The organism is Arthrobacter sp. B3I9 (assembly GCF_030816935.1).
GTDB lineage: Bacteria > Actinomycetota > Actinomycetes > Actinomycetales > Micrococcaceae > Arthrobacter.
On the sequence record NZ_JAUSYO010000001.1, the window covers coordinates 1,648,763 to 1,879,448 of the forward strand.

198 protein-coding genes, 4 tRNA genes, 7 pseudogenes and 1 riboswitch (2 of these 210 cut by a window edge) are annotated in these 230,686 nt (G+C 66.9%); of the genes and pseudogenes, 138 read left to right on the forward strand and 71 right to left on the reverse strand.

The annotated features are described in order from the left end of the window. Positions 1-332, reverse strand: partial view of an FAD:protein FMN transferase gene (locus QFZ65_RS07755; RefSeq protein WP_306909547.1) — the beginning only. It extends 541 nt beyond the left edge of the window; only the first 332 of its 873 coding nucleotides appear in the window; its start codon is at positions 330-332; the stop codon falls past the left edge of the window. A gap of 32 nt (positions 333-364) precedes the next feature. Next, positions 365-808, reverse strand: coding sequence for a hypothetical protein (locus QFZ65_RS07760; RefSeq protein WP_306909549.1), 444 nt, complete (start codon positions 806-808; stop codon positions 365-367). 204 nt (positions 809-1,012) lie between these two features. On the opposite strand from QFZ65_RS07760, the pseudogene argS reads away from it, so the two are divergent. The 10 genes and pseudogenes from argS (at position 1,013) to QFZ65_RS07810 (ending at position 13,729) form a co-directional block, all read left to right on the forward strand. Beyond that, positions 1,013-2,678 (forward strand): annotated as a pseudogene (argS, locus tag QFZ65_RS07765) (arginine--tRNA ligase). A 5-nt stretch (positions 2,679-2,683) separates the two neighbouring features. Beyond that, on the forward strand, positions 2,684-4,168 hold the full coding sequence (lysA, locus tag QFZ65_RS07770) for a diaminopimelate decarboxylase (protein WP_306909551.1): 1,485 nt from the start codon (positions 2,684-2,686) through the stop codon (positions 4,166-4,168). Further along, positions 4,169-5,486: pseudogene (locus QFZ65_RS07775) on the forward strand (homoserine dehydrogenase). After that, positions 5,487-6,593, forward strand: a complete 1,107-nt coding sequence (thrC, locus tag QFZ65_RS07780) for a threonine synthase (protein ID WP_306909553.1) — start codon at positions 5,487-5,489, stop codon at positions 6,591-6,593. 2 nt (positions 6,594-6,595) lie between these two features. Beyond that, a complete protein-coding gene (gene thrB, locus QFZ65_RS07785; protein ID WP_306909556.1) occupies positions 6,596-7,582 on the forward strand; it encodes a homoserine kinase in 987 nt (328 codons plus the stop codon). A gap of 326 nt (positions 7,583-7,908) precedes the next feature. Beyond that, positions 7,909-10,068: a transcription termination factor Rho gene (gene rho / locus QFZ65_RS07790; protein ID WP_306909558.1), complete on the forward strand. Its 2,160-nt coding sequence runs from the start codon at positions 7,909-7,911 to the stop codon at positions 10,066-10,068. Positions 10,069-10,260: 192 nt separating this feature from the next. Continuing rightward, the gene (prfA, locus tag QFZ65_RS07795; RefSeq protein WP_306909560.1) at positions 10,261-11,334 is read left to right on the forward strand and encodes a peptide chain release factor 1; all 1,074 of its coding nucleotides are present in this window, start codon (positions 10,261-10,263) and stop codon (positions 11,332-11,334) included. 18 nt (positions 11,335-11,352) lie between these two features. Then, positions 11,353-12,237 (forward strand): peptide chain release factor N(5)-glutamine methyltransferase, encoded by an 885-nt coding sequence (gene prmC / locus QFZ65_RS07800; protein ID WP_306909561.1) that lies wholly within the window; start codon positions 11,353-11,355, stop codon positions 12,235-12,237. Positions 12,238-12,281: 44 nt separating this feature from the next. Further along, positions 12,282-12,953 carry an L-threonylcarbamoyladenylate synthase gene (locus QFZ65_RS07805; protein WP_306909563.1) on the forward strand — a complete coding sequence of 224 codons (672 nt, stop codon included), beginning with the start codon at positions 12,282-12,284 and terminating at the stop codon, positions 12,951-12,953. Next, positions 12,950-13,729, forward strand: a complete 780-nt coding sequence (locus QFZ65_RS07810) for a WecB/TagA/CpsF family glycosyltransferase (RefSeq protein WP_306909565.1) — start codon at positions 12,950-12,952, stop codon at positions 13,727-13,729. The genes QFZ65_RS07805 and QFZ65_RS07810 overlap by 4 nt, the downstream gene beginning before the upstream one ends. Here the strand turns inward: QFZ65_RS07810 and QFZ65_RS07815 are convergent. Continuing rightward, on the reverse strand, positions 13,726-14,622 hold the full coding sequence (locus QFZ65_RS07815; protein ID WP_306909566.1) for a glycosyltransferase: 897 nt from the start codon (positions 14,620-14,622) through the stop codon (positions 13,726-13,728). The two genes, QFZ65_RS07810 and QFZ65_RS07815, sit on opposite strands and share 4 nt — an antisense overlap. A gap of 296 nt (positions 14,623-14,918) precedes the next feature. On the opposite strand from QFZ65_RS07815, the gene QFZ65_RS07820 reads away from it, so the two are divergent. The 14 genes from QFZ65_RS07820 to QFZ65_RS07885 all read left to right on the forward strand — a co-directional run bounded on the left by QFZ65_RS07820 (position 14,919) and on the right by QFZ65_RS07885 (position 28,454). After that, entirely contained in the window at positions 14,919-16,052 is a 1,134-nt protein-coding gene (locus tag QFZ65_RS07820; RefSeq protein ID WP_306909569.1) for an MraY family glycosyltransferase, read from the forward strand. Positions 16,053-16,175: 123 nt separating this feature from the next. Further along, on the forward strand, positions 16,176-16,661 hold the full coding sequence (locus QFZ65_RS07825) for a hypothetical protein (RefSeq protein ID WP_306912528.1): 486 nt from the start codon (positions 16,176-16,178) through the stop codon (positions 16,659-16,661). Next, on the forward strand, positions 16,654-17,001 hold the full coding sequence (locus QFZ65_RS07830; protein ID WP_306909570.1) for a hypothetical protein: 348 nt from the start codon (positions 16,654-16,656) through the stop codon (positions 16,999-17,001). Before QFZ65_RS07825 ends, QFZ65_RS07830 begins: the two co-directional genes overlap by 8 nt. A gap of 81 nt (positions 17,002-17,082) precedes the next feature. Then, positions 17,083-17,883, forward strand: a complete 801-nt coding sequence (gene atpB, locus QFZ65_RS07835; protein WP_306909571.1) for a F0F1 ATP synthase subunit A — start codon at positions 17,083-17,085, stop codon at positions 17,881-17,883. An 80-nt stretch (positions 17,884-17,963) separates the two neighbouring features. Further along, complete coding sequence (gene atpE / locus QFZ65_RS07840; protein ID WP_009356484.1) at positions 17,964-18,167, forward strand: ATP synthase F0 subunit C; 204 nt, start codon at positions 17,964-17,966, stop codon at positions 18,165-18,167. Positions 18,168-18,219: 52 nt separating this feature from the next. Further along, positions 18,220-18,771 (forward strand): F0F1 ATP synthase subunit B, encoded by a 552-nt coding sequence (locus tag QFZ65_RS07845; RefSeq protein ID WP_306909573.1) that lies wholly within the window; start codon positions 18,220-18,222, stop codon positions 18,769-18,771. Beyond that, a complete protein-coding gene (locus tag QFZ65_RS07850; protein ID WP_306909576.1) occupies positions 18,771-19,598 on the forward strand; it encodes a F0F1 ATP synthase subunit delta in 828 nt (275 codons plus the stop codon). The genes QFZ65_RS07845 and QFZ65_RS07850 overlap by 1 nt, the downstream gene beginning before the upstream one ends. Positions 19,599-19,681: 83 nt before the next feature. Then, a complete protein-coding gene (gene atpA, locus QFZ65_RS07855; protein ID WP_306912529.1) occupies positions 19,682-21,319 on the forward strand; it encodes a F0F1 ATP synthase subunit alpha in 1,638 nt (545 codons plus the stop codon). Positions 21,320-21,395: 76 nt separating this feature from the next. Beyond that, positions 21,396-22,289: a F0F1 ATP synthase subunit gamma gene (locus tag QFZ65_RS07860; RefSeq protein ID WP_306909578.1), complete on the forward strand. Its 894-nt coding sequence runs from the start codon at positions 21,396-21,398 to the stop codon at positions 22,287-22,289. An 80-nt stretch (positions 22,290-22,369) separates the two neighbouring features. Further along, positions 22,370-23,824 carry a F0F1 ATP synthase subunit beta gene (gene atpD, locus QFZ65_RS07865; protein WP_306909580.1) on the forward strand — a complete coding sequence of 485 codons (1,455 nt, stop codon included), beginning with the start codon at positions 22,370-22,372 and terminating at the stop codon, positions 23,822-23,824. A gap of 1 nt (position 23,825) precedes the next feature. Further along, entirely contained in the window at positions 23,826-24,110 is a 285-nt protein-coding gene (locus tag QFZ65_RS07870; protein ID WP_306909582.1) for a F0F1 ATP synthase subunit epsilon, read from the forward strand. Between the two features lie 10 nt (positions 24,111-24,120). Continuing rightward, complete coding sequence (locus tag QFZ65_RS07875; protein ID WP_306909583.1) at positions 24,121-24,552, forward strand: DUF2550 domain-containing protein; 432 nt, start codon at positions 24,121-24,123, stop codon at positions 24,550-24,552. 693 nt (positions 24,553-25,245) lie between these two features. Further along, entirely contained in the window at positions 25,246-25,917 is a 672-nt protein-coding gene (locus QFZ65_RS07880; protein WP_306909585.1) for an alpha/beta hydrolase family protein, read from the forward strand. Then, on the forward strand, positions 25,914-28,454 hold the full coding sequence (locus QFZ65_RS07885; RefSeq protein WP_306909587.1) for a bifunctional lysylphosphatidylglycerol flippase/synthetase MprF: 2,541 nt from the start codon (positions 25,914-25,916) through the stop codon (positions 28,452-28,454). Before QFZ65_RS07880 ends, QFZ65_RS07885 begins: the two co-directional genes overlap by 4 nt. A 123-nt stretch (positions 28,455-28,577) precedes the next feature. On the opposite strand, the gene QFZ65_RS07890 is transcribed toward QFZ65_RS07885, so the two are convergent. Both QFZ65_RS07890 and nucS read right to left on the reverse strand, forming a co-directional pair. Next, entirely contained in the window at positions 28,578-28,781 is a 204-nt protein-coding gene (locus tag QFZ65_RS07890) for a cold-shock protein (RefSeq protein WP_024365900.1), read from the reverse strand. A 289-nt stretch (positions 28,782-29,070) separates the two neighbouring features. Further along, positions 29,071-29,766: an endonuclease NucS gene (gene nucS / locus QFZ65_RS07895; RefSeq protein WP_306909588.1), complete on the reverse strand. Its 696-nt coding sequence runs from the start codon at positions 29,764-29,766 to the stop codon at positions 29,071-29,073. A gap of 60 nt (positions 29,767-29,826) precedes the next feature. Here nucS and QFZ65_RS07900 point away from each other — a divergent pair, with 60 nt between their 5' ends. Both QFZ65_RS07900 and QFZ65_RS07905 read left to right on the forward strand, forming a co-directional pair. Then, positions 29,827-30,207 carry an ATP/GTP-binding protein gene (locus tag QFZ65_RS07900; RefSeq protein WP_306909589.1) on the forward strand — a complete coding sequence of 127 codons (381 nt, stop codon included), beginning with the start codon at positions 29,827-29,829 and terminating at the stop codon, positions 30,205-30,207. 10 nt (positions 30,208-30,217) lie between these two features. Beyond that, positions 30,218-31,051, forward strand: coding sequence for an alpha/beta hydrolase (locus QFZ65_RS07905; RefSeq protein ID WP_306909590.1), 834 nt, complete (start codon positions 30,218-30,220; stop codon positions 31,049-31,051). A 43-nt stretch (positions 31,052-31,094) separates the two neighbouring features. On the opposite strand, the gene QFZ65_RS07910 is transcribed toward QFZ65_RS07905, so the two are convergent. After that, on the reverse strand, positions 31,095-32,267 hold the full coding sequence (locus tag QFZ65_RS07910) for an AI-2E family transporter (RefSeq protein WP_306912530.1): 1,173 nt from the start codon (positions 32,265-32,267) through the stop codon (positions 31,095-31,097). Between the two features lie 317 nt (positions 32,268-32,584). Here QFZ65_RS07910 and QFZ65_RS07915 point away from each other — a divergent pair, with 317 nt between their 5' ends. From QFZ65_RS07915 to QFZ65_RS07950, 8 genes are all read left to right on the forward strand, one after another. Then, on the forward strand, positions 32,585-34,429 hold the full coding sequence (locus QFZ65_RS07915) for a hypothetical protein (protein ID WP_306909591.1): 1,845 nt from the start codon (positions 32,585-32,587) through the stop codon (positions 34,427-34,429). Between the two features lie 129 nt (positions 34,430-34,558). After that, positions 34,559-35,575, forward strand: coding sequence for a tetratricopeptide repeat protein (locus tag QFZ65_RS07920; protein ID WP_306909592.1), 1,017 nt, complete (start codon positions 34,559-34,561; stop codon positions 35,573-35,575). Beyond that, positions 35,575-36,675 carry an NADH:flavin oxidoreductase/NADH oxidase gene (locus QFZ65_RS07925; protein WP_306909593.1) on the forward strand — a complete coding sequence of 367 codons (1,101 nt, stop codon included), beginning with the start codon at positions 35,575-35,577 and terminating at the stop codon, positions 36,673-36,675. The genes QFZ65_RS07920 and QFZ65_RS07925 overlap by 1 nt, the downstream gene beginning before the upstream one ends. A 91-nt stretch (positions 36,676-36,766) precedes the next feature. Continuing rightward, positions 36,767-37,573: an ABC transporter ATP-binding protein gene (locus QFZ65_RS07930; protein WP_306909594.1), complete on the forward strand. Its 807-nt coding sequence runs from the start codon at positions 36,767-36,769 to the stop codon at positions 37,571-37,573. Further along, the gene (locus QFZ65_RS07935; RefSeq protein WP_306909595.1) at positions 37,555-39,126 is read left to right on the forward strand and encodes a transporter; all 1,572 of its coding nucleotides are present in this window, start codon (positions 37,555-37,557) and stop codon (positions 39,124-39,126) included. The genes QFZ65_RS07930 and QFZ65_RS07935 overlap by 19 nt, the downstream gene beginning before the upstream one ends. Positions 39,127-39,213: 87 nt before the next feature. Further along, positions 39,214-39,996 carry a glucosamine-6-phosphate deaminase gene (nagB, locus tag QFZ65_RS07940; RefSeq protein ID WP_306909596.1) on the forward strand — a complete coding sequence of 261 codons (783 nt, stop codon included), beginning with the start codon at positions 39,214-39,216 and terminating at the stop codon, positions 39,994-39,996. An 87-nt stretch (positions 39,997-40,083) separates the two neighbouring features. After that, positions 40,084-40,401, forward strand: a complete 318-nt coding sequence (locus tag QFZ65_RS07945) for a DUF3039 domain-containing protein (RefSeq protein ID WP_306909597.1) — start codon at positions 40,084-40,086, stop codon at positions 40,399-40,401. A gap of 209 nt (positions 40,402-40,610) precedes the next feature. After that, entirely contained in the window at positions 40,611-42,392 is a 1,782-nt protein-coding gene (locus QFZ65_RS07950) for a DEAD/DEAH box helicase (protein ID WP_306909598.1), read from the forward strand. 104 nt (positions 42,393-42,496) lie between these two features. Here QFZ65_RS07950 and QFZ65_RS07955 read toward each other — a convergent pair whose 3' ends face one another. The 3 genes from QFZ65_RS07955 to QFZ65_RS07965 all read right to left on the reverse strand — a co-directional run bounded on the left by QFZ65_RS07955 (position 42,497) and on the right by QFZ65_RS07965 (position 44,941). After that, the gene (locus QFZ65_RS07955; RefSeq protein ID WP_306909599.1) at positions 42,497-42,847 is read right to left on the reverse strand and encodes a hypothetical protein; all 351 of its coding nucleotides are present in this window, start codon (positions 42,845-42,847) and stop codon (positions 42,497-42,499) included. Positions 42,848-42,967: 120 nt separating this feature from the next. After that, a complete protein-coding gene (locus QFZ65_RS07960; protein ID WP_306909600.1) occupies positions 42,968-43,612 on the reverse strand; it encodes an isochorismatase family protein in 645 nt (214 codons plus the stop codon). Next, the gene (locus tag QFZ65_RS07965) at positions 43,613-44,941 is read right to left on the reverse strand and encodes a nicotinate phosphoribosyltransferase (protein WP_306909601.1); all 1,329 of its coding nucleotides are present in this window, start codon (positions 44,939-44,941) and stop codon (positions 43,613-43,615) included. It lies immediately after the preceding gene. 150 nt (positions 44,942-45,091) lie between these two features. Here QFZ65_RS07965 and clpS point away from each other — a divergent pair, with 150 nt between their 5' ends. From clpS to rdgB, 6 genes are all read left to right on the forward strand, one after another. After that, the gene (gene clpS, locus QFZ65_RS07970; protein ID WP_306909602.1) at positions 45,092-45,463 is read left to right on the forward strand and encodes an ATP-dependent Clp protease adapter ClpS; all 372 of its coding nucleotides are present in this window, start codon (positions 45,092-45,094) and stop codon (positions 45,461-45,463) included. Then, the gene (locus QFZ65_RS07975; RefSeq protein ID WP_306909603.1) at positions 45,456-46,022 is read left to right on the forward strand and encodes a DUF2017 domain-containing protein; all 567 of its coding nucleotides are present in this window, start codon (positions 45,456-45,458) and stop codon (positions 46,020-46,022) included. The genes clpS and QFZ65_RS07975 overlap by 8 nt, the downstream gene beginning before the upstream one ends. 97 nt (positions 46,023-46,119) lie before the next feature. Continuing rightward, entirely contained in the window at positions 46,120-47,148 is a 1,029-nt protein-coding gene (gene murI / locus QFZ65_RS07980) for a glutamate racemase (protein WP_306909604.1), read from the forward strand. Next, entirely contained in the window at positions 47,145-47,942 is a 798-nt protein-coding gene (locus QFZ65_RS07985) for an MBL fold metallo-hydrolase (RefSeq protein WP_306909605.1), read from the forward strand. Before murI ends, QFZ65_RS07985 begins: the two co-directional genes overlap by 4 nt. Before the next feature lie 46 nt (positions 47,943-47,988). Then, positions 47,989-48,747, forward strand: coding sequence for a ribonuclease PH (gene rph / locus QFZ65_RS07990; RefSeq protein WP_306909606.1), 759 nt, complete (start codon positions 47,989-47,991; stop codon positions 48,745-48,747). 11 nt (positions 48,748-48,758) lie between these two features. Next, a complete protein-coding gene (gene rdgB, locus QFZ65_RS07995) occupies positions 48,759-49,388 on the forward strand; it encodes an RdgB/HAM1 family non-canonical purine NTP pyrophosphatase (RefSeq protein WP_373427570.1) in 630 nt (209 codons plus the stop codon). A 3-nt stretch (positions 49,389-49,391) separates the two neighbouring features. Here rdgB and QFZ65_RS08000 read toward each other — a convergent pair whose 3' ends face one another. Next, the gene (locus QFZ65_RS08000) at positions 49,392-50,159 is read right to left on the reverse strand and encodes a VTT domain-containing protein (protein WP_306912531.1); all 768 of its coding nucleotides are present in this window, start codon (positions 50,157-50,159) and stop codon (positions 49,392-49,394) included. 100 nt (positions 50,160-50,259) lie between these two features. Between QFZ65_RS08000 and QFZ65_RS08005 the strand changes: the two genes are divergently transcribed. Together QFZ65_RS08005 and QFZ65_RS08010 are read left to right on the forward strand one after the other, a co-directional pair. After that, positions 50,260-51,279: an exonuclease domain-containing protein gene (locus tag QFZ65_RS08005; protein WP_306909608.1), complete on the forward strand. Its 1,020-nt coding sequence runs from the start codon at positions 50,260-50,262 to the stop codon at positions 51,277-51,279. Positions 51,280-51,357: 78 nt separating this feature from the next. Beyond that, entirely contained in the window at positions 51,358-51,843 is a 486-nt protein-coding gene (locus tag QFZ65_RS08010; protein WP_306909609.1) for a DUF4395 domain-containing protein, read from the forward strand. Between the two features lie 27 nt (positions 51,844-51,870). On the opposite strand, the gene QFZ65_RS08015 is transcribed toward QFZ65_RS08010, so the two are convergent. After that, positions 51,871-52,986 carry an ADP-ribosylglycohydrolase family protein gene (locus tag QFZ65_RS08015; RefSeq protein ID WP_306909610.1) on the reverse strand — a complete coding sequence of 372 codons (1,116 nt, stop codon included), beginning with the start codon at positions 52,984-52,986 and terminating at the stop codon, positions 51,871-51,873. Between the two features lie 227 nt (positions 52,987-53,213). Between QFZ65_RS08015 and QFZ65_RS08020 the strand changes: the two genes are divergently transcribed. The 4 genes and pseudogenes from QFZ65_RS08020 (at position 53,214) to QFZ65_RS08035 (ending at position 60,129) form a co-directional block, all read left to right on the forward strand. Continuing rightward, entirely contained in the window at positions 53,214-54,230 is a 1,017-nt protein-coding gene (locus QFZ65_RS08020) for an aquaporin (protein WP_306909611.1), read from the forward strand. Positions 54,231-54,280: 50 nt separating this feature from the next. Then, positions 54,281-55,505, forward strand: a pseudogene (locus QFZ65_RS08025) (exonuclease SbcCD subunit D). Beyond that, positions 55,502-58,594: an SMC family ATPase gene (locus QFZ65_RS08030; RefSeq protein WP_306909612.1), complete on the forward strand. Its 3,093-nt coding sequence runs from the start codon at positions 55,502-55,504 to the stop codon at positions 58,592-58,594. Before QFZ65_RS08025 ends, QFZ65_RS08030 begins: the two are co-directional and overlap by 4 nt. An 86-nt stretch (positions 58,595-58,680) precedes the next feature. Next, the gene (locus tag QFZ65_RS08035; RefSeq protein ID WP_306909613.1) at positions 58,681-60,129 is read left to right on the forward strand and encodes an MFS transporter; all 1,449 of its coding nucleotides are present in this window, start codon (positions 58,681-58,683) and stop codon (positions 60,127-60,129) included. Here the strand turns inward: QFZ65_RS08035 and QFZ65_RS08040 are convergent. Beyond that, positions 60,126-60,842: an IclR family transcriptional regulator gene (locus QFZ65_RS08040; protein WP_306909614.1), complete on the reverse strand. Its 717-nt coding sequence runs from the start codon at positions 60,840-60,842 to the stop codon at positions 60,126-60,128. The genes QFZ65_RS08035 and QFZ65_RS08040 overlap by 4 nt on opposite strands. A gap of 218 nt (positions 60,843-61,060) precedes the next feature. Here QFZ65_RS08040 and QFZ65_RS08045 point away from each other — a divergent pair, with 218 nt between their 5' ends. Next, on the forward strand, positions 61,061-62,395 hold the full coding sequence (locus QFZ65_RS08045) for an MFS transporter (protein ID WP_306909615.1): 1,335 nt from the start codon (positions 61,061-61,063) through the stop codon (positions 62,393-62,395). A 9-nt stretch (positions 62,396-62,404) separates the two neighbouring features. Here QFZ65_RS08045 and QFZ65_RS08050 read toward each other — a convergent pair whose 3' ends face one another. The 6 genes from QFZ65_RS08050 to QFZ65_RS08075 form a co-directional block, all read right to left on the reverse strand. Further along, positions 62,405-63,061 (reverse strand): phosphoribosyltransferase, encoded by a 657-nt coding sequence (locus tag QFZ65_RS08050; protein ID WP_306909616.1) that lies wholly within the window; start codon positions 63,059-63,061, stop codon positions 62,405-62,407. Between the two features lie 35 nt (positions 63,062-63,096). Continuing rightward, a complete protein-coding gene (locus QFZ65_RS08055) occupies positions 63,097-63,924 on the reverse strand; it encodes an alpha/beta fold hydrolase (RefSeq protein ID WP_306909617.1) in 828 nt (275 codons plus the stop codon). 4 nt (positions 63,925-63,928) lie between these two features. After that, positions 63,929-64,258: a biotin/lipoyl-containing protein gene (locus QFZ65_RS08060; RefSeq protein ID WP_306909618.1), complete on the reverse strand. Its 330-nt coding sequence runs from the start codon at positions 64,256-64,258 to the stop codon at positions 63,929-63,931. Next, on the reverse strand, positions 64,251-65,279 hold the full coding sequence (locus QFZ65_RS08065) for an alpha-ketoacid dehydrogenase subunit beta (RefSeq protein WP_306909619.1): 1,029 nt from the start codon (positions 65,277-65,279) through the stop codon (positions 64,251-64,253). The genes QFZ65_RS08060 and QFZ65_RS08065 overlap by 8 nt, the downstream gene beginning before the upstream one ends. Next, a complete protein-coding gene (locus QFZ65_RS08070; protein WP_306909620.1) occupies positions 65,272-66,333 on the reverse strand; it encodes a thiamine pyrophosphate-dependent enzyme in 1,062 nt (353 codons plus the stop codon). The genes QFZ65_RS08065 and QFZ65_RS08070 overlap by 8 nt, the downstream gene beginning before the upstream one ends. A gap of 177 nt (positions 66,334-66,510) precedes the next feature. Next, positions 66,511-67,887: an amino acid permease gene (locus tag QFZ65_RS08075; protein ID WP_306909621.1), complete on the reverse strand. Its 1,377-nt coding sequence runs from the start codon at positions 67,885-67,887 to the stop codon at positions 66,511-66,513. Positions 67,888-68,076: 189 nt separating this feature from the next. Here QFZ65_RS08075 and QFZ65_RS08080 point away from each other — a divergent pair, with 189 nt between their 5' ends. Beyond that, on the forward strand, positions 68,077-68,553 hold the full coding sequence (locus QFZ65_RS08080; RefSeq protein ID WP_306909622.1) for an Lrp/AsnC family transcriptional regulator: 477 nt from the start codon (positions 68,077-68,079) through the stop codon (positions 68,551-68,553). Here the strand turns inward: QFZ65_RS08080 and QFZ65_RS08085 are convergent. Next, positions 68,550-69,164 (reverse strand): maleylpyruvate isomerase N-terminal domain-containing protein, encoded by a 615-nt coding sequence (locus tag QFZ65_RS08085; protein WP_306909623.1) that lies wholly within the window; start codon positions 69,162-69,164, stop codon positions 68,550-68,552. The two genes, QFZ65_RS08080 and QFZ65_RS08085, sit on opposite strands and share 4 nt — an antisense overlap. A gap of 227 nt (positions 69,165-69,391) precedes the next feature. Here QFZ65_RS08085 and QFZ65_RS08090 point away from each other — a divergent pair, with 227 nt between their 5' ends. The 5 genes from QFZ65_RS08090 to QFZ65_RS08110 are packed head-to-tail and all read left to right on the forward strand — an operon-like array spanning position 69,392 to position 75,321. After that, positions 69,392-70,111, forward strand: a complete 720-nt coding sequence (locus QFZ65_RS08090; protein WP_306909624.1) for an NUDIX domain-containing protein — start codon at positions 69,392-69,394, stop codon at positions 70,109-70,111. Beyond that, positions 70,108-71,430: a quinolinate synthase NadA gene (gene nadA, locus QFZ65_RS08095; RefSeq protein ID WP_306909625.1), complete on the forward strand. Its 1,323-nt coding sequence runs from the start codon at positions 70,108-70,110 to the stop codon at positions 71,428-71,430. Before QFZ65_RS08090 ends, nadA begins: the two co-directional genes overlap by 4 nt. Next, entirely contained in the window at positions 71,427-73,202 is a 1,776-nt protein-coding gene (nadB, locus tag QFZ65_RS08100) for an L-aspartate oxidase (RefSeq protein WP_306909626.1), read from the forward strand. Before nadA ends, nadB begins: the two co-directional genes overlap by 4 nt. Continuing rightward, entirely contained in the window at positions 73,199-74,152 is a 954-nt protein-coding gene (nadC, locus tag QFZ65_RS08105; protein WP_306909627.1) for a carboxylating nicotinate-nucleotide diphosphorylase, read from the forward strand. The genes nadB and nadC overlap by 4 nt, the downstream gene beginning before the upstream one ends. Continuing rightward, entirely contained in the window at positions 74,149-75,321 is a 1,173-nt protein-coding gene (locus QFZ65_RS08110) for a cysteine desulfurase family protein (protein WP_306909628.1), read from the forward strand. The genes nadC and QFZ65_RS08110 overlap by 4 nt, the downstream gene beginning before the upstream one ends. Positions 75,322-75,391: 70 nt before the next feature. Here QFZ65_RS08110 and QFZ65_RS08115 read toward each other — a convergent pair whose 3' ends face one another. Beyond that, positions 75,392-75,877, reverse strand: coding sequence for a GtrA family protein (locus QFZ65_RS08115; protein WP_306909629.1), 486 nt, complete (start codon positions 75,875-75,877; stop codon positions 75,392-75,394). 4 nt (positions 75,878-75,881) lie between these two features. Continuing rightward, complete coding sequence (locus QFZ65_RS08120) at positions 75,882-76,556, reverse strand: DUF1684 domain-containing protein (RefSeq protein ID WP_306909630.1); 675 nt, start codon at positions 76,554-76,556, stop codon at positions 75,882-75,884. A 142-nt stretch (positions 76,557-76,698) separates the two neighbouring features. Here QFZ65_RS08120 and QFZ65_RS08125 point away from each other — a divergent pair, with 142 nt between their 5' ends. Then, the gene (locus QFZ65_RS08125) at positions 76,699-77,520 is read left to right on the forward strand and encodes a hypothetical protein (RefSeq protein WP_306909631.1); all 822 of its coding nucleotides are present in this window, start codon (positions 76,699-76,701) and stop codon (positions 77,518-77,520) included. 86 nt (positions 77,521-77,606) lie between these two features. Then, positions 77,607-78,414, forward strand: a pseudogene (locus tag QFZ65_RS08130) (transglutaminase family protein). Positions 78,415-78,472: 58 nt separating this feature from the next. Here the strand turns inward: QFZ65_RS08130 and QFZ65_RS08135 are convergent. Beyond that, the gene (locus tag QFZ65_RS08135) at positions 78,473-79,876 is read right to left on the reverse strand and encodes a M20/M25/M40 family metallo-hydrolase (RefSeq protein ID WP_306909632.1); all 1,404 of its coding nucleotides are present in this window, start codon (positions 79,874-79,876) and stop codon (positions 78,473-78,475) included. A gap of 15 nt (positions 79,877-79,891) precedes the next feature. After that, entirely contained in the window at positions 79,892-81,076 is a 1,185-nt protein-coding gene (locus QFZ65_RS08140) for a glutamate--cysteine ligase (protein WP_306909633.1), read from the reverse strand. 255 nt (positions 81,077-81,331) lie between these two features. Between QFZ65_RS08140 and QFZ65_RS08145 the strand changes: the two genes are divergently transcribed. Next, positions 81,332-81,829, forward strand: coding sequence for a DUF2243 domain-containing protein (locus tag QFZ65_RS08145; protein WP_306909634.1), 498 nt, complete (start codon positions 81,332-81,334; stop codon positions 81,827-81,829). Positions 81,830-81,880: 51 nt separating this feature from the next. On the opposite strand, the gene QFZ65_RS08150 is transcribed toward QFZ65_RS08145, so the two are convergent. From QFZ65_RS08150 to bcp, 9 genes are all read right to left on the reverse strand, one after another. Continuing rightward, complete coding sequence (locus tag QFZ65_RS08150; RefSeq protein WP_306909635.1) at positions 81,881-82,342, reverse strand: MarR family winged helix-turn-helix transcriptional regulator; 462 nt, start codon at positions 82,340-82,342, stop codon at positions 81,881-81,883. Further along, a complete protein-coding gene (locus tag QFZ65_RS08155; RefSeq protein WP_306909636.1) occupies positions 82,342-83,481 on the reverse strand; it encodes an LLM class flavin-dependent oxidoreductase in 1,140 nt (379 codons plus the stop codon). Before QFZ65_RS08155 ends, QFZ65_RS08150 begins: the two co-directional genes overlap by 1 nt. A gap of 201 nt (positions 83,482-83,682) precedes the next feature. After that, complete coding sequence (locus tag QFZ65_RS08160) at positions 83,683-84,510, reverse strand: hypothetical protein (RefSeq protein WP_306909637.1); 828 nt, start codon at positions 84,508-84,510, stop codon at positions 83,683-83,685. Between the two features lie 93 nt (positions 84,511-84,603). Then, entirely contained in the window at positions 84,604-87,834 is a 3,231-nt protein-coding gene (locus tag QFZ65_RS08165; protein WP_306909638.1) for an efflux RND transporter permease subunit, read from the reverse strand. Between the two features lie 87 nt (positions 87,835-87,921). Further along, positions 87,922-89,427: a malate:quinone oxidoreductase gene (locus QFZ65_RS08170; RefSeq protein WP_306909639.1), complete on the reverse strand. Its 1,506-nt coding sequence runs from the start codon at positions 89,425-89,427 to the stop codon at positions 87,922-87,924. A 78-nt stretch (positions 89,428-89,505) separates the two neighbouring features. After that, the gene (locus QFZ65_RS08175) at positions 89,506-91,179 is read right to left on the reverse strand and encodes an ABC transporter substrate-binding protein (RefSeq protein WP_373427635.1); all 1,674 of its coding nucleotides are present in this window, start codon (positions 91,177-91,179) and stop codon (positions 89,506-89,508) included. 204 nt (positions 91,180-91,383) lie between these two features. After that, positions 91,384-92,061, reverse strand: a complete 678-nt coding sequence (locus tag QFZ65_RS08180; RefSeq protein WP_306909640.1) for a fasciclin domain-containing protein — start codon at positions 92,059-92,061, stop codon at positions 91,384-91,386. 200 nt (positions 92,062-92,261) lie between these two features. Further along, a tRNA-Leu gene (locus QFZ65_RS08185) sits at positions 92,262-92,343 on the reverse strand. Between the two features lie 95 nt (positions 92,344-92,438). Further along, a complete protein-coding gene (gene bcp / locus QFZ65_RS08190) occupies positions 92,439-92,912 on the reverse strand; it encodes a thioredoxin-dependent thiol peroxidase (protein WP_306909641.1) in 474 nt (157 codons plus the stop codon). A gap of 94 nt (positions 92,913-93,006) precedes the next feature. On the opposite strand from bcp, the gene QFZ65_RS08195 reads away from it, so the two are divergent. Beyond that, positions 93,007-93,489 carry a MarR family winged helix-turn-helix transcriptional regulator gene (locus QFZ65_RS08195; RefSeq protein WP_306912533.1) on the forward strand — a complete coding sequence of 161 codons (483 nt, stop codon included), beginning with the start codon at positions 93,007-93,009 and terminating at the stop codon, positions 93,487-93,489. Between the two features lie 95 nt (positions 93,490-93,584). Here QFZ65_RS08195 and QFZ65_RS08200 read toward each other — a convergent pair whose 3' ends face one another. Then, complete coding sequence (locus tag QFZ65_RS08200; RefSeq protein ID WP_306909642.1) at positions 93,585-94,586, reverse strand: SRPBCC family protein; 1,002 nt, start codon at positions 94,584-94,586, stop codon at positions 93,585-93,587. 189 nt (positions 94,587-94,775) lie between these two features. Between QFZ65_RS08200 and QFZ65_RS08205 the strand changes: the two genes are divergently transcribed. Both QFZ65_RS08205 and QFZ65_RS08210 read left to right on the forward strand, forming a co-directional pair. Further along, a complete protein-coding gene (locus QFZ65_RS08205; protein ID WP_306909643.1) occupies positions 94,776-94,940 on the forward strand; it encodes a hypothetical protein in 165 nt (54 codons plus the stop codon). Positions 94,941-94,972: 32 nt separating this feature from the next. After that, complete coding sequence (locus QFZ65_RS08210; RefSeq protein WP_306909644.1) at positions 94,973-95,611, forward strand: hypothetical protein; 639 nt, start codon at positions 94,973-94,975, stop codon at positions 95,609-95,611. Between the two features lie 32 nt (positions 95,612-95,643). Here the strand turns inward: QFZ65_RS08210 and QFZ65_RS08215 are convergent, their stop codons facing one another. Genes QFZ65_RS08215 through QFZ65_RS08235 form a run of 5 tightly spaced genes read right to left on the reverse strand, consistent with a single transcriptional unit; the run spans position 95,644 to position 100,098 of the window. Beyond that, positions 95,644-96,429 (reverse strand): DeoR/GlpR family DNA-binding transcription regulator, encoded by a 786-nt coding sequence (locus tag QFZ65_RS08215; RefSeq protein ID WP_306909645.1) that lies wholly within the window; start codon positions 96,427-96,429, stop codon positions 95,644-95,646. Next, positions 96,426-97,274 (reverse strand): class II fructose-bisphosphate aldolase, encoded by an 849-nt coding sequence (locus QFZ65_RS08220; protein ID WP_306909646.1) that lies wholly within the window; start codon positions 97,272-97,274, stop codon positions 96,426-96,428. The genes QFZ65_RS08215 and QFZ65_RS08220 overlap by 4 nt, the downstream gene beginning before the upstream one ends. Then, complete coding sequence (locus tag QFZ65_RS08225; RefSeq protein ID WP_306909647.1) at positions 97,271-98,260, reverse strand: 1-phosphofructokinase family hexose kinase; 990 nt, start codon at positions 98,258-98,260, stop codon at positions 97,271-97,273. The genes QFZ65_RS08220 and QFZ65_RS08225 overlap by 4 nt, the downstream gene beginning before the upstream one ends. Further along, on the reverse strand, positions 98,257-99,219 hold the full coding sequence (locus tag QFZ65_RS08230; protein WP_306909648.1) for an ROK family protein: 963 nt from the start codon (positions 99,217-99,219) through the stop codon (positions 98,257-98,259). The genes QFZ65_RS08225 and QFZ65_RS08230 overlap by 4 nt, the downstream gene beginning before the upstream one ends. A gap of 3 nt (positions 99,220-99,222) precedes the next feature. Beyond that, positions 99,223-100,098, reverse strand: a complete 876-nt coding sequence (locus tag QFZ65_RS08235) for an SIS domain-containing protein (protein ID WP_306909649.1) — start codon at positions 100,096-100,098, stop codon at positions 99,223-99,225. 376 nt (positions 100,099-100,474) lie between these two features. On the opposite strand from QFZ65_RS08235, the gene QFZ65_RS08240 reads away from it, so the two are divergent. From QFZ65_RS08240 to nagA, 5 genes are all read left to right on the forward strand, one after another. Beyond that, on the forward strand, positions 100,475-101,725 hold the full coding sequence (locus QFZ65_RS08240; RefSeq protein ID WP_306909650.1) for an extracellular solute-binding protein: 1,251 nt from the start codon (positions 100,475-100,477) through the stop codon (positions 101,723-101,725). Positions 101,726-101,804: 79 nt separating this feature from the next. After that, positions 101,805-102,764, forward strand: a complete 960-nt coding sequence (locus tag QFZ65_RS08245) for a carbohydrate ABC transporter permease (RefSeq protein ID WP_306909651.1) — start codon at positions 101,805-101,807, stop codon at positions 102,762-102,764. Beyond that, positions 102,764-103,690: a carbohydrate ABC transporter permease gene (locus tag QFZ65_RS08250; protein ID WP_306909652.1), complete on the forward strand. Its 927-nt coding sequence runs from the start codon at positions 102,764-102,766 to the stop codon at positions 103,688-103,690. Before QFZ65_RS08245 ends, QFZ65_RS08250 begins: the two co-directional genes overlap by 1 nt. Before the next feature lie 81 nt (positions 103,691-103,771). Next, the gene (locus QFZ65_RS08255) at positions 103,772-104,494 is read left to right on the forward strand and encodes a glucosamine-6-phosphate deaminase (RefSeq protein ID WP_306909653.1); all 723 of its coding nucleotides are present in this window, start codon (positions 103,772-103,774) and stop codon (positions 104,492-104,494) included. A gap of 1 nt (position 104,495) precedes the next feature. Continuing rightward, positions 104,496-105,617: an N-acetylglucosamine-6-phosphate deacetylase gene (nagA, locus tag QFZ65_RS08260; protein ID WP_306909654.1), complete on the forward strand. Its 1,122-nt coding sequence runs from the start codon at positions 104,496-104,498 to the stop codon at positions 105,615-105,617. Between the two features lie 12 nt (positions 105,618-105,629). On the opposite strand, the gene QFZ65_RS08265 is transcribed toward nagA, so the two are convergent. The 5 genes from QFZ65_RS08265 to QFZ65_RS08285 all read right to left on the reverse strand — a co-directional run bounded on the left by QFZ65_RS08265 (position 105,630) and on the right by QFZ65_RS08285 (position 108,781). After that, positions 105,630-106,106: an Hpt domain-containing protein gene (locus tag QFZ65_RS08265; protein WP_306909655.1), complete on the reverse strand. Its 477-nt coding sequence runs from the start codon at positions 106,104-106,106 to the stop codon at positions 105,630-105,632. 76 nt (positions 106,107-106,182) lie between these two features. After that, entirely contained in the window at positions 106,183-107,235 is a 1,053-nt protein-coding gene (locus QFZ65_RS08270) for a CU044_5270 family protein (protein ID WP_306909656.1), read from the reverse strand. Beyond that, positions 107,201-107,797 carry an RNA polymerase sigma factor gene (locus QFZ65_RS08275; RefSeq protein ID WP_306909657.1) on the reverse strand — a complete coding sequence of 199 codons (597 nt, stop codon included), beginning with the start codon at positions 107,795-107,797 and terminating at the stop codon, positions 107,201-107,203. Before QFZ65_RS08275 ends, QFZ65_RS08270 begins: the two co-directional genes overlap by 35 nt. A 100-nt stretch (positions 107,798-107,897) precedes the next feature. Further along, positions 107,898-108,350 carry a hypothetical protein gene (locus tag QFZ65_RS08280; RefSeq protein WP_306909658.1) on the reverse strand — a complete coding sequence of 151 codons (453 nt, stop codon included), beginning with the start codon at positions 108,348-108,350 and terminating at the stop codon, positions 107,898-107,900. Then, on the reverse strand, positions 108,347-108,781 hold the full coding sequence (locus QFZ65_RS08285; RefSeq protein ID WP_306909659.1) for a cupredoxin domain-containing protein: 435 nt from the start codon (positions 108,779-108,781) through the stop codon (positions 108,347-108,349). Before QFZ65_RS08285 ends, QFZ65_RS08280 begins: the two co-directional genes overlap by 4 nt. A gap of 153 nt (positions 108,782-108,934) precedes the next feature. Between QFZ65_RS08285 and QFZ65_RS08290 the strand changes: the two genes are divergently transcribed. Beyond that, on the forward strand, positions 108,935-109,477 hold the full coding sequence (locus QFZ65_RS08290; protein WP_306909660.1) for a hypothetical protein: 543 nt from the start codon (positions 108,935-108,937) through the stop codon (positions 109,475-109,477). Positions 109,478-109,557: 80 nt separating this feature from the next. Here QFZ65_RS08290 and QFZ65_RS08295 read toward each other — a convergent pair whose 3' ends face one another. The 4 genes from QFZ65_RS08295 to QFZ65_RS08310 form a co-directional block, all read right to left on the reverse strand. Next, on the reverse strand, positions 109,558-110,007 hold the full coding sequence (locus tag QFZ65_RS08295) for a rhodanese-like domain-containing protein (protein ID WP_306909661.1): 450 nt from the start codon (positions 110,005-110,007) through the stop codon (positions 109,558-109,560). 154 nt (positions 110,008-110,161) lie between these two features. Beyond that, positions 110,162-110,237: transfer RNA gene (locus QFZ65_RS08300), tRNA-Lys, on the reverse strand. 117 nt (positions 110,238-110,354) lie between these two features. Beyond that, positions 110,355-111,503 (reverse strand): sorbosone dehydrogenase family protein, encoded by a 1,149-nt coding sequence (locus tag QFZ65_RS08305; RefSeq protein ID WP_306909662.1) that lies wholly within the window; start codon positions 111,501-111,503, stop codon positions 110,355-110,357. Between the two features lie 48 nt (positions 111,504-111,551). Further along, complete coding sequence (locus QFZ65_RS08310; RefSeq protein ID WP_306909663.1) at positions 111,552-112,472, reverse strand: hypothetical protein; 921 nt, start codon at positions 112,470-112,472, stop codon at positions 111,552-111,554. Positions 112,473-112,576: 104 nt separating this feature from the next. Here QFZ65_RS08310 and QFZ65_RS08315 point away from each other — a divergent pair, with 104 nt between their 5' ends. From QFZ65_RS08315 to QFZ65_RS08420, 22 genes and pseudogenes are all read left to right on the forward strand, one after another. Then, complete coding sequence (locus QFZ65_RS08315; protein ID WP_306909664.1) at positions 112,577-113,515, forward strand: LysR family transcriptional regulator; 939 nt, start codon at positions 112,577-112,579, stop codon at positions 113,513-113,515. Between the two features lie 128 nt (positions 113,516-113,643). Continuing rightward, positions 113,644-115,365, forward strand: coding sequence for a dihydroxy-acid dehydratase (ilvD, locus tag QFZ65_RS08320; RefSeq protein ID WP_306909665.1), 1,722 nt, complete (start codon positions 113,644-113,646; stop codon positions 115,363-115,365). 437 nt (positions 115,366-115,802) lie between these two features. Further along, on the forward strand, positions 115,803-117,701 hold the full coding sequence (locus QFZ65_RS08325; RefSeq protein ID WP_306909666.1) for an acetolactate synthase large subunit: 1,899 nt from the start codon (positions 115,803-115,805) through the stop codon (positions 117,699-117,701). A gap of 2 nt (positions 117,702-117,703) precedes the next feature. Next, a complete protein-coding gene (gene ilvN / locus QFZ65_RS08330; protein WP_211878190.1) occupies positions 117,704-118,216 on the forward strand; it encodes an acetolactate synthase small subunit in 513 nt (170 codons plus the stop codon). A gap of 85 nt (positions 118,217-118,301) precedes the next feature. Next, complete coding sequence (gene ilvC, locus QFZ65_RS08335; RefSeq protein WP_306909667.1) at positions 118,302-119,327, forward strand: ketol-acid reductoisomerase; 1,026 nt, start codon at positions 118,302-118,304, stop codon at positions 119,325-119,327. A gap of 125 nt (positions 119,328-119,452) precedes the next feature. Continuing rightward, positions 119,453-121,042: a phosphoglycerate dehydrogenase gene (serA, locus tag QFZ65_RS08340; protein WP_306909668.1), complete on the forward strand. Its 1,590-nt coding sequence runs from the start codon at positions 119,453-119,455 to the stop codon at positions 121,040-121,042. 206 nt (positions 121,043-121,248) lie between these two features. After that, positions 121,249-124,038 (forward strand): ABC transporter permease, encoded by a 2,790-nt coding sequence (locus QFZ65_RS08345; RefSeq protein ID WP_306909669.1) that lies wholly within the window; start codon positions 121,249-121,251, stop codon positions 124,036-124,038. Beyond that, the gene (locus tag QFZ65_RS08350) at positions 124,035-124,802 is read left to right on the forward strand and encodes an ABC transporter ATP-binding protein (protein ID WP_373427571.1); all 768 of its coding nucleotides are present in this window, start codon (positions 124,035-124,037) and stop codon (positions 124,800-124,802) included. Before QFZ65_RS08345 ends, QFZ65_RS08350 begins: the two co-directional genes overlap by 4 nt. Positions 124,803-124,811: 9 nt before the next feature. Further along, entirely contained in the window at positions 124,812-126,371 is a 1,560-nt protein-coding gene (gene metG, locus QFZ65_RS08355) for a methionine--tRNA ligase (RefSeq protein WP_306909670.1), read from the forward strand. A gap of 72 nt (positions 126,372-126,443) precedes the next feature. Beyond that, a complete protein-coding gene (locus tag QFZ65_RS08360; protein ID WP_306909671.1) occupies positions 126,444-127,496 on the forward strand; it encodes a 3-isopropylmalate dehydrogenase in 1,053 nt (350 codons plus the stop codon). Positions 127,497-127,625: 129 nt separating this feature from the next. Further along, the gene (locus QFZ65_RS08365; protein WP_306909672.1) at positions 127,626-128,738 is read left to right on the forward strand and encodes a branched-chain amino acid aminotransferase; all 1,113 of its coding nucleotides are present in this window, start codon (positions 127,626-127,628) and stop codon (positions 128,736-128,738) included. 80 nt (positions 128,739-128,818) lie between these two features. Continuing rightward, entirely contained in the window at positions 128,819-129,610 is a 792-nt protein-coding gene (locus QFZ65_RS08370) for an MBL fold metallo-hydrolase (protein WP_306909673.1), read from the forward strand. A 76-nt stretch (positions 129,611-129,686) separates the two neighbouring features. Then, a complete protein-coding gene (locus tag QFZ65_RS08375) occupies positions 129,687-130,463 on the forward strand; it encodes a fumarylacetoacetate hydrolase family protein (protein ID WP_306909674.1) in 777 nt (258 codons plus the stop codon). A gap of 16 nt (positions 130,464-130,479) precedes the next feature. Continuing rightward, positions 130,480-130,716, forward strand: coding sequence for a hypothetical protein (locus QFZ65_RS08380; protein ID WP_306909675.1), 237 nt, complete (start codon positions 130,480-130,482; stop codon positions 130,714-130,716). Between the two features lie 95 nt (positions 130,717-130,811). Next, complete coding sequence (locus QFZ65_RS08385) at positions 130,812-132,050, forward strand: multicopper oxidase domain-containing protein (protein WP_306909676.1); 1,239 nt, start codon at positions 130,812-130,814, stop codon at positions 132,048-132,050. A gap of 42 nt (positions 132,051-132,092) precedes the next feature. Next, a complete protein-coding gene (locus QFZ65_RS08390) occupies positions 132,093-132,611 on the forward strand; it encodes a hypothetical protein (RefSeq protein WP_306909677.1) in 519 nt (172 codons plus the stop codon). Between the two features lie 13 nt (positions 132,612-132,624). Further along, positions 132,625-134,160, forward strand: coding sequence for a glutamate--tRNA ligase (gene gltX, locus QFZ65_RS08395; protein ID WP_306909678.1), 1,536 nt, complete (start codon positions 132,625-132,627; stop codon positions 134,158-134,160). Further along, entirely contained in the window at positions 134,160-134,921 is a 762-nt protein-coding gene (locus QFZ65_RS08400) for an HAD family hydrolase (RefSeq protein WP_306909679.1), read from the forward strand. Before gltX ends, QFZ65_RS08400 begins: the two co-directional genes overlap by 1 nt. Before the next feature lie 130 nt (positions 134,922-135,051). Beyond that, a tRNA-Gln gene (locus tag QFZ65_RS08405) sits at positions 135,052-135,123 on the forward strand. Between the two features lie 130 nt (positions 135,124-135,253). Continuing rightward, positions 135,254-135,329: transfer RNA gene (locus QFZ65_RS08410), tRNA-Glu, on the forward strand. A 77-nt stretch (positions 135,330-135,406) separates the two neighbouring features. Further along, positions 135,407-137,190: pseudogene (locus QFZ65_RS08415) on the forward strand (dynamin family protein). After that, positions 137,187-138,812, forward strand: coding sequence for a GTPase (locus tag QFZ65_RS08420; protein ID WP_306909680.1), 1,626 nt, complete (start codon positions 137,187-137,189; stop codon positions 138,810-138,812). Before QFZ65_RS08415 ends, QFZ65_RS08420 begins: the two are co-directional and overlap by 4 nt. Positions 138,813-138,841: 29 nt before the next feature. Here QFZ65_RS08420 and QFZ65_RS08425 read toward each other — a convergent pair whose 3' ends face one another. Continuing rightward, positions 138,842-139,387 (reverse strand): DUF1697 domain-containing protein, encoded by a 546-nt coding sequence (locus QFZ65_RS08425; RefSeq protein ID WP_306909681.1) that lies wholly within the window; start codon positions 139,385-139,387, stop codon positions 138,842-138,844. A 56-nt stretch (positions 139,388-139,443) separates the two neighbouring features. After that, a complete protein-coding gene (locus tag QFZ65_RS08430; RefSeq protein WP_306909682.1) occupies positions 139,444-140,163 on the reverse strand; it encodes an IclR family transcriptional regulator in 720 nt (239 codons plus the stop codon). 127 nt (positions 140,164-140,290) lie between these two features. Here QFZ65_RS08430 and leuC point away from each other — a divergent pair, with 127 nt between their 5' ends. After that, complete coding sequence (gene leuC / locus QFZ65_RS08435; protein ID WP_306909683.1) at positions 140,291-141,745, forward strand: 3-isopropylmalate dehydratase large subunit; 1,455 nt, start codon at positions 140,291-140,293, stop codon at positions 141,743-141,745. A gap of 40 nt (positions 141,746-141,785) precedes the next feature. Further along, entirely contained in the window at positions 141,786-142,388 is a 603-nt protein-coding gene (leuD, locus tag QFZ65_RS08440; protein ID WP_306909684.1) for a 3-isopropylmalate dehydratase small subunit, read from the forward strand. A 124-nt stretch (positions 142,389-142,512) separates the two neighbouring features. Here leuD and QFZ65_RS08445 read toward each other — a convergent pair whose 3' ends face one another. Next, positions 142,513-144,270 carry an HNH endonuclease signature motif containing protein gene (locus tag QFZ65_RS08445; RefSeq protein WP_306909685.1) on the reverse strand — a complete coding sequence of 586 codons (1,758 nt, stop codon included), beginning with the start codon at positions 144,268-144,270 and terminating at the stop codon, positions 142,513-142,515. A gap of 445 nt (positions 144,271-144,715) precedes the next feature. On the opposite strand from QFZ65_RS08445, the gene murA reads away from it, so the two are divergent. From murA to QFZ65_RS08470, 5 genes are all read left to right on the forward strand, one after another. Continuing rightward, positions 144,716-146,041, forward strand: a complete 1,326-nt coding sequence (gene murA, locus QFZ65_RS08450) for a UDP-N-acetylglucosamine 1-carboxyvinyltransferase (protein WP_306909686.1) — start codon at positions 144,716-144,718, stop codon at positions 146,039-146,041. Between the two features lie 10 nt (positions 146,042-146,051). Next, on the forward strand, positions 146,052-146,861 hold the full coding sequence (locus QFZ65_RS08455; RefSeq protein WP_306909687.1) for a 1-acyl-sn-glycerol-3-phosphate acyltransferase: 810 nt from the start codon (positions 146,052-146,054) through the stop codon (positions 146,859-146,861). Beyond that, complete coding sequence (locus QFZ65_RS08460; protein WP_306909688.1) at positions 146,858-147,910, forward strand: NAD(P)H-dependent glycerol-3-phosphate dehydrogenase; 1,053 nt, start codon at positions 146,858-146,860, stop codon at positions 147,908-147,910. Before QFZ65_RS08455 ends, QFZ65_RS08460 begins: the two co-directional genes overlap by 4 nt. Positions 147,911-147,912: 2 nt before the next feature. Continuing rightward, entirely contained in the window at positions 147,913-149,061 is a 1,149-nt protein-coding gene (locus QFZ65_RS08465) for a D-alanine--D-alanine ligase family protein (RefSeq protein ID WP_306909689.1), read from the forward strand. Positions 149,062-149,155: 94 nt separating this feature from the next. Beyond that, entirely contained in the window at positions 149,156-150,202 is a 1,047-nt protein-coding gene (locus tag QFZ65_RS08470; protein WP_306909690.1) for an LCP family protein, read from the forward strand. Positions 150,203-150,259: 57 nt separating this feature from the next. Here the strand turns inward: QFZ65_RS08470 and QFZ65_RS08475 are convergent, their stop codons facing one another. Next, positions 150,260-150,766, reverse strand: a complete 507-nt coding sequence (locus tag QFZ65_RS08475; RefSeq protein WP_306909691.1) for a DUF3515 domain-containing protein — start codon at positions 150,764-150,766, stop codon at positions 150,260-150,262. 218 nt (positions 150,767-150,984) lie between these two features. Here QFZ65_RS08475 and QFZ65_RS08480 point away from each other — a divergent pair, with 218 nt between their 5' ends. The 10 genes from QFZ65_RS08480 (at position 150,985) to QFZ65_RS08525 (ending at position 167,320) form a co-directional block, all read left to right on the forward strand. Next, positions 150,985-151,704 carry a hypothetical protein gene (locus QFZ65_RS08480; RefSeq protein WP_306909692.1) on the forward strand — a complete coding sequence of 240 codons (720 nt, stop codon included), beginning with the start codon at positions 150,985-150,987 and terminating at the stop codon, positions 151,702-151,704. Positions 151,705-151,707: 3 nt separating this feature from the next. Then, positions 151,708-152,976 (forward strand): glycosyltransferase family 4 protein, encoded by a 1,269-nt coding sequence (locus QFZ65_RS08485; protein ID WP_306909693.1) that lies wholly within the window; start codon positions 151,708-151,710, stop codon positions 152,974-152,976. Further along, entirely contained in the window at positions 152,973-154,724 is a 1,752-nt protein-coding gene (locus QFZ65_RS08490) for a glycosyltransferase family 4 protein (RefSeq protein WP_306909694.1), read from the forward strand. Before QFZ65_RS08485 ends, QFZ65_RS08490 begins: the two co-directional genes overlap by 4 nt. Before the next feature lie 32 nt (positions 154,725-154,756). After that, a complete protein-coding gene (locus QFZ65_RS08495; protein WP_306909695.1) occupies positions 154,757-155,611 on the forward strand; it encodes an ABC transporter permease in 855 nt (284 codons plus the stop codon). After that, positions 155,598-156,482, forward strand: coding sequence for an ABC transporter ATP-binding protein (locus QFZ65_RS08500; RefSeq protein ID WP_306909696.1), 885 nt, complete (start codon positions 155,598-155,600; stop codon positions 156,480-156,482). Before QFZ65_RS08495 ends, QFZ65_RS08500 begins: the two co-directional genes overlap by 14 nt. Continuing rightward, positions 156,482-158,389 carry a glycosyltransferase gene (locus QFZ65_RS08505; RefSeq protein ID WP_306909697.1) on the forward strand — a complete coding sequence of 636 codons (1,908 nt, stop codon included), beginning with the start codon at positions 156,482-156,484 and terminating at the stop codon, positions 158,387-158,389. Before QFZ65_RS08500 ends, QFZ65_RS08505 begins: the two co-directional genes overlap by 1 nt. Then, the gene (gene wecC / locus QFZ65_RS08510; RefSeq protein ID WP_306909698.1) at positions 158,370-159,659 is read left to right on the forward strand and encodes a UDP-N-acetyl-D-mannosamine dehydrogenase; all 1,290 of its coding nucleotides are present in this window, start codon (positions 158,370-158,372) and stop codon (positions 159,657-159,659) included. The genes QFZ65_RS08505 and wecC overlap by 20 nt, the downstream gene beginning before the upstream one ends. 173 nt (positions 159,660-159,832) lie before the next feature. Continuing rightward, positions 159,833-163,393 carry a bifunctional glycosyltransferase family 2 protein/CDP-glycerol:glycerophosphate glycerophosphotransferase gene (locus QFZ65_RS08515; protein ID WP_306909699.1) on the forward strand — a complete coding sequence of 1,187 codons (3,561 nt, stop codon included), beginning with the start codon at positions 159,833-159,835 and terminating at the stop codon, positions 163,391-163,393. Between the two features lie 44 nt (positions 163,394-163,437). Next, positions 163,438-164,781, forward strand: a complete 1,344-nt coding sequence (locus tag QFZ65_RS08520) for a polysaccharide pyruvyl transferase family protein (protein WP_306909700.1) — start codon at positions 163,438-163,440, stop codon at positions 164,779-164,781. Between the two features lie 1,225 nt (positions 164,782-166,006). Further along, positions 166,007-167,320, forward strand: a complete 1,314-nt coding sequence (locus tag QFZ65_RS08525) for an endonuclease/exonuclease/phosphatase family protein (RefSeq protein WP_306909701.1) — start codon at positions 166,007-166,009, stop codon at positions 167,318-167,320. Between the two features lie 352 nt (positions 167,321-167,672). Here the strand turns inward: QFZ65_RS08525 and QFZ65_RS08530 are convergent, their stop codons facing one another. After that, positions 167,673-169,709: a LamG-like jellyroll fold domain-containing protein gene (locus QFZ65_RS08530; protein ID WP_306909702.1), complete on the reverse strand. Its 2,037-nt coding sequence runs from the start codon at positions 169,707-169,709 to the stop codon at positions 167,673-167,675. Positions 169,710-170,534: 825 nt separating this feature from the next. Between QFZ65_RS08530 and QFZ65_RS08535 the strand changes: the two genes are divergently transcribed. Both QFZ65_RS08535 and QFZ65_RS08540 read left to right on the forward strand, forming a co-directional pair. After that, complete coding sequence (locus tag QFZ65_RS08535; RefSeq protein WP_306909703.1) at positions 170,535-171,524, forward strand: capsular polysaccharide synthesis protein; 990 nt, start codon at positions 170,535-170,537, stop codon at positions 171,522-171,524. Positions 171,525-172,154: 630 nt separating this feature from the next. Beyond that, a complete protein-coding gene (locus QFZ65_RS08540; RefSeq protein WP_306909704.1) occupies positions 172,155-172,859 on the forward strand; it encodes a phosphocholine cytidylyltransferase family protein in 705 nt (234 codons plus the stop codon). 1,673 nt (positions 172,860-174,532) lie between these two features. On the opposite strand, the gene QFZ65_RS08545 is transcribed toward QFZ65_RS08540, so the two are convergent. The 4 genes from QFZ65_RS08545 to QFZ65_RS08560 all read right to left on the reverse strand — a co-directional run bounded on the left by QFZ65_RS08545 (position 174,533) and on the right by QFZ65_RS08560 (position 178,521). Then, on the reverse strand, positions 174,533-176,494 hold the full coding sequence (locus tag QFZ65_RS08545; RefSeq protein ID WP_306909705.1) for a TIGR03767 family metallophosphoesterase: 1,962 nt from the start codon (positions 176,492-176,494) through the stop codon (positions 174,533-174,535). Next, positions 176,403-177,548: a non-hydrolyzing UDP-N-acetylglucosamine 2-epimerase gene (wecB, locus tag QFZ65_RS08550; RefSeq protein WP_306909706.1), complete on the reverse strand. Its 1,146-nt coding sequence runs from the start codon at positions 177,546-177,548 to the stop codon at positions 176,403-176,405. Before wecB ends, QFZ65_RS08545 begins: the two co-directional genes overlap by 92 nt. A gap of 35 nt (positions 177,549-177,583) precedes the next feature. Then, positions 177,584-177,865, reverse strand: a complete 282-nt coding sequence (locus QFZ65_RS08555) for a hypothetical protein (protein ID WP_306909707.1) — start codon at positions 177,863-177,865, stop codon at positions 177,584-177,586. 68 nt (positions 177,866-177,933) lie between these two features. Beyond that, complete coding sequence (locus QFZ65_RS08560; RefSeq protein ID WP_306909708.1) at positions 177,934-178,521, reverse strand: YdcF family protein; 588 nt, start codon at positions 178,519-178,521, stop codon at positions 177,934-177,936. Between the two features lie 153 nt (positions 178,522-178,674). Here QFZ65_RS08560 and thiL point away from each other — a divergent pair, with 153 nt between their 5' ends. The 4 genes and pseudogenes from thiL (at position 178,675) to rsmD (ending at position 183,735) form a co-directional block, all read left to right on the forward strand. Further along, on the forward strand, positions 178,675-179,685 hold the full coding sequence (thiL, locus tag QFZ65_RS08565; RefSeq protein ID WP_306912535.1) for a thiamine-phosphate kinase: 1,011 nt from the start codon (positions 178,675-178,677) through the stop codon (positions 179,683-179,685). 22 nt (positions 179,686-179,707) lie between these two features. Next, complete coding sequence (locus tag QFZ65_RS08570) at positions 179,708-180,826, forward strand: DAK2 domain-containing protein (RefSeq protein ID WP_306912536.1); 1,119 nt, start codon at positions 179,708-179,710, stop codon at positions 180,824-180,826. Further along, a pseudogene (locus tag QFZ65_RS08575) lies at positions 180,816-183,075 on the forward strand (ATP-dependent DNA helicase RecG). The gene QFZ65_RS08570 and the pseudogene QFZ65_RS08575 overlap by 11 nt, the downstream one beginning before the upstream one ends. A gap of 30 nt (positions 183,076-183,105) precedes the next feature. Continuing rightward, entirely contained in the window at positions 183,106-183,735 is a 630-nt protein-coding gene (rsmD, locus tag QFZ65_RS08580) for a 16S rRNA (guanine(966)-N(2))-methyltransferase RsmD (protein ID WP_306909709.1), read from the forward strand. Here rsmD and QFZ65_RS08585 read toward each other — a convergent pair. Both QFZ65_RS08585 and QFZ65_RS08590 read right to left on the reverse strand, forming a co-directional pair. Further along, positions 183,732-184,517 (reverse strand): spermidine synthase, encoded by a 786-nt coding sequence (locus QFZ65_RS08585; protein ID WP_306909710.1) that lies wholly within the window; start codon positions 184,515-184,517, stop codon positions 183,732-183,734. The two genes, rsmD and QFZ65_RS08585, sit on opposite strands and share 4 nt — an antisense overlap. Next, a complete protein-coding gene (locus QFZ65_RS08590; protein ID WP_306909711.1) occupies positions 184,517-185,728 on the reverse strand; it encodes an aminotransferase class I/II-fold pyridoxal phosphate-dependent enzyme in 1,212 nt (403 codons plus the stop codon). Before QFZ65_RS08590 ends, QFZ65_RS08585 begins: the two co-directional genes overlap by 1 nt. Before the next feature lie 48 nt (positions 185,729-185,776). On the opposite strand from QFZ65_RS08590, the gene coaD reads away from it, so the two are divergent. The 5 genes from coaD to mutM all read left to right on the forward strand — a co-directional run bounded on the left by coaD (position 185,777) and on the right by mutM (position 189,002). After that, on the forward strand, positions 185,777-186,277 hold the full coding sequence (gene coaD, locus QFZ65_RS08595; protein ID WP_306909712.1) for a pantetheine-phosphate adenylyltransferase: 501 nt from the start codon (positions 185,777-185,779) through the stop codon (positions 186,275-186,277). 174 nt (positions 186,278-186,451) lie between these two features. Beyond that, the gene (locus QFZ65_RS08600) at positions 186,452-186,976 is read left to right on the forward strand and encodes a DUF177 domain-containing protein (protein ID WP_306912537.1); all 525 of its coding nucleotides are present in this window, start codon (positions 186,452-186,454) and stop codon (positions 186,974-186,976) included. 36 nt (positions 186,977-187,012) lie between these two features. Then, positions 187,013-187,216, forward strand: coding sequence for a 50S ribosomal protein L32 (gene rpmF, locus QFZ65_RS08605; protein ID WP_009356569.1), 204 nt, complete (start codon positions 187,013-187,015; stop codon positions 187,214-187,216). Between the two features lie 21 nt (positions 187,217-187,237). Further along, positions 187,238-187,978: a ribonuclease III gene (gene rnc / locus QFZ65_RS08610; protein ID WP_306909713.1), complete on the forward strand. Its 741-nt coding sequence runs from the start codon at positions 187,238-187,240 to the stop codon at positions 187,976-187,978. 10 nt (positions 187,979-187,988) lie between these two features. Further along, positions 187,989-189,002, forward strand: a complete 1,014-nt coding sequence (gene mutM, locus QFZ65_RS08615; protein WP_306909714.1) for a bifunctional DNA-formamidopyrimidine glycosylase/DNA-(apurinic or apyrimidinic site) lyase — start codon at positions 187,989-187,991, stop codon at positions 189,000-189,002. Between the two features lie 115 nt (positions 189,003-189,117). On the opposite strand, the gene QFZ65_RS08620 is transcribed toward mutM, so the two are convergent. The 3 genes from QFZ65_RS08620 to QFZ65_RS08630 are packed head-to-tail and all read right to left on the reverse strand — an operon-like array spanning position 189,118 to position 193,816. Further along, the gene (locus tag QFZ65_RS08620; protein WP_306909715.1) at positions 189,118-190,089 is read right to left on the reverse strand and encodes an NAD(P)-dependent oxidoreductase; all 972 of its coding nucleotides are present in this window, start codon (positions 190,087-190,089) and stop codon (positions 189,118-189,120) included. After that, on the reverse strand, positions 190,086-192,800 hold the full coding sequence (locus QFZ65_RS08625; protein WP_306909716.1) for an alpha/beta fold hydrolase: 2,715 nt from the start codon (positions 192,798-192,800) through the stop codon (positions 190,086-190,088). The genes QFZ65_RS08620 and QFZ65_RS08625 overlap by 4 nt, the downstream gene beginning before the upstream one ends. Then, a complete protein-coding gene (locus QFZ65_RS08630; protein WP_306909717.1) occupies positions 192,794-193,816 on the reverse strand; it encodes a 3-oxoacyl-ACP synthase III in 1,023 nt (340 codons plus the stop codon). Before QFZ65_RS08630 ends, QFZ65_RS08625 begins: the two co-directional genes overlap by 7 nt. Positions 193,817-194,050: 234 nt before the next feature. Between QFZ65_RS08630 and smc the strand changes: the two genes are divergently transcribed. Together smc and ftsY are read left to right on the forward strand one after the other, a co-directional pair. Beyond that, complete coding sequence (gene smc / locus QFZ65_RS08635; protein ID WP_306909718.1) at positions 194,051-197,665, forward strand: chromosome segregation protein SMC; 3,615 nt, start codon at positions 194,051-194,053, stop codon at positions 197,663-197,665. A gap of 116 nt (positions 197,666-197,781) precedes the next feature. Next, entirely contained in the window at positions 197,782-198,996 is a 1,215-nt protein-coding gene (gene ftsY / locus QFZ65_RS08640; RefSeq protein ID WP_306909719.1) for a signal recognition particle-docking protein FtsY, read from the forward strand. Positions 198,997-199,015: 19 nt separating this feature from the next. Here the strand turns inward: ftsY and QFZ65_RS08645 are convergent, their stop codons facing one another. Continuing rightward, on the reverse strand, positions 199,016-200,602 hold the full coding sequence (locus QFZ65_RS08645) for a hypothetical protein (RefSeq protein WP_306909720.1): 1,587 nt from the start codon (positions 200,600-200,602) through the stop codon (positions 199,016-199,018). Between the two features lie 172 nt (positions 200,603-200,774). Beyond that, positions 200,775-202,025, reverse strand: coding sequence for an MFS transporter (locus QFZ65_RS08650; protein ID WP_306909721.1), 1,251 nt, complete (start codon positions 202,023-202,025; stop codon positions 200,775-200,777). A gap of 235 nt (positions 202,026-202,260) precedes the next feature. On the opposite strand from QFZ65_RS08650, the gene QFZ65_RS08655 reads away from it, so the two are divergent. Beyond that, positions 202,261-203,622, forward strand: coding sequence for an ammonium transporter (locus QFZ65_RS08655; RefSeq protein WP_306909722.1), 1,362 nt, complete (start codon positions 202,261-202,263; stop codon positions 203,620-203,622). Beyond that, positions 203,619-203,965, forward strand: a pseudogene (locus QFZ65_RS08660) (P-II family nitrogen regulator). The gene QFZ65_RS08655 and the pseudogene QFZ65_RS08660 overlap by 4 nt, the downstream one beginning before the upstream one ends. 89 nt (positions 203,966-204,054) lie before the next feature. Here the strand turns inward: QFZ65_RS08660 and QFZ65_RS08665 are convergent. Next, a complete protein-coding gene (locus QFZ65_RS08665) occupies positions 204,055-205,443 on the reverse strand; it encodes a glucose-6-phosphate dehydrogenase (protein WP_306909723.1) in 1,389 nt (462 codons plus the stop codon). Between the two features lie 151 nt (positions 205,444-205,594). On the opposite strand from QFZ65_RS08665, the gene ffh reads away from it, so the two are divergent. Then, positions 205,595-207,181, forward strand: coding sequence for a signal recognition particle protein (gene ffh / locus QFZ65_RS08670; protein ID WP_306909724.1), 1,587 nt, complete (start codon positions 205,595-205,597; stop codon positions 207,179-207,181). Between the two features lie 131 nt (positions 207,182-207,312). Continuing rightward, positions 207,313-208,071, forward strand: a complete 759-nt coding sequence (locus QFZ65_RS08675) for an alpha/beta fold hydrolase (protein ID WP_306909725.1) — start codon at positions 207,313-207,315, stop codon at positions 208,069-208,071. On the opposite strand, the gene thiC is transcribed toward QFZ65_RS08675, so the two are convergent. Next, positions 208,068-209,903 (reverse strand): phosphomethylpyrimidine synthase ThiC, encoded by a 1,836-nt coding sequence (gene thiC / locus QFZ65_RS08680; RefSeq protein WP_373427572.1) that lies wholly within the window; start codon positions 209,901-209,903, stop codon positions 208,068-208,070. The two genes, QFZ65_RS08675 and thiC, sit on opposite strands and share 4 nt — an antisense overlap. Further along, a riboswitch (TPP riboswitch) is annotated at positions 209,898-210,005 on the reverse strand. It overlaps the preceding gene by 6 nt. A gap of 93 nt (positions 210,006-210,098) precedes the next feature. On the opposite strand from thiC, the gene QFZ65_RS08685 reads away from it, so the two are divergent. The 17 genes from QFZ65_RS08685 to QFZ65_RS08765 all read left to right on the forward strand — a co-directional run bounded on the left by QFZ65_RS08685 (position 210,099) and on the right by QFZ65_RS08765 (position 224,276). Then, positions 210,099-211,199 carry an amidohydrolase family protein gene (locus QFZ65_RS08685; RefSeq protein WP_306909727.1) on the forward strand — a complete coding sequence of 367 codons (1,101 nt, stop codon included), beginning with the start codon at positions 210,099-210,101 and terminating at the stop codon, positions 211,197-211,199. An 82-nt stretch (positions 211,200-211,281) separates the two neighbouring features. Then, positions 211,282-212,157, forward strand: coding sequence for a VOC family protein (locus tag QFZ65_RS08690; RefSeq protein WP_306909728.1), 876 nt, complete (start codon positions 211,282-211,284; stop codon positions 212,155-212,157). A 578-nt stretch (positions 212,158-212,735) separates the two neighbouring features. Next, positions 212,736-213,173: a hypothetical protein gene (locus QFZ65_RS08695; protein ID WP_306909729.1), complete on the forward strand. Its 438-nt coding sequence runs from the start codon at positions 212,736-212,738 to the stop codon at positions 213,171-213,173. Between the two features lie 208 nt (positions 213,174-213,381). Further along, a complete protein-coding gene (gene rpsP / locus QFZ65_RS08700; protein WP_306909730.1) occupies positions 213,382-213,801 on the forward strand; it encodes a 30S ribosomal protein S16 in 420 nt (139 codons plus the stop codon). Position 213,802: 1 nt separating this feature from the next. Continuing rightward, complete coding sequence (locus tag QFZ65_RS08705) at positions 213,803-214,045, forward strand: RNA-binding protein (protein WP_306909731.1); 243 nt, start codon at positions 213,803-213,805, stop codon at positions 214,043-214,045. 116 nt (positions 214,046-214,161) lie between these two features. Beyond that, positions 214,162-214,725 carry a ribosome maturation factor RimM gene (gene rimM, locus QFZ65_RS08710; RefSeq protein WP_306909732.1) on the forward strand — a complete coding sequence of 188 codons (564 nt, stop codon included), beginning with the start codon at positions 214,162-214,164 and terminating at the stop codon, positions 214,723-214,725. Beyond that, positions 214,726-215,538, forward strand: coding sequence for a tRNA (guanosine(37)-N1)-methyltransferase TrmD (gene trmD / locus QFZ65_RS08715; RefSeq protein ID WP_306909733.1), 813 nt, complete (start codon positions 214,726-214,728; stop codon positions 215,536-215,538). 242 nt (positions 215,539-215,780) lie between these two features. Further along, positions 215,781-216,140, forward strand: a complete 360-nt coding sequence (gene rplS, locus QFZ65_RS08720; protein ID WP_306909734.1) for a 50S ribosomal protein L19 — start codon at positions 215,781-215,783, stop codon at positions 216,138-216,140. Positions 216,141-216,236: 96 nt separating this feature from the next. Beyond that, positions 216,237-216,914 carry a signal peptidase I gene (gene lepB, locus QFZ65_RS08725; protein WP_306909735.1) on the forward strand — a complete coding sequence of 226 codons (678 nt, stop codon included), beginning with the start codon at positions 216,237-216,239 and terminating at the stop codon, positions 216,912-216,914. 54 nt (positions 216,915-216,968) lie between these two features. Beyond that, positions 216,969-218,000: a signal peptidase I gene (gene lepB, locus QFZ65_RS08730; protein WP_306909736.1), complete on the forward strand. Its 1,032-nt coding sequence runs from the start codon at positions 216,969-216,971 to the stop codon at positions 217,998-218,000. 22 nt (positions 218,001-218,022) lie between these two features. Beyond that, the gene (locus QFZ65_RS08735) at positions 218,023-218,688 is read left to right on the forward strand and encodes a ribonuclease HII (RefSeq protein ID WP_306909737.1); all 666 of its coding nucleotides are present in this window, start codon (positions 218,023-218,025) and stop codon (positions 218,686-218,688) included. A gap of 106 nt (positions 218,689-218,794) precedes the next feature. Continuing rightward, positions 218,795-219,121 carry a DUF2469 domain-containing protein gene (locus QFZ65_RS08740; protein WP_306909738.1) on the forward strand — a complete coding sequence of 109 codons (327 nt, stop codon included), beginning with the start codon at positions 218,795-218,797 and terminating at the stop codon, positions 219,119-219,121. Positions 219,122-219,213: 92 nt separating this feature from the next. Further along, positions 219,214-219,570, forward strand: coding sequence for a YraN family protein (locus QFZ65_RS08745; protein ID WP_306909739.1), 357 nt, complete (start codon positions 219,214-219,216; stop codon positions 219,568-219,570). Next, positions 219,571-221,118 carry a YifB family Mg chelatase-like AAA ATPase gene (locus QFZ65_RS08750; protein WP_306909740.1) on the forward strand — a complete coding sequence of 516 codons (1,548 nt, stop codon included), beginning with the start codon at positions 219,571-219,573 and terminating at the stop codon, positions 221,116-221,118. A gap of 135 nt (positions 221,119-221,253) precedes the next feature. After that, entirely contained in the window at positions 221,254-222,435 is a 1,182-nt protein-coding gene (gene dprA, locus QFZ65_RS08755; RefSeq protein ID WP_306909741.1) for a DNA-processing protein DprA, read from the forward strand. Positions 222,436-222,537: 102 nt separating this feature from the next. Continuing rightward, positions 222,538-223,464, forward strand: a complete 927-nt coding sequence (locus QFZ65_RS08760) for a tyrosine recombinase XerC (RefSeq protein ID WP_306909742.1) — start codon at positions 222,538-222,540, stop codon at positions 223,462-223,464. A gap of 308 nt (positions 223,465-223,772) precedes the next feature. After that, a complete protein-coding gene (locus QFZ65_RS08765; RefSeq protein WP_306909743.1) occupies positions 223,773-224,276 on the forward strand; it encodes a DUF3145 domain-containing protein in 504 nt (167 codons plus the stop codon). A 203-nt stretch (positions 224,277-224,479) separates the two neighbouring features. Here QFZ65_RS08765 and fabF read toward each other — a convergent pair whose 3' ends face one another. From fabF to aceE, 6 genes are all read right to left on the reverse strand, one after another. Beyond that, a complete protein-coding gene (gene fabF, locus QFZ65_RS08770; RefSeq protein WP_306909744.1) occupies positions 224,480-225,715 on the reverse strand; it encodes a beta-ketoacyl-ACP synthase II in 1,236 nt (411 codons plus the stop codon). 197 nt (positions 225,716-225,912) lie between these two features. Continuing rightward, positions 225,913-226,158 carry an acyl carrier protein gene (locus tag QFZ65_RS08775; protein ID WP_138769033.1) on the reverse strand — a complete coding sequence of 82 codons (246 nt, stop codon included), beginning with the start codon at positions 226,156-226,158 and terminating at the stop codon, positions 225,913-225,915. Between the two features lie 144 nt (positions 226,159-226,302). Continuing rightward, positions 226,303-227,364, reverse strand: coding sequence for a beta-ketoacyl-ACP synthase III (locus tag QFZ65_RS08780; RefSeq protein WP_306909745.1), 1,062 nt, complete (start codon positions 227,362-227,364; stop codon positions 226,303-226,305). Continuing rightward, positions 227,361-228,290 carry an ACP S-malonyltransferase gene (locus QFZ65_RS08785; protein ID WP_306909746.1) on the reverse strand — a complete coding sequence of 310 codons (930 nt, stop codon included), beginning with the start codon at positions 228,288-228,290 and terminating at the stop codon, positions 227,361-227,363. The genes QFZ65_RS08780 and QFZ65_RS08785 overlap by 4 nt, the downstream gene beginning before the upstream one ends. A gap of 87 nt (positions 228,291-228,377) precedes the next feature. Continuing rightward, positions 228,378-229,622: a CdaR family transcriptional regulator gene (locus tag QFZ65_RS08790; protein WP_306909747.1), complete on the reverse strand. Its 1,245-nt coding sequence runs from the start codon at positions 229,620-229,622 to the stop codon at positions 228,378-228,380. Positions 229,623-229,830: 208 nt separating this feature from the next. Beyond that, positions 229,831-230,686, reverse strand: the final stretch of a protein-coding gene (aceE, locus tag QFZ65_RS08795) for a pyruvate dehydrogenase (acetyl-transferring), homodimeric type (protein WP_306909748.1). Its footprint extends 1,925 nt past the window's final position; the window shows 856 of its 2,781 coding nt (coding positions 1,926-2,781); the start codon falls outside the window, past its right edge — the gene reads right to left on this strand; it ends in the stop codon at positions 229,831-229,833.

Sequence of the window (230,686 nt, forward strand, 5' to 3'; positions counted from 1 at the left end):
CCGAGAGGGCGCAGCGAGTAATCGCCGTCGTATCCGAGCTGCGCCAGGCTGCCGCCGATGAGCGGAGTCATGGCGCCACCGCTCAGCCGGTGCAGCGCCCGGTAGAGCGGTTCCAGGTCAGCGGCCCCGGCGGGGAAGTCATAGCTGCCCGGCTGCCGCGCGGCCCGGGACACCAGCGAGTCCGGACGGAAACGGGACCAGGCGGAGTCGTAGTCCGCCACGACGTCCAGCAGCCGGCGGCGGTGCCCGTCGGCAAGCGGGGAGGGCGTGGAAACCTCCCAACGGGTACCGATCCCGTCGAAACTGAAATCAGCCCAGCCCGGATGGGGCACCTGGCCTCCCTTACCGCCGCGCTGCCGGCCGGCTACGTGGCATCGGCCTTGATCTTTTCCACGGCCTGGTTGAAGCCGCCGCTGGTCAAAGACGAACCTGCCACCTTGGAGACCTTGATCTCATCGAGCTTTTTGCCGACGATCTGTGCCTTGATGCCGCTGGAGAACTCGCCCTGGAACTTCTTGGTGTTCGGGTTGGAGGGGTGCGGGGTGATCACGACGTCGGACACGGACCCGCCGGCCAGCGTCAGCTGCACGCCGACCGTCTCCTGGCCGTTCGGTGAGACATAGTTGCCGTCGGCGGAGTAGGTTCCGTCCCGGTAGGAGCCGCCTGCCGCGGCGGACGCCGGGGACGCGGGCTGCGTCGCCCGGGACGCAGGGCTGCCCTGCGCGCCGGGTGCGCAGCCGGCCGCGGTCCCGGCCAGGGACAGGCCGGCAATGCCGACGAGGACGTTTTTTCGAAGTGTTGTATTCATGCCGCGGCTCGTTTCGGAAGTGGGTCGGTGGGGCAGGAACTTGGTATTGGTCTCGGCTTTGGTCTCATCGGGCCGGCTGCAGGCATTCCGCCGGCTACACCGAGAAGAACGTTCAATTCAGCTTAATGGTTCAGCGGCACCGGGCCGGCCGCTGCAGCCGGCCCGAAATTCCGCGACACTGCGGCCCGACGGTAGGCTAGAGCCGTGACCCCAGAAGAACTCTCCCTTGCCATTTCCGCCTGCCTGAAGGACGCCGTCGACGCCGGCGAAATCGGGCTCACCGCATCCGACGTTCCGGCTGAGGTGCGCGTGGAGCGGCCGAAGAACAGGGACCACGGAGACTGGGCCACCAACATCGCCCTGCAGCTGGCCAAGGCCGCCGGAACCAACCCGCGTGAGTTCGCCTCGGTCCTCAGCGCCCGGCTGAAGTCCATCGACGGCGTTTCCGCCGTTGACATCGCCGGTCCCGGCTTCCTCAACATCACCGTCGACGCCGCCACCGCCGGTGCGCTGGCCAAAGCCATCGTCGAGGCAGGCCGGGCGTACGGCACCAACGCCGCGCTCGCCGGACACACGGTCAACATGGAGTTCGTCTCCGCCAACCCCACCGGGCCGCTGCATATCGGGCACACCCGCTGGGCCGCCCTGGGCGACTCGATTGCCCGCGTGCTCCGTGCCTCCGGCGCGGACGTTACGGCCGAGTACTACGTCAACGACGCCGGTTCGCAGATGAACGTCTTCGCCCAGTCCGTGCTGGCACGGATGCACGGGCGCGAGCTTCCGGAGGGCGGCTACCCGGGCGAGTACATCGCCGAGCTGGGCCACGAGGTGCTCACGCAGCACCCGGACATCCGCGAGCTCACCGACGTTGCCGCGCTGCCGGTCATCCGGGGGTGCGGCCTACAAGGCGCAGCTGCACGACATCAAGCAGACCCTCGCAGGGTTCGGCGTCGACTTCGACGTGTTCTTCTCCGAACAGGAACTCCACGACGCCGGGGCCATCGAGGACGCGGTCGCGCGGCTCCGCGAACAGGGCCACGTGTACGACGACGGCGGGGCGGTCTGGCTGCGCACCACCGACTTTGGTGACGACAAGGACCGCGTGATGATCCGCGCGAACGGCGAGCCGACCTACTTCGCCGCCGATGCCGCCTACTACCTGTCCAAGAAGGACCGCGGCTACACCGAAAAGATCTACCTGCTCGGGGCGGACCACCACGGTTACATCAACCGGCTCAAGGCCATCGCCGCTGCTGCCGGCGACGACCCCGAGGTCAACATCGAGATCCTGATCGGGCAGCTCGTGTCCGTCAACGGCGCCAAGCTGTCCAAGCGGGCCGGCAACATCATCGAGCTCAAGGACCTCATCTCCTGGCTGGGCAAGGACGCGGTCCGCTACTCCCTGGCGCGGTTCCCGGCCGACTCGCCGCTGACCCTGGACCCGGAGCTGCTGAAGAAGCACAGCAATGAAAATCCGGTGTTCTACGTCCAGTACGCGCACGCCCGGTCCCGCGGCGCGGCCCGCAACGCCGTAGCGGCCGGCGTGGAGCGCCGTGTGGACGGCAAGGACTGCTTTGATGCCGCGCTGCTGGACCACCCGACCGAAAACGAGCTGCTCTCCTACCTCGGAAGCTACCCCTCGATCGTTGCCAAGGCCGCGGAATTGCGCGAACCGCACCGGATCGCCCGCCATCTTGAGGTCATTGCCGGCGCCTACCACCGCTGGTACGACGCCTGCCGCGTGGCGCCGCAGGGCGAGGAGCCCATCACCGACGTGAACCGTACCCGGCTGTGGCTCAACGACGCCACCAGCCAGGTGCTGGCCAACGGACTCGAACTGCTGGGCGTCTCGGCGCCGGAACGGATGTGACCGCCATGACCACCGACGCACTCAACTCAGCCTCCCCGCTCGCCCCCGGATGGCTCCAGGTCCCCGAGGACCTGAACGCGCTGCATGAGGGCATGTGGGCCGCCGGCGTCACCCGCAACGACGACGGCGAACTGGTCCTGGACGGCATTCCGGTCAGCGACCTGCAGCGCCAGTTCGGCACGCCGCTGTTCGTGATGAGCGAGAACGACTTCAGGGCCCGGGCCCGCGCCTTCTCCGACGCCTTCAACGACGCCTTCGCCGACATCTGCGGGGGAGTGGATGTCTACTACGCCGGGAAGTCCTTCCTTTGCACCGCCGTCGTCCGCTGGGTGGAGGAGGAAGGGCTGCGCCTTGACACCGCCTCCGGCGGGGAACTCGCCGTGGCCGCGCGGGCCGGCATCCCGGGTGCGGACGTGGCGCTGCACGGGAACAACAAGTCCGACGGCGAGATCCACCGGGCCCTGGACATGAAACTGGGCAGGATCGTCGTGGACAGCCGCGCCGAACTCGACCGGGTTGCCAGGATCGCCGCCGCCCGCGGTGAAAAAGCAAAGGTCATGCTGCGGCTCACGCCCGGCGTGCACGCGCACACGCACGAATTCATCGCCACCGCGCACGAGGACCAGAAGTTCGGCCTCTCGATGGCGCCGGACTCCACGGAGGTTGCGGGCATGTCCGCCGCCGAAGAGGCCGTGGCGGCAGCGTCCGGCTACGAGAGCGTCGAGCTGCTCGGTGTGCACTGCCATATCGGTTCGCAGATCTTCGAACCCGACGGCTTTGCCCTCGCGGCGGAAAAGCTGCTGAACTTCCTTGCCGCGATGCAGGAGAAGTACTCGATTGTGCTCCCGGAGCTGGATCTGGGCGGCGGATATGGCATCGCCTACACGCCCGCGGACACGCCGCGCCCGGCCGCCGAGATTGCCCGTGCCATGGCCGCCGTCGTCCGCTCCAAGTGCGCCGCGCTGGGCATCAGCGCGCCGCGGATCTCCATCGAACCGGGCCGCGCGATCGTCGGCAGCACCACGTTTACGCTGTACGAAGTGGGCACGCTCAAGACGGTGCGGGTGGACGCCCCGGGCGCCGGAACAGCCGAATCAGCCGGAACTTCACCGGAAAACGTTACGTACCCGCGCCGGTATGTGTCGGTGGACGGCGGCATGAGCGACAACGCCCGTCCGGTGCTCTACGACGCGGATTATTCGGCGATTGTGGCGTCACGGACATCGGAGGCGGCTGCGCAGCTGTCCCGCGTAGTGGGCAAACATTGCGAGAGCGGCGACATAGTTGTTAGAGATGTATATCTGCCCGAGGACGTGGCAGCCGGTGATCTGCTCGCTGTACCGGGGACCGGCGCCTACTGCTGGGCCCTGTCAAGCAACTACAACTATCTGGCCCGGCCGGGCGTTGTCGCTGTGCGCGATGGATCTGCCCGGCTCATTGTCCGCGGGGAAACCGAACAAGATCTGCTGAACCGCGACATGGGAGTCTGAATGACCGAATTGCGAACCCTGAAAGTAGCCCTGCTGGGCTGTGGCAACGTCGGGGCCCAGGTTGCGCGGATTCTCATTGACGACGCCGCCTCGCTGGCCTCCCGCACCGGGGCCCGGCTGGAACTGAGCGGCATCGCCGTCCGCAATGTCGATGCTCCCCGAGACGTCGAGCTGCCGCAGGAACTGTTCACCGACGACGCCGAGACCCTCGTCAAGGACGCGGACGTGGTCATCGAGCTGATGGGCGGCATCGAACCGGCCCGCAGCCTGATCCTCAGCGCCGTCCGGCACGGCGCCTGCGTGGTCACCGGCAACAAGGCCCTGCTCGCGCAGGACGGCCCCACGCTCTATGAGGAGGCCGACAAGGCCGGGGTCCAGCTGTCCTACGAGGCCGCCGTCGCCGGAGCCATCCCCATCCTGCGCCCCATCCGGGACAGCCTGTCCGGGGACCGGATCACCCGGGTGCTGGGAATCGTCAACGGCACCACCAACTTCATCCTGGACCAGATGGACTCCACCGGTGCCCAGTTCGCCGACGCGCTGGCCGAGGCGCAGCGCCTGGGCTACGCGGAAGCCGACCCGACGGCCGACGTCGAAGGCCACGACGCGGCGGCCAAGGCCGCCATCCTGGCGTCGCTGTCCTTCCACACCCGCTTCGCCCTGGAGGACGTCTACTGCGAGGGCATCAGCTCCGTCAGCGCCGCCGACATCGCCGCCGCGAAGGACGCGGGGTTTGTGATCAAGCTGCTGGCCATCGCCGAGAAACTTTCTGATTCCGACGGCGGGGAAGGGGTGTCCGTGCGCGTGCACCCCACCCTGCTGCCGCGCGAACATCCGCTGGCCGCCGTCCGCGGCGCCTTCAACGCCGTCTTCATCGAAGCCGAAAATGCCGGTGAACTGATGTTCTACGGTCAGGGCGCCGGCGGTACCCCCACGGCGTCCGCCGTGATGGGCGACGTGGTGTCCGCTGCCCGCCGGCTTGTCCTCGGCGGACCCGGACGCACCGAAACAACCACCGGCCACGTTCCTGCCGCTGCCCATTGACGCCGCCGTTACCAGCTACTACATCGGCCTCGACGTCGCCGACCAGCCCGGCGTGCTCGCGCGGATCGCCCAGCTCTTCGCCGAGCATGGCGTCTCCATTGAAATCATGCGCCAGACCATCCACCGGAACGCCGCTTCGGCGGTGGAGTCGGCTGAACTGCGGATCGTCACCCACCGCGCAAGCGAGGCTGCACTGGCAGCCACCGTCCAGGCCGTGAAGGGCCTGGACGTCATCAATTCCGTCACATCCGTACTCCGGGTAGAAGGAGTCTAAGTGGCTCACCAATGGCGCGGAGTCATCCGCGAATACGCCGAACGCCTTCCCGTCACCGAGGCCACGAAGGTCATCACCCTGGGCGAGGGCGGCACCCCGCTGGTGCACGCCCGGCAGCTGTCCGAACTGACCGGCAGCACCGTCTACCTCAAGGTCGAGGGCATGAACCCGACCGGTTCCTTCAAGGACCGCGGCATGACGATGGCCATGACGGCCGCCGTCGCCGCCGGCGCGAAAGCCGTGGTGTGCGCGTCCACCGGAAACACCTCCGCCTCCGCTGCCGCGTACGCGACGGCGGCCGGGCTGCAATGCGCGGTGCTGGTGCCCGAGGGCAAGATCTCGATGGGCAAACTGAGCCAGGCGATCGCGCACGGTGCCACGCTGCTGCAGGTCGACGGGAACTTCGACGACTGCCTGGACATCGCCCGCAAGCTGGGGGAGTCCTACCCGGTGTTCCTGGTCAACTCGGTCAACCCCGCCCGGATCGAGGGACAGAAGACGGGGGCGTTCGAAGTGGTGGACTCCCTCGGTGACGCCCCCGACATCCATGTGCTCCCCGTGGGAAACGCCGGCAACATCAGCGCGTACTGGAAGGGCTACAAGGAGTACAGCACGCCCTTTGAGTCCGCAGCCGCCGGAACCCTGGCTCCCGTTTCCACGAAGACCCCCGCCATGTGGGGCTTCCAGGCGGCGGGTGCGGCGCCCTTCGTCGCAGGCCACCCGATCACCGAACCCGACACGATCGCCACGGCGATCCGGATCGGCAACCCGGCCTCCTGGGACACCGCCGTAGCCGCCCGGGACGAATCCAACGGCCTGATCGAAGCCGTCACAGATGAGGAAATCCTCTCCGCCCACCGCTGGCTGTCCGCCCGCGAAGGCGTATTCGTGGAACCCGGCTCTGCCGCGGGCGTGGCCGGCCTCATCAAGAAGCATGCCGCCGGCGAGGTCCCCGCCGGAAAGACCATCGTCATCACCGTCACGGGCCACGGCCTCAAGGATCCGCAGTGGGCGCTCCGTACCGAGGACGGCAGCGACGTCGAGCCCGTCAAGGTCTCCAACGACGTCGTGACCGTTGCTTCTGCCCTGGGACTGGAAGAAAAGTAGCCTTGGAAACCACCCTCACCATCCCGGCCGAGTTCCCCGCTGACACTCCGGCCGTCCCGGCCGGCCAGCTGGTGACCGTGCGGGTGCCGGCGACCAGTGCCAACCTCGGCCCCGGCTACGACAGCCTGGGGCTGGCGCTGTCGCTGCATGACACCCTCACCGTGGAGACCCTGGCCAGCGGCGGACTTGAGTTCGAACTCAGGGGAGAGGGCGCCGACACGCTGCCGCGGGACGCGAGCCACCTGGTGGTCAAGGCCGTGACCGAGGCACTGCACCGGCTGGGCTTCCGGCATGAGGGACTGCGGATCACGGCCGACAACGTCAATCCGCACGGCCGCGGGCTGGGCTCGTCGGCTTCGGCGGTTGTCGCCGCGGTGACGGCGGCCAACGCGCTGGTGCCACCGGCGTCGCGGCGCACCAAGGACTGGGTCCTGCAACTGACGAGCGAGATGGAAGGCCACCCGGACAACGTCGCACCGGCCATATTCGGCGGACTGGCGCTGTCATGGCAGGACAGTGACCAGTACAGCAGCACCTGCGCGACGGTGGCCGGCTCGGTCATCCCGGTGGTGGCTGTTCCGGATTTTGAACTCTCCACTGAGGCGGCACGGGCGCTGCTCCCGGCCTCGATAGGCCATCACGCCGCGGCCATGAACTCGGGACGGGCGGCACTACTGATCCACGCGCTGACGCACGACCCCGCATTCCTGCTGCCCGGCACGGAGGATTACCTGCACCAGAGCTACCGGGCGCAGGCGATGCGGCCCAGCGCAGGGCTGATCGCCGCCCTGCGGCACGCCGGACATGCCGCCGTCGTGTCCGGGGCAGGTCCCACCGTGCTGGTTCTTGCCAACGGGGAAGCGGAAGCCCGAACAATCGTGGATTTCATCGACGCGTATGCCGCGGACAACACGCCGGAAGTTGCCTGGCGTGTGATGAAGCTGGCCGTGGACGTTGAAGGTGCTAAAGTGGAAGTGCACCGGCAGTAATTCCGCAGGCGGTAAATCAGCTCCTGTTATAAGACCGCGATGTTGGCCACGTTGCCTTTCTCATCTTTCACTGCGCAATCTTTTCCGGTGCCGCCTGCTTTCGGTCTGACGCAGGACTCAGCAGAAACCCAACTCTGCCCCCTGAGGTGTCAGCCCGCCGTTCAATAATTCTCGGAACGCGCCAGGTGCAAGCACGTACCCGGCTTTGCTGGCAGCTATCCATCCGGCAAGGCCGAAAATCCCGGCTGCAGATCTGAAATGCAGCCCAGATCAAATCATCGCGTCCGGCTCCTAGCCCGGACGCCGTCGAGGGGGAAGGATCCTTCGTGACCGAAACCACTGAGCTGTCTTCAGCTGTGGAAACATCATCTTCTGCTGCCGGATCGTCATCGGCCGCACCCGCCAAGAGCAGTGGCCTTGCCGGCCTCAAGCTCGCCCAGCTGCAGGCACTTGCCAGCCAGCTCGGCATCTCCGGCGGATCCCGCATGCGCAAGGGTGATCTGGTCTCGGCCATTTCCGCCCACCGCGCAGGCACCCCGGTAAGCAAGGCTCCGGCCCGCGCCGCCGAAAAGGCAAGCGACAACGGCACCGTTGCCCAGGCAGCAGCTCCGGCCGCTGCTCCGGAAGCCACGGCCGAGGCTACCGCCCAGGAAACCCCCCGGACCCGGGGCCGTGGCCGCAGCCGCCGTGCAGGCAGCGACGGCGTCATCAGCACCGCCGCAGCTGAGGCTCCGGCCGCCGCTGCTCCCGAGGCCCAGGCAGCAGCCCCGTCGGCCGCGCCGGAAGCCGCTCCTGCCGAGCAGGCAAGCGAAGGCAGCGACCGTACCCGCCAGCCGCGCACCCGGAACCGCCGCCGGAGCGAGTCCGCAGCCCAGTCCGCAGGACAGGGTGCAGAGCAGGGCGCCGCAGCGTCCGAGGCGCCCGCTGAGCAGCCTTCCGGCGAGCAGCGCCAGGCCGAGCGCACCGAACAGCGTTCCGAACAGCGCCAGGCCGAGCGTTCCGAGCAGCGCGCGGAACACGGCGGCGACGAGGGACAGCGCCGGGAAAACACCCGCACCCGCGGCGGCCGCGATACCGCGGAAACCCGCGAAACTGCCGGCAGCCGCGACAACACCCGCGACAACGACGACAGCGACGGCGGTAGCCGCCGCAACCGCCGCAACCGTCGCGACCGCAACGACCGGTCCGGCGGGCAGGACAGCCGCGACAGCCGTGACAGCCGCGACAACACCTCGCGCAACGACCGCTTCCGCGACCGCAACGACCGCCGCCGCGGACGTGCGCAGGGACCCGAGGTCGACGACGTCGAGGTCACCGAGGATGACGTCCTGCTGCCCGTCGCCGGCATCCTCGACGTACTGGAGAACTACGCGTTCATCCGCACGTCCGGTTACCTGCCGGGTCCGAACGACGTCTACGTATCCCTCGCCCAGGTCAAGAAGTACAACCTGCGCAAGGGCGACGCCGTCGTCGGTGCCATCCGCGCCCCCCGCGAAGGCGAGGACCGCAGCCAGCAGTCCGCCCGCCAGAAGTTCAACGCCCTGGTCCGCATCACCTCGGTCAACGGCAAGACGCCCGAGGAGCTCAAGGACCGCGTCGAGTTCGCGAAGCTTGTCCCGCTGTACCCCTCCGAGCGCCTGCGCCTCGAGACGGACCCCAAGAAGATTGGCCCCCGCGTCATCGACCTGGTGGCCCCGATTGGCAAGGGCCAGCGTGGCCTGATCGTCTCCCCGCCGAAGGCCGGTAAGACCCTCATCCTGCAGTCGATCGCGAACGCCATCACCACCAACAATCCTGAGGTCCACCTCATGATGGTGCTGGTTGACGAGCGCCCCGAAGAAGTCACCGACATGCAGCGCACCGTCAAGGGCGAGGTCATTGCCTCCACCTTCGACCGCCCCGCGGACGACCACACCACGGTGGCCGAACTGTCCATCGAGCGTGCCAAGCGCCTCGTGGAAATGGGCATGGACGTCGTCGTGCTCCTCGACTCCATGACCCGCCTGGGCCGCGCCTACAACCTGGCAGCACCGGCCTCCGGCCGCATCCTGTCCGGTGGCGTGGACTCCGCTGCGCTGTACCCGCCGAAGCGCTTCTTCGGTGCCGCCCGCAACATCGAAAACGGCGGCTCGCTGACCATCCTGGCCACCGCGCTCGTCGAGACCGGTTCCAAGATGGACGAGGTCATCTTCGAAGAGTTCAAGGGCACCGGCAACATGGAACTGCGCCTGTCCCGCCAGCTCGCGGACAAGCGCATCTTCCCGGCCGTGGACGTCAACGCGTCCGGTACCCGCCGCGAGGAAAACCTGCTGTCCCCCGAGGAAGTCAAGATCATGTGGAAGCTGCGCCGCGTCCTTTCCGGACTCGAAACGCAGCAGAGCCTTGAGCTGCTGACCAACAAGATCCGGGAGACCCAGAGCAACGTCGAGTTCCTCATGCAGGTGCAGAAGACGACGCTTGGTGCTAAGTCCGATAACGACAAGTAGCTGAGCTCTAGCCGCTCAAAATATGCCGGCCCCGCCCCTCCGCCGGGTGGTTGACGATCTGCGATCGTCAGCCACCCGGCTCCGGCAGGCCCGAAGCCACTCCCTGGCCGGCATATTTTGAGCGGCTTCGCTGTTTGCCCACCTTCGCTGCCGCATTACTAGACTTGGAACCAAGTCGAAAGAGGTTTGAAAATGTTTGAGTCCGTACAGGGGCTGTTGGATGAGCATGATGCTATCCAGGCGCAGCTTGGGGATCCTGCTGTTTATGCTGACCAGCGGCTGGCCCGGAAGTTGGGGCGGCGTTCTGCTCAGTTGAACGGCATTGTTGAGGCTTACCATGCCTGGCACGGGATCCAGGATGACCTGGCTGCCGCCAAGGAGATGGCTTCCGAGGATCCGGAGTTTGCCGCGGAGGTTCCGGAGCTTGAGGCGGCGCTGGACACGGCTGCGGCCAAGCTGCGGCGGCTGTTGATCCCGCGGGATCCGGACGATGCCCGCAACGTGATCCTCGAGGTCAAGGGCGGGGAAGGCGGCGACGAGGCGGCCCTGTTCGCTGCCGACCTGCTGCGGATGTACACCCGCTACGCCGAGTCCCGCGGCTGGAAGACCGAGATGATCTCGGCCAACGAGTCGGACCTGGGCGGCTACAAGGACGTGCAGGTTGCCATCAAGGGCAACTCCAACGATCCGGCCGAGGGTGTCTATGCACGGCTCAAGTTCGAGGGCGGCGTGCACCGCGTCCAGCGCGTGCCCGTGACGGAATCCCAGGGCCGTATCCACACCTCGGCTGCCGGCGTGCTGGTGCTCCCCGAAGTGGACGAGCCCGAGGAACTCGAGATCAACCAGAACGACCTCAAGATCGACGTCTACCGTTCCTCCGGCCCGGGCGGGCAGTCGGTCAACACGACCGACTCGGCCGTTCGCATCACCCACCTGCCCACCGGGATCGTGGTGGCCATGCAGAACGAGAAGTCGCAGCTGCAGAACCGCGAGGCCGGTATGCGCGTGCTGCGAGCCCGCATCCTGGCACACCAGCAGGAGCAGATCGACGCCGAGAACTCGGCCCAGCGCAAGTCGCAGATCCGCACCATGGACCGCTCCGAGCGCATCCGCACCTACAACTACCCGGAGAACCGGGTTGCCGACCACCGCACCGGGTATAAGGCCTACAACCTGGACCAGGTCATGAACGGTGACCTGGAACCCGTCATCCAGTCCGCCATTGAACTGGACGAGCAGTCCCGGCTCGACGCCATCGGCGACTAAGCCCCAAGGAAGCAGCTGATGACAGAGGAACCCGGGCTGAGCCTTGCCGAGGCGGTTCGGAACGCGGCCTCCGTGCTGGCGGCCGCAGGCGTCCCCAGCCCGCGCGTGGACGCCGAGCTGCTGGCCGAACACCTCCTCGGCGTCGGGCTGGGCCGGCTCCGCGCCCTGATGCTGGGCGACTCCCCGGCACCGGACGGTTATGCCGACCTCGTCGCCGAGCGGGCCCGGCGCATTCCGCTGCAGCACCTCACCGGGGTGGCGCACTTCAGGTACCTGGAACTCGCGGTGGGCCCGGGCGTTTTCATTCCGCGCCCGGAAACCGAATCCGTGGTGCAGCTGGTGCTGGACTGGCTCAAGGGCAGGGACGGGGTGCCCGGAATGGCGCGGCCCAAGATCGCGGACCTTGGAACCGGGTCCGGGGCCATCGCAGGGTCGATCGCCCACGAGGTGCCCGATGCCGAGGTCCATGCCGTGGAGTTCAGTGAGCTGGCGCACGCCTGGGCGGCCAAGAACCTGCTGCCCCTCGGCGTTCATCTGGTCCGCGGCGACCTCCGCAATGCCCTCCCCGAGCACAACGGCACTTTCGACGTCGTGGTGTCCAACCCCCCGTACATTCCCGCCGAAGCAATCCCGAACGAGCCGGAGGTTGCGTTGCACGACCCGCCCGAGGCACTTTACGGTGGGGGAGCGGACGGCATGGAGCTTCCGACGGCGGCGGCGGCGTCTGCTGCGCGGCTCCTGGTCCCAGGCGGCTACTTCGTGATGGAGCATGCGGAAGTCCAGTCGGCCTGGATCGCGAACATGCTGGAGCGCACGGGATTGTGGACTGATATCAGAACGCACCTGGACCTCAACGGCAAGGAACGGGCAACCAGCGCGGTCCTCAAAGCCGCGGTCCTTTAGGGTCCGCAGACAGAGCAACCGTGAAGTGATGAAAGAATAGGGCAGTGACGACTAGCTACGATTGCACGGCAGCTGAGCAGCGCGCCGCAGGACTTGAGCACGCCCAGCGGGCCATCCGCGACAACAAGTGCGTGGTTTTACCCACCGATACCGTGTACGGGATTGCCGCTGACGCCTTTTCACCGGTGGCCGTGACGCTGCTGCTGGCGTCCAAAGGCCGTAGCCGGAAAATGCCTCCGCCCGTGCTGATTCCCAGGCTCAACGCCCTCGACGGGCTCGCCACCGACGTTCCGGCCGAGGCCAGGCGCCTGGCCGAGGCGTTCTGGCCCGGCGGCCTGACCTTGATTCTTCACGCCCAGCCGTCGCTGGACTGGGACCTCGGCGAGACCCGGGGCACCGTGGCGTTGCGGATCCCCGCCGACGACATCGCCCAGGACCTGCTGACCATCACCGGACCGTTGGCCGTCTCGTCCGCGAACCGCACCGGACATCCGGCTGCCCAGACCGCAGCCGAGGCTCAGGAACAGCTCGCGGAGTCGGTTGAGGTCTACCTCGAAGGCGGGCACCGTCCTGCCGAAGAGGCCGAGGCCCTGCCCTCCACCATCATCGATGCCACCGGGCTGCCGTTGCGCGTGGTGCGCCAGGGCGCCATCAGCCTGGAACGCCTGCGGAAAGTTGTCCCTGAGCTGCTGGACGTGGACGGCAATACGGCATGACCCTTCAGCGCCAGCACGTCCCCTTTCTCGAGGTGGAGGCGACGCCTGTGACCGTCGAGGAACTCACGGACGTGCTCGACGGATTCATCGCTGAGGGCGGGACCAGGACCGTCGTGGGCCACAACCTTCACAGCGTGACCCTGCTGCATTCCGATTCCGGTTTCCGTTCCTTCTACGGGCAGAGCGATGTGGTGCTCATCGATGGTGCCCCGGTGCTGTGGCTCTGGGCCAAGGGCCTGGAGGACGGCGGCGCCAGGGAGCGCGCCATGGACTACCGCCTCGGATCCACCGACTGGATCCCCACACTGGCGAAGGTCAAGGGGCTGGAGCGGATAGCCGTTATCGGCGCCGGCAGCCAGGCCAATGCGCAGGCTGTGGCCCGGCTCCAGGACCTCGTCCCCGACGCACGCGTGGACGGCATGCCCGGCGAGGACTGGAACGACGAGCTGGAAGGCCAGGCCGTTGCCTGGCTGGGGAAGCTACGTCCGCAACTGGTGCTGCTGGGGCTAGGGATGCCGCTGCAGGAACACGTGCTCCAACGCAACCTCGGCTCACTGCCGCCGGCGGTCTACTGCACAGTGGGCGGAGCCATCGAACAGATTGCTGGGTTCCAGAAGCTGGCCCCGAGGTGGATCGGCCGCCTGGGCCTGGAGTGGGCCTGGCGCCTCCTGCTGGACCCGAAACGCGTGGCGTACCGGGTCTTCGGCGAGCCCTGGGTGCTGCTGGGCCTGCTGGCCCGGCAGCAGCTCCGCCGCCGGCTGCATCGGCAGCTCTAGAACTTCTGGTCCTCCAGGGGGCCGAAGCCCTTTCCGCGCAGGCCCGTGGAAAAGGCTCCAAACCAGCCGGCCAGGCCACGGAAATCACCCCGGCGCAGGAAATACCCGAGGTATCCGCCTACATCGGCGACCAGGGACTTGATGCGGAAGTAGCGGCGGATGAGGTACCCGCGGTTGCGGTAATAGTAATAGCGCTTGAAGGCCGTTTCCGGGACGATCACGTGCCACCGGGCGCCAAAGACATGCTTCGTCTCGGAAAACGCATGCGGGTGCGTGATGGCCGCCGTGGTTACGGTCCCGAAGCGGATGCCCGCCTTCCGCAGCCGGAGCGTGAAATCCACTTCGTCGCCACGGATGAAGAGGCGCATATCCGGCAGCCCCACCTTGAAGAAGACGTCGGAGCGGATCAGGGCACCATTGAAGAAGTGTCCGTCATCCGGCAGGAACCCCACCTTTTCCAGCTCGGCCCGCTCATGGGTGACCTTGCCGTGGAGGCGGAAGAAAAAGGACAGCCCGTCGGGGTCCCCGGGGGCGACTACCAGCGGAACCACCGCCTCAAGGTTGCGGGCCTCTGCCTCCCGGAGCAACGTGGCGAGGCATTCGGCGTCGGCGGGTTCGGCGTCGTCGTCCATCATCCAGATCCAGTCAGCGCCGCTGGCGACCGCCTTCAGCACGGCGAGCGAGAAGCCGCCGGCGCCGCCAAGGTTCGCTTCGCTCCTGACATAGTCCACGTTCCCGTGTGCCGCGGCGACGTCCGCGGCGGCCACGGTCCCGCTGTCGACGAGGCAAATGGAGTGGACCGGAGCCGTCTGGTTGTTGATGGCCTTCAGCAGAACGGCAAGCTCCGTGGGACGGTCAAACGTCACGGCGGCAACTGCAACCGACTGGGTCATCACGGTGGTCCTTTCAGCGGGCCGGACGGAGTTTTCCCGCCGGCGACGGGCCGTGTGACGCGAAGACAGGTGGCCGTTGGCATTAGTATCTTGACTAGAGTCCACTGTAATACAGCCCTGTCAGGCACCACGCACTGCCTGCCCTGAGCACGGCGACGGAGAAGTTTCATTTACCGAAAGACACATCCACGGCAAGTTGCGCCACCCCTCTCTCCATACCCACTACGGACGCCGTGGCTGCGGAATGTGCAGCCGGGTGCCGCTTGCGCTGACGTCTCCGGGCAGGTGGCCCTCCCGTGATCATGTACTTGCTCATGATGCTGACGGCGGCAGCGGTGAGCTATGCGGCCACGTGGGGCGCCCGCCTGGCCGGCAACAAACTGGAGTTGTACTCGCCGATCCGCAGCCGCGACATGCACTCGCACCAGATTTCCAGGCTCGGGGGACTGGGGATGTTCGCAGGCTGCCTGGTGGCGCTGGTGGTCGCCAGCCACTCGTTCTTCGTGAAGGACATCTTCCGCAGCAACGACTCACCCTGGGGCGTGCTGGCCGGTGCAGCGGTGATCGTTGTGGTCGGTCTCACCGACGACCTTGTTGACCTGCGCTGGTGGGTGAAACTGATCGGCCAGGGGGTGGCCGCCGCCGTAGTGGCCATCTGGGGCGTCCGCGTGTCGATCGTTCCGTTCATTCCGGAACCCCTAAAAATTGAGAATGAAGTCGCCAGCATCGTGCTCACGGCCGGACTCATCGTCGTCACCATGAACGCGTTTAACTTCATTGACGGGCTCGACGGACTTGCGGCGGGCGTGGCCATCATCGGCGGTGCGGCATTCTTCCTCACGGCCTACTGGGTGCACCGGACCGCCGACATCCTTGACCGCTCTGACCTCGCAACCCTAGTGACGGCAATTGTGGTGGGCAGCTGCCTGGGGTTCCTGCCGCACAACTGGTTTCCGGCGAAGATCTTCATGGGCGACTCCGGCGCCATGCTGATCGGCCTGCTCCTGGCCTCGGCCGGCATCGTTTCCACCGGGCAGATCACCTCCGGTCTCTACGACCGCATCAACGGCATTCCCACCATCATTCCGATCCTGCTGCCCTTCGCGGTCCTTTTCCTGCCGCTCCTGGACCTGTGCCTCGCGGTGGTGCGGCGTACGGCGGTGGGCCGCTCGCCGTGGTCCGCCGACCGCGGGCACCTGCACCACAAATTGCTGGACATCGGATACTCGCACCGCGGCGCGGTGGTGCTGATGTACCTGTGGACATGCGTGCTCGCGTTCGGGGGCCTGGCCTTCGTGGTCTACCCGTGGCAAATCGTCCTGGCCATCGACCTTGCAGCCACCGCGGTGATGGCCGTTGCCACGGCCTGGCCTTACCTCCGCGACAAGGCGCCAGGGCGGGGTCCCCGTTCCTCGGCCGAAGCCGAATGACGTCCTGCGGCCGCGTTACGAACCATTTCTATCTCATGTAGAATTCAGGTGCGGCTTATCGCCGCACGGCTGCCTCCGGCATTCCGCCTGGCCAGCTCCAACCTTGCGACGATTGGGATCTCGATGACCTCCAACGCCGATTCCGGGCGTCCGTCCGGCAACGGACCCGTTGGCGTCTCCGGTCCCACAAAGTCCCTGTGGTTGCGGCTGCTGGCCCTGAGTTCGGCGGCCTCCGGCGGCGGACTGCTGCTCACGGGCGTTATTGCCCTCCTGGTCCAGGGGATGCCCTCAGCGCTATCCGCCCTGTTCGGCGGAGCCCTGGTGATGGCGTTCTTCGCCATCAGCCTGGCTGTAGGCCACTTCGTCGGCCGCACCAATCCTTCCGGCGCCATTGGCATTTTCGTGGCCACTTACTTCATCAAGGTGGTCGGCTTTGCCGTGGTCCTTTTCGCGATAGGGGCGCCGGCTTGGCTGAACGGCCGGTGGTTCCTCGGCGGCGCCGTGGTGGCCGTTGTGCTCTGGCAGGCGGCCGAGATTTACGGCTTCAGCAAGGCCCGGCTGCAGATCTACAACGACCCCGACACCACCGAAGGCGGCACCAATGTCTAGCCGCAAAGACGGACGCAAACCGCTTAACAATGCTGCCGCCAGGCCTGAAGCTGCCCCCGGTGCCCCCGGCGTATCCGCGAACGGCGAGGACGGCGGATATAACGCCGGAATCGCCGTCTTCAGCTACATTGTTGGCGGAATCGTCGTCTGGAGTTTGATAGGGTGGGGACTGGATTATCTGTGGGGAACGCGCTGGATTGTGCTCGCAGGCGCTCTGCTTGGAGCCGTCGGAGGTTTTTACCTTTCCCACATGCATGGCCTTACCAGTTCTCGCAAAAACGCTGGGGAGCGCCATGCTGCCAGCGGGCCGTCCCAGGACGGCGACACTAATGCCAAATAATTTCACAGGGGGAACAGCAGGCCGTCAGGCTGCCGGTCCCCGCCCAACGCCCAATGATGGACACTGCAGAGAGGAAACGCGTTGATCGCGCTTGCGCTCCCGGCCCAAGATTCAGGAGAGTTTACTCCTCCTGGTATTAACGAAATGCATTTGCCGGCAATCCTGCCGTGGGGTGCCGCAGAAGGATTCTCCAAGCAGATGCTGCTGGTCCTCCTCTCTGTCGTCTTTATCGCAGTCTTCTTCGTGCTCGCCGCACGCAAGCAGCAGCTGGTACCCGGCAAGCTCCAGTTCGCCGGCGAGGCCGCCTACGGCTTCGTCCGCAACGGAATCGCCAAGGACATCATCGGCGGCAGGGACTTCATCAAGTACGTCCCGCTGCTGTTCAGCCTGTTCTTCTTCATCCTGGTGAACAACATCTACGGCGCCATCCCGTTCTTCCAGCTCCCCACGTTCTCGCACGTGGGCGGCGCCTATGTACTGGCAGGCCTTGTCTACTTCACCTGGATCGCCATCGGCGTCAAGAAGAACGGACTCCGTTACTTCAAGCTGGCCACCGTACCGTCCGGTGTTCCCTGGTTCATCCTTCCGATCGTCATTCCGATCGAGATCATCTCCAACTTCCTGGTCCGGCCCGTCACGCACAGCCTCCGTCTGTTCGCGACCATGCTCGCAGGACACCTCATCGTGATGATCGCCGGGTCCGGTATCGAGTACCTCATCATGTCGGAGAACGTCCTTCTCAAGGGGACCTCCGTCCTGGTCCTGGCCGGCGCCATCGCCATGTACATGCTTGAAGCCCTGATCATGGTCCTGCAGGCCTACGTCTTTACCCTGCTGACTGCGATCTACATTGAAGGCGCGCTTCACGCCGACAGCCACTAGGCACCCTTAAGCTTCCCCTCGCGGGGATGATAGCAACCCAAACAACCTGCCACATGGGTGGCATCTTGAAAGGAAGAAAAATGGAAGGCAATCTCAACCTCGTAGGTTACGGTCTGTCCGCAATCGGCGGTGGTATCGGTGTTGGCCTGGTATTCGCGGCCTACATCAACGGCGTAGCCCGCCAGCCGGAAGCACAGCGTGTCCTGCAGCCGATCGCGTTCCTCGGCCTTGCGCTTACCGAAGCCCTCGCCATCCTCGGCCTGGTCTTCGCCTTCGTTCTCTAGTCCTGAGAGCGAAGCGAACTTACAGAACCGAGTAGAAAAGGACGGGTGAAATATGAATCAGCTGATCATCTCAGCCGCCACTGAGGGCGAAGCCAACCCCCTGATGCCCAACCTCTGGGAAATGGGCGTTACCCTCGTGGGCTTTGCCATCCTCATGTTCATCGTGGTCAAGTTCGTTGTCCCGATGTTCGAGAAGACCTTCGCCGCGCGTGCCGAGGCCATTGAAGGCGGCATTGCAAAGGCTGAAAAGGCCCAGGCTGAGGCGTCTGCTGCACTCGAAGAGTACAAGCAGCAGCTGACCGACGCCCGCGCCGAGGCCAACCGCATCCGCGAGGAAGCACGTGCCGAAGGCGCTCAGATCCTCGCGGACCTGAAGGAAAAGGCAACTGCGGAGTCTGCGCGCATCACGGCCCAGGCCCACGCAGCCATCCAGTCCGAGCGCCAGGCGGCCGTAGTGTCGCTGCGCTCGGAAGTTGGCACGCTGGCCACCACCCTGGCCGGCCGCATCGTTGGCGAGTCGCTCAACGATGATGCGCGTGCAGCCCGCGTGGTTGACCGCTTCCTGGCGGATCTGGAGAACCAGAACGCAGGTGCAGCTAAGTAATGGCAGGTGTATCGAGCGAATCGCTGGCCGCAGCGCTGGTGTCCCTGGAAGCCAAGCTTCCCGGCGCATCGCTGCAGTTGGCTAAGGAACTCTTCGGAATCCTGGGAACGGTGGACAGCTCGGCTGGCTTGCGCCGGGCGCTGACTGACCCGTCCCGTAGCGGTGACGAGAAGTCGGCGCTGGTCAAACAGCTCTTCGGCGGAAAAGTCTCCGCGGACGCTGTGGAAATCGCGAGCGGACTGGCCGGCTCACGCTGGGCAACCGCTCGGGATATTGGCGATGCACTCGAGACCCTTGCCGCTTCGGTGGTCATCGCTGTTGCTGAAAACAAGTCGGCGGTCTCTGCCTCGGGAATCACCGGACTGGAAGCGCTGGAGAACGATCTGTTCTCCTTCAGCCAGGCGGTTGAGTCCAACCACGAGGTGCAGCGTGCCCTGTCGGAGCCGCAAGCGAACCCGGCAGCCAAGATTGCCCTCGCCGAAAAGCTCGTTCCCGGCGCCAGCGAGGAAGCGAATGTCCTCATTGGACAGGCAGTTTCGCAGCCCCGCGGCTTGAAGGTAACCCGGCTCGTCCGTCGTTTCGCGGAGCTTGCAGCCAAGCGCCAACAGCGCTGGATTGCGACGGTCAGCGTCACCCGTCCGTTGACGGAGACGCAGACCAGTCGTCTGCAGGCTGCGCTCAACGGCCTTTACGGGCGCGAGCTTAAGATCAACATGAACGTTGACCCGGGATTGATCGGTGGCATCCGTGTCCAGGTGGGTGACGAAGTGCTCGACGCTTCTGTTCTCGCCCGCCTGGGCCAGCTCCACCGTCAGCTTGCCGGCTAGCCGGACAAGCACAACTCAACGACAAGAAACCCCGGTCATCGTGAGCAACGATGATCACGAAAACAGGAGAGCAGGGACTGCAGATGGCCGAATTGACCATCAACGCCGACGACGTCCGTAGTGCGCTGAACGAGTTCGCGGCGTCCTACGAACCCGGAAACGCAGAGCGCGTAGAGGTCGGCCGCGTAACAACAGCAGGTGACGGCATCGCCCGTGTTGAGGGCCTTCCCTCGGTCATGGCGAACGAGCTGCTTCGCTTCGAAGACGGAACGCTGGGCCTGGCCCAGAACCTCGACGTCCGTGAAATCGGTGTCATCATCCTCGGTGACTTCACCGGCATCGAAGAAGGCCAGGAAGTCCACCGCACCGGGCAGGTTCTGTCGGTTCCCGTGGGCGACGCCTTCCTTGGCCGCGTGGTTGACCCGCTGGGCATGCCCATCGACGACCTCGGCGACATCAAGGCCGAAACGACCCGTGCACTGGAACTCCAGGCACCGGGCGTGACCCAGCGTAAGTCGGTTCACGAGCCGATGCAGACCGGTCTCAAGGCTATCGACGCCATGATCCCGATCGGCCGCGGCCAGCGCCAGCTCATCATCGGTGACCGCCAGACTGGCAAGTCGGCCATCGCCATCGACACGATCATCAACCAGAAGGCCAACTGGGCTTCCGGGGACGTGCAGAAGCAGGTGCGCTGCATCTACGTGGCGATCGGCCAGAAGGCATCCACGATCGCCGCTATCCGCCAGACCCTTGAGGACAACGGCGCGCTGGAATACACCACCATCGTGGCTTCCCCCGCGTCCGACCCCGCAGGCTTCAAGTACCTGGCACCGTACGCCGGTTCGGCCATCGGCCAGCACTGGATGTACGGCGGCAAGCACGTGCTCATCGTCTTCGATGATCTCTCCAAGCAGGCCGAGGCCTACCGTGCAGTGTCGCTGCTGCTCCGCCGCCCGCCGGGACGCGAAGCCTACCCGGGCGACGTCTTCTACTTGCACTCCCGCCTGCTGGAGCGTTGTGCCAAGCTCTCCGACGAGCTGGGTGCGGGTTCGATGACCGGCCTGCCGCTGATCGAGACCAAGGCAAACGACGTTTCCGCCTACATCCCGACCAACGTGATCTCCATTACCGATGGCCAGATCTTCCTGCAGTCGGACCTCTTCAACGCCAACCAGCGTCCCGCTGTTGACGTGGGTGTGTCCGTTTCGCGTGTTGGTGGCGCAGCCCAGGTCAAGTCCATGAAGAAGGTCTCCGGTACCTTGAAGCTGGAACTGGCCCAGTACCGCGACATGCAGGCTTTCGCAATGTTCGCGTCGGACCTCGACGCCGCATCGCGCCAGCAGCTGACCCGTGGCGCCCGACTGATGGAACTGCTCAAGCAGGGCCAGTACTCGCCGTTCCCGGTTGAGAACCAGGTCGTTTCCATCTGGGCCGGCACTAACGGCTACCTTGACGAGGTTCCGGTTGAAGACATCAACCGCTTCGAGACCGAGTTCCTGGAACACCTCAAGCACAAGTCCTCCATCCTCACGACGCTGGCCCAGACCAACGTCATGGACGATGACACCGCAGAAGCACTGAAGACCGCGATTGTGGACTTCAAGAAGGGCTTCTTCGGCGAGGGCGACAGCTACCTTGTCGGTGCGGGGCACGAGGAGCACGCCCCGATCGACGAGGCGCAGGTCGACCAGGAAAAAATCGTCAAGCAGAAGCGCTAGTTTCGCTGGCAGGGGCTGCCGGGACCCGCACGGGTTCCGGCAGCCCCGGCCACCGGGATCTTAGGAAAGGATAAGTATGGGAGCCCAGATTCGGGTCTACCGCCAGAAGATCAGCTCGACGACGTCGATGCGCAAGATCTTCAAGGCGATGGAACTGATCGCTACCTCGCGCATCGGCAAGGCCCGCGCACGCGTAGCGGCTTCACTGCCTTACGCAAACGCGATCACGCGTGCCGTTTCTGCTGTCGCAAGCCAGAGCGAAATCGACCACCCGCTCGTCACCGAGCCGGAGCACATCCGTCGCGCCGCCGTCCTGGTCATCACCTCGGACCGCGGCCTGGCCGGATCGTATTCGGCAACCGTGCTCAAGCAGGCGGAAGGACTCATCGAGCTGCTCCACGGGGAAGGCAAGGAAGTAAAGACGTATGTCATGGGCCGCAAGGCGCAGGCGTACTTCGACTTCCGCAACCGTCCTTACGAGCGGTCCTGGACCGGCAACACGGACGCGCCGGTATTCGAAACGGCCCGGGAAGTCGGCGGTGTACTGCTCGAAGACTTCGCAACTGCCTTCGAAGAGGGCGGCGTCGATGAGATCCATGTCGTCTACACCCGCTTCAAATCCATGGTGACCCAGGAGCCGATTGTCGTACGCCTCCTTCCGCTCGAGGTTGTTGAAGAGCAGGCAGCGTCCGAATCGGAGCTCCTGCCGCTCTACGAGTTCGAGCCGGAAACCGAGCAGGTTCTCGACGCTCTGCTGCCGCGCTACATCGAATCACGGATCTTCGCGGCAATGTTGCAGGCAGCGGCTTCCGAGCTTGCCGCCCGCCAGCGGGCTATGAAGTCCGCCGGCGACAACGCGACGGACCTCATCAAGAAGTACACGCGTCTGCGCAACACTGCCCGCCAGGCTGAAATTACGCAGGAGCTTTCCGAAATCGTTGCCGGTGCAGACGCCTTGAGCGCCTCCTAGCCTGCACGGTCCGGATACAGCTGTACCTGCACCAAAGAACCACATAACCCCCACGCCATCTACTGAGTGAAGTGAGAGAGATGACTGCCACTGCTACCGATCACGTAGCCGCAACGTCCGGTGCTACCGGCCGTATTGCACGTGTCATTGGCCCGGTTGTCGACGTCGAATTCCCGGCTGACGCAATCCCCTCGATTTACAACGCACTCACCACGGAGATTACTCTCAACGGTGAGACCAAGACCATCACGTTCGAGACCGCCCTGCACCTGGGCGACAACCTCATCCGCGCCATCTCCCTGCAGGCCACCGACGGCCTCGTCCGCGGCACCAACGTCGTAGACACCGGTGCCCCGATCTCCGTGCCCGTCGGCGACGGCGTCAAGGGCCACATCTTCAACGTCCTGGGCCAGCCCCTCGACGTCGAGGAGTCGGAACTGCAGATCAGCGAACGCTGGCCGATCCACCGCAAGGCTCCCGCCTTCGCAACGCTCGAGGGTTCCACCGAGATGCTGGAGACCGGCATCAAGGTGATCGACCTCCTCACCCCGTACATCAAGGGTGGAAAGATCGGCCTGTTCGGCGGCGCCGGCGTCGGCAAGACCGTGCTGATCCAGGAAATGATCACCCGTGTGGCCCGCAACTTCGGTGGCACCTCGGTGTTCGCCGGTGTCGGCGAGCGTACGCGTGAAGGCAACGACCTCTGGGTTGAAATGGAAGAGGCAGGCGTCCTCAAGGACACGGCCCTCGTCTTCGGCCAGATGGATGAGCCGCCGGGAACGCGCCTGCGCGTGGCCCTGTCCGCACTGACCATGGCGGAGTACTTCCGCGATGTGCAGAACCAGGACGTGCTGCTCTTCATCGACAACATCTTCCGCTTCACCCAGGCAGGCTCCGAGGTTTCCACCCTCCTCGGCCGCATGCCGTCGGCCGTGGGCTACCAGCCCAACCTGGCGGATGAGATGGGCCTCCTGCAGGAGCGCATCACCTCCACCAAGGGCCACTCCATCACCTCGATGCAGGCCATCTACGTTCCCGCAGATGACTACACCGACCCGGCCCCGGCCACGACCTTCGCACACCTCGACGCGACCACGGAACTTTCCCGTGAAATCGCTTCCCGTGGTCTGTACCCGGCCGTTGACCCGCTGACGTCGACGTCCCGCATCCTGGATCCGCAGTACATCGGACACGACCACTACAACACGGCCGTCCGCGTGAAGCAGATCCTGCAGAAGAACAAGGAACTCCAGGACATCATCGCGATCCTCGGCGTTGACGAGCTCTCCGAAGAGGACAAGATCGTCGTGTCGCGTGCACGCCGTATCCAGCAGTTCCTCTCGCAGAACACCTACACCGCCAAGCAGTTCACGGGCGTCGAAGGCTCCACGGTTTCCATCAAGGACACGGTGGAAGGCTTCACCGCCATCTGCGACGGCGACCTTGACCACATCGCAGAGCAGGCGTTCTTCAACGTCGGCGGCCTGGATGACGTGGAGCGCCAGTGGGCCAAGATCCAGGAACAGACCAAGTAATATGGCTGAGCTTGAGGTTGAGATTGTCGCAGCGGACCACTTCGTGTGGTCCGGAGCGGCCACGATGGTCAAGGCCCGCACCAGCGATGGTGAAATCGGAATCCTGCCCGGCCACTCGCCCCTGCTGGCGATTCTGGCCGAAGGTGAACTGGCCATCGAGCCGGTGTCCGGCAGCCGTATTGCTGTAGTTGTCGACGGAGGCTTCTTCTCCGTCGACAACAACAGGGTGGTCATTGTCGCTGACAACGCCAAGATGGGCGACTCAGCTACTGCGGGGATCCGCTAGCACGACCTTGATGAACGTTACTGGTCTTCCGTTCATCGCCCTGGCAACGGTGTTTGCGTTGCTGGTCTTTGCACTGTGCCTTTCGTGGGTGCGCCGCTTCAACCTGCGGCGCGCCCTGGGCACGGTGGACGCCTCCATCTGCACGGCTGGAAACAGCTGGCAGATGGGGGTTTGTCGTTATCAGGACAACGACCTGGAGTGGTTCCGGCTGGCGTCCCTGAGTACACGGCCCAAGCACACCTTCCGGCGCAGTTCGCTGGAACTGCTGGGCAGGCGCAAGCCCACGGAATCGGAGCTCGTCAAGGTCCAGCCCGACGCGGTGATCGTTGAACTCCGGCACGAAGGGCAGGACATCCTGCTCGCCATGAGGTTCGATGCCTACACCGGGCTTTCCTCCTGGCTTGAGGCGGGACCCGTCATCGGCGTCGGCACCTGGCGCTAGCCCCGGTGGACTCCATCGAAGACATCCGGCTGGCCGACGGCGCGGTCCTGTGGGCCGCCTGGGCCGCCGGCATTGCCGGGCTGGCCGCCCTGTTGTGGTGGAGCGCCGGCTCGTCCCGCCCCAGGTCCCGGTCCAGGCGCCTGCTCCGGGCAGGCACCGCGGTGGCCGTTGCCGCCCTGCTCGCCGCCGTCCTCGTGGCATTCGGCCATTGGCTGCTGATCGACGTCTTCGCCGTCTTCCCCGAAGTGCTGCCGCTGGACGTCCTGGCCTGGAGCGTGCCCGCCGTGGGCGCCCTTCTGCTGCTGATCCTGCGGCTGCGGGGGATCTGGGGTCCGCCGCGCCCGGCCCGGCCCTGGCGAAAGACTGCCGGCGCCACGGCCGCCCTGCTCGGCGTCGTGTTGCTGTCAGCGGTCCAGATCAATGCCTACTTCGGGCTGAACCGTACCGTGAGCGATCTGATGGGTACGGCGGTGGCCCGGATCGAGCCGCTCGAGGACGGCCTGAAACGGATTCCGGGGGCCGCCCCGGGGGTCAGCCTGGCCGGCTGGGCAGCGCCGGCAGGCCTTCCCGACGGCGGCGAGCTCCGCCGTGCGTCGATTCCCGGCACGGAGTCGGGCTTCGTAAGCCGCGAGGCGTACGTCTATCTTCCCACCGGCCTACCAGGCATCGCCCCGGCCCGCACTGCCCGTGCTGGTGCTCTTCTCGGGGCAGCCCGGGGCTCCGTCCGACTGGCTGACGGGCGGCGCGCTCCGGAGCCGGATGGACCGGTATGCGCAAGCGCACCACGGCGTGGCGCCGGTGGTGGTGGTGGTGGATCCGAACGGTTCGGCGTCGGGAAACACCATGTGCATGGACAGCAAGATTGCCCAGGCTGACACCTTTCTGTCCCGCGACGTGCCGGCGTGGATTAACCAGACCCTCGACGTCGATCCGGACCACCGCCAGTGGGCCGCCGGCGGATTCTCCTTCGGGGGCACCTGCGCCATGCAGATGGTGACCCGGCACCCGGACATCTACAGCTCCGCCCTGGCGTTCTCCAGCGAAAAGGAACCGGCCATCGCGAAGGACCGGGGAAAAACCATCGAGGCGTCCTTCGGCGGCGACGTGGAAGCCTTCGAGCGCCTGACGCCGCTGCGGCTGATGTCCGAGAACCGCTTCGAGGGCCGCGGCATCTACTTCGCGGCGGGCGTCCGGGATCCGGAGTTCATGGGCTACCTCGGTGTGCTCTCCGCGGCGGCGCGGGACGCAGGTTTCACGGTCGAGACCCACAGCGTAAGCAACGCCGGGCACTCCTGGCTGGCGGCGTCCAACGGCCTGCCCGACGGCCTCGATTTCCTCGGCGCCCGATGGGGAATCAAACCATGACGCCCGAGACAGCTACCGGAGCCCCGCCGTCAGCCGGGCAGGCCGGCACCCTGCCCGGGGGAGTGGGGCGGCAATGGCTGCGAAACGTCCTGGCCCATTTCCGGGCCATACCGTTCACGCTCGGCGTCCTCGCCGTCTTCCTCGTTACCGGGGCGGTGACCGGAAGTTTCCTCTCCGGGCCGCCGGAGCAGCTGCTGGACGTGGCCTCAGTGAGTGCTCCCGGCCTGAAGACGGGCCGCTGGTGGTCCCTGTTCACCTCGATGTTTTTCGCGACCAACCTGCTGGCTTACTTTTCCGCCTCGCTCATGATCCTCCTGCTGCTTGGCCTCGCCGAGCGGCGGCTCGGCTCGAGGCGCACGGCGGTGTTTTTCTTCGCCGGCCAGTTCATTGCCGTAAGCCTGTTCCTGCTGTTCACGCAGCTCGCCCATTATGCCGGTGACGGGTGGCTGGGACTGATGGTCGACGCCGGCCTGATAGGTCCGTACGCCGCGGTTGTGGCGGTGTCCCTTGCCTCGAGCGGCCTGCTGCCGACGCTCTGGCAGCGCCGGTTGCGCACGGCCGTCTTCTCGGGAGCGCTGCTGCTGGTGCTGTACGTGGGCCACGCGGAAACCGTCGTGGGCCTGGCGGGGGCACTGGCCGGGCTTGCCGCAGGCTGGTGGATCCAGGGGGACAAGGGGACGCTCCACCGGCACCGTTCTACCGGGCGCGAGACCCGCAACCTGTTGGCCCTCACCGTGGCCATCTTCGCCGTCGGACCCATCCTCACCGCCGCGGTCCGGAGCCCCACCGGGCCCCTGGCCCTCCTGCGGGAGGTCGTCCTGAACCCTCTGCCCACGCTCGGCCAGCTGGAGGAGAACTGCGGCGGCACGATCGACGTCAGCTGCCTGGAGCTGGGCCGTGCCGGCCTGGCCGGGCCATTGGGCCTGGCCCTGGCCGTGGTGCCGGTGGTGTTGCTGCTCATTTGCGCTGACGGCATGCGGCACGGACGCCGGCTCGCCCTCCGGATTGCCGTGCTGGTCCAGCTGGCGGTGACGGCGATGGCTGCGGTTTATCTCACCCTCTTCGCCCGCATTCCGCATGGTCCCGGGCGGCAACAGACTGCGGTGATGGCCTCCGGCTTCGTCCATGTGCTGCCTCTCGTAGCGGTGCCGCTGCTGCTGGTGGTGCTGTTGTGGGTCAACCGCCGGCAGTTCCGCGTCGAGACCACTCCGCGGGCACGGTGGGTCCTCGGCGCGGTGGTCGGCGGCACGTGGCTGGTGCTGGCGTCCAGCTATGCCGCCGCCTGGTTCGCGGCCGGTGGGCTGGCCCGCGACGGCGGCCTGCAGGGACTGGCCGCGGAACTGGCACGGCAGTACCTGCCGCTGCCCATCCCGGGCGTCTACGGCCGCGTCTTCCAGAACCGCAACGCCGTCGAGGCGTTCCTCTTCGCCTACTCCGGCATCATCTTCTGGGTCATCACGCTGGCCGCGGTATGGATGGTCCTGCTCCGGCGGCTGCACCGCACCGACGCAGGCTCCGGGGACCGGGACGTAGCGCGCGGCCTCATCCGCGAAGGCGGCGACTCCCTGTCCTGGATGGCGCTCTGGGAACCGAACAAGTACTGGTTCACGCCGGACCGGCGCAGCGGCGTGGCGTACCAGCAGCATGGGAACGTCGCGCTGACCCTGGCCGGGCCGTTCGGTCCGGCCGCACTCCATGAGGACGCGGCCGCCGGGTTTTTGCGCTACTGCGCCGAGCACGCCCTGATCCCGTGCTTCTACTCCTGCACGGACGAGCTGTGGCCCAGCCTGCAGATGCGGGGCTTCCGCCGGGTGGCCGTGGCAGAGGAAACCCGGCTGGCCATCCGCGAGCTCGAGTTCAAGGGCAAGGAATGGCAGAACGTCAGGACGGCCCTGAACCGTGCGGCCAAGACGGGCGTAGAGGCTGTCTGGGGCCGCTACAGCGAGCTTCCCGCTGCGCTGCGCGCCCAGCTCAGCGAGGTCTCGGAGGAATGGGCGGCGCAGAAATCCGTTCCCGAAATGGGGTTCACCCTCGGAGGCATTGATGAACTCGACGACGAGGACGTGCTGTGTTGCCTGGCGCTGGATGCCGAGGGCCAGGTGCAGGGCGTCACCAGCTGGCTGCCGGTCTATGAGCACGGACGCCTCGTGAGCTGGACCCTGGACTTCATGCGCCGCCGCAAGGACGCTTTCCCCGGCGTGATGGAGTTCCTGATCGCCTCCGCAGTGCAGGAGTTGCGGAGTTCGGTGGAGCTGATTTCGCTCTCCGGTTCACCGCTCGCCAAGGACGGTGCCGCGAGTAAACCCGAAGGCCTGGCCGCAATTCTGGACGTGGTGGGCAGGGCTTTGGAACCGGTTTACGGATTCCGGTCCCTTGCCACCTTCAAATCGCGGTTTAAACCCGACTACCGCACTCTGTACCTCTATTACCAGGACCCCCTGCAGCTGCCCGCCATCGGGCGCGCGTTGAGCCGCGCCTACCTGCCCGGGCTGTCGGTGCGCCAAAGCGCGCGCCTGCTCCGGACGTTGGTCGGCTAATCCGATAAGTGCAGCCGAAACGCGAAAGTGCATTCCAGCGGTCAATGCCAAAAAGATGATCCCCGGCACAAATGCCGGGGATCATCTCGTGCGGGGGTGCCTCAGGCAACTCCCTGCGGGGAACTAGACCAGCGTGACGCCGGTAGCCTGGGGGCCCTTGGCGCCCTGGCCGATTTCGAACTGAACGCGAGCGTTCTCGTCGAGGGTCTTGAAGCCACCGGTCTGAATCTCGGAGTAGTGAACGAAGACATCGCCATCGGAGTCATCCGGGGTGATGAAGCCGAAGCCCTTTTCAGCGTTGAACCACTTGACGGTACCCTGTGCCATGTATTTCTCCTCATAGTTGATCTTGAATAAGTCCGGCACACTTTGTGCCGGGCTTGGTCACTCTGCGAGAAGAACCTTGGCTTTCGGACCGGAAATACCGGGCTTTGGCGGCAGGAGCTTCACGCTCGCAACGCGTCTTGCGAGCATGATAAAACACCTACACAAAGACTCGTATAAGAATTTCATGAGGAATGCGTCAGGTCAACGGCGGGGACAAAGAATTCGCCAAAAAATTGCACAAAGAACGCACGAATGGCGCCGGTGCAGGCGAATGCGGAAAAGGCCGGCCCTAGAAAAGCCGGGACTCGCTGTCGTCGACGCCGCGCATGGCGTCGTAGTCCAGCGTGATGCAGTCGATTCCGCGATCCTTGGCGAGGACCCTGGCCTGCGGCTTGATCTGCTGGGCGGCGAAGATCCCGCGCACCGGGGCCAGCAGCGGGTCGCGGTTCAGCAGTTCCAGATACCGCGTGAGCTGTTCGACGCCGTCGATGTCGCCCCGGCGCTTGAGTTCGATGGCGACGGTGGCGCCGTCGGCGTCGCGGGCCAGGATGTCCACCGGGCCGATCGCGGTGAAGTACTCGCGGCGGATCAGGGAGAAGCCGGCGCCGAGGAGCTCGATCTGGTCGGCCAGAAGGCGCTGCAGATCCGCCTCCACGCCGTCCTTGATCAGGCCCGGGTCCAGGCCGAGCTCGTGGGACGTGTCGTGGAGTTGCTCATGGATGTTGATGATCAGCCGGTCATCGGTCTTGGCGGACTGGACGGTCCACTGCTCGACCACGCCCACCTCCACGTCGATCTCGTCGGGGGCGGAGACCCGCAGCGAGGCCGGGGGGCTCATCCAGTTCAGCGGCTTGTAGGATCCGCCGTCGGAGTGGACCAGGACAGAGCCGTCCGCCTTGACCAGCAGGAGACGGGTGGCCAGCGGAAGATGGGCTTTGAGCCGGCCGACGTAATCGACGGAGCACCGGGCAATGACTAAACGCACCCGGTCAACATTACCGTCTTGGGGGAGCGGGAGGCATCCGGACTGGGGCAGAATGGAAGCATGCCCCGTTCCAACCGCCCCCGACGCGCGCTTTCTGGAAAGTCAGGCGCAGGCAGGACAGGCGCCGGAAGAGCAGGCGCAGGAAGAGCAGGTGCAGGCAAGACGGGCGGTCCACCCCCCGAGCTGGACCTGGAGCGCGCGCGCTCGGGATTCGCACGGCGCGAGAGTGCGCCGGACGGCGAATGGATGGTCCGCGCGATCACGGCCAGCCGGGCGGAAAAGAGCTATACCTGCCCGGGCTGCTTCACGGCGGTGCCGCCGGGGGTGGCGCACCTCGTGGTCTGGTCGCAGGACCATATCTTCGGCGACGCCGCCGGGCTTGCGGAGCGGCGGCACTGGCATTCGAACTGCTGGAGCTCACGCAGCTACCGGTATCGCTAAGCTGGTCAGCATGACTCCTGACTCCGCCGGTTTTGACCCCGCGTCGTACGTTTTCAGCCAGCCGTCCGCGCCGACGGCGATCCGAGCGTCCACCGTCCTTCCCGCCCACCGCGAAAACGTGGAGCTCCGGACCGCGGACGGCCACAAGCTGGTCGGCGAACTGGCGTTGCCCGAATCCGGGGACATCAAGGCCACGCTGATTACCCTGCACCCGCTGCCGACGCACGGCGGGTTCATGGACTCCCACGTGTACCGGAAGGCCTCCTATCGCCTGCCCGCCCTGGCCGGCATCGCCGTGCTCAGGTTCAACACCCGCGGCACTTCCTCTCCCCGGGGGGCCAGCACCGGGGAATTCGAGGAGGGCATCGGCGAACGCCTCGACGTCGAGGCGGCCGTCCGGTTTGCAGTGGACCGCGGGCTGCCGAACCGCTGGCTGGTGGGCTGGTCCTTCGGCACGGAGCTCGCGCTGATGTACGGCGCGAAGGAACCGGTGGCCTCCGAGGTGGAGGGCGCCATCCTGCTCTCGCCGCCGCTGCACCGTGCCACGGACGTGCATCTGAAGGAATGGGCGGACTCAGGCAAGCCGCTGAAGGTGCTGGTTCCGGAACATGACGACTACCTGCAGCCTGCCGCCGCCACGGAGCGGTTCAGCGTGGTGCCGCAGGCGCGAATCATGGGCGTCGACGGCGCCAAGCACCTGTGGGTGGGGGAGAAGCATGCCGGCCGCGTCCTGAACGAGATCGTGGCCGAGGTCCTGCCCAGCGGAGCCGGCGGCACAGCTTCCGGGACGGCCGCTCCTCTGCCGCACGAATGGAACGGCCCGGTGGCCACGGCCTCCGCCTGAGGCCTGTTCCGCTGCGTCAGTGCTTGTCCTGGCGGACGCAGGTTCAGTGCTTGTCCTGGCGGACGATGTAGATCTCCTTCATGAGCAGCATGACCGCGGCGGCGGTGGGGATCGCGATCAGGGCACCGAGGACGCCCAGCACGCTGCCGCCGGCAATCACCGAGATGACCGCCACCGCGCCCGGCACTGCGACAGCCTTCTGCATGACGCGCGGGGAGATGAAGTAGGCCTCGAACTGCAGGTAGGCGAAGTAGCAGATGGCATAGGCAACCGCCGTCTGCCATCCGGCTGTCAGCGATATGAGCGTCACGATCACGCCGGCGATCATCCCTCCGACCAGCGGGATGAAGGCCAGCAGCGCCACGATGAAGGCGAGCAGCACGGCAAACGGGACGCCGATGATCGTCATCACAACGAAAGCGAACGTGGCATTCAGCAGGGCGACGACGGCCTGTCCGATCACGTAGTTGCCGACCGAACCGGTGATCTCCTCGGCCAGGGCCTCGACCCGGGTCCGCCGGGACCGCGGGGCAAGCCGGTAGCCCCATTTCTTCATGGCAGGCAGGGCGCCCAGGAAATACAGGCTGAGGACCAGCACAATCAGGGCCCCGAACAGCCCGTTCGCCACGGTGGAGCCGAAGCCGACGACGCCCCCGAAGATGCCGCTCATGGCCTCCGGGTCGTTGACGAACTTCTCAAGCTCCTGCGTGATCCGCTCCCGCACCCCGAACTGGTTGTCCAGCGAGCGGAAGAAGTCCGAATCGATGAAGTCCTGGATCCAGCGCGGTGCCTGCGCCACGATCTGCGTCACCTGCTGGACCATCGTGGGGATGAGGGTGGCGAAGAACGCGACCACCGCAAGGGCCAGCGTGGAGACCGCGATCAGGATGCCGGCGGCACGCGGGACCCTGTTCTGTTCCAGCCAGCGCACCACCGGATCAAGCCCGAGGGCGATGAACAGGGCGGTCACGATCCACAGCAGCAGCTGGGTGGTGTTGGAGGCGATCCAGTACAGGAGCAACGCGACACCGACGCCCACGGTCCCCATGAACCCGACGTAGAGGGGGTGCTGGGATGAGATCCGGGGTCCGGGGGGCCCGAAGCGGGTGTCCGTCTCCGGAGCGGGCTCATCGAGAAGCTCCGGCGGCATTTCAAAGCGCAGCCGCGGCTGGGCACCGGGAATGGGCTGGCGCAACCGGCGCGCCACCGCGACCAGGGCGAGGGCGAGGGCGGCCCGGCGGGGCGAGGCATGCTCCTGGGGCGCGCGATCGACGGTCCCGGATTCTTGGCTTTCTTCCTGTCCTGCGGGGGACGAATCCGTATGTTCACTCACTGCGCTTGAAGCCCTTTATCTCTGGATATCCCCTGAACAGCCGCGGTCGCGGGCGATGTGATGATCACCGCAAACACTATCAGCAGGCTTGGTACCGCGCGGTTCTCCGGCGCTGCGGCGAAGGGCTGAGGCCTGGCGCAATGGTACGACCTGACTGAGCGGTAACAGGGTTGGTTACCATTGAAGCTACGTGTCCGCTGATGATAGGTAATATTTTGCGTTTCAAGACTGCAGTTGCACTAGTGCTGCTCGGCCTCCTGACACTGCTGGCCGGAATCGGCCAGAAGACTTTCTGGGCCCCGCCGGAGACCGTCACGGCCGCCGCCCCCACGGACGCGGCCGCCGCGCCGCTGACCGTTTTCGACGGGAAGCTGCGCACGCTGCACCCCGGGACGGTAAAGATCAACGTCAAGGGGGAGGGCAGCTTCCTGCTGGCGGCCGGCCGGCCGGACGACGTCGACGCGTGGGTCGGAGCCACGGCACACAACACCGTCTCCGGCGTCTCCAACGACGGCAAGGCACTGCAGTTGACCCATACCGACGGCGAGGCCACCGCGCCGTCTCCCGCCGGGTCTGACCTCTGGGTCACCACAGAGAACGGCAGCGGCGAATTGAACTACTCGTGGACCCCGCCGGCCGACGGCGACTGGTCGCTCCTGCTCGCGAGCGACGGCACCAAGCCGGCTCCCGCGTCCATCACCATGACATTCCCGAATGACACCTCCACGCCGTGGGCCATCCCCTTCATCGTGCTGGGCAGCCTCCTGATCGTTGCCGGTGGCGCGCTGCTGCTCCTCAAGCCGAAGCCGGGATCCGGCAATGGCATGGGCGGCTCCGCCGGCAGCATGTTCGGCCGCCGCCCGGGAACCACGTCCGGAGCCAGTCTCGTCGCCCCAGGATCCGGGGATGCCGCCGGCTCCGGAACGGCATCAGACGCGCCCCCGTCCAAGCCGGCCGCTCCGGCCGAAAGCGGGGTGGCCCCGCGCGGCATCCCGGGTTACCGGCTGCGCCGTTCCGGCGCGGCCATGGCAATGCTTGCGGTTTCCGCCGTCGCGGTCAGCGGCGTGCCGGCCCAGGCCAGCCAGACGCCGGCACCGGCCCCGGAGACCTCGACCGGCGCTCCCGCGGCAACGCCGCCGGCAGCGGAGGGGACAGCCCCGGATGCGCCCGTGCTCATCGATGCGCAGTTCCGCCGCATCCTGGAGCAGGTTGCCGGTGCCGTTGACGCCGGTGACGGAGCCAAGGATGCTTCCAAGCTCGAACCGCGCCTGGCACTGACGGAACTCGAAGTCCGCACTCAGAACTACAAGATCCGGTCGCAGGTCGGCGCCTACGAGGCCCGGATGCCGGTCCGTGCCACGAAACTGCTGACGACCGTTGTCACCAACAAACGCAGCTGGCCGCGTTCGGTCCTTGCCGTGACCCAGGGCGAGGGCAACGTTGTCCCGCAGCTGCTCACGCTGACGCAGGTGTCGCCGCGGGAGAACTACAAACTCGTTGCCACCACTCCGCTGCAGCCGGGCACCACCTTCCCGACCCTTCCGCGGGACGGCACCGAGACGCTTGCGCCCGCCGACAAGACCGGTCTCCTGTACAGCGGCGAGGAGGCCCTTGCCGGCCTGGGCGACCGGCTCACGAACGCCGAGTCGCCGTTCAAGGACAAGCTGGTGGAGGGGCAGTCCTCCCCGTACATCGCGGACACGCTCGCGTACCAAGCGGACGTGGTGAAGTCCGGCGTCAACGGAAACTTCTCCTTCACCCACAAGGTGGTGCCGGAGAGCATGGTGGTCTTCCGGGCTGCCGACGGCGGTGCACTGGTCCTTGGCCGGCTTAACTTTCTCTTTGACGGCACGCCCAAGGCGGCCGGTGACAAGCTGACGATCGGTGACGACGCGGCGGCCCTGGCCGGCGGCAAGGATACGAGCACCGGAATGGTCCTGAACTTTGCCGAGTCCATGGCCGTCTACATTCCGCCGGCGGGCTCCACCGACCCGATGAAACTCGTCGCGGCCACCCGCGGCCTGGTAGGGGCCGGCTTCAAGTAGCCGCACGCCCACGGCAGTTGACAGCGGCCCGGCCGCAGCGGTTCCGCCGCTGCAGCCGGGCCGCTGGCTTTCCGGTGGCACCGCCTTTCAAGTAGCACCGGGGCGGGCCGCAGTGGTTAGAGTGGTGCTATGACTTCGCCAGCTTCCCGCCCGGTTCCGCCAGCTGCCGCCAATCCGCTTAACCTGCGGGGCGCCGTCGACCTCTCCTCGCTGAGGCAACGGCCGCCGTCGCCGCCCGCCGGCGCTCCCGCCGCCGGCGCTCCCGCCGCCCCCGCTCCCGCCGCCCAGGACGGGGAGCAGCCGGCCCAGCCGCTGCGCGTGGACGTCACCGAGGCAAACTTCCAGGACCTGGTGGAGCTCTCCGCCCAGGTTCCCGTGGTCATCGCCCTGTGGGCCTCCTACTCACCGGGGTCCGGCCAGCTGGTGGACGCCCTGTCGCAGATCGTAGACAGCTACGCCGGCCGGCTGGTGCTCGGCGCCGCCGACATCGAAGCCTTCCCGCAGCTCGCCCAGGCCTTCCAGGTCCAGGCCGTTCCGACCGCCGTCGCCGTGGTCAAGGGACAGCCTGTGCCCCTGTTCCAGGGCGGTGCCGAGGAACAACAGATCCGGAGCCTGCTCGACGAACTGCTCAAAGTGGCCGCGGCCAACGGTGTCACCGGGCGCATCGGTGCCGGCGGGCCCGGCACAGCCGGAGCAGGCACAGCAGAGGCTGAGACCGCGCCGCTGCCGCCGCTGCACCAGAAGGCCTTCGATGCCATTGAATCCGGGGATTACGCCACGGCGGCCGCCGCGTACCGGCAGGCCCTGCTGGAGATGCCCGCCGACGCCGAGGCCAAGGCCGGACTGGCCCAGGTGGAGCTGATGGGCCGCCTCCAGGCGTTGTCCGCCGCGGACACCGAAGCCCTGCGCCACCTCGCTGCCGAGGAGCCGGACAACCTTGAAGCCCAGCTCGGCGTGGCGGATCTGGATGTCGCCGGCGGCCACGTGGAGGACGGCCTGGGCCGGATCGTCGCCTTCATCGGCAGGAACTTCGGCCCCGAGCGCGAAACGGCCAGGGTCCGCCTGCTGGAGCTGTTCGACGTCGTGGGCGCCGCGGATGACCGCGTTGCAAAGGCGCGCCAGAACCTGGCGCGGGTGCTGTTCTGATGGGGTCGGCACTTTTTGCTCCGCTGGACCTGCGCGGCCTTCACCTTCCGCACCGCGGCTGGGTGTCGCCCATGTGCCAGTACAGCTGCGGAGCCGAGACGGGAGAAGGGGTACCCAACGATTGGCACCTGATGCACCTGGGCTCCTTCGCCACCGGCGGGGCCGCGCTGATCCTGACAGAAGCCGCGGCAGTCAACGCCGCCGGCCGGATCAGCCCCCGGGACGCCGGCCTCTACAATGACGAGCAGGCAGCGGCCTGGGAACGGATCACCGCCTTCGTGCACCGCAACGGTGCCGCGGGGACCAAGATCGGCACCCAGCTGGCGCATGCCGGGCGCAAGGCGTCCACCTACTGGCCGTTCTCCGGCAAGCAGGGAACTGTCCCCGCCTCCGAGGGCGGCTGGGACACTGTGGGTCCCTCTGACCTTGCCTTCGACGGCTATGCGCCGCCCTCGGCCATGACAGCGGACGAGATCGAGGGCGTGATCGCCGACTTTGCCGCCTCCGCCGTCCGGGCGGTTGACGCCGGCTTCGACACGATCGAACTTCACGGCGCCCACGGCTACCTGCTGCACCAGTTCCAGAGCCCGCTTATCAACACCAGGACCGACGCCTGGGGCGGCGACGAGGAACGCCGGAACCGGCTGACCCTCGCCGTCGTGGACGCAGTCCGGAACGTCATCCCCGATTCCATGCCCCTGCTGCTGCGCATCTCCGCGTCGGACTGGGCGGAGGGCGGCATCGATGTCGAGGCGTCGGTGCGGCTGGCCCGGGCTGCCGCAGAACACGGGGTGGACCTGGTGGACGTCTCGAGCGGCGGCGCCGTGGCGCACCAGCAGATCACCGTGGGGCCCGGCTACCAGACCGGATTCTCCGCCCGGATCCGGCACGAAACCGGCGTCCGCACCGGCACCGTGGGCCTGCTGACCTCCGCGGGCCAGGCGGAGCACGCAGTGGCCACCGGCCAGGCCGACGGGGTGTTCATCGCCCGCGCCGCGCTCCGGGACCCGCACTGGTGGCTGCGCGCCGCGTTCGAGCTGGGACAGGAGCTGGCCTGGCCGCCGCAGTACGAGCGGGCCGTTCCGCGCCACTCGTTCTAGTAAAACGCCGCGTACTCCGCGCGCCACAAGGTGTGCGGAGTACGCCTTGCGGACGATCCGTTACGCAGCCGGCGGCGGTTAGTCTAACGACATGAGTATTCAGCCACCGGATCCTTCGGTTCCCGGCGACGTGCCGCTGCCGCCGGTTCCCGCCCTCTCCCTCCGCGGGCTCGCCAAGCGCTTCGGCACGAAGATCGCCGTTGACGGCATCAGCCTCGATGTCCCCGCCGGCTCCTTTTACGGAATCGTCGGACCCAACGGGGCGGGAAAGACAACGACGCTCTCGATGGCCACGGGGCTGCTGCGGCCGGACTTCGGAACTGCCCATGTGCACGGGGTCGACGTCTGGCAGCGCCCCCTGGACGCCAAGAAGATGCTGGGGATCCTGCCGGACGGCATGCGGCTCTTCGACCGGCTGACCGGGGAACAGCTTGTGAGCTATGCGGGCCTGCTGCGCGGCATGGATAAGGCGGTGGTGGCCTCCCGGGTCCACGAGCTGCTCTCCGCCCTGGACCTGGGCCAGGACGGCGGCACCCTGGTGGTGGACTACTCCGCCGGCATGACCAAGAAAATCGCGCTGGCCTCGGCCCTGATCCACGCCCCGCGGCTGCTGGTGCTCGATGAACCCTTCGAATCGGTGGACCCCGTCTCCGCGGCCAATATCCGTGACATCCTGGACCGCTACGTCGCATCCGGCGGCACGGTGATCGTCTCCAGCCATGTCATGGACCTGGTCCAGCGGATGTGCGACCACGTTGCCGTCGTCGGCGGGGGGCGCGTGCTGGCCGCCGGCACCGTTGACAACGTGCGTGCCGGCGCGAGCCTCGAAGACCGCTTCGTCCAGCTCGTGGGCGGCCGGAGCCAGGCGGAGGGGCTGGAATGGTTGCGCACCTTCTAAGGCTCAAGCTGACGCTGCTGCGCAACAGCGTCCGGCGCAGCCCCTGGCAGCTGGTGGGCCTGGGCTTCGGCGCACTGTACGCGCTGGGCGTGGTCGGACTGGCGGTCGCCGGGCTGGTGTTCCTGCGCGGTGCCGACGTCGGCCTGGCCCAGACCGTCGTGGTGCTCGGCGGCGCGGCGGCGCTGCTCGGCTGGGCGATCATCCCGGTGGCCGCCTCTGCCGCCGACATGACCCTTGACCCGGCGCGGTTCACCACCCTTGCCGTGCCGATGCCGCAGTTGCTGGCAGGCCTTGCCCTGGGCGGGCTGATCGGCATTCCCGGCACCGCAACCTCGCTGGTGGCCCTGGCAACCGTGGTTACGTGGTCCCGGAGCGTTCCCGCCGCGGCAGGCGCCCTGGTGGGCGCGGTCCTCGGCGTGCTGAGCTGCATCGTGCTCTCCAAGGTGGTCACGACGGCCACGGCCGGGCTGGCCAGCTCCCGCCGGTTCAAGGACGTCAGTTCCGTGGCCTTTCTGATCCCGTTGGTCCTGCTGGGTCCCATCATGGCGGGGATTGCGGGCGGAATTGCCCGTTCCGGCGCATTCCTGGCGGAGCTTGCCAGCGCCCTGTCCTGGACTCCGGTGGGTGCGGCATGGTCCCTTGGCGGCGAGCTTGCTGCCGGGCACTACGGCCCAGCGGCACTCAAGCTGGTTCTCGCCCTGGTGACCCTCGCCGCCCTGGCGGTGTGCTGGAAGATCCTGCTGCAGCGCGCCCTGGTCACCCCGCCTTACTCCGGCGGCACCAAGAGGCGCGCCAGGGGACTGGGCCTGTTCGGGCTGTTCCCGGCGACGCCGACCGGTGCGGTGGCGGCCCGCTGCCTCATCTACTGGTTGCGGGACCCGCGCTATGCCGGCGCCCTCGTTGTCGTCCCGCTGCTGCCGGTGCTCGCGCTGTTCCAAGCGGGTAACACCGGGTCCTCCGGCCTGCTCCTCTTTGTCGGTCCGCTGACGGCGTTCCTGCTGGCCTGGTCCATCTGCTCGGACGTTTCCTACGACAATACGGCGTTCGCACTGCACCTCTCCGCCGGAGTGCGCGGGGTTGCCGACCGGCTGGGCCGGGCCCTCGCATGCCTGGTGTTCGCGCTGCCTGTGGTGCTCGCCTTCAGTGTCCTTCCCTTCCTCTTCAGCGGCGACTGGGCCCGGCTGCCGGGGCTGCTGGGCCTTTCCCTCGGCATCCTGTTCAGCGGCATGGGTCTGTCATCGGTGGTTTCGGCACGCTACACAGTCGCCGTACCGCTGCCGGGAGACAGCCCCTTCAAGAAGCCGCCGGGGAACGTGGCGCAGGCCATGGCCGTGCAGTTCGGCGGCATGGGCGTGCTGCTGCTGCTCGTCGCGCCGGAGATTGCCCTGATGGTGGCACAGTCCGTCACCCGCAGCGCTGTGCCCGGCTGGATCAACCTCGGCGTCGGCCCGGTCCTGGGCCTGGCGTTGTTTGTTGCCGGCATCCGGCTCGGCGGAAAATGGCTGGACGCACGCGGGCCGGAGCTGCTGGCGCAGCTGGTCGTCAACCGCTGACCTGACCACGAAGGACGGGAGTGGGATAGCCTGCCAATTAACGGCCCGCGCGGGCGCAGCAGCGGACATGAGGAGAAGGGCACGGAGATGGAAATTGTTATCCTTCCCGGCGTCAAGGCAATTGCCGCGCTCGCCGCGGACGCGATCGCGGCCCTGCTGGAGCGCAAACCGGATGCCGTGCTGGGCCTGGCCACCGGCTCCTCCCCGCTGCCCGTCTACACCGAACTCGCCCTGCGGCACGAACGGGACGGCCTGGACTTCAGCCGGGTCCGGGGCTTCGCCCTCGATGAGTACGTCGGGCTGCCGGCAGGGCACCCGGAATCGTACCGCGAGGTCATCCGGCGTGAGTTCACGGAAAGGGTGAACATCAGTCCGGCCAACGTCCACAGCCCGGACGGCACAGCGGCGGACATCCCCGAGGCATGCCGGGCGTATGAGGACGCCATCCGCGAAGCCGGGGGAGTGGACCTGCAGCTCCTCGGTGTCGGCACTGACGGACATATCGGCTTCAACGAGCCCGGATCCTCGCTGGCCTCCCGGACCCGGATCAAAACGCTGATCGAGCAGACACGCCGGGACAATGCGCGGTTTTTCGGCAGCCTGGCGGAGGTCCCGCACCATGTCCTGACGCAGGGGCTGGGAACCATCCTCGAGGCCCGGCACGTGATCCTCATCGCCACCGGAGCACAGAAGGCGCAGGCCGTCCGTGACCTTGTCGAAGGCCCGGTCGCCGCGATATGCGCGGCGTCGGTGCTGCAGCTGCACCCGCATGCCACGATCCTGGTGGACGAGGCTGCCGCGTCCTCGCTGCGGTTGGGGGACTACTACCGGCACAGCTACGACCACAAACCCGCGTGGCAGGGCCTATAGCAACCGCCGTCTCCCCGGCCACCGCTTTGCCTCGTGCAATCCGGTGCTGTGGCAATCCTGTCGGTTCCAGCGGCTAAGATAGGTCCCATGACAAGCATGACCGATCCTCTCGAAAACGACCCGATGCGCGAGCTCTCCGGAGCCGGTACGTCGACGGCCACCATCGAGCGCGAGGAACTGCGCCAGGAAGTGGAACCGGGTGACCGGGAACGCTTCTCGCACTACGTGCGCAAGGAAAAGATCATGGAATCCGCACTGTCGGGCGAGCCCGTCATCGCCCTCTGCGGCAAAGTGTGGACCCCCGGCCGTGACCCGAAGAAGTTCCCCGTCTGCCCCGAATGCAAGGAAGTCTATGACGGACTGCGCCCGGGCAACGACGGCGGCGACGGCTCCGGCGGGAAGTAGCGCGCTTCCGCGACACGGGACGCGCTGCGCCTCGGCGTCCCGCGCTTAGTCGCGCCGCGACGCCCCGGGGAGCCTGCTCTCCCGGCAAATGATGCCCGGTCCATGCTGGCCGGTGACTGCTTACGGTTCATCCGAAAAAGATTGGTGTTTTTGTGCTTAATGGGGTTTCTTCGTCAGCGGTGGCAGTGCGCGGAATGGAAGGGACCTAAGTGACAGAGACACTCTTTGGCGGACCCACGCTTCCTCCGGCCTACCCGGAGCGGGCGGCCTGGGGCACCGCACCGAAGCTTCGTGCCTGGCAGCAGGAAGCCCTCGACAGCTATTTCAGCACCCACCCGAAGGATTTCCTGGCGGTCGCCACGCCCGGCGCCGGCAAGACCACCTTCGCCCTCCGCGTCGCATCCATGCTGATCGAGGCCGGCACCGTCAACCGGGTGACCATCGTGGCACCCACCGACCACCTCAAGCGCCAGTGGGCCGACGCCGCCGCCCGGGTGGGGATTGCCATCGACCCGAACTTCAAGAACGCCGACGGCCAGCATGGCCGCGGCTTCATCGGCGTCGCGGTCACCTACGCGCAGGTGGCCAGCAAGCCGATGCTGCACCGCGCCAAGACCGAAGCGGCCCGGACGCTTGTGATCCTCGACGAAATCCACCATGGCGGTGAGGCGCTGTCCTGGGGCGACGGACTCCGCGAGGCCTTCGAGCCGGCGGCCCGGCGGCTCTCCCTGACCGGCACGCCCTTCCGCTCCGACACCTCGCCCATTCCGTTCGTGGAGTACGCCGAGGACCGGGACGGCATCCGCCGCTCCAAGGCCGACTACACCTATGGCTACGGAAAGGCGCTGCGGGACCACGTGGTGCGTCCGGTCATGTTCATGGCCTACTCCGGCCAGATGCGCTGGCGCACCAGCGGCGGCGAGGAGATGGCCGCCTCGCTCGGCGAAGCGGCGGTCACCAAGGACATCACCTCGCAGGCCTGGCGCACGGCGCTGAACCCCACCGGCGAATGGATCCCCGCTGTGCTCGCCGGCGCAGACAAGCGGCTGAGTGAGGTGCGCCGCACCGTCCCCGACGCCGGCGGCCTGGTCATCGCCACGGACCACGACGACGCCCGCGCCTACGCCGGGCAGCTGAAACGCATCACCGGCGAGTCCCCGACGGTCATCCTCTCCGATGACGCCAGGGCGTCCAGCAAGATCGAGGAGTTCAGTGCCAGCCAGTCCCGCTGGATGGTGGCGGTGCGGATGGTCTCCGAAGGTGTGGACGTTCCCCGGCTGTCCGTCGGCGTTTACGCCACCTCCACGTCCACGCCGCTGTTCTTCGCCCAGGCGGTGGGGCGTTTTGTGCGTGCCCGCAAACGCGGCGAGACGGCGTCGGTCTTCCTGCCCTCCGTGCCGCAGCTGATGGCCCTCGCGAACTCGATGGAGGCCGAGCGGGACCACGCCCTGGACCGCCCGGAGAAGGAAGACGGGGACGGCCTTTTCAACCCCGAAGATTCACTCATGGACGAGGCCAACCGCGAGGAAAAGGCTTCCGACAGCCTCACGAAGGGCAAGTTCGAGGCCCTGGATTCGCAGGCGTCGTTTGACCGCGTCCTGTTCGACGGCGGTGAGTTCGGCACCGGCGGCGAGGTCGGTTCGGAGGACGAGCTCGATTTCCTCGGAATTCCGGGCCTGCTCGACGCCGAACAGGTCGGCACGCTGCTCCGCCAGCGCCAGCACGAGCAGCTGAACCGCAAGAGCCAGCGCGGTTCGCAGGCGACCGCAGAACCGGCACCCGCTGTGCCCGACCACCGGATGCTGATGGACCTGCGCACCGAGCTGGCCAAGAACGTGGCGGCCTGGTCCGCCCGGACGGGCACCCCGCACGGGGTGGTCCACACCAAGCTCAGGACCGTTTGCGGCGGACCCGCGGTGGCACAGGCCAACGAGGAGCAGCTCCAGACGCGGCTGCGGAAGCTCCAGGACTGGTTCATCGGCCGGAAGTAGCCCGGACGCAGAAAAGGACCGGGACAACCCGGTCCTTTTCTGTGCCCTGGACGCTTTGTGTCCCGGACGTTCTGTGTTCTGGAAGGCCCGGCCGCGCTCCGGCCTTACTGGCCTCCGGCGCCGCAGACCTGGCTGAGGGACTGGCCCGCGGCGGAGTACCCGGACTGCAGCTCCGCCAGCTTTCCGGTGTCCGGGGTGGGCTTGGCCGACTCATCCAGGAACTCGATGATGGAATGCAGCGGGTCCGTCAGCTCGTCGGAGGCAGTCGCTTCGATGGGACGGAGCCGGTTGGCGAGACGGATCATGCCGGGCTTGTCCGCGTTGGACGTGGGGCCGGAGCCGACGGACTGGATCCGGGCGCACGTCTCGGCATTGGTCTGCGGCTGGGCGCCGGAGCAGCCGGCGGCGCCGAGCAGGGCCCCGGCAGCGATGATGACGGTGAGGGTTTTTTTCATGATGTACTCCGGGTTTTGCGGGTAAGACGATACGTGCAGGATTCCGAGTCTACTGCGGGGAGAGCCGCTTCCCGCTGACTGCGGCCAGATGACGGCCCAACCAGGAAGCGCGGCGGGCCCTCAGGCGATGTCGACGCCGCCGAGTTCCATCTCGGCAACAGCATCGTCAAGGTCGTCCGCGACGCCCACGGTCAGGGCGCGCAGGACAGTGACCGAGTACCCGGCCTGGACGCCGTCCAGTGCCGTGGCCTTCACGCAATGGTCGGTGGCGATCCCCACCACCACGACGTCCTCGACGTCGTGGCTCTGCAGCCAGTCATCCAGCCCGATGGCGTCCTCGCCGTCCCCGAATGCGCCGGCCTCAACCGGCCCGGCCTCCCCGGCGTCGGCCGGCTTGCGCTCACCGGTGGGGACGGCGTCGTCCGGGGCCAGAAGCCCCTCGAAACCCGAGTAGGCGGCCGTGTACTGGCCCTTGCGGAAAACGGCCTGGATGTATTCCGTGTCGAGGTCCGGATGCAGCTCCGCCCCGGACGTTCCGGCCACGCAGTGCCGCGGCCAGCTGTCCAGAAAGTCCGGTTCCGACGAGAAATGCGCACCGGGATCGATGTGCCAGTCCTGGGTGGCGACAATATGGTCGAACTGGCCGTGGTGGGCGTCGACATACTCGGTGATCTCGGCGGCAAGGTCCGCGCCGCCGTCGACGGCCAGCGCGCCGCCTTCACAGAAATCGTTCTGCACGTCAACGATGATCAGGGCGCGGGACATTCAGTCCTCCTCGTAGATCGTGGGGATGGCCGGCTCGCCGCGCTGCAGCCGGTTGACCACCGCCGGCAGTTCCTTCATCGTGTCCGTATGCCGGCGGCGGGCCCGCAGGACGCCCTCGTGTCCGGTCCAGCCCGGCAGGAGTTCGCCGTTCTTGATGAACTGCTGCAGCAGCGGACGGTCGTTGCCGTCGTCTTCGGGCCGGCGGCCGACGCCGACAATCTCGTGGCTCGCGGTGCCCCGTTCATTCAGCCTGCGCAGCGCGTACTTGCGCCCGCCCACGCTCGTCTTGTTCTTCGAGGCCTTGGCCACCGGTACGAAGTCGCCGTCGTCATCCGTGCGGCTGACCAGCTTGTAGACCATGCCCGCGGTCGGTGCGCCGGAGCCGGTCACGAGGGAGGTGCCCACGCCGTAGGAGTCCACCGGGGCGGACTGCAGCGCCGCGATGGCGAATTCGTCCAGGTCGGAGGTGACGATGATCCGGGTGCGGTCATTGCCGAGCTCGTCGAGCAGCTGGCGGACCCACTGCGCCTGGGCCACGAGGTCACCGGAGTCCAGGCGGACCGCGCCGAGCTTGTCCCCGGCGAGTTCGACGGCGGTGCGGACGGCCGCTTCGACGTCGTACGTGTCCACCAGCAGCGCGGTGCCGGCGCCCATGGAGGCGATCTGCGCCTCGAAGGCCTCGCGTTCGGTGTCGTGGAGCAGGGTAAAGGAATGCGCGGCGGTGCCAATCGTCTTCAGGCCGTAGCGCAGTCCGGCTTCAAGGTTGGAGGTGCTGTCGAAACCGGCGATGATGGCGGCGCGGGCGGCCGAGACCGCGGCTTCCTCGTGGGTGCGCCGTGACCCCATCTCCACGCAGGGGCGGTTACCGGCCGCGGTGACCATGCGTGAGGCCGCGGAGGCGATCGCGCTGTCGTGGTTGAGGACCGAGAGGATGTACGTCTCCAGGATGCAGGCCTCGGCAAAGGTGGATTCGACAATCAGGATGGGGGAGTTCGGGAAGTACGCCTCTCCCTCCGGGTAACCCCAGATGTCCCCGGAGAAGGAATAGCCGGCCAGGTACTCCAGGGTGTCGTCGTTGACCACGTTGGTACGGCGCAGAAAGTCGAGCTCGGCTTCGCCGAAACGGAAGCCGGCGATGCCCTCCAGGAGCCGTCCTGTCCCGCCCACGATCCCGTAGCGGCGCCCGTCCGGCAGCCGCCGGGCAAAGACTTCGAACACTGACTTGCGGTGGGCGGCGCCGGAATGGAGCGCGGCCTGCAGCATCGTCAGCTCGTAATGGTCGGTGTACAGGGACGTGCGGGGACGCTCCCAGCCAGCTGAGGTACTCACGAAATTCACTCTAGTCCCCACCGGCTCCCACGTCTCGCTTCGCTTCGCCTCGGGGCCCTCGCCGGCGTGGCCCCACCCACCGGCTCCCACGTCTCGCTTCGCCGCGGGGCCATCGCCGGCGTGGGCCCCTCCTCCCCATAGAATGGACAGATGACCCTTAGCGTTGCGCTCGGACCTGACACGCAGGCCGGCACCAAGACCGGAACGGCGGCCTCCACCGACGTCCTGACGGCCCCGGACATCCCCTGGAACCTGGTGATCTGGAACGATCCGGTCAACCTGATGAGCTATGTCAGCTACGTCTTCCGCAGCTATTTCGGCTATTCGGAGGCCAAGGCGAACAAACTCATGATGGAGGTCCACAAGAAGGGGCGCTCCATCGTGGCGCACGGCAGCAAGGAACAGGTGGAGCAGCACGCGGTCGCCATGCACGGCTACGGGCTCTGGGCCACCGTGGAAAAAGCCACTGGCGGAGACGGATCAGGCGGGGGATCGGGCAAGGGCAAAGGAAAACGTGGCTAAGGCATTCAAATACGGTCTCAAGGGCATCACCGGCTATCTGGAGCCGGCGGAACGGGAACTGCTGCGCAGCCTTTTCGATGACGTCATCTCGATGCTGGAACCCGAGGAACGCGCCAACCAGGATCCGCTCGCGGCGATGGTGGGCCTGGACACCGAGGCCAGCGAACCCGCGGACCGCGCCCTGCTCCGGCTGCTTCCGAACGTCTCGAAGAACGACGGCGAGGCCTCCCTTGAGTTCCGCCGGCTCACCGAGCGCTCGCTGCGGGAAAGCAAGATCGGCGCACTGAAGGCCGCCGCCCTGGGCCTGGACAAAGACGACCTGGTGCTGACCCCGGCCGACGCCAGGCTGTGGTCCACCGCCCTGAACGATGTCCGGCTGGTGCTCTCCGAACGGCTCGACATCCGCGACGACGCGGACGCTGACCATGTCCACCGCATGCAGGACTGGTCCCAGGCCGAAGACGTGGAAAGCTACCTCGCCCTTGTCTACAACTTCACCACCTGGCTGCAGGAGTCCCTGGTCCAGGCCCTGCTGCAGTCGATCGAAACGCGCGGCTGAATGCCGGCCGGCCGGGCAGAGTGTGACCCATCAGACACGCGGTGCGCGACACAATGTGATGACCGTGCCCCGGGCTTAGCCCTATCCTCGAATAATCATGACTCCAGCATCGAATATTGACCCCGCGGCGGAAGCCGTTGCCGACTCCCCGGCGGGCAACAGCGCCAGCAGCCAGGCAGCCAGCGAGCTGGGTTCGCGGCCCATCGGAGTGTTCGACTCCGGCGTCGGCGGACTCACGGTGGCCCGCTCGATCATCGACCAGCTGCCGAACGAATCCATCCTCTACGTCGGAGACACGGCGCACGGCCCCTACGGCCCCCTGCCCATCGCCGAAGTCCGGGCCAACGCGCTCGGCGTCATGGACGAGCTCGTGGACTCCGGCGTCAAGCTGCTGACCATCGCGTGCAATTCGGCATCCGCGGCCGTGCTGCGGGACGCGCGGGAACGCTACACCGCCCGCTACGGCATTCCCGTAATCGAGGTGATCCAGCCGGCCGTACGGCGCGCCGTCGCCGCCACCCGCAGCGGCCGCGTGGGCGTGATCGGCACCTCGGCCACGGTGGGCTCCCGCGCCTACGAGGACACCTTCGCGGCGGCCCCGGACCTGGCCATCACCTCCGTGGCGTGCCCGGCGTTCGTGCCGTACGTGGAGGCCGGCATCACCACCGGCCCGGAGCTGCTCGCGGTCGCCCGTGAGTATCTCGAACCGCTGAAAGCCGCCGGCGTGGACACGGTCGTGCTCGGCTGCACCCACTACCCGCTGCTCACCGGCGTCATCTCCTTCGTCCTCGGGGAGGACGTCACCCTCGTGTCGAGCGCCGAGGAAACCGCCAAGGACGTCTACCGCGCCCTGGCCTCCCGCGGCCTGGAACGCCAGGATGCGACGGCGCCCGAGCACAACTTCATCGCCACCGGAGACGCCGCCCAGTTCGAGTCCCTGGCGCGGCGCTTCCTCGGCCCCGAAGTCCTCAGTGTCCGCCACGTGGACCACGTCGCCGCCCAGTACCCGACCGGAAGCCTGGCCAGGATCACTCCGGAGATGATCGCGGCCGCCCGGGCAGGCACCCGCCGGCCGCGGATCTCCAATTTCGTGGGCAGTGCAGTACCCGGGAGGCCCGGCCTGTGAAGCTGACCATCGTGGGCTGCACCGGATCCTTTCCCGGCCCGGGCTCGCCGGCGTCGTGCTATCTGCTCACCGCCAGCGACGGCGAACGGAACTGGAAGATTGTCCTGGACCTCGGGAGCGGCGCCCTCGGCGCCATCCAGCGGTACACGGACCTTGAGGACATCGACGCGATCTTCCTCACCCACCTGCACCCGGACCACTGCATGGACCTGTGCGGACTGCACGTGGCGGTGCGCTGGAAGCCGGGCGGCTGGGGCCGGGGCCGGATCCCGGTGTGGGGGCCGGCCGCGACGGCGGACCGGATGGCCACAGCCTACGGCCTGGAACTGGACCCGGGGATGCACGAGGAGTTCGACTTCGGCAACTGGTCCGAGCGCAAGCCCGTCAGCGTGGGACCGTTCACCGTGACCCCCTACGCCGTGAACCACCCGGTCGAGGAGGCCTATGCGCTCCGCGTCGAGGTCACCGAGCCGGGCAAGGATGGCAGCCCGGTCACCCGCGTGCTGAGCTATTCGGGGGACACCGACTCCTGCGGCGGACTCGAGGATGCAGCCCGCGACGCCGACCTGTTCCTCTGCGAAGCGGCCTTCGAGGAGGGCCGCGACGACGGAATCAAGGACGTTCACCTCACCGGCAAACGCGCGGGCGAGGCCGCCCTGGCCGCCGGGGCGCGCCGCCTGCTCCTGACGCACATTCCCGTCTGGACCTCGCCGAGCACGGTCATGGCGGAGGCGAAGCCGGCCTTCGGGGGAGATGTGGCCGTCGCCGTCGCCGGAGTGCACTACACGATCTGAACGCAGCCTGAACCCGGGTCCGGCCCGGGCTCGATAAGCTTAGGGCATGACTTCCGAAGCACTTACCGCCCCCGTCATCCGCGCCGACGGCCGCACCCCTGACCAGCTCCGGCCCATCAGCATCACCCGCGGCTGGTCGAAGCAGGCCGAAGGCTCGGCCCTGATCGAGTTCGGCAACACCCGGGTGCTGTGCACGGCCTCCCTGACCGAGGGCGTTCCGCGCTGGCTCAAGGGCGAGGGCCGCGGCTGGGTCACCGCCGAGTACGCCATGCTCCCGCGCGCCACCAACACCCGCTCCGACCGCGAATCCGTCAAGGGCAAGATCGGCGGCCGCACCCATGAGATCTCCCGGCTGATCGGGCGTTCGCTGCGCTCCATCATCGACACCAAGGCCCTCGGTGAGATCACCATCGTGCTGGACTGCGACGTCCTGCAGGCCGACGGCGGCACCCGCACGGCAGCCATCACCGGCGCCTACGTGGCCCTGGCCGAGGCGATCCGCTTTGCCCGCGAGAACAAGATGCTTGCCCGCAACGCCCAGCCGCTGGTCGACACCATCGCCGCCGTCTCCGTCGGCATCATCGACGGCGTCCCAATGTTGGACCTGCCCTACGTGGAGGACGTCCGCGCAGAAACCGACATGAACGTTGTGGTGACCGGCTCCGGAAAATTCGTCGAGGTCCAAGGCACCGCCGAAGGTGCCCCGTTTGACCGCGACGAGCTGAACCAGCTACTCGACCTGGCACTGCTGGGCACCGAACAGCTCGCCGCCATCCAGCGCGAGACCCTGGCCGAAGCGCCGTGACGGACAACAGCGTGAGGCTTGTCCTCGCCACCCACAACAAGGGCAAGCTGCGCGAGCTGCGCGAACTGCTGCGCGGCCAGGTTCCCGGCCTCGACGTCGACACCCAGGTGGTGGACGCCGGTGCCGTCGGGGCTCCCGACGTGGTGGAGACCGGCGTGACGTTTGCCGAGAACTCGCTGCTGAAGGCGCGGGCCGTGGCCCAGGCGACGGGCCTGGTGGCGATCGCCGACGATTCCGGGCTTGCCGTGGACGTGCTGGGCGGAGCGCCCGGCATCTTTTCGGCCCGCTGGGCAGGCCGGCATGGGGACGACGCCGCGAACCTCCAGCTGCTGCTGGCCCAGCTGGCCGATGTGCCGGACGGGCACCGCGGTGCCGCGTTCGTCTGCGCCGCAGCGCTGGCCGTGCCCGGAACGTCCCCCGAGGACGGGCGCGAGGTGGTGGAGTACGGCCAGCTGGAAGGGACGCTGCTGCGCGAACCGCGGGGTTCCGGCGGCTTCGGCTACGACCCTGTGCTCCAGCCGGCCGGTCTCGACCGGAGCTGCGCGGAACTCAGCTCGGAGGAGAAAAACGCCATCAGCCACCGCGGCCAAGCCTTCCGTGCCCTGCTCCCGGCCATCGTGGAAGCCCTGGCCGGAAGCTAGCGCTTACGGGGTCTTGCGGTCTTCTTCGGGCTCGTGCTCCTCGATGAACTCTTCCACGGCGTCCGTGCCGTACTTCTCGGCCTGGCGCTTGGCGATGAAGCCGCGGGCGACCTCGATGCCGATGGGGATCACCGAGACCAGCACGATGACGACGAAGATGATGTCCAGGTTTTCGCGCACCCACGGCACCTTGTCGCCGAGAAGGTAGCCCAGCAGGGTGACGCCGCCGCCCCAGAGCACGGCGCCGATGACGTTGTACAGGAAGAACTTGCGCTTATCCATCCGGGCGACGCCCACGATCACCGGGACGAACGTCCGGATGATGGGGACGAATCGGGCCAGGACCAGTGCCTTGCCGCCGTGCTTTTCGAAGAAGGCGTGCGCGCTGTCGACGTTCTCGCGCTTGAAGAGCTTGGAATCGGGCCGGTTGAAGATGGCCGGACCGGCCTTGGCGCCGATCAGGTAGCCGGCCTGGTTGCCCACGATCGCCGCGGCGATGATCAGGGCCGCGAACGCCCAGATGTTGAACTTGATGGTGTCCGTCGCGACGAGGAGTCCGGCCGTGAACAGCATGGAGTCGCCCGGCAGGAAAAACCCGATGAGCAGGCCCGTTTCGGCGAAAATGATGCCGCAGACCAGCAGCACAACCCAGGGCGCAAGCGCCGGGTCGGCCAGGAAGACCTGGGGGTTGAGCCAGTCGGGGAGGAGGGAGGACAGGCGTGGCTGCACCGGGCCCACCCCGCCGATCGTGGACACGGCGAAGTCACTGATAGCTAAAAGGTTCACCCGTTAAGGGTACTTGACGGCCGCCGTCGGACACGGGCCGGCTCCGGATGCCGGCGGGAGCAGGACGGGACGGTAAAGTCGGGGCGTGGGTTTGGATTTTACGGCGATCGACTTTGAGACCGCCAACGGCTTCCGCGGTTCGCCGTGCGCCGTTGGCCTGACGAAAGTACGCGGCGGCGTTGTGGTCGAGGAGGCCTCCTGGTTGATGCGGCCGCCGCAGAACCACGACCGCTTCGACCACCACAACGTCCGGATCCACGGCATCCGGCCCGAGCAGGTTGCCGGGCTGCCGCGCTTCGGCGAGCTGTTCCCGGAGATCGGTGCCTTTATTGGCGATGACGTGCTCGCGGCCCACAACGCCGCCTTCGATCTCGGCGTCATCCGCTCCGGTCTGGAGGTCTCCGGACTGCCGGGCCCGGCCTACGACTACGTCTGCACCGTGATGCTGTCCCGGCGCTGCTATTCGCTGGTCTCCAACTCCCTGCCGTTCGCGGCGGAGGAGGCCGGGGTTCCCCTGGTCAACCATCACGACGCCGCCGAGGACGCCCGCGCCTGCGCGGGAATCCTGATAGACATCGCGGCACGCAACGGCGCCGCCAGCATCGCTGAACTCCACCTGTCCCTCGGCCTGGACATATCCCGCCAGCCTGCGTTCGATCCGTCGCGCGACCCCCTGTCCAGGGCCAGCCGCACCGCACTCGACGCGCTGGCTGCCGGCCCGGGAGCCGGATTGCCGGGCCGGCCCTTCCGGTCCGGCTGGCCGGAAGAAGGGTCCAATCCGCTGCCGAACGCGCTGGCCGAACCCGGCCACCCGCTGTTCGGCCAGACCGTCGTGTTCACCGGCGAACTGCGGATACCGCGGCCGGAGGCGAAGGTGCGCTCCGCCGAACTGGGCGCGCGTCCCGAGAGCCGGGTCACTGCCCGCACCACCGTCCTGGTGGTGGGCGACGGTTTCGTGGCTGCGGACCTGCGCTCCGGACGGCTCACCGGCAAGGCCCGGCGGGTCCTGGAGCTGCACGAGCGGGGCCAGCGGATCGAGGTTCTCTCCGAAGGCGAGTTCCTGCAGATGGTGGGCGGCCAGCCGGCCCCTGCGGCGGTTGCCTGAGCCGGCTTTCCGCTCCGGGACGGGTCACAGGACGCAACAAATCAAACCGCGGGCCGTAACCGTCCCTAGCCTTGGACAATGAGCAAGCTGCAAATCTTCGCCTTTCCCAACCCGGTGAACGAGTACTCCGCGCGCATCACCGCCGGGCTGGTGGTGGTGCTGGCCGTCGGAACCCTGCTGACCGGCTTCGGCTGGGGAGTGGCCGGAATCGCCGTCGGCTTCTGGCTCCGGCTTCTGTTTGGGCCCCGTGTTTCGCCCTTGGCGGTGCTGTCCGTCAAGGTCCTGACGCCGCTGCTGGGGAAACGGCGGCTGGTGCCTGGCCCGCCGAAACGCTTCGCCCAGGGCATCGGCGCCGCCGTGTCCACCGCCGCCGCCATCCTGCTCGCGGCAGGCCTGGCCCCGGCCGCGTGGATCCTGCTCGCAATCCTCGTTGTGGCCGCCTCCCTTGAAGCCTTTGCGGGTTTCTGCCTCGGCTGCGCGATCTTCGGTATCCTGCAGCGCCGCGGGCTGATTCCCGAGGACGTGTGCGAGGCCTGCAACAACATCAGCCTCCGGCGTGCCTAGCGGCCGTGGGGTTGACCGGACGGCCCCTCAGCCTGCGGTGAGCGCCGCCAGCCGGGACGCCATGCCCCGGATGACCTCCGGGGCTTCCAGCGCGTCCAGCCAGGCCGCCGGCAGGCAGTCCTTACCGTAAAACGTGCCCAGGATGTTCCCGGCGATCGACGCCGTGGAATCGCTGTCCCCGCTGTGGTTCACCGCGAGCGTGACGGCGGCACGGAAGTGCGCCTCCGGATCGCCGTCCTCTGGCCGGTCCGCGGCCGGAGCCGTTGCCAGCACCGCATAGAGTGCGACGGCGAGTGCCTCCTCGGCCACCCAGCCCTCCCCGAGTTCCCGGACCAGTTCCTCGGGGTTCAGCAGGCGCCCGTTGCTGCTGAGGCGCAAGGCTGCCTCAAGCCGCGCGACGAGGTCCGGATCCGGTACTTCACCCTGGTGCAGGAGGCCTTCATCCAGCCGGCCGATGGCGTTCCGGGCGGCGTCGTGGAGGTCCAAACCGGAGGCCAGGGCGTGGATGAGGAGGCTGAAGACGCCGGCGGCCTGCCGCGCGGCGGGGTGGCCATGGGTCAGGGACGCGGCGTCCGAGCTCAGCTTGTAGACGGCTTCGGCAGTGATGTAGGGGACCAGACCGAACGGGGCCGAACGCATCACCGTGCCGCAGCCCTTGGAATCCGGGTTGACCGGCCGGTAGAACGTGCCCATCTCACCGGTGGCCAGGCCGCTCAGGCACGCGTTCCCGGGAGCACGCCGGTGCTTGAGGACCTCGTGGGAATCGATCCACCGGGGCGGCTGGAACGGCGCCGCTTCCGGGACCGGAACGCCCTGGGTCGCCAGCCAGCGCAGGTAAGCCAGCCACAGGCACGCATTGGTATCGGCACCCACTCCCGAGTTCGCCCATTCCAGGGCTTCCATCAGGCCGTCCACCGTGTACAGCGTCAGCTGGGTGTCATCGGAGAAGTGGCTCCCGCCGTCGAGCGCGGCAAAGTCCTGCAGCCCGGACGGGCCGAACTTGGCCCGGATCCCGGCGATGTCCTCGAACTCCACCGCATAGCCGAGGGAATCGCCCAGCGCCCCGCCTAGGAGGCAGCCGTGGATACGGGATTCCAGGGTGGGGGCGGGGGCCGGCGCAGGGGTGGCGGGTTCGGTACTCATGGGTCCAAATTTACCGTGGCGCCGCCGGCGCGGGCGCCAGGGTAAGCCTGCCGGGGCCCTCCCGGGCAGCACTGGCTCAGCGAACGTCCAGATTGCGTTGAAAGACTGCACGCGGACGATGTCCCGCGCGGCCGCTTCCGTGCCCCGGATCCAGGGCAGCCTGCAGCTGCGCAGTCCTGCACCCGAACCCCAAGCACTGCCCCGAACCCCAAGCAAAGGAACGCTTCATGACCACGCCCGCCTCCGTCTCCGAGCCGGCAGCCCCCGCGGCGCCCGCAACCGCCGCGGCCGCGCCAACCCCTGCGGCCGCGACCAGTACGGCCGCCGCCCGACTCGCGGCCGCGGGTCCCGCGGCCGCCCGTGACCGTGCAGTGCGGTCCCGGCTCCTTTCGCGGCTGGCCGCCGAAGCCCTCGGGACCCTCTTGGTCGTGGTCGCAGGCCTGGGCGTTCCCCTGTTCACCATCCCGGATTCGAACCCCCTCTCAGCTTCCCTGGCCGCGGGCCTCGCGCTCAGTGCCGCGATGCTTGCGTTCGGCTACCTCTCCGGCGGACACTTCAACCCCGTGGTCACGGTGGGTAACGCCATCGCCGGGCACATCCGCCTCCCGGAGGCAGCCGCTTACCTGGCCGCGCAGCTCGCCGGCGCGTTGCTCGGTGTCCTTACCCTCTTCGCCGTCCTGAGCACCGTCCCCAAGATCAGCGACACCAGGTCGGCGTTCGACACGGTTTCCGCAGGATTCGGCGAGCACTCCATCATCCAGGCCCCGATGGCGGGCGCGCTGCTCGTGGAGGTCCTTGGCGCCGCGCTGCTCGTGGCCGTCTATCTGGGCACCACATCGGACCGGAACCCGTCCCGGGCAGCGGCTCCGTTTGCCGTCGGCCTCACTATGGCTGTCCTGCTGCAGCTCGGCCAGGCTGTCGGCAACACCCCGTTCAACCCGGCCCGGGCGACGGCGTCGGCCCTCTTCAGCAATGCGGCCGCGCTCGGCCAGCTGTGGCTCTTCTGGGTGGCGCCGCTCGTCGGCGCGGTGCTCGCCGGACTGGTGTTCCGTGGCTTTGCGCAGGTCAGCGCGGTGCCGGCAGCAGAGGCGGCGGCCGATGAAGACACAGCCGATGAAGACGGAGCCGATGCTGACGGAGCGGATGCCGGCCACGGCGACGGTCGCGTCGAGGACGAGGTGCAGGCGCGTCCCCGGGGAACCGACGAGGCCCGGGAGTTCTTTGACGGCAGCCGTGCACGCTAGCCCCGGAGCGGTGGCCCAATACTGTCGGTGGCAGCCGATACCGTAGGAACATGCGGTTATTGCACACCTCGGACTGGCATTTGGGCCGGTCGTTCCACGGCGTCGGAATGCTTGACGCCCAGCGCGCCTTCATTGACCAGCTCGTCGGCTTCGTGCAGGACGAATCGGTCGACGTCGTCCTCATCGCCGGCGACGTGTACGACCGCGCCCTTCCCGGCGTCGACGTGGTGGGCCTGCTCGACGACGCCCTCGTCCGGCTGACCGGCGCCGGCGCCCAGGTGGTGCTCACGAGCGGCAACCACGATTCTGCGATCAGGCTCGGCTTCGCTTCGAGGCTGCTCCAGCGCGGGGGAGTGCACCTGCGCACCCGGCTGGCGGACCTGGAGACTCCGGTAATTTTCCCGTTGGACGGCGGGCCCGCCGGCGCTCCGGGCGCGGACAAGGGCAAGCGCCCGGGCGCGGACGATGGCACCAGCCCGGTGCTTGCGGTTTACGGTATCCCGTGGCTGGAACCACGGCTGGTTGCCGGGCAGCTCGGCGTGGAAACCGCCAGCCACTTCGAAGTCACCCGTGCCGCCACCGCCCGCATCCGGGCCGACCTGGCCGCCAGGGCGGGCACCCGGACGGTCCATTCCGTCGTCCTGGCGCACACGTTCGCCAGCGGGGGGATCAGCTCGGACAGCGAACGGGACCTCAGCATCGGCGGCGTTGGCGCCGTCCCGCTGGACCTCTTCGACGGCTTCGGCTACACCGCGCTGGGGCACCTGCACGGCCGGCAGGAGCTGTGCTCCACCGTGCGGTACTCCGGATCGCCGCTCGCGTATTCCTTCTCCGAGGCCAAGCACCGGAAGGGCAGCTGGCTCCTGGAGGTAGACGCAGCAGGAGTCGGCGAGGTCCGCGAAGTGCTCTGGGAAGCGCCGCGGACACTTGCCGTGCTGCGCGGCAAGATCGACGAGCTGCTCTCGGCCGGGGGACTTTGCCTGGGCCGAGGATGCCTACTGCCAGATCACGTTGACCGACGCGCAGCGCCCGTCCCAGGCCATGGAGCGGCTGCGTGCCCGCTTCCCGGACACCCTGGTGCTCGGGTTCGAGCCGGAAGGCGCCGGCGCTCCCGCCAAGGCAAGTTACAGCAGCAGGCTCGCCCAGGCCGAGGACGATCTCTCCATCTGCTGCGGCTTCCTGGAGCACGTCCGCGGCCGGAGCGCCGACGACGCCGAAGCGGCAGTCCTTGCCGAAGCACTGGAAGCCGTGCGCCTGGAAGGAATGTCCCTGTGAGGATCCACCGCCTCGAAATTTCCGCCTTCGGCCCGTTTGCCGGAACCGAGCACATCGACTTCGACCGCCTGAGCGCGCACGGTTTGTTCCTCCTCAACGGGCCCACTGGTGCCGGTAAGACCAGCGTCCTGGACGCCATCTGCTTCGCGCTCTACGGTTCCGTGCCCGGAGCCCGCCAGGACGGCAAGCGGCTGCGCAGCGACCATGCGCCGGCGGCCGCCGAGCCCCGCGTCACCTGTGAGTTTTCCGCCCGGGGCCGGCATTTCGAGGTCTCCCGCTCGCCCGCCTGGGACAAGCCCAGCGCCCGCGGCAGGAACGGCTTCACCGTCCAGCAGGCCAACACGGTGCTGCGTGAGCGCGTCGATGGCGTGTGGGTTGAAAAATCGGGACGCAACGACGAGGCCGGGGCCGAAATAACCGACGTCCTGGGCATGAACCGGGACCAGTTCACCCGGGTGGTCATGCTGCCGCAGGGCGACTTTGCCGCCTTCCTCCGGTCCAAGGCGTCCGACCGTCTTGAGCTGCTCCAGAGCTTGTTCGGCACCCAGCGGTTCGAAGCGGTGGAGCTGGAGCTCGGTCGCAAAGCCAAGGCCGCTGCCGCCGAGGTTGCCACCCTTAACCAGAAACTCGATGTCCTGCTCGCCCAGGCCGAAGCCGAAACGGACGCCCTGGAGCTCGACACCTCGGACGCCCCCGACCGCGCCGACCCTGAGGCCTTTCTATCCTGGCTTGAGGGCACTGCCGCCGCCGCCGCAGAGGAACGCCAGACCGCCGCGCTGGAGGCGGAGCTGCTGCGGGGCGAAAGGCTGTCCGCCCGGGACGCCGCGACGGCCAGGGCCGCGCGGGAAGCGAAATTGCGTGCTGCCGAACGCCGCCGCTCTGCAGCCGAAGCCGCGGCGGCCGAACTGGGTGCGAAGAGCCGGCAATTGGCCCTGCACCGGAAGGCTGAAGTGCTCGGCGGCCAGCTGCAGGCGGTAGACAGTGCCGCGGAAGCCGAGAAACGGGCAGCGGCTGCCATGGCGGCTGCGACGGAGGAGCTCCGCGTGGCAGTCCGCACCGACCCGGAACTCGCCGGTCCCGGCGCCGCTCCCGACGGCGGTTCCACCTTCGACGGCACAGCCCTCATCATCGACGGCACTGCCCCGGCCCTCGACGGCACGGCCCTGCGTTCGGCCTTGGGGAGGCTTCGCTCCCTGGGTGCGGTACTTGAAGAACGGCTGCCGGACGAAGCGAGGCTCGTCGGGCTGCGGACCCGGGCCGCCGAGCTGCGTCAGACTGTTGCCCAGCTGGAGGCCGGGCGGATCTCCGGCGTTGCGGCCCTGGCCGCACTGCGGAGCGAATCGGAGGCGCTTCTCGCGGGATTGCGTCCCCTCGAAGAGCTGGCGGCCGAGGTCCAGGTGCGGGCCAAAGAAGCAGCCGCCGCCGAAGAACTGGTTGTGCTCGTCCGGCGCCATGCGGCGGCCCGGGAGGCCTGCGGCGCAGTGGAGCGGCGGCACGTCAACGCCCGCGAGGAATACCAGGACCGTCGCCAGCGCTGGCTGGATCTGCGCGAGGAACGGCTTGCCAACGCAGCCGCGGAGCTGGCCTTGCAACTGCTGCCCGGCGCCGCGTGCCCGGTCTGCGGCAGCCCCGAGCATCCGGCCCCCGCCCCGGCTGCGGCTTCGGCGCTTGCAGTGGCCGAGGCCGAACAGTCGGCGCAGCTCGAGTGCGAGGAGGCGGAGACCACCCTCGCCGCACTGGAACGCGAGCTTTCCGAAGCGCAGCAGGAAGTTGCCGTCCTCGCGGCCCAAGGCGGTCACATCGCCCCTGATGACGCGGGCCGGGAGGCTATCCTCGCGGCTGAACGCGCTGCCGAAGCCCGCCAGGGTGCCGAGGAACTGGCCGTCAACCGGGCCCGGCACGCCAAACTGGAGGAGGAAATCTCCGGCGTCGAGCAGGCACAGGCGGCAGCAACAGCCTCCATCGTCCAGACGGAGTCCACCATCACGGAAGTGGAGCAACAGGCTGACTCGCTCGAAGAGGCGCTCGAAAAACTGCGTGCCGGGCATTCCGTCCTCGCCGGACGGATGGCAGCCCTGCGCACCACCACCGCCGTTCTGGAACGCGCCGACGCGGCGCGGTCGGCGGTGGAACAGGCCGAGGCCCGCGCAGCGGACGCTCGGGAGCAGCTGCAGCGGGCGCTCCCGAAAGCCGGCTTTGACTCCGCCGAGGCGGCGCGCACCGTGCTGCTCGCTGCGGCGGAAGCAGCGGCGCTGGATGCAGCAGTCCGCGCGGGGCAGGATGAGGCAGCCAGGATCGAGGAGCTCTTTTCGAGCGAGGAGCTGGTGCTGGCAGCTGCCGAACTGGAAAGCGAGGGCCCCCTTGAGGACGCAGTACTGGACCGGCTGCGGGCGGAGGCAGCAACCGCGGAACGCGCGGCCCGTGAAGCCGCAGTCGCCGCGGGCCTCGCGGAGAAATCCCGCCGGACCCTGGCCAGGACCGCCACAGACTTTGGGCGGCTGATGGCGGCCGGCCGGGAGCCACGGAAGCGCGCAGCCCTGCTGAACGCCGTCGCTGAGACCGCGCGGGGCGGAGGAGAGAACAACTACCGGATGAGCCTGAACAGCTACGTGCTGGCAGCCAGGCTGGAACAGGTGGCGGTCGCCGCCTCGGAACGGCTGATCGGGATGAGCGACGGGCGCTACACCCTGCAACACACGGATGCGAAAGCAGCCCGTGGGGCCAAGTCCGGTCTGGGACTGGAAGTGGTGGACGAGTGGACCGGTCAGCGCAGGGACACCGCGACGCTCTCCGGCGGCGAGTCGTTCATGGCTTCGCTCGCCCTGGCCCTTGGCCTGGCCGACGTCGTGCAACAGGAGTCCGGCGGTGTGGACATCGAGACCCTCTTTGTGGACGAAGGATTCGGCAGCCTCGACGAGCAGGCTTTGGAGCAGGTCATGGACGCGCTGGAGGGGCTCCGTGACGGCGGCCGGGTGGTCGGGCTCGTGAGCCACGTGGCGGAAATGAAGCAGCGCATCGGCGCCCAGCTGCAGGTGGCCAAGCAACGCAACGGCTCCACGCTCCACATCTCCGAGGACGGCCTGCTGTGAGGACGGGTCTGGTTATAATCGGATAGTTACCGGGTCGCGCGCATCGGGAGGGGGGACGATGCGCACCATTGAACGAACCCGGAATCATGAACCCCACACGTTCTTCTTCAGCGGCCGCCTCGACGCCGCCCGCCTCGACCCCGGCTGCCGAGCAGCACCCCGCTTCGACTCCGGCTGCTTCGACGCCGGCTGCCGAGCAGCACCGCGCCGGCAACACGTCCCCGGGACGCGGGTCCGCCGCCCCACGCCGGGCCGGCCGTTACTCCCGCCTGGTGCTTCTGGCAGGGCGGAGCTTTATCCCGCTCGGACTCTTTGCGCGGCTTCCCCTTGCCATGCTCACGGTCGGTGCCCTCACCCTGGTCACGGCCGTCACCGGCTCCTATGCCGTCGGAGGGGTCTCGGCGGGAGCGGTCGGCGTCGGCTCGGCGCTGGGCGCGCCCGTTCTCGGCGTACTTGCGGACCGGCTGGGCCAGCGTCCGGTGCTGGTGTTTGCCGCGGCGTTCAACACCGTCGCGGTCATCGCACTGATCCTTGCCGCGGAACTGATGGCCGGGGGACAGGACCTGGACCGTTCCGTTCCCGTGCTGGTTGCCGCGTTTTTGGCCGGTGCGACCAGCCCGCAGGTGGGACCGCTGGCCCGGGTCCGCTGGATGGCCCTGACCTCCCGGGGCGGGCGCGCCCCCGACACGGCGGATCTTGACACGGCACTCTCCTATGAAGGCACGGCCGACGAGCTGACCTTCGTGCTGGGGCCGGCGCTGGTGGGAATCCTCGCGAGCCTCTTCGTTCCCTGGCTGCCGCTGGCGCTGGCCGCCGCGCTGACCATCACGCTGGTGCCGGCCTTTGCCGGGCACCCCACCGTCCGGGCCGTGATCCGGACGCCGTCCCTGAATGCGGCCGCGAGGGCGCAGGAGAAAGAGCGGAGGAGCTCTCTTCCGGTCCGGCAAAGGGTGCGGGCGTCCGCCGCCGTCGCGCTTCCGGTCCTGGCCATGGTCTGCATGGGCACGTTCTTCGGCTCCACGCAGGCTTCGCTCAGCTCCTTTTCCGCAAGCTTTGCCACCTCGGAGCTGGCGGGGCTGCTGTACGCCGTGATGGGACTGAGCTCGGCCGCCGCCGCGCTCTCGGTCGCCTATTGGCCGCGGCGGTTGACGACGATCATCCGCTGGCTCGGTTCTGCGGCGCTGATGGCTGTCCTTTCCCTGCTGTTGCTGCTGCCTTCGACCGCGCTGCCCATGGTCCTGGTGCTGCTGCTGCTGGGCCTGCCCGTCGGCCCGCTCATGGTCACGATCTTCTCCATCGGCGGGGTCGTCGCCCCGGCGGGCAAGCTCGGGACTGTCATGACGGCCCTGGCCAGCGGAATCGTCGCCGGGACCGCCGTCGGATCCTCCATTGCCGGACAGCTCGCGCAAAACCACGGCTACGCGGCGGCCTTCCTCGTACCTGTCTGCGCCGCCTCGGCGCTGTTCCTGCTGGGGGCCGCGGCCGCCGTCGTCCTCCAACGGAAGACGTCAACGGCGCCCATGCCCGCCGCTTAGCCCAGCTGGCTCTCAATCCGCGCGGCGCTCGCGGCCAACGCTGCGCCGACCTCCTCGGGGTCCTGGGCGTCGCGGATATAGACGACGGCGAGGGCTGCCGGGCGTCCGCCGGGAACCCGGATGGGAACCGCCAGCGAGGAGACTCCGGGGATGACCTCGTCGTGGCTGGCGGCATAGCCCCGGCTGCGGGCTTCGGCGGCCTCCGCGCGGTAAGGGATCCCGGGGGCGGCCGCGTGCCACTGCTCCGCGGAGAACGCCGACTGGATGGCGATGCCGGGAGCGCCGGCGCTGATCGGATGCCGGGAGCCGGGATGCTGGACCACGGTGGCGGCGTTGTGCCGCGGTTCGACGGTGACCAGCGTGACGCATTCGGCGTGGTCCCATACGGCTACGAAGGCGCTCATCGTCAGCGCATTGGCGAGTTGGGTCAGCTCCGGCAGCGCGGCCGTCTGCAGGTCGCGCGAAACGCCCCGCGCCAGCACGGCGAGGCCGGGACCGGGCTGCACCCGGCCGCCCGCGTCGCGAACCAGCAGGGAGTGGTCCTCCAGCGTGCGGAGGATACGGTAGGCCACGGACCGGTGGACCCCCATGGCGTCGGCAAGTTCGGCGATGGTGAGGGGTTGCTGCGCCTCGGCGAGGATTTCCAGGGCCCGGATGCCGCGGGACAGCGTCTGGGACGGGGAGGCCGGGGGGCTCGCGGCAGTCTGGGTCATGAAGTCCATCCTAGGGCGGGTCTTCACCCCGCGGCACGGACCCGAAGCACGGCGCCCTCGGTGGGTGGGTCCGCGGTTACGGACGGTGTGTGCTTTATCACAGTGCGCATAGTATGATGCTTAGAATTAACTGACCGTTCGATCGGTAATTCCCGAGGCTTCAGTTATTCACTTGCACCCACCCGGGCAGTGCCTCTGTCCCCAGCAACGGAGTTTCAATGACCGCAACTTCAACCGTCGATTCCGAGGCGGGCCCCAGTACCAAGCAGGAGGAACGCAAGGTTCTCGCGGGGACGCTGGTCGGGACCACCATCGAGTGGTACGACTTCTTCATCTTCGCCCAGCTCACGGCCACGCTGCTGTCGCCGCTCTTCCTGGCGCCCCTGAACGAGTCCAACCCGGGCCTGGCGCAGATCCTGTCCTTCGCCCTCATCGGCATCAGCTTCCTGTTCCGCCCGCTGGGCGCCATCATCGCTGGGCACCTGGGGGACCGCCTCGGGCGCAAGGCCATGCTGGTCCTCACCCTGATCACGATGGGTGCCGCGACGGCCCTGATCGGCGTGCTGCCCACTTACTCCCAGATCGGCGTCTGGGCCCCGATCCTGCTGATCACTCTCCGCATCGTCCAGGGCTTCTCCGCCGGCGGCGAATGGGGCGGCGCGGCACTCATGGCCGTGGAGCACGCCCCGAAGGGCAAGCGCGGCTTCTTCGGCGCCTACCCGCAGATCGGCGTTCCGGTCGGCATGATCCTGGCCACCGGCCTGCTCTACTTCCTCAACACCGGCATGTCCAAGGAGGACTTCGGAGCCTGGGGCTGGCGCGTACCCTTCCTGCTCTCCATCGTGCTGATCGTGGTCGGCTACGTGATCCGCCGCGCTGTCGGTGAGAGCCCGGTCTTCAAGGAGATGGCGGCCCGCAAGGAGGAAAGCAGGGCACCGCTCGGCGAGCTCGTCCGCAAGCACAAGAAGGCCGTCCTCTACTCGACGATGATCTTCATCGGCAACAACGCCGCCGGGTACCTGCTGATCGCCTTCTTCATCTCGTACGCCACCAAGTCCCTGAAGATGCCCACGCCGCAGATTCTGCTGGCCACCACGCTGGCATCCTTCGGCTGGCTGATCTTCACCCTCGTCGGCGGCTGGCTCTCAGACAAGATCGGCCGTGTCAAGACCTTCCTGATCGGCTACGGCATCGTCTTCGCCTGGATGATCCCGATGTTTGCCCTGATCGACACCAAGGACATCCTGCTCTACGGGGTCGCGCTGTTCGTCCTCACCATCGGCCTGGGCCTGTCCTACGGCCCGATGTCCGCCATGTACGCCGAGATGTTCCCGGCCAACGTCCGCTACTCGGGCATCTCCATCGGTTACGCCTTCGGCGCGATCCTGGGCGGCGCCTTCGCGGCCACCATCGCCGAAGCCCTGCTGCAGGGCACCAAGTGGACCGGTTCCATCGGCATCTACATCATGATCCTGTGCGTCATCTCCGCCGTCGGCGTTCTCCTCGCCAAGGAGACCCGGGGCCTACCGCTCGGCGTCAGCAGCCACCACTAGGCGCCCTGCCTAGGGCTGCTGCTTCCGCAGGTGACGGACGACGTCGTCGTCCGTCACCTGCGGAAACCTTTCGTAGTAGCTGCCGACGGCGCGGAACTCGCCCGGGATATGAAGGCTCAGGATTCCGTCCGCGGCGTCCTGGAGCGAGTTCTGCGCATACAGCGAGGCGACGGGAACCGCGACGACGACTCCGGCGGCGCCTGCCCCGCGGACGGCCTCGACGGCGGCCCGCATGGTCGCGCCGGTGGCCATGCCGTCGTCGGCCAGGATCACTGTGGCGCCAGGGAAGTCCGGCCCGGTGTCCGGGTAGGCCGCGGCCTCGCGTTCCAGCTCGGCGCGTTCCCGGTGCTCCACCCCGTCCAGGGCCGCGGTCTGGATGCCGAGCTGCCGGAGCTGGTCCACGAAGGGGCGGTTCAGCACGCGGACCACCTGGCCGCCGGTCCAAGCCAACGCGCCGAAGGCCGTTTCCTCGTGTCCGGGGATCCCCAGCTTGCGCACCGGGAGGACGGCAAACCGGAGCCCGAGCGTCTGCGCTGCCGCCGCCGCCACCGGCACACCTCCCCGCGCCAGGGCCACCAGCACGGTGTCGGGCCGGCCGCGGAACTGCCGGAGCGCGTCCGCGAGCAGCCGGCCGGCCTGTTCACGGTCGCTGAAGCGCATGCCCATCGGTCCCTCTTCCGTGGTCGGGGCTGCCGCCCGGCTCAGACGCCCAGGAAGCTGATCGCCCCCTGCTTGAAGGCGCGGCTGGTAATGGCGTTGGTGTGGTTGCGGCCCGGCAGCACAAGCTGTTCAACCATCGCCCCGGCCTTGCTGCCGAGCGCGGCGAGCTCGGGCAGGGAACCGGCGCGCTCGTCGTTTTCGCCGGCCACCAGCAGGATCGGCATGTGCGGCACGGCCTCGGCGGGGTCGAAGGGCTCGCCCTTGATGGCCTCCACGAGCGTCAGCAGGGCGAAGATGTTGTTGCTCGGCAGCAGCATGGCCATCTTGAGCAGCCCCGCGGTGGACGCGTCGGCAATGGGCGTCCCGTCGGCGAGGTAGCGCTGGGCGGCGAGGAGGTCGAATTCGGCGAGGGGGTCGGCAACGTTGGGTCCGCCGAGGACCAGCCGGTGGACCAGTTCGTGCTGGGTCGCCCCGAACTCCCAGGCGAGCCGGGAGCCGAGGGAGTAGCCGATCACGTCGAGCCCGCTGGCCGGGTCGCCGTCGCGCAGGGGCCGGGCGCCGGCGTCGAACGCGGTCTGGAGCAGGTCCGCGCGGATCCGGCTGGGAGAGTAGGAGTCCATGTCCTCGGGCGCGCCGCTGCGGCCGTGTCCGGGCAGGTCCACGGTGATGACGCGCCGGCCGGCGTCCAGCAGCGCGCCGATCCAGCCGGTGTCTTGCCAGTTGAGCTTGGAGGACGAGGAGAAACCATGCAGCAGCAGCACCGGGCGCAAGCCGGCGTCGTCCTTGGGCTCGTGCACCTCCACGTACAGCTGGGGGTCCGTGCCCTCAACGGTGTGCAAGTGCTGGTCGCTGGTGTGTCTGCCGCTCATGGTGTCAGTCCTCATCAAGTACGGCGCTCAGGCGGACCCGGCGCTTCGGTGCCTCTTCCACCGGGACGGTGCCCACGATGCCGGCGGTGTTGTCCGGCACCTCGAACACAATCAGGGGCTCGCCGACATTGATCCTGTCACCGGGCCCGCCGTGGATACGCACTACCTTACCTGCCTGCGGACTCGGCAATTCAACCGCCGATTTCGTGGTTTCGACCTCCACGAGGGGCTGGTTGCGCTCCACCTGGTCGCCCGGTGAAACCAGCCATTCCAGCACGGTCGCTTCGATCAGGCCCTCGCCCAGGTCGGGGAGCGGAAAGGAAATTTCAGCCACGCCGGTACTCCAATACTCGCTGGATCCCGAAGAGGATCCGGTCAATGTTCGGGATGTATTCGTCTTCCAGATCGCCCGAGGGGTACGGGACGTCGAAGCCGGTGACGCGTTCCACCGGCGCCTTGAGGGTGTCAAAGCAGCCCTGCGTGATCAGCTGCGCCACTTCGGCACCGAGGCCGGAGGTGAGCGGTGCTTCGTGGACGACGACGGCGCGCCGGGTCTTGCGGACGGAGGCGGCCAGCGCTTCGGCGTCGATCGGCTTGAGCCAGCGCAGGTCCAGGACCTCGACGTCGATGCCGTCCTCGGCCGCGAGGTCGGCCACCTGCAGGCAGCGCGCCACCATGGCCCCCCAGGCGACGAGCGTGAGGTGGCGGCCCGGGCGCATCACCTTCGCGCCGGTGGGCGGGCCGCCGTGTTCCGGCGCCACGTCGCCCTTCTGCCAGTAGCGCGACTTCGGCTCCAGGAAGATCACCGGGTCCGGGCGGGCGGCGGCGTACTTCAGCAGGTGGTAGGCCTCGTGCGGGTCCGACGGCGAGACGACTTTGAGGCCCGGGACGTGCGCGAAGAGCGCTTCGAGGCTCTCGCCATGGTGTTCGGGCGCGCGGATGCCGCCGAAGCTCGGGACCCGGAGCGTGATCGGCATCGGCAGCCTGCCCCGGCTCCGGTAGTTCATCCGCGCGATCTGGCAGACAATCTGGTTGATGGCCGGGTAGGCGAAGCCGTCGAACTGGACCTCGGGGATCGGGTGGAAGCCCGCCATCGCCAGGCCCACGGACAGGCCCAGGATGCCGGACTCCGCCAGCGGGGTGTCGGAGACCCGCTGCTCGCCGTGTTTGGCCTGCAGCCCGTCGGTGATGCGGAAGACCCCGCCGAGCCGGCCGCAGTCCTCGCCGAAGATTACGGCTTTGGGGTTGTCCGCGAGCACCTCGTCGAGCGCCCGGTTCAGCGCCTGCTGCATGGACAGGACGGTGCTCGCAGCGGGCGTATCCACCGTGCCGCTTTCCAGGGTGAAGCTAGACATGTTCCGACTCCTTCCGCCAGCTGGCCGCCTGGGCCTGCAGTGCAGGGGTGGTTTCCTGGAACACCAAGTCAAACATCTCGGCCCCGGGGCGGGGCGTGAGCGCCTGGAGGCCTGCACGGATCTGCTCCTCCTCGGCCCTGGCGGCGGCCAGGGCTCCGGCAAAGAACTCCTCGTCCGCAATCCCGTCCGCCAGCAGGCGCTGCCGGAAGCGTTCCAGCGGGTCCTCACCCGCGCCCTCACGTTCCTCGTCCAGTGAACGGTAGCGGCCGGGATCATCGGAGGTGGAATGCGGGCCGCGCCGGTACGTCATGGCTTCGACCAGTACCGGGCCGTTGCCCTGCCGGGCGTGCGCGAAGGCGCGGCGCGTCGCGTCGACGACGGCCACCACGTCGTCGCCGTCGATTTGCAGGGCGGGCATGCCGTAGCCTGCGGCACGGGCCGCCACCGAGCCCCCGGCCACCTGGCGCTCTGTCGGGACCGAGATGGCCCAGCCGTTGTTCTGGACGAAGAACACCACCGGTGCCTTCATGACGGCGGCAAAGTTCATGGCCTCGTGGACGTCGCCCTGTGAGGAGGCACCGTCGCCGAAGTACGCGAGCGCAACGCCGGTCGTGTGTTCGGTGCTTGCCCCGGCGGGGCGCGAGAGCGTCTGCCCGTGCGCCCAGCCGACGGCGTGCAGCACGGAGCCTGCCACGACCGCCTGGATCGGAGCGAGCCGGGACTCCAGCGGGTCGTACAGCCCGCCGTGCCAGATGGCTTTGTGCGTGGACATGTAGGCCACCATGTCCACGCCGAGGGTCCGGGCGACGCCCATCTCCCGGTAGGTCGGGAAAACGAAGTCGCGGGTCCTGTCCACGGCGTAGCCGCTGCCCACCTGCGCCGCCTCCTGGCCGGCCTCGGGCGCGTAGCCGGGGATGATGCCCTGCCGTTGCCAGGCGATGGCAGAGGTGTCGAGGTGGCGGACGGCCGCCATCAGCGAGTAGAGCTCGCGGAGGTCGGCGGGGCTGAGCGGCGCGGCGTCGTCGCCGGATGCTCCGGGAGGAAGTGTGTCCATGCCTGTGACCCTAGTCACGCTTCCGGTGCTGGGCAATCAGCGCCGGAAGCGGTGACCAGACTGCACAATGTTGCCCTTCGACGGCCTCTTGTGCCTAGCAACCTGTACAGGCCCGCCGCTCCCAAGTAGCTCGCAGTTGGTGTCGTTCTGAGGGCTCAAAACGACACTTACTGCGAGTTAGTTGGGCTCGCGGGACCGGGTGAGCCGGGCGCCGATCCAGCACGCCGCCGCGATCCCGGCGACCAGGGCCAGGGTGCTGAAGAGCTGCCGGCTGCTTTCGGGGCTGCTGAACCCGACGGCGAAAATGAGCGCCAGGAGTACCAGCCCGAAGATGGTCAGCCCGGGAAAGCCCTTCATCCGCAGGGGCAGCGCCGTGCCGTCCCGGTCCGCGCGCCGCCGGAGGATCAGCTGGGAGACCAGCGCCATGCCCCAGACCACGAGGCAGGTGGAGCCCACCAGCTGGAACAGGGCCGGCAGGATCTGGTCCGGGAAGAGCAGTTCCAGCACGGCGGCGAGGAAGCCGAAGGCCACCGAGACGCCCACCGCCACCACAGGCACCCGTGCCTTGGTGAGCCGGGACAGGATCCGGGGGGCCTCGCCACGCTCGGAGAGCGAGAAGACCATGCGGGAGGCGCCGTAGAGGTTGGCGTTCAGGGCCGAAAGCAGCGCCACCACGGCCACCAGCGTGATGGCCGTGCTTGCGCCCGGGATGCGGGCCATGTCGAGGACGCCCGCAAAGGGTGAGGCCAGGGCCTCCGAGGTGGACGGAAGGACCGCTGCGATGACGAAGACGGAGCCGATGTAGAACACCAGGATCCGCCAGACCACCGTCCGGATCGCCCGGGCCACGCTGCGCTCGGGATCTTCTGTCTCGGCGGCTGCCACGCTGACGATCTCGGTGCCGCCGAACGCGAAGATCACCACGAACAGGGCGGTGGCTACGCCGCCCAGGCCCGCAGGGGCGAAGTCGGAGGTGATGTTTGCCAGGCCGGGGGAGCCGACGGCGGGCAGCCAGCCCAGCAGGAGGGCGGCGCCGATGGCCAGGAACAGCACAATGGCAACCACCTTGAGGATGGCGAACCAGAACTCGAACTCGCCGAAGTTTTTGACTCCGGCCAGGTTGATGGCGGTAAAGACGGCCATGAAGATCAGTGACAGCGCCCAGACGGGGACCACCGGCCAGACGCTGAACAGCAGGCCGGCGGCGCCCAGGGCCTCGGCCGCGATGACGACGACGAGCTGCAGCCACCAGAGCCAGCCGATGGTGGCGCCCGCGGTCGGTCCCATGGCCTTTTGCGCGTAGACAGAGAAGGCGCCGCTGTTCGGGTGGGCGGCGGCCATCTCGCCGAGGGCCCACATCACGAGGATGATCAGGGTTCCGGCAACAAGGTAGGAGACCAGGACGGCGGGTCCGGCGGCCCGGACTCCTGCTCCCGAACCGAGGAACAGGCCGGCGCCGATCGCGCTGCCAAGTCCCATCATGGTGAGCTGGCGGGGTTTCAGAGTGTGGCCGAGTTCCAGGGCCGGGCGCTCCGCGGTGGACTTCATCGTCATACTGGCGAACCTTCTTGTGGTTTTGGGACGGGATGTCCTTGTGGGACTTATCGAATTTACCGTCTTTTGGCCCTGCGCCTCGGCCGGACGGGCGCGAGGGGGCGTGAGACCATGGTGGCAGATTGCTAGCTGGAACAGGAGAACCTGCGGCGGTTTGCCGGACAGGGGCTCTCTCAGGAGGAAAATCCCATGGATGTTGATGCTCTGGACGCGAAAATTGTCCGATTCTTCACCGATTCTCCGCGGGCCTCGGTGCTGGAAGCCTCGCGGGTGTTGAAGGTCGCCCGCGCCACCGTCCAGTCGCGGCTGGACCGGATGCAGGACCGTGGGGTGATCGGTTCGTGGGTGCCGCAGCCGGATCCGGCGCACTTCGGCTTTCCCGTCGTCGCGTTCTGTTCCCTGACGATCAACCAGGACCTGGGGCACGACGCCGTCGTGGCGGCACTTGCCGAGATCCCCGAACTGATTGAGATCCACACCGTCTCCGGCAGCTCGGACCTGATGGCGCGCATCGCAGCCCGGTCCAACCCGGACCTGCAGCGGGTGCTCGATGCCATGATCGCGACCCGGACCGTACTCCGGTCCTCCTCGGTGATCGTGCTCAACACCCACTTCCAGGGCCGGACGCTGCCCCTGCTGGAGGCCGCAGCCGCGGACCGGGGCTAGACGACGCTCAGGCCGCCGGGAAGGCCGGTCCGGCCGGTGAGCAGCAGGAGCAGGTCCCCGGCGGTCGGCAGCTGCGCGGCGATGGCTCCGGCGAGCTCCAGTGACGCCGCGATGCCGGGCTTCAGGGATGCCGGCACCGGAATTCCCACTGCCCTTGCCAGGTCCAGGCCATGCACGGCCAGTTCGAAGGTGCGAGTGGGGAGATAGTCGATGAGCGTCAACGTTCCGGCCGGGGTGGCAACCAGCGCGTCGCCGGGGGTGCGCCCGACCAGGCCGGTAACCCGCTGGACGAGTTCCCCGACTGCGGCGGCCGGATCCTCGCCCAGGGCGTCCCCGGTTTCCTTGCCCCGCTGCGCGATCGCCGCCGGTGAGGCGCCGGCCCGGATGGCCGTGAAATAGGAGACCGGCCCGTCCAGGCGCGGCCCGGCCGCGGGTGCGGCCAGATAGGTCTCCACGGTGGACAGGGCACGGCTGGCGTGGCCCGTCAGTCCGCGCACGTCCCACTCGCCGAGGGCCGGCAGGGACCATGCGGCTTCCGGCACCTGCGCCACCAGCTCCAGCAATGCCTGCGCGGCCCCCTGATAGCAGCTTTTGACTCCCGAGGTTTCCATAGCCCCGAGTTATACCTGCGCCGCCGGGCGGTCCACAAGCAACCCTTCCGCCGGTCCGCCCCGCGGGTCGCCCGCCGGCAAAGCACAGGAGAGGCCGAAACATTTTGCGGCGGCGCAACAACACCGTAGAATCTGTTCTAGTCAATATGACTATAACTAGCCGGCGGTCAGGCCGGAGCCAACCGGGCGGGCCTTCGCCGCCCCGGAAAGCGGAACCGGAACGCGGGGTGACCACGGTTTACACAGCAGCAGCCAACGTCTCCGAGCGCCAGCTCGCACCGCCGTCGCTGGCCATCTCCACGGTGATCTTCGCGCTCCGTCGGAGCGAGAGCTCCGGCCGCCCCACGCTGTGGATCCCGCTGGTGCGGCGGATCCGGGAGCCCTTCAAGGGACTCTGGGCCCTCCCGGGCGGCCCGCTGAGCCACTCCGAGTCGCTGCAGGACGCTGCCTCGCGGAACCTGCAGGAAACCACGGGACTGGCCCCCAGCTACCTCGAACAGCTCTACGCCTTCGGCGGCCTGCACCGCTCGCCCAGCCAGCGCGTCGTGTCGATCGTCTACTGGGCACTGGTCCAGCCGACCGAGGCGGCCCTCGCCGATGAATCCGAAAACGTGCGCTGGTTCCGCGCTGACCGGCTCGGCGAGCTGGCCTTTGACCACAACGCCATCATCGACTACGCCCTGTGGCGGCTCCGCAACAAAATGGCCTACGGGTCCATCGCCTACCACCTGCTCGGCGAGTATTTCACCCTGGCCCAGGTCCGGGAGGTCTATGAGGCGGTCCTGGACCGGGAACTCGACCCCGCGAACTTCCGGCGCCAGATCAAAGCCACTCCCGAGATCGAAGAAACCGACCAGTACCTGCAGGGCGGCAAACACCGGCCGCCCCGCCTCTACCGCTTTACCGGCCGGCCCGGCCTTGACCCAGACAACAGGAGCACACCATGAGCAGCGTCAATACGGCCATCCAGCTGATCACGCGCGAAGAGGCCGCCACGGCGGCCACCGGCACAACCACCGGAACCGCAAAGGCTTCCACCTGCAGCCCGGCGCTCGCCCGCGGCCCCTGGGACTTCGACGTCGCCGAGGCGCTCGCCGGCATCCCGGCCTACGGACCCGGTGCCTCGGCAGCTGACGTGGCCCCTGCCGCGACTCCCCGGCAGGGCCAGCTGCCCGAGGAATACAAGCTCGCCAGCGATGCCGAGCTCGATGCGCGGATCCGGGCAGCAAAGGCGACCCTCGGGAACCGCGCCGTAGTCCTGGGCCACTTCTACCAGCGCGACGAGGTGGTCCAGTACGCGGACTTCGTCGGCGACTCGTTCCAGCTGGCCAACGCCGCCCTGACCCGGCCGGACGCCGAGGCCATCATCTTCTGCGGCGTCCACTTCATGGCCGAGACCGCGGACATCCTTTCCCGGCCGGAGCAGGCCGTGATCCTGCCCAACCTCGCCGCCGGATGCTCCATGGCGGACATGGCGGACATCGACTCCGTGACGGAGTGCTGGGAACAGCTTGAGGAGCTGTTCGGCACCGAGCCCGACGCCGACGGCCGGGTCCCGGTCATCCCGGTGACCTATATGAACTCCTCCGCCGCCCTCAAGGGCTTCTGCGGTGAACACGGCGGGATTGTCTGCACGTCGTCGAACGCCGCCACCGTGCTGGAGTGGGCCTTCGAACGCGGCCAGCGCGTGCTGTTCTTTCCGGACCAGCACCTGGGCCGCAACACCGCCAAGGCTTTGGGCGTGCCACTGGAGCAGATGCCGATGTGGAATCCCCGCAAGGATCTTGGCGGCAATGCGGAACAGGCGCTGCTCGACTCCCGGGTGATCCTGTGGCATGGGTTCTGCTCGGTCCACAAGCGCTTCAACGTGGGCCAGATCGAAAAGGCCCGCGCCGAGTTCCCCGGCGTCCAGGTGATCGTGCACCCGGAGTGCCCCATGGACGTGGTGGACGCGGCCGACTCCGCAGGCTCCACCGACTTCATCCGCAAGGCCATCGCCGCGGCCACCGAGCCCACCATCTTTGCCGTGGGAACCGAGATCAACCTCGTCAACCGCCTCGCCGCGGAATATCCGCAGCACACCATCTTCTGCCTGGACCCGGTGATCTGCCCGTGTTCCACGATGTACCGCATCCACCCCGGCTACCTCGCCTGGGTGCTGGAAGCGCTGGTCCGCGGCGAGGTGGTCAACCGCATTACCGTGGAGGACGCCGTCGCTGCTCCGGCCCGGGTTGCCCTCGAGCGGATGCTGGCGGCGCGGCCATGACCAGGCGGCTCGTGGTGGTGGGCAGCGGCATCGCCGGACTCTACGCCGCGCTGCTTGCCGCCGAGGGGGCCGAGGCGGCGGAAGCTTCCGCTGCGCACACCCGCCCCGGCGGCGGCGTCGAGGTGGTGCTCCTGACCAAGGGGACCCTCGAACAAAGCAACACCTTCTATGCGCAGGGCGGCGTCTCCGCCGTGCTGTCGCCGGCGGAGGCGTTCCCGGGCGATTCTGTGGCCGCGCACATCGCGGACACGCTGGCGGCCGGCTGCGGCCTGAACGATCCGGAGGCGGTGCGGATCCTGTGCACCGAAGCCCTCAGGGACATCGCCGGACTCGAGCGGTTCGGAGTAAAGTTCGACGCCGGCCCGGGCGGCGGCCCCGCGCTGGGGCTCGAAGCGGCCCACTCGGCGCCCCGCATCCTGCACGCCGGCGGAGACGCGACCGGCGCCCGTATCTCGTCCGCCCTGGTGGCCGCCGTTCTGCAGCGGGCGGCCGAAGGAAAGCTCCGGGTGGAAACCGGAGCCTTCGTGACTGAGCTCCAGACCGGACTCAAGACCGGGGTGCAATGCCGGAGCATCACCGGCGTCGCCTACCTCGCGAAGGGGGAGGCCAGGCAGCTCGCGGCGGATGCGGTGCTCCTTGCCACGGGCGGCGCCGGCCGGCTGTTTGCCCGGACCAGCAACCCTTCCGTAGCCACCGCGGACGGACTCGCCCTGGCCTGGCGGGCGGGCGCGGCCGTCCGGGACCTCGAGTTCTTCCAGTTCCACCCCACCACGCTGGCTGCAGCCGAGGTCCCGGGCGGGCCTCCGGCGCTGCTGATCTCCGAGGCGGTCAGGGGCGAGGGGGCCATCCTGCTGGACGCCGCCGGTCACCGGTTCATGCCGGACTACCATCCGGACGCCGAACTCGCCCCGCGCGACGTCGTCTCCCGCAGCATCGCCCTGCATCTGGCCGCGACCGGGGCGGCGGCGGACAGCCCGGTGTACCTGGACGCCCGGGGCGTGGAGGCGGCCCGCGGACAGGGCTTCCTGGCCGGGCGGTTCCCCACCATCAGCGCGGCCACCCGTGCCGCGGGCTACGACTGGGCCGCCGAACCCTTGCCGGTTTCTCCGGCAGCACACTACTGGATGGGCGGCGTGGCCACAGACCACTGGGGACGCACCTCCATCCCGGGCCTGTATGCGGCCGGCGAAGTAGCCTGCACCGGCGTGCAGGGGGCCAACCGCCTGGCCAGCAATTCGCTGCTGGAGGGCCTCGTGTGCGGCCGCCGCGCCGTCCAGGATTTCCTCGGCGGACCTCAGCGGATTCCCGTGGCGGCCGCCCACCTCGGCGGCCGCGAGGATCTTCCCGCCACGGAACCGGCACCTGCGCCGGTTCCGTTCAGCCGGGATGCCCTCCGCCGGCTGATGACCGGGTCCGCCGGTGTGATGCGCACCGACGCCGGACTCGACGCCGCCGCGGCCCTCCTCGCGGCGTGGGCGGCCTCCGTTCACGCACCGGGGACACCGACGGCGGAGTCCGGAAACATGGATCCCGATGCCGGGCTCGACCAGGCCGCGCACGAGGACCGGAACCTCCTGCTGGCCGCGCAGCTGCTGGTGGCGGCGGCGCGGAAGCGGACCGGCTCCGTCGGTGCGCACTTCCGCTCCGACAGCCAGGCCGGCGCCGCACGCCCCGCGGCGCAGGTTGTCCCCGCCCGTGCCACTCCGAAGGCCGGCAAGGCCGCCCACCGGCATGCCGCCTCATCCCGACCCAAGCAAAGGATCCCGTCATGACAGCACCCGCTGCCGCCGCAACCACCCCTGCCGCCGTCCCTGCCGCTGCTACCGCCCCCGCGGCGCGCCCGGCGCTCGCCGGAACCCTGCCCGCCGCCGCCGTCGACGCCGTGCTGCGCGCGGCACTGCAGGAGGACGCGCCCTACGGCGACATCACGTCGGAGGCGCTGATCCCGGCGGATGCCCGGGCGACGGCGGTGCTGGCCGCCCGGGTCCCCGGGGTCTTCAGCGGCGGGGACGTGTTCGCTGCCGCCATGAAGCTGACCGATCCCGGCGCCGCCGTCGACCTCCTCCTTCCGGACGGTGCGTCCTTCGCCGCCGGCGCACCGCTCGCGAGGGTGCGGGGGAACGCCCGCGCCGTGCTCCTGGCCGAACGGGTGGCCCTGAACCTGGTCCAGCGGATGAGCGCCATCGCCACGAAGACGGCGGAGTTTGTGGCGCTGGTGCAAGGCACCGGCGCGCGGATTGCCGACACCCGGAAGACTACGCCCGGGCTCCGGGTCCTGGAACGCTATGCCGTGCGGTGCGGCGGCGGCGCAAACCACCGCTTCAGCCTCTCCGACGCCGTGCTGGCCAAGGACAACCACCTGGCCGTCCTCACCGGGGGAGACGCCTCCAGGCTCACGGCGGTGCTGCAGCAGGCCAAGGCCCGGCTCGGCCACACCACGCACTTTGAGGTGGAGGTGGACAGCATGGAGCAGATCGAACCCGTGCTTGCCGCCGGCGTGGACACCATCATGCTGGACAACTTCTCCCTGGCGGATCTCGCCGCGGGGGTGGCGCTGGTGGCCGGCCGCGCCCGCGTCGAAGCCAGCGGCAACGTCAACCTGGACACCGTGGCCGGCATCGCCGCCACCGGGGTGGACATCATCTCGATCGGCGGGCTCACCCATAGCGTCGCGGCCCTGGACCTCGGCCTCGATATCGAACTTGGGCCCGTTCCGTCATGATCTTCCTAGACGCCGCCGCCACCACCCCGGTCCGGCGTGAGGTGCTCGAGGCCATGTGGCCGCACCTCGCGGGGGAGTTCGGCAACCCCTCCAGCCACCACTCCCTCGGGGACGCGGCCGCCGCGGCGCTCGCCGGGGCGCGGTCGGCGGCGGCCCGGGCATTGGGCTGCCGCCCGGGGGAAGTCACGTTCACGTCCGGCGGCACGGAAGCGGACAACCTCGCGGTGAAGGGCATCGCCCTGGCCCGCCGCGCCGCGGATCCGGGGCTGGACCGGGTGGTGATCAGCGCCGTCGAGCACCCCGCCGTGGAGGAATCGGCCCGGTACCTCGAACGGTCCCACGGCTTCGCCGTCGACGTGGTCCCGGTTGACGCCTACGGGCTGGTCTCCGAGGAAGCCCTCGCCGCGGCGCTCCGGCCGGAGACCGCCCTGGTCAGCATCATGTACGCCAACAACGAGGTGGGCACGGTGCAGCCCATCGCCCGGCTCGCCACACTGGCCCGCGCCTCCGGGATCCCGTTCCACACCGACGCCGTGCAGGCGGCCGGCTGGCTTCCGCTGGACACCGCGGCCCTCGGGGTGGACGCGCTGAGCATCTCCGGCCACAAACTGGGGGCGCCGAAGGGGAACGGAGCCCTGTTCCTGCGCGGCCGGACACCGCTGGAGCCTTTGATCCATGGCGGGGGACAGGAGCGCGGGCGCCGCTCGGGCACCGAAAACGTCGCCGGGGCGGTGGCGCTCGCGACGGCGCTCACGCTGGTCCGGGAAGGCCAGCCGAAGCGCGCTGCCCACGTGGCCGGTCTGCGCGACGACTTCATCCGGAGCGTGCTGGCCGGCGTTCCCGGCGCGGTCCTCACCGGCCACCCATCAAGCCGGCTTCCCTCGGTGGCGTCGTTCTGCTTTCCCGGGACCAGCGGTGAGTCGGTCCTGCTGGAACTGGAGCGCCAGGGGGTCATCTGTTCCAGCGGCTCGGCCTGCGCGGCGGGTTCGGACGAACCGTCGCCGGTGCTGGTCGCCCTGGGGATCGAAGCCGCCGTCGCACAGACCGCCGTGCGGTTCAGCTTTGATGCAACGGTGACCGCCGCCGAGCTGGCCGAAGCGGCGGACGCGGTCCGCACCGCCGTCGGAAGCGTCCGCGCCTTGGACCCAACGCTCCTTGGGCCCAACTAGCTGGCAGCAGGTGCCGTTTTGAGGGCCCATAACGGCTTCTGTTGTGAGTCAGTTGGGCAGGCACGCGGAGCTAGCGGTGCCGGGCGCGCCGGAAGATCCAGTGCCGCAGCAAGGAGAAACGCACTGCGGTGGCGGCGAAGCCGGAAATCGTCGTGGTCCACAGCTCGTCGGCCACGCTGGCGTCCGGGTTGAGCCAGTGCAGGACGCCCAGGCTGCCGCCGGTCAGCAGCAGCGCCACCAGGATCACGATCAGCCCGTTCAGATGGTCGCGTTTCATCCGCTTCGTCTCGGTGATCTTGAACGTCAGGCGCCGGTTCAGGGCCGTGTTCATCAGCGACGTCAGGACAAGGGCCGCCGCGTTGGCCGGCTGCGCGCCGATCCACGGCCGGAGGAAGGCATACAGGGCCAGGGACGTGACGGTGCAGACGATGCCGACGCCGGTGAACCTGACCAGTTGCCGGACCAGCGGGTAACGCAGGAGGCCGCGGTTCCGGCGGTGGACCGGCGGGCGGACGACGGCGGGCGCAGGGGAGGACTGCTCGAGCTGGGCATCCATCCGGTCAGTAGAGTTCGCCGGCCGGGATCTCGACGGCGAGCCGGTTGGAGGGACCGGCGAGGGGGCACGCCCACGCCTCGTTGTACGCGCAGGATGGGTTGTAGGCGAAGTTGAAGTCCACCACGAACTCGGCGTCCGGCCCGGTGCTGTGGACGCCGTGGAAAGCGCCCTTGATGGTGTCGATCAGGTAGCGGCCTGCCCCGTAACTCCCGCCCGGCTGCCCGGCGGTGGCGTCGCGGAACGGCACGAAGATGCCACCGCCGTAGCCGTTGAGCTTCCAGACGGCCAGCTGGCCCATCTCGGGAAGGTCGAAGGTGCCCAACCGCACGAAACGGACCGTGCCGTCGGTGCCGGTCTCGACGTTCATCTCGCGCCCGGCTCCCTCGCCCGTCAGCGGGATGTGGAAGCGGTAGATCGGGTCGTAGTCCGCCGTCTTGAGGCCTCCGAACTGTGACTTGGCCGCTGCAGTCAGCGGCGAGGCGGGGTGGGTGCCGAACATCCGGTCCCTCTCGTGGCGCCAGTAGGAATGCGCCTCCGCCGGGTCCTGGGCCGCGAGCTTGCGCACGGTGGCGTACAGCGCGAAGGTCCGGAGCCGCCAGTCCGCGATGTCGAGAGCGGAAATGTCCGCCACGCTGTCCTGGTCCCCGGATTCCCATCCGTCCATCCGCTGTTCAGCCATGATCCCAGCCTAGCCTCCTTTCCGCCGGGCCTTATCAGGCCCGGACTGCCCCGGGAGCCCGGGGCCGGGTTATTGGTTGGCCGCTCCAAAACGCCGGACCGGAAACGCCCGGACCTGCTCCGGACCGGACTACCCTGACACCATGACTCGGACGGCAATTCCCCGGTGGATCCGGACCGCCGCAGCGCTCGCGGCCACCATGGCGGCGCTCTCGGGCTGCAGCGGCGGGGGCCCGGGCGTTCCGGCCTGGACCGCAGGAGGGGCCCCGGGCGCCAGCTCGGCCGCGCCGGATCCGTCCAGGGACACCTCCTCACCCGGTGCCGGTTCATCGGGTGCGGCGTCGGGTACAGCATCCGGGACGCCTTCGGCGTCCCCCGGCGCCACCGCAGCGGCCTGGAAGGTCTTTACCGATTCCGCGAAGGGGGTGAGCTTTGAGCTCCCGCAGGAATGGATCGCCCAGTCCGTCCCGCCGGACCCCGGAAGCCTGGCCGGCGCGCTCAAGATCGAGGTGAAGGACGCCGACGGCGGCTACCTCGCCACCTTGCAGACCGGCCTGCCGCCGCAAACGGCCCCGGCCTGCCCGGACAATGCCGCCAGACCGTACGTGGTGGTGAGCAGTGTTCCGGTGGAACTGCCGCACCGTGGAGGCGAGGGGCTGATCGATCCCCACGTCGTGTTCCGCGTGGTCCAGGGCTACAAATTCTTCGGCTCCTACGGCATCACCAACATGGTGGGCGGAGCGGACGGGAGGTCCTGCGGGCTGCAGAACGTAATCCGCGGACCCGAGGGCAAGGGCGATTACTCCTTCGGGGACCTGACGGTGTTGAAGCCGCTTGCCCCGGACCAGAAGGTGGCTCCGGCCAAGTCCTTTGACACCCTTGAGCAGGCGGCCAAATACGTCAGCGACGGCAGCGAATTCGCCAACGTCCAGCGGATGCTAATGTCTCTGAAGGTCAAGAACTAGTACCGCCCCCGCCCCCGCACGACGGGGCCCTGCGACGGCGGCTGGCCTGACGCCAATTCTGTTGCTACCCCACACCCCGGAGATACATGGAACGCTCTGTCGCCGCACGCCTGGCCTTCAAGACCGTGGCGGAGACCAAAGTCGCGCTGGCGGTGTCCGTGGCGCGCAATGCCGGATACAGCGGCTTCGAGGAATCGCTCTCTGTGACCGCGGGGGGTGAAGACGTCGCCCTGACCGAGCTCTCGGACCACCACGGCGGCAGGTTCCACTACATGGAGTTCGCCGAGCCTACCGAGGTGCTGGTGGAATACTCCGCGACGGTTACCGGATTCGCCGTGCCGGACGAACCCGGGCTGATGGAGCTCATCCGCTACGTGCGGCCCAGCCGCTATGCCGAGTCGGATCGACTGCTGCCGACGGCGTACGCGGAGTTCGACGCCGTGGCGGGCGAAGAGCTCCTGAATGCCGTGCGCAACTGGGTCTTCAGGGAACTGCGCTACGTGAGCGGGTCCTCACGCGGCACGGACGGTGCCGTCGAGACCCTGCTGCACCGGCGTGGGGTGTGCCGGGACTACGCGCACCTGGCCATCGCGCTGCTCCGCTCCAAGAACGTCCCGGCCCGGCTGGCCGCGGTCTACGCGCCCGGCCTCAGCCCGATGGACTTCCACGCAGTGACCGAGGGCCTACGTCAACGGGGCGTGGCATGTCATTGACCCGACAGGGCTGGCGCCGCGTGAAAGCATGCTCCGGATCACCGCCGGCCGGGATTCCTCGGACACGGCGTTCCTCTCCACAGTCGGCGGCAGCCTGTCCCTGCGGGAACTCAAGGTCACCGCCGTTGTCCGGGATGAACTGCCGGAAGAGGACCCGGCGAAGCTGGTCGTCCTCCACTAGGGCGCGGCGAACCAGCTGACGCAGCACCCCCTGACCCCGTCGGCCTGACCCCGTCGGCCTAATCCCGCCGGCCAGGCTCCTCCCGGCCCAGCTCCGCCCACAGGAAAGCCAGCGTTGCCGCGCCGGCTTTCAGGATGTCCACGCGGGCGCTCTCGTCACTGTCGTGCCAGTTGTCCTCCACGAGTCCCGTGCCGAAAAAGACCACAGGGACATTCAAGGCGGAGGAGAGCAGGTCCGCGGGTCCGCCGCCGGCATTTCCCATGCGCCCCACCTCCTGCGCCTGGAATCCTTTCACCATTGCCAGGGAGAGACACTCCAGAACCCGGTTCTCCGGAGTCCGGTAGAACTCCTGCGCAGTTTCTGTGTCCAGAGAGAGCTCGTAGCCGTAGTCGTCGCCAATGGTTTCATCCACCCAGCGCCGCACCTGGTCTGCCACGTCCTTGACCTTTTGCCCGCCAACAGTGCGGATACTTATGTCTGTCGACGCCATGGAGGGAACGGCTGCACGCATCACGCCGATGGGGTCCCCGGCAGCCAGGGCAACGACTTCCAGGGCCGGACGCTCCCACAGCCGTTCGAGGACCGTGTAGCCTTCCTCGCCCATGATGCTCCGGGTGTGTGAGCGCTCCAGCCAGTCCTCCGGATCGAAGGGCAGAGCCGCCAGTTCAGCCCGGCGGCGCTGGGAGATCTCCTCGACGTCGTCGTAAAAGCCCGGAAACGTGATCCTCCCCTTTTGGTCGTGCAGCCGCGCGAGCAGCCTGCCGAGCTCAATGGCCGGATTAGGGGCCGTGCCGGACACCGCGCCGCTGTGGACGTCGGTGAGCGGCCCGTAGACCTCGATGTGCGCCCCGAGCATGCCGCGGATGCTGGTGCAGATGGCGGGATGCCCGGCGCGCCAGAGCAGGGTGTCGGAAAAGACCACCGCATCCGCGGCAAGGCGGTCCCGGTGGGCCTCGAGAAGGTCCGCAAGGCCGGGGGAACCAGCTTCTTCCTCCCCTTCGACGATCAGCTTGAGGTTCACGGCCGGTGCCGTGCGCCCCGTGGCGTCCAGGTGCGCCCGGATTCCCCAGACGTGGGCCATCACCTGGCCTTTGGCGTCGGAGGTTCCGCGGCCGTACAGCCTGCCGTCCCGGAGTACGGGGTCGAACGGGGAGGTCTGGTCCCAGTTCTCGTCCTTGACCGCGCGCACGTCGTGGTGGCTGTAGATGAGAATGGTGGGGGCGTCCGGGGCTTCGGACCATTCGGCGAAAACCGCGGGTCCCTCGGCGCCTTCCCAGATTTCCGTCGTCGGGAACCCGGTGCCGCGGAGTTCCCCGGCAAGCCAGTTGGCGGACCGGGTGAGGTGGTGTTTGCGCTCCGGGACGCCGGCCACCGACGGGATGCGGACCCATTCGGAGAGCCGGTCCAGGAGCAGGGGCGTGTGGGTGTCTATGTAATTCCGGACCTTATCGTCAGCATCCATCCGTGCTCCCATCGGTCAGGTCGATTGCAGACGCCGGGGCCGGCGGTGCGCTTTGGCTGTGCCGTGGGTGTGTTCGACGGCGTCCAGCACCACCGCGGCCAGGGTGCGGCTGTTTATCATCGTGTCGCGCTGCCTGCGCGAACCTGTGCCGGAGGTGAGGATCCGGGCGAGTTCCAGGGTCACCTGCTGCTCGTCGCCGCAGCCGGCCAGCGCTGGGCGGATGTGCGTCAGGAGGGCCTGGACCGCTTCGGCGGCCGGGCACGGCAGGTTCAGGAGGGGATGCAGCAGCGTGCCGTCGACGCCGGACTCGCTGGCCTTCCACGCCGCCAGGCGCAGCTGCGCGGCGGAGAGGCGGGGCGCGGGAATGCCGGCGCGCCATTCCTGGGCCGCCGTTTCGACGAGTGCCCGGACGGTGGCGGCGATTGCCGTGGCGTGGGCGGGGTCCATGCAGACGTCGGCGATGCGCACCTCGACGGTCGGGTGGTTGCGGGAGAGGCGCGCGTCGAAGTAGACCATGCCCTCGTCAAGGAGTACTCCGGTAGCCAGCAGTGACTGCACATAGCGGTGGTATTCCCGTTCCGATCCAAACCGTTCGCAGGGTCCCGCCGTCGGCCAGCGGTTCCACGCCTGGTAACGGAAGCTCGCGTAGCCGCTGTCGTTTCCCTGCCAGAACGGAGAGTTGGCGCTCAGAGCGAGCAGGACCGGCAACCAGACGCGGATCCGATCCAGGACCGCTACACCTTCCTCCCCGGAAACGATGCGGACGTGGATGTGGAAGCCGCAGGTGAGCTGCTCCTTGAGTGTCAGGCCGAACCGGGCTGCCATCATCAGGTAGCGGGGTTGCGGCACCAGTGTTGGCGCGGCCGCAACGGGGCTCGTGGCCAGCGCCGCCGCCCTTGCGCCCACGGACCGCGCAGCTTCATCAGCCAAGGCCCGGCCGGCCCGGATGGCGGCCGCCACTTCCTGCAACGTAGAGCAGACGGGGCCGACAGCTTCAAGCTGCTCCTGCTGGACCTCGGGGGTCAGGGTGGAGCCGGCACCGGGCTTCGCGCGGTCTGCGGCGTACTGCAGGGCCAGTTCCGCGACCGGTGCGGGATGACCGGTTGCAGGATCGACGAGCAGGAATTCTTCTTCGACGCCGAAGGTCCTATGCCGCCGGCCGGCAGGACCGGTGCCGGGGCTGTTCACGGAAAGATTCAAGGCAGTTCCTTCGAGGAAAGGCCCCCGGCCGATGGCGCACGGACCGGGTGCGGCAAAGCACGAACAGCCCTCTTGCTCGAGCCGCAATCACCGGCCCGCTGGAATTGATCAGGCTACTGATCATTCCAGAGTACCCACGAAAGCACCGCGCAGGAAGAGCCGGGCGCAATGCGGGCCAGGGGATGCCCGGCGCCTTTTTGCGCATTCCCTTCCCCGCGGTACCGTACCCGTATGGCGAGTCAAGGGCACCGGGACATGGCAGTGCGAAAACCACCGTCAAAAGCGGGAGGCATCCTGCTCGGGCTGGGCCTTGGTGGATTCATTGACGGCATCGTCCTGCACCAGATCCTCCAATGGCACCACATGGTGAGCGCCACCGCTGAGCACCCCACGGACACCCTGGCCGGCCTGGAAGTGAACACGCTCGTGGACGGCTTCTTCCACCTGGTCATGTGGGTTCTTGTGCTGTCGGCCTCCATTGCCACCATCCGCGCTTGGCGGCAGGGGCGGCTGGCACCCAACTGGAGCTTCCACTTCGGACTTGTCATTGCAGGGTGGGGAATCTTCAACGTCGTGGAGGGCCTGATCGACCACCAGATTCTTCGCATCCACCACGTCCGGGACGACCTCGGCGGCCCGTTGCTCTGGGATCTGGGCTTCCTGGTGGTCAGCGTGCTGCTCGTCCTGGCGGGGTGGCTGCTGCACCGGCGCGGCCTCGCTGCCCTTGAGCGGGAACCAGCCGGCCGGCGCTAGCGTCCTCCTCCCGGGGCCGGCCCTAGCAGACCTTTCCAGGCCGGTCCGCTGTCAGCGAGCGGCTACCGCGGCCCGCAGCTTCTCGGTCAGCCGCAGCAGCTCGCGCTGTTCGGCGGGGCTGAGCGCCGGCCCGACGAGGTCGGCGATGTCCCGGACGTGTTCCCGGCCGATCTGCTTCTGCAGTTCCCGTCCTTCCTCTGTGAGCCGGACCAGGACACCCCGTCCGTCGTCGGGGGCTGGCACCCGTTCCACGTAGCCGCGCTTCTGGAGCCGTTCCACGAGCCGGCTGAGGCTGGACTGGCTCAGCAGCACGTGGTCGTTGAGCTCGTTCTGGCGGAGCCATCCGGACGGGCAGCGGGAAAGCGTGAACAGGACGTCGTACTCGTTGACGGCAAGGTCCTTGAACGCCGGGGCTGCCTGCAGCCTGCGCATCACGGCCACCTGGGCGCGGAACAGGGATTCCCACGTCTCCGCGGCCAGGCGCACCGGTGATGCTGCGGTTTTGGCGGGCATCACGCCTCCTGCTCCGCGGGGTGACCGGCGGGCTGGGCGGCTTCACCGGCAGGCTGGCCGGCTTCGGCCAGGGAGGCTGCGACGCGTCCGGCGTGCGTGGGCGGCTCCGGGACGTGGGCGGGGGTCTTCTCGGCGTATTCCTTGCGCAGGACCGGAAGCACCTCTTCGCCGAACAGGTCCAGCTGTTCCAGCACGGTCTTCAGGGGCAGGCCGGCGTGGTCGATCAGGAACAGCTGGCGCTGGTAGTCGCCGAAGTACTCCCGGAAGGTGAGGGTCTTCTCGATGACTTCCTGCGGGCTGCCGACGGTCAGCGGGGTCTGGGAGGTGAAGTCCTCCAGCGACGGGCCATGGCCATAGACCGGGGCGTTGTCGAAGTAGGGGCGGAACTCCTTGACGGCGTCCTGGGAGTTCTTCCGCATGAAGAACTGTCCGCCCAGGCCCACGATGGCCTGGTCAGCCTTGCCGTGGCCATAGTGCTCATAGCGCTCCCGGTAGAGGCCGATCAGCTGCTGGTAGTGCTCCTTGGGCCAGAAGATGTTGTTCGCGAAGAAGCCGTCGCCGTAGTAGGCGGCCACCTCCGCGATTTGCGGCGTGCGGATGGAGCCGTGCCACACGAAGGGGGCGACACCGTCGAGCGGGCGGGGCGTGGAGGTGAAGTTCTGGAGCGGGGTGCGGTGCTTGCCGGACCAGCTGACGGTGTCCTCGTCCCAGAGGCGGCGCAGCAGGCTGTAGTTTTCGATGGCGAGTTCGATCCCGTCCTGGATGTTCTTGCCGAACCAGGGGTAGACGGGGGCGGTGTTGCCGCGGCCCAGAACCAGGTCCACGCGGCCGTCCGCCAGGTGCTGGAGCATCGCGAAGTCCTCGGCGATCTTCACCGGGTCATTGGTGGTGATCAGCGTCGTGGCCGTGGAGAGGATGATCCGCTCCGTCTGCGCTGCGATGTAGGCAAGGGTGGTGGTGGGGGAGGAAGAGAAGAACGGACGGTTGTGGTGCTCGCCGAGGGCATAGACATCCATGCCGATTTCCTCGACCTTTTTGGCGATCGCCACGGACGCCTTGATGCGCTCGTGCTCCGTGGGAGTCCGGCCCGTGGTGGGGTCGGGGGTGATGTCGCTGACGCTGAATACGCCGATCTGCATGGTGTGCCTTTCCGTGGCCGGAGGGTTCCGGGAGCTGCTTCTACTATAGCCGATTTATATGCATTTGCATCTATCGACGGGTATAACGCCCGTTGCCGACGGATATTCCCGCCCCGCCCGTCCCCCCAACTAACTCGCATCAGTTGTCGTTTTCGGGGCTCAAACCGACACCAAATGCCAGCCAGTTGGGGGACGCGGATCTCAGTGGGCCGGGCTCCAGCCGTGGTCAAGCAGCGCGGCGCGGACCTTTGCGACGGCGGAGCGGGCATCGGCGGTTAGGTGCCGTTTGGACAGACGGACCAGGAGCCAGCCCGCCTGGCTGAAGTCCTCCTCGCGGGCAATGTCGCGGGCCACCTGGCCCGCCTCGGAATGCCCCTCGCCGTCGTACTCCGCGGCGACGAGGTAGTCGGGATAGGACAGGTCAGGCTGGCGGACGACGCCGTCGCGCAGCTCTGTGGGAAGGTTCAGCAGCGCTTCCGGCAGGCCGGCCCGTGCTAGCGCGAGCCGCAGCCGCGTTTCCGGCGCGGAATCGGCTCCGACCCGGGCCTGCTCCAAGGCCAGGCGAGCCTTGCGGATCCCCGGCGTGCCTTTGTGGCGGTCCAGCATCTCGGCGAGATCCTCCAAAGTGGCGTACGCCTCGCTGCGCCCCTCCAGCTCCGGGCGCGGGCAACGGATCAGATGGTCTGCAACCACCGTGAGCTCGTCGATGCTCATCCGGCGGGAGATATCGAGCCAGGTCCGGACGCGGGATGTCAGCAGCGTGCCCTCGAAGGTGGTGATCTCGTCGGGAAAGAACTGCCCGACGTGCCCGACAATGCCGCTACGGCGCGGGATGGCCATTGTGTCCGGCCGGGAGATATGGATGCCGGGTCCGTCGGCACCGGGAAGAAACCCGGGCATGGCCCAGAGCCGGAAGGCAGTGGCATGTGAAGCCGCGGAGAACCCCGTTACCAGCGTGACGGGACGGACCATCGGGCCGAGCCCGGGGTCCGGGAGCAACGCCGGGATGCGGATTCCACGGCTGGGCACCAGAAGTGCCGGGTGCCGCAGACGGCGCCGGCTGGCACCGGCGTCGAGCGCTTCCCGGGAGGTGAACGGTGTGCTGCGGCCGTGGGGCGGGCGCTAGTGCGAGCCCGTCGGCAGGGGGAGCTCGTCGGGCTCGGCGTCCGGCTCGGCGTCGCTTTCGGAGCGGGAATCCGTGTCCGGCGGCGTGGCCTTGGCGCGCCGGCCGCGCGCAACCCGGACCGGCGGCGCCGCAACTGCCTGCCGCAGCGCCCGCTCCTCCCGGCGGCCTTCCACCAGCCGGTACAGCACCGGCACCAGCACCAGGGTCAGGGCGGTTGAGGAGATAAGCCCGCCGATGACGACGATCGCGAGCGGCTGGGAGATGAAGCCGCCGCCGCCGGTGAGCCCCAGCGCCATCGGGGTCAGCGCGAACACGGTGGCCAAGGCGGTCATCAGGATTGGCCGGAGCCGCTGCCGGGCACCATGGGTGATGGCCTCGGTCACGCTCATTCCCGGTTCGCCGTTGCGCGGCTGGCGGTACTGGTTGATGAGGTCGATCAGCACAATCGCGTTGGTCACCACGATGCCCACCAGCATCAGCATGCCGATCAGGGAGGGCAGGCCCAGCGGCACGCCGGTCACCAGCAGCAGGGCGATGGCCCCGGTTGCGGCAAAGGGAACGGAGACCAGCAGGATGAGCGGCTGCACGAGGGACTTGAACGCGGCCACCATGATCACGTAGACAATCGCAATCGCTGCCAGCAGGGCCAGTCCCAGCTGGCTGAAGGACTCGGCCTGCTGCGTCGTCGCGCCGCCGATCGTGGCGGTGACGCCGGGCGGCAGGTCAACCGTCTTCAGCCGGGCCTGGACTTCGGTGCTCACGGCACCGAGGTTGGAGCCCGACGGCGTCACGGAGACGCGCGCGGTCCGCTGGCCGTTGCTGGCGGTGATGGAGACCGGAACATCCACCTGCTCCACGGCGGCAATGCTGGAGAGCGGAACCGGTCCTGCCGCGGTGGGCAGCGGAATGGCCCGGACGGCGTCGATGCTCGTGAAGCGGATGCCTGCACCGATCCGCACCGGGAAGTCGTCGGCGTCGATCCGCACCGTGCCGGCCGGGATCGGGCTGATGGTGGAAGCCAGCACGCCGGCGACCTGTTCCTCGTTGAGGCCCGCGGCCACCGCCTTGGCCCGGTCCACTTTCACCTGGACGACAGGCTGGCTGGCGGCCAGGTTGGTGGCGACCTCGGTGCTGCCGGGGACGCCGTCGAGGGCCTTGACCAGTGCGTCGCTGGCGGTGCGCAGATCGGCGGTGGTGGCGGCCTTGAGGGTGATGTCCACCGTCGAGGAGGTGCCGAAGCCGCCCTGCTGGGAGCCGACCGTGATCTTGCCGGCGTCCGGCAGCTTGGCGAGCTCGTTGCGGACCGTGTCCTGGAGCTTGCCCTGGTTGGCCTTCTCGTCGGTGACCACGGTGAAGCTGGAGTTGGAGGCGCCGGCGGAGAGCAGCGCGGAGAAGCCGGTCTGGGCGTTTCCGGTGGTGGCCTGGACATTCTTGATGCCCTCGATGTCCCGGAGGACTGTTTCGACCTTGACGGCCGCGGCACTGGCCTCGGACAGGCTGGTTCCGGCCGGGAGGGCCTGCCGGACCGTCATGCTGTTTTCGCCGGAGCGGCCCAGCAGGTCAGTGGCCAGCAGTGGTGTCATGGCCGCGGTGCCGCCGAGGACCAGTACGGCGGCAATCAAGGTGACAACGGGGTGTTTCTGCGTCTTGGTGAGGACCGGAAGGTAGCCGCGCTGCAACAGGGTGCGCTGCTCGGCGTCGTGGGCCTTCGCGGCGATCTCGCGGGCGCGGAGTCCCTCGGCTCCAGTTTGCCCGGCCGGGTTCCGCAGGAACCAGTACGCCAGGACCGGGACGATCGTCAGCGAGACGAGCAGCGAGGACAGCAGTGCGATGGTTACCGTCAGCGCGAAGGGGCGGAAGAGCTCCCCGGCGAGGCCTGCAACGAAGGCGATGGGGAGGAACACGGCCACGGTGGTCAGGGTGGACGCCGTAATGGCTCCGGCGACTTCCCGGACGGACGTCAGGATGGCCGTGATCTTCTGCTCGCCGTAGCTGAGGTGCCGCTTGATGTTCTCGATCACCACGATCGAGTCGTCGACAACACGGCCGATGGCGATGGTGAGCGCCCCGAGGGTCAGGATGTTCAGCGAATAGCCGGTGGCCGAGAGCCCGAGAAAGGTGATGAGCAGGGACAGCGGGATGGACACCGCCGTGACGAGCGTGGAACGGACGGACATCAGGAACACCAGGATCACCGCGACGGCGAAGCCCAGCCCCAGCAGGCCCTCGGTGGTGAGGTCCTTGATGGACTTTTCGATGAATGGCGCCTGGTCAAAGACCGGGGTGACCGCTGCGTTGGATCCCAGTTCGGCCTCAAGCTGGGGGATGGAATCCTTCACCGCGTGGGAGATGGCCACCGTGTCGCCCTCGGGCTTCTTGGTGACGGAGACGGCGAGGGTTTCCTTGCCGTTGGTCCGGGTGATCGAGGTGCGGGCGTCTTCGGCGATACTGACGTCGGCCACACTGCCGATGGTTGCCGGGCTCTTGGTGCCGCCCAGCGGCAGGGCCTTGACCGCGTCGAGGGAATCGACCGGGCTGCCGATCTGAAGAGACAGCGTCTTGCCCTGCTCCTCGATGGTCCCGGCCGGGACCAGTGCCCCGTTGTTCTTCAAAGCGTTGCTGATCGAGGCGAGGGTCGCCCCGGACGCGGCCATGGCATCGGCGCGGGGGAGGATGCTGATGTGCTGGGTGGCGCCGCCGGTCACGTCGGCGCCACGGACGCCGTCGATCTTCTGCAGCCGGGGAACACTGAGCCGGGCGAGGTCGGAGTTCAGCTCGCTGAGCGGCTTGTCCGAGGAGACGGCCAGGTACACGATCGGGAAGTCGCTGATGCTGCCGGCGATGGCCTGCGGCTGAACGTCGTCCGGCAGGGACCGCTTGGCATTGGAGATGGCACGGTCTATCTGGTTCCGGGCACGGTCAAGGTTCGACCCGTACGTGAACACCAGGCTGATCTGGGAGACTCCGTTGCGGGAGGTGGACGCCGTCGACTCCAGGCCCTCGACGCCGTTCAGCGCGGTCTCCAGCGGGCCGCTGACCTGCTTGTCCACGACTTCCGGGGAAGCCCCCGGCATCGAGGTGATGACCGTGATCTGCGGGAACTCGATCGAGGGGATGAGCTCCTGCTTGAGCGAGGACATCGTGATCACGCCGAAGACCGACGCGAACACGGTGACCAGCGCGATCAGTGCCCGGTTTGCCAGGGATAGCTTTGCGAGCCGGAACATCTCATGGTCTCCTGACGGGTCGACGGACGTGCGTTGAAGGCGGTATCAAAGCGCTAGCCTACTAGCGTGCCGCGACCCGGCAGGATGTCAGCCCTGTGCGGCGCTGACCGGTTCGAGCTGGAGGGCCTTGGCCGTGTCGGCTTCCAGTCGGGCGGCGAGCTCCGGGTTCTCGTTGAGCTTGACGCCGTAGCCGGGCATCATCTCCTTGAACTTCGGCTCCCAGCCCTTGAAGTTCTGCGGGAAGGACCTCCGGAGAAGCTCGAGCATGATCGGCACGGCGGTCGATGCGCCCGGGGACGCTCCGAGCAGGGCGCCGATGGTGCCGTCGCGCCCGGTAATGACTTCGGTGCCGAACTGCAGCACGCCGCCCTTCTTCGGATCCTTTTTGATGATCTGGACACGCTGGCCCGCGGTGATGAGCTCCCAGTCGCCGTCCTTGGCTTCGGGGTAGTACTCCCGCAGCGCCTCGACCTTGGCACCGTGCCGCTTGGCGACCTCCTTGACCAGGTAGGCGGTGAGGCCCATGTTGTCCTTGGCGACGGCCAGCATCGGGATGATGTTGGACGGGCGGATGGATGCCGGCAGGTCCAGGTAGGAACCGTTCTTGAGGAAGTTCGTGGAGAAGCCGGCGTACGGACCGAACAGCAGGGAGCGCTTGCCGTTGACGTAGCGGGTGTCGAGGTGGGGGACGGACATCGGCGGGGCTCCCACCGAGGCCTGGCCGTAGACCTTGGCGCTGTGCTGGGCCGCCAGGCTCTCGTCAGTGCAGCGGAAGAACTGCCCGGACACCGGGAAGCCGCCGTAACCCTTGCTTTCCGGGATCCCCGAGGCCTGCAGCAGGTGCAGTGCGCCGCCGCCGGCGCCCACGAAGACGAACTTCGCGTGGATTGCGCCGTGCTCGCCGGACTGGTGGTGCTTCAGGGAGAGGTCCCAGCCGCCGTCGGACGCGCGCTTGATGCCGGAGACGTCGTGGCCGTAGTTGATTTCCACTCCGTTGTTGCCCAGGTACCCGGTCAGCTCGCGGGTCAGGGCGCCGAAGTCGACGTCGGTCCCTTCGGCCGCGCGGGTTGCCGCGACGCGCTGCTTCGGGTCGCGGCCCTTGATGATCAGGGGAGCCCACTTGGCAATCTGGGCCTGGTCCTCGGAGTACTCCATGGAGCGGAACAGCGGGTTCGGCTTGAGCGCCTCGTAGCGGGTCCGCAGGAACTTGGCGTTGTCGTCGCCGATCACGAAGCTCATGTGCGGAACGGTGTTGATGAAGCGCTTGGGCGAGCCGATCATCCCGTTGGTGACCAGGTGGGACCAGAACTGGCGGGAGAGCTGGAACTGCTCGTTGATGAGGAGCGCCTTGGAAGGATCCACCGAGCCGTCTTTGGCCGCGGGGGAGTAGTTGAGCTCACACAGGGCAGCGTGCCCGGTTCCGGCGTTGTTCCACGGGTCGGAGCTCTCCAGGCCCGGCGCGTCGAGCTTCTCGAACAGGGAGATGGTCCAGTCCGGCTGGAGCTGCTTCAGGAAGGCGCCGAGCGTGGCGCTCATGATGCCGCCGCCAATCAGGACGACGTCGGCATGTTGGGTCTTGGAAATGAAGGTCACAATCAGTCTCCGATAGCAGCGGGTCTGGCTGTCACAGAATATCCCGCACCGCCCACTAACTGAAATTGGGCCGGTCCGTCAAGGCTTCAGTTCGACCTTGGTGAAAACCTCATCCAGGACCGGTGAGGCCGGGTACTTGAGGACGCGGTCGGACAGGGCCAGCGCGGAGATGGGGAAGGCGATCGGAACGGCCGGGACGGTCGCCGCGATCTGGGCGTTGATGGTCTGGTACTGCTCGGTGCGTTCCTTGCCGTCGGGCAGGCCCCGGGCCCGGGCGATCTTGGAGAAGACCTGGGGATCCTGGTAGCCGAATTCTCCGGTCTTCTCGCCGAAGAGAGGACCCACGAAGTTGTCCGGGTCGGCGTAGGAACCGTTCCAGCCCAGCAGGTGGAGGGCATGGTCTCCGGGGGAGGTGACTTTCTGCAGGTACCCGTCGGACCAGTCCACGGGCGCCGGCTTGATGTTCAGCCCGACGGCGGTCAGCTGCCGGCTGATCTCGGCGTAAACCTTTTCCGGCGTCGGGAGGTAGGGCCGCGTGACGTTCAGGGGGTAGTAGAACTTCAGTTCCTCGCCCTTGTAACCGGCTTCGGCCAGCAGGGCCTTGGCCTTCTCCGGATTGTGGCCCAGGGACGGGGCATTGTTGTTGAAGCCGCTGAGTTTGGCCGGAACGAACTGGGTGGCCTGGGCGGTGTTGTCGATGAAGAACCGGCGGATCAGCGTGTCCTTGTCCAGAGCCATCTCGATCGCCTGGCGCACCTTGAGGTTCTGCAGGATGGGGATCTCCTGGTTCATGCCCAGGTACATCACCGAGAAGGGGTCCCGCTGGATGATCTGTTGGCCCCGCTTGACCAGCTGGTCAAAGTTGCCCACGGTGACGGTGTCATAGCCGTCGATCTTGCCGTCGAGCAGGGCCTGCATCCGTGTCTGCGGATGGTCGTAGGCGACGAAGTGGATCGTGCCGATCTTGCCCTTGTCGCCCCAGTAGTTCTTGTTGCTGGCGAGCGTGACCGTGCCCCCGTTCCACGAACTGAAGGCATAAGGGCCGGTGCCCACCGGGTGCAGCGCGTAGGCGGAGACAGCCTGGCCGTCGCGGTCCTGGTTCAGGACGTCGGCGCTTTGCGCCGCGAGGGCCTGGGGCGAGGAGATGGCGAAGGCCGGGAGGGTGAGGGCCTGGAGGAATCCGGTGAATGGCTGGGTGAGGTCAATCCGGACGTTGTCCGGGGCCAGCTCGGTGCAGCCCTTGTAGATGGAAAGCGCGGCCTGGTCTGCGTGCGCCTTGAAGACGCCCTTGAAGCTGGTGCCGGAAGCCTGCTGCCGGAGGGCTTCGGGAAAGTTGAACCAGCGGTTGAAGTTGGTGCAGACGGATGCTGCGTCGAAGGCGCTTCCGTCGTGGAACAGCACTTTGTCGCGGAGCTTGAACGTGTAGGCCCGGCCGTCGTCGGAGGCCTGCCATTCCGTGGCGAGCAACGGAGTGGGCTGGCCCGTCGTCTGGTCCACTCCGACCAGTCCTTCCAGGATCTGGCGGGTGATCCGGTAGGACTCCACGTCCGAAACGAGGGCGGGATCGAGACCGAGCGGCTGGGAGGCCGTGCCGAACGTGAACACCGCAGTGGGGTCGGCGCTGGCGGTGGCTGTCGCGGAAGTCGTCGGGGCCGGTCCCGGGCTCGGGCTGCCGGTGCAGGAGGCCAGCGGCCACAGAAGCAGGACAGCGCCGATACCGGCTGAAAGGCGGCGCCAGGCACTGCTGGCCACTGGACTGCTGGGCACTCGTGAATCACCTCGGGAAACTGGACGGCCGCCGGCTGCGGACCAGCCCCAGTCTAATTGACGGCCGGCCGCCACACCGGCCCGACAGCCCCGTTTCCCAAGGCGAAGGCCCGCACCTTGGGTGCGGGCCTTCGTCCTTCGTGGTCCAGGGAGTAACGCCGGAACCGTGGCGGGAGTGCCGGGTGCCGACTACTTCGGCATGAGCACCGAGTCGACCAGGTAGACAGTGGCGTTGGCCGTCTTGACGCCGCCGCAGATGACGTTGGCGCCATCAACCTTGAGGGCGTCCTTCGTGCCCGTCACCGTCACGGAACCGCCCTGAACGGTCTTGTGGGTGCCGACGATCTTGTCCGGAGCGACCTGGCCGGGAACGACGTGGTAGGTCAGGATCTTGCTGAGGAGGGCATCATCCGTCTTCAGCGTTTCGATCGTGGCGGCGTCGATTTTCTTGAAGGCGTCATCCACCGGGGCGAAGACGGTGAACTCACTGCCGTTCAGGGTGTCCACGAGGTTGACCTTGGGGTTGAGCTTGCCGGAAACGGCCGCGGTCAGGGTGGTGAGGAGCGGGTTGTTCGATGCGGCCACGGCTACAGGGTCAAGGGCCATGCCGGAGACAGAGCCGGCGCCGCTGGGAACCTGTGCGGCGTAGGCGGCACAGCCGGGACCCACGAGGTTGGCCGCGGGATCCATGGCTGCGGCGGAGGAGCTCATCGACGGCGACGGCGCCATGCTGGACGCTGACGGCTTGGCTGCCGGGGCCGAGGAGGTAGTTGCCGTGGTGCTGGAGCCGCCACAGGCAGTGAGGCTGAGCATGGCTGCAGCAGCGATACCTGCGACGGTGAAAGTGGTGCGCTTGATGGTCTGCATTTTGGTTTCTCCTTTATTGTGCCGAGCGTTGCCTGCGGCTTTGCCGAGGCCTTTTCCGACTGGGTGGGCACCGACCCCTTGGTTGGTGTCTCAATCGGTATTCGCGCGGTCGGAGAAAGCGGATGGGTGCGGATGAAAACGTTTTTTCGGCAAGGGCACGCAAAAGAGCCCCGGTCCGAGGACCGGGGCTCTTTCAAATGTGCGCAAGGGGGGACTTGAACCCCCACGCCCGAAGGCACAGGAACCTAAATCCTGCGTGTCTGCCAATTTCACCACTCGCGCGCGGCGCCGCTGTGCTGTGTGAGAACCTCATCAGCGGATGCCAGCCTCCATTGTACATTTTGGCTGACTCACCGGGACGATCCGGGGCCGGCCGCCTACTCGTCCACTTTCAGGTCCCTGCGGAGCTTGGCCACGTGACCGGTGGCCCGGACGTTGTACTGCGCCACCTCCACCTTGCCCTCCGGGTCGACGACGACAGTGGACCGGACAAGCCCCTCGTAGGTGCGGCCATAGTTCTTCTTCTCGCCCCAGGCAGCGTAGGCCTCGGCCACGGCGTGGTCCTCGTCCGAAAGCAGCGGGAAGGTCAGGCCCTCGGCGGCGGCGAACTTCGCGAGCTTCGCCGGAGGGTCGGGGGAGATCCCCACCACTTCGTAACCGGACTGCTGCAGCGACGCGAGCGAGTCGCGGAAGTCGCATGCCTGCTTCGTGCAGCCCGGGGTTGAGGCTGCCGGGTAGAAGTAGACCACCGTGCTCCGTCCCCGGAAATCCCGTAAGCTCACGTCCTTTCCGGCTGCATCCTTCAGGGTGAAGTCCGGGGCCGGGGCTCCGGGTATGAGTCGTTCAGGCACAATATTTCTCCTCCGCGGGTCGTGTGAACCAGCCTAATGAGCCTTGGTGCGGGCGACCAATCGGGCGATCGCTATACTCATAGTTATGCCTGATATGGAACGCTGGCCCACGGGGCGCCTCTTGTCCACGGCGGCGCGCCTCGTTGAACACTCCTGGAACGAAAAACTGGGGGCCATAGGGCTCACCCACGCCGGGGTCATTGCTATGGAAGTACTGTCCGCGAACGGACCGATGACGCAGGCCCAACTGGCCCAGCTGGTCCGTGTCCAGGCACAAACGATGGGCAAGACGCTCAGCCGTCTGGAGGCGCACGGCCATATCTCCCGGCAGCGCAGCGCGTCCGACCGGCGAAGCCACGTGGTCACCCTGACCGACCGGGGACGTGAGGCCGTGGGTGCTGCCGCGGACATGGAGCGTTCCGTGCTGGCCGCCGCCTCCATTGACCCGGATGTCCTTCGGCAGGAACTGCAGGCAGTCGTCAGGGAACTGGCCACCCGCATCTCCTCGCCCGAGACCAAGGCCATGGTTGCAGGCGGCGATGCGGGCATTGCCGTCGAGGCCACGCACATCAGTTAACAGCCGGACGCCCCCGCGGCCCGCGTGCTTTGCAGCAGCGTCGGGAAGCGAAGGGCGCCCGGTTACTTACAGTTCAGTGCTACAGGCCGGTGACTTTACTGCCCGGAATTGCCTGCGGCCAGGTTCGGCGGGATCGTTCCCGGGCCCTTGTCCGCCCTGTCCTCCCGTTCAGCGGCGCTGCGGGTGTCGCTGGCCGCGGTCTCGTCGGAATCCCCTTCCACGTCCACGAGCCCGTTGGTCTGGTCGAACGGGTGCGTGGCGGCGCCGCCCCCAAGCGGTTCGTCGGCAAGCGGCGCGCCCGTGGTGACGCCTGCCCCGACGCCCGTGTCCGACACGGTCCCGACGCCCGTGTCCGACACGGTCCCGGCGGGCGGGAAGACACTGCCCGAGGTGCCCGTCGGTGGGATCTGCTCGGTGCTCACGGTGCCGACGCGGGGAGTCCCGGTAACCACCGTCTCCTCCACCTCCAACACTTCCACCTTGTCCTCGGTGTCTTCCTTGCCGCGCGTGGCTGCTGCCACGCCGACGGCTGCGGCCGCGGCCACGCCGAGTCCGGCGGCAACCTTGCCTGATACCCCGGCCTTGCCGGAATCGCCGCGGGAGGCGGCGGCGTCTTCAACGCCGGGCGTGCCGGCGGTTCCCTCGGTACCCACCTTGCCCCGCCAGGCGCCTGAGGCATAACCCTCGTCCTCGATGAACTCCTTGAACCGCTCGAGGTCCTTTTCGGCCTGCCGCTCGACGACGTTGAGTTTGTCGCCGACAGTTTCCACGACGCCTTCGGGCTCATACTCGAGGCTCAGCACGATCGAAGTCTGTCCGCCCCCGAGGTCCTCGAAGGTGACCGAGCCGGCATTGGTTGCGCCCGACGTCGCCGCCCAGGCGACCTTCCGGTCAGGGGTCTGCTCCAGGATCTTCGCTTCCCACTGGCGCCTCACACCTGCGATTTCAGCCACCCACTCAAGGCGGTCGTCACTGAGCTGCGTGACGCTTTTGACCCCGCCCATGAAATGCGGGAACTCCTCGAACTGTGTCCACTGGTTGTAGGCCGTGCTGACGGGCACGTTAACCAGGATGCGCTTTTCAACCTTGGTGCTCACAACGAATCTCCTTCGAGTCGATCAATGACCTGACGTACAGTTCAAAAACCGTCAGTAAGCTTACTGTAACTGCATCGTCGGTGTCCGGCCAGAACGGCCAGGTATTCGTAGGCCCCTGCCCTGCAACCGCCCGCGTGTCCGGGCTTCGGCGGGCCGCGCTCCCGATATTGTCGTCTCATGGACTCGCCAATGACCCTGGAGCTGGAAGGGCAACGCTCTATCAATGAGCTGCTCGACGAGCCGATCGGGGACCGCCCCATCCAGCTGGAGTTGCCGATTCCCGGGCGTCTTCCCCAGACGGCAGGCGTCTGGAAGCCGCAGCTCAGCGGCCGCCGCAGGCTCTCTGACGCCTGACGGCTGTCAGTGCCACCACCTAGGCTTGTGCCGTGAACCCAACCCCGTCCCCGTCGCCGATCGAGGTCCTCGTCCGCTCCGGCCCCGCCGAGTGGTGGCAGGTTCTCGCGGCGCTGGGCCCGCTCGCCATCCTGATCGGTGCGGTGCTGGCCGCCGTCATCAGCTGGTGGACCCTTCGGCAGCGCACCGTCGCCGACGCGCTTGCCCTCGCCCAGCGACGTGAGGCAGACACCGGGTCGCTGAAACAGAAGACTGAAGCTGACGGCAGGGCGGAATGGTGGAGACGGACGCAGTGGGCGATTGACAGTTCCTTGTCCATTGACCCGGACCGCGCCAAGGTCGGGCTGGGGCTGATGGAGGTCCTTGCTGAAACAGCACCAGGCGCCGAGGAACTCCGCATCATCTCGGTTGCTTGGGAAGACCCGCTGGACGTCGCCGTGCGGCAGCTCGCGCCGGAGGGTATCGCGTCCGCAGAGCCGGTATGGTCCCAAAGACCGGGAACTGCATCAGGCGGGGAGCCCGCCGGAGCCACCGGCCGAAAAACTGTCCACCGTCCCGCCTCCTATGACCGCGGGGTGCAGGCCGCCGCGGCGAGGCTGCGGCTAGCCACGGACCGTCGCCTGGGCCGTACGACGCCGGAGTGGATCAGGACCCTTGCCGCGGAAGGCTGAAACGCGTCAAGCCGCGAAGCGGGCGTCCTTTTTCAGCGGGCGATGATGACTTTGACGCCGCTGGTTTCGAACGCGGTCTTGTGGGCCGGGGTGATGCCGGCATCGGTGATGAGGTTGCGGAAGGCGAATCCGCTCATGGTGGCGAAGGATCTTTGCCCGATCTTGGAGGAGTCCGCCACCATGTAGGCCTCGGACGCGCGCCGGGCCATGAGTGCGTTGACCGTGGCTTCGCCTTCGTCGTTGACAGTGGGTCCCAGCGTGGGGTCCGCGCCGTTGACGCCGATGAAGGCGAGGTCCAGGGCGACCTTCTGAAGGGTGGCCTCCGCAAAGGGGCCCACGAGTTCGTAGGAGCGCGCGTTGACGATTCCGCCCGTCACCATGATTTTGATGTTGGGGCGCACGGCGAGCTGGGCCGCGATGTTGATCGCGTTGGTCACCACGGTCAGTGCGGGGCGGTTCGATGGAACGTTCAGGTCCGCCCTGGTGGAGAGGACCTGGGCGATGGCGGTGTTGGTGGTGCCGCCGGAGAGGCCCACCACGGCGCCGTAGGGGATGAGGCTGCTGGCTGTCTGGGCGATCAGCTGCTTTTGGAGTGCATTGTCATCGCGGTTATAGCGGCCGGGGAGGTCGTAGGCCACCGAACCCTTGACCGCTCCGCCGCGGGTACGGGACAGCAGCCTCTGGGCGGCCAGGCCGTCAAGGTCGCGCCTGGCCGTGGCCGGCGACACGGCCAGCTTTTCCACGATCTCGTCCACCTCGATCTGTCCGCTTTCCGCCAGCAGGTTCAGGATCGTGTTCAGGCGTTCGGTGCGGTTCATGTGTCTTGCTCCAGATGGGTGAAGAGAGTCAGCAGCCTGGCCGCCTCAGGCACCAGCGCGTCCCTGCCAGCCCGGAAATATTTGCGGGAGTCAACCAGCGCAGGGTCGGCGTCCAGGCTGTTCCGGACTGCCCGCGTGAAAAACCCGTTCAAGTGTGTGGAGACGTTGATTTTCGTCATTCCTGCGGAAATCGCGGCGACGATGTCCTGGTCGGCAACGCCCGAGGACCCATGCAACACGAGGGGAACGTCCAGTGCCCGGTGCAGGCTGCCGATCAGTTCCAGGTCGAGGGCGGCGCTGCGTTCGGTCATGGCGTGGGAGGATCCGACGGCGACAGCGAGTGCATCGACTCCGGTGGCGTCAACGAAATCGGCGGCTTCCTTCGGGTCGGTCCGCACGCCCGGTGCGTGGGCGCCGTCCTTGCCTCCGACCTTGCCCAGTTCCGCTTCCACGTACACGCCCATGGCATGAGCATATTCTGTAACCCGTGCCGTGGCCGCGACGTTGGCGGCGTAGTCGAGGTGGGCTCCGTCATACATGACGGAGCCGAAGCCGAGGTCCACGGCCTGCATCGCCAGCTGCTCATCCTCGGCATGGTCGAGGTGAAGGGCGACGGGCACCGTCGCCCGGCGGGCCAGCGCCATCGAGGCCAGTGCCAGCGGTTCGAGCCCGCCGTGATACTTGGCGCAGTTTTCGGAAATCTGCAGGATGAGCGGCAGGCGGGCCTTCTCTGCGCCCGCGATCAGGCCCTCGACCGTCTCCAGGTGTATGACGTTGAAGGCGCCCTGCCCGATGCCGCGGACAACCGCCTCGCCCATGAGTTCTGCTGTAGGTGCCAAAGTCATTCCGGGTTCTCCTCGTGGGTGACGATCAGATTCCGTGCCAGGTCAGTGTGGCGGGATGAAATTTCGCCGGCAGCCGGCATGAGCACGGCGGCCGCCGACCAGGCAGTGGCCGCACGCAGGATTTGCTCGGGGTCCTGCTGGCCTGAGGCAATGGCGACAGCTGCGGCTGCGACGGCCGCGTCGCCTGCGCCAGTGGGGTTGCCGGCCAGAGGCCGGTTTAGGCGCGCTTTCCAGTAACTGCCGGGGGCGTCGGCCGTGAAAGCGTATATGCCGTCGGCCCCTGCGCTCACGAGAACCATCCGTGCCCCCAGGTCCAGGAGGCGCCTCGCCGCCTGGCGCAGGTCGCTCTCGCCCGTGGCTTCCATCAGTTCCTGGTGGTTCGGCTTCAGCAGGTCAGCCCCCGCCCGTGCCGCGTCCAGCATTCCCCGGCCCGAGGTGTCTATGACGGCCGGCAGGCCGTGCTTGTGCGCGAGCCTGACCAGTTGCGGGTAGAAATCCTCCGGTGCATTTGCGGGGAGGCTCCCGGAGCCGACGAGCACCCCGCATCGCGGAGCGGCGCCGTCGGGGTGCCCGTCCAGGGCCTGCTCGACGGCGGCGGTCAGGGCCTGCCATTCGGAAGCCTCCAGGGGACGGCCGTGTTCGTTGAAGATACTGGTGAGATCCCGGGCTGTATCGACAAACGCGATGCTCCGGCGGGTGCTTGCCGACACCGGGACCAGCCTGTGCGGCACGCCGCTGGCCTCCAGCTCGGTGCGGAACACCATTGCCGTCGCACCCCCTACCGGTGCCACCGCCATGACCGGGTGGCCCATCTGATGGGCGACCCGGGCGACGTTGAGTCCTTTGCCGCCCGCGCGCTCCAGGGGCGGGGAGACGCGGTGGGTCTCGCCCGGATGTATGCCGTCCACATGGTAGGTCATGTCCACCGCGGGGTTGGCTGTGACCGTGACGATGAGCCGCGCCGGGCCTTCGGACGGGGCGTTCATGAGGCCTCCCTCGCAGGGCCGGTGGGAACCAGGAGTTCACGGGCCTTGAGTGCGGAGCCGATCAGGCCGGCGTTCTGGCCGAGGGATGCGGGGACGATGAGCGGGCGCCTGTGGATGCTCAGCAGCTCCTCCACGCGGGCCCGAAGGGGAGCGAGCAACGCTTCACCGGCCTGTGAAATGCCGCCCCCGATGACGATCGTTTCGGAGCCGAGGATTGAAACGCACTGGACGATGCCGAACGCAAGCGCGGCGATGCCCTCGTTCCAAATCCGGTCTGCAACCGGATCCCCGGCTGAGGCGAGGGCCAGGACCTCTTGCGAACCGTCCACGTTGCGGCCCGTGGCTGTGGCGTAGCGGGCGGCAATGGCTCCGGCCGAGCCGACGGCTTCAAGAATTGTGGTTGCCCCGGGCCGGTCGGGATCGGGCACCGGGGCGTGACCGAGTTCGCCGGCGTATCCGCCGCCGGCCAGACGCCTGCCGTCGCTGAATACTGCCCCGGCAATGCCGGTTCCGACCACCAGGACGACGGCGTCGGCGGCGCCTCGGGCTGCCCCGAACCGGAACTCCGCGTCCCCTGCGGCTCCGACGTCATGTCCGAAGGCGACAGGGAGTCCGAGTCGGGCCCGTGCCCGGTCGGCGAAGGGGAAATCCGTCCATCCCAGGTTGACCGAGAGGATGCCGGTGCCCCGTGTCTCGTCGACCAGACCCGGGACGATGAGCCCGGCAGCGCTGAACGGGTAGTCCGGGTACCGGTCCCGGAAGTCCGCGGCGAGTTCCTCGATCTTGGACACCACTGCGTCTCCCGGGGCTTCCGCGGACCGGGGAGTGGCCAGCCGCTGCAGGCCGATGATCCGCCCGGAGGGCAGGACGATACCGGCCTTCATGTCTGTTCCGCCGACGTCGAAGGCCAACACCGCCGGCCCGGCATCGGCGGCGGAACGTCCACCGTCGTCGTTCATCGGCTAGGCGTCCAAAATGACGGACCGGCTCAGGTTCCGTGGCTGATCGGGGTCCAGGCCACGGGCGCGAGCCCGCTCCAACGCAACTTTCTGGGCCCGCACGAGCTCGGCGAGAGGTGCGGTGTCGCGGTGGATATACAAACCGCCGGTGCCTGCCATGTCGGAGGACAACCCCTGCGGCTCGTCGCCAAACAGCCAGGTGACGCGGTTGGGGGCGGCAATGGAGATCGGTCCGTGCCGGTACTCCATCGCGGGGTAGGACTCGGTCCAGGACTGGGAGGCCTCGCGCATCTTCAGCGCCGCCTCGTGTGCCAGGCCGACCGTCCAGCCGCGGCCCAGGAAAGTGAACTGCTCGGCGTCGACGAGCTCCGGGGCGACAGGCTCCGTCACGGCAGCAGCGGCATCAGTTATCGCGGCGTCCACCGCGATGCCCAGCGCAGTCTGCAGGTAAACCAGCGCCGCCGTCGCGAACCGGGTCTGCACCACGGACTTTTCATCCGCGTAGGGCAGGCCGACGACGGCGTCCGCGAGTTCCGTCGCGGGCGACCCGGTGTCCCCGACGAGGGCCACGGTGGGGACTGTGCCTTGCAGCCGGCGCAGGAGATCAACCACCTCCGTCGTCGTTCCGGAGCGAGTGATCGCAATGACCGCGTCATAGCCGCGGTCGACAAAGGCCTCGGACGCTGCGAAGGCGTCGGTCACGCCGCGGCCCGCCGTCTCCCTGAGGAATGCGTAGGACTGGGCCATGAACCAGGACGTGCCACAGCCGACGACGGCGATCTTCCGGCCGTCCGCTGGCAGCAGCGCCCGGGCTTCGGAGCGGGCCTGCCGGGAAGCCCGGGCCCACACCTCGGGCTGGGAGGAGAGTTCGCTGTCCATGTGGGCCCCAAGCGGGCGACTGGCGGTACTCGGCTCAGTCATGGTGACAGGCCCTTTCTGGAGAGGAATCAGTTATGGGCGATCGCGAACGATGACGCCTGTGAGGGTCGTCGCTTAGCGCACCCACGAATGATTATTGCTGATTGTTTCTACGGTGTAAACATCACTAACAATCTTCGCACGTCCCCGTGATTGCTCGGCGAAACGGTTGACCTGAGAGCTGGATCACGAGACAATCGACCTGCATCCTGATTAGACATGATTGTTTGCTGCACAGTCCCATCACATTCCATCATTTTCCTCCTTCTCCTCGCGGGTTTCCTGTTTTAGTCCTGCGGCGGAGGCGGGAGAGGCCCGTTGAAAGTAAAGGAAGACCATGAAGAAGCCCTTGCGCACCGGCGCACTCGCCTCACTTGCGGCAGCCAGCTTGCTGCTCTCCGCCTGCGGATTCGGCGGATCCGGCGGCTCCGGCGGCGGCGCCGGCGCAACCGAGAACACCCTCAACCTTCTGGTCCCGAGCTATTCCGACGGGACAAAGGGCCGGTGGGAAGGAATCATCAAGGACTTCGAGGCCAGCAACCCGAACGTCAAGGTGAACCTGGAAGTCCAGTCCTGGGACAACATCAACGACGTCGTGAAGACCAAGATTCAAGGCAAACAGGCTCCTGACATCCTCAACATCGATGCCTACGCCGGTTTTGCCAAGGACCAGCTCCTGTACCCGGCAAAGGACGTCCTCTCGGACTCCACCCTGAAGGACTTCCAGGACACGTTCGCGAAGAATGCTTCGATTGAGGGCGCGCAGTACGGGCTCCCGGTTCTGGCATCGGCACGTGCCCTGTTCTACAACAAGGACTTCTTCTCGAAGGCCGGAGTCTCTGCACCACCCAAGACGTGGGCCGAGTTTGAGGCCGCTGCCAAGAAGATCACCGACGCGGGAACTCCCGGATACGGACTTCCGCTGGGCGCCGAGGAGGCCCAGGCCGAGACCGGAATCTGGTTCTACGGCGCCGGCGGCGGCTATGGCGATGCAAGCAAGATCACGGTGAATACTCCCCAGAACCTTGAGGGAGCCACGTTCATGAAGAAACTGATTGATGAAAAGGTCACCCAGGCCAATGCGGGCGCCACGAACCGCACGCCGCTGATCAATGTCTTCATCCAGGGCCAGCTCGGCATGATCGAGGCACTGCCGCCGACAGTGGGCCAGATCAAGGAGAAGAACCCGGCCTTGAACTACGGTGTGGCCCCGATCCCCACCAAGGACGGTTCGCCTTTTACCCTCGGCGTCGCTGACCACCTGATGGCCTTCAAGAACGAGGGCAAGAAGCAGGACGCGATCAAGAAGTTCCTGGACTACTTCTACTCGGCCGACGTTTACACCAAGTGGGTTTCGGCGGAAGGCTTCCTTCCCACCACCAAGTCGGGTGCTGAAAAGCTCGCGTCGAACGCAGACACGAAGCCCTTCCTTGACCTGCTGCCCAATGCCCAGTTCTACCCGTCCACCAATAAGGCCTGGACCGCGACGCAGGGTGCCGTGAAGTCGCTGATCGGGCAGATCGCGCAGGGCTCAGACCCGGCATCGGTCCTGAAAGACATCCAGGCCAAGGCCGACGCCGCTTCCTAGAACTCCCCGGATGGCCGGTGGCTGACAACGACTGTCACCGGCCATCCTCTACAGACCGCTGAGATCCCGGAGAAACTCGATGAGCACAACTGCCGCCAAGGGCAAGACGCGTGACGCCCGCAGCGCCGGACCGGCCGCCCCCCGGCGCGCCAAGGCCAGCCGCGGCCGGGACAGCCTGTGGAAGGCGCTGCCCTGGATCGCCCCCTGCCTGGTGCTGATTTTCGGCATCGTCCTGTTCCCTGCCGCCTACATGATCTACAACGCGTTCCGTTCGATCAGCAGTTACGGGACGGACGTGGGAGCCGCCGGGCTCAAGAATTTCCAGATCGTCTTCGCGGACCCGGCCCTGCCCCGGGTCCTGCTGAACACGGCAGTGTGGGTGGTTGCGGTCGGCCTCATCACCGTGGTGCTTTCCCTGGCGCTGGCACAGTTCCTCAACAAACCCTTCCCCGGACGAACCCTGGTGCGGATGGCGGTCATTGTGCCCTGGGCGGCCAGCGTGGTCATGACCACCACCGTCTTCGTTTACGGCCTGGATCCCTTTTACGGCATCATCAACAAATTCATGGTGGACCTGCACCTGATCGATGCACCCTTCGGCTTCACCAAGAGCATGCCGTCGGCGTTCATCATCGCCATCCTGACGGCAGTCTTCGTCTCCCTGCCGTTCACCTCCTACACCATTTTGGCCGGCCTCCAGAGCATTCCCGGGGAGGTGCTGGAGGCGGCCAAGATGGACGGCGCGGGTCCGGCCCGCACCTATTTCAGCGTGGTCCTGCCGCAGCTCCGCGACAGCCTTGCCGTGGCGGTGCTGATCAACATCATCAATGTCTTCAACAACCTCGCGATCCTGAAACTCATTACCGGCACCCTGCCGGGATACGACGCTGACACCCTGATCACCCGCATGTTCAAGTGGATCCAGGTGGACCAGCGGCTCGACGTCGCCAGTGCCATGAGCGTCGTGAATTTCGCCATCGTGCTGGTGATCGTGGCCGCCTACATCAAGGTGGTCAAACCAATGAAGGAAGTGGACTAATGGCACATTCGACGCTCCCGCCCAGGGCCGGCACCACGCCGGCCGGTCCCGGCGTCGTCAGCGCCACACGGCGCAAGGCGCGCTATGGCAGCGACCAGGCCAGCGGCCCCCGTATCGCCTTGCGCATGGTGGTGGGCCTCATCATCGCCCTGGTCTTCCTGTCCCCGTACGTGATCATGGCCATAGGCTCCCTGAAGAGCCGCCCGGAGATCCTGAGCGTCCCGCCGAAATACCTGCCATCGGCGGCGCGTTTCGACAACTACGTCACAATGTGGTCCACCCCGGAAACCCCACTGCCGCAGAACCTGATCTCCACCATCATCATCGCCTCCTGCGCCACCATCCTGGTCCTGCTGGTCGCCACCCCGGCCGCGTACTACACAGCCAGGTTCAAGTTCCCCGGCAAGATGGTCTTCATGTTCCTGGTGATCGTGACCCAGATGCTGCAGCCGGCAGTACTGACCGCGGGCCTGTTCCGGGAAATGCTCGCCCTCAACATCGCGGACACCTGGCTTGCAATGATCCTGGTCAACGCCGCCTTCAACCTCTCCTTTGCGGTATGGATCATGCACAGCTTCTTCGCCGGAGTGCCGAAGGAAATCGATGAATCGGCCCAGATCGACGGTGCCGGCCGATTCGCTGTGCTGTTCAAGATCAACCTCCCGCTGGTGTGGCCGGGCATCGTCACGGCAATCATCTTCACTTTCGTCGCCTGCTGGAACGAGTTCGCCGCCAGCCTGGTGATCCTGCAGACTGCCGGAAACCAGCCGCTGTCCGTCGCGCTGACCAAGTTCGTGGGGCAGTATGACTCGGCGTGGCAGTACGTCTTCGGTGTCTCCGTCGTCGCCGTCGTGCCCGTGGTGATCCTGTTCATGCTGATCGAAAAACGGCTCATCGGCGGACTGACCGCCGGCAGCGTGAAGTGAGTCCCCGCCAAAGCCTGCACATTCCATGCCATCCGGCGCCGGGAACCTTGCCGGCTCCACGACAGGAACAACGAAAATCACGTGAAAATCATCAGAACCGGAACCTCCGCCGACGCGGGCGTCCACGCCGCCCGGATCGTTGCCGCCCTGGTCAGGGATAAACCCGCCGCTGTCCTGGGGCTGGCCACCGGCTCGTCACCCATGCCCCTGTACGAGGCACTCGCACACGAGGATCTTGATCTCAGTCAGGTGCGCGGATTCTCCCTGGACGAATACCTCGGGCTGGGCTCCACCCACAAGCACAGCTACGCCCAGGTCATCCAGCGTGAAGTCATCGACCGGCTGGGCCTGACGCCCTCCCTCATCCATACCCCGGACGGACAGGCACCCGACGCCGCCCGCGAGGCCCGTGACTTCGATGCCCGGATCCGCGCCGCCGGGGGCATCGACATCCAGATCCTGGGCATCGGTTCCAACGGTCACCTGGCCTTCAACGAACCCCCGTCCTCGTTCACCTCCCGGACCCGGGTGGTTGAGCTGGCCGACAGCACGCGGAAGGATAACGCCCGGTTCTTCGACTCGCTGGAGGATGTTCCCACCCATGCCATCACCCAAGGCATGGGCACCATCTCCGAGGCCCGGCACCTGCTGCTGATCGCCCACGACCTGCGCAAGGCGGAAGCCGCAGCCCGGGCCATCGAAGGGCCCGTCACCGAGGATTTCCCGGCATCCATGATCCAACTCCATCCCCACGTCACGGTCGTCCTCGACGAAGCCGCCGCAAGCGCACTGCAACACAGCTGACATGATCATCGAAGCAGCACGCCTGTTCAGCGCCGGCGAATGGCTGGAACCCGGTTGGATCGACATATCCGGACAGCTCATCCAGGCCGTGGGGCGGGGGAGGCCGCCTTACGAACCCGACATCCGGATCGAAGCGGCGCTGGTACCGGGATTTGTCGACGCCCACGTCCACGGCGGAGGTGGATACAGCTTCAACGACTCCGATCCGGCCGCCGCGGAGCGGATCGCTGGAACCCACCTCCGGCACGGAACCACGTCCATCATGGCAAGCCTGGTGACCGCGCCCCTGGATCAGCTTGAAGCACGCGTCCAGGCCCTTGCACCAAAAGTCCGCGACGGCCTGCTGGCCGGCATCCACCTCGAAGGGCCCTGGCTCAGCCCCACCCACAAAGGGGCGCACGCTCCCGAACTGTTGCGTGCCCCGGACCCACGCGAGATCAAGCAGCTCCTGCATGCCGGTGGTGGGACCGTGCGCATGGTGACCCTCGCTCCCGAACTGGAGGGCGGCCTCGCTGCCGTGCGCCAGATCCTTGACCTTAGAGCCGTCATTGCCATCGGGCACACGGACGCCACGTACGAGCAGACCCACGCGGCGCTCCGGGAAGGTGCGTCCGCCGGAACCCACATCTTCAATGGCATGCGCCCAATCCACCACCGGCAACCGGGACCCGCGGTAGCGCTTCTGGAAGACCGGGAAGCGTTCGTCGAACTGATAGCCGACGGCGTGCACCTCCACCCTGCGATGATCCGGACAATCTTCACCAGCGCGGCAAAGGCAGTGCTCGTAACTGACGCCATGGCGGCGGCCGCCGCACCCGAAGGCTCCTACAAGCTCGGGCACCTGGACGTCTACGTCCGGAACGGACAGGCCCGCCTGGCCAGCAACGGCAGCATCGCGGGCAGCACTCTCACGCTGGATGCAGCACTCCGGTACGCCGTGCAGACCGCCGGCGTACCCCTTGGAGAAGCGATCAAAGCACTAACCCAGCATCCGGCGGCCATGCTTGGACTGACAGAAGTCGGCGTGCTGGAAGCCGGTAAGCGCGCCGACCTCCTCGTGCTCGATCCCACGCTCGCCGTCCAGGCAGTGATGCGCGGCGGGGAATGGATCATGCACCCCTAGGCGTCTGGTTTCTTAGGCGTCCGGTATCCCCGAGTCGGGGCCATACAGCAGTTGCAACTCGTCCACCGTCGCCCGGCCCTGGATGGTAATGGCAGCCACCAGGGCTGCCCCTGCCTGGAGATCCCCCTGCCGGAGAACCGCCTCCAGTGATCCGGCCAGATGTGCCAGCCGCAAGCACCCCACCATCACCGAGGCAACTTTGAGACTGATCGCCGCGTCGACGGCGGCCGCCCGGTCCTCACGCTGGACCGAGGCCTCTATGCGACGCTGCCGCCGGACCCACATCCCGGCGTAGTCACTGGCGAACTTCCGTGCAATCTCCGGAGCACCCAGTTCTTCCCCCAGGCCCTTCAGCACCGCGGGATCCAGCAACGGGAGCCCATCGCTCCCAGATTTCGGGGCAACGTGGGGGCCGCTTCCGGCTGTCCCGCCGGGCACGGCAGCTACCGTCACGGGGTTCCCTAGTTGCTCGGATGCTGTACTGGCCATCATTCAAGGCTATGTCCCCGCTGCGCAGGATCCGTCCAACATCGGCTGATCCTGCGCAAAACATGGGCAACGGAGCTCAGGGAGCGGACTCCACCACGGATGTCTGCACAGCGGTCCAGGCAGTGGCGGTTCCGGCGGGGAAATCAGCGGTGGCCCGGAGTGCAACGTCCCGTTCCCCGATCATCAATCCGGTGGCCGGGTCGATGATGATTTCCTGCCGGGCGCCTCCGTCCGGGGATTGGATTCCCAGGGCGACGCCGGTCTTGCCGTTCAGTGTTGCCTGCTTGTCCACGACCGTGACGCCGGGGATGAGCGCGGCAGCCTTGTACAAGGCAGCGCGTAACTCGGCCGGGACGACTCCGGTTCGAAGGGTGTCTGCAACCGTGATCAGTGCCTCCATCTCGGGGGACGGGCCGGCACCCTTCGTGCGTTCAAGGATGGTATCCAAAAGGGCCTTCGGGTCCCGGGGAAGACCGGAAATCTGGTCAAGGGGCATGCCGTTGAGAACCGTTTGCTCCGACCCGTAGAAGTCGCCGCGCGGGGCACGCTGGATGCCGACCAGACTCACGCCGGGGTCTTTTGCCAGCGATTCCTGCATCTTGGCTGCCGCGGCCTTGGAGGCTTCGTTGAAGAAGGTCGCGGGCACCCGGTCTTCGCGGTTCCAGACCCATTCCCCGTTCCGGTCTGCCGGGACGTAGACCTGGCCTCCGGTCTTCTCCAGCCAAAAAGCCTGGGTTCCGTCGGCGGCGACGGAGCTGTGGCCGTACATCGCCGTCGTGTCGATTTTCAGGTACTGGCCCGGTGCCACCACCGGGTCGGAGGACTGGATGGTTGCTGCCGCCGCGTTATTCAGGATTTCGGCCGCTTCGGCGGTCGCTCCCGGGCGGCCGGGCACGACGACGTCGGCCGCTACGATGCCGCCCACGAGCAGGGCAGCGGCTGCCGAGGCCATCAGGATACGGCGCCGGATGGGGCTCACCTTAGTCGGAGCGTTCGGACCGGTTGTTGCGTCAGGACGGGAGGTGGAACCGATCGCGGCCATGAGGGTGTTGCGGCCCCGGGCCAGCGTCGCCTGGGGTGCGGAGCCGATGTCGTTACGCATTTCGCGGAGCAGCTGCAAGTCGTCCATGGTCGTTCTCCGTTTCATCAAGTCTTTGGGGGTTGAGCCGGGTTCGCAGCGTCCGGCGGGCACGATTCAGGCGGGACCGGACGGTTCCCACCGGAACCTCCATTGCCGCGGCGATGCCCTCGTAGGTCAGGTCGGCCCAGGCGTAGAGCAGCAGCGTTTCCCGATCTATGGGTGCCATGGACCTGAGCGTGCGGGCAATGCGCGCGGTGGCCGCCGAGGCGTCCACGCGGGCCGAAATCCGCTCCGAGTCGTCGCCCACAGCCTCTCGTGACGCCGCTTTGGCCGCAGCTTTCAGCATCCGGGCTTCTGCACGGTGGTGCCGGCGGAGCAGATTGGTGGCGATGCCGAAGAGCCAGGGCCGGGCATCGTCCCGGTCGAGGTCGTAGGCCTCCAGCTGTTCCCACGCGACGAGGAAGGTCTCCGACGTGACGTCGTCCGCGGCGAAGTCGCCGGCCCGTCTGGCGGCGTATCTGTAGATGACTGAGGCGTGTCTGTCGTATAACTCCCCGAAAACTACGGGGCTGTCCCGGGACCGCCTGATGATGTCGCTGTCTGTGCTCACACTCTGTATTGCCCGTTCCCCGCCAAAGAGTTCACGGAAATTTCCGCAAGTTGCGCCAGAGGTCCCCTGGCCGGGAGAAGAACAAGCATATAGGGGTAGTTCAGGTGGTGCTCCGGGCCGGGCGCCAAGCACGAGCGCGGGCGAACCCGATGCCGGCGAGGAGTGCACCGGCGGCTTCCGCCACTGCGCTGAGGGTCTTTTCCGCAAACCAGACCGGCTCGTACATGGCGGGGAACGGACCGAAGGCGGGGATGTTCACGTAGCGGTACAGGACAACTGCCGCGAAGGCGCTCAGGCCAACCACGAAGGCGGCGGCGTAGGCCGCCCGGCTGCCCCGCAGGAGAACGTAGACCGCGGCGAGGATGGCGGCCCCGGACTCGAGCAGGAAGAGGTTGCCCTGCCCGACGCCGGCATGGTTGCCCGCCTGATATCCCGGCGCCAGATGGATATGGACGCCGGCGTCGATGAACAGGGCAACAGCAGTGACCACACGCAGGGCAATATCGCTTCCGCGCACCCGGACCGAGCCGGCGGAGCGGCTTTGCCCGCTCACTGCACCGTCAGCGTGCCGTGCATGTTCGGATGGTAGGTGCAATGGAAGGGATACGTGCCAGGCGCTGTCGGTGCTGTAAACGTACCCGTCCCCCCGTTCTCCTTGACCTCCACATCAAACGCCGATCCTTGGTCCGCCGTCACGGTGTGCTCGGCGCTGTCCATGTTGGTCACCATCACGGTCGCGCCAGGGGACACGGTGATGGGAGCGCCGTAGTCGAAGTCCTTGATGCTGATCGATGCGGCGCTCGCCGAGGAACCCGCCGTCCCCGGCATACCGGACGTCATGGCCGGCGAGGACATCGGCATGCCGGGCGCTGCCGTCTGGGTCTTTGTTTGGGCCGGCGCTGTCGTCGGCGCCATGGATCCGCCGCTGGAGGAGCACCCTGCCGCTCCAGCCACTACGAGGGCTACAAGGAACGCAGCACGCACCTTTCCAGTCAACACACACCGTCCTCCGCGCTGAGCATTTAATACACCCATTGTCCGCCCGCCGCCGGGAAATAGCACCGGCACACAGCTGCACAGCACGGTGCATCCTCGCGGCTCTATACAGGCCGAACCGGCTGACTTACCGTAATTGGCATGAGCGTCCTGTCCCTGCCGCAGCGGGTGGCCCGGGCCGTGGGGGACAGCCCCATTTCAGAGCGGGTGGCTGTCGCCCAGGAACTCGTTTACGGGCCGGTGATCGGCTGGGCCCGGCGCAGCCTGTTCCACACCGGTGTCCTTGGCCACTCGGTACATCCGCCGCTCACCGACGTGACGCTCGGGTGCTGGGTCAGTGCGTCCATCCTCGACATAGCCGCAGGACCCCTGGCACGTGGTGGCGCCGCGCTTCTGGTCGGAGCCGGGCTGGCGGCGGCTGGCCCGACAGCTCTCGCGGGCACCGGAGACTGGGCCGGAATGACAGGCGCCGAGCGTCGGATCGGGGCCGTGCATGCCCTGGGCACCGACGTGGCCGTCTTCCTATTCCTCGGCTCCTTTATCGCACGGATGCGCGGGCGCTACGCCCTCGGCAGGAACCTGGGCCTCGCCGGAAATGCCGTTGCGGCAGGAGCCGGATTTTTGGGCGGACATCTGGCCCTCACCCGCGGAACCGCACGCCGGACCACTGGGATTACGGCCTAAAACAAAACCGCGTCTTTCCCGGCCGCCAGCCGAGTAAAGACGGGGGTTACGTGAACGCGCCGGGGGAGCAGGCAAGTTATCTAGCCGGACTGCTTGCGCAATGCTGCCCAGGCTTGGAACCCGCCGATAAGGTCGGTCGCACGGGCCAGCCCCAGCCGCTGCAGGGTGTGTGCAGCGAGGCTGGAGCTGTAGCCCTCATTGCAGACGATCACGATCCGCCGAGCGGGGTCGTCAGCGATCGGGAGCCGGTGGGCGCTGGAAGGATCGAGCCGCCACTCGAGAACGTTCCGGTCAATGACGACCGCTCCCGGAAGGTCTCCGTCGCGGTCCCGCTGGTCCACCGGCCGTGTATCAACAACAAGGGCGCCCGCTGCCATCTCCCGCTCAAGATCCGAAGCGTCAACACGCTCCAGCCCGATGCGGCTCTGAAGTAGTAGTTGGTTGATCGTAAGAGCCCCGGAGTAATCGCTCGGATCTAGACTGCGTTCGCAGATCGCGACGCCGTCGTCGGAGATAGGACACTGCTTCAACGTTTTCCTCGCTTGCCTGCTGATCGGTCGGTCGTTCCACCCTGAAGCGAAATGATGAGTACTTTGGTCGTCAATTTCAAGGGCTGGCCCCGATCCGGGTAACACAAAACCCCGCCTTTCCCGGCCGCTTGGCCAGTAAAGACGGGGTTTTCGTTGGTGCACCCCCCGGGACTCGAACCCGGAACCCATTGATTAAGAGTCAATTGCTCTGCCAGTTGAGCTAGAGGTGCAGCTGTTGTTTTCCTTCACCGTGGGCTTTTTATTTCCCGCGTTGTTCTCCGCAACGACATGAAACTCTACACGAGTTTCGCCGGAGTGTGAAATCGGCGGGGACGGGATGCCTGGAATCAGCCGGGAAGGTCCAGAACCAGCACGAAATCAGGGTTTTGCTCGTTGCTGAGGACCCACAGGCGGCCGTCCGGAGCCATTGCAACATCCCGGATCCTGCCGTACTGCCCTGTGAAATAGCCCACAGGAGCCTCGGCGGACTCGCCGCGGAGGGGCACGGTCCAGAGACGCTGCCCGCGAAGGGCTCCGAGATAGGCCGTATCGCCAACGATCTCGAGCCCGCTGGGGGAGGAGTCCGGCGTCGAGGGCCAGACGACCTTGGCGTCGAGGAAGCCGGCCCGGCCCGGAGCCCCGGTGACCTCGGGCCAGCCGTAGTTGCCGCCGGGCACAATCAGATTGAGCTCGTCGTCGACGGTGGGGCCGAACTCGCTGGCCCAAAGCCGGCCGGCGCTGTCCCAGGCAAGTCCCTGGACGTTGCGGTGCCCAAGGCTATAAACAGGGTTGTCTCCGAACGGATTTCCCGGCGCGGGATGGCCCTCGGGGGTGAGTCGCAGGATTTTGCCACCTAGCGCCTTGGAATCCTGCGGTTGCTCCCGTCGCTGTGAATCCCCGGTGCCCACGTAAAGGTATCCGTCCGGGCCGAACCGGATCCTGCCGCCGTTGTGGGTTGTGGCTTTCGGGATCCCGGTGAAGATGACCTCGGGGGCGGCCAGCTGCAGGCCTGTGCCGTTTTGGTCGACCCGCATTCGGGCGATCCGGTTGTCTTCCGCAGCTGTGAAGTAGGCGTACAGGTAGCGGTCGGCGCTGAAGTTCGGGGAAAGGGCCAGCCCCAGCAGCCCGCCCTCGCCGGCGGGCACGACGTCGGACACTTTGCCAAGCGTCCCGGCGGTGCCGGATCCACTGACAGTTCTCAGCAGGGCGGTGCCACGCTCGGAAATGATGGCCGTGCCGTCCGGCAGGAAGACCGTGGACCAGGGCACCTGGAGGCCTGCCTCGATGCGTTCGGCGACGGTCGGAGCGGCCGGAGCGGGGCCCGGGCTCGTGGCGGCGGGGCTTCCGCCGGCCGCGCTTCCGCCGGCCGGAGTGCTGGCAGCCGGGACATACGGCGCCGCTCCACTGCCTGCTCCCGGAGTGCAGGCAGAGAGCGCACACGCGGACAGTAGGATCGCGGCAGCGGCCGATTGCCTGACCCGCCTCGCATTCATCATTTTCCGGCCCCCTGGTCCTGGCGTCAGGACCGATCGCGGGTCTGGCGCTTACAGCCGAACCCGGCGGGGCGGCCGGAAACCGGCGGCTTCTGCGTGGGCGACCGACTCGAACCAGACTCCCGCCGCGGTTTCCTCGTATGACGGGCTGCTTTCGTCGTGATAGGTCATGGAGGAAGCATCGCCCTTGACGGTGAAACCCTCGGGAGCGCTGCCGTCAGCTCTTGGTGCTGCCGATCCCTCCCCATAGGGCTGGTCCAGGGCGAGGTGGCCGGCTGGTTCCGCCCGGTGGCTGGCAAAGCCGTCGGCGGGCCTGTCCTGTTCCTCCAGCAGGCCCGCTTCAGCAGCGGCTGATTCGGCGCCGGGAAGGGTGGGGGCATGCGATTGGGTGTATTCGGGGTGGTGCACAGGCGCGTTCGCTGCTCCGGCGGCAGCCGCGCCCGCCGGTGTCGTGCGCTCTTCCTGAACGGCGCTCGCTCCCGAGGAGGGCTCGTGATGGACGGCAGCGTGCGGCTCGGCCGGCGGCGTTTCCGACCATTGCGTCTCCCACTCCGCCTGCTCCTGCCCGGCCCCGGCCTGCGTCTTCCCGGTCCCGGCAGCGGGCTGCACTGTCCCAGTCCCGGCGGCAGGCTGCCCACCCTGCTCACGCCCGGCGGCGGGCTGCCCACCCTGCTCACGCGCGGCGGCTGGCTCCTCCTGCGCCGTGCGGGGCGCCACCGGCTCGGCGTTGCCGAACCCTGCGGCTGAGGGGATGCCGGTGGTACCGGCAGCTACGGCCGACGCCGCGGCGCTGCCACCGGACAACGCGCCGTCGTGCCTCTCCCCGCCCGGGGGAGCCGTGGGCGGGGCGCCGGTACCCGCGACGGTACCGGCCTCCGAGGACCCAGCCGCACTACGGGAGTTGCGGTTCAACAGCCACCAGACGACGGCGACAATCACCACGATGACGATGAGCCAGATAAGCCAATCCATAGCAGAGCCCTTCGGTCCAGGAGGCAAGGTTGCCGTTGCTTGACGGTACGTCCGCCCGGAGGCGGCTGTCCACCCTCGCGGAACCCGCCCTGTAGCCTCTCATCATGGATTTCAAGAGACTGCGGATTCTCCGGGAGCTCGCCCACCGCGGCACGGTCGGAGCCACCGCCGAGGCTCTGAATGTGACGCCCTCCGCCGTCTCCCAGCAGCTCAGGACCCTGCAGGAGGAGCTCGGGGTGGTCCTCGTGGAAAAGTCCGGCCGCGGAGTGCGCCTGACCGAGGCGGGACTGGCCATGGCCGCCGCAGCGGCCGAGGTGTCCACGGCCATGGCCCGTGCTGAAGCCACCATCGACATCTACCGCCTCGGATGGCAGACGCACGTGAAGGCCGCGTTCTTCCCCAGCGCCGCCGAGATGTTCCTGCCCGGGCTGCTGCACCGGGTCAAGGCGATTGACGGGCTGCGCTTCGAGGCGCACTTCGAGGATCCCAATGTGGCCGGGTTCGCGGCGCTCACCGCCGACTACGACGTCGTCCTGGCCCACAGCGTCGACGGCCCGGACGTTTTCGCCCGGCAGGGCCTCGTGGTGGAACCGTTGCTGGACGAGCCGCTCGACGTCGCCGTCCCGGCCGGCCACATCCTCGCCGACAAGGACGTGCTCTGTGCGCAGGACGTGATCGGCTATCCGTGGATGGGCGTGCCGGAGGGCTTCCCCTTCGACACCGTCCTCCGGCAGATCGAGGTGCAGGCGGACTCGCCGGCGGTCCGCGCGCAGCTTTACCCGGATCTGCGCGTCCTGGAAGCGCTTGTGAGCGCGGGACACGGACTCAGCCTGCTGCCGCGCTACACCGCGCTGAAGAACCAGGGACAGGGGTTCGTCCTGCGTCCGCTGTCCGGCGTCAAGGCGAGCCGGAGCATCGTGGCCCTGGCCCGCCCCGACGTCGCGGCCCGGACCACCATCCAGCAGGTGCTGTCCCTGTTGAAAGCCGAAGCGCGGGCCGTGGCGGAAGCTCCCGAACTGCGGAACGCAGCGCGCCTCAGCTGACACGGGGACTAGGAGGTGTCCACGTAGTGAGACGAGAGTCCACTATTTGATCGAAATAATCCCGGTTTTCCGCTTAATGCACCCTCCGTGGTCGTCCGCTTCCCCGGGTTCACCCTAGACTTTGAGCCATGAGTGAGGACACCCAAACAACAACAGACACCAAACCGGACATCAAACCACGCAGCCGGGTCGTCACCGATGGAATCCACGCCGCTCCGGCGCGCGGGATGTTCCGGGCGGTCGGCATGGGCGACGACGACTTCGCCAAGCCGCAGATCGGCGTCGCCAGTTCGTGGAATGAAATCACTCCCTGCAACCTTTCCCTGAACCGGCTCGCCCAGGGCGCCAAGGAAGGCGTCCACGCCGGCGGCGGGTTCCCGATGCAGTTCGGCACCATCTCGGTCTCCGACGGCATCTCCATGGGACACGAGGGCATGCACTTTTCCCTCGTTTCCCGCGAAGTCATCGCCGACTCGGTCGAGACCGTCATGCAGGCCGAGCGGATCGACGGTTCCGTGCTCCTGGCCGGCTGCGACAAGTCGCTCCCCGGCATGCTGATGGCGGCCGCCCGCCTGGACCTCGCCAGCGTCTTCCTCTACGCCGGCTCCATCATGCCCGGCTGGGTCAAGCTTGAGGACGGCTCCGAAAAGGAAGTCACCCTGATCGATGCTTTCGAGGCCGTGGGCGCCTGCGCCGCCGGCAAGATGAGCCTGGAAGACCTCACCCGCATCGAAAAGGCCATCTGCCCGGGCGAAGGCGCCTGCGGCGGCATGTACACGGCCAACACCATGGCCTGCATCGGCGAGGCGTTGGGCATGTCCCTTCCCGGTTCGGCCGCCCCGCCGTCCGCCGACCGCCGGCGCGACGAGTTCGCCCGGAAGTCCGGCGAAGCCGTCGTCAACCTGCTGCGCCTCGGCATCACCGCGCGCGACATCATGACCAAGAAGGCGTTCGAGAACGCCATCGCCGTCACCATGGCCTTCGGTGGCTCCACCAACGCCGTGCTGCACCTGCTGGCCATCGCCCGGGAAGCCGAGGTCGAACTGACCCTCGACGACTTCAACCGGATCGGCGACAAGATCCCACACCTGGGCGACCTGAAGCCGTTCGGCCGTTACGTCATGACCGACGTCGACAAGATCGGCGGCGTGCCGGTCATCATGAAGGCCCTGCTCGACGCCGGACTGCTGCACGGCGACTGCCTCACCGTCACCGGCAAAACCGTGGCTGAGAACCTTGAGGCGATCAACCCGCCGGACGTCGACGGCAAGATCCTCCGGGCACTGGACAACCCCATCCACAAGACCGGCGGCATCACCATCCTGCACGGTTCCATGGCTCCGGAAGGCGCTGTCGTCAAGAGCGCCGGGTTCGACGCCGATGTCTTCGAAGGCACCGCGCGCGTCTTCGAGCGCGAGCAGGGCGCCCTGGACGCCCTGGACAACGGCGAGATCCACAAGGGCGACGTCGTCGTCATCCGCTACGAAGGTCCCAAGGGCGGCCCGGGCATGCGTGAAATGCTCGCCATCACCGGCGCGATCAAGGGCGCAGGCCTGGGCAAGGACGTCCTGCTGCTGACCGACGGCCGCTTCTCCGGCGGTACCACCGGCCTCTGCATCGGCCACGTCGCGCCGGAAGCGGTCGACGGCGGCCCCATCGCCTTCGTCCAGGACGGCGACCGGATCCGTGTCGACATCGCTGCCCGCAGCTTCGACCTCCTCGTCGACGAGACGGAGCTCGAAGCGCGCAAGGTGGGCTGGGAGCCGCTGCCCGCCAGGTACACCAAGGGCGTGCTCGCCAAGTACGCCAAGCTCGTCCACAGCGCCTCCACCGGCGCTTACTGCGGGTGATTCCTACCCTGCGGGCACGGCGCAGGCGCCGTGCCCGCAGGGGCCCTCGGAATCCCCCTTATTAAGCCCTGCCGCCTAAGCGGCTTGAGCGGCAGGGGAGCTAAGAGGATCAACACGTGGACAGCGCTGTCCAGATAGTGAGACGCGGAGTGGACGCGTTGACACCCGTCTCACTAAGAGGGAAAACTGAACGCATGACCGAGATCGTTACCGCCGGCGTAGTAGTCGTCGTCCTTACCAAGCGCGTGGCTCCATAGCCCTCACTGGTAACGAACCGTCACGCGCAAACCCCTCGAAGAGCCGCCCAGGCTGAGGGGTTTTTTTATTTCCGCACCAGCCGCACCACCAGCACCACGCAAGACCAGCAGCACCACGCACTGCCAGCAGTTCCACGATCACAGAAGATCACCCCAGCAGATCCCCAAAGGAAGAGTCCGATGAGCAAAGGATCGCCGATCAGCCCCTCGCTGATGGCCACAAAGTCCGCTGGAGCCAGCAAGGCTCCGGAACGCGTCGAACGTCCGGCTGACGCCGCCGTCGACAATGCCGCCGTCTCTCCTGTCCTTGGGCCGAACAACGTCGTACCCCCGACGGTGATGACCGGCTCAGAAGCTATTGTCCGCTCGCTCGAAGAACTCGGCGTGGACGATATTTTTGGTTTGCCCGGTGGCGCGATCCTGCCCACCTATGACCCCTTGATGGCTTCCCGAATGAACCACGTTCTGGTCCGTCACGAACAGGGAGCCGGCCACGCCGCGCAAGGCTACGCCATGGTCACCGGACGGGTGGGCGTCTGCATCGCCACCTCGGGCCCGGGTGCCACCAACCTCGTTACCGCCATCATGGACGCCCACATGGACTCCGTGCCGCTCGTTGCCATCACCGGCCAGGTCTCCAGCGGAGTGATCGGCACCGATGCTTTCCAGGAAGCGGACATCGTGGGCATCACCATGCCCATCACGAAGCACTCCTTCCTGGTGACCGACCCCAACGACATCCCGCACGTCATGGCGGAGGCTTTCCATCTCGCCTCGACCGGCCGGCCCGGCCCCGTGCTGGTGGACGTCGCCAAGGACGCCCAGCAGGGGAAGATGACTTTCTCCTGGCCCCCGAAGGTGGACCTTCCCGGCTACCGTCCGGTGCTCCGCGGCCACAGCAAGCAGGTCCGTGAAGCGGCCCGGCTGATCGCGGCCGCGAGCAAGCCTGTGCTGTACGTGGGCGGCGGCGTCGTCAAGGCGCATGCCTCTGCCGAACTGCGCGCGCTTGCCGAACTCACCGGCGCCCCGGTTGTCACCACGCTGATGGCGCGCGGCGTCTTCCCCGACTCGCACCCGCAGCATGTCGGCATGCCCGGCATGCACGGCGCTGTCTCGGCGGTCACCGCGCTGCAGCAGTCCGATCTTCTGATCACCCTCGGAGCGCGTTTCGATGACCGGGTGACCGGCGTCCTGAAATCGTTCGCCCCGAACGCCAAGGTCATCCACGCCGACATCGACCCGGCGGAAATCTCCAAGAACCGCACCGCGGACGTTCCGATCGTGGGTTCGGTCAAGGAGATCATTCCGGAACTCACCGAGGCCGTGCGCCTGCAGTTCGAGGCGTCCGGCGCCCCCGACCTCGCCACCTGGTGGGCCTTCCTGAACAACCTGAAGGAAACCTACCCGCTCGGCTGGACGGAGCCCGAGGACGGTTTGAGCGCACCGCAGCGCGTCATCCAACGCATCGGCGCCCTCACCGGCCCGGAAGGTGTGTTCGTGGCGGGCGTCGGCCAGCACCAGATGTGGGCGTCGCAGTTCATCAAGTACGAACGCCCGCACGCCTGGCTGAACTCGGGCGGGGCCGGCACCATGGGCTATGCCGTGCCGGCGGCCATGGGCGCCAAGGTCGGCGCCCCGGACCGGGTGGTCTGGGCGATCGACGGCGACGGCTGCTTCCAGATGACCAACCAGGAACTGGCGACCTGCGCGATCAACAAGATCCCGATCAAGGTCGCCGTCATCAACAACTCCTCCCTCGGCATGGTGCGGCAGTGGCAGACACTGTTCTATGAAGGCCGGTATTCCAACACGGACCTCAACACCGGCCACGACACGATCCGGATCCCGGACTTCGTCAAGCTCGCCGACGCCTACGGCTGCGCTTCGTTCCGTTGCGAGCGCGACGAGGACATCGACGCCACCATCCAGAAGGCCCTGGAGATCAACGACCGCCCCGTGGTCATCGACTTCGTCGTAAGCCCCAACTCCATGGTGTGGCCGATGGTCCCCGCCGGAGTCAGCAACAGCCAAATCCAGGTGGCCCGCAACATGACCCCGGAATGGGAAGAGGAGGACTGAACATGACCCGCCACACATTGTCCGTTCTGGTCGAAGACAAACCCGGTGTACTGACCCGCGTCGCCAGCCTCTTCGCCCGCCGCGCGTTCAACATCAATTCCCTGGCCGTCGGCCCGACGGAGGTTCCGGGCATGTCCCGCATGACCGTCGTCGTCGACGCCGACGGCGAGCTGATCGAGCAGGTCACCAAGCAGCTGAACAAGCTGGTCAACGTGATCAAGATCGTCGAGCTCACCCCCGAATCTTCCGTACAGCGCGACCACATCCTGGTCAAGGTACGTGCGGATGCCGCAACACGCCTGCAGGTTACCCAGGCTGCAGACCTGTTCCGCGCTTCAGTTGTCGACGTCTCCACAGAGTCCGTCGTCATTGAAGCTACGGGCCACCCCGAAAAGCTCACGGCACTCCTGTCAGTGCTCGAGCCTTTCGGCATCCGCGAAATCGTGCAGTCCGGCACCCTTGCCGTCGGGCGGGGATCCCGCTCCATGAGTGACAGGGCCCTGCGCAGCGCCTAGCAGTTCCCAAGCGCCGCGCTTCGCCCTAACCGCAGCACCGCAAGACACCTACCTACAAGAAATCCACTCAAGAGGAGTTACGCAAGTGACTGAAATGTTCTACGACGACGACGCAGACCTGTCGATCATCCAGGGCCGCAAGGTCGCCATTGTCGGCTACGGCTCCCAGGGCCACGCCCACGCGCTGAACCTGCGCGATTCCGGCGTCCAGGTTGCCATCGCCCTCAAGGAGGGCTCGAAGTCGATCGCCAAGGCCGAGAACGCGGGCTTTACGGTCAAGAACGTTGCCGACGCCGCCGAATGGGCCGACGTCATCATGATCCTGGCACCGGACCAGCACCAGCGCTCGATCTACAACGACTCGATCAAGGACAAGCTGACCCCCGGCAAGGCCCTCGCCTTCGCCCACGGCTTCAACATCCGCTTCGGCTACATCGAGGCGCCCGAGGGCGTCGACGTCATCCTGATCGCCCCGAAGGCGCCGGGCCACACCGTGCGCCGCGAGTTCGAAGCCGGCCGCGGCATCCCGGACATCATCGCCGTCGAGCAGGACGCCTCCGGTTCCGCCTGGGAGCTGGCCAAGTCCTACGCCAAGGCCATCGGCGGCACCCGCGCCGGTGTCATCAAGACCACCTTCACCGAAGAGACCGAAACCGACCTCTTCGGGGAGCAGACCGTCCTGTGCGGCGGCGTGTCCCAGCTGGTCCAGTACGGCTTCGAGACCCTCACCGAGGCCGGCTACCAGCCGCAGATCGCCTACTTCGAGGTGCTTCACGAGCTCAAGCTCATTGTCGACCTCATGTGGGAAGGCGGCATCGCCAAGCAGCGCTGGAGCGTTTCGGACACGGCCGAGTACGGCGACTACGTCTCCGGCCCGCGCGTGATCACCCCAGAGGTGAAGGAAAACATGAAGGCTGTCCTCGCGGACATCCAGAATGGCGCCTTCGCCAAGCGCTTCATTGACGACCAGGACAACGGTGGCGTCGAGTTCAAGGAGCTGCGCGCCAAGGCGGAGCAGCACCCCATCGAGGAAGTCGGACGCGAACTGCGGTCCCTGTTCTCCTGGCAGCAGCAGGACGAGGACTACGTAGAGGGCTCCGCAGCCCGCTAAGCCCGGCCTTCAGCCGCCAGGCACAGCTCAACGACGAGGCCGGGTTCACACTTAACAATGTGAGCCCGGCCTTTCCGTCAGCCTAGACTTGATTTACCCCCGGACTGCAACGCAGAGGATCAGCCGTGTCAAAACCCGTAGTACTGCTCGCCGAAGAACTTTCGCCCGCCACTATCGAGGCCCTTGGCCCCGACTTCGAGATCCGGCAGACCGACGGCGCCGACCGTTCCCAGCTGCTCTCTGCAATCGCCGACGTCGACGCGATCCTCGTCCGCTCCGCCACGCAGCTGGACGCCGAAGCCATCGGTGCCGCCAAGAACCTCAAGGTCATCGCCCGTGCGGGCGTCGGACTCGACAACGTCGACATCAAGACCGCCACCCAGGCCGGCGTCATGGTGGTCAACGCGCCCACGTCCAACATCGTCTCGGCCGCCGAGCTCACCGTCGGCCACATCCTCAGCCTCGCCCGGCACATCCCGCAGGCCTCCGCCGCGCTCAAGGACGGCGAATGGAAGCGCTCCAAGTACACCGGCATCGAGCTGTTCGAGAAGAAGATCGGCATCATCGGCCTGGGCCGGATCGGTGCCCTCGTCGCCGCCCGCCTGAAGGGCTTTGACACCAAGATCCTCGCGTACGACCCCTACATCACCTCTGCCCGCGCCGCGCAGCTCGGCGTGCAGCTGGTGACCCTGGACGAGCTGCTCGCACAGTCGGACTTCATCACCATCCACATGCCCAAGACGCCGGAAACCGTCGGCATGCTGGGCGCCGATGCCTTCAAGAAGATGAAGAGCACGGCCTACGTCGTCAACGTCGCCCGCGGCGGCCTGGTGGACGAGGAAGCCCTCTACGCGGCCCTCGAAGCCGGTGACATCGCCGGTGCCGGCGTCGACGTCTTCGTCAAGGAGCCCAGCACCGACCTGCCGTTCTTCAAGCTCGACAACGTGGTGGTGACCCCGCACCTCGGCGCCTCCACCGACGAGGCCCAGGAGAAGGCAGGGGTCTCGGTGGCAAAGTCGGTCCGTTTGGCCCTCGCCGGCGAACTGGTGCCCGACGCGGTCAACGTTGCCGGCGGCGTCATCGCCCCGGACGTCCGCCCCGGCATCGCGCTGGTGGAAAAGCTGGGCCGTATCTTCACTGCCCTGACCCACGCGTCCCTCACCCAGTTCGACCTTGAGGTCGCCGGGGAAATCGCCTCGCTGGACGTGAAGGTCCTCGAGCTCGCCGCACTCAAGGGCATCTTCGCCGACGTCGTCACCGAGCAGGTCTCGTACGTCAACGCCCCGGTGATCGCGGAGCAGCGCGGCATCAACGTACGCCTCATCACGACGCCGGACACCGAGTCCTACCGCAATGTCCTGACGCTGCGCGGGGCCCTCAGCGACGGCAGCCAGATTTCCGTGGCCGGCACCCTGACCGGGCCCAAGCAGATCCAGAAACTGGTCGGCGTAAACGGCTACGAGGTCGAAATCCCCATCAGCGAACACCTCGTGGTGGTCGCCTACCTGGACCGCCCCGGCGTCATCGGCACCATCGGGCACATCCTCGGCATGAACAACATCAACATCGCCGGCATGCAGGTGGCGCGCCAGGCCGAAGGCGGGCAGGTGCTCGCCCTGCTGACGATCGACAGCTCCGTTCCACAGCAGGTTCTGGACGCGATCAAGGCCGGCATCGGCGCTGACATGGTTCGGGAAGTGGACCTCGAGGACTAGCCGCCTCCTGGCGGATGCCGGCGGCGCTTTTGAACGCCCGCCGGCGTCCGCGGCAGCTGGCCGGCCTGCGTACAATAACTGAGTCCGATTCTTCGGATCCGGCCGGCGGTCCGGCCTTTACTTTTTGCACACCCGGCCGGGGACGCCTTCACTTCCGTAGGGACTGAACTGCGGTGTGCGCACGCAACCCAGCTTTCAGGAGCCCAATGAACGCCGTCCAGAGGTTCATCAGAAGCAGAGTGCTTCTGCTGACCGCCTCCATTTTGATCGTGGCCATGTGCCTCTCGGTCCTTGTCCAGGGGCAGTCACAGGCGGCGCTGAACCGGACGGTCGACCAGAACTCCCGGGGCCTCTACGACGTGCTCGTCCAGGCGAAGGCCGGCGACAACGGCGGGCTGGTGCAGCCGGACATCGCCGCTGGCCAGGGCGGCATCAGCTTCGGGCAGCTGGACGCCATCCGAAAGCTGTCCGGCACCTCCGTGGCGGCCCCGATCAGCCTCGTCTCGCGCGTCACCCAGAACCTGGAGTCCCCGCGCCTGGAAGCCACGGACTACCTCGGCTTCAATGCCGGGCTGGCCGGCACCGCCGGAGATCCGACCGCCACCGATCCGAGCAAATGGCCGGCCCCCAAGTCGGTCCTGTCCGATACCGCCAAGAAATACCGCCTGACGGCCAGCGCCGTCAGCTCGGACGGGCACTCCGAGCAGACCCTGTTCAAGACCATGGCAGAGGGCTCACTCGGCAAGGCCAAGCTCGTCGAGGAGCAGGTGGCCGGCGGCAAGAACGTCCGGATCACAGGTCCGGCGGGGGAGACCGGCATCAAGTTCCCGGCCCCGGCCGGAGGCTCCGAGCACAACCTCTTCAACCTCGCCGTGTCCCTGCCGCAGGCGCCGCAGGTGTCTGAGTCCGTCGTGGCCGTGGATCCTGTTTCCGAACGCGCCCTGCTTGGCGCGGCCGGTGACTTCCTGGCGCCGCTGGAAAAGGCACCGCCCGCGGACGCCCGCAATGCCGGCGCAGTCGGGCGCCACTTCGAAAGCCTTTTCACCACCGGCATCGGCATGGACGAACTCAAGGAAGGCCCCGACTTCCTGGGCGTCAAGCTCAAGTACTGGGCACCGCTGATGACCCAGTACCAGCAGGCGAAGCGCAGCGGCCAGCTGACCGCCGACTCGCAGGCCATCCCGCTGATCGTCCGCTCAGGCACCACGCTGGACCTTAAGTACTCGGTCAAGATCGAGGAGATCGACGCGTCCGGCAAAGTCACCAAGGACGTCGGCACCGTCACCCGGTCGCTGGACAAGGACTACCTCCCGTTCGTCTCCAAGTCCCCGTTCACCCTGGCCTGGCCCGGCTCCACCGATCTGACAAAGCTGACGGGCGACACCGGCAGCTTCAGCCAGGGCCTATACAACCCTGCTGAGTGGAGCACCAACTTCGCCTCCGCCCCCAAGTACACCGACGGTGAAACCGCCGGCAACGGGGCCGTGGACAAGAGCGCCACCCCGGGCGAATGGGTCACCGTAAACCGCCTCCCGGCGAAGGCCGCCAACGGCGCCGCAGTGGACCAGACCCAGCGCGAGCCGGTTGACGAACGCTCCTATCGGGAAAACCTGGCGACGGGCAAAAAGCTCGCCACGCCGCTCGCCATGGTCTACGGCACGTTCGACGCCGACCAGGTCAAGCAGGCCGCCGGCGACGTCAACCGCCTGCCCCTGGGCGGCTACGACCCGACGCCGTTCACCCTGACCAAGGACGCGGCTGGCAAAAACCTGCCGGCCACCGAACTCAAGCCCTCACTGAGCGCTACCGGCCTCGCCAGCCAGTCCGCGGGCGCCATCACCGACTATTACGGCCTGGCCGCCGCCCGCGGTTTCGACCAGAACGCCAACGTGATCGACGCCGTGCGCGTCCGGGCGAACGCGCCCGGCAGCTGGAAGCAGGCGCAGCCCGAGGTGGAAAAGCTGGCCGACGAGATCCGTGACATGGGCCTGCAGGCCACGGTCGTCGCCGGGTCCGCCCGCGAGGACGCCAACATCTTCGTGCCCGGCTACTCCAAGGACGACGCCGGCAAGGAATCCGCGCTCGGAACGGTCCAGCAGTCCTGGGTCCGCCAGGATGCCGCGGACGCCGTCTCCGGATCCCTGACCGGCACCAACCTGACCCTGCTGTTCATCACCCTCTGCGGCGCAGCGCTGCTCACCGGTGCTTCTACCGTCAGCTACGTCCGCAAGCGCCGCAGCGAGGCCGGGACCTTGCGGGCCATGGGCTGGACGCAGCGCAGGATCCGGTCCTGGGTGCTGGCCGAGTTTGCTGTAGGCGCGGCCCTGCTGGCCGTTGCCGGAACCGTCCTGAGCCTGATCAGCTGGAACCTCGCTACAGCCATCGTCTCGGCGTCGGTCGTGGTGCTGTACGTCGGTGCTGCGTTCTTCGCCGCCCGGCAGCTGCGGCACCGTGACGTCATCGACCAGGAACCGCAGCACGACGAACGGCTCATCGCTGTCGACTCACCGCTCACCTTCGCCAACCGGCAGCTGACCACCAACAAGTTCAACTCGATCTCGCTGGCCGTCGCCGTCGGTGTTTTCGGAGCGGCGGCGGGCGGGCTCACCGCGCTGCTGATCGACATCCCCCGCGCCGCCGGCGCCACCGCCCTGAGCGGTCTCGCCGCCACCAGCATCGCGCTGCCGAGCATCATCCTGGGGCTCTCCGGCGTCGCCGTCGGCCTGCTGCTGACCATGGTCACCGGCCGGTTCGAGTTGCAGGCCAAGCGCCAGTACCTCGGCACGCTGCAGGCGATGGGCTGGAACCCCGACATGCTCGGCCAGGTCCGGTTCTTCGAAAACGTCATGGTGGGTGCAGTTGCACTGCCGCTGGGCGTTGTCGGCGCCCTCGGCGTCGGGCTGCTCCTCGCCCCCTATGCCGCGCTCTGGGCCGCTGTCGCCGGGTTCGTGGCTGTACTCTGCTGGATTCCCCTTGCAACGAAAGTGGTCCGATGAACAACGACCGAAACCTTGACCGGGCGGCTCACGACCGAATGACGGAGAGCACCCGCCGCGGTGGCCTCCAGACCCGCGCCAACACGATCGTGAAGGCAGCAGACCACGCCACTCCGCTGGAACTGAGCAACATCACCATCCACTACGGCGGCGGCAAGGGCGGTGCCGAACCCGTCAACGTGGTGGACGACTTCAACATGACGCTCCACGCCGGTGAGATGCACTGCATCGCCGGCCGCAGCGGCTCCGGCAAGACCAGCATCCTGACCGTCGGCGCCGGGCTTTCCCTGCCGACGTCGGGCCGGGTCTTCTGGGAAGGCGACTCGCTCGAGAGCATGAGCGACGACGAGATCGCCGACCGCCGCCGGGCCCTGATCGGCTACGTGGACCAGGGCGGTGCCCTGATCGACGGGATGAGCGCCCTGGAGAACGTCCTGCTCCCGGCCGTTCCCGACGGCGAGGTGGACAAGCGCCGCGACATGGCCAAGGATCTGCTGGACCTCGTGGGACTGGGCAGGCGCATGCGCCACCGCCCGGCACAGCTCTCCGGCGGTGAGCGCCAGCGCGTGGCGATCGCCCGGGCCCTGATCCTGGGCACCCGCGTGCTCGTGGTGGACGAACCCACGGCCAGCCTTGACCGCTCCGCGGCCAACCGCATCATCAGCATCCTCAAGGACACCACCTCGGACGGCATCGCCGTGCTCGTGGCTTCACATGACCACGAACTTGTCCGCCAGAGCGATACCCTCACAGAACTGATCTAGGTTTAAACAGTGACTTCTTCCGAAAAGACCCCGTTCTACATCACTACCGCCATCAGCTACCCCAACGGCGTGCCGCATATCGGCCACGCCTATGAGGTCATCGCGACCGATGCGATGGCGCGCTTCAAGCGGCTGGACGGCTACGACGTCTTCTTCATGACCGGCACGGACGAGCACGGCCTCAAGATGCAGCAAACGGCGGAGAAGGAAGGCCTCCCCGTCAAGGAGCTCGCCGACCGCAACTCGGCCGCGTTCCGGCAGATGAGCGACGACTTGGGCATCTCGCTGAGCCGATTCATCCGCACCACGGACCAGGACCACTACGCGGCCGCCAAGGCGCTGTGGCAGCGGATGGAGGCCAATGGCGACATCTACCTGTCCAAATACGCCGGCTGGTACTCCGTCCGGGACGAGCGGTACTTCGTCGAGGACGAAACGGAGGTGCACGCCGACGGCCTGCGCTACGCGTCCGAAACCGGCACCGAGGTGACCTGGACCGAAGAGGAAAGCTATTTCTTCAAGCTCGCCTCCTACCAGGACCGGCTGCTGGCCCACTACGCCGACTACCCGGAATTCGGGGCGCCGCACAACCGCTTCAACGAGGTCATCAGCTTCGTCAAGGGTGGCCTCGAGGACCTGTCCATCAGCCGCACCTCCTTTAAATGGGGCGTCCCCGTCCCGGGCAACCCGGACCACGTCATGTACGTCTGGGTCGACGCGCTGACCAACTACCTGACCGGCGTCGGCTTCCCCGACACCGAGTCCGAGTTGTTCCGCAAGTACTGGCCCGCAGACGTCCACGTGATCGGCAAGGACATCTCCCGCTTCCACGCGGTCTACTGGCCGGCCTTTCTCATGTCCGCCGGGCTGGAACTGCCCAGGCGCGTCATGATCCACGGCTTCCTGCACAACCAGGGCGTCAAGATGTCCAAGTCGCTGGGCAACGTGGTGGCGCCGGCTGACTGGGTGGCCCAGTACGGCCTGGACCAGGTCCGCTTCTTCCTGCTCCGCGAAGTACCTTTCGGCGCCGACGGCTCCTACAGCCACGACGCAATCGTCGGCCGGATGAACGCCGACCTCGCCAACAACTTCGGCAACCTGGCCCAGCGTTCGCTGTCCATGGTTGCCAAGAACTGCGACGGACGCGTTCCGGTCCCGGGCGGCTTCAGCGCCGAGGACGCAGCGCTGCTGGGCCAGGCCAATGGCCTGCTCGACATCGCACGCGCCGCCTTCGACAAGCAGGAGTTCAGCCGGGCGCTCGAAGCCATCTGGGGAACCCTGGGCGACACGAACGCGTACTTTGCGGAGCAGGCGCCCTGGGTGCTGCGCAAGACCGACGTCGAACGCATGAACACTGTCCTCTATGTCACCCTCGAGGTGCTCCGTATCGTGGCGATCCTGGCGCAGCCGGTCATGCCGGCCGCGACGGCCGCGATCCTCGAGACCCTCGGACAGCCCGAGGGCGAGGCACGCCAGTTCGCGGCCCTCTCCGAGCCGATTGCCGCCGGCACGGTCCTGCCCGCGCCGGCTCCGGTCTTCCCCAAGTACGAGGAGCCGGCCGAGGTATAACGCCGTTTCTCGCGGTGTTCGGATAATGAGACGGGTTGACCAGTATGTGGATGACTTGGCTACGCTGAAATCATGAGCGCATCCACGATTGATCTGGCCGTTATTCCCGGCGACGGCATCGGCCCGGAAGTCACCGCCGAGGCCCTGAAGGTTCTGGCGAAGGCGGCCGCGGCCGAGGGGATCGTGCTGCAGCAGACGCACTATAAGCTCGGCGCCCAGCACTGGCTCGAGACCGGGGAGACACTGCCGGCCGAGACCCTCGAGGACCTGCGCGCCCGCGACGCCATCCTCTTCGGCGCCATCGGGGCGGCCCCTGGCGACACCCGGATCCCCTCGGGCCTCATCGAACGCGAGCTGCTCCTGAAGCTGCGCTTCAGCCTCGACCACTTCGTCAACCTGCGGCCCTCGAAGCTGTATGCCGGCGTTGGCAGCCCGCTCGCTAACCCGGGGGACATCGACTTCCTCGTGGTCCGTGAGGGCACCGAAGGACCCTACGTGGGCAACGGCGGAACGCTGCGGGCCGGCACCCCGCACGAGGTGGCCACCGAGGTGTCGCTGAACACCGCCCACGGCGTGGAGCGCCTGGTCCGGGATGCCTTCCGCCGGGCCAATGACCGGCCGCGCAAGAAACTGACGCTCGTGCACAAGCACAACGTGCTGGTGTATGCCGGGCACCTCTGGAAGCGCACCGTGGAAGCCGTCGCCCAAGAGTTCCCCGAGGTCAGTCACGACTACCTGCACATCGACGCCGCCATGATTTTCCTGGTGACCGATCCGGCCCGCTTCGACGTGATCGTCACGGACAACCTCTTCGGCGACATCATCACCGACCTCGCCGCCGCCGTGACCGGAGGCATCGGCCTGGCAGCGTCCGCCAGCATCAACATGGAGCGGACCGCACCGTCCATGTTTGAACCCGTGCACGGTTCCGCCCCGGACATCGCCGGGCAGCAGAAGGCCGATCCCACGGCCGCCATCCTTTCCGCCGCCCTGCTGCTGGACCACCTTGGCCATGCCGCCGCCGCCCGCAAGATCGAAGCGGCCGTAGCTGCCGACATCGCGGGCCGGAACGGCGCGGTCCGCAGCACCGGCGCCGTCGGCGACGCCGTCGCCGCCGCCCTGTAGGAGGGGCCCCTCCCGGCGCCACCGGAAGGCCCCGGTATCGGGCGTAAGCTAGTTTCGAATCACCAACATGCTGCCGTGGTCCGACGACGGACCATGTTCATACACCAGGCAGCCGACCGTGGAGGAACCATGACCCAGACTGCCCATGGCGTCGAATTCACCCAGCACCTTTCGGCAACCCCGAAGTCCGCTGACGAGCGTGCAGCCATCCTGGCGAACCCGGGTTTCGGCAACTACTTCACCGACCACACCGCGGTGGTCGACTACAGTGTCGACGCCGAGGGCCAGGGCGGCTGGCACGATGCGCGGATCGAACCCTACGGTCCCATCACGCTGGATCCTTCCGCCGCCGTGCTGCACTACGGCCAGGAGATCTTCGAAGGGCTCAAGGCCTACCGCCACGCGGATGGGTCCATCTGGACCTTCCGTCCCGAGGCCAATGCCGCCCGCCTGAACAGCTCCGCCCGGCGCCTGGCCCTCCCGGAACTGCCGGAGGAGTACTTCCTGGGAGCCATCCGCGAACTCGTCACGGCGGACAAGGAATGGGTCCCGTCCGGCGACGGCGAAGCGCTCTACCTGCGCCCCTTCATGATCGCCACCGAGGCGTTCCTCGGGGTCCGCGCTGCCCGCGAGGTGTCCTTCCGCGTCATCGCATCGCCGGCCGGCAACTACTTCGGCGGCGAACTCAAGCCCGTCTCGATCTGGATCTCCCGCGAATACGCCCGTGCGGGCCGAGGCGGGACCGGAGCCGCCAAGTGCGGCGGCAACTACGCCGCCTCGCTCATCGCCCAGCAGGAGGCTGAAGCCCACGGCTGCAAGCAGGTGCTGTTCCTGGACCACTTCAACGACGACGCCGTCGAAGAGCTCGGCGGCATGAACGTGTTCTTCGTGATGAAGGACGGATCCCTGGTCACTCCGGCGCTCACGGGAACCATCCTCGAGGGTGTCACCCGGATGTCCGTTCTGCAGGTGGCCAAGGACATGGGCCGGGAAGTCACCGAGCGCAAGATCACCCTCGCAGAATGGCGCGACGGCGTGGCCTCCGGCGACATCACCGAAGTCTTCGCGTGCGGGACGGCCGCCGTCATCACGCCCATCGGCGTGCTCAAGGACGAGACCGAGTTCATCGGCTCCGAGGACGCGGCCGCGGGGGAGACCACCATGGCCATCCGCGAGCAGCTTCTGGGCATCCAGACCGGCACCGTCGAGGACACGCACGGCTGGCTGACCCGCCTGGCGTAACAGCGTCAGGTTCCCACAGCGTCCGACGGCGGCCCCGCACTATTGGTGCGGGGCCGCCGTCGTTCTGGGAAGATGGAACGGTGATCCCCGAAGACTCCCGCGACGTTGCCCGCAGCACGGCACTCACGCGCTTCCGGCTTGCCCCGAACCCCGGGCCGATGAGCCTGCATGGCACGAACTCCTACGTGATCGCGGCGCCGGGGGCTGCCGGCACCGTCGTCGTCGATCCGGGACCGACGGACGAGCAGCACCTGCGGGACCTGGCCGGCGCCGGCCGGGTGGAGCTCATCCTCATTACCCACCGGCATGCGGACCACACGGCCGCCGCGGAGCGCTTTGCCGAACTCACCGGCGCCCCCGTCCGTGCAGCCGATCCGTCCCACTGCCACGGCGGCAGCCCGTTGCGGGACGGCGAAGTGATCCACGCCGCCGGGGTGGAGATCAGGGTGCTCGCGACGCCGGGCCACACCTCCGACTCGGTCTGCTTCCACCTCCCCGGCGACGGCGCCCGGGGGTCGGTGCTCACCGGCGACACCATCCTGGGCCTCGGAACGACAGTGCTGGACTATCCCGACGGCACCCTCGGTGACTACCTGTGGTCCCTGGACCGGCTGGAGGAACTGGGCCCGGCGACCGTCCTTCCGGCCCACGGACCCATGTTGCCGGCCCTGGACAAGATTGTCCGCGCGTACCGCGACCACCGCCAGGACCGGCTCGCCCAGATCCGCTCAGCCCTCGCGGAGCTGGGTGCGGGCGCCGAGGTGACGGACGTGGCCGACGCCGTCTACGCCGCCGTCGACCCCGCGGTGCGGCCCGCTGCGGAACTCTCCGTCGCCGCGCAGCTGCACTACCTGCGCAGCGCACCCAACTGACTCGCATTTGGTGTCGCTTTCAGCGCCCAAAACGACGTCACCTGCGACCCGGTTGGGAGACGGTACGCTAGGACCCATGCGTATCGCCCGGTTTGTAGTCGAATCTGATCCCCTCTACGGCATTGTTGAAGGTGAGCCCGGCAGTGAGGAAGTCACTGTAATCCACGGCGATCCCTTCTTCCACGGTGTCGAGCGAACTGCCGTCAAGCACAAGCTGGAAGACGTGCGCCTGCTGGCGCCGATCATTCCGCGCAGCAAGGTGGTCGGCGTCGGACGGAACTTCGTCGAGCACGCCCACGAACTCGGCAACGAAGTCCCCAAGCAGCCGCTGCTTTTCCTGAAGCCGAACACGTCGGTGGTCGGCCCCAATGATCCGATCATCCTGCCGGAGTTCTCGGACGACGTGTCCTTCGAAGCAGAGCTCTGCGTCGTGATCGGCCGGATCTGCAAGGACGTTCCGGAAGACCGCGTCGACGACGTCATTTTCGGCTACACCTGCGGCAACGACCTCACCGCACGCGACGCCCAGAAGACCGACCTGCAATGGGCGCGGGCCAAGGGCTTTGACACGTCCGCGCCGCTGGGCCCGTGGATCGAGACCGAACTCGACACCGAAGACCTGCAGATCCAGGGCAGGTTGAATGGCGAACTGCGCCAGGACGGCAGCACCAGCCAGATGATCCGCGGCGTCCGTGAACTCGTTTCCGTTGTCTCCCACGCGTTCACCCTGCTGCCCGGCGATGTCATCATGACCGGCACGCCCGCAGGTGTGGGGCAGGTCCAGCCCGGCGACCGCTTCGAGGTGGAGATCGAGGGCATCGGCCGCCTCTCCAACCCCGTGGTCCGCCGCTAAGCCGGAAACGGGCTCCATGAACAACGGTGCGTGGCGCCGGCCGCCGGCTAGGTCCTGGCGCCGCAACTCCTTCCTGTTCTATGCCCTCGGGTCTATCGGCACCTTTGCGATGGCTGCGCGTGCCGTCCACTGGCTCGGGGGCCCGCAATGGCTGGCCTTGGCCTTGGTCGGGGCCGGCCTGGCTCTGGCCTGCTATTACCTGACCCGCGCGCTGCTTGGCATGTGGACGAAGCGCGCGGCTGCCCGCCGCTGACGTGCGGCAACAGAAGCCCAGAATATCCAAAGGTCCCACCCCTATCCTTGCCGTGCCGGAACAGCATCTGCGGTCCGGCGGGGCGGGAGGGGTGCATGATGGACAGCCGCGAACGAATGCCGACGCAGTGGCGCAGGGGCCCGCGCTATTGGCCCCGCTGGATCCAGGCGTTGTTCCCCTTGGGAATAGCTGCCGCCTTCGCCATCGTGTTCATCTCCGGATCAGCAACGGCCATCGTACCGGCGGCAGACCATTACGAAACCCAGAAGCGGACCTACTACATAGCCGCGGACGAGGTTGACTGGAACTACGCGCCGGCCGGAATCAACCAGATCACGGGGGAGCCTTTCGATGCGACGGCCGCCGTGTTCACGGAGCGGGGGCCGCAAAGGATCGGCACCACCTATATCAAATCCCTGTACCAGGAATACACCGACGCGACCTTTTCCGCCCGTAAACCGCGCAGCGCCGAGGACCAGCACCTTGGGATGCTCGGACCGGTCATCCGGGCCGTCGTCGGCGACACAATCGAGGTCGTCTTCAAGAACAACCTCGACCGTCCGGCCGCGGTCCACGCGCATGGCCTGTTCTACGACAAGGCCAGCGAGGGCGCCCCGTACGACGACGGCACCTCCCCGGCTGACCGGGCCGACGACGCCGTTGCGCCGGGCGCCGTCTATACCTACAGCTACAAGGTCCCGGACCGTGCCGGCCCCGGTCCGATGGACGGCAGTTCGGTGGTCTGGATGTACCACTCGCATACGGATGAGGTGGGTGACGACTACGCCGGCCTGGTCGGCCCGATGGTCATCACCGAGGCCGACGCCGCGCGCCGGGACGGTACCCCGGACGACGTCGACCGTGAGTTCTTCGTCCAGTTCAAGGTGAGCAACGAGAACGCCAGCCCCTACCTGCAACGCAACATTGACCGGTTTGCAGGGGATCCGGCCAGCGTGAATATCGCTGACAAAGCGTTCGAGGAGAGCAACCTGATGCACTCTGTCAACGGGTATGTCTTCGGCAATTTGCCGCTGGACTCGATGACCATGCGCAAAGGGGAACGCGTGCGGTGGTACTTGATGGGGATGGGTACCGAGGTGGACCTGCATACCCCACACTGGCACGCCAACACCGTGACGGCCCTGGGGATGCGCACCGACGTCGTCAACCTCCTGCCGGCCTCCATGGTGGTGGCCGACATGGCCCCCGATGACCCCGGCACCTGGCTCTTCCACTGCCACGTCAACGACCACATCAGCGCCGGTATGATGGTCCGGTACCGCATCGACGACGGCGACTCAGGCCAGGGCAACGCTCACCCGGGCCATAGCTGAGCTCCCGCCGCCGCCTCGGCGCGTGAGCCGGAAGGTGGATGGGTGACGGCACGGGACTTGCCGAGGGCACGGGTTTATGCGGCGTGGGCGTCAGGCCCGCTGGCCGTCCTGCTCGGCGCGGGAGCCCACGTGCTCGGCGGCGAGGACCTTCCCGGCCTGTGGGTCCTCCTGGCCGTGAGCGCCCTGTTGAGCATGGTTGCGTCCATGCTGGCACGCTTCAGGTTGCCGATATGGGCGCTGCTGCTGGTATCGGGCCTGATCCAGCAGGTTCTGCACCTGATATTCGGCAGTTTCTCCGGGATCGTGGGGAGCGCTCAGACCGGCCACCCGCATGGGGTTGTCATCGGGCTGCCACCCCAGCAGGCCGCGGCCCCGGAGGCCGGGGGCCACCACGCAATCGAACTGATGTTGGACGCACACGTCGCGGCGGCGCTGTTGACGGTGATCGCTGTCACCCAGTGCGGCGTCCTGGCCAAAAGTTTGTCCCGGCTGCGGCCGGCGCCGACCGGGACGGCTTCCCCGCGTTTAGACCGCCGCCGGGGCGTGGCGGGCAGGCGGTAAAGTTGGAGACACTATGACTACTCCTGCCGCGCCCGACGCCGTCCCCAGTTCCGCCCCTGTTGCAGTGACCAGTGAAGTCACCGCCGAGACCCCGGTCCGTGTCCGGTTCTGCCCTTCGCCGACCGGCACGCCGCACGTGGGCCTGATCCGCACGGCCCTCTTCAACTGGGCCCACGCGCGCCACACCAAGGGCACGTTCGTGTTCCGGATCGAGGATACGGATGCCGCGCGCGACTCGGAGGAGAGCTACCAGCAGCTGCTTGAAGCCCTGAAGTGGCTCGGCATCAGCTGGGAAGAGGGCGTTGAGGTGGGCGGCCCGCATGAGCCGTACCGGCAGTCGCAGCGCCTGGACCTCTACAAGGATGTGGTCGCCAAGCTGCTTGACGCCGGCTACGCGTACGAGGCGTACTCCACGCCGGAGGAAGTCGAGGCCCGCCACCGCGCCGCGGGGCGCGACCCGAAACTCGGCTACGACAACTTTGACCGGAACCTTTCGGCCGAGCAGGTCGCCGCGTACAAGGCCGAGGGCCGCCAGCCGGTGCTCCGGATGCGGATGCCGGATGAGGACGTCACCTTCACGGACATGGTCCGCGGCGACATCACCTTCAAGGCCGGCAGCATCCCGGACTACGTGATTGTCCGCGCGGACGGTTCGCCGCTGTACACCCTGGTCAACCCGGTGGACGACGCCCTGATGGGCATCACGCACGTGCTCCGCGGCGAGGACCTGCTCTCCTCCACCCCGCGCCAGGTGGTGCTGATCCGCGCGCTGATGGACATCGGCGTCGCGAGCTACCTGCCCGTCTTCGGGCACCTTCCCTACGTCATGGGCGAGGGCAACAAGAAGCTGTCCAAGCGCGACCCGCAGTCCAACCTGTTCCTGCTCCGGGACCGCGGCTTCATCCCCGAGGGCCTGCTGAACTACCTCTCGCTACTGGGCTGGAGCCTCTCCGCCGACGAGGACATCTTCACGGTCGAGCAGCTGATCGAGCACTTCGATGTCCACGACGTGCTCGCGAACCCGGCCCGCTTCGACATCAAGAAGGCCGAGGCCATCAACGGCACCCACATCCGGATGCTCGCTCCGGAGGATTTCCGCGGCCGCCTCGTGCCGTACCTGCAGGCGGCCGAACTCGTGGGGGAGAGCCTCACGGCCCGCCAGGAGGAGATCCTGGCCGAAGCGGCGCCGCTGATCCAGGAGCGGATCTCGCTGCTCGGGGAAGCCCCCGAAATGCTGGCGTTCCTGTTCAAGGCCGACGACGCGATCGACGTCGCTGACGACGCCCGCAAGGGACTGCCGGAAAACCTGGCGGAGGTCCTCGACGCCGCCCTCGCCGCGCTGCAGCCCATTGAGGACTGGACCGCGGAAACCATCCAGGTTGCCCTGAAGGAAGCGCTCGTGGAAGGCCTCGGCGTCAAGCCGCGGCTCGCCTTCGGGCCGGTCCGCACCGCCGTGTCCGGCCGGCGGATCTCCCCGCCGCTGTTCGAATCCATGGTCATTCTTGGCAAGGATTCCTCACTGGCCCGCCTGCGGGCCTTCCGCGGCTGATGATCGACTCTCCAGCGGTCGGCGGCGGCCTCACGGCGCAGGGCCTGGGCCTGGTCCGCGGGGTCCTGTTCGACATTGACGACACCCTGGTGGACCTCGAATTCGCGATGACGGCCGCCCTGCGGGACGTCAGCGAGCACCTCCTGCCCGACCTGGACCAGGCCGGGTGGGAAAGGTTCGGGCGGATCTTCACGCGCGAGACGACGCATTTCTATGACCGCTACCTTGCGGGCGAGCTGACGTTCAACGAGCAGCGGCTGCTGCGCGGACGGGCGGCCCTCAGCCACTTCGGCGTCGAACTGGAAGACGGCGAGACGGCGCACCACTGGGTCACGTCCTACGCCAGCCGCCAGCACGGCTACATCCGGGCCTTCGACGACGTCCCGCCGCTGCTGGACGCCCTGGACGCGGCCGGCGTCCCGTACGGCGCCGTAAGCAACAACGTCCACGACTACCAGCGGGTCAAGCTGGACGCCGCCGGCCTGCAGCGGATCGGCGTGCTGGTGGGAACGGACACGCTCGGGGTTCCGAAGCCGGATCCGGCCATCTACCTGGAGGGAGTGCGCCGGCTCGGAACCGGCGCGGGGGACACCCTCTACGTCGGCGACAACCGGCTCCTCGACGCGGAGGGCTCGACGGCGGCAGGCCTGCTGGGCGTCTGGCTGGACCGCGGCGGCGAGCCCGCGCCGGACTACGCCGGGCCCAAGGTGAGCTCCCTGCACGAACTCCGCGAGCGGCTCGGACTGCTTCCGCCAGCGTGAGGTAGGGCACTTTCGGGCCGGATCGGGGGAATCGATTTGTGCGACGGAAAACTCTCGGGTAAAGTAATTACTCGTGCTGAGGCGCTGGGAGCGCGGGTTTGAACCCGGCAGAACGGCCCGAAAGTGTCATTGGGATATGGTGTAATTGGCAACACTACGGTTTCTGGTACCGTCATTCTAGGTTCGAGTCCTGGTATCCCAGCTCTGAAAATCCGCGGATTTCCGCGGCGGATCAGGAGTTTCGAAGCGGTTCTGCCGATTTGAAACACTTGCTGAGTGTATGAAACAATCACTCAGTGCGAACGGCAGGAATGCTGTTCCGGAGAGTACACGGCCCCATCGTATAGCGGCCTAGTACGCTGCCCTCTCACGGCGGTAACGCGGGTTCGAATCCCGCTGGGGTCACCATCAGAACGGTCCCGGGCAACAGCCCGGGGCCGTTTTTCGTTGCCCGGATTTGCCGGTTGAACTGGCATGATGATGCTGTGAACTCCCAAGAGACCTCCGGTAACCACGGATATCCGGCACCGCCTGTACGGCCGGCCGGCGCCGTCGGGCTGCTGGAGGCGGTCCGCGGTGCGCTTGCGGAAACGGCCCTGCCCCTGGCCCTGCCCGATGCCGCGCACGCCCGCCAGGACATCCGCAGTGCCCTGGCCCAGCTGGACGACTACATCCTGCCCCGGTACCGCAGCCTGGACGCCCCGCTGCTGGCGGTGGTAGGCGGTTCCACCGGAGCCGGGAAGTCAACGCTCGTCAACGCCCTGGTGGGGCACGCCGTTACCCCCGGGCCGGTGCCATCCGTCCTACGACGCGCCAGCCGATCCTGCTCCACCACCCCGCGGACGGCGCCTGGTTCGAGGACCTGAGGGTGCTGCCCAGCCTCAGCCGGATCCGCGGCACGCTGACGGACAGGCCCCTGCCCGCCAACCAGGCCGGGCCCACTCCCGACGCCGCCGCGATTTCCTCCCTGGTCCTGGTCTCCGACGGCGCGGTGCCGCAGGGCATCGCCCTGCTGGACGCTCCCGACGTCGACTCCATTTCCGATGACAACCGCAAGCTGGCCGGCCAGCTGCTGGCCGCCGCCGACCTGTGGGTGTTCGTCACCACGGCCAACCGTTACGCCGACGCCGTCCCCTGGCGGCTGCTGCTGGACGCAGCATCGCGGGACATCCTTGTGGCCGTGGTGCTGGACCGGGTGCCGGCGGCTGCCGAGGCGGAGGTCCGCACCGACCTTCAAGCCATGCTGGGCCGGGAGGGACTCGGCGACGCCCGGCTGTTCGTGGTGCCCGAAGCGGCCCTGGATGCAATGGGGATGCTCCCGGCCGGCACGGTGGAACCTCTCCGGACCTGGCTCCAGGAGCTTGCCGCGGACGCCGCCGGCCGTGCGGAGATCGCGCGGCGCACCCTGAATGGAACCGTCAAAGCGCTGGGCACGCGGGTCGAAGCGGTGGCGCAGGCCGCCCGTGCGCAGCAGCATGCGGCCGACGTCCTCGCGGCGGATGCCCGTGCGGCGTACCAGGATGCCGTGGGGCGCATCCTCGAGTCGACCCGCGACGGAGCGCTGCTGCGCGGCGAAGTGCTGGCCCGCTGGCAGGACTTCGTTGGCACCGGTGAGTTCTTCCGGGTTATGGAGCAGAACATCGGACGCTTCCGGGACCGGATGGGCGCGTTCTTCCGTGGCGAGCCGGCGCCGGCGGTCCGCGTCGAAACGGCAATTGAAACCGGGCTGCAGGCCGTCATTCTGGATGAGGCCGCCAACGCCGCGGAAGATGTGGACCAACGCTGGCGTTCCGACCCTGCCGGCCGGCAGCTGCTGGGCGCCGACGATCTTTCCGGAACATCGGAGGGCTTCTCTGAGGCCGTGGCGGCAGAGATCCGGGCGTGGCAGGGGAGTCTGATGGAGCTCATCCGAACCGAAGGCGCCGGCAAGCGCAGCCAGGCCCGCTGGCTGTCTTTCGGCATCAACGGCCTCGGTGCGGCCTTGATGATCGTGGTCTTTTCCATGACCGCCGGGCTGACCGGACTCGAGGTCGGCGTCGCCGGCGGCACCGCCGTCGTGGGTCAACGGCTCCTGGAAGCGGTATTCGGGGAGGACGCCGTCCGCCGGCTGGCGCGGACCGCGCGGGCGGATCTGCACCATCGGTGCCAGGCGCTGCTCCAGGACGAGCAGCAGCGGTTCCTGTCCCGGCTGGCCGTCTCCAACACCGTCGCCCCGGATGTCCTGGCAGACCATGCCGCCGCACTGCGCCGGCTGGCGGCCGCCGGATGAGCCGCCACAGCACCGCCCGCGAGGCCTCCCGCCTGGAGCGACGGCTTGAAGCGCTCAACGATGCTCTGGGGCTGGCCGCGGGCGCGCTTCCGGAGGAAACCCTGGAGGAAGCGTGCCATGTCATCGACCGAGCGGGCTCGCGGAGGTCGCTGTCCGCCGAGCACACGGTGGTGGGCTTCTTCGGCGCCACGGGAAGCGGAAAGTCCTCCCTCTTCAACGCGGTGAGTGGAGCGGAAATTGCGACGGCCGCAGCCCGCAGGCCCACGACCTCCGAACCGCTTGCCGGTATCTGGGGAGCCGACGGCAGCGAGCCGCTGCTTGACTGGCTCGACGTCCGGAACCGGCACCACGCAGCGCCCGTCGCAGGATTTGCCGATGAAGGCACGGGCCTCATCCTGCTGGACCTGCCTGATTTCGACTCCACCAGGGCGGCGAACCGCGAGATCGTGCAACGGATGGTGGGACTCGTCGACGTGCTCGTCTGGGTGCTCGATCCGCAGAAGTACGCCGACGCCGCGGTGCACAACGATTTCCTGGCGCCCCTCGCCACGCACGGCGCCGTCACCCTTGTGGTGCTCAACCAGATCGACCGGCTGCCTGACCACGAGGTGCGGCCAGTGCTGGAATCACTGCAAGGCATCCTGGCACGCGACGGACTGGGCAAGGTCCAGGTCCTTGGCGCCTCCGCTGTGGCCGGCACCGGCGTGGACAAGGTGCGGGCTGCCATCCGCTCGGTGGCCGTGCAGCGCCAGGCGCTCTCCCAGCGCCTCGCCGCGGACGTCACCCGGGCGGCGGCCCGGGTGGAGGAGGCCTCCGGTGCGGGGGAACCGGCAGGCATCAAGCCGGCCTCCCGGGCGCGGCTGACACAGGAGCTGGCCATCGCGGCCAACGTCCCGCTGGTTGTCGACGCCGTGGTCCGCTCCTACCGGCAAGAGGCCGCCCGGCGGACCGGCTGGCCGGTGACCCGCTGGCTGGTCCGGTTCCGGCCCGATCCGCTGAGGCGGCTCAACCTCCGCCGTGACGGCGCCCGCCCGGAGCTCAACCGGACCTCACTGCCGCCAGCAGGGGCACCGGAGCGGGCGCGGACGGACGCCGCTGTCCGGGAGTTCGCGGATGCTGCGTCCGACGGAGCACCGGGCCCCTGGCGCGCGGTTCTCCGCGGCGCCGCCCGCGAAGGCCGGGAGCAGCTTCCGGACGCCCTGGACCAGGCCATCGCGTCGACGGACCTCAAGGCAGGCCGGAAGTCCTGGTGGTGGACCGTGTTCAACGTGATCCAGTGGCTGGCTTTGCTGACGGCGCTGGGCGGCTTCGCCTGGCTGGGTGTCCTGGCCGCACTGGGTTATCTGCAATTGCCCGTTCCGGCCGTGCCCATTGTGGAGGGGTGGCCGGTCCCCACGGTCATGATTGCGGGGGGAGCGCTCCTGGGCGTGGTCCTGGCGGTCGCGGCAAAATTCATTGCGGGTGCGGCGGCGCGGGCCCGTGGAGCGGCGGCCAGGAGACGGCTCAAAACCGCCGTGGAGTCCGTCGCTGACCGACTTATCGTGGATCCGGTGGAGGCCGAGCTGGGCAGGCTGCGTTCCTTCCGGCGGGCGCTGACGGAGGCCGGCCGGCAGGGGAACTAGTACGGGGATGTCCTATGACCGGCCCACTTCTAGGACCGGGCCAGGCCCTCGGCAGCCTCGCGGACTTTGATCATGGTGCGCAGGTTCCGGGTGGTGGTGGCGGACTTGTACTTCGGTTTTGCGGAGAGTTTGCTGAACGGGCTGTCCAGCGTGCCGCCGGCGGGGGCAAGCCATGCCAGGGCTTCCGGCCCCAGACGGGTGAGTTCCGTCCCGTCCAAGGCGGTGCCGGCGTCGTAGAGTTCCGTAAGGGCGGCTGGATCCGAGGCGAGCGTTACGTAGGTGTGGGTGGAAGCGTCATCCGCGGGGTAGGGGCAGGCCGCCACCAGTTCCGCCACCCGGTCTGCCTTCAGGACCACTACCCACGCGTCGTAGCCGAAGGTTTCCCGGAGGCAGGCCTCGAATTCGGCTTTCACCTCCGCCTGCGGAAGCTCACTGGCCAATACGACGTTGCCGCTGGCAAGGAGCGTCTTGATGCCTGAAAAGGGCCGGGTCTTCAAAGCGTCCTTGAGCTCGGCCATCTTGATGTTGATCCCGCCCACGTTAATGCCGCGGAGGAACACCGCATAGCTGTTCATGCGCACAGCCTATGCGCTTGGCCGTGCGGCCCGCCCCGCACCTTGCCGTGTGCCGGTCAGTCGTTGGTCTTGCGCAGCGCATCCGTGAGGACACGGGCGGCGTTGCAGACAACCTCGGCGTGCAGCCGTCCGGGCTGGCGGGTCAGGCGCTCGATCGGTCCCGAGATGGACACGGCCGCGATGACGCGGCCGGACGGGCCGCGGACCGGGGCGGAGACGGAGGCGACCCCCGGCTCGCGTTCGCCGAGGCTCTGTCCCCAGCCCCGGCGTCGGACTCCGGCTAGGACGGTGGGGGTGAAGCGGGCGGCCTGCAGCCCCTCCAGGAGGCGGTCATGGTCTTCCCAGGCGAGGAGCACCTGGGCGGCCGAGCCCGCCTTCATGGACAGCTGCGTGCCGACCGGAATGGTGTCGCGCAGCCCGATGGGACGTTCGGCTGAGGCCACACAGATGCGCCAGTCGCCCTGGCGGCGGAAGATCTGCGCGCTTTCGCCGGTGGCATCCCGGAGCTGCATCAGCACGGGACCGGCCGAGGCGATCAGGCGGTCCTCGCCGGCCGCGGAGGCGAGCTCCACAAGGCGGCTGCCGAGGACGAACCGGCCCTGGATGTCGCGGCTGACCAGCCGGTGATGGACCAGCGCCAGGGCGAGCCGGTGCACTGTGGGCCGGGCAAGCCCGGTGGCAGCAACGAGCTGCGCCAAAGTGGTGGGGCCGGCCTCCAGCGCGTCAAGCACATGGGCCGCTTTATCGATGACACCGACGCCGCTAGAATTGTCCATGTGATGATATTGCCGTCTCATTATCTGAGATGCAAGTCGGTGCGCTGGCGTTGCGCGGGGCACTGCTGATTGTGTGGACACAACAGTAAACATTCGTCGTTAAACACCGCAGTGAAGGGAGAAGGCCGTGGCAAAGACACTGGCCGAGAAAGTATGGGACGCGCACGTGGTGCGTAAGGGGGATGGCGAAGGCGCCAACGCCCAGCCCGACCTTCTCTTCATCGACCTTCACCTGGTGCACGAGGTGACGTCGCCGCAGGCATTCGAGGGCCTGCGCCTGGCCGGGCGCAAGCTCCGCCGGCCGGACCTCACAATTGCCACCGAGGACCACAACACGCCCACGGTGGACATCGATAAGCCTATCGCGGACCTGACCAGCCGGACCCAGATCCAGACCCTGCGCAACAACTGCGAGGAGTTCGGCGTGCGCCTGCATTCCCTGGGCGACGCCGAGCAGGGAATCGTCCATGTGGTGGGACCGCAGCTGGGCCTCACCCAGCCGGGCATGACGGTGGTCTGCGGTGACTCGCACACCTCGACGCACGGCGCGTTCGGTGCGCTCGCCATGGGCATCGGCACCTCCGAGGTGGAGCATGTCATGGCCACCCAAACGCTGTCCCTGAAGCCGTTCAAGACCATGGCGATCAACGTCGAGGGCACGTTACGTCCGGGAGTTTCCGCCAAGGACATCATCCTGGCGGTCATCGCCAAGATCGGCACCGGCGGAGGCCAGGGCTACGTGCTGGAATACCGCGGCTCCGCGATCCGTGCGCTGTCCATGGAAGCCCGGATGACGATCTGCAACATGTCCATCGAGGCGGGTGCCCGGGCTGGTCTCGTCGCGCCGGACCAGACCACGTACGACTACATGTACGGCCGCCCCCACGCACCGCACGGCGCCGAATGGGACGCCGCGGTCGAGTACTGGAACACGTTGCGCACCGACGACGACGCCACCTTCGACGTCGAGGTGGACCTCGACGCTGACACTCTGGAACCGTTTGTGACCTGGGGGACCAACCCCGGGCAGGGCGTGTCCCTGTCCGCGAAGGTGCCCTCGCCGGAGGACTTCGGCGACGAGAACGCCAAGGCTGCCGCGGAACGCGCGCTGCAGTACATGGGCCTTGAGGCAGGTACTCCGATGAAGGAGATCCGGGTGGACACTGTCTTCCTGGGCTCCTGCACCAACTCCCGGATGGAGGACCTCCGGGCAGCCGCCGACATCATCCGCGGCCGCAGCAAGGACCCGCATGTGCGGATGCTCGTGGTTCCCGGTTCCGCCCGGGTCCGCCTTGAGGCAGAAGCTGAGGGCCTGGACCGAGTGTTCAAGGACTTCGGAGCCGAATGGCGTTTCGCCGGTTGCTCGATGTGCCTGGGAATGAACCCGGACCAGCTGGAGGTGGGGGAGCGCTGCGCCTCGACGTCGAACCGCAACTTCGAAGGCCGCCAGGGCAAGGGCGGACGCACGCACCTGGTTTCGCCGGTAGTGGCCGCAGCCACGGCTGTCCGCGGAACCCTGAGCTCGCCGTCGGACCTGGACCCCGCTCCGGAATCCGCCGCCGTCCGCATCGACGCAGCGTAGCTGCCACAGCCTCGATCCCTCCAGCCCCAAAGGATCCGCCATGGAAAAGTTCACCACCCACACCGGGATCGGCGTACCGTTGCGCCAGAGCAACGTCGATACCGACCAGATCATCCCGGCCGTCTACCTCAAGCGCATCACGCGCTCCGGTTTTGAGGACGCCCTGTTCGCCGCGTGGCGCAAGGACCTGGCCTTCATCCTGAACCAGGAGCCCTTCAGTGCCGGCTCCGTCCTTGTCGCCGGACCGGACTTCGGGACGGGGTCTTCTCGGGAACATGCCGTCTGGGCCCTGAAGGATTACGGCTTCAAGACCGTGCTGTCTTCACGCTTTGCGGACATCTTCCGCGGCAACTCCGGCAAACAGGGGCTGCTGGCCGCCGAACTGGCCCAGGACGACATTGAGCTCATCTGGAAGGAGCTCGAAAACGCTCCCGGCAGCCAGGTCACGGTGGACCTCGTGTCCAAGACCGTCGAGTGCGGCAACATCGTGGCTCCCTTCGAAATCGACGACTACACGCGGTGGCGCCTGCTTGAGGGCCTCGACGACATCGGGCTGACCCTCCAGCACGAGGAGGACATCACCGCCTACGAGGCGACGAGGCCCGCCTTCAAGCCGAAGACCCTGCCGGCCAAACTCTCCTGAGGTGCGGGTTGGGCTGAGCCCGGCCCGACTCTGCCGCTAAGTGCCGCCGTCGAAACCGACGGCGGCACTTTTGTGCTTTGGGGCATTTCGCACGTTCGAATGCTCCGACGGGTGCGCTGCCATTTCAGGCCGCCGGTTGCGCTAGGTGGCGTAGACGTTTTCGTGCTTTTGCCCGATGCCGCTGTCCCTTCCGGTGGAATGCCGCGGCGACATCAGACAGGTCGTGCAGGTCGTGCAAGTCGTGCAGGTCGTGCGAGATAGCCGGCTCCTGGGTCGCGGGCGTTCGCTCGGTCATACCCCCTCTGCCCGGCGCTGTGCCGTTCAGCCGCGTTCCACTCAGCGACACGCTGGGTAGGGGTGGCGCGGTGGAGTGGTATTTGTGGCCGGTGGGGGTGGTGACTTCGAGGGTGTGCCGCTGCCCGGGTTCGTTCGGGTTGGCGGGTCCGGGTCGGGGGCGGCTTGTCCAGCCGGGGATTTCCTTGGTGTGGTTGCAGGCTTCGCAGAGGCCGGCTCCGTTGGCCGCGGTGGTTGGTCCTCCTTCGGCCCAGGGGAGGATGTGGTCCATGTGCCGGATCGGGGCGTCGCAGTACGGGGTGCGGCAGGTGTCATCCCTGGCTTGGAGGAAGCGGCGGAGTCCGGCGGGGAAGAGTCGGGCGCGGGAGTCCATCGCGACGAGGTCTCCGGTGCCGGGCGCGGTGTAAAGCCGCCTGAGCCAGGTCTGCAGGGCCGGGTCGGGGTCCGCTAGAGTGCCGGGGCTCCTCGTGCCTGCGCCGGCGCTTTCTGTGTCGGTACTCCCGGCGTCCGGACCTCCGGCGCACGGACCTCCGTTGCCCTGACGTCCGGTGCCCTGGCGTTTGGTGCCGTGGGCGGTGCCTTCGCCTTTGATCAGCTTCCGGGCCCAGCCGGCGGGGACGATGCCGTAGCCGGGGAGCCTGGCGGGTTCGCTGTCGCCCTGGAGGAGGGTGCGGTCGGTCATCACGAGCTGGATCTCGATGCCGCTGATCCCGCCGGGGGTGCCGGTGGTCCGTTCGACCAGGGCATCGGACATCAGCTGGCCCCGGGTGCGGGGGTCCCCGGCGGCGCGGGCGGTGTCGGCGTGCCGGGTCAGGGCTGCGTAGACGGCGACGCCTTCGGCGACCGGCAGCTGGGCGGTCAGGTAGCACATGGTGTCCGGTGCCGGGCGGAGGCTGACGTGCCGCTCGGTAGCGGCGTGGCTGGCCCGTTCAGTGACGGAGCGGGGGTCCCGGCGGTAGGCGGCGGCGCGGGCCGCGGCGATGATGGCGCGGTCCCCGGCGCCGGTGAAGGTGCCGGTGTCGGCGGCGAGCTCCTCGTCCACAGCAGTCCGGTCGGCGGCGGGCAGGCAGGCGGTTTCGCGCACGATCAGGGTGGCGTGCCATTCGCTGAGCTGCCCGGTCTCGAGCGCGGCGAGGGTGTGCGGCATCTCGGTCACGAGGGCCTTCGCGAGGCCCAGGTGCCGGGAGCCGCGGGCCGGCGATTCGCGCCGGGCGAGCGCGATCTGCGCCGCGACCCCGGCCCCGAGCTCGGCTTCGGGGACGCCCGCCGCGCGCTGGGCGCGCCGCTGGACCTGGTCAAAGGCGACCGCGATCCTCGCTTGCCGCGCAGTGATGGCGGACTTCTGGTCCTCGAGTTTCCGGAGCTCATCAATCAACGCTGCCCCGTCATCGCCCAACGCCGCTTCATCAACGCCGCGGCTGTCCGGTCCGCCGTCAAGGCCGGCGGGGCCGTCGTCCTCAGGAAGCGAAGGGCTGGCGCTAGCGAGCAGGCGGGCGGCATCAGCAGTTGCTGCGCCGCTTCCAGCGCCGCGGCGTTCAAGGTTGCCGCCAGCTGCTCGAACCACTTCGGGCTCTCGATTGCCGTCCATAAATTTATTCTTCCGGGTGGGTGCGACAAAATAGTCACGTTCATCGAAGGTGCCGGCGACTCCCGAGCGAGGCTGGCGGGCTCCCAAACGAGGGTGCCGCCAATGTCGTCGATTGAGGCCGCCGCGGCTGAGGCCGCCGTCGCCGCGGCAACCACCGGCAGCCCCGTGTGTTCCATCCGACAAACTCCAGCCGCCGCCGCTTCTGCAGCTGCGGTTGTCGAACACCCGCGGACCCGGCGGTCACCGCCAGTTTCGGTATCACCGCAGGTCAGCCGCGCGCCCCAGCACGTCCCACCGTTGATGTGACACGGCGATGGCGCCGCTGGCCTCTGCCTGCGACGCCGCGCCAGGGCGAGCGACATTTCAGATCGGTAACGCAAGCTCCTATGCTTAGCAGGAGCCTTTGTAAGGACTTGGGGGCGAGTAGTCGTGAGGAAACCGGTAAATGAGTAGTGTTCTGACAATCCGCGGAGGCGTCCCGCTGACTGGCCGCGTCACCGTCCGCGGGGCCAAGAATCTTGTCCCCAAGGCGATGGTGGCCGCCCTGCTGGGCAACGAGCCTTCCGTGCTCCGCAACGTGCCTGAAATCAAGGATGTTGAGGTTGTCACCAGCCTGCTCCAGCTCCACGGTGTCACCGTGGACAAGGACCCGGTTACGGGGGACCTGACCCTCGATCCGAAGGGTGCCAAGACGGCGTCCAGCACGGCAATTGATGCCCACGCCGGTGACTCCCGCATTCCGATCCTGCTGTGCGGGCCCCTGATCCACGCCATCGGCGAGGCCTTCATTCCCGATCTCGGCGGCTGCAAGATCGGTGACCGCCCGATCGACTACCACCTGAACGTGCTTCGCCAGTTCGGTGCCGTGGTGGAAAAACGTCCCGGCGGCATCCACATCTCGGCGCCCGGCGGACTCAAGGGCGCCAAGATTGCGCTGCCCTACCCCTCCGTGGGCGCCACCGAACAGGTGCTCCTGAGCGCCACCCGCGCAGAGGGCATCACTGAACTCTCGGGTGCCGCCACTGAACCCGAGATCGTGGACCTCATCGCCGTGCTGCAGAAGATGGGCGCCATTATCAGCGTCCAGACGGACCGCACCATCCGGATCGAAGGCGTCCGGGACCTCGGCGGCTACAACCACCGCGCGCTCTCGGACCGCAACGAGTCTGCCTCCTGGGCGTCCGCTGCCTTGGTGACCCGCGGCGACATCTTCGTCGAAGGTGCCAGCCAGCGCGACATGATGACCTTCCTCAACACCTACCGCAAGGTGGGCGGGGGCATGGACATCCAGGACGACGGCATCCGCTTCTACCACCGTGGTGGCAAGCTCAACCCGCTGGTACTTGAAACGGACGTGCACCCGGGCTTCATGACCGACTGGCAGCAGCCATTGATTGTGGCCCTGACCCAGGCGGACGGCGTGTCGATCGTCCACGAGACTGTCTACGAGAACCGGTTCGGCTTCACAGAGGCGCTGATCCGGATGGGAGCCAACATCCAAGTGCACCGGGAATGCCTGGGCAGCGTCCCGTGCCGCTTTGGCCAGCGAAACTTTTTGCACTCGGCCGTCATCTCCGGCCCCACCCAGCTCAAGGGCACCGACATCGACGTGCCCGACCTGCGCGGAGGCTTCAGCCACTTGATCGCTGCCCTCGCGGCTACCGGCACCTCCCGCGTTACCGGCATCGACATCATCAACCGGGGCTACGAGCGCTTTACCGAGAAGCTTGCAGGGCTCGGCGCCGACTTCGACATCACCTCCGCCGAGTAGCGCCGGACCTGTGAAGGAACCGGCAAAGAGCCACATCACCTTCGTCATTACCGCCGGGATCGTCCGGCCCGTGATGAATGTCCTGATGCGGAAGAAATGGGAAGGCCTCGAGAAGCTCCCGGCAGGGGGCTTCATCGCCGTGCCCAACCACACCACCGAAATCGATCCGCTCGTGTTCGGGCACATGCTCTACAACCAGAAGCGGATGCCGCGCTTCCTGGCCAAGTCCGGGCTCTTCAAAGTCCCGGTCCTGGGGGCTGTTTTGCGCAACACCAAGCAGATCCCGGTGGAACGGTCGTCGTCGGGCGCCAACCGCTCGTTGCAGATTGCCAAGGAAGTTGTTGATGAGGGCGGCGCGATCATCATCTATCCCGAGGGAACGCTGACCCGCGACCCGGAGTTGTGGCCGATGAAGGGCCACACCGGAGCCGCGCGGATGGCGCTGGAGAGCGGTATCCCCGTGGTGCCGATGGCCCATTGGGGTGCCCACGAGGTCTTCCCCCGCTACGCCAAGCGGATGCACCTCTTTCCGAGGAAGACGTCCCGCGTGATCGTCGGTGAACCGGTGGATCTGAGTGCCTTCGCCGGGCGCCCGTTGGACAGGGCGACTTTGTCCGAGGCAACGAACGTCATCATGGATGCCATCACCGAGTTGGTCGCCACACTTCGCGGAGAAAAGCCGCCGGCTGTACGCTGGGATCCGTCCGCGCACAACCAGTCCACGCACGGCCGCTTCGTCGAACGCGGCGAGGCCGGTCCGCGCCAGGCTGCCCGTGATGGCGGCGCATCAGACGAGAATATTGGGGACAGCACCGAATGACGGTTAATCTTGAGCCAGCAACATCCGCCAGAACTGTTGCCGTCCTCGGCGCCGGTTCCTGGGGGACAACCTTCGCGAAGGTCGTCGCTGATGCCGCCATAGCGTCCGGCGACGAACGCCGGATCCGCATCTGGGGCCGGCGCGCCGAAGTGGTGGAACAAATCAATACGCTGCACAAGAACGAGCAGTACCTCAAGGACATCGTCCTGCCGTCCAGCATCACCGCATCGACCGACGTCGCAGAGGTTTTCGACGGCGCCGAGCTGGTCATTCTCGCCGTTCCGGCCCAGACCCTGAGGCCGCAGCTGCGGGAATGGAAGCACCTCCTGGCTCCCGGGGCCTTTGTCGTGTCCCTCATGAAGGGGCTCGAGCTGCACTCCGATGCCCGCATGAGCGAGGTCATCTGCGAGGAACTGGAGATCGGACCTGAGCGGGTTGCCGTCGTCTCCGGCCCCAATCTGGCCATGGAGATTGCCCGGGAGGAACCCACGGCCTCGGTGGTGGCGTGCTCCGATTCCGAGGCCGCCGGCTGGATCGCCCGCAGCTGCACGGCACCGTACTTCCGCCCGTACACCACCACCGACGTGATCGGCGTCGAAATCGGCGGAATCGTCAAGAACGTCATCGCCCTGGCTGTCGGGATCTGCGAAGGCAAGCGGATGGGCGACAACACCAAGGCCTCCGTCATTACCCGCGGCCTGGCCGAAACCTCCCGCCTGACGCTTGCCCTGGGCGGGGAAGCCCGCACCATGGCCGGGCTCGCCGGGCTGGGCGACCTCGTGGCAACCTGCTCCTCGCCGCTGTCCCGGAACCATACAGCCGGCCGGCTGCTGGGCAAGGGCCTCACCCTCGAGCAGGTCACTGCCGAGATGAACCAGACGGCTGAAGGCATCAAGTCCAGCCAGGCGGTTCATGAGCTTGCCGGAAAGCTCGACGTCGAGATGCCCATCACGGCCGCCGTCGTCGCCGTTCTGGCCGGAAAACTGTCCGTCGATGAACTGGGGCCGCTGCTGCTGTCCCGGGACCTGAAACCCGAAGGCGATTACTGAAAGTGTCGGAAGAAAACCTGAGCACTGAGGGGCGCACTGCCCGGTCACGACCACGGGTGGCGGTGCTGTTCGGCGGACGCTCCAGCGAGCATGCGGTGAGTTGCGTGACCGCGGCGGGCGTCCTCGGCGCGATCGACCAGACCAAGTACGAGGTCATCCCCATCGGCATCGCCAAGACCGGCCAATGGGTCCTGGTTTCGGGCGACACGCAGGAGTGGTCGCTGTCAGCGTCCTTGCTGCCCGAAGTAGCCCCCTCGGAACAGACCGTGGCGCTGGCCGAGATCGGCGGCGAACATCAACTGATTGTCGCCTCCCCGAACGAGGTTCCCCAGGAACTGGGTTCCGTGGACGTGGTCTTCCCGCTGCTTCACGGGCCGTTCGGTGAGGACGGCACCATCCAGGGGCTGCTGGAGCTCTCCGACACGCGTTACGTCGGCGCCGGGGTCCTCGCGTCCGCCGTCGGGATGGACAAGCACTTCATGAAGGTGGTGTTTGAATCCGCCGGACTTCGGGTGGGACCCTACATCGCCGTGACCGACCGGCAGTGGCGCACCGATCCTGAGATGGTCCGCAAGCGGGTGGACCAGCTCGGCTTCCCGGTGTTCGTGAAGCCGGCCCGTGCCGGATCCTCCATGGGCATTTCCAAGGTGGATTCCCTGGACGGCCTGGACGCGGCCATCGAGGCCGCCCGCGAGCACGATCCCAAGCTCGTCATCGAGGCAGGCATCGTGGGGCGCGAGATCGAATGCGCCGTCCTGGAGGGCCGGGGGACCGAGCCTCCACGTACGTCAATGCCCGGCGAGATCTCCGTGGCTGGCGGCGGTCACGAGTTCTATGACTTCAACGCCAAATACGTGGAGGACGACGCCGCCGCGCTCAGTTGCCCGGCCGACCTCCCCGAAGAGGCCATCACCCGCGTCCGCGAACTCGCCGCCGTCGCCTTCGATTCCGTCGGCGCTGAAGGACTCAGCCGGGTCGACTTTTTCTACACCCCCGACGGCGAACTCATCATCAACGAGATCAACACCATGCCCGGCTTCACGCCCAAGAGCATGTACCCGCAGATGTGGAAGGCCTCCGGCCTCGGCTACGCGGAACTGATCGATGAGCTGATCTACCTGGCCCTGCACCGCAGGACCGGACTGCGGTAACACTGCCCCTATCCGCCCGATTTCCTCCGTCGGCCGGACTCATTATGTCCGCGGTTAGCACTGTCCGCCGGCTTCACACTTTGGGATAGAACACATGGCTTTTGACACCGAGCAGCAAACCGTAGGCGGCGGCGAGCCGCAGAACAACCGGAAACGGCACACCGGCCGCAATGTGCTGCTGGGGTTCGTGGCGTTCTTCCTCGTGGCCGCCTCCGTGGCCGGCGTGTTCGCCTACAACCTCGCCCACAGCTTCGATTCCAAGGCGCAGAAGATCGACAACGCCTTTCCCGAGGAATCGACGCGGCCTGAAGCAGCAGAGGCGAAGGGCGCCACCAATATGCTGCTGCTGGGAAGCGACAGCCGGGCGGCGAGCGTGGATGACGCGGCGGCAGGCGGTCCGAGCGACCAGCGTTCAGACGCCATGATGTGGGTCCACATTCCGGCGGACCGGAAGGGCATCTACATCATGTCCATCATGCGCGACACCTGGGTTGATATCCCGGGGCACGGCGAGTCCAAAATGAACTCCGCCATGGCCTACGGCGGCATACCCCTGACCGTTCAGACACTGGAGGGCATGTTCGATACCCGCCTCGACAACGTGGCGATTATCGACTTCGAGGGTTTCAAAGCCATGACCGACGCCCTGGGCGGCGTCGAAGTCAATGTTCCTGTTGCCTTCAACACCAAGCAGTTCTCGTTTCCCGCGGGCAAGCAGCAGCTGACGGGGGAGCAGGCCCTGGCCTTCGTCCGTGAACGCAAGGCATTCAACGACGGCGACTACCAGCGCGTCAAGAACCAGCAGGTGTTCCTGAAGGCCATTCTGTCCCGGTTCCTTACGGCCGAAACCCTCACCAACCCCGGGACCATCAGCAAACTGGTCGACACGGTTTCGCCGTACGTCAGCGTCGACTCATCGCTGGACGCCGGAAAAGCCGCGGGCCTCGCCGTTGGGCTCCGCGACGTCAGGGCGTCGGATGTCACGAGCTTCACCTTGCCGACGCGGGGGATCGGGACCTCGTCCGACGGTCAGTCGATAGTGCTCCGGGACGACGCTGCGATTGCTGAAATCCGGGATGCCCTGAAGAACGACACTCTCGGCGCGTATCTGCAGAAGTCCGGCGCAGCCTCCAAGCCGTAGGCCTTACAGCGGGGCGGGGCGGGCCGGCCTTGAGCCGGCCCGCCCAGCACCTGGCGGCTACTTGCTGGTCGGAAGGTTCTGCAGGTCTTCCTGGCCCACACAGCCGCGGGTGGCCTTGATCTTTGACGCCGGGGCGGACAGGTCCGCCAGGACGGTTGCCGAACTGATCTTGTCCGGGTCCATCAGGATCTCGGTGGCCGGTTCACGTCCGAAGGTGGTCAGCGTCCACACCGGATCGCCTTCCTTGATAACCCAGTCGACGCCGTTCACCGTGACGCAGCGGTCGGTGGTGGGCCCCGGGACGTTGACGCCGCAGCGCAGGATGACCAACGAGGGATCCCCCCAGGCGGCCGTTCCCTGGCTGTTGGTCTTACGCAGCTTGGCTTCGCCGATGGTGTCCGGCAGCGCGACCATCATGGGGGCACAGGCAGCGTCCGCGCTGTTCTTCGCCGGAGTGACGTCCACAACCGGCGCGCAGGCGGTAAGTGCGGCGGCGGAGGCCGCTGCTATCGCCAAAAGTCGGAGCGGACGTGCGGAAGCCAAAGCGCGGAACGGGTGCATCATTCCAGCCTATCCCGGTCAGCGCGGCCGGTCCGACCCCCGGCCAGGAGGTCGATCTTACACAAGCTGCGACGAATCCCGAAGGGGAATCTTGGGCAGTTTGGACTCATCCGGTAGAATTGGAAGATCGTGCATTCTGGGGCACTGCCGACAGCGAGGTCAGCTCTGGCCGGAATCTGTGTACGGTCGGGATCATCTCGCACAAGGGGGAGGCACTATCCATGGCAGAACGTAGCCGCACGGCACGGTCAGCGCGCGCCGGAATGCTGGCGTTGGCAATGGGCCTGGCCCTTGTTGGTCCCGTCACCTCCGCCCACGCCGACAGGCCAGTAATTCCCCCAGTCCCCACCTTTGCGACCTCCTCGCCCTCCCCATCTCCCACCGCGACCGGCAGCGAGACGGGCGAGGCGACCGGCAGCGAGACGGGCGAGGCGACCGGTGGTGCGGGCGATGTGCCCGGTAGCGGTGCGGGCGATGTGCCCGATGGCAACGACACCCCTTCGGTTCCGGCGCCCGTAGAAGCGCCCGCCGCTCCCTCCGAACCGCCCGCCGAAACGGTCCCGCCCGTCACACCGGTGGCTCCCGTCGCACCTTCCGAAACCCCCGCAGCCGTGGTGCCTCCTGTGGTTGTACCGACCTTTACACCCGCTTCGCCGAGCGACGTCGTGGCACCCGCCGATGCTTCCGCAGAGGTTGACGAGGCTCCTGCTCCGGCCGCGGAGCCTGCTCCGGCACCTGTCGCCGCCGCTGCGGCCGCTGCCATCCCCGGACAGTCCCCGGCCGTGATGAAGACCCAAGTCAAGGCGGCGGTGGCTGTTGCCACCGGCAGCTCGCTCGGCGTGCAGCTGATCACCGTGCTCGTCCTGCTCACCTTAGGCCTAATTTACTTCCGTTTCCTTGCCGGGAAAGCCCCCGGCTATACCGCCAGGGCCAGTAAGTAACCAATGCGGTTACGACACACCGCCGGGACAAGGCAGGCCCGCGCTACATCCGCCGACGCCGGAATGCGGATCACTTTGCTGACCCACTCGTACTGGCCCGAGCACAGCCCGCCCCAACGCCGGTGGACCGCCATGATCAAGGCGTTTTCGCATGCGGGCTGGGACGTGGACGTTGTGACGCCCGTGGCGCATTACCCCTTCGGCCGGCGGGCCCTCCCGCGGCGGATGGCCGGCCAGCCCTTCCAGCTGCAGAGGGGGCAGTTCACCGAGAAGATCATGCGCGTCCCCTACTTGCGGCACGGCAACTCGCGCGCTGCCCGCCTGGTGGACCAGGGCTACTCGGCGATGCTTTCCGTTCCGGCCGGAATGCTTTTGCAGAAGCCCGACGTCGTCATTGTCACGGCACCGGCGCTGCCGTCCCTCGCCGCCGGCTACGTCCTGGCTAAGCTGCGCAGGGTCCCGCTGATCGTCGAAATGCGCGACGCCTGGCCGGACCTCGCCCGGGACGCCCGGCTTGTCCAGGGGAGCGTCAAGAGCCTCGCCGAGCACGTTGTTGAGTTCGTGCAGCAGCGGGCGGACCTGGTGGTCACCGTGACCGAGGGATTCGCCGAGACTCTCCGTACCCGGGGAATCCGGAACGTCGCGACCGTCAGCAACGGACTAAACTTGGACGCCATCCCCGTGATGGATGCCCCGGAGCTGGAACGTCCCGTCTTCGAGGCGCTGTACCTGGGAAACCACGGTGAAAGCCAGCGGCTCGATGTTGCCATCCGGGCCGCCGCCCTGGTGGGCGACTCGATGCACCTGCATCTGGTCGGCCACGGCACCCAGCGCCCGGCGCTGGAGAAACTCGCCCGTGAGCTGAAGGCGCCCGTAACGTTCCACGCCCCGCTGCACGGCGAGGCCATGATGGAGCGCTATGCGTCCGCGGACACCTGCATCGTCTCGCTGCGCGACGACTGGAAATCCTTCGAGACCACAGTTCCGTCCAAGACCTATGAGGTCCTGGCGGTGGGCCGCCACGTGACGGCCATGGTCCGAGGGGAGGCGGCACGGATCGTGGCCGATGCGGAAGCCGGGGATATCGTGGCCAGCGATCCTGAGGCAATGGCCGCCCTGTGGCGCGAACTTGCCGCGGACCGGGGACGCCTCGTCCGCAACGGCGACAGCCGCCAATGGGTCAAGGCGCACGCCGAATATGAGCAGTTGGCCAGCCGTTACATGGACCTCATCACTGACCTCCTCGGCAAGGCGCCCGTCGTTCCGCAATGATCCAGGTCCTAAGAAACTCCCGGCTCGCTGCACACACGGCAGGGCAACACCTCACGGACGATCCGATGGTGCTTGTCCTGCAGTTGTCCCGCCGGCTCCCGGCGGCGCTGGTGCGTCCCCTCGCCCGCTTCACGTGCGCGGTTGCCCCGGAGCTCTCCACGGCTGTGCCGGTTCTGCTTGCGTCGCTTATGCGCGGAGACGAGGACGACGTCGTCCGCCGCCTCCGGCTTGCCGCTGACCGCAACGTCACCGGAGAGAAGGCGCGGAAGCTGGCAGACATCGCACTGGTCGCCAACAAGCCGGAACTGTCCGCCTCCTTTCTGTCCTCCGCCGGCGGTGCCGCCGGGTTCAAACCCGCGCAGGCCCGCAGGCTGTGGCACAACGGAGACCTCTCGGAAGCCGTCGCCGCCCTCGACGGGTCCGGCCCGGCCGGACGGCGGCAGCAGGCCCGGCTGGCGGGAGAAGCTGCCCTGTATACGGGCCGGGCTCCCTCCCTGGGCCGGCAGGACTTCACGCCGGTTCCGGGCCGCGTGCTGCATCTGTTGACCAATTCCCTGCCGCACACCGCCAGCGGCTACGCGCAGCGGTCCCACTCCATCATGATTGCCCAGCAGGAGGCGGGCTGGGAGGTGCTGGCCGTCACGCGGCTGGCGTACCCGGTGCAAGTGGGGAAGTTGCTGGCGCAGGGTACCGACGTCGTCGACGGCGTCCGGTACCGGCGCCTCCTGCCGTCGCGGCTGGCTCCGACGATGGATGCGCGCCTGCAGCAGCAGGCCGAGGAACTGCTGAAGGTCGTGCTGGAATTCAAACCCAGCGTCCTCCACACCACCACCCACTTCGTCAACGGATTGGTGGTGCGGGCGGTGGCCGAGGCAGTGGGCATCCCGTGGGTGTACGAGGTCCGCGGGCAGCTGGCAGACACTTGGGCGGCCACGAGAGGGCCTCAGGCCCGGGCCAGCGAAAAGTACCGGCTGTTCCAGGAACGGGAAACCGACGTCATGCGGGCCGCGGACCTGGTGGTGACCCTGGGTCACGCCATGAAAGCCAACATCGTGGCCGCGGGCATCCCCGCGGAGAAGGTCCTCATCGCCCCGAATGCCGTCGGTGGACCTTTCCTCGAGGAGCCGCTGGACACCGCCGGCGCGCGGCGTGAGCTGGGGCTGGCCGAGGACGGACTCTACATCGGTACCGTCAGCAGCCTTGTCGGTTACGAAGGGCTGGACGACCTTGTCCGGGCCTTCGCGGTCCTGGCTCCGAAATTTCCCCAGCTGCGCCTGCTGATAGTGGGGGACGGAGTGGCGGGCCCGGCCCTGCGGGAACAGGTCCGCGAGCTGGGACTTGCCGACAAGGCGGTTTTCACCGGCAGGGTGCCGCGCGCCCTGACGCCGCTGTACCACCAGGCCCTGGACGTGTTTGTGGTCCCCCGGAAAAACCTGGACGTGACCCGGGCGGTAACTCCGCTCAAGCCCGTGGAGGCTCTTGCGAGTGCCCGCCCGGTGGTCGGGAGCGACCTGCCCGCACTCCGGGAGATAATAGACGACGGCGGCAATGGACTATTGGTTCCCGCCGCATCACCGGGCGAACTTACAGACGCGATCGCCGTGCTGCTCTCAGACGGGGGCCGCCGGGAATCGATGGGGCGCGCAGGCCGCGCCACAGTCCTGGCCGAAAGGACCTGGGCCGCCAACGCCCTGGCCCTGGCCACACGTTACGCTGGGCTGCACCATGACCATGAGGAGAACGAGTAGTGTCCGCAGATAGTGCAATAGACCCGGAGCCGGTGGCTGTACAGCCCCTCTCCGTGGATATGCGGCGGCTGACCCGTGTCGGTTCGCGGCCTAAGTTCCTGGACTACCTTGTTCAACTCTGGGACTACCGGCAGTTCATCTTTTACGACGCCCGGGCCCGGGTGCAGAGCGGTACGCGCCGCGACCGCCTCGGCAGCGCCTGGTTGCTCCTCAACCCCATCTTCAACGGGCTCACTTACTACCTGATCTTCGGCCTGCTGCTGAATACCAGCCGGGGTATCGAGAATTTCCTGGGGTACCTGGTAGTGGGAATCTTCGTATTCCAGTTCAGCTCCGGGGCCATCACCTCCGGTGCCCGCTCCATCCGGAACAGCAAGTCCGTGGTGCAGGCATTCAACTTCCCGCGGGCCGCCCTCCCCATCGGCGCGAACGTGAGGGAGCTGCTGGCCGCCGTGCCGCTCATACTGGCGATGCTGCTGATCGTGGTGGTTCTGCCGCCGGCCGAGAAAATCACCTGGCTGTGGGTCCTGGTGGTACCGGCCATCATGCTGCAGTCCCTGTTCAACCTCGGCGTCGGCCTCATCCTGGCCCGCATCATCGCCCGGGTCCACGACGTCACCCACCTGCTTCCCTTCATGCTCCGGGCCTGGATGTACTGCTCCGCCATTTTTTACACGTATGACAGGTTCATCAACAATCCCGAGATGCTGACCGCCATCAAACTTAATCCACTGTTCAACGTGATCGACATCATCCGGGACTGTGTCCTTTACGCCAGGGTTCCACCGTGGCAGTCGTGGGCAATCCTTGCCGTCTGGGCACTGGGCACGCTTGCTGTGGGGCTGGTCTTCTTCTGGAAGGGGGAGGAATCCTATGGACGCGGGTGAACGCGAGATACTCATCGAAGGGCATCCCTGCGTGGTGGTGGACGGGGTTGAGATGCGGTACCGCGTGGCGTCGACGGCAACCGTGGAGGCTGAGGCGAAACTGAGTAAGCGCCGGTTCCTGCGCCGGGCCGTGAGCAAGCCCAACATGGTGACTGTGCAGGCCCTGAAGAACCTGTCCCTCGTCGTCGAACGCGGTGAGTCGGTGGGGATCATCGGCAGGAACGGCTCCGGCAAGAGCACGCTCATGAAGTTGATCAGCGGCCAGTCCAAGCCTACGTCGGGGGCCGTTTATGCTTCGAGCACCCCCATCATGCTGGGTGTCAACGCTGCGCTGGTCCAGGATCTGTCCGGTGACCAGAACGTCGTCCTCGGCTGCCTGGCCATGGGGATGAGCCGGGCCGAGGTGGAGGAAAAATTCAACAGCATCGTGGAACTCTCCGGCCTGGAAAAGTCCATCCACCTGCCCATGAAGTCGTACTCCTCAGGTATGGCCTCACGCCTGAGGTTTGCCATCGCCGCGAGCGTCGACCCCGAAATCCTCCTGGTGGATGAGGCCCTCAACACGGGCGACGCCCAGTTCGGAGACCGCAGCAAGCGGAGGATGGATGAACTCCGCGAGCAGGCTGGCTGCGTCTTCCTCGTCAGCCACAACCTGGGCACTATCAAGGACATGTGCACCCGGGTAATCTGGCTGGACAACGGCGACCTGATCATGGACGGTGAGCCGGAGGTGGCCGTCAAGGCCTACGAGGACTTCACGCGTCACCTTTCCAAAGGCAACAACATCTCAGCCAGCAAGATCCTCGACGAGGCGAAAGCAAACCTGGTGGCCACCGAGGTGCGCGAACGGTCGTCGCGGGGCCGAGGCTGATGCCGGTCCTGCGGGAGATCCGGACCGGACTGTGGCACCTTCGCAACGGCGGTCCCGCCCAGTTCAGCACGTGGCGTTCGCGCCAGCGGACCGAACAGGGCTTCGCCGCGCCGCGCAACGTGCAGGGAGTGGAAGCCGATTGGACCGGACGGGGCCGCAGGAAACGGCTCTCGCTGGCCCCGGCCGATCTGCCGGTGCCGCAACCGGCCCGGCCTGACGTGCGGGCGGCGGTGATCTTGGATGACTTTTCCGCGTTGGCCTTCGGCCATGAATGGGACACCCTCGCCGTCCATCCCCACACGTGGCGGAACGACCTTGCCCCGGGTTCCCTCGATCTGCTGTTTGTCGAGTCGGCCTGGGCCGGAAACGGCGGACTGTGGCGCGGAAAGCTGACCGGGCCCATGGGACCCGGCAACGAATTCATCGAGCTTGTCCAGTGGTGCCGGGAGCACGGGATCCCGACGGTGTTCTGGAACAAGGAGGACCCGCCGCACTATGAGGACTTCCTGCCCGCCGCGCGGCTGTTCGACCATGTCTTCACGTCCGATTCCGGCCGCATCCCGCACTACACAGCGGATCTAGGACACGGACGGGTAGCGGTCCTACCCTTCGCCGCCCAGCCGGCCGTGCACAACCCTGTGCGGCCCGCCCACGGCCGGCACGGCAGGGACGTCGCCTTTGCCGGGATGTACTTCGCGCACAAGTACCCGGAACGCCGGGCCCAGATGGACTTCCTCCTTGGCGGCGCACTGGACGCCTCCGCCAAGATGCAGACCGGGCTGGAGATTTTCTCGCGCCAGCTCGGAGGCAACGCCGAGTACCAGTTCCCGGCGCCGCTGGACTCGCGGGTGGTCGGGTCGCTGACCTACGCCCAGACCCTGTCCGCCTATAAGGCCTACAAGGTATTCCTGAACGTCAATTCCGTTGTGGATTCGCCCAGCATGTGTGCCCGCCGCATCTTCGAGATCTCGGCCTGCGGGACTCCGGTGGTCACTGCTCCCAGCCAGGCGATGGGGGAGTTCTTCTCCCCGGCGGCTGTCCCGGTGGCCGCAACGCGCAAGGAAGCCGAGCACCTGACCCGGGCTCTCGTTTCCAACCCGGAGCTGAATGACCGCACAGCGCACCTGGCGCAGCGCACGATCTGGGCCGGCCACACCTACGCCCACCGCGCGGAAACCGTGCTGCGGGCCGCGGTGCCGGAGCGCGCCACCGGCGTGACGCGTCCTTCCGTCTCGGTGCTGCTGCCCACGATCAGGCCGCAGAACCTGGAAAACGTATTTAGCACGCTGGCGGCGCAACGGGACGTCCACCCGGAGCTGGTGCTGCTCACCCACGGATTCACGCTCGCTCCGGAGAGACTGGCGGAACTTTCGGAGGGGTCCGGAATCCGGAACGTGGTTCTCCTTGAAGCGCCGCGGGAAGTGTCGCTGGGGGAGTGCCTGAACAGGTGCGTCGCCGCTGCCGGCGGCGACGTCCTCACCAAAATGGATGACGATGACCACTACGGCCCGTATTACCTCAGTGATCAGCTGCATGCGCTGTCCTACTCCGGCGCGGACGTCGTAGGGAAACAAGCCCACTACATGCACCTCGAGGCGTCGAACGCGGCGATCCTCAGGTTCGCGGCCCGGGAGCACCGGTTCACTGACTTCGTGATGGGGCCGACGCTCATGGCACGCAGGGAAGTCTTTTCGGACCACCCGTTCGAGCACATCACTGTCGGCGAGGACACCGGATTCCTCCGGGCCGCGCATGCCGCGGGCAGGACCATCTACTCGGCGGACCGCTTCAACTACTTTCAGGTCCGCACCGGCAACGGACACACCTGGCAGGTGGAGGACGCCGAGCTGCTCGCCTCCGGTGACCTCAAATTCTATGGAAAGCTGAATGAACATGTTGACATCTAGAACCGGGGAGGCCGAAGCGCCGATCAAGACGGTCGCCGTCGTCGGACTTGGTTACATCGGATTGCCTACAGCGGCCATTTTGGCCACCAACGGCCTTGAGGTGATCGGCGTCGACGTCAATCCGAAAACCGTGGAGGCCATCAACAACGGCGACGTGCCGTTTGTGGAACCGGACCTGGGCATCCACGTGGCCGGCGCAGTCAGCCAGGGCAGGCTGCGCGCGCAGCTGGAAACGCCGAGCGCGGATGCCTACATCGTCGCGGTGCCGACGCCCTTCAAGGCGGACAAGTCCGCGGACCTGTCCTACATCGCCGCCGCCGCCCGTGCCATAGCCCCCACGTTAAGCGGGGGCGAGCTGGTGATCCTGGAATCGACCTCGCCGCCCGGGAGCACGCGCCAGCTGGCCGAGTTCATTCTGGGGCTGCGCCCGGACCTCAGCCTCGACGGCCAGGATGGCAAGCCGGTGCTCCTGGTGGCGCACTGCCCGGAAAGGGTGCTGCCGGGCCGGATCATGATTGAACTGGTCACCAACGACCGCGTGGTGGGCGGCCTGACGCCCGAGGCGGCCGAAGCGGCAGCGGCGCTCTACTCCGTGTTCTGCCAGGGCGAGATCCACCTGACGGATGCAGCCACGGCCGAGATGTCGAAGCTGGTGGAGAACGCCTACCGCGACGTCAACATCGCGTTTGCGAACGAACTGTCCATCATCAGCGACAACCTGAACATTGACGTCTGGGAGCTCATCCGCCTGGCCAATCATCATCCGCGCGTCAACATCCTCCAGCCCGGACCCGGAGTCGGAGGACACTGCATCGCCGTGGACCCCTGGTTCATCGTGGCGGCTGATCCCGAGAACTCGGCCCTGATCCGTACTGCCCGCGAAGTGAACGATGGCAAGCCCGGCTACATCGTTGAACAGGTCGCCAAAGCGGTCACCGACCTGGACCGGCCGGTCATCGCCTGCCTCGGGCTGGCGTTCAAAGCCAACATCGACGACGTCCGGGAGTCACCGGCCCTCGAGATCGTCCGGCGCGTAGCCACCCTGCACTCCGATGCGGAGATCCTGGTGGCCGCACCGCATGCGAACCGTTTGCCCCAGGAACTGGCGGGAATGCCGAACGTCCGGCTCGTGGAGACGGACGCCGCAATCGAGGCGGCCCAGGTGGTGGTGCTGCTGGTGGACCACGACAAGTTCCGGGAGATCGGGCCGGCCAGCCTTGAAGGCAAAGTAATTGTTGATACCCGCGGCTTTTGGCGCGGCGGCGAATAAGAGAGACTATGACTAACACGACAATCGACACAGAAGCTGAGTCCACTAAGCTGGGCGTCCTCCGAAAAGCGTGGCGGAGTCTGCCAGTTGCCTGGAGGCGAAGTATCCGCAGTTCAGTCCATCCGGCGCTCATCGAGACCGTAGTAAGGGCAGCGCCCACCTTCCACAGCTCCTTGGATTACGGGCTGCTTACCGTCGTGATTCCGGTGTACAACGTCGAGGAGTACCTCGACGACTGCCTGCGGAGCATCGTCCGTCAGACGTACGAACGGTTAGAGGTAATCATCGTAGACGACGGTTCATCTGACGATTCCGTCCAAATAGCCCGCGGATACGCGCGTGCCGACGGACGCATCCGCATAGTGCAGCAGCCCAACGCCGGGTTGGGTGCAGCCCGGAACACCGGCATCCGGGAAGCCCGGGGCGAATTTATTACCTTTGCAGATTCAGATGACATCGTCCCTTCTCGCGCCTACGAGCGGATGATGACCTCCCTTCATCTCTCGAAATCTGACTTTGCCGTGGGGTCGCTGACCCGCTTGTCCGGCAAGCAAAGGGCTGTGCCCGAATGGGCTGCTGAAGTGCACAAAGCGGAACGAGTCGGCGTCACTCTGGCTGAGTTCCCGGAGATTCTGCAAGATGTTTTCGCGTGGAACAAGGTCTTCAGGCGTGAATTCTGGGATCAATTCGTGGGGTCCTTTCCTGAGGGTGTCCTCTATGAGGATCAGGAGGCAACTGCCAGAGCATATGCCAGTTCCAATGGATTCGACGTGCTTCCTGACGTTGTGTATGACTGGCGCATTCGCCAGGACCGGTCTTCGATCACCCAGCAAAAGGACAACATTAAAGACCTTTCCGATCGCCTGCTGGTGGCATCTCGGCTGTCGGAATACATGTCCGCTGCCACTCCGGGGGATGTCTTCGATTCTTGGTTGGCGAAAGTCCTGGGGCCCGACCTGGGGCTGTATTACGCTCAAGTTCCGAGGGTGGGAGACGAATATTGGAATCTCCTGAGAGATTCCGTAACGCTGTTAGTGGCGAATGCGGGACAGTCCGTTTGGGCGCTGATGGCTATCCATCACCGCGTTCTGGTCAACCTCCTCGTCCGGGGCCAACGCTCTGACTTCGAGCATGTCGTCACGAACATGGCTGAAAACGGCACCAGTTATCCGCTGGTCCAGAGTGGTGAGGGCTGGCGGGCCTCCCCGGGGTACCTTGCGGATCTTGAGTCCCGCATCGATTCGGAGCTTCTGACAGTCAGGGCTGAGTCGCTGACAGTGCAGTCGTCCCTTACACGGGTGGACTCTTCTGAGGCTACTTCGCTGAACCTGGAGGGGTACGCATATGTGGCAGGTATTCCAGCCTGCGTCACGGCGCCTTATCTTCAGTGCGAGCTCGTGGAAAGCAAGTCAGGCAGCGTATTCCCGGTTCCTATCACTTCCGTCGTTGATCCTCAGATCGATTTGGGATCTAACGACGCGTGGACGAGCTACGCGGAGTCCGGGTTCCAGGGAACCATCGACTTAGTGGCCCTTCGCCATGCAACGCCGGACGACGTCCAGGACCCAGAGTGGTACGTTCGGCTAACTCTTCGGCTTGGAGGCGCACTCCTGCGGTCTTGTCTAAGCGCGCGTCAGACGTCCGGCGGCGCAGGCAGCTTCCCCCTGCTTCCCGTCGTCGACGGCCGCCGCTTTGTGTGCCGCTTCTCGAGCGAATTCGGGCTGTCCCTTGTCACCGTTGCACACCGGCGCTTTGTGGAGAATTTGCGGCTGGAGGGACGTGACCTTACTCTCACGGCCTCTCTTGCGGCAGGAGAAAGACCGATCCAGCTGATACTCGAATGCCCGGCGCTTAAACTGTCCGTCACGGCTCGGCCAGAAGATCAGGCCGGTTTGCCCGTCTTCAAGGCGAGGATTCCGGCGTTGCCGCCCAAGGGCGGACTGACCAGACAGCACACTTGGAAGGTCCGAGTAGAGACACAGGACAAGAAGCTCCACCACCTTGCTTGGGGCGGCTCAGACACGGAAATCAGTGGCCTCTCACCGACATTCGGTGCCCTTCAGGTCAGCACCAGCGGCTATGGGTATTTGGAGCTGCATGATCGCCGGTGGCAGTTGATGGCGGAAAAAGTGGACGTTTCGGGTGATGAACAGTCCATCGTTATCTTTGGGCGGGCTAGCTTTGCCGATGCTGACGGAACCCGTGTTGTTCTGCCCAAACTTGTACTGGCCAACGGCCGGAGCGTTATCCAGCCGACCAGCACTGAGTGGTTGCACAACCACCAGCAATTTAGGGTAGTTTTTCCGTTGTCCCATGAAAAATGGTCTGCTTCCCTGCTGGCACCCGAGTCCGGCACCTATACGCTCCGTTGCATGACCGCCAAAGACGGCTCCTTGAACGGGGCTTACTGGGTGCCGGTAGGGCCCCTTATGGAGGCGAAACTACCCATGGAGTTCGCATTACCCTCCACAAACATAAGAGTGACGAGGACTGCACAAGCTGCTGCCGTGTCGCTCCGGTTCGGTCCGCCACTCCACGCCTCTGAACGCGGGAAGCTGATGCAAAGCCGGCTTCAGCGCAGTATCCCGGACCTACTTCGGCGGCCTGTGGAACCTGGCGCGGTTCTTTTCGAGTCGTTCGGCGGAAAAACTATTGGGGACAGCGGGTTGGGCTTATTTAATGAAATGATGCGAAGAGGTGATGACCGTGCCAAGTACTGGACCATTCGCGACTATTCGCAGGTAGTTCCCGAGGGTGCGCAGCCCGTCATCATGTACTCCTCCGACTGGTACCGGCTGCTCCACACAGCCGAGTATCTCGTGAACAATAACAACTTTCCTTATTACTACAGGAAAAACCCGGGGCAGAAGTACATTCAGACCTGGCATGGCACACCCCTGAAACGGATCGGGAACGACGTTGCGTCGTCACAGCTCTCACTCCCCTATATAAGTCTTATGAGGCGGGAGGCGCAATACTGGGATTACCTGCTGGCTCAGAACGCTTTCGCTGAGGAAGTGCTTCCCTCAGCTTTTGGATACCAAGGGAATACCCTTGCACTTGGCTACCCCCGAAATGATGCGTTGGTTGGTGAAGTCGCAGCCAGTCGACGATTGATGGTCCGTGCCGCCCTGGGATTGGACGCACGAGAAAAGGTCGTGCTGTACGCACCAACATGGCGTGACAACGTGCGTGCAGCCAATAACCAATATGACTTGGTCAACTATTTGGACGCTGATAAGGCAGGAGCCATCCTAGGGGAGGATTACACGTTCCTCCTCCGAGGCCATCACAACGTTTCGAGTCAACGGTATACCACTGGGATGAACAGAACTATAGATGTAACTGCCTATCCTGACGTAAACGATTTGTACCTGGCAGCAGACATATTGGTAACCGATTATTCGTCTGTAATGTTCGATTTCTGCGTTACCGAGAAGCCGATCTATTTCTTAACCCCCGATCTCGAGCAGTACCGAGACACGGTCCGCGGCTTCTACTTCGATTTTGAAGCTTCAGCTCCGGGGCCGCTCACCCGGACCACGGAGCAACTCGCCGAATCCATTGCCCATAAAGTTGCAGAGGAACATTATGCAACTAGATATGCGGCCTTCAGAAATAGGTTCGCAGCCCTCGATGATGGGCAAGCCGGGCGCCGCGTCTACGACGCAATCTGGGGGGATGAGTCCGACAACGGAAGCCGCGTACCAGGTTTTCCATCCAATACGCTATAGCGTGGTTGCACTAGCAGGAACTTGATTGATAGGGAGATTTGAAAATGAAACGAATTTTGATGCGGGCCGGTAAGAGCCCTTTTGACGCGGTATCCCCATACGGCACCTTCGCCAAGAACGTCATCGGCAGCAACAACGGAAACCTTATTTTCGGTGCTGCGGCACACAAGCTATTTTCTGTAGCCGGCGCCGAAGTGGCTCCTAACAATTATAGAATCAACGGTGCGATGGCCGACTCCGTAAACGATGAGTACGACGGATTTGTTCTGCCGCTCGCCAATGCCTTCCGACCTAGCTTTGAACCCGAGCTTCAGCGTACCGCAGAATTTATCGAGCGACTCCGTATCCCCTTCATTATGGTCAGCGGAGGCGCGCAACTCGATCTCGACGGATCTCATGATTCATTGAAACCGATGGAAGCGACGGTTAGGCGCTTTGCCAAGGCAGTTCTGAGTAAGTCGAGCGCATTGAGCGTTCGGGGCGAAAGGACCGCAAGCTATCTTCAATCCCTGGGTTTCAATGATGTGATCGTAGTGGGTTGTCCGTCCATGACGATGAACGGGCCGGGACACGTTGTTCACAAGAACTCCAGCGTGCTAGATGAGAAGTCCCAGGTCGCTTACAATATCGAGACAAGCATCGACCTTCTTGGGGACGTCATTGCGAGCAACTCCGACAGGTATAACATGACCTACTTTCCGCAGGACATAAAGACAATGGAGTTGATGCTATGGGGCGTCGATAAGTACCCGGCCACTCGGGACGGCCGGCTTCCCCTTCGGTCAAGCCATCCCCAGATTTCACAAGGTAAGGCCAAGTTTTATGTAGACGCGCCTACTTGGATTCAAAAAATGGGCGATTACGCTCTATCTTTTGGCCCGCGCATTCATGGTAATATTGCCGCGATTCTAGCAGGTACGCCAGCTGTGGTTATTGCGCATGATTCTCGTACGCTGGAGCTTGCGGATTATCATAGCATTCCGCGGATGCTTCCCAAGGACCTTCAACCCAATATGGACGTTGCCGACATTTTCCAGTTTGCAGATTACACGGAGTTTAACCGCGGCCATGCCGAAAGATTCGATAGGCTTGGGCGCTTTATTAAGGAGAATGGTTTCTCGCATATTTATGAAGCGGACCAGGCCCCTGCCAGGGAGGAATATGAGGCCAAACTGGCCCGCGTGGAGTTTCCTCCGCCCCTGACCACGGTGTGGTCAGGGCAGGATGATTTCCAGCGGGAGAGGCTGGTCATCCAGCGCACTTCGGAAGTCGAACATCGGGAGGTCGTGGCTCGTCTTCGCCGAGATCTGACCGCTGCCGTAGGGAGGATCAAGAAGTTGGAGGCGGCTAACGCCGATCTTAAGAGGGTGTTTGCCAACCAAAATTAGGAGGGAGACGTAGGCCGGTGGCGGTTTTGGAAGATCTGTACCTGCCTGCGGTAAACTCGTAGTGGTTTGATGTAGAGAGCGCGTCTTCAATTACTGTGGCGAGCGTCATCGGCTGGCGGTAGTCATACTGCTGTCAGGACGTTACCGATCGTTAATTCAACCGATTTGTAGTCTTCCATGTTGTGGTAGTTGAGGGCGCTGACTCGCGTCCGTGATTTTGCTGTCGTACGCATTTTCTCGGCTACTGTCATCTCCGTCAGCGAGTTGGCCGCTGGACGTCCCCCAAGTCACCTGGAAAACAGGGCTGCCGCCGGGTTGCTGCCCTGGCTGCGGGGTTGTCGCGGTGCGCGGTGGGGGACGCTTCCAGAAGATTCCGCACGTCCCTGTCGTGGCGACGCGGAGGAGCAAAGGTCCAAGTACCGCTAAGGACCATGAGGGTGTGCCATGATGGCTTTCCGCCGTGCCATGGGGGCGAATCGGAGGCTGCTTCTGCACGCCGGCGAGAGACTCAAGGACACCGCGGCTACCATCCCTCCGTGGTTTTCCGCGGATGACGCGAACGGAAGGCTGCAGGCGTTGTGGAAGATCGAAGGACGGCGAAGTCCTCGTGTGACGGCGCAAGACAAACAAGCTCTACCGCACCGCTTGCCGATTCGCGAAACGAGATCGACGTTTTCCGGTCACCGGGGGCACGACCGGCAAGGTCGAGGCGAGCCACACCGGAATCAGGCTCATCAAACGCTCCGCCGCTACCGCAATGCCAGCAACTAGGATTCAGATCCGCTTTATCATTGCCGTCCGAACGGCGGCATGGCACTCACCGGGGGATCCCGTTCCCTACGAAACGTGAAGAGCAGCTCATCGGGGTCCTATCTGCCGACGCAGGAGCATATCGTCCTGGGGGAATTCTTGGGTTCCTCCGGGACAACGCAACTTGCGGAGACGCAGCGATTGGGGCTTCTCGTAAGGCCACTACTACCGCCCCGAGGGAGGGTCAGACGTGCCCATGCGCAGAATATCCGCAGGATATCCTCAGGATCGAATGGTGTCGGTTCGCCCAAAGCTAATATTGCATTTGGGTTATTCGAGGTGTTGCTGACCGTTCGGCGTAGGAGCTGCCGTGTTCGTACGCTTCCTTACAATTCCTCGAGTAGCAGATGAGGTCCAAAGGGTTTAGGAAGGTCCGAATATGGGACATGCAGTACAACGAGGAGCCACGCGCTGGATGACCGCAGTTCTGGTCGCCCTGGTAATCCTAACTCTGTTCAGTGCGCAAAAAAGCTCAGCAGCAATGGCCTATCCGGCACCAGTGGGCTTAAAATCGTCGTTCAGCAGTCCGTCCACGATCACGCTCTCTTGGGGGGGTGTTGCGGGTGCTAAGGGCTACCGCTTGCAGCAGGCCAGCAACCTTGCGATGAGTGGATCGACTTACTATTCTTTCACCGGAACAACGGCTGATATCAGAGGTCTCACGCCTGACACTACGTATTACTTCCAGGTCCGTGTTATCGACGCAGCTGGAACTGGCGTAAGCGAGTACTCCGCCCGAGTAGCCGTAAAAACGGCGACCAAACCCGTGCTGCAAGCGGTGCAGAATGCTCTCCGTGTGGCAACGTACAACGTTTCGTGCGAGTATTGCTTTGCAAGTCGGGCTAATGAACTGCCTTGGATCGGGCGAAGGGATGCGGTAGTAAAAACCGTATTGGGGCAAAGGCCCGATGTTCTCGGCGTGCAAGAGGCATCTTCCGGAAGACTGAAAAGTGACACGTCAACAGCTGGCCTAGCTCAATTCGAAGACCTAACAAACCGGTTGGTCGCTGCAGGAACACCGTACAAGCTGAGTAATACGAAGAGAAATAACTGCGTAGATGACCAGACTCCTAGTAACTGCGTCTACCAATACAAGGGCGCGTCCGGTGGCACCAAGATTTTGTACAATAGTGGCACGGTCGAGCTCCTGAGTCAGGGTTCGCAGAAGCTAGCAACGCAAACCGGCGCCGACGATCGCTATTTTGCGTGGGCGATACTTCGCCAGAGGGCGACAGGGAAAGTATTCTTCTTCGGAAACGCACATCTGATCGACCACATGTCTGACCCGGCCTTTTTTGCGCTTCGGACAAAGCAAGCTGAACAAGTTATAACTGCTATTGCCGCGAAGAACACGGGTAAATATCCTGTCGTCATGGTCGGAGATTTTAATTCCAACAAGTGGACCGCGCCTTCCAATGCTCCGTACGACGCCTTCATCAAGGCCGGCTACATCGATCCCCTAGGTAACACATATAAGAGTGATCTTCCAAGCAGTGCCGCGACGGCAGAAAAAACAATTCGTGCGAATTTTGAAAGCTATAACGGCTTTGCTCGGAAGGCGCCCGCTCGCAACTCCTACGGCAATGGCACTTACATGGACTACATCTTCACGTCAAAGATGCGAACGACCGTTTGGGAGAACGTGTTAAACATCGACAGCACTGGAAATTTTGTTGGAACGATTCCGTCGGACCACAACATGATCAGAGCCGACGTCCAGCTGCCTTAGGTCCCCAGGAGGAGTTGTTGACGTGGTTTGACGAAATGCAAAGTTCGACCCAATACGTTGATTGGTTGCGTAACTACGTTTGCGAATTCTTGTCATGTAGTCGACCGGTTAGCGCGGGTGGGGCGTTGAGGCCTTACCAGTGGGTTTGGGTCCCTTCCACGGGGGGATGAAGGACGGCGGGTTTGCCCTCCTGGATGGTAAGAGCCCGTTCACCTGTCCCCGTGGGCAGCTTTTTGTCGACGCGGTACGGTCCAGAAATGTCTCCACGTGTGGTGGTGCGAGATGGTGGTGAGGCAGGCGGGTCTTGCGACTGAGGCGGTGTCGCTTCCATAGTGCGTGGCCGACTGGACCATCACGGCGTGGTAGCGGGGGTTCCGAGAAGGGCTTGGTTGATGCCCTTTCCGGTGTTGTAGTGGTCGCTGACCTGGGTGGGCGAAAGCACCGTGGGGTAGACCGCGAACTCGTCGATGGACCCTGCGAAGTAGTTGCTCGAAGGTCGCAACGGCCAGCCCGTCAGCTGGTCTCCGCCGATCTTCCAGGCCCCCCAATAGCTCTGCGCGGCGGTCTGGTTCGGCAGAACCCCGAGCTGCGCTCCGTCAACGTATAACCGCATGCCGTCGCTGCCCTGGCTTGCCACCGCGTGGTGCCAGGCGTTGTCGTTGTAGGGAAGGACCGACGTGATGGTTCGTGGTCCGTTGGAGTTAACCCCGAAGACCAGCCTGCCAGTGTCCGTCATGTAGAGGTTGCGGTCGTATTTTCCGCTGAGTCCGGGGTCGGTGCCGTGCCGGTCCGGCTGGCCATTGCCGAAGCCGAAGATCTTCCCACCCTGGGTCGTGTTCGTCTTGAACCAGACTTCAGCGGTGTAAACGGTGGGTGCGTTGCCGCGAACCTGACCGTAGGAGAACGCGCTCGTGCCGTTGAACGTCGTGGACCGGCTGGGATCATTCGCGATGGCTCCTGAGTCGCCGGCGAAAGCCGGTCCGCCGTAGCTCAGCTCAAGGTTGTTGCCCGGCGAACTGTCGGCGCCCACCGTCGGGCCGGCGTCATCAAGCCGCCAGTAGGTCGTGGCACCAGCCCCGAGAACTGCAGCAGGGTAGGCCGCATCCGTCCGGGCCGTCGTCACGGAAACTGACGCCGAAAGCGGGCCGGTGTTGGTGCCATCCGTTGCCCGGATCCGGTAGCTGTACCGTGTTCCCGGGACTGCCGTCTTGTCCGTGAAGGACACCTGGCCGGTCGACCACCAGAGCGAACTGCCGGGCACCGTGCCAAGAGGGGTCGACGAGCCGTTGCGGTAGATGTTGTAGGTCAGCTCGGAGTCGTCGTCGTCCAGGCTGGCGCGCCACCGGATCTGGTTTTCGCCGCTCACCAGGCTCGCCGCGCTGACGTTGCTCGGCGCCGAAGGTGCCACTGTTCCCGGGCCGGGACCAAACCGTGTCAGACCCTGCTGGGCCTTGCCGTTGGTCGTGGTGAATTCGCCGGCAACCCACAGCACGTCGCCGGAACCCTTGTTCGTGTGAACCAGCGCCCGCGGGCCGATCATTTCGCCGATTCCGTCGTTGGTGTCCGGGCTCCAGCCAAGCTGGACGCGAGGGTCGTTCACGCTCTGGGCGGTGAGGTGCTGCCGCACCCCGTTGGCAAAGAGTTGCATTGTGTTGCAGTTGTGCTCGTGGCTCGCGGCGTACAGAACGCGATTGTAGACATCGACTGCCTGGGTTGCGCCCAGGCAGGTGTCCCGCCAGGTCTGGTCGTAGGTATCCAGGCTGAAGCGCGCCCGGCCGTCGAAGACACCGCCGCCCGTGCCCTCATTGCCAATATAGAAACTCTGGCCATCGTCGACTATGGACTTCGTGAACGATGTGCGGGGAATGAACGCTGCGCCGTACGCCCGCACGTTCGCACCGGTTGTGGCGTCCACGACGGCGAGTGACTGGGAGGCTACTCCATTGACCGTTGCGAAGTCGCCGCCGATAACCGCGACATTGCGGCCTGCGGGAACGGTCAACGCACGACCCGGCGCGTTTGCATCCGGTGCCCAGGGCAGCAGCGTGCCGTTATTGTCGACCGCTGCAAAGCGGCCGCGAGGTGTCGAGCCGACGCTCTTGAAGTCGCCGCCGAAATAGACGGCTGTGTTTGTTGCCGCAATTGTCCGGACGGCTGCCGAGATCGGTTGCGGCCTGAACGTCGTGTCGACCGTGCACCCGGGGAGTTTGATAGCAGCAAGACGTGTCGTGTTGACGCCGCTGATGGCCCCGAATTGGCCGCCGACATAGAGCCGAGTGCCGTCCGGGGTTACCGCCAGGGCGCGCACGCTCGTCCCCGTACCGCCGGTGGCGGACAAAGCGCAAGAGGTGGGGTTGCCGGTGTAGGCGTCGAACGCCGCAAAGTTCACGGCGCTTCGTGATTGGGAACTTCCGGCAGCTGTGCCGGGGGGCCGAATCTGGGTAAACGTTCCGCCGGCATAAACCACGCCGTTTGACTGGGCCATCGTCCAGGCAACGCCGTTGGTTTGCCAGGTCGGGAGATCGTTGGCGGAAAACCCAACTCCCGGAGACAGGGCGAGAGCAGGAATGCTTGTCGCCATTAATGGTGCAGCGGCAAGTGCAATACCTGCCAGAACTGCTGGGATCTTTTGACCCATGGAGTGCCCCCGTACGTGAACATTAGCTTCAGGCCTGAAACTACAAAGATCAAACCAACAAAGCCCAAGGGCGGGAACGGTTGCTCCTACTAGCTTTTCAACCGGAACTACTTGTCTTGCGAGAGCGGGTACTCGCTTTCGTCATCACACACAGTGTCCCTAAGTCGTCGTGCAGCGGGCTTTTCACTGCATAGCGGAACCTGAGCCGCTTCTCGGACCCACCGTACTGAGGACGACACTACGACTCGCGAATAGCGGAAGCTAATTGCAATTCATCGGCGGACTGCGCCACAAGCTCGCGGTAGTCATCGCTACCGCGAGCGCGTCCAAATCGCGCCGGATCCAAAACCTGATGCGCGGGTCTTAGCGCCAGACTACAGGCCTAAGAACCCTATTGAGACTGGCGAAGCTGGTCACCATTCCGGCTAGGGGCCGACGGCCATCGGTCACAACAACTGGAGGGCAAGAGACAGAGTCAGGAGCACAAGGCAAGCACTTTCGCCTCGGACGAGTCGAGCGGGTCAACCTAAGGCCTGCTATAAGCTTGAGTGGACATTCACCGAGAAGTAGGAGTACGTGGCCTTGGCCGATGCAAAACTTGTAGAAGCGAGGCGCTTACTTCGCGGCGGAAAAATCGCTGAGCGAGCTGGCGACCTCAAAGAGGCCAAAAATCTGTACCGTCGCGGTCTGATTCTCGACCCGAATGCATCACCGGCTGATTGGGACTTGTTAGAGGAGACTCCCCGACTCTTCCGGGAGCGGCGTGCGCTCTACTCGTTGCTGGCAATCCGTGTCGAAGACATGTCGCGGGCTTGCCGCCTCGAGTCCAAGCAGGACCATGAGGTCCCGCCCAGTAACCCGCTGACGTTCGTTTATTGGGGGCAAGGGTTCAGCTCCGCGCCGCCTATTGTGCAGGCATGCTACCGGCAGGCCCAGCAGCTACACGCAAGCAGCGAAATAGTGTTCCTCGATGACAGTAACTTGCACGACTGGGTTACGTTCCCTCCCCATGTCACTGACATCTCCAACATCAGCCGTGCGGCATTCTCTGATGTCCTTCGCTTCGAGTTATTGGCCAAGTACGGGGGGATCTGGATGGACGCCACGTGCATGCCGATGAAGCGCATGCAGGACGTGTACCCGGAGCTGGTGGCAGGTTCTGGCTTCTTCGCTTTCGGCAAAGACAAACCAGGACTGATTTCAAATTGGTTCCTGGCTAGCGAGCAGGGCAACTACATCACTCGCATGACACGCGACGCTCTGAAACTATATTGGGGTACCTACGACAGGCCCATTACCTACTTCTTCATGCACCACCTGTTCATGTACCTGTATCGGCTTGACGATAGGTTTGGCAGCCTCTGGGATAAGGCAACCGTGAGGCCAGACGACCCAAGAGCGGTTAACCGTTCGATGCTCAAGGAGCAAGAAGAAGTGAACCTGGGCGTCCTGCTCTCCGGTAGCTTCGTTCATAAACTAAGCCACAAATATGGGCCCGACGTAGCGAGTCCAACCAGCGTTCAACAGGCACTCGTGGACTCGTTCGCCGCTCAGCTAATCTCGTAGATGCGACGGCATCATGTACTATTGCGGGCTCATACTCAATGTAAGCGCCACGCTAGTTCAAGAACGCTTGCCCCGACCTAGCGTGGCGCGCTGCTTAGTACATGCAACCGTACAATGAGGATGTCGTCAGACATGGCTCAGAGAGTGCGTCGGCAGCGAATGTGATGCAAAACGCAACGGGCCGTGCCTGGGATCCTGAGTGCAAGATGGTCCTCCGGCGTCAGCTTCGGCACGAGAAGAAGCTAAAGACGCGCTCCTACCTCAGTCAGGAACGATGCTAGGAAGCCAATCACTGCCCGATTAGGCTTCTGCCTTCTCCGTCTGAGTGGACGTGAGATGCTCGCGCCAATGACTATGTTGCCCGCCGAAGCTTTTGGGGCTGGCTAACTAGTGTGAGCCTCTTCACGAGCATGAGTCTCTGCGGGCTTAGGAGTTAAGGAGGCGGGAGTGCACGAGGAGGTCGGCGCCACCACCCGGATGAATCGATTCCAGGAAACGCGGTAGGCTAGCCGTTGGACAATCAGGACATCGCGACGAGATGCCCTACCGCCGGTCCGACGCAGGGGCACCTACTCCGCCGACCGGAACGGAACCACGAAATATGCAATCCCATGGGGGACAGGAATCGAAATGATCGTTCAAACTGTAATTCTTGCTGCTGGCATGGGAACACGTCTGGCAAGACCCCATCCGAAGTCAATGACAGAGCTGAGCGACGGGCGCACGATCATGCACCAGCAGGTGCACAACCTGAAGAGCGCCTTCGGTAAGAAGCTTCGGCTGACCATTGTGGTCGGCTACAAGCTCGAGCAGATCCTCGAACACGTGCCGAGCGCGTCGTTCGTCTACAACGAAAACTTTGACCAAACCAACACGTCAAAGAGTCTGCTCAAGGCACTGCGCAACTCTGGCAAGGGTGGCGTCCTGTGGATGAACGGGGATGTTGTCTTCGATCCCCAGATTCTTGGTCTGTTGCGCCCTTTCATCAAGGCCGACAGGTCATTCGTGACCGTGGACGTGTCCTCCGTCGCGGATGAAGAGGTCAAATATACTGTTGACCTGGATGGAAATATTGGCAGCCTTTCCAAGACGGTGCCCGCTGACGCTGCGGTAGGCGAAGCCGTAGGGATCAACTTCGTTTCTTCAAAGGACAAAAAGAAGTTGATACGACGGCTAAAGGAAGTAAAAGAGCAGGACTACTTTGAGCGTGGCATCGAACTAGCGGTTCAAAAAGACGGCATGAAGTGGCTACCCATCGATATCAGCCAATTCTACGCCGTAGAAGTTGACTTCCCAGAGGACTTGATCAGGGCGAACGCCAGCATCACCGTTTAATCCGCCGGCTATAAAGCGTCAGGAGAGCATAACTTGAAGAACCGTCCCTTGATTAGCATGGTTGTGCGCCCCTCGTCTGTAGTTATTGGTGAGAACTCTGCGCTCCGAAGGATCGCACCCCGCCCTGAGGAATTACGGCAGGACGACTACGACGAGAAATTCGACGACAAAACCCTTTTTTACGATGTGTTCCATTCTGTGGAGGGCATTACACTGTCCGGCCCACCGCTGCTGAACCTCAAGAGCCTTGTCGATTCAGCCCCTGTCCTGGTCGACGGCAGGGAAACTTCGGAATGCAGCTTTGAGGATATCGATAGAACCCAGCGATCATACGTACGGGCGCGACCTGAAGCACGGACTTTCGCTCTCAGTTTGCCGGAGCTGGAAGCATCCGTTCGGATTGGTCGGAATTACTGCGAGGCATTCGCGGGCCGGAAGGTGCTGTTTACAAAGTCGAAGAATAACAATCTTGTGTGGCTCGAAGATTGGACACGCTTCCATGCGGTAGAACACGGTGTGGACGCTGTTTTGGTCTATGACAACGGATCTACGGAGTATGCGGCTGAAGAGGTCCTACGGGTTATTTCTGGTGTTAAGGGGATAGCTGTTGCCGTTGTTGTTTCGTGGCCCTTCCCCTTCGGACCGCAAGGAGGTTCCTGGGGTGGGGTCCGAGGCGCGCCGTGGGACTCGGATTTCTGCGAGTACGGAATCATGGAAAACGCCCGCCGAAGGTTCTTGTCTCAGGCTACAGGGGTAATCAATGCTGACGTCGACGAACTCGTGATAGCTGAAAACGGGGCAAGCGTCTTTTCTCACCTAGAGGCTTCAGGTGCCGACGCTATTCTGTATGCAGGGCGATGGATTGAGACTGCAGGATGCCCAAGTAAGTCCGTCCCCAGTTTCTCCGACTTCCGTTATTACCAGCCGCAACGTGCGTCGACCACATTGAAGTGGACGGCGAGCCCCGCTAAAATTCGTGGTGCCACTCAGTGGAAGACGCACTATATTCATGGAGTTAGGATGAAGAAGACAGAAGGTGTCGTTCACCGACATTTTGCCGGAATAACATCCAATTGGAAGCGGAAAAGCGAACTTGGGGTCCAAGTCGATCCGAGGAAGCACCAAGTGGACCGCAGACTCGTCCAAGCCATGGACAATGTCTTTGGAAGTCGTCCTGACTGGTTGCGTAGTGTCTCGTCCCTTCGACGTAAATTGCACTCCACTGCTAGCAGATAAGGCGCTGACCCACCATGGGTACAGGGGTGTCCAAATGCCCTGCCTGTTGTGCCCGTTGTTAGGACGGGCTGGCCAGCCAGCGCCTAGTGCTGGGCCACTGAAGTCGAAGGCTTTCACGGTAAGCCCGGAGTCTGGGAGGGAAGGTGAAGCCTAGGGTCGCCCCTTCTTGCACCGCGGCTTTCAGGGTTTGCTGCGTTGTATCCTTCACGGTTCACGGAGAGCGAATCCGCGGGTGTATGGTTTCGCCGTCCTGACCGCACTCTGCAAATGGGAATTCTCACTTTGTACTTGCCGGCGTTTCAGTAGCATTGGGCATTGCATCTAAGGTGCTTGGTTCCGGTGTGGGGCGCGTCGACCTTGCCGTTCGTGGCGCCGGCATCGATCAGGACCCCAGTTTTCTTCCTTCACCCGCGAATGGTGCGGTAGGGACGACTCCATCAGAAGGGTTTCCTCAATAACAAGTTGACATTCTGGTCAGTCGAAGTGCCCACCGCGGCGGCGTGATCAAGTCCAGGCCGATTACTCGCCAGTTCAAGGCTCAGGGCCGCAAGAGACCGGGCCGAATGCGGTCCATCATACGCAACACTCTCTGGTGTGGAATGATCAACCAAGGTTGCAATGATGGAAAGAGTCCCATCTCCGTTGTCGATTATTTCTATAATTCGCGATTGCTGTGGAAAGTCGATTAGTGATGCAGTGGTGATTTCCCAGAATCCGCCTGCGTGTTCATATTTGCCTTTGTGCGGGGTCACTCTATGCCAGTGAGCGTGGCCATTCATCCAAGCAACCACGTTGGGAAATCGGGAAATGAGCTCTAGTACTGCAGAGCGATCCAAGGAGGGTCTGGGATCTCCGACTGAGCGGTGATCTAGGTCAAAGGAAGACAGGGGATGGTGGCTAAACAGGATAACCAGCCGATTTTGAACGTTCGATTCAACCCGCCGGCCTTTTGAATCGTAGGCCTCCCGGGAAACGAGGCAGAGTTGTCGTTCCAACCACTCTGCCTGTTCTGCATCTAGGACGGCCTTAGTGCCCCCATCTGGGCTTGCTGTGTTCAGCATGATACCGACGACTCCAGGAGACACCTCGAAGGTATAGTAAGGCTGGGAGTCGCCGCTTGGGCCAGCACTGGAACCAAAACGGGTTTTCCCCGCTTCGCCAGCAGTGTCCATAAATTCTCCCTTGCTAAACGGCCGCCGAAGCTTCGAGGCGGGCACCCTTCTGTAAGGCATGGAGTCCATCAGTGCCTGTCGTTTCTTATCGTCTGGGTCAGCCGCGGCGCTCCAGAAAGCGGACGTTGTCATACCCTGAGGCAGACCCAACGGAAGCCGGTCACCAAGGCGAAGACGCTCAATGAAATCGGCCTTCCGCAATGCAGAGGCCGACGTGGAACGCCCGGCTTCATCGTGGTTACCCAAGCCGGTATACCACCGATACCTCGTACCTTCGGTTGGTATTGGTCTGATCGCTGCTTCCAGAAGGCCTTGAACGGTGGGAAAACCCTGAATTGTTTTCCAGTTGTCTGGCATGCTTCCGGCAACTTCCGGCTCGGGATGCCAAAAGTTATGAGACAGTTTCAACGACGCACGACCGTAGTCTTGGACTCCTTTGTAATCGCCGGCGGGGTGAGAAGTCACGACATGGCCCTTGAATACGCCAACGGCTGCTGACAACTCGCACAGGGCAGACGCGTTTGTGAGATCCCCCGTCGTGACCAAGCAGTCGAGTGGCCGTCGACTAACGGGACCCTGATGCACCGCGTTGAGTTTCCGTAACATTGCATCCAGCACGTGAACAGTCAGTAGTTCTTGGGGCCGGAACCTCCTGTTGCTCGGGAACTCTTCGGAAAAATCGAAATACTGCCAAAGGAACGTCAGCCTACCCGGATTGGCTGCGTCCAGCACGTGAGTGTCAGTGATGTGCCCAAAGGTAGCCAGAGCTGTCCGTTTGCTGCTGGGAGTGCGGCCGCGGGCCTGCAACTCCTCCCGTACGAGGGTCTCGACACCGGGCCCGGCGGCGAGCCGACGGTACGGCAGCCGCTGAACCCGACGGGAGCCAAAGGTGATAGTGGAGTCAAGAGTCGTCAGCTGTGCGCCTTGCTCGGCTCTGGTGAGTGCAGACGCGTCGGCCTTTGGCGGCTCCGCTCCCTCCGCTTCAGACACTCGGACTCCGCCAGATTCGGACAGTCCAAGCAAAGCCGCCCCGATCGCGCCAGTCGATGCCCACCTGATGACGTCCCGTCGCGATACTTGCATCTTGCTCCGCCGTCGCACTTCTTGATCTGACCCCCTCTGCTGTAGCGGGCGCCTATCCGCCGGTGAACTCGGCAATCCGCGACCCGACGCCCAGCAGGTCTTCGATCGCGGCCACGGTCCGGGCGGCAGCCTTTCCGTCACCATAGGGGTTGACGGCGTTGGCCATGCCCGCAAAGTGGACCTCATCATGCAGCAGGCGCGCCACCTCGTCAACAATCCTGTCCTCGTCCGTTCCGATCAGGAGCACCGTCCCGGCGTCCACCGCTTCGGGACGCTCGGTGTTCTCGCGCATCACGAGAACCGGCTTGCCCAGGCTGGGGGCTTCCTCCTGGACGCCGCCGGAGTCGGTCAGTACGACGTCGGCGATGGACAGGAGGCGGGTGAACTCGCCGTACGCCAGCGGTTCCGTGACCAAGACGTTGGGCGTGCCGTCCACCCACGGCAGCACCGCCTCGCGTACCACCGGGTTCTTATGGACCGGAAGGACAATCACCAGGTCCGGCTCGGCTTCGGCGATCCGGGCCAGCGCACGCCCAACGCCGCGCATGGCCTCGCCCTGGTTCTCCCGGCGGTGTGTGGTGACGAGCAGGACGCGGCGGCCGCCGGCGGCCAGTTCCTCCAACCGGGGGTCCGTGAAGGGGAGCTGCTTATCCACTGTGGCCAGGAGGGCATCGATCACGGTGTTGCCGGTCACCACAATGTCCGCCGGATTTATGCCCTCGGCGAGGAGGTTGGCGCGGCTGGTGGCCGTAGGCGCCAGGTGAAGGCGGGTGATCTGGCTGGTCATCTTCCGGTTGGCTTCCTCGGGGAAGGGGGAGAGCAGGTCCCCGCTGCGCAGGCCCGCCTCCACGTGCACCACGGGAATGCCGTGGTAGAAGGCGGCGATCGCCGCCGCAGTGGAGGTTGTGGTGTCGCCCTGGACCACGACGGCGTTCGGCCTCGTGTCTGCGAAGAGCTTCTCCAAGCCCTCCATGGTGCGGGTCATGATGCCTGACAGGGACTGGCCCTGCTGCAGGATGTCCAGGTCATGATCCGGAACAATGCCGAACAGCTCGTTGACCTGGTCCAGCATCTCCCGGTGCTGGCCCGTGACGGTGACTATGCAGCGGAAATGGGCCGAATGCTGCAGGGCACTGACGATCGGAGCCATCTTGATGGCCTCGGGCCGGGTGCCGAAAATCGGCATGATGCTGAACATGGAATTTCCCCCAGGAAGCGAGATCGGTTGTTGGGTCAGCCCAGCAGCAGCAGGGCGAGGATCAGGGCGGGAACGCTGACGGCAACGAAGATGACTGCCAGCAGGGCCCCGAGGCGTTTTCGGGCGTAGGCCACGTCCACGTCGTCGACGTCGGGCTCGGCGGTGCGCTTAGCGGTTGCCAGGGGCTCGCCGGACAGCGGGAACGGCTCGACGCCGGGGACCAGGAGGGCGTCCGGGATCTCCCCGTGCAGCGGGCGGCGACGCAGGTGCCGCGGTGCGGCCACCAGCGGGGGAGTACCGTCGGCAGGATTGTCCACGGTCTCGTCCTCCTCGCCCTAACTGGCCCTTGAACGGGCTGACGGCTGCAACCCGATGCCTTCAATTCTTACATTCCCGCCCCTTTATCCACGCATTCCGGCCGCAGGGAAGCGTCAATCAGCCCGCCGGTTTCGATGACAAACCGGCGCAGCCACTGCCACAGATCCAGGTCGGGATGCGAGGCGGCCATCTGGACTTCCGCCGTCGTGCACTGGGTGATCAGCCGGCCCGCGCGCGTGACGTGGTAGCTGGAGGTGACCACGGTGACGGACTTCCACCCGTTGAGCAAAACCAGCCGAGAAACGGCCTGGGCCTCACCCCGGGTGTCCAGATCAGGTGGCCGGAAACAGATGAGGGACGAATTTGGAAAAGCGGCGGAGCCGCAGACGGCGTCCGCCACCCTGTTGCCGAACGTGTCGGTGCGGGACAGCACCAGGACGGGAATCCCCAGGTCCTGCTGGATTTCCAGCGCAGCGGGCAACCGCTCCGACGCGGCGCCCCCGAGCACGATTACAGCGTCCGTGCGGTGCAGGCTCAGGGGATCCGTGTTGGCGAAGAGCTGTAGCGCGATGACCAGCCACAACAGGAAGCCTCCCGCGGTAAACGCAAGCGCCCTGCGGGTGGCGGTGGTCGCCGCGGGGGCGGAAGGAAGCACGGCGTTGAGTATTTCACGCCTGGATCACCGGGCGTAGTCGTGGGACCATCCTAGGCCGAGAACTTTGTCCCAGCCCCGCGGTAGCGTAGGGATGTGCTTGAATCGACAGCCCCTGAACCAGCCGCGCCGGAGGCGTCCCTCCCCGACGCTGACCTGACTGTGTCGCGACTGTCCGAGTCCGAACTCCTGGGACGGATCTTCCCCCGGCTCAACCGGGGCCCCGACACCAACGCCGCGGTCCTGCTGGGCCCCGGAGACGACGCCGCGATCGTGGCGGCGCCGGACGGCCGCACAGTGATCAGCATCGACACGCAGGTTCAGGACCAGGACTTCCGGCTCGAGTGGAACAACGGGTACCGCACGAGCGGCTACGACGTCGGCTGGAAGGCCGCCGCGCAGAACCTCAGCGACATCAACGCCATGGGTGCCCGTGCCACCTCCTTGGTGGTGAGCCTGACCATGACCCCGGCGACCCCGGTGGCCTGGGTGGAAGACTTCGCCGACGGACTGACAGCGGGACTCCAAGGGCTTGGCGCGGGGGACTGCGCCGTTGCGGGCGGCGATCTGGGCCGGGGGCGGGAGCTGGCGGTGAGCGTGGCGATTCTGGGAACCCTCGACGGCGGGGATCCGGTCCTGCGGTCCGGGGCGCTCCCGGGGGACACCGTGGCGCTTGCCGGAACCGTCGGCCGCGCCGCAGCCGGACTGGCCCTGCTCGAGTCCTCAGTCCCCGTCCAGTCCCTGGGCCCGGCCCAGCGCGCCCTGATGGACACCCAGTGCCGGCCCCACCCGCCCCTCGCAGCGGGACCGCTGGCCCGGCATGCCGGTGCCACCTCCATGATGGACATTTCCGACGGACTGGTGCGCGACGGCGGCCGGCTGGCGGAGGCCAGCGGCCAGGTGCTCAACCTGGACCCGCAGGCGCTGAAGGCGCTCGCCGTGCCGCTGCTGCCGGCGGCCGAGCTGCTGGGCGCCGAACCTCTGGCCTGGGTCCTGGGCGGCGGAGAAGACCACGGCCTGCTGGCCACATTCCCCGCGGCCCTTCGGCTACCTCACGGTTTCACTGCGATAGGCTCGGTGGAAGCGCCTTCACCAACGGACAGTACCGGCGTCACGATCGCGGGCAGGCCCGCCGACACTGTGGGATGGGATCACTTTGCAGACTAAGATTGCCGCCAACGCGCAAGCGATGAAGCGGTGGTTGGGCAAGGCAGAAACAACGCTCGGCAACCACAGCGACCGCCTGAACGCCATCAACATTTTTCCGGTAGCCGACGGCGACACCGGAACCAACCTGTACCTGACGGTGCGGGCGGCGGCGCACGCTCTGCAGGGCATCAACACCGGCTCGAACCCGGCCACGGCCGCAATCCCGGTGATCACCCGGGACCTTGCCCAGCACGCCGCAGGCTTGCCCAACCACGCCCCAGCGTCGTCCGATCCCGTCCAGAGCGACGTCGGCATCGTCCTCGCCACGGCCGGGCAGGCCGCCATGGAGCAGGCGCGCGGCAACTCCGGCACGCTCCTGGCTGTTTTCCTCTGCGCCGCCGCGGAGCCCCTCGCAGGCCACACCCGGCTGAGCGGCCCGCTGCTGGCCGCTGCGCTGAACCGGGCCCAGATCAGGGCCTGGTCCGCGCTAAGCGACCCCGTGCCGGGAACGATGCTCTCCGTCATGGAAGCGGCGGCCCGTGCAGCCGCGGCGGTGGACTCCGCCCACGAAGGCGACGACAGCAACCATGCGCTGGGGCTGGCGCTGGACGCAGCCGTCGAAGCGGCCCTGGCGGCGGTGGTGCGGACCGAGGACCAGCTCGACGCCCTCCAGGCCGCCCACGTGGTGGACGCCGGCGGCGTCGGAATGCTGCTGATCCTCGATTGCCTGCGGTCCGCCGTCCTCGGCGAAGAGCTGCAGGGCGAGCTCCTGGACGGACTGCACGGCTACGACGTCCAGGACCCGCACATCCACTCCGCGATGCCCCGCGACGAGGGCGTGGAAGTGATGTGCACCATCCAGCTCTCGCCGCTGGATGCCGCCATGCTGCGCCAGCGGCTCGATGAGCTGGGTGATTCCGTCATCATGAGCCAGGTGGGCGGCGTCGCCGACGAGTCCGGGCGTTACCGGTGGCGGGTCCACGTCCATGTCCTGGACGCTGGGCCGGCGGTGACGCTCATCCGTTCACTCGGCGACCCTTCCGACGTCTCCATCAGCGAGCTTGCTGTGCCGCGTGAACCGGAACCGCGTGAACCAGAACCGCGTGAACCGGAACCGCATGAACCGGAACTCCGGGACCCGGACGGACATGAACGCTGAACTGGACCTGGGCCTCGAGCGCCGGATCGGCAAGCGCTCCGCGGCGGTCATCGAAAAACACCTTGGCATCAGCACCGTCGGCGGGCTGCTGAACTACTTTCCCCGCCGCTACCTGAGCCGTGGCGAGCTGACCCCGATCAGCGAGGTCCCGCTGGATGAGGAAGTGACCCTCATCGCCCGCGTGATCTCCAACAGCACCCGGGCCATGCGGGCCCGCCGCGGTTCCCTGACCGACGTCGTGATCTCCGACGACGCCGGGGGAGCCGGTGGTGCCCAGCGGCCCGCCGGCGCCGGCATGCCGGGGACCCTCAAGGTGAGCTTCTTCAACGGCTTCCGCGCCAAGGCCGAACTCCAGCCGGGCCGGCGTGCCATGTTTTTCGGGGAAGGTCACCCGGTATGGCGGCTCGCTCGGACTGACCAACCCCGATTTCCTGCTGCTCGATGAGGACCCGGATGCCCCCGGCATGGATCCGGAAAAGCTCGCGGCCATGCCCATCCCCGTTTATCCCGCCACCGCCAAGCTGACCAGCTGGTCCATCCAGAAGGTGATCGCCACCCTGCTTGACACGGTGGAGCTGGACGCCCTGCCTGACCCGCTCCCGGCGGAGATCGCGGCCCGGGAGAAGTTCCTGCCCGTCGCGGACGCTTACCGCCTCATCCACGCCCCGCAGACCCCGCCGGACTGGCAGCGGGCCCGCGACCGGTTCCGGTACCAGGAAGCGCTCGTGCTCCAGTCCGCCCTGGCCCGGCGCCGGGCGCAGCTCGCCGCCGAAGAAGCCACCGCCCGGCGACCGGTTGCGGACGGCCTGCTGGCCGCCTTCGACCGCCAGCTGCCGTTCACCCTGACGGCCGGCCAGTCCGCCGTCGGCAAGACACTCGCCGAGGAGCTCGCCCAGGATTCCCCGATGAACCGGCTGCTGCAGGGCGAGGTGGGCTCCGGGAAGACGATCGTGGCCCTGCGGGCCATGCTGCAGGTGGTCGACGCCGGGGGACAGGCTGCGCTGCTGGCCCCGACCGAGGTCCTTGCCGCGCAGCACTACGAATCGATCCGCCGCACGCTCGGCCCGCTGTCCCGGGACGGACTGCTTGGCGGGTTCGGTGCCGAGGCGGTGCAGGTCACCCTGCTGACCGGGTCCATGCCGACGGCGGCGCGGAAGCAGGCGATGCTTGATGCCGCCTCCGGGACCGCCGGGATCGTGATCGGCACCCACGCGCTGCTGAGCGAGAACGTTTCCTTCTATGACCTTGGCCTGATCGTGGTGGACGAGCAGCACCGTTTCGGTGTGGAACAGCGGGACCTGCTCCGTTCGAAGGCAAGCAGGCCTCCGCACCTGTTGGTCATGACCGCCACGCCCATCCCGCGGACCGTGGCCATGACGGTCTTCGGCGACCTCGAAACGTCCGTGCTTGACGAGCTTCCGGCCGGACGCGCGCCGATCAGCACGCACGTGGTGGGGCTGGCCGAGAATCCCGGCTGGGCCGGGCGCATCTGGTCCCGCTCGCGCGAGGAGATCGACGCCGGGCACCAGGTCTATGTCGTCTGCCCCAAGATCGGCGACGATGACGACGGCGACTTCAGCCCCGGCGAGGCCGAACCGTCCGCCGCGGACCTCGAGGGGGACAACGGCGCCCGCGAGCTGGCGTCGGTCACCGGTGTCGTCGAACATCTCCGGGACGAGCCGGCGCTGGCCGGGGTGGCCCTCGCGCCGCTGCACGGCCGCCAGGATCCGGTGCTCAAGTCCCGGACCATGGCCTCGTTCACCGCCAATGAAACCAAGCTGCTCGTGTCCACCACGGTGATCGAGGTCGGCGTCGACGTGCACAACGCCACGCTCATGGTGATCCTCGACGCGGACAGATTCGGGATTTCCCAGTTGCACCAGCTCCGCGGCCGGGTGGGCCGGGGCGGCCTGCCCGGGACCTGCCTGCTCGTCACCACCCTGGAACCGGGCCATCCCAGCCGCCGGCGGCTCGAGGCCGTGGCCTCCACGACCGACGGGTTCGAACTGTCCCAGGAGGACCTCAAGCTGCGCCGCGAGGGCGACATCCTGGGGGCCTCGCAGTCGGGCGGCAGGTCCACCCTGAAGCTCCTGCGGGTCCTCGAGCACGAGGACATCATCGCCCGGGCCCGGCAGGACGCCCAGCGGATCGTGGCGGCGGACCCCTCGCTCGCGGCCCATGCGGGGCTCGCCGGTGCAATTGACGATTACCTGAACCCCGAAAAGGAGGCGTTCCTTGAACGTGGCTAGCAGAATCCTCCCCCCGACGGCGGCCCGGCGGTGAGCCGCATCATCACCGGCGTCGCCGGCGGAATGGCGCTGGCAAGCGTGCCCGGATCGCTTACTCGGCCCACCACCGACCGGGTCAAGGAAGCACTCTTTTCCCGGCTGGACGCCTTTGAGGTGGTGGCGGATGCCCGCGTCCTGGACCTTTACGCCGGCTCCGGTTCGCTCGGTGTGGAAAGTGCCAGCCGCGGCGCGCAATCCGTGGACCTGGTGGAATTCGCGGCCAAGGCCAGCGAGGTGTGCCAGCGGAACGCGGACCTCCTCAACACAGTGGCGGGCCGCAAGGTGGTCTCGGTGCACCGTTCCAAGGTCGAGTCCTTCCTCGACCGGGCCGCGGACGACGCGCGCTGGGACCTCGTCTTCCTGGACCCGCCCTACCCGCTGGAGGAAGCGGCGCTGGCCCAGGTCCTGGCCAAGCTCGCACCGCACCTGGCGGAAGGCGCCGTCGTGGTGGTGGAACGTTCCGCGCGGACGCCGGAGCCGGTATGGCCGGAAGGCCTGGAGCGGTTCGCCGAGCGCAAGTACGGCGAAACCAGGCTCTGGTTCGCCGAACCCGGGGTGGAGGAAGTTCCGGAAGCAGATCTCGCCGAGGCCCTCGACGAGCAGCCGGAGGATGAAAGCTAGTCCGACAGCACGTCCAGGCCGACGCCGGAGAGCACCTTGGCAGGGTGGGGTCCGCGGGCGGTCAGCGCCGCTGTCCACACCTCCGGCCACGGGCCCTGCGTCCCGGTCAGGATGATGTTGCCGGGATACCGGCCGCTGAACATGCCGGCCTCCGCGAATGCGGCCACGTCCGCTATGGCCCGGCGGAGCGCCGCCACCTGGCTCCGCACCAGGGTCAGTCCGGGTTCGTCGCCCACGTTGACGATCAGCACCCCCCGCGGGGTCAGCTTGGCGGCCGCCTCCCGGTAGAACTCCGTACAGGCAAGGTGCGCCGGCGCTTCGGGGCCGGAGAAAATGTCCAGAATCACGACGTCGAAGCGCAGCTCGGGCGGCAACTCCGTCAGGGCATCCCTCGCGTCGCCGATCAGCGTGTGGAGGCGGGTGCCCTCGGGCAGCGGGAGGCGGTCCAGCACAAAGTCCAGCAGCTCCCGTTCCAGCTCCACGGCGTACTGCTCGGAGCCGGGCCGCGTGGCCTGGAGGTAGCGGGCCAGGGTGAGGGCCCCTGCTCCGAGGTGGAGGGCCGTGACTGGTTCACCCCACGGCGCCGCGAGGTCCACAACATGCCCGATCCGGCGCAGGTATTCGTAGAAGATGTCCGAGGGGTCGGCCAGGTTCACGTGCGACTGCTCGGCACCGCCGATGCTGAGCACGAAGCCGCCCTCTGTGAACTCATCAGGCTCGATCGTGGCGTGCTGGCCGGTGGTCCGCAGGAAACGCGTTGCCGCCGCCGGGGTTTCCCCCATCAGAGCCTGTCCCGGAGCGTCGCGAGCCGCTCCGCAGCCTCCTGCAGGACATCGATGCGCTTGCAGAAGGCGAATCGCAGCAGGCTGCGGGTGCGCTCGGCCCCCTCCGGGTGGCAGAAGACCGGTACCGGAATGGCGGCCACGCCGACCAGCTCCGGGAGCCGGCGGGCGAGGTCGACTGCATCGGAGATGCCCAGCGGTGCGGTGTCCACGTTCACGAAGTACGTCCCCTGCGGGGTGAAGACGTCCAGTCCCGCCGCGCGGAGTCCGGCGCTGAGGATGTCCCGCTTGAGCTGGAGGGTGTCGGCGATCCCGGTATAGAACTCGTCCGGCAGGCCGAGGCCCACCGCGATCGCGCCCTGGAACGGCGTCCCGGAGCTGTAGCTGAGGAACTGCTTGACCGTCCGGGCGGCGGAAACCAGATGCTCCGGGCCGCTGAGCCAGCCAATCTTCCAGCCGGTGAAGGAAAACGTCTTACCGGCCGAGGAAATGGTGAGGGTGCGTTCCTCGGCACCGGGCAGGGTGGCCACCGGGATGTGGCGGACGCCAAAGGTGAGGTGTTCGTACACCTCGTCGCTGATGATCACGGCGTCGTATTTCGTGGCGAGCTCGACGACGCGCTCCAGCACCTCGCGGGGGAACACCGCTCCCGTGGGGTTGTGCGGGTTGTTGAGCAGCACCACTTTGGTGTTGTTGTTGAAGGCGGCCTCGAGGGCGTCCATGTCAGGCATGAAATCCGGTGCCAGCAACGGGGCCGTAACGTGGCGGGCACCTGAGAGTCCGACGATGGCGCCGTAGGAATCGTAGAACGGCTCGAAGGTGAGGACCTCGTCGCCGGGGCCCACGAGGGCCAGGAGCGCGGCGGCGATGGCCTCGGTGGCGCCGGTAGTGACGATGATTTCGGTCTGCGGGTCCGGCGTCAGGCCGTAAAAGCGTTCCTGGTGGACCGAGACGGCCTCCCGGAGCTCCACGATGCCCTTGCCGGGGGCGTACTGGTTATAGCCTGCGGCGATTGCCGCCTGGGCGGCCGCTTTGATCTCCGCCGGCCCGTCCTCGTCCGGGAAACCCTGTCCCAGGTTGATGGCGCCCGTCCCCAGCGCGAGGGTGGTCATTTCTTCGAAGATCGTGACGCCCAGGGTGCCTTGGGCGGAGAGCAGGTTGGCGCCGGTCGCGGCCCGCTGCCATGGGTACGGCTGGTGAGTTGCTGACATTCAGTCATGTTATCCCGCTCCGCGCCGTCGATACGGTAGGTTCGGAGCATGAGACGCGCCGTATGCCCGGGCTCCTTCGACCCCATCCACAATGGCCACCTGGAAGTCATCGCCAGGGCCTCCGGCCTGTTCGACGAGGTCATCGTGGCGGTGTCCACGAACTATGCGAAGAAGTACCGCTTCACCCTGGAGGAGCGGATCGACATGGCCAGGGAGACCCTCGCGTCCCTGCAGGGGATCGTGGTGGAACCGGTCGGGGAGGGCCTGCTGGCCGAGTACTGCCGCCAGCGGGGCGTTGACGCCATCGTGAAGGGTCTGCGGTCCTCCTCGGACTTCGACTATGAGTTGCCCATGGCCACCATGAACCGGCAGCTCACCGGGGTTGAAACGGTGTTCCTTCCGGCCGAGGGCCACTACCTGCATCTGTCCTCCACCCTGATCAAGGAAGTCTTCACCCTCGGCGGCAATGTCTCGGAGTTCGTGCCGCGTTCCGTGCTGAAACGGCTCTCCGCGGGCGAGCCTGTCCAGGATCGGGCGCGCAAGGGGTAAGCTTGATCGGTACTCGGCGGCCTGCTGCCGGTTGCGCGGTTCCTACCGGGGCCGGCCTGCGGTGTGAACCGGAGGCCATCAACCGGTTTGAGTCCGTCCGGCAGATCAGGCTAAGATAGTACGTCGGTCATATGTTCAACAGGAGTTCTCATTAAACGAGATGCTAGTTCGCCCCTGGCGTTCGACGTCAAGGACCTCGGACGCAGTCCGGGAAGCATGCGGACGCTGGTGGAACATGTACCCGCACCAAGCGATCTTGGTGTGGCGCTCATTGGCGTGCAGGAAGGCTCGGATGTCGAGCTGGACCTGCGGCTTGAGGCCGTACACGAAGGAATTCTGGTATCCGGTACCGCAAACGTCGAAGTAACCGGCGAATGCGGCCGATGCCTGGATCCCCTTGCGTATGACCTTGAGGTCAATGTGCAAGAACTTTTCTTCTACGAGGATGCCGAATTCTCCGACGAAGAAGACGAAGAAGAGCAACGTCGAGTCGAGCACGATCTGATCGATCTTGAGCCGGTGTTGCGGGACGCAGTTGTAACCATGCTGCCGTTCCAGCCGGTGTGCCGGGAAGACTGCCAGGGCCTTTGCTCCGAATGCGGAGTACGCCTGGAAGACGAGCCGGGGCATCACCACGAGGTCGTAGATCCTCGGTGGGCGGCCCTGGCTGACTTGGCTAAGCCTGACCGGCAAAACTGATTTGTAAGTGTTGGACTAGAGAGAAATGAGTTAGCCGTGGCTGTTCCCAAGCGGAAAATGTCTCGCTCGAATACCCGCGCCCGCCGCTCCCAGTGGAAGGCAACCGCCCCCCACCTGGTGAAGACTGTCGAGAACGGCCAGGTCACCTACAGCCTGCCGCACCAGGCAAAGGTCGTTACCGACTCGGCTGGCACCGCGCTGTTCCTTGAATACAAGGGCCGCAAGGTCGCAGACGTCTAATCCGCCAACTGGCTGAAAAAGATGTCTTCAACTGAAGAGCTTCTGAAGCGTCTCGGTGTCTCTATTGACGCCGGGACGCTTCGTCTTGCGCTCACACACCGTTCCTACGCCTACGAAAACGGCGGTATTCCCACCAACGAACGGCTCGAATTCCTGGGGGACTCCATCCTGGGCTTCTCTGTCACCGATGCCCTGTACCGCGACAACCCCACGCTGCCCGAAGGGGACCTCGCGAAGCGCCGCTCCGCCGTCGTCAGCACCAGAGCCCTCGCCGGCATCGGCCGGAGCATCGGCCTGGGCGACTTCATCTACCTCGGGCAGGGCGAAAAGCTCACCGAAGGCAAGAACAAGGCGTCCATCCTCGCGGACACCATGGAGGCCCTGATCGGTGCCACCTATCTCTCCAATGACATTGAAACGGCACGCCAGCTGGTGATGCGTCTGGTCGGGCCGCTGCTGAAGGACGCCGCCGCGCTGGGCGCCGGCACCGACTGGAAGACCAGCATCCAGGAGCTTGCCGCCAGCCGCCAGCTCGGGACGATCAACTACGCCGTGGAGGGCTCCGGCCCGGACCACGCGCGGACGTTTGAGGCCGTGCTGCGGATCGGCGGCAACGACTACGGCACCGGCTCCGGCAACTCGAAGAAGGAAGCCGAGCAGGAAGCCGCCGCCGACGCGTGGCGCCGGCTTTCGGCGGCTACGCAGCCCGGTCCCGCAACGCCGTCGGCACCCGGGCAGCTGCAAGACCAGGCCGGCAGCTAGGCTCCCTGCCGTGCCCGAACTGCCCGAGGTGGAAGTTGTCCGCCGCGGCCTCGTGAGCTGGGTCCGGGGCCGGACCATCACCTCCGTTGAGGTGGTGGATCCGCGCTCCGTCCGCCGGCACGCGCTTGGTCCCGAGGATTTCGCCGGCAACCTTGAAGGCGCCCGGGTGCTTGATGTGGTCCGGCGCGGCAAGTTCCTGTGGATGCCGCTCAGCGACACCCCGGACGGCGATGCCCCGGGCGGCGATGCCCCGGGCGGCGATGCCCCGGGCGGCGATGCCCCGGACGGCGCTGAGCCCGTAATGCCCGGCGTGGCGCTCATGGCCCACTTGGGCATGTCCGGGCAGCTCCTGATGCAGGACGCCGGCGTTCCCGACGAAAAACACCTGAAGGTTCGGCTAGGCCTCAGCACTGCCGACGGCATGCCGGACCAGCTCCGCTTCGTGGACCAGCGCATCTTCGGCGGACTGTTCCTCACCTCGCTCATCGCCACCTCCGACGGCGGTCCCGGCGGGCTCGCCGAGACCCCGCTTCCGCTGATCGCCGAGGAAGCCTCCCACATTGCCCGGGACCCGCTGGACCCTTACTTCTCGTTCGACGCGTTCTACCGCCGCCTCCGCGCCCGGAAGACCGGCCTCAAGCGGGCACTGCTGGACCAGGGCCTCGTGTCCGGAATCGGCAACATCTATGCGGATGAGGCGCTCTGGAAGGCCCGGCTGCACTACGCCCGCCCCACCGACACCCTGCGCCGGGCGGACGCGTCGCGCCTGCTGGATGCCGCCCGGGAGGTCATGACCGACGCCCTCGCCGCCGGCGGAACCAGCTTTGACTCTCTTTATGTCAACGTCAACGGCGCCTCCGGCTACTTCGACCGGTCCCTGAACGCCTACGGCCGCGGCGGGCAGGAATGCAAGCGCTGCGCCGCCGTCGGCCGGGTGAGCCTGCTGAAGCGCGAACAGTTCATGAACCGCTCCTCCTACACCTGCCCCGTCTGCCAGCCGAGGCCCCGCAACGGCCGCTGGTAGGAAACCCCGGAAAACCCCATCGATTGCTCCGTAACTGCCGTTTTCACCCCTCAAAAGGACGTCTACGGAGCAATGGATCATCGATCCGCCGCGGGACCTGCGGCTGGTAGGAAAGCTACTGCCGGCGGTAATACCCGGCGAGGCGCGCCAGGCCCTCGTCGAGTGAAACGGCGGGGGACCAGTCCAGGAGTTCGCGGGTCTCGCGCTGGTCGAACCAGTGGGCGGTGGAAAGCTGCTCGGCGAGGAACCGGGTCATCGGCGGCTCCCCGGGCCGGCCGGACCGGGTCCACGCTTTCTCCACCACCGACCCTGCCACCCGGGCCAGCCTGCCCGGCAGCGACCAGGACGGTGCCGGGACCCCGCCTGCGGCGCAGATGCCCGCGAGCAGCTCGCCAATAGGGCGTGGTTCGCCGTTTGTGACGACGAGCGCCCGGCCGTGGACGTGCTCCATGCGGTGCAGCGCGGCGACGATGGCTGAGGCCGCGTTGTCCACGTAGGTCGTGTCGATCAGGGCCGCCCCTGCATCGAGCAGCGGCAGGCGGCCGCGGCCGGCGCGGTCCAGCACCCGTTCCACCAGCTGTGTATCGCCGGGGCCCCAGACGATGTGCGGGCGCACCGCCGCGACGCGGAAGTCCGGCGAGTCCGCGGCCAGCGCCAGCAGCTCGGCCTCGGCCTTGGTGCGGGAGTAGTCGCCGTGCGCGCGGGCCGGGTCCGCCGGCTCGGCGCCTCGTCCGGCGATGGCGGCGCCGGAGTTGGCCACGGAGGGGGAGGAGACGAACACCAGGTCCCGCACGCCGGCCTCGCGGGCGGCATGGAGCAACCGGCGCGTGCCGGCGACATTCACGTCATCGAACTCTGCGGCGCGGCCGGTGAAGGACACCTTCGCGGCCAGGTGGATCACGCCCTCGGCACCGGCGACGGCGCGACGGACGGCATCGTCATCGGTGACGGAGCCGGAGAGGTCCGCGGCACCGGCCACGCCGGCGGGACGACGCTGGAAGGTAGTGACGGTGTGGCCCTGGCGCACCAGCAGCCGGGCTACCTCGCGGCCAAGCAGGCCGCTCGCGCCCGTGACCAGCACCTTCACGGCGTGCCCGCCCTGCCGCCGGCCAGCACCGCCGAAGCCCACCGGGACAGTCGGGTCCTGTCGATTTTGGCGTTGTGGCGGATGTCGGTCGGCTGGGAGGGGACGGCAAGCACGGCGGAGACGCTGACGCCTGCCCAGCGGGCCGCGTCCCGTACGCGCCCGGCGAGCTGCGGCGCCGCGGGGCCGGCGCGGCGGGCGGGAGGCACGGTCTCGACGACGGCGACGACGGCCTGCGTCCCGGACGGACCGACGCCCACGACGGCGGCCAGCCCGACGCCGTCCAGGTGTTCGATGGCCTGCTCGGCGCCCACGGGCGTGACGGCGGCACCCGGAGCTGTCACGACGTGCGCGAGGCGCCCCTCCACCCAGAGCCGGCCGGCGGCGTCGAAGTGCCCGACGTCGCCGGTGCGGTGCCAGCCGGCGGTGCGGACGCTCTCGCGCTGGGTCAGCCAGAGCCTGTCGTAGGCTTCCTTCACATGCGGGGCGCTGACGAGGATCTCGCCGGTCACTCCCGCCTCGGTGACGGGCCGGTTCCCGGGTGCGGTGCCGTCCGCGGCGAGCGGGATGACGGCCACGCGGGCGCCGTGCACCGGCAGGCCCACGCACACACCATTGCCGGCCCCTGCCACGGTTCCGGCGGCGGCGTCGGCTTCCGCGGCGCGGATCTGTTCGAGGCTGATGTCGGTGACCGGCAGCGCCTCCGTCATTCCGTACGGCGTGTGCAGCGAGGCCTGGGGCATCAGCCGCTGCACCTCTGCGAGGAGGGATGCGGGGACGGGCGCGCCGGCCGAGAGCAGCAGCTCCACGCGCTCCAAAGCCTCGCGCCCGGCCTGGCCAACGCCGCCCTGCGTCGCCAGGACGTTGCGCAGCGCCGCGGGGGAGGCAAAGACCACGGTGGCATCGATGGCCGCGGCGGCGTCCGCCAGTGCGCGCGCCGTCAGGGTGCGCGGCGCCGTCACGTCCATGGCGGGCGTCACGGAGACGGCCCCCAAAGCCGGTCCCAGCAATGCGAAAGGCGCGAAGCCCGCCACCAGGCGGGCGCCGGCGCGGATCCCCAGCGTCTCCGCGACGGTATCCCGCATCGCGGACAGCTGCCGGTGGGTATACAGGACACCCTTGGCGGGGCCGGTGGATCCGGAGGTGAAGAGCACTGCCGCGGGAGCGTCCGGGTCCGGGTCCTGGTCCGGGTCCTGCGCTGCCTGCGTGGGTCCTGCCTGGAGCTGTCCCCTGCGGGCCAGGGCGGCGAGGGAGGTCTCCACACTGAAGAGCCGGCGGCGGGCGGCCGGCAGGTCCCGCAGGCTGATGCGCCGTCCCGGCCAGCCGAGCACAGATGCAGCGGCGAGGGCCTTGTCGATGCCGATGAGGAAATCCGGGGTGGCGCCCTTGACGGCGCGGCTGAGGCCGCGGGTGCCGAGGCCGGCATCGGCAACGACCACCACTGCACCCAGCCGCAGGCAGGCGTAGAGGACCACGGTCAGGTCCACACCGGGTGGGACCATGAGGCTCACCCGGCTGCCCCGCCGGACACCGGCTTGCCGGAGGCCCGCGGCGAGGGCGGCGACGTTGTGCTCCAGCTCAGACCAGCTGAGCGAGCGGGAAATCCTGCCGTCGGCGGCCATTTCGGCAACGGCGGTGTCGCCGCCGGACGGTCCCGCCGCGAGTTTCGTGAGCGGTGCCCACAGCGGCGGGAGCCCGGTGCCGGACTCCGGCGATGGGGAAGCCGCCGCCGGGGAATCGGCGGCCATGGAAACCCCTGCCGGGAAAGCGGCAGCTCCATTGTCCAGGCCGCACCCGGTGAGCCACTCGAAGACGGGAGTGGCAATGTCCCGGTCTTCGGCCACCAGGTGCCCGGCACCCTCGAAGCGGTGCACTTTCGCGGACGGCAGCCGGCCGACGAGGTCCTTCAGGTACCGGTCCGAAAAGATCGGATCCCGCGGGCCCCACAGCATCAGCACCGGAACCTGCAGCCCGCGCAGCCCTTCAGCGACGCGGTCCAGCGCAGGGAAACTGGGATGGGACGCGTCAACCGGAATGTCCGCGACGAAGTTCCCCACGCCGGTCCGGCGGCCGGCGCCCCGGTAGGGGGCCATGAAGGCGCGGCGGACCTCCGGGGCCAGCGGCGGGTGGGCCAGGGAATGGGTCACCCGCAGGAAAGCGTCCGACGTCGTCGTGCCCCAGCGGTGCACGCCCGGGTGCAGGGCGAGCCGCAGCGCCGGCGGAATGGGGGAGCCAACGGGCTGGTGGACCGCCGTGTTGGTCAGGACCACCCCGGCGAGCTGCTGCGGATGGGCCAGGGCCCAGCCCGCGCTGATCACGCCGCCCCAGTCGTGGCCGACGGTGACCGCCGGGCCGTCCAGCCCGAGCGCGGCGGTGAGGTCGCCGAGGTCGGTGATCCGGTCCTCCAGGCGCCGGAACGTGCCGGTCCGCTCGGAGAAGCCCATGTCCAGCTGGTCCACGGCCACCACACGCCACGGACGGGCGGGGTCGGATCCGGCGGCCAGCAGCGTCCGCCACAGGTAGGACCAGGTGGGATTGCCGTGCACGCACAGCAGGGTGCCGGCAGGAGTTATGCCCCGGCGGGAGAGCTGGGCGCCGTTATCAAGCAGGTGCCAGCGGCGCACGGTGCCGGGCCCATCTGCGGCGGCGGTGGAGGGCACATCGATTTCGCGTGACCACTCCGGGTCGACGCCGGGCCAGTCGGCGGCTACCAAACGATTTCCACCATGGCGGTGTTGAGGCCCGAACCGACGCCCATGCACAGCACGCGGTTCCCGGCCGCGAGGTTCTGCGCTTCGGCGGCCAGGGTCATGGGGAGCGAAGCCGGGCCCACGTTGCCCCAGTGCGGGAACGTGATCGGCACCTTGTCCGGGTCCAGGTCGATGGCTTCGATGATGGCCTGGGTATAGGCATTGCTCACCTGGTGGGTGACGTACCGGTCCATGGAGGTCCAGTCCCACTCCGGCTGCGCCTCGTGCCAGGCGTCCATCACGAGCTGCAGGCCGCCGTCGAGCAGGCCCTTGGTGTCGGTGGCCATGCCGTCGATGCCGCCTACGCACAGCTCATGGTGCTCCGTACCGGCGCGCATCACGCCGCCGACGATCCGGTGCGCCCCCGGGTGCTGGTCCGCCGGGCCCAGCACGGCCGCAGCGGCTCCGGAGCCGAGGGTCAGCGTCGCGAACTCGCGGTTGAAGTCGTCGCGGGTGGTCTCCGGCCGCTGCAGCCGGGCCAGCGTGGCCTCCTGAGTGGCCTGGGCGTCCTCACCGTTGACGATCACCGCATACTTGATCTGGCCGGAGTCGATCATGTTGGCGGCCAGGGTCAGGCCGTTCACGAATCCCAGGCAGGCGTTGGCGAGATCGAAGTTCATGGCTGACGAGGGCAGGCCCAGTGCGTGGTGGATCTTCACCGCCACAGACGGTTCGAGGTTCCGCCGGGTCACGGAGGTATTGATCAGCAGGCCAACCTCCGATGCCTCGATGCCGGACTCGGCCAGGGCTTTGGCACCCGCCTCGATGGCGGCGTCGTCGAATGAGGTCCCGGGCGCCCACCAGCGCCGGTGCGTGATACCGGCCACCCGCTCGAGCAGCTTGGGGGGGAACTTCAACCGGCGCAGGGTCGACGCCAGCTTGTGGTCGAACTCCATGGAACTGACGATCCTCGGAGCTTCGACGCTGGTCACCGAAAGCAGTGCGGTGTTGTGGTGCCGGAACGTTGCATTCCCTATCAAATCAAGCCTCTGTTCGTCTTCTGTCCTGCGCTCCGGCGGGTCACCGCTCCGTCAAGCACAAGCCCAAGGGCTTAACTATGCACCGAGTCGTTACATTCCTGCATATGCAAAACGGGACATGTGCCCCGCTTCTGCCGCGGTCCTGTGCGGAATTGTCTCGGCCCCGCAGTAGATTGTAAGTATGCGTGGCTGTTCCCACCATCCACGTCCGCCGAGCAGGAGAACCGAAGCACCTTGCACCTCAAGACCCTGACCGTCCGGGGATTCAAGTCCTTCGCATCCGCGACGACTTTTGAATTCGAGCCAGGCGTCACCGCCGTCGTGGGCCCCAACGGATCCGGCAAGTCCAACGTTGTGGACGCCCTGGCATGGGTCATGGGCGAGCAGGGGGCCAAGACGCTCCGCGGCGGCAAAATGGAAGATGTTATTTTTGCCGGGACGTCCGGGCGGCCGCCGCTGGGCCGCGCCCATGTTTCCCTCACCATCGACAACAGCGACGGCGCCCTGCCGATCGACTACAGCGAAGTCACGATCTCCCGCACCCTGTTCCGGACGGGCGGCTCCGAGTACGCCATCAACGGGGCCGGCTGCCGGCTGCTGGACATCCAGGAACTCCTCTCGGACTCCGGCCTGGGCCGGGAAATGCACGTGATTGTCGGCCAGGGCCAGCTGGACAAGGTCCTGCACGCCACCCCCGAAGACCGGCGCGGCTTCATCGAAGAAGCCGCCGGGATCCTCAAGCACCGGCGGCGCAAGGAAAAAACGGTCCGCAAGCTCGAAGCCATGCAGGCCAACCTGCAACGGCTCAGCGATCTCACCGGAGAAATCCGGCGCCAGCTGACCCCGCTCGGCAAGCAGGCAGCGGTGGCCCGGCGTGCGCAGACCGTCCAGTTCGAAGTCCGCGACGCCCGCTGCCGGCTCCTCGCCGACGACCTCGTGCAGCTGCAGTCCGCACTGGCGCAGGACGCCGCGGACGAGTCCGCGCTCAAGGCCCGCCGTGCCGTCGTCGAGCGTGACCTCGAGAGCGGCCGGCAGCGCCAGGCGGGCCTGGAGCAGCTGGCCGCCGAGGCGACCCCGAAGCTCAACGCGGCCCGCGACAACTGGTACCAGCTCTCGGCCGGGCGGGAACGGCTGCGGTCCCTGGGGTCCCTGGCCGAGGAGCGCCGCCGCCTGCTGGGCACCGCGGACGCCGTCCCGGACTCCGGCCGGGACCCGGACCAGCTGGACCGGCAGGCCGCCCGCGTCCGCGCGGAACAGGCCGCGCTGGAGCAGCAGATCCTGGACCGGCGCGGTGCGCTGGATGCCGCGTCTGCCGCCAAGCAGGAGGCGGAGAACGCCGCAAGTGCGGAGGACAAGCGCCTCGCGGCCCTTCTCCGGGCCGCCGCCGACCGGCGCGAGGGCCTGGCAAAACTCGCCGGCCAGGTGGGCGCGGCGCGCTCCCGGGTGGAGTCCGCGCAGGCGGAACTCGGCCGGCTGCGGGAGTCGCAGAAGGCGGGGGAGGAGCGCCGCCGGCACGCCCAGAGCGAGTTCACCGCTCTGGAGTCGCAGGTGGCCGGGGTGGAGGAAGGGGAGGAAACCCTCGACGCCGACTACGAGGACGCCAGTGCAGCCCTGGATGCCGTCACGATGGAAATTGACGCGCTGAAGGCTGCCGAACGTGATGGCGAACGGGAACGTGGCGCGCTCGTGGCCCGCCGTGACGCCTTGCAGCTCGGCCTCAACCGCAAGGACGGCGCGGCCCATGTGCTCGGCACGGGCCTGCCGGGCGTCCTCGGCGCCCTCGCCGGGATGATCACGGTGGAAGCCGGATTCGAGGCCGCCATCGCCGCGGCCCTCGGCGCCGCCTCCGACGCCGTCGTGGTGCGGGACGGGGAGGCCGCCGCCGCCGCGGTCCAACGCCTCAAGGAGGACGACGCCGGACGGGCGTCACTGCTGCTCGCGGAGCCTGCCGGGGTCGACCCGGGACGCGGCCCCGCCGGAGGGGACATCGCACAGGACGCTTTGCCGCAGGGGGCGCGGTGGGCGGCCGGCCTGGTCACCGCCAGCGCTCCGGAGGAGGCCCCCGGACTGCCGCTGGCCCGCCTGCTGGCGGGCGTCACCGTCGTCGACGACCTTGACGCCGCCGCGCACCTGATCTCGGAGCGGCCCGGGCTGACAGCCGTCACCAGGGCCGGCGACGTCTTCACCGCCATGACCGTCAGCGGCGGATCCGCCAAGGCACCCTCCCTGCTCGAGGTCCAGGCCGCCGTCGACGACGCCTCCGCGAAACTGGCAACGGTGACCGCCGCCCTGGAGCGGAACCGCTTCGCGCTGTCCGCCGCGCAGGCGCGGAAAGCCGAAGCGCAGGAGCGCGCGGACGCCGCCCTCGACAAACTCCATGACTCGGATGCCCGGCTGGCGGCCGTGGCCGAGCGGCTGGGCCACCTCAATTCCGTGCTGCGCAGCGCCGTGGGCGAAAGCGAACGGCTCGCCGCGTCCCTCGCCAAGGCCGAGGCGAACATTGCCGGGGAACAGGAGGCGCTCCAGGCTGCCGCTGCGCGGCTCGCCGCCGCCCAGGAGGTGCCGGCCGAGGAGGAGCCGTCGGCGGAGCAGCGCGATGCCCTCGCGCTGGCCGCTTCGCTGGCCCGCAATGCCGAAATGGAGGCACGGCTCGCCCTGCGCAGCGCCGAGGAGCAGCTTGCGGCCACCCGCAACCGGGCGGCCGCCCTGGAACGTGCAGCCGCCACAGAACGCCGTGCCCGCGAGGAGGCCGCGGAACGGGCCCGCCGCCGCCGGCTGCAGGCCGGACGTGCCGCCGCCGTGTCCGCGGCAGTGGAGCAGGTCATCGGCTTCATCGACGTCTCCGTGGAGCTGGCACGCCAGGAGCGAGACAGTGCTGAAGAGCGGCGCGAACTCATGGACCGCGAACTCGCCGAGGTCCGCACCGGCAACGATGCCCTGGCCCGCGAGCTCGCCGAACTGACGGACTCCGTGCACCGCGACGAACTGGCGCGTGCGCAGCAGCGGCTCCGGATCGAAGCCCTGGAACTGAGGAGCGTTGAGGAACTGGGGCTCACGGCGGACCAGCTCGTGGCCGACTTCGGTCCGGACCGGCCGGTGCCCGTGCCCGCAGCGGAATCCGTGGACAAATGGGCCGCCCTGCGCGCCCCCGTGGATGAGGAAGGACGCGAGATCGTCTCCGGCGTGCCCTTTGTCAGGGAAGAACAGGAAAAACGGCTCAAGCGGGCCGAACGCGACCTCTCCGCCCTGGGCCGCGTCAACCCGCTGGCCCTCGAGGAGTTCGCGGCGCTGGAGGAACGCCACCAGTTCCTGAGCTCCCAGTTGGAGGACCTCAAATCCAGCCGCAAGGATCTGCTCGACATCATCAAAGAGGTCGACGAGCGCGTGCAGAAGGTCTTCGCCGAAGCCTTCGCGGATACCTCGGCGCAGTTTGTCCGCGTCTTCGCGCGGCTGTTCCCCGGCGGCGAGGGGCGGCTGGTCCTCACCGACCCGTCGGACATGCTCACCACGGGCATCGAGGTCGAAGCCCGCCCGGCCGGCAAGAAGATCAAGCGGCTCTCGCTGCTCTCCGGCGGTGAACGCTCACTGACGGCCGTGGCCTTGCTCGTGGCGATCTTCAAGGCCCGGCCCTCGCCGTTCTATGTCATGGACGAGGTGGAAGCCGCGCTGGATGACACCAACCTGGGCCGGCTGATCACCATCTTCGAGGAACTGCGCGAGTCCAGCCAGCTGATTGTCATCACGCACCAGAAACGCACCATGGAAGTTGCGGATGCGCTCTACGGCGTCACCATGCGCGGGGACGGCGTCTCCACTGTCATCAGCCAGCGGCTCGGCGCGGACGCCTGAACCGGCTGCTGCGCGCGGACGCCTGAACCGGCGGATGCCTGAACCGGGTTCCCGGCCGCCGGATGCGCCGCCGTTCGCCTCCGCGGCCCCTTTCCCGTTTGTGAGAAGCTAGGGGTGTGAACGACATCCTCCCAATTATCCTGCCCATTCTCGCTGCCCTGGTGGTCCTCGGTGCGCTGATTCCGGTGCTCCTGAAGACCCGGAAGAACATCACGAACTACCCGGGCACCCGTGATGAGAACGACCCCGTGGTCCCCGGCCAGCGGGCCGGATCAACAGCCGTCGAGGACTGGCCGGCGCCGACGCGGGAGCGGGGGGCGCCCCAGGGCACCGACCTCGAGGGACTCGAAACGGTCGAGGTGCCCGATACCGTCGCCGGACTCGAAACAGTTCCGGTGGAGACCCCGCTGCCGGTGGCCGGCCGCCTGGTGCGGCTGCGGGAACGGCTTGTGAGGTCCAACAACGTCTTCGGCAAGGGCCTGCTGGTGCTGCTCTCCGGGGACAAGATCGACGAGAACGTCTGGGACGAGGTGGAGGAGACCCTCCTGCTGGCGGACCTCGGCACCGAGCCGACCATGCAGCTCGTGGACGCGCTCCGCGAACGGGTCAAGGTCCTCGGCACGCGGTCCCCCGAGCACGTCAAGGCACTGCTCCGCGAGGAACTTATCAAGCTCGTGGACCCCACGATGGACCGCAGCCTGCGCGTCGAGCGGCAGGGCAACAAGCCTGCCGTCGTCCTCGTGGTCGGCGTCAACGGCGTCGGCAAGACCACCACCGTCGGCAAGCTTGCCCGCGTCCTCGTCGCCGAGGACAAGGACGTGCTGCTGGGCGCCGCGGACACCTTCCGCGCCGCCGCCGCAGAACAGCTGGCCACCTGGGGGCAGCGCGTGGGAGTACCCACCGTCAAGTCCGACGTGCACGGGGCGGACCCGGCGTCGGTCGCCTATGAGGCGGTCAAAGCCGGCATCGACCAGGAAGTCGACGTCGTGATGATCGACACGGCAGGACGGCTGCAGAACAAGGTCGGCCTGATGGACGAGCTCGGCAAGGTCAAGCGGGTTATCGAGAAGCTCGCCGAGGTGGACGAGGTCCTGCTGGTCCTGGACGCCACGACGGGCCAGAACGGCCTGAACCAGGCGCGGGTCTTCGCGGAGGTCGTCAACATCACCGGCATCGTCCTGACCAAGCTGGACGGCACCGCCAAGGGCGGGATCGTCGTCGCCATCCAGAAGTCCCTCGGCGTCCCGGTCAAGCTCATCGGCCTCGGCGAAGGCGCCGATGACCTCGCACCCTTCGAGGCGGAAAGCTTCGTCGACGCCCTGCTCAACTGACCCGCTCAAGGGAGCGGCGTCAGTACGTGAAGTGCAGCACCGTGGCAGTTCCGGCCGTCAGCTTGAAGGCCTGCGTCGCGGATCCGACCTGGAAGCCCGGAACCGTGGCGCGCTCGTCCGGCGGCGTCGGCTCGGACTTCGCGCCGTCGATCAACGTCTGGTCCTCGGCCGTGAAGCTGGTTCCGGTCAGCTGCGTCATCGTTCCGGTGCGGGGCTTGCCCGGCAGGGTCAGCGTCACATCGGTCTGGGCGGCCTTTTGGGGGTCGTTCTCGTTGACCAGGACTACGGTGGTGCTGCCGTCGGCGTTCTGCAGGGCGTAGCTGTACATCAGCCCGCCGCCGCTGCTGTCCCGCTTCAGGAACTTTCCGCCTTCCAGCTCGGCAACCATCGAGATGCCGAAGAAGTTGGCGCGGCCGGACATCTGGCCGTTGCCGTCCGGATACGCGCCGGCGCTGCAGATCGCGGACATGGGCGGGCCGCCTTTGCAGGTCTGCAGGGAACTGTGGAATCCGACCCTGGTGATCCCCAGCTGGGCGGCGTTGAGGGTGTAGTCCACCGTCCACAGGGCCGAGGCGTGCGTGCGCGAGGTCTCGTTCGAGCCGGGGCAGGCTGCAATGCCGGTCTCGGGAAGCCAGGTTTCCAGGCCGGCTGCCTGGCCCACCTTGACGGCGCTCAGCTGGTAGTCGTTCCCGCGGACGTGCATGAGCTCGCTCATCAGGTTGGCCATCGTCGGCGAGGCGGTGGGGTCGCTGCCGTCGCAGCTGTACAGCGGGTAGTTGTGGAAGGTGAAGATCTTTTTCTGCGGGATGTCGGCGTCGATGAACGGCTGCCACCATTTCTGGTCGTAGGCGCCCGGACCGGCGATCGGCACGTCGGGGGCCACGGCGTAGATGGCGTTTGCGTACGCCTGCATTTCCCGGATGTACTGGTCCACGGTGTATCCGTTGGTCTTCACGTCTTTATAGACGAAGCCGTTGGGCTCGTTGCCGATAGTGATGCTGAGCAGCCGGTCCCCAAAGATCTGCGAGGCGTACTTGACCATGTCGGCTGCGCGGCCCGGGTTGTAGTGGCCCAGGTCCACGGTGAGGGCGATGGCGGCATCTCCGGCCACGAGGAGCTTGTTGACCCGGGTGAGGTCGTCCGGCCCCACGGCCCGAACGGGGCGGGTCTTGTCTCCCGTGTAGCCGGCCGGGATCGCCTCGCCGGTGGAGGTCCAGAAAAACCGGCGGTCCACGGAGTTGCCGCCGAAGCGCAGGACGGGCTTATCGATCTCCTGCAGCAGCTTGACCATAGTCGGGTTGGTCTCGTCAAGCGCGGGATCACCAAGGTCGGTGGCCTCCAATGAAATGCCCGTCAGGCCCTTGTTCAGGGACGTGCCTACCGGCTCAGCCGTCACGTTCACTTTGAGGGGTTCCACCGGTTCCAGCCGCGATCCCGGCGGCGGCCCGGCCTGCTCATAGTACGTAGGGGCCGGCGGAGTTTCCGGCGCTTTGCTGACGCTGGCGCTGGCCGGGCCCGCAGGCTGGGGTGCCGGCACGCCGAACGTCATCGGGATGACCACCGCGGCGGCGGCCACGACGACGACAATTCCGCCGGCGGCGATCAACCGGGAACGCTTCCTGCTGGCTGCGTCGCCCGGGCTGGGAGCCGATCGATCCGCAGGTGGTTGGTCGATGGGCGCCATAAGCCAGTACCTCCGGAAGTTCCTACACGTCGGACCAGCTTAGCCAAAGGCCCGGGCCGGCCACGGACCGCAACCGGCATCCGGGGAGCTCAGGTCAGGGCTTAGCCGGGTTGCGTTCACGCAGGGTTTCCCGGGCCAGCAGCCAGCCCGCTGCCGCGGCCACCAGGATTCCGCCCGTGACACCAAAAGCCCAGCCGTAGCCCAGGCGGTCCGCCAGCAGCCCGGCACAGACGGGCCCGATGATCGCCCCGCTGTCCGCCGTCATCTGGAAGACGGCGAGGACACGGCCGCTGGAGCGCTCATTGCCCACCACGTCGGCGACGGCGGCCTGTTGGGCCGGGCCGAGCAGGCCCGCCCCGATGCCCGCCACGGCTGAGGCCACGAGGAACCAGAGCAGCTCGTGCGTGGAGCCGATGGCTGCCGTGGCGGCGCCGGTGATCAGCAGACCGGCGAGCATCATCGGCTTCCGGCCCAGGTCGTCCGCGAGCCTTCCGGAGACGGTCAGCGCCGCGGCGTTGCCGCCGGCGAACACGGCCAGCGCCCAGCCGGCGGACCCTGGCCCGGCGCCGAGGGCGGCCACGGCAAACAGGGGGACCGTGGCCATCCGTACGCCGAATGTGGCCCAGCCGTTGGCGAAGCTTGAGAACAGCGCAGCACGGTAGGCGTTGTCCCGCAGGGCCTCGCGCAGCTCCATGGCCGGAACGCTGCCGCCCTCCGCCCGGGAAGCGGCGGGAACGTGGCTCAGCTGGGTCTGCACCACGAGCGCGGCGAGGACCAGGGCGGCCGCGTATGCCAGGAACGGGATCCGGAGGCCGAAGCTCGCGAGCAGGCCGCCCACAATCGGGCCGCAGACGTTCCCGATCAGGAAGGCCGAGGCGTAGGCCCCGGAGACGCGGCCGCGGCTTTCCGGCGGGGCCAGCCGGATCACGAGCGCCATGGACGCCACCGTGAACATGACCGATCCCGCTCCGCCCAGGCCCCGGAAGACCAGCAGCTGCCAGTAGTCCTGGGCAAAGGCGCACGCGGCGGTGGAGGCTGCCACGATCAGCAGTCCGGCCACATACACCGGCCGTTCGCCCAGCCTGACGATCAGGGCCCCGCCCGCGGGAGCAAAGACGAGTCGCATGAACGCGAAGATGCTGACGATCACGGCGGCGGCCGTGGCTCCGACGTCGAACGTCGTGGCGAACTGGGGGAGGACCGGCGCCACCAGGCCGAAGCCCAGCGCGATCAGGAAGGCGGCGACCAGCATCACCTTGATGTCACGGGGCAGCCGCGGGCGGCTTGGGCGCGGGCCGGCGGCCTCGGCCCGGGAATGACCGGCGCGGCGCGGGGTCTTGCTCATGATGCTGCGGACCTCGATCGGTTAACGCGGATGTAAGGGGTGAAACATAACCGTAACAAAGCGGGAACGCACCATTTACTTGCGGGAGGTTCTTGTAACAACCCGGCAATCTAAATCCTGCGCCGGCGAAACACGGCGGGGCAAAACTCTTCTTAGAACGCAAACCGCGTTGGGACAGGCGGAGTGATCCGCAGCATCAACCAAGATCGCATCTAAGCAAGGGAGGACGTGCACCATGGAACTTACCGCAGGTCACGTATGGCTGATGGTGGCGGCGGCACTCGTGCTGTTCATGACACCAGGGCTCGCATTTTTCTACGGCGGCATGACGCGCGCCAAAGCCGCACTGAACATGATGATGATGAGCTTCATTTCCATCGGCATGGTCGGTGTGGTCTGGGTGCTCTGGGGCGCCTCGATGAGCTCCGGCGAGGGCTTCCTGGAGATTGTCGGGAACCCTTTCGCCACCTTCGGCCTCGAAGGGATCACCACCCCGGACGGACTGATCAAGGTCGGCTACGCAGCCACCTTCGCCATCATCACGGTGGCACTGATCAGCGGTGCGATCGCTGACCGCGCCAAGTTTGGTGCCTGGAGCGTGTTCGTTCCGGTCTGGGTCACCCTGGTGTACTGCCCGCTGGCCTACATGGTCTGGGGCGGCGGGCTCTTCGGTCCCGAAGGCGCCATCGGCCAGGCGCTCGGCCCCGCGATCGACTTCGCCGGCGGCACGGTCGTCCACATCAACGCCGGCGTTGCCGCGCTGGTCCTCGTGCTGATCATCGGCAACCGCAGGGGCTTCGGCAAGGATCCGAACCACCGCCCTCACAACATCCCCTTCGTCATGCTTGGCGCGGCCATCCTCTGGTTCGGCTGGTTCGGCTTCAACGCTGGAGCCGCTACCACCGCGGAGCAGGGCGGCCTGATCTGGGTCAACACCCTGGCAGCCCCGGCAGCGGCCATGCTCGGCTGGCTTGTCACTGAGCGGATCCGCGACGGACACCCGACCTCGCTCGGCGCCGCCTCCGGTGTTGTGGCCGGCCTCGTTGCGATCACCCCGGCCTGTGCCAATGTCAGCCCGGTCGGCGCACTGTGCCTCGGCGTGGTGGCTGGCGTGGCCTCCGCGCTCGCCGTCGGACTCAAGTTCCGCTGGGGCTTTGATGACTCACTCGACGTCGTCGGCGTCCACCTTGTGTCCGGCATCATCGGTACCGTCGCGTTGGGCTTCATCGCCCTGCCGGCCGACGGCGTCGGTGGCGGGCTCTTCTACGGCGGCGGTTTCACCCAGCTCTGGGCACAGCTCGCCGTGGCCGGCACCGCGATCGTCTACTCGGCAGTCCTGACCGCCGTGATCGCGTTCGCCATCCACAAGACCATGGGCTTCCGGGTTTCCCAGGAGCAGGAAGTTGTGGGCGTGGACCTCAGCCTGCACGCAGAAACGGCCTACGAATTCGGTGTTGGCGGCCACGGCGGAAGCTTCCAGCCGCTGCATGAACTGATCACGGGCCGGCAGCAGGACGAGGACGGGGCAATGGCTCCGGCCGGCCCGGCGTCCAACGACAAGAGCACCGCAACAGGCAAGGAAAGCGTGGAGGCATGAAACTGATTACAGCAATCGTCCGGCCGGAAAAGCTCGATGCCATCCGGGAAGGCCTGGAGGCCTACGGGGTGCAGGGCCTCACGACCCCACGGTCAGCGCGGCCAGCGGCTATGGCCGGCAGCGCGGCTACACCGAGGTGTACCGCGGAGCCGAGTACAACGTGGACCTGCTGCCCAAGATCCGGGTAGAGGTCCTGGCCACGGACGAACAGGCGGACGATATCCTCGATGTCATCATCGCCAGCTCGAACACCGGCCGGGCCGGCGACGGCAAGGCCTGGACGATGGATGTGTTCGAAGCGGTGCGGGTCCGCACCGGGGAACGCGGGGCCGCCGCCATCTAGGCCTGACACAGAAGCCCTGACACAGAAGCGGGCCGGTTACCTGACAAAGGTAACCGGCCCGCTTTTGCATGCCTTGTCTTTTGCGTGCCTTAGGTGGTCCAGCCCTCCGGACCTGATGACCCGGCGCGGTACTCCTCCAGCGGAACGTTGCCTTGGGCCCACGCCTGCAGCACGGGATCGACAATGCGCCAGCAGTCCTCCGCGGTGTCGGCCCGGACGGACAGCAGGGGGTCGCCGGTCAGGACGCCTTCCAGGACTTCGCCGTAGGGCAGGAGCTCGGAGGCGCTGAGCTCGGCCTGCAGCGTGACCCGGTCAAGGTCCAGGACGTTGCCCGGGCCGTTCACATCGACGTCGAACTGAAGAGTGTCCGGTCCGAAGCCGATCCGGAGCTGGTTGGGGGCGTCCACCCCCGTGAACCCCCGGGGCAGGTGCGGCACGGGCCGGAACGTCACCACGGCTTCCTTGCGTTTATCGCCCAGGGCCTTGCCGGAGCGCAGGATGAAGGGAACCCCCTGCCAGCGCCAGTTGTCGATGTCCACCTGGACCTCGGCAAGGGTTTCGGTGTTCCGGCTCGGGTCCACGCCTTCTTCTTTCGCGTAGTTTGGGATCTCGCGCCCGGAGATGGAGCCGGCGGTGTACCGTGCGCGGCGCGTGCTCTCCGTATAGGGCGGCTTGATGCTGCTGGCGCGCAAAACCGTGGCCACGGCGTCGCGGAGATCACGCTCGTCAACGGACGCCGGCGGTTCGATCGCCATCAGCGCCATGATCTGCAGCAGATGGCTCTGGATCATGTCCCGGAGGGCGCCGGCGCCGTCGTAATACCGGGCGCGGCCCTCCAGGGCCAGGTCCTCATCGAAGATGACCTCTACCTTTTCGATGTACTCCCGGTTCCACACGGGTTCGAGGAAGGTGTTCGCGAAACGCAGGCCCAGGATGTTCAGCACCGTGGCCTTGCCCAGGAAATGGTCAACCCGGTGGATGTGGTCCTCCGGCGCCAGGGTGGCTAGAACCTTGTTCAGGTGCCGGGCGGACTCCTGATCGGAGCCGAACGGTTTCTCCATCACCAGCCGGGTCCCTTGCGGCACCTGCTCCGGGGCCAGGGCCTCGCAGGCCAGCTGGCTGATCCGCGGCGGGAGGGCGAAGTACACGGCCACCGGGCCCGCAAGCTGCCCCAGGAGACCGGCGAGCTGTCCCTCTGCGGTGACGTCCAGCTGGTGGTAGCTGGTGGTTTCGCGGATCCGCTTCAACTCGCCCCGGCCGTCCGCCTCCGCCTCGGAATCGGCGGCGGCGAAGGACGCCTCGACGCGTTCAAGCCATTGGTCCTCGGTCCACGGGTCCGAACCCGCGCCCACCAGCGTGAGGCCCTCGGCATGTCCGCGGGCCACCAGCCGGGCCAATCCGGGCAGCAGCAGCCGCCCGGTGAGGTCGCCCGAGGCGCCGAGGATGAGCAGTGTTTTCACAGTTGTTTGGCTGGTCACCCTGTCAGCATGCCATCTTCGAGGCGCGTCTTGGTACCCTAGATAGTCGAGTCCCGTTGTCGAGACGGTTCGTTCAGGCGAACATCAGTCGCGACGCTGGCGTGCCGGACCGGCCGCCATCCGCAGATCCACTGAAAGAAGTGCACGGCGCGTGTTCAATTCACTCTCTGACCGGTTGACAGCAACCTTCAAGAACCTCCGCGGCAAGGGCCGCCTCACTGAGGCGGATGTCGACGGCACGGTCCGCGAGATCCGGCGGGCCTTGCTGGACGCCGACGTTGCCGTGCCCGTGGTCCGCGAATTCACCGCCCGCGTACGGGAGCGGGCGCTCGGAGCCGAGGTCAACGCAGCACTGAACCCGGGCCAGCAGATCGTCAAGATCGTCAACGAGGAACTCGTCGAGATCCTCGGTGGCGAAACCCGCCGGATCCGGCTCGCCAAGAGCGGTCCCACTGTCATCATGCTCGCCGGCCTCCAGGGTGCCGGTAAGACCACGCTCGCCGGCAAGCTGTCCAAGCACCTCAAGGCCCAGGGCCACAGCCCCATGCTGGTCGCTTCCGACCTGCAGCGCCCCAACGCCGTGAACCAGCTCCAGATTGTCGGGCAGCGCGCCGGCGTGCCGGTGTTCGCCCCGCACCCGGGCGCCACCATCACCGAGCTCGAGCATCCGGCCGGTGACCCGGTCGCCGTCGCGCGTGCCGGCGTCGAGGAAGCACGCCGCACGCTGCACGACGTCGTGATCGTCGACACCGCCGGCCGTACCGGCGTCGACGCCGACATGATGGAACAGGCGCGCCAGATCCGCCGGGCCATCGTCCCCAACGAAGTCCTGTTCGTGATCGACTCGATGATCGGCCAGGACGCCGTCAACACGGCGCTGGCGTTCGATGAGGGCGTCAACTTCACCGGCATCGTGCTGTCCAAGCTCGACGGCGACGCCCGCGGCGGTGCCGCGCTGTCGGTCGCGTCGGTGACCGGCAAGCCGGTGATGTTCGCGTCCACCGGCGAGGGCCTGGATGACTTCGAGCTCTTCCACCCGGACCGCATGGCCTCGCGCATCCTCGACCTCGGTGACGTGCTCACCCTGATCGAACAGGCTGAAAAGTCCTGGGATAAGGATGAGGCCGCCCGGATGGCGAAGAAGTTCGCCGACCAGGAAGACTTCACCCTGGACGACTTCCTCGCCCAGATGCAGCAGATCCGCAACATGGGCTCGATGAAGAAGATGCTCATGATGATGCCGGGTGCGCAGAACATCCGGCAGCAGCTCGAACAGTTCGATGAGCGTGAAATTGACCGCGTCGAGGCCATCGTCCGGTCCATGACCCCGCACGAGCGCGTCGCGCCCAAGATCATCAACGGCTCCCGCCGGGCCCGCATCGCCCGCGGCTCGGGCGTGCACGTCTCCGAGGTCAACGGCCTGCTGGAGCGCTTCGGCCAGGCCCAGAAGATGATGAAGAAGATGGCGGCCGGCGGCGGAATGCCGGGGATGCCGGGGATGCCCGGGATGGGTGGAGGGGGAGCCCGCAAGGGTGCCAAGAATGCTCCCAAGAAAAAGGCCCGCTCGGGCAACCCGGCCAAAGCCGCGCAGGAGCTGAAGGAGGCGGAGGCGCGGCGTGCCGCCGGTGCCAAGGCCCTGCCCACGGGCGCCTCCTTCGGCCAGCAGGGCGGTGACTTCGATCCCTCCCAGCTGAACCTTCCCAAGGGCTTCGACAAGTTCCTCGGCGGCAGCAAGTAGGTACCGGGCCGCCGGGCCGGACGCCGGCGGCGCGCCGAACCGGGACGCGTCCGCACCCGGACGCGGCGAACCGGGACGCGTCCGCTATGTCGGGTCCCACCATTGACGGGCCTGTGCCCTAGGGTTGGAGCATGTTCAAGCAGCGCGTAATTTTCGTCCATGGGGCCGGCAGCTTCGGCGCCGCGGCGTGGCCGAAACAGCACGGAATGGCGCTCGACTATGACGCGCTGTTCCTGCGCAGGCATGGGTTTGACGCGGTCGCCGAGCCCGTGGAGTCCGACTTCGGCATCGACACCGCCATTGTGCTGGACGCCCTCGCCGACGACGGCCGGGGTGAGGCCGGGGGACACGTCGTGGCACATTCCCAGGGTGCCGTCGCGGCCATGATGGCCGCGGTCGAGCGGCCGGACCTGGTGCAGTCGCTCACCCTCGTTGAACCGGCCTGCCTCTCACTCACCGCGGAACTTCCTGCCACGGCCGCGCACCTGGCCATGATGCAGCCGCTCTTCGACGTCCGGCAGCATCTGGCGGACGACGATTTCCAGGCGGAGTACGTGCGCAGGGCCTTTGCGGCCTCGGGCCCGGCGGACGGCCCAAGTGCACCCTCCGCGGGACCGACCGTTGAACAACAGCGCGAGGCCAGGCGGCTGAGGCTGCAGGCACCCTCGTGGGAAGCACCCCTGCAGATCGTCCCCGGCGTGCCCACACTGGTCCTGACCGGCGGCTGGGAGCCGCTTTATGAGGAAATCGCCGGCTACCTTCGTGAGACCGGCGCCCTGCACCGCGTCGCGCCGGGCGGGCACCGGCCGCAGGATTCCAGCGAGGGCGACCGGGTCATCCGGTCCTTCATCGCCGACGTCGGCCGGCGCCGGCACGCCCAGGCGTCTTAGCCGGCTGCGGGTCCGCCAAGGGAAGGTTCCGGCAGGTAGACCTTGCCGCCCGAGGCGAGGAACTCGCTGCTCTTGGCCCGCATCCCGGCCGCCATGGAGGCCAGAGCGGCCTGCGAATCAGCAGAGCCGTATTCCTTGCGGATGTCCTGGCTGATCCGCATGGAACAGAACTTGGGCCCGCACATCGAGCAGAAATGCGCCGTCTTGGCCGGTTCCGCGGGCAGCGTCTCGTCGTGGAACGCTTCCGCCGTCACGGGGTCCAGCGACAACGCGAACTGGTCACGCCAGCGGAATTCAAAGCGGGCCTTGGACAGGGCATCATCGCGCTCGTGCGCCCCGGGGTGGCCCTTGGCCAGGTCGGCCGCATGGGCGGCGATCTTGTAGGTGATCACCCCGGTCTTCACGTCGTCCTTGTTCGGCAACCCCAGGTGCTCCTTGGGCGTGACGTAGCAAAGCATGGCGGTGCCGTACCGGGCGATCTCCGTAGCGCCGATCGCGGAGGTGATGTGGTCATAGCCGGGAGCGATGTCCGTCACCAGCGGTCCGAGCGTGTAAAAGGGGGCGCCCTTGCAAAGCTCCTGTTGCCGCTCGACATTCTCCCGGACCAGATGGAACGGGACATGCCCCGGGCCTTCCACCATGACCTGCACGTCGAACTCCCAGGCCCGCTGCGTCAGTTCGGCGAGGGTGTCCAGCTCGGCGAACTGCGCAGCATCGTTGGCGTCCGCCGTCGCTCCGGGCCGCAGGCCGTCGCCCAGTGAGAACGCGACGTCGTACTTGGCAAAAATCTCGCAGAGCTCGTCGAAGTGGGTGTACAGGAAGTTCTCCTCGTGGTGCGCCAGGCACCAGCCCGCCATGATGGAACCGCCGCGCGACACTATTCCGGTGACCCGGTTGGCGGTCAGAGGCACATAGCGCAGCAGCACCCCGGCGTGAATGGTCATGTAGTCCACGCCCTGCTCGCACTGTTCGATCACAGTGTCGCGGAAAATCTCCCACGTGAGTTCGTTCGCTTGACCGTTGACCTTCTCCAGGGCCTGGTAAATCGGGACGGTTCCGATGGGGACGGGGGAGTTGCGGATGATCCACTCCCTGGTGGTGTGGATGTCGTCCCCGGTGGAGAGGTCCATGACGGTGTCCGCGCCCCATTGCGTCGCCCACTGGAGTTTGTCGACTTCTTCGGCGATCGAACTGGTCACCGCCGAATTGCCGATGTTGGCGTTGATCTTCACCAGGAAGGCCTTCCCGATGATCATCGGCTCGGATTCGGGATGGTTGACGTTGCTGGGGATGATGGCGCGGCCCGCGGCCACCTCGCTGCGGACCAGCTCGACGTCACAATTCTCCCGCAGCGCCACGAACCGCATCTCCGGGGTGATGATCCCGTCCCGGGCGTAGCGCATCTGCGTCACCGTCCGGCCCTGGAGCGCGCGGCGCGGCACCGGGCGAAGCCCCCGCCACTCGGCGGAAGCGGCACCCCGGCGCACGGCGGATTTTCCGTCGTCGAGCAGGTCCCGCTGCCGGCCGGCATAGGGTTCGGTGTCCGCCCGGGCTTCGATCCATGGCGTACGGAGGGGCTCCAAACCCCGGACCGGATCGCTTCCAGGGCCCGCGGTGCGGTAGACCCGGAACGGGTCATTGCGGGCTCCTCCGGGGGAGTCCGCCAGGGCGATCTCGGTCACCGGAACGCGGATGCCGTGTTCTGGGTCGGTGGCGAAGGCCAGCGAGTGGGCCTTCAGTGACTGGGTGGTGCCCACGGCCTCATCCCGGACAGGCTGGTTTTGGACCGGCTGGTTTTGGACAGGGCTGTGCTGTGTCAATGGCGTATTCACGGAATACTCACTTCCTTCGCCGGCATTACCCGGACAGGTTCAACGGTCGCAGGCTGCTTCAGCCCGATCTCAGCCCCTGCAGGGGCACCCGTGTGGTCGTAGACGAAGCTACCACAGCGTGGCGGGCAGGCGCTGTCAGGGGCAGCAAAGCCTTGCGCCGGGCGGCCGGAACGTCCGGCGGATTAGGCTGGATGCATGAGCAGCATCATCGAGTTCAGCGGTCCCGTCCTCACCGGACCGGACCGGGAACGCCGCGGGCTCTGGTCCGTCGGCGGGATCCTGACGTCCCACCGTCCCGCCGCCGCGGCGGACCGCGTGCTGGACGGATGGGTCATCCCAGGACTGGTTGACGCGCACTGCCACATCGGCCTCGGCCCTGGCGGAGACGTTCCGGACGCGGTGGCCGAGGCGCAGGCACTCACCGACCGCGACGCCGGCACCCTGCTCGTGAGGGACGCCGGCGCCGTGCACGATACCCGCTGGCTGCAGCGCCGGGAAGACCTGCCGCGCATCATCCGCTCCGGCCGGCACATCGCGAGAACCCGGCGCTACCTCCGCGGGTTCGCCGTCGAAGTGGAGCCGGAGGATCTGGTGGAAGCCGTTCGCAAGCAGGCCCGGGCCGGCGACGGGTGGGTCAAGCTGGTGGGGGACTGGATCGACCGCGACGCCGGAGACCTCGCCCCCAGCTTTCCGGCCCGGGCGCTCAGGGACGCTGTGCAGGCGGCCCATGACGAGGGCGCAAGGGTCACGGCGCACTGCTTTGCGGAGGACACGCTGGACGACATGCTCGACGCCGGCATCGACTGCATCGAGCATGCGACCGGCCTGCTCCCGCGGCACCTGCCGCGCTTCGTGGAGCAAAGCGTGCCGGTCGTGCCCACGCTGATCAACATCGCAACCTTCCCGCAGATCGCGGCGCAGGCCGAGGCCAAATTCCCCCGCTACGCCGCCCACATGCGTTTGCTCTGGGAGCGCCGGGGCGAGCGGATTCAGGAGGCATACGAGGCGGGAGTACGGATCTACGCCGGAACGGATGCAGGCAGCGTCATCAAGCACGGGCGGATTGTCGATGAAGTCCTGGCGCTGCACTCGGCCGGACTTCCGGCTGCGGCCGCCCTCGACGCCGCGTCCTGGGCTGCACGGGCCTGGCTGGGCGCGGAGGCGATCAGCGAGGGCGCGAGTGCGGACCTGCTGGTCTGCGCAGAGGACCCGCGGAAGGATCTGGGTACGCTGCGCCGGCCCAGCCAGATCGTACTGCGGGGCAAACACATTCAAGGGAAGCAGCACGGCCATTAGGAATAAATTGAAGCTTCAAGTAATTTATCTCTAGGTAAGGTCATCGACGGTCGATGGCCCCTGAAGCACCCGGAGCGATCACATGACAGCAGAAGCCAGCACCCAGGACCTTCTTCCCGCCGACCTCACCATGGGCACCGTGATGCTCAAGGTCGGCGACATGAAGGTCATGACGGACTACTACCAGCGCGCCCTCGGCCTCGAGATCGTGGCCGAGCAGGACGGCGGGCTCTACCTGGGCCGCCGGCACAAACCGCTGGTCCACCTCGCCCCGGCGCCTGGCCTCGCCATCCCTTCCCGCGGTGAAGCCGGCCTCTTCCACACCGCCCTGCTGTTCGAGGACCAGCCGTCCCTCGCCGCCACCGTCGCCACTGCCGCCCAGTATGAGCCGCAGTCCTTCACCGGAAGCGCCGACCACCTCGTCAGCGAGGCCTTCTATTTCAGCGACCCTGAGGGCAACGGCATCGAGCTGTACTGGGACCGTCCCCGCGAGGCCTGGTCGTGGGAGGGGAAGAACGTGGTGATGGACAGCCTGGCCCTTCCGCCGCAGCGGTACCTCGAGACATTCCTCACCGAGGAATCCGTGACCGGGCAGCGCGAGGCGGAGGCCGGCGTCGGGCACGTCCACCTGCAGGTGGGGGACGTGCACTCGGCGCAGGAGTTCTACGTGGGGACGCTCGGCTTTGAAAAGACCGCAGGCTGGCACGGCCAGGCGCTCTTTGTGTCCGCAGGCGGCTACCACCACCACATGGCCATGAACGTATGGAACAGCCGCGGTGCCGGCCCCCGCAGGGACACGCTAGGACTCGGTGAGGTGCTGATCGAAGTACCCTCCGGCGACGACGTCGGAGCGCTCGCGGACCGCCTCCAGACCGCCGGCGTCCAGTCCCACCACACCGGCGCCGAACTGCGCTTCGAGGACCCGTGGCGCAACCGGATCCGCGTGGCTGTGCGCTGAGCTTGAACCAACGCTCGTCGCCGGACGGCAGGGAGCATGTCCAGCCCTGGTAGTCCGCCAATGGACATGCTCAACGGTCGTGGCCTGGATTGGACATGCTCAACGTTCCCGGCTGGGACCACGGGGCATGTCCAATGGTTGAGGCGTGGAATGGACATAGTGGCTGTATGTCCATTGGCTGCGGCCAGCGGAGGGCATGACCACCGGTGAAGCGTAGTCAGAGAGGGCATGCCCATCGGTCGCAGCCAAGGAAGAGCATGTCCGGTCGGCGAGGCATGGATTGGACATGCTCAACGTTCCCGGTGGGACCACGGGGCATGTCCAATGGTCGCGGCCCGGAATGGACATAGTGGCTGTATGTCCATTGGCGGCGGTCAACGGAGAGCATGTCCAGCGGGTGAGGCGTGGTCAGGGAGGGCATGCCCCTTGGTCGCGGCCAAGGGAGGGCATGTCCTGCGGGCAAAGCGCGTCCAAGGGAGCGCACGCCCCGTCGGAGCGCCGGCCGGGCTGGAGCGGCTAGGCTAAAGCGACGCTGAAAGCCGCGGCCCTGCGCCGCCAGACACCTAAGGACGAGTTCGATGGGATTCACCGAAGTCTTTGCCGCCACCCACGATGAAGCCCTCAAGCGCGCAGCCGACCTCGAAAGCGGCCGCCAAGCCGCACCCGGCGCCGTCCGGATCCCAGACATCAGCGACTTCGAGATCGAGCGGCTCGGCGATCTGGCCGGCGCCGCGGTGCACGCAGCGGGCGCCGACTATGAGCTCGCGATGGTGGATGTGTCCAGTGACTCGCTGCTGGGTGTTCCGGCCGCCATGGTCCGGGCCCTGGCGGAGCTGCTGAGCTACGAGACCGAAGGGGAAGGCGACATCCTGGCAGAGGTCTCCGAGAGCTGGGCAGCCGAGGAGGACATGCCCTTCGGTGCCGAGCAGGCCGGGCGCTACGTCCGGCAGCTCGCCGAGCTGGCCGCCGGCGTGGACCCCACCACGAAGGCCGGGTTGTACGTCTGGACCTCCTGAGGCCTAGGAGAAATCCGCCGAAAGAGCCCGCCGCGGGTGTCAAGTCGAAATCCCGCCGGTGATCTGGCACAATGGACAGGTACTCGATCTGCGTGGCCCCTCTCTCCACGTCCTGATCTTGTCCTTTTAGAACCCCCTAGTACGGCCCGCCCCACGGGTGCAGAACGCCGGGCTCGACCCCGTTTCAGAAACAGGAGTGACCACAAAAGTGGCCGTAAAGATTCGCCTTAAGCGCTTCGGTAAGATGCGCGCACCGTACTACCGCATCGTCGTCATGGACGCACGCTCCAAGCGTGATGGCCGTGCCATCGAAGAGATCGGCAAGTACCACCCGACCGAAGAGCCCTCGTACATCGAGGTCGACACGGACCGTGCCCAGTACTGGCTCGGCGTCGGCGCACAGCCGTCCGAGCAGGTTGCCGCGATCCTCAAGATCACCGGTGACTGGCAGAAGTTCAAGGGTCTCCCCGGCCAGGAGGGCACCTTGAAGACCAAGGCTCCCAAGGTTGCCTTCGTTGCCCCGGAAAAGGGTTCCGTGATCATCCCGGAAGCCATCACCAAGAAGGCCAAGAAGGACGAAGCAGCCGAGGCCCCCGCCGACGCAGCAGAGACCACCGAGGCCGAGTAACTTGCTGGCCGAAGCGCTCGAACACCTCGTCCGCGGGATCGTTGACAGTCCTGAGGATGTCAAGGTCAGTGCGAAGAACAACCGCCGCGGGGACACCCTCGAAGTGCGTGTTCATCAGGACGACCTCGGACGGGTGATCGGCCGCCAGGGCCGCACGGCGCGCGCTTTGCGCACTGTGATCGGGGCGCTGGCGGATGGCGAGGCCGTGAGGGTCGACGTCGTCGACACCGACCGCCGCCGGTAACGCTTCCAGCAGTACTTGTTTTTCGGTCCGGCCCCTTCACCAGATAATGGTGGAGGGGCCGGACTTTTTTCCCTCCAACTTTTTCCAGCAACGCAAAACCCGGAACAGAGGAACAGATGCAGCTTCAGGTGGCACGAATCGGTAAACCCCACGGCATCCGCGGCGAGGTGACCGTGCAGGTCCTGACCGACGCGCCGGAGGACCGCTTCGTTCCCGGCACCCAGTTCGTGGTGGAGCCTGCATCTGCAGGTCCGCTGACCGTGGAGAGTGCCCGCTGGAACAAGGACATATTGCTGCTTGCCTTCGAGGAGGTCGAGACCCGCAACGACGCGGAGACCCTCCGCGGGGCCAAGCTGTTCATCGAGACTGAGGAACTCGAGGACGACGACGATGACGAGGGCTGGTACGAGCACGAGCTCGTCGGCCTGGACGTCCGCGTCGGCGGGAACGTCGTCGGCAAGGTCTCCGCACTGCACACGCTCCCGGTCCAGGACCTGATCGTGGTCACCTCGAACGAGGGCAAGGAAATCCTCGTCCCGTTCGTGGAGCAGATCGTCCCTGAGGTCAACGTGGGCGAGGGTTTCATCCTTGTCACCCCGCCGGCGGGACTCTTCGAGATCAATGCCGACGAGGAAACACGGCCCGACGGCGGCAAAGCCGCTCCCGGAGACAACGCCTAAATGAGAATCGACGTCGTCAGCATCTTCCCGGAGTACCTCGCACCGCTGGAGCTCTCGCTGATCGGGAAGGCGCGCCAGGATGGCCTGCTGCAGCTGAACGTCCACGACCTGCGGACCTTCACCACGGACCGGCACCGGACTGTCGATGACACACCTTACGGTGGCGGCGCGGGCATGGTCATGAAGCCGGAACCCTGGGCGCAGGCACTGGCCGCCGTAGCCGCGGACAGGCCGGGCACTTCCGCGGCCAAGCCGGTCCTTATCGTTCCGTCCCCGGCCGGGGAGCGCTTCACCCAGGCCACGGCCCACGAGCTGGCGGAGGAAGAGCAGCTGGTGTTCGCCTGCGGACGCTACGAGGGCATCGACGAGCGCGTGATGGAATGGGCCGCCGAGCACTTCACCGTGCGCCCCATGAGCCTGGGGGACTACGTGCTCAACGGGGGCGAGGTGGCGGTCCTGGCGATGGTGGAGGCCATCGGCCGGCTGCTGCCCGGCGTCGTCGGCAACCCCGATTCCCTCGTGGAGGAATCCCACTCGGACGGGCTGCTGGAGTACCCCGTGTACACCAAGCCCTCGAGCTGGCGGGACCGCGACGTTCCGGCGGTGCTGCTGAGCGGCAACCACGGCAAGATCGCGCAGTGGCGCCGGCACGAGCAGTACCGGCGCACCGCGGAGCGGCGCCCTGACCTGCTGGCCGGGTTCGACGCCGGTGCGTTGCCCCGTGCGGACCGTGCGGCTTTCGCGGACCTCGGGTACGACGTCGTCGACGGGCGCCTTCACCGCCGCCCGGACGCCGGCGGCGGGCAGAACTAGCCGCCACCCTGTAGGAATTGGCTGGACGGGCCCGGATGTGGCAAAATTAGTCCTTGTGCCTGCTGGGTTCGAACCTGCCACAGGGGGAGCGCTACCAACAGCCTGGCACCCCGGTCCCGTCAAGTCCTGACGGCGCCGGATCACACGCTTTCGGCGGGAATTCCCGGGCCGCCAATCCGCACCCGGGCTTGGCCGCCGTGACCCAACGTGAATGACCTGTGGCGTTCACCAGGAGTGGATCAATGCATATCCTCGATTCCGTAGACGCAGCCTCGCTGCGCACCGATGTTCCGACGTTCCGCGCGGGTGACACCCTCAAGGTTCACGTCAACATCATCGAAGGCAAGAACTCCCGTATCCAGGTATTCCAGGGCTTCGTCCTGGGCCGCCAGGGCGATGGCCTCCGCGAAACCTTCACCGTCCGCAAGGTCTCCTTCGGCGTCGGCGTTGAGCGTACCTTCCCGGTGCACTCCCCGATCATCGACAAGATCGAGCTCGTATCCAAGGGTGACGTGCGCCGCGCCAAGCTGTACTACATGCGCAACCTCCGTGGCAAGGCCGCGAAGATCAAGGAAAAGCGCGACTTCCAGACCGCAAAGTAAGCCTGCCAGGCTTCCACCGCGGGTCCGAGGACCGTACCCGGTACGTCAGCCAGTCCGGCGCCGGAGCATCCGCAACAGCGCCACAGGATACGGATCATGGACCACACAAAACGCCAGCCCAGGAAACTAGGCTGGCGTTTTGCGTTGCTGGCGCTGGCCCTGGCCGTCGTGATCAGCGGGGTGGTCCGCTCGCTCTGGCTCGACGTGTACTTCATTCCGTCCGCGTCAATGGAGCCGCTGTTCCGCGAGGGCGACCGGATCCTGGTCTCCCGGACGGCGCTGCAGGCCGAGCCGATCCAGCGCGGCGACGTCGTTGTCTTCGACGGCCGCGGCTCGTTCGCCCCGCTCAACAGCGGCAACGGCCCTGCCCTCGACGTTCTTGCGGAGGCCGGGCGCTGGCTGGGCCTCACCGGCAGTGACAGCACCTACGTCAAGCGGGTTATCGGGCTCCCCGGCGACCACGTGGTGTGCTGTGACGACTCGGGCCGGCTCACAGTCAACGGCCAGCCTGTTGCGGAACCATACGTGTATGCCGGCGACGCCCCCAGCGAGCAAAACTTCAGCGTGACCGTCCCGGCCGGACGGCTGTGGCTAATGGGAGACCACCGCTCCATGTCCGCCGATTCGCGGAGCCTGCTGGGCGCTCCAGGCGGAGGGATGGTACCCCTGGAGCGGGTGGTCGGCCGGCCGGTACAGATCATCTGGCCGCTTGATAGATTTACAGCAGTACGACGGTCCGCTGCGGCCGCCGACACCACGACGAACGGACAGTAGATGCCGGAAACCGGACCCCGGATTCCCGAGCCGCGGGGGCAGGACCAGCCCCGCGTGACCTCCTCAGCGATTCCGACCACGGGGCAGCCCATGAGTGCGGAATACCACCGTGCGCCTGACGCCGGGACGGCGCCGCAGCACGTGACGGCCGCGCTTCCGCACGTCAACGCGGCCCCGCCGGACGTTCACGGGACCGAGCCCGAAATCCACGGGACGGAGCCGGCGGAGCGCCCGGAGTCGGCCCTGCCGGAGGTTCACGGAACCGAGCGCGAAATTCACGGGGCCGAGCGCGCGGAGGGGCCGGGCGCGGCTGCTTCTGCTCCCGCGTCCGCCGGGCACCGGACCGAGTCCGGGCCCGCCCATGCCGGTCCCGAGTCCAAGCGGGCCAAGAGGGCGCAGGCGAAGGAAGGCCACAGTCCTCTCTTCCTCTGGCTCAAGGAAGTGGCCACCGTGGTGGTTGTGGCCATCGTGCTGTCCTTCCTGATCAAGACTTTCCTGTTCCGGGCGTTCTACATCCCGTCGGAATCCATGGTCAACACGCTCGACGTGAACGACCGCATCTTCGTGAACCTCCTCGTGCCGGAGCCGATTGCACTCCAGCGCGGCGACGTCGTCGTCTTCAAGGACACCAAGGGCTGGCTCGCCCCGGCCGAGGAAAAGCCGAACGGGCCCTTCACTTGGGTGCAGGACGGACTGACGTTCGTCGGCCTGCTGCCGGACAACTCCGAACAGCACTTGGTCAAGCGGGTCATCGGGCTGCCCGGCGACCATGTCGTCTGCTGCGACGCCGACGGCGAACTGACGGTCAATGGGGCACCGCTGGCGGAGAAGTACGTCAACGCCGCCGAGACGCCGATGGTGCGGGAGTTCGACGTCGTCGTTCCCGCCGGGAAGGTCTGGGTCATGGGGGACAACCGGAACCACTCCGCGGACTCGCGCGCCCACCTGGACACCAACGGCGGCTTCGTCGACGAGGCGGACATCGAGGGCAAAGCGGCCGTCATCGCCTGGCCGCTGAACCGCATCACGTCCCTGGACAACTATCCGGACGTCTTTCGCAACGTTCCCGTGCCCTCTGGCAAATAGCGTCTGCAGGTAGTGACTGTTTATGTCTGAAGCACCAACCCTCGACTACGAACGCCGGTTCCGCGGCTCCGGTGCCCGGCTCCTCGCCGGCATCGATGAGGTGGGCCGCGGTGCCCTGGCGGGGCCGGTCAGCGTGGGCATCGCCGTCGTGGACCTGTGGAAGCCGAAGCTCCTGGCGGATGTCCGCGATAGCAAGCTCCTCAAGGTGGCGGACCGGGAACGTCTCGTTCCGCTGGTCCGGACCTGGAGCGTTGCCTCCGCCGTCGGGCATGCCTCGGCGGGGGAGATCGACGCCCTCGGGATCATCGGTGCCCTGCGGCTCGCCGGGACCCGCGCCTGGCTTGCGGTTCTGGCCTCCGGCGTGACGCCCGACGTCGTGCTGCTGGACGGCAGCCACAACTGGCTCTCCCCGGCGTCCCAACCCTCGCTGTTCGACGACGGTCCTGCGGAGGCCGGTTGCGACGCGCCGGTGCACACCCTCGTCAAAGCCGACATGCAGTGCCTCAGCGTGGCGGCGGCGAGCATACTTGCCAAGGTTGAGCGTGATGACCAGATGCGCCAGCTGCACACGGAGTACCCTGCCTTTGGTTGGGATGAGAATAAGGGCTACGGCACCGCAGCGCACAAGGACGCGCTACGGGCTGCCGGGCCCACGCCGTACCACCGGGTGAGCTGGCAGCTCCTCTAGCCGTCGGGCGGGCCGGCCGCAAGCATTTGGGCGGGCAGGGCGCTAGCATTTGGGCGGGCAGGGCGCCGTGGCGCGAGCCGGGTGCCGGATGGTGCAAGATGGAACCATGAGTGCCGAGGACCTTGAAAACTATGAGACCGACATGGAGCTCCAGCTCTACCGCGAATACCGCGACGTCGTCGGGTTGTTCAGCTATGTGGTCGAGACCGAGCGGCGTTTCTATCTAGCCAACCACGTGGACCTGCAGGCCCGCAGCGCAGACGGGGAGGTCTACTTCGACTTGACCCTGCAGGACGCCTGGGTGTGGGACGTCTACCGCTCCGCCCGTTTCGTCAAGAGTGTCCGCGTCATCACCTTCAAGGACGTCAACGTCGAGGAGCTCCCGCGCAGTGAGGAACTGGCCCTGCCGAAGGTCGACGACCTCGGAAACTGATTTCCGCCCTTAGCCACTCCCGTAACTGAAGTTACCCACATAGGCCAACGCGCCCCTGTGGCGTGGGCCTTCTCCTGCCGCACGCTGGTTCCATGAGAGCAAAGGACCTGTTGGGCCGGCGCGGCGAGGAACTCGCGGCCGAGTACCTTGAAGCCCAGGGCATGCTGATCGTGGACCGCAACTGGCGGTGTCGCGAGGGCGAGATCGACATCGTGGCACTGGACGGCGATGCGCTGGTGATCGCTGAGGTCAAAACCCGACGGTCGCTCGCCTACGGGCATCCCTTCGAGGCCGTTGGGGTGGATAAGCTCGCCCGCCTGCACCGGCTCGGCTCGGCCTGGTGCCGGGACCATGAGCTGCGGATGCCGTTGCGCCGGGTCGATGTGGTTGCCGTGGTCGACAATGGCATCGGCAACCCGGACGTGGAACACCTCAAGGGGGTGGGGTAGGTGGCGTTGGGCCGGTCCTATTCGGTGGCCCTCGTCGGACTCAACGGGTACATCGTGGAAGTCGAGGCCGACATCGGCCAGACCCTGCCGGCGTTCATCATTCTAGGGTTGCCCGACGCCTCGCTGAACGAGGCTAAGGAACGGATCCGCTCGGCGGCCCAGAACTCCGGTATTCCGCTGAGCCGACGGAAAATCACGGCCAACCTGATCCCGGCATCGCTGCCCAAGCGTGGTTCAGGCTTTGACCTGGCCATCGCCATGGCCGCGTTGTTGGCTTCCAATGATGTCCGCTCAACGGGGCGTACGGTCTTCATTGCCGAACTGGGCCTCGATGGAAGGCTGCGGCCCGTTCGGGGAGTACTGCCGGCGGTCATGGCCGCCGTGCGGGCCGGATACCCGGACATTGTCGTGGCAAGGTCCAACGCCGCGGAGGCCGAACTGGTCCCCGGCGCCCGGGTGCGGGGATACTCGACCCTCGCCCGCCTGGCGTTCGACTTCGGCGCCGACCCGCAGGATCTGGCCCTCGGCTTCGAACCCGGGCCTGAGGACGATGACGTGGAAGCCGGCACCGGGACAATCTCCGCTGTGCCGCCGGACATGCGGGACGTGTCCGGCCAAACAGAGGCCCGCAAGGCCCTGGAGGTTGCCGCGGCCGGGGCGCATCACCTCCTCCTGACGGGGCCGCCTGGCGCGGGCAAAACAATGCTGGCCGAGCGGCTCCCGGGACTCCTGCCGGACCTTGGCGACACCGAAGCGATGGAAGTAACCGCCATCCATTCCCTCTGCGCGCTTACCTCCGCATCCGTGCAGCTGCTGCGGCGGCCGCCGTACGAGAATCCGCACCACACGGCAACATCGGCCGCGATCATCGGCGGCGGGTCCGGGCTGCCCCGGCCCGGAGCGGCGTCCCGCGCCCACCGCGGCGTGCTGTTTCTCGATGAAGCCCCTGAGTATGAGCGCCGGGTGCTTGATGCGCTCCGGCAGCCGCTGGAAAGCGGTGAGCTGGTGATCCACCGGTCCGCAGGCACGGCGGCATATCCTGCCCGTTTCCAGCTGGTGCTCGCGGCCAACCCTTGTCCCTGCGGCAAAGCTTCGGGGAAAGGGCTGGACTGCACCTGCACTCCAACGGTGCGCCGGCGCTATCTGTCGCGCCTGTCGGGTCCGCTGCTGGACCGCGTGGACATCCAGCTCGAAGTGGAGCGGGTATCGCTGGCCGACTTCGGCCAGCCGGGTTCAGAGGAGGACTCCGCAACAGTCGCCCAGCGGGTCGCGGCCGCAAGAAAGCGCCAGCTGGGGAGGCTGGTCCCATTCGGATTTGAGACCAACGCCCAGGTCCCCGGCAGATTGCTGAGGGGAACCCTACGGTTGGGGCCACCAACCACACGCATCCTGGACCGCGCCTTGGAGCGCGGCGTCCTGACGGCCCGCGGCTACGACCGCGTCCTCCGTCTGGCATGGACACTTGCTGACCTGGCCGGGCGGGACCTTCCCGACGCCGACGACATCGGCCAGGCACTCAGCCTTCGGCAGGCAACCGCTCCCGCCTAGCGGCACCGGGAGCAGCGAAGACGTCCTCTTTGCCCCAGGCGCCGCACGTACATGACGCCGCAGATGCAGGACGTCGCCCGCCCAAGCCGCCGCTCACACCTGCGGAACGATCAGCTTTTGGAAAGGACACCATAAATGGAGGCCGAAAGGAGAGCCAGGGCTGCGTTGTCCCGGCTGTTCGAGCCGCAGGACGCCGCCGGACTGGCGCTCGTGCAGGTGGCGGGGGCGGAGGACGCGCTGCGAATCGCAATAGGCGAGCTTGCCGCCGGCCCGGAGATAGAGGAGGAGATATCCCGCGTGCTGGCGGACAGCGAGTCCGGCGGCTGGAACGGGCTGGCCACCGTTCGGATGCGTTGGGTTCCCCGGATTCCCGACCTCGCGCCGGACCGGGACCTGGCTACGATGCAACGGCTGGGCGGGCGCATGCTCATTCCCTCTGACGAACTTTGGCCCCGGCAGCTCGCGGACCTCGGCCTCCAGGAACCGATCTGCCTCTGGTGGCGCGGCGTCGAGCAGCCACTGCCGCCGGCGTCCAGTGCCATCGCCCTGGTGGGTTCAAGGGACAGCACCTCCTATGGATCATCCGTCACGGGAGACCTCGCGTACTCGCTCGCGCAGCGAGGGTTTACGATCATCTCCGGAGGGGCCTACGGCATCGATGCCCACGCCCATCGGGCGGCCTTGGCCGGAAGCGGCGGGGGCGTTCCCACGATCGCCGTGATGGCCGGGGGAGTGGACCGTTTCTATCCTTCCGGAAACGAGGACCTTCTGCGGGCCGTGGCAAACCAAGGAGCAGTTCTCGCCGAGGTCCCGCCCGGGTCGGCGCCCACCCGTTACAGGTTCCTGCAGAGAAACCGACTCATCGCGGCGCTGGCATCCGTCACGGTAGTGGTTGAAGCCCGCTGGAGATCCGGTGCCCTCAACACGGCCCACCACGCTGAAACCCTCGGCCGCGCCGTCGGTGCTGTGCCCGGATCCGTGCACAGCGCCAACTCAGCGGGATGCCACCGGCTGCTCCGGGAAGGCGGTGCAGTCTGCGTCACCGACGCAGGTGAGGTCGCCGAACTTGCGTCTCCAAGCGGGGAATCGCTCCCGGCGCCCAAGACGGGCAGGGCGGAAGTCCAGGACGGGCTGACGTTGGAGGACCTGATTCTGCTGGATGCCCTTCCGCTGCGGGCCACCAGCACGGTTGAGAAGCTTGCGACAGTGGCGGGACTGAGTGCAGACTCGGTCCGTGCCGGGCTCGGCAGGCTCGGACTGCTGGGGCTGGCGGAGTCGTACCGGGGCGGCTGGAAACGGTCGGGAAAGGGTGGGTGAGAGGATGCTCGGCGGTAGACGCCCTGATGCCGGGAGCCATGCCACGCCACGGCTCGCCGGTGGCCTCCTTGATCGGACGGCGAATCCTGCGACAGTAGAGGTGTGCCATCTCAGGAACTCCCGGCCCCGCTGGCCACCGCCGCCGAGGGCTTCGCCCGCTATCTGGAAGCGGAACGGGGCCGTTCCGTCCATACCGTGCGGGCCTACGTCTCCGACGTTGAAAGCCTCCTGGGCTTCGCGGCTTCGGAGGGCGTGGCGGATCTTCCCGGGTTGGAGCTTGGCACCCTGCGGCGCTGGCTCGGCGCCCAGAGCGAAGCAGGCATGTCCCGTGCCACCCTGGGCCGGCGCTCCGCCACCGCCCGGGCCTTCACTGCCTGGGCACTCCGTGAGGACCTGATCGACTCCGACCCGGCGCTCCGGTTGAAGGCGCCCAGACGGGAGAAGTCGCTGCCCGGCGTGCTCCATCAGGGACAAGTGCTCCGGCTGGTGGAGGGGGCGGAATCCGCGGCCGTCGAGGGCGGTCCGCTGCCGTTGCGGAACCGGGCCATGGTTGAGCTGCTGTACGCCACCGGTGTACGGGTCGGTGAGCTGGCCGGCCTGGACGTCGATGACCTGGACCCGGACCGGCGGACCCTGCGTGTGCTCGGCAAGGGCAACAAAGAACGTACCGTGCCCTACGGCCTGCCGGCGGCACTGGCGTTGGACGACTGGCTGCGCCGTGGCCGGCCCGCCCTCGCCACCGGAACGTCCGGACCCGCCCTGTTTCTCGGTGCCCGCGGCAACCGGGTGGACCAGCGCCAGGTCCGCAGCGTCGTGCGGGGCCTCCTCGAGGGCTTGGGGGACACCTCCGCAACCGGACCGCACGCCCTGCGCCACTCGGCAGCCACGCACCTGCTCGACGGCGGCGCAGACCTCCGCGCGGTGCAGGAGATCCTGGGCCATAGCAGCCTCGCAACCACGCAGATCTACACCCACGTCTCCGTCGACCGGCTCCGGAAGAGTTATCTGCAGGCGCACCCGAGGGCCTGACGCCCGGTGCACAAGCGGCCGGCCGTCGGCCGCGCGGTAATTGTGACGCCAATCGACACCGCCCGGCGCGCCGCGAAAAGACTCGCCGAATCTCACTGGCGTAATTAGGTGGGGTACGGCACAATGGGAACCACGCCCGGCAACTCTCAACTGTAGCTTGAAGCTCTCCAGCCTCACGCCTCCACCGAGAAGCCGGTCAGCAACTTAATAGTCTGGCAGGATCACCGGCACAATTACGGACCGCGCAACAGGCAGACATCCAGGCAGAGGTCGTTGGGGAAGACGTACCTACAGCTATGGAGGATGGAATGTCTGTTGCACTGACCCGCGGTGTGTTGTTTGTTCACTCGGCCCCGACCGCACTGTGCCCCCACGTTGAGTGGGCCATAGGATCGGTCGTGGACAAGCGGACCGACCTTGAGTGGACCGCTCAGCCAGCCGCGCCCGGAATGTTCCGGGCCGAGCTCTCGTGGACCGGAACACCCGGCACGGGGGCACAATTGGCGTCCGCTCTGCGGGGCTGGGCGCATTTGCGCTACGAAGTCACCGAAGAACCCAGCCAGGGTGTTGATGGCGGACGCTGGTCTCACACGCCCGAGCTCGGCATCTTCCATGCCGTCACCGACGTGCACGGCAACATCATGGTCTCCGAGGACCGCATCCGCTACGCCTACGAAGCAGGCGCCGGCGACCCCTCCGCGGTCTACCACGAGCTTTCCCTGGCCCTCGGCGAGGCCTGGGACGAGGAACTCGAGCCGTTCCGGCACGCAGCCGAAGGCGCCCCCGTGCGCTGGCTCCACCAGGTCGGCTAGACTCCTCCGGCGGACACGTCGCCAAACACTCCATAGCTACGCCAAATGACAGATGGCGGCAATGTTCATGAAGAACATTGCCGCCATCTGGCGTTACAAGCGAGTCCCACCAGCATCGAGAATGCAGTTGACGGCAATGTTCGCGGAGAACATTGCCGTCAACTGCCAACTCGGCGCAGCTGCGGGCAGCCGGGCACCCTGAATTAGACGCTCCGCACCGCGATGACGGCGTTGTGGCCGCCGAAGCCGAAGGAGTTGCTCAGCGCCACGATGTTGCCGGAGGGCAGGTCACGGGCTGAGGTGACGACGTCGAACGGGATCTCCGGATCCTGGTTCTCGAGGTTGATGGTCACCGGTGCCTTGCGCTCGTAGACGGCCAGGACCGTCAGCACGGCCTCAACCGCACCTGAGGCGCCCAGCAGGTGTCCCATCTGGGACTTCGTGGCGGAGACCGCCACGTTTTCCACCTGGCTGCCCAGTGCCGTCTTCAGGGCCGTGTACTCGGGCTTGTCGCCCACCGGGGTGGAGGTGGCGTGCGCGTTGACGTGCACCACCTCCTCGGCCTGGATGCGGCCGTCGAACATCGCAGCCTTAAGGGCACGCGTGGCGCCCAGGCCCTGGGGATCCGGGGCGGTGATGTGGTACGCGTCGGCGGTGACCGAGGTGCCGGCAAGCTCGGCGTAGATACGAGCGCCACGGGCCAGGGCGTGTTCCTCGGCTTCCAGCACCAGCGCGCCGGCGCCTTCACCCATCACGAAGCCGTCCCGGTCGCGGTCGTAGGGACGCGAGGCGCGCTCGGGCTCGTCGTTCCGTCGGGAAAGCGCCTGCATCGAGGCGAACGCGGCGATCGGCATCGGGTGGATGGCGGCTTCAGCGCCGCCGCAGACGACGACGTCCGCCTTCCCGGACCGGATCAGGTCCAGGCCCATGTGTACGGCTTCGGTGCCGGACGCGCAGGCGGAAACCGGGGTGTGGGCACCGGCGCGGGCGCCGAGGTCCAGGCTGACCGCTGCCGCGGGGCCGTTGGGCATCAGCATCGGCACGGTCATCGGCAGGACCCGGCGCGGGCCCTTTTCGCGCAGGGTGTCCCACGCATCCAGGAGGGTCCAGACGCCGCCGATGCCGGTGGCGAAGGCAACGGCGAGGCGGTCGTGGTCGAACTCGGTGATGCCGGAGTCGGCCCAGGCCTCGCGGGAGGCCACCACGGCGAACTGCGTGGACGGGTCCATGCGCTTGGCCTCGACCCGGCTGAGGACCTCGGTTGCGGGGTTCGTGGCGCGTGCGGCAAAGTGCACGGGCAATTCAAACTTGGCCACCCAGTCGTCCTCGAGCGTGTGCGCGCCGGAGACGCCCTTCAGCGCGTTCTTCCACATCGTGGGGACATCGCCGCCAATGGGCGTGGTGGCACCCAGACCGGTAATGACTACTTTGCGTGCCATGGGATCACTCTCTGTCGGTGCGCCTGCCGGGTCGGGAACCGGAACGGTCTGCCGCGGCCTGCGAGGAAATACGGTGTGGCTCTGCAGACGGGTGCTGCAAGAGGTGCTGCAAAGTGGTCCGGCCCGGGGTGCTGCTGCAGCGCCCCGGACCGGCCGTGGATCTCAGCCGTTGCCGGCAGGAGCCAAAACGGACAGGCTCAGGCCTGCGCGCTTGCGATGAAGCTGACGGCGTCACCGACGGTCTTGAGGTTCTTGACCTCTTCGTCCGGGATGCGCACGCCGAACTTCTCTTCGGCGTTGACGACGATCGTCATCATGGAGATCGAGTCGATGTCCAGGTCCTCGGTGAAGGACTTGTCCATTTCGACAGCCTCGGGGGCCAGGCCGGTCTCTTCGTTGACGATTTCAGCCAGGCCGGCCAGGATCTCTTCGTTGCTAGCCATTGGTGGCTCCTTTTCTTGTAGGTGCCTTCCACGGCCGGGAGTGCCGGCCGCTTCGGGCGAAATGGTTCAAACCGAGAATTCGGCTTGGTGTGGGAATCCGTGCTGTGAAAGAACGTATTCAGTTTCGGGGGAGGTGGCGGGCGCCTACGGAAGCACGACCACTTGGGCACCGAACACCAGTCCGGCACCGAAGCCGATCTGCAGTGCGAGCCCGCCGCTCAGCTCAGGGTTTTCCTGCAGCAGGCGGTGGGTGGCCAACGGGATGGAGGCAGCCGAGGTGTTGCCGGCTTCCGCGATGTCCCGGGCGATCGTGACCGTCTCGGGAAGTTTCAGTTTCTTGGCCATCTCGTCGATGATGCGCATGTTCGCCTGGTGCGGAATGAATGCGGCGAGGTCATCGGAGGTGATGCCGGCAGCATCCAGCGCCTGCTGCGCCACTTTGGCCATCTCCCAGACGGCCCAGCGGAAGACCGTCTGGCCGTCCTGGCGCAGGGTCGGCCACAGCGCGGCGTCCGTTGCAGCGGCTTCCTCGTCGGTGATCGCGCTGCCCCTCTTGCCGCTCAGGGACAGTTCGCGGATGTCCAGCATGGAGTGCGTCATGCCGATGGCATCCCACTTGCTGCCGTCCGAGCCCCACACCGAGGGCCCGATGCCGGGGAGATCCGAGGGGCCGATGACGACGGCGCCTGCGCCGTCGCCCAGCAGGAAGGAGATGGTGCGCTCGGTGTTGTCGATGACGTCGGAGAGCTTCTCTGCGCCGACCACCAGGACGTAGTCGGCGGCGCCGGAGCGGACGAGGGCGTCAGCCTGCGCGATGCCGTAGCAGTATCCGGCACAGGCGGCCGAGATGTCGAAGGCCGGGGCCGGCGTCGCGCCCAGGCGGTCGGCGAGGCTGGCGGCGGCGGAGGGGGTGGCGTACGGGTGCGTGACGGTGGACACGATGACGGCGCCGAGCTGGGACGCGTCGATCCCAGCCTTCTCCAGCGCCTCGCGGGCAGCACCCTCGGCCATGTCGATCACGCCGACGTCGGCGGGGGCGCGGTGCCGGGTGATGATGCCGGTGCGCTGGCGGATCCACTCATCCGAGGAGTCAATCCACTGGCAGACGTCCTCGTTGGTGACAATCACGCTCGGCCGGTAGGCACCGACTCCAAGGATGCGCGTGTTCTCGCGCAGGGGAGCCTGCTTCAAAGTGGGTGCGCTCATGCCTGTCCTTCCAGTTCTGCGAATAGGGCCAGGGCGGCGGACAGGTCGTCCGGGGTCTTGACGGTCACGGTCTTCACTCCCGGCATGGCGCGCTTGGCGAGTCCGGCAAGGGTCCCGGCCGGGGCCAGTTCAATCAGGCCGGTCACGCCGCGCTGCAGCATCGTCTCCATGCACAGGTCCCAGCGTACCGGGCGGGACACCTGGGCGATCAGACTGTCGACGCCGGCATCACCGTCGGTGACTTCCGCGCCGTCGTAGTTGGACAGGAGGGGAACCTGGGGCTTGTCCGGGTGCAGCGAGGGCCGGAGGGCCTGCAGCGCCTTGACAGCCGGGGCCATGTGCGAGGTATGGAAGGCGCCGGCCACCTTCAGCGGAATCACCCGGGCCTTGGCCGGGGGGTTTTCCCCGAGGGCCTTGAGCTGGGCCAGCGTGCCGGCGGCGACGGTCTGGCCGGCGCCGTTGACGTTCGCGGCCGTGGCGCCGCAGGCCTCGATCGCGGCCAGCACGTCCGCGGGGTCGCCGCCCACCACGGCGCTCATGCCGGTGGGCGTGGCCGCGGCGGCGGCGGCCATGCTGTTGGCGCGTTCACGGACGAACGTCATGGCTTCGGTTTCGGTCAGGACACCGGCAAGGGCGGACGCGGTGATTTCTCCGACCGAGTGGCCCGCAACGATGACCGGCAGGGTGCTGAGTTCGACGTCGAACAGGGACTTGGCGGCAACCAGCCCGGCAGCGACGATGAGGGGCTGCGCGACGGCGGTGTCCTTGATGGTTTCCTCATCCGAGGTGGTGCCGTGCGCGATGAGGTCGATGCCTGCTATCTCGCTGAGCGCGGCCAGGTGGCCTGCTACGGGCGGCAGTTCCAGCCAGGGGGCAAGGAAACCAGGGGTCTGGGAGCCCTGTCCAGGGCAGACGATTGCAAGCACGTATCCAGCTTTCCAAATTACTGCGGAATCAATGATGTTTTCCTGCACCAAGCTCGCAGGGTCGGTTTGTAGGAAGTCTACAACGGGTCAGGCGTTACTCCGGGACGGTTGGCGCTCCGTGGCGGGCTTGGGCGGGGCGGACAGGCGGCCCACCACGAGGGCTGTCTGCAGCACAAACGCCTCCCGCGGGAGCAGCGGGTCCCAGCCCGTCACGTCGCAGACCCGCTTGAGCCGGTAGCGCACGGTGTTGGCGTGGACGAAGAGTTCCCGCGCGGTGGCTTCGAGAGAATGGCCCAGCTCGAGGTAGGTGCCGAGGGTTTCCACCAGCCCGTTGGAAGCCGCCACCAGCGGACGGTAGATGTTCTTCACGAGGGAGCGCCGGGCGGCATCGTCACCGGAAATCACCCGCTCCGGCAGGAGGTCGTCGGCCGCCACCGGACGCGGCGCGGACGGCCACGCCTTGGCCGCGGTCAGCCCCGCGAAGGCCGACTGCGCGGAACCGCTGGCCTCCAGCAGGGAGCCGGCTTCCGCGCCGTAAACCACGGGGCCGGGAGCGAACAGCTCGCTGAGTTTGAGGTAGGCGGTTTCCCGGTCATGGACGCCGCCGAGGATCAGGATCAGCCGGTCACCCTGGATTCCCACCAGCGCGTCCTCGGCGAAGCGCCCCGCGGTCCGGCGCAGCTCGCTGACGTAGCCGGCGCTCGGTTCGGACGGGGAATTGCCCACCATGACGGTGAAGCGCTCCTGGGCCTTCCAGCCGAGGGCGGCGATCCGTGACCGCAGGGCATCGGTGTTCTCGCCGCGCAGGATGGCGTCAACAATCAGCGCTTCAAGCCTGGTGTCCCAGGAACCTCGGGACTCCGCGGCGCGGGCGTAGACATCCGCAGCGGCGAACGCGACCTCGCGCGAGTACCGCAGCACCGCCTCGCGCAGGGCGGCCTGGTCTGCCTCCGGCGCAATCACGGGAGCCTGATCCTCGACCACCTCCACCACGATCCGGATGAGCTGCAGGGCTTTCTGCAGGCTGATCGAGCGTGTCAGCTCGGTCGGCGCGGTGCCGAACACATCCGAAAGGATCCACGACGGCGAGCTGGGACGCTCGTACCAGGTCACGAAGGCCGCGATGCCGTTCTGGGCGACCATGCCGAGGGCCGAGCGCTCGTCGGAGTTTAGCCGGCTGTACCACGGCAAGGACTTTTCCAGCTGGCGCAAGGTGGTGGTGGAGAGCTGGCCGACGCTCGCCCGCAGCTTCTTCAGCGTCTCGACCTTCTCCGGGGACATGGCTTTCGACGCCGGCTTGCGCTTTGCGGGAGTGGTGGTCGGCTCTGCCATGCATCGAGCATACGGCGCCCGCGGCCCAAGCTCCATTTGTGTAAAAGCTACAACCCGCCTTGCTCTGGATCACAGCCGCCGCCGACGCCCCGACGGCGTGTCGTGCGCCGCCTAAACGACAACTTGAACGACGACTTAAACGACGACGGCGGCCCCCGCCTTCCGGTGGGGGCCGCCGTCGAACGCTCAATCTTGCGCTGAAGCGCGGTTAGGAGTCGCCGCCCGCGTTGCCGGTGGTGCCGGCGTTGACGTTGAGCAGCTTGTACTTCTCGATGGCCTGCGCGGGCGCCTGGGCGTCCACTTCACCGCGGCGGGCCAGCATCTCCAGGGAACGGACCACTACCGAGTGGACGTCGTTCTTGAAGAAGCGGCGGGCCGCGGCGCGGGTGTCGGAGAAGCCGAAGCCGTCCGCGCCGAGCGAGGCGAACTCGTTCGGGAGGAACTGCCGGATCTGGTCCGGCACGGCCTTCATGTAGTCCGTGACAGCCACGATCGGTCCGGTGGCACCGGCGAGCTGCTGGGTGACGAACGGCACGCGGGCCGGCTGGCCCGGGTTGAGGAAGGCCTCTTCCTCGGCGGCCATCGCGTCGCGGCGCAACTCGGACCAGGACGTCACCGACCAGACGTCCGCGGAGACGCCCCAGTCCTCGGCGAGGACGCGCTGGGCCTCGAGGGCCCACGGCACGGATACACCGGAGGCGAGAATCTGCGTGCGCGGGCCGTCTATCTTGGCCGGCGCGAGCAGGTAGATGCCCTTGGTGATGCCCTCGACGTCGAGCTCCGCCGGTGCCGGCGGCTGCACGATCGGCTCGTTGTAGACCGTGATGTAGTACATGACGTTCCGCGACGGGTCGTTGTCCGCCGGGCCGGGGCCGTACATCCGGTTGAGCCCGTCCCGCATGATGACGCCGATCTCGTAACCGTACGCCGGGTCGTAGCTGACGACGGCCGGGTTCGTGGCGGCGAGGATGGGCGAGTGCCCGTCGGCGTGCTGCAGGCCCTCGCCGGTCAGCGTGGTGCGGCCGGCGGTTGCGCCGATGATGAACCCTCGGGTCATCTGGTCG

Excerpts from the sequence above, each read along its gene's own strand:
- QFZ65_RS07760 (WP_306909549.1), bottom strand. The coding sequence starts at position 808 with ATGAATACAACACTTCGAAAAAACGTCCTCGTCGGCATTGCCGGCCTG.
- lysA (WP_306909551.1), top strand. The coding sequence starts at position 2,684 with ATGACCACCGACGCACTCAACTCAGCCTCCCCGCTCGCCCCCGGATGG.
- prfA (WP_306909560.1), top strand. The coding sequence starts at position 10,261 with ATGTTTGAGTCCGTACAGGGGCTGTTGGATGAGCATGATGCTATCCAG.
- prmC (WP_306909561.1), top strand. The coding sequence starts at position 11,353 with ATGACAGAGGAACCCGGGCTGAGCCTTGCCGAGGCGGTTCGGAACGCG.
- QFZ65_RS07810 (WP_306909565.1), top strand. The coding sequence starts at position 12,950 with ATGACCCTTCAGCGCCAGCACGTCCCCTTTCTCGAGGTGGAGGCGACG.
- QFZ65_RS07815 (WP_306909566.1), bottom strand. The coding sequence starts at position 14,622 with ATGACCCAGTCGGTTGCAGTTGCCGCCGTGACGTTTGACCGTCCCACG.
- QFZ65_RS07825 (WP_306912528.1), top strand. The coding sequence starts at position 16,176 with ATGACCTCCAACGCCGATTCCGGGCGTCCGTCCGGCAACGGACCCGTT.
- QFZ65_RS07830 (WP_306909570.1), top strand. The coding sequence starts at position 16,654 with ATGTCTAGCCGCAAAGACGGACGCAAACCGCTTAACAATGCTGCCGCC.
- atpE (WP_009356484.1), top strand. The coding sequence starts at position 17,964 with ATGGAAGGCAATCTCAACCTCGTAGGTTACGGTCTGTCCGCAATCGGC.
- QFZ65_RS07845 (WP_306909573.1), top strand. The coding sequence starts at position 18,220 with ATGAATCAGCTGATCATCTCAGCCGCCACTGAGGGCGAAGCCAACCCC.
- QFZ65_RS07850 (WP_306909576.1), top strand. The coding sequence starts at position 18,771 with ATGGCAGGTGTATCGAGCGAATCGCTGGCCGCAGCGCTGGTGTCCCTG.
- atpA (WP_306912529.1), top strand. The coding sequence starts at position 19,682 with ATGGCCGAATTGACCATCAACGCCGACGACGTCCGTAGTGCGCTGAAC.
- QFZ65_RS07860 (WP_306909578.1), top strand. The coding sequence starts at position 21,396 with ATGGGAGCCCAGATTCGGGTCTACCGCCAGAAGATCAGCTCGACGACG.
- atpD (WP_306909580.1), top strand. The coding sequence starts at position 22,370 with ATGACTGCCACTGCTACCGATCACGTAGCCGCAACGTCCGGTGCTACC.
- QFZ65_RS07870 (WP_306909582.1), top strand. The coding sequence starts at position 23,826 with ATGGCTGAGCTTGAGGTTGAGATTGTCGCAGCGGACCACTTCGTGTGG.
- QFZ65_RS07875 (WP_306909583.1), top strand. The coding sequence starts at position 24,121 with ATGAACGTTACTGGTCTTCCGTTCATCGCCCTGGCAACGGTGTTTGCG.
- QFZ65_RS07885 (WP_306909587.1), top strand. The coding sequence starts at position 25,914 with ATGACGCCCGAGACAGCTACCGGAGCCCCGCCGTCAGCCGGGCAGGCC.
- QFZ65_RS07890 (WP_024365900.1), bottom strand. The coding sequence starts at position 28,781 with ATGGCACAGGGTACCGTCAAGTGGTTCAACGCTGAAAAGGGCTTCGGC.
- QFZ65_RS07900 (WP_306909589.1), top strand. The coding sequence starts at position 29,827 with ATGCCCCGTTCCAACCGCCCCCGACGCGCGCTTTCTGGAAAGTCAGGC.
- QFZ65_RS07905 (WP_306909590.1), top strand. The coding sequence starts at position 30,218 with ATGACTCCTGACTCCGCCGGTTTTGACCCCGCGTCGTACGTTTTCAGC.
- QFZ65_RS07915 (WP_306909591.1), top strand. The coding sequence starts at position 32,585 with ATGATAGGTAATATTTTGCGTTTCAAGACTGCAGTTGCACTAGTGCTG.
- QFZ65_RS07920 (WP_306909592.1), top strand. The coding sequence starts at position 34,559 with ATGACTTCGCCAGCTTCCCGCCCGGTTCCGCCAGCTGCCGCCAATCCG.
- QFZ65_RS07925 (WP_306909593.1), top strand. The coding sequence starts at position 35,575 with ATGGGGTCGGCACTTTTTGCTCCGCTGGACCTGCGCGGCCTTCACCTT.
- QFZ65_RS07930 (WP_306909594.1), top strand. The coding sequence starts at position 36,767 with ATGAGTATTCAGCCACCGGATCCTTCGGTTCCCGGCGACGTGCCGCTG.
- QFZ65_RS07935 (WP_306909595.1), top strand. The coding sequence starts at position 37,555 with ATGGTTGCGCACCTTCTAAGGCTCAAGCTGACGCTGCTGCGCAACAGC.
- nagB (WP_306909596.1), top strand. The coding sequence starts at position 39,214 with ATGGAAATTGTTATCCTTCCCGGCGTCAAGGCAATTGCCGCGCTCGCC.
- QFZ65_RS07945 (WP_306909597.1), top strand. The coding sequence starts at position 40,084 with ATGACAAGCATGACCGATCCTCTCGAAAACGACCCGATGCGCGAGCTC.
- QFZ65_RS07955 (WP_306909599.1), bottom strand. The coding sequence starts at position 42,847 with ATGAAAAAAACCCTCACCGTCATCATCGCTGCCGGGGCCCTGCTCGGC.
- QFZ65_RS07960 (WP_306909600.1), bottom strand. The coding sequence starts at position 43,612 with ATGTCCCGCGCCCTGATCATCGTTGACGTGCAGAACGATTTCTGTGAA.
- clpS (WP_306909602.1), top strand. The coding sequence starts at position 45,092 with ATGACCCTTAGCGTTGCGCTCGGACCTGACACGCAGGCCGGCACCAAG.
- murI (WP_306909604.1), top strand. The coding sequence starts at position 46,120 with ATGACTCCAGCATCGAATATTGACCCCGCGGCGGAAGCCGTTGCCGAC.
- rph (WP_306909606.1), top strand. The coding sequence starts at position 47,989 with ATGACTTCCGAAGCACTTACCGCCCCCGTCATCCGCGCCGACGGCCGC.
- QFZ65_RS08010 (WP_306909609.1), top strand. The coding sequence starts at position 51,358 with ATGAGCAAGCTGCAAATCTTCGCCTTTCCCAACCCGGTGAACGAGTAC.
- QFZ65_RS08015 (WP_306909610.1), bottom strand. The coding sequence starts at position 52,986 with ATGAGTACCGAACCCGCCACCCCTGCGCCGGCCCCCGCCCCCACCCTG.
- QFZ65_RS08020 (WP_306909611.1), top strand. The coding sequence starts at position 53,214 with ATGACCACGCCCGCCTCCGTCTCCGAGCCGGCAGCCCCCGCGGCGCCC.
- QFZ65_RS08035 (WP_306909613.1), top strand. The coding sequence starts at position 58,681 with ATGAACCCCACACGTTCTTCTTCAGCGGCCGCCTCGACGCCGCCCGCC.
- QFZ65_RS08040 (WP_306909614.1), bottom strand. The coding sequence starts at position 60,842 with ATGACCCAGACTGCCGCGAGCCCCCCGGCCTCCCCGTCCCAGACGCTG.
- QFZ65_RS08045 (WP_306909615.1), top strand. The coding sequence starts at position 61,061 with ATGACCGCAACTTCAACCGTCGATTCCGAGGCGGGCCCCAGTACCAAG.
- QFZ65_RS08050 (WP_306909616.1), bottom strand. The coding sequence starts at position 63,061 with ATGGGCATGCGCTTCAGCGACCGTGAACAGGCCGGCCGGCTGCTCGCG.
- QFZ65_RS08055 (WP_306909617.1), bottom strand. The coding sequence starts at position 63,924 with ATGAGCGGCAGACACACCAGCGACCAGCACTTGCACACCGTTGAGGGC.
- QFZ65_RS08065 (WP_306909619.1), bottom strand. The coding sequence starts at position 65,279 with ATGTCTAGCTTCACCCTGGAAAGCGGCACGGTGGATACGCCCGCTGCG.
- QFZ65_RS08070 (WP_306909620.1), bottom strand. The coding sequence starts at position 66,333 with ATGGACACACTTCCTCCCGGAGCATCCGGCGACGACGCCGCGCCGCTC.
- QFZ65_RS08075 (WP_306909621.1), bottom strand. The coding sequence starts at position 67,887 with ATGACGATGAAGTCCACCGCGGAGCGCCCGGCCCTGGAACTCGGCCAC.
- QFZ65_RS08080 (WP_306909622.1), top strand. The coding sequence starts at position 68,077 with ATGGATGTTGATGCTCTGGACGCGAAAATTGTCCGATTCTTCACCGAT.
- QFZ65_RS08085 (WP_306909623.1), bottom strand. The coding sequence starts at position 69,164 with ATGGAAACCTCGGGAGTCAAAAGCTGCTATCAGGGGGCCGCGCAGGCA.
- nadA (WP_306909625.1), top strand. The coding sequence starts at position 70,108 with ATGAGCAGCGTCAATACGGCCATCCAGCTGATCACGCGCGAAGAGGCC.
- nadB (WP_306909626.1), top strand. The coding sequence starts at position 71,427 with ATGACCAGGCGGCTCGTGGTGGTGGGCAGCGGCATCGCCGGACTCTAC.
- nadC (WP_306909627.1), top strand. The coding sequence starts at position 73,199 with ATGACAGCACCCGCTGCCGCCGCAACCACCCCTGCCGCCGTCCCTGCC.
- QFZ65_RS08110 (WP_306909628.1), top strand. The coding sequence starts at position 74,149 with ATGATCTTCCTAGACGCCGCCGCCACCACCCCGGTCCGGCGTGAGGTG.
- QFZ65_RS08115 (WP_306909629.1), bottom strand. The coding sequence starts at position 75,877 with ATGGATGCCCAGCTCGAGCAGTCCTCCCCTGCGCCCGCCGTCGTCCGC.
- QFZ65_RS08120 (WP_306909630.1), bottom strand. The coding sequence starts at position 76,556 with ATGGCTGAACAGCGGATGGACGGATGGGAATCCGGGGACCAGGACAGC.
- QFZ65_RS08125 (WP_306909631.1), top strand. The coding sequence starts at position 76,699 with ATGACTCGGACGGCAATTCCCCGGTGGATCCGGACCGCCGCAGCGCTC.
- QFZ65_RS08135 (WP_306909632.1), bottom strand. The coding sequence starts at position 79,876 with ATGGATGCTGACGATAAGGTCCGGAATTACATAGACACCCACACGCCC.
- QFZ65_RS08145 (WP_306909634.1), top strand. The coding sequence starts at position 81,332 with ATGGCAGTGCGAAAACCACCGTCAAAAGCGGGAGGCATCCTGCTCGGG.
- QFZ65_RS08150 (WP_306909635.1), bottom strand. The coding sequence starts at position 82,342 with ATGCCCGCCAAAACCGCAGCATCACCGGTGCGCCTGGCCGCGGAGACG.
- QFZ65_RS08155 (WP_306909636.1), bottom strand. The coding sequence starts at position 83,481 with ATGCAGATCGGCGTATTCAGCGTCAGCGACATCACCCCCGACCCCACC.
- QFZ65_RS08165 (WP_306909638.1), bottom strand. The coding sequence starts at position 87,834 with ATGTTCCGGCTCGCAAAGCTATCCCTGGCAAACCGGGCACTGATCGCG.
- QFZ65_RS08180 (WP_306909640.1), bottom strand. The coding sequence starts at position 92,061 with ATGCAGACCATCAAGCGCACCACTTTCACCGTCGCAGGTATCGCTGCT.
- QFZ65_RS08195 (WP_306912533.1), top strand. The coding sequence starts at position 93,007 with ATGGAACGCTGGCCCACGGGGCGCCTCTTGTCCACGGCGGCGCGCCTC.
- QFZ65_RS08205 (WP_306909643.1), top strand. The coding sequence starts at position 94,776 with ATGACCCTGGAGCTGGAAGGGCAACGCTCTATCAATGAGCTGCTCGAC.
- QFZ65_RS08215 (WP_306909645.1), bottom strand. The coding sequence starts at position 96,429 with ATGAACCGCACCGAACGCCTGAACACGATCCTGAACCTGCTGGCGGAA.
- QFZ65_RS08220 (WP_306909646.1), bottom strand. The coding sequence starts at position 97,274 with ATGACTTTGGCACCTACAGCAGAACTCATGGGCGAGGCGGTTGTCCGC.
- QFZ65_RS08225 (WP_306909647.1), bottom strand. The coding sequence starts at position 98,260 with ATGAACGCCCCGTCCGAAGGCCCGGCGCGGCTCATCGTCACGGTCACA.
- QFZ65_RS08230 (WP_306909648.1), bottom strand. The coding sequence starts at position 99,219 with ATGAACGACGACGGTGGACGTTCCGCCGCCGATGCCGGGCCGGCGGTG.
- QFZ65_RS08235 (WP_306909649.1), bottom strand. The coding sequence starts at position 100,098 with ATGGACAGCGAACTCTCCTCCCAGCCCGAGGTGTGGGCCCGGGCTTCC.
- QFZ65_RS08240 (WP_306909650.1), top strand. The coding sequence starts at position 100,475 with ATGAAGAAGCCCTTGCGCACCGGCGCACTCGCCTCACTTGCGGCAGCC.
- QFZ65_RS08245 (WP_306909651.1), top strand. The coding sequence starts at position 101,805 with ATGAGCACAACTGCCGCCAAGGGCAAGACGCGTGACGCCCGCAGCGCC.
- QFZ65_RS08250 (WP_306909652.1), top strand. The coding sequence starts at position 102,764 with ATGGCACATTCGACGCTCCCGCCCAGGGCCGGCACCACGCCGGCCGGT.
- nagA (WP_306909654.1), top strand. The coding sequence starts at position 104,496 with ATGATCATCGAAGCAGCACGCCTGTTCAGCGCCGGCGAATGGCTGGAA.
- QFZ65_RS08265 (WP_306909655.1), bottom strand. The coding sequence starts at position 106,106 with ATGGCCAGTACAGCATCCGAGCAACTAGGGAACCCCGTGACGGTAGCT.
- QFZ65_RS08270 (WP_306909656.1), bottom strand. The coding sequence starts at position 107,235 with ATGGACGACTTGCAGCTGCTCCGCGAAATGCGTAACGACATCGGCTCC.
- QFZ65_RS08290 (WP_306909660.1), top strand. The coding sequence starts at position 108,935 with ATGAGCGTCCTGTCCCTGCCGCAGCGGGTGGCCCGGGCCGTGGGGGAC.
- QFZ65_RS08305 (WP_306909662.1), bottom strand. The coding sequence starts at position 111,503 with ATGATGAATGCGAGGCGGGTCAGGCAATCGGCCGCTGCCGCGATCCTA.
- QFZ65_RS08310 (WP_306909663.1), bottom strand. The coding sequence starts at position 112,472 with ATGGATTGGCTTATCTGGCTCATCGTCATCGTGGTGATTGTCGCCGTC.
- QFZ65_RS08315 (WP_306909664.1), top strand. The coding sequence starts at position 112,577 with ATGGATTTCAAGAGACTGCGGATTCTCCGGGAGCTCGCCCACCGCGGC.
- ilvD (WP_306909665.1), top strand. The coding sequence starts at position 113,644 with ATGAGTGAGGACACCCAAACAACAACAGACACCAAACCGGACATCAAA.
- QFZ65_RS08325 (WP_306909666.1), top strand. The coding sequence starts at position 115,803 with ATGAGCAAAGGATCGCCGATCAGCCCCTCGCTGATGGCCACAAAGTCC.
- ilvN (WP_211878190.1), top strand. The coding sequence starts at position 117,704 with ATGACCCGCCACACATTGTCCGTTCTGGTCGAAGACAAACCCGGTGTA.
- QFZ65_RS08345 (WP_306909669.1), top strand. The coding sequence starts at position 121,249 with ATGAACGCCGTCCAGAGGTTCATCAGAAGCAGAGTGCTTCTGCTGACC.
- QFZ65_RS08350 (WP_373427571.1), top strand. The coding sequence starts at position 124,035 with ATGAACAACGACCGAAACCTTGACCGGGCGGCTCACGACCGAATGACG.
- QFZ65_RS08360 (WP_306909671.1), top strand. The coding sequence starts at position 126,444 with ATGAGCGCATCCACGATTGATCTGGCCGTTATTCCCGGCGACGGCATC.
- QFZ65_RS08365 (WP_306909672.1), top strand. The coding sequence starts at position 127,626 with ATGACCCAGACTGCCCATGGCGTCGAATTCACCCAGCACCTTTCGGCA.
- QFZ65_RS08375 (WP_306909674.1), top strand. The coding sequence starts at position 129,687 with ATGCGTATCGCCCGGTTTGTAGTCGAATCTGATCCCCTCTACGGCATT.
- QFZ65_RS08380 (WP_306909675.1), top strand. The coding sequence starts at position 130,480 with ATGAACAACGGTGCGTGGCGCCGGCCGCCGGCTAGGTCCTGGCGCCGC.
- QFZ65_RS08385 (WP_306909676.1), top strand. The coding sequence starts at position 130,812 with ATGATGGACAGCCGCGAACGAATGCCGACGCAGTGGCGCAGGGGCCCG.
- gltX (WP_306909678.1), top strand. The coding sequence starts at position 132,625 with ATGACTACTCCTGCCGCGCCCGACGCCGTCCCCAGTTCCGCCCCTGTT.
- QFZ65_RS08400 (WP_306909679.1), top strand. The coding sequence starts at position 134,160 with ATGATCGACTCTCCAGCGGTCGGCGGCGGCCTCACGGCGCAGGGCCTG.
- QFZ65_RS08420 (WP_306909680.1), top strand. The coding sequence starts at position 137,187 with ATGAGCCGCCACAGCACCGCCCGCGAGGCCTCCCGCCTGGAGCGACGG.
- QFZ65_RS08425 (WP_306909681.1), bottom strand. The coding sequence starts at position 139,387 with ATGAACAGCTATGCGGTGTTCCTCCGCGGCATTAACGTGGGCGGGATC.
- QFZ65_RS08430 (WP_306909682.1), bottom strand. The coding sequence starts at position 140,163 with ATGGACAATTCTAGCGGCGTCGGTGTCATCGATAAAGCGGCCCATGTG.
- leuD (WP_306909684.1), top strand. The coding sequence starts at position 141,786 with ATGGAAAAGTTCACCACCCACACCGGGATCGGCGTACCGTTGCGCCAG.
- QFZ65_RS08445 (WP_306909685.1), bottom strand. The coding sequence starts at position 144,270 with ATGGACGGCAATCGAGAGCCCGAAGTGGTTCGAGCAGCTGGCGGCAAC.
- murA (WP_306909686.1), top strand. The coding sequence starts at position 144,716 with ATGAGTAGTGTTCTGACAATCCGCGGAGGCGTCCCGCTGACTGGCCGC.
- QFZ65_RS08460 (WP_306909688.1), top strand. The coding sequence starts at position 146,858 with ATGACGGTTAATCTTGAGCCAGCAACATCCGCCAGAACTGTTGCCGTC.
- QFZ65_RS08470 (WP_306909690.1), top strand. The coding sequence starts at position 149,156 with ATGGCTTTTGACACCGAGCAGCAAACCGTAGGCGGCGGCGAGCCGCAG.
- QFZ65_RS08475 (WP_306909691.1), bottom strand. The coding sequence starts at position 150,766 with ATGATGCACCCGTTCCGCGCTTTGGCTTCCGCACGTCCGCTCCGACTT.
- QFZ65_RS08480 (WP_306909692.1), top strand. The coding sequence starts at position 150,985 with ATGGCAGAACGTAGCCGCACGGCACGGTCAGCGCGCGCCGGAATGCTG.
- QFZ65_RS08485 (WP_306909693.1), top strand. The coding sequence starts at position 151,708 with ATGCGGTTACGACACACCGCCGGGACAAGGCAGGCCCGCGCTACATCC.
- QFZ65_RS08490 (WP_306909694.1), top strand. The coding sequence starts at position 152,973 with ATGATCCAGGTCCTAAGAAACTCCCGGCTCGCTGCACACACGGCAGGG.
- QFZ65_RS08500 (WP_306909696.1), top strand. The coding sequence starts at position 155,598 with ATGGACGCGGGTGAACGCGAGATACTCATCGAAGGGCATCCCTGCGTG.
- QFZ65_RS08505 (WP_306909697.1), top strand. The coding sequence starts at position 156,482 with ATGCCGGTCCTGCGGGAGATCCGGACCGGACTGTGGCACCTTCGCAAC.
- wecC (WP_306909698.1), top strand. The coding sequence starts at position 158,370 with ATGAACATGTTGACATCTAGAACCGGGGAGGCCGAAGCGCCGATCAAG.
- QFZ65_RS08520 (WP_306909700.1), top strand. The coding sequence starts at position 163,438 with ATGAAACGAATTTTGATGCGGGCCGGTAAGAGCCCTTTTGACGCGGTA.
- QFZ65_RS08525 (WP_306909701.1), top strand. The coding sequence starts at position 166,007 with ATGACCGCAGTTCTGGTCGCCCTGGTAATCCTAACTCTGTTCAGTGCG.
- QFZ65_RS08540 (WP_306909704.1), top strand. The coding sequence starts at position 172,155 with ATGATCGTTCAAACTGTAATTCTTGCTGCTGGCATGGGAACACGTCTG.
- QFZ65_RS08545 (WP_306909705.1), bottom strand. The coding sequence starts at position 176,494 with ATGGTGACGGAAAGGCTGCCGCCCGGACCGTGGCCGCGATCGAAGACC.
- wecB (WP_306909706.1), bottom strand. The coding sequence starts at position 177,548 with ATGTTCAGCATCATGCCGATTTTCGGCACCCGGCCCGAGGCCATCAAG.
- QFZ65_RS08570 (WP_306912536.1), top strand. The coding sequence starts at position 179,708 with ATGAAGCGGTGGTTGGGCAAGGCAGAAACAACGCTCGGCAACCACAGC.
- QFZ65_RS08585 (WP_306909710.1), bottom strand. The coding sequence starts at position 184,517 with ATGGGGGAAACCCCGGCGGCGGCAACGCGTTTCCTGCGGACCACCGGC.
- QFZ65_RS08590 (WP_306909711.1), bottom strand. The coding sequence starts at position 185,728 with ATGTCAGCAACTCACCAGCCGTACCCATGGCAGCGGGCCGCGACCGGC.
- coaD (WP_306909712.1), top strand. The coding sequence starts at position 185,777 with ATGAGACGCGCCGTATGCCCGGGCTCCTTCGACCCCATCCACAATGGC.
- rnc (WP_306909713.1), top strand. The coding sequence starts at position 187,238 with ATGTCTTCAACTGAAGAGCTTCTGAAGCGTCTCGGTGTCTCTATTGAC.
- QFZ65_RS08650 (WP_306909721.1), bottom strand. The coding sequence starts at position 202,025 with ATGAGCAAGACCCCGCGCCGCGCCGGTCATTCCCGGGCCGAGGCCGCC.
- QFZ65_RS08655 (WP_306909722.1), top strand. The coding sequence starts at position 202,261 with ATGGAACTTACCGCAGGTCACGTATGGCTGATGGTGGCGGCGGCACTC.
- QFZ65_RS08675 (WP_306909725.1), top strand. The coding sequence starts at position 207,313 with ATGTTCAAGCAGCGCGTAATTTTCGTCCATGGGGCCGGCAGCTTCGGC.
- QFZ65_RS08685 (WP_306909727.1), top strand. The coding sequence starts at position 210,099 with ATGAGCAGCATCATCGAGTTCAGCGGTCCCGTCCTCACCGGACCGGAC.
- QFZ65_RS08690 (WP_306909728.1), top strand. The coding sequence starts at position 211,282 with ATGACAGCAGAAGCCAGCACCCAGGACCTTCTTCCCGCCGACCTCACC.
- QFZ65_RS08695 (WP_306909729.1), top strand. The coding sequence starts at position 212,736 with ATGGGATTCACCGAAGTCTTTGCCGCCACCCACGATGAAGCCCTCAAG.
- rimM (WP_306909732.1), top strand. The coding sequence starts at position 214,162 with ATGCAGCTTCAGGTGGCACGAATCGGTAAACCCCACGGCATCCGCGGC.
- trmD (WP_306909733.1), top strand. The coding sequence starts at position 214,726 with ATGAGAATCGACGTCGTCAGCATCTTCCCGGAGTACCTCGCACCGCTG.
- rplS (WP_306909734.1), top strand. The coding sequence starts at position 215,781 with ATGCATATCCTCGATTCCGTAGACGCAGCCTCGCTGCGCACCGATGTT.
- lepB (WP_306909735.1), top strand. The coding sequence starts at position 216,237 with ATGGACCACACAAAACGCCAGCCCAGGAAACTAGGCTGGCGTTTTGCG.
- QFZ65_RS08735 (WP_306909737.1), top strand. The coding sequence starts at position 218,023 with ATGTCTGAAGCACCAACCCTCGACTACGAACGCCGGTTCCGCGGCTCC.
- QFZ65_RS08740 (WP_306909738.1), top strand. The coding sequence starts at position 218,795 with ATGAGTGCCGAGGACCTTGAAAACTATGAGACCGACATGGAGCTCCAG.
- QFZ65_RS08745 (WP_306909739.1), top strand. The coding sequence starts at position 219,214 with ATGAGAGCAAAGGACCTGTTGGGCCGGCGCGGCGAGGAACTCGCGGCC.
- dprA (WP_306909741.1), top strand. The coding sequence starts at position 221,254 with ATGGAGGCCGAAAGGAGAGCCAGGGCTGCGTTGTCCCGGCTGTTCGAG.
- QFZ65_RS08765 (WP_306909743.1), top strand. The coding sequence starts at position 223,773 with ATGTCTGTTGCACTGACCCGCGGTGTGTTGTTTGTTCACTCGGCCCCG.
- fabF (WP_306909744.1), bottom strand. The coding sequence starts at position 225,715 with ATGGCACGCAAAGTAGTCATTACCGGTCTGGGTGCCACCACGCCCATT.
- QFZ65_RS08775 (WP_138769033.1), bottom strand. The coding sequence starts at position 226,158 with ATGGCTAGCAACGAAGAGATCCTGGCCGGCCTGGCTGAAATCGTCAAC.
- QFZ65_RS08780 (WP_306909745.1), bottom strand. The coding sequence starts at position 227,364 with ATGAGCGCACCCACTTTGAAGCAGGCTCCCCTGCGCGAGAACACGCGC.
- QFZ65_RS08790 (WP_306909747.1), bottom strand. The coding sequence starts at position 229,622 with ATGGCAGAGCCGACCACCACTCCCGCAAAGCGCAAGCCGGCGTCGAAA.